We start from the raw sequence: 230,686 nt of genomic DNA, 5'->3' as shown, positions 1-230,686 counted from the left end.
AGTTTCCGCGAAACTATCGTAAGGCGAGAGAATGAGCCAGTTGACAGGCCTGTTTTTGGGTGCCGGCGCCTCATATGAGGCCGGGATGCCACTCGTGTGGGAGTTGACGCGAGAGCTGAAGGCCTGGCTCACTCCAGAGAAATTGCGACAGTTTAACCATGGCTGGCGTCAACAAGGTGGCGGACATCCCGACAGTGTCATCGAAGACTTTGTGTCGGTGCTGCAGCGAGCCGACTTGCATTATGAAAGTCTCTTGGGTTTCCTCGAGACGCAGTTCCGACGTCATCAGCAGAACCAGCAGGACTACCACGGCCTGTATTCGTGGCTTGTTCAAATGGTCTATGCGATTTTGTACGCCCGCCACGTCAGAAACTCTGCGTTTCTTGCCCGACATCTGCGGTTGTACGAGGGTATCAAGGCGCTTGCCAAGCAGAGCGAACCGCTATGGGTATTTTCGCTAAACCACGACTTGATTGTTGAGATGCTGGCAGCAACATTCGACATACCCCTTCACTCAGGTTTCAGTCAACGTACGGTCTCATTGCCACGCCGGGACAAGTCAGGAACTTTAATCGGCGAATTGCGAGCAAATATGCTGAGCGAAGAGGAATTGACGAGAGGCTCGTTTTTCTATCCGAACCCGCCCGAATCGGGAATCTATCTGCTGAAAATCCATGGTGCATTAGACGTGTTCACTTTTAACGAGGGCAAAGATGTATTAAAACTTGTTCCGGAGGAAAGAAGTCTCGCATCAATTCTTGATATGCTTCGCGGGGCAAACGAAGAGCTCTTCTATCCGCTTTCGGCTTCTCCGAACGGTCGAGCGAATGCGACCAATGAAATTGCATATGCAGACGAGTCTGGTGTGATGCAGTTTCTCCGGCGTAGCCTTCTCGCCGGCGCATATAAGTTCGACACGCGGCACTCACAGGTTCTTCCGCACGCGATACTGAGGCAGTTTGTCGATAACATCAATTTTGTCTCCCGGCTTGTTTGCGTCGGATATGGTTTGGGTGATTTGCATATCAATTCCGTTATCCGTCATTGGCTGGAATTCACGTCGGTGCGTCACCTTGAAATCGTCAACCCTGGCGTCACGGAGATACCCGCCTTTCTGTTGCACCTTGCCCCGCAAATCACATTAGTCGGCAGCGGCGCGGCTGATTACTTCGATTCGGTTGCCGGAATCACTCGCACCCGTCGGGAGAAACTTGAAAAGCGATTGGCGGCCTATGCGCGAAAGCACGGAGCTGAACAGACGTCGCAGGAAATGAAAGTCTTCCAGAAAGCGGACCTGTCCGAAAGTGTCGGCGCGCTATACGAGAGAATGAAGGCAGCCTTTGCGCGCGGACCCAAAGCAGGGCAGGCGACGGCAGAAGAAATGTTGGCAGCGGAGTTGGAGAAACAAACTGACGACATGCTTGAGCGGACGGTTGAGTATCTGGAGAAGCCGAAGGACCAGTGAAATCAACCTTGGGAGCGAAATTACCTCCGCGAGCGGCGCATGCGAATGCAATGGCGCGGCTGTGAGCGTTGCTACGCCGACGGCGCTCGCACGGTACCTGTGGCGCAGCGGTTCCGACTGCGCCGCGTCACCACCCATATGTCGCGGGCAGGGAGCAAGAACTTCTGACCCATCCTCGGCCAATGTTTCCATGGTGGCGCTGCGGTCAGCAAGTCCTTCGGACGACAGCGTTGCACTTGGGGGCGGGACGCGAAGCGAGAAGTGGTGCATACTATGTCGCAGGCGTCCGCCCGAGCTCCGAGCGACTCAAAACCGACATCTTTCTTCCTGATTGCATCCGTCACCTCATGCGCTTCTCGCATGGCACGGGGCAGTAATCGCTCGCGTGTCCCGCTGCTTCGCTGGAGAATCGCATGTCTGTGGACATCTCTGCGCTTGCCTACACGGTTCGCGCTCTCAGTATTGACCTTCCTGTGCACCTCAAGCTGGGGCACGCCCAGCAGCTGGTCGCCGCAGCCCTCGGATACAGGAGCCTCGCCGCCTATCAGGCATCAACGGAAGAATCTGAAAACCTTGATGACGCCGCGCACGCGGTCCTCGACGAAGAGCTGCTGCTCGAACGCACGGTACAGTTGGGGCTGGTCCCCTTGCAGCCTTATCTGTCGCATCTAGTGAAATCGGCCTTCAAAGTACATCTGCCCGACCTGTCTTTGCATCACTCGCACGATGCACTGGAAGACGCGGTGCGCGACCTCGTTGACCATGCCGTCCTGAACCACGACAAGACAGCCGGCGAAATGGGCATGACCAATAGTGACGGCATTCGTGAAGTCTATCTACCTGTCGAATTCGAGATGGATGAGCTACCGTTACCTGGCGATTTTCTGGAGATACCCATCGACGGTAACGTGACGATGAATCCCGATGTCGAGCGGCCATATTCTGGGCATCGCATAGACGTAAAGGCGACGCTCTTTCTCGCACGAGTGGGGAGGGTCTGCATCGCCGCCCCGGAGGTGGCCGTAGAAAGCGCGAAGCTTGATTACAACTGGTAGCGGTACGGCTCTGTGGAGAAACCCGCCACGGTTGTGGCGGGCTCGTCTTCCTGCCTGGCCCTGCATCTCGCTGCACGAATTCAATGCCGATGCGGGTTGGCATAGTGGTGGAGGGCCACGTGTCCTTGTGCGGCCAAAAGGTAACGGAGGTGATAAAACGCCTGTCTAAGTCGGTGCGAGCCGCTAAAGCGAGGCCGCATCATGCCTGCGCGCGCCGGAACGGAATGACATTCGCCTGTTTCGGCACTTCCGTATTTTCATCGCCATCCACCAGTACCGATGCGGACTGCTGGTCAAAGTCCGCGGCAATCGCCGCGAGCGTAAGGCCGTTGCCCGCGCGCAGGCGCCGGCGGCCGCGGTGTAGGACGTTCAGCTTCGCGTGAGGCGCCGCGCTACCGAACGCCGCGTCGAGCCGGTCGGCCAACTGCTTTGTGCACAGGTGCGCATAGCGCAGCAGCATGCGGGTATCGCGGTGCCCCGAAAACGCCTGCAAATCCACCAGCGAAAACTGTCCCGTCTCGGCGACGCGGCTGATGCCTTCGTGGCGAAGGTCGTGAATGTGCAGGTTCGTGAGGCCCGCGCGTTCCGTCATCCGTCCCCACGCGTGCTTGAGCGCATCCTCGCCGAGCGGGAACACCCGGGCGTCGTCGCGCGGCAGCGTCTCGAGGAGGTCAATGAGGTCGGCGCGCAGCGGCAGCTTGCGCGGCTTGCCATTCTTGGTCTCCGGCAGATAGGCCGTGCGTTCGTCAAAATCGACGTTGTCCCAGGTCAGGTTCAGCGCCTCACCGCGCCGCGCGGCCGTCATCAGTTGGAACGTGACGAAGGCTTCGAAGAGCGGAATGTGGACATGGTCGCGCTCGGCCTCGGTCTGGCAGGCGGCAAGCGCCGCCTGGATGTGGGCTTTCTTCCGGTAGACCGTCGGGTGGGCCGCAGCTTCGTCGCGGGCTGTTACCATCAGTGCCTCGACCCGCAGGTCGATGGAACGCAGCCGGTCTTCCTCGCGCGTGGCGGCGAGCAGCCGCGCTTCCTCGCCGGCCTTCAGGCGCCGGTCGCGCTCGTTGAAATAGCGCGGGCGGCGCACGCCCGTCATCGGATTTTCGTCGACCCGGTACTTCCATACTTTCGTCGCCACACTGCAGATGGCCGACAGCACGTCGATTTCGCGGTCAACGGTGGCTGGCGCGACCACATCGAGGCGGTCGCGGATGTAGGCTTCGATGTCGGTCGTCTCGACCTGCGCGAACGGTTTCTGCATCCATTGAAGGCCGGTGGCCGGCTGGCGCATCGCGCCACGTGGCGTGGTGGCCCGTCCGGTCTGCGCAATTTCCGTGTCGCGCTGCGCGAGCCGCGCCGCGAGGCCGCCCTTCAGGTCCTCGAGCCAGCCGCGGCACTTGTACTGCTCGACCTTTTCCCAGCCCTTGTGCTTCGGTCCTTCCTCTTTCATGTAGCGCTGGATGAGGTCGATGAAGGTGACCTGATGGGCCTTCGTGTAATCGCGGAACAGGCCCCGGCTGCGCTCTTCCTCGATTTTGTTCACGATGCCTTCGGCTTCCGCGACCGACGTCGCGGTGTAGTTCACCGTGGGCCAGCCTTTATGGCGAATGCGCACCTCGATGGTGTCCTCGAGCTGGCCGAGGACCGGCTTCAGCTTCTGCGCAACGAGGCTCGCGTGGTAGGTCTTGGCGTCGGCGAGGCGGTGAAACGGGAATTCGCGGTAGCAGTCGTGGTTGTTTTTGACTTCGACAAAGAAGCGGCTGCGGTTGGTGATGCTGGCCATCGGGCGGTCTCCGGTTGGGAAGGAAGACCGTGTTTAACCAGGAGGTTTTAGATTTCGCGGCAGCGGGCCGCAGCGTTTCCGTCGGAGGAATTTGCCGCAAGATTGCCGCAAACGGGCCGCCAAAACAAAAACCGCCCGGCGAAGCGGGCGGTTGTGCCTTGATTTGACAAGGAAAATCTGGTCGGGGTGAGAGGATTCGAACCTCCGGCCTCTACGTCCCGAACGTAGCGCTCTACCAGGCTAAGCTACACCCCGATGTGTACTGCAGACTCGATTCAGACTAAACCGGCGTTTGAGTCTTGTTTAAGACTGTCTCGCCGTCGAGTAAGAACATAATTCTAGCAGGCTTTCTTTGTAAATGGAATCAGGAAACGAACAAATCGCGGCTGCCGCGGCTTGTGCTTCCTGTTTCGCGCATTCGAGCGTGTGATCCAGCGCGCCGGAACGTGTGATCGCCTCGAAGATCGTGTCGAAACGGTCGGTGCCGCCTTGCTCGATGGCCTCGCGAGCGAGAGCCGACTGCTCGGGCGTGCCACGCTCTATCAAATAGATGAGCGGCAGCGTGGGCTTGCCCTCGCGTAGATCGTCGCCGGCATTTTTCCCCATCGACTCCGCCGTGCCCGTGTAGTCGAGCCAGTCGTCCATGATCTGGAAAGCCGTACCGATGCGCCGGCCGAATTCCGCGGCCGCTGCTTCGGTTCTGGCATCTGCGCCGGCCAGCACCGCGCCGAGCTGAGCCGCGGCCTCGAAGAGCTTGGCAGTCTTGTAGCGGATCACCTGCATGTAGCGGGCTTGGTCCACGTCGGCGTCGTGCATGTTCAGCAGTTGCAGCACTTCACCTTCGGAGATGATGTTGGTGGCTTCCGACAGAATCTCCATGACGCGCATCTTGCCCACGCCCACCATCATCTGGAACGAGCGCGAATAGAGAAAGTCGCCGACCAGCACGCTCGCCGCATTACCGAACAGCGCGTTGGCGGTCTGGCGGCCGCGCCGCAGATCCGATTCGTCGACCACGTCGTCGTGCAGCAGGGTTGCCGTGTGAATGAATTCGACGACCGCCGCCAGTTCGTGCCGGTGCCCCGTGGTTTCGCCGAGCGCGCCGGCCACCAGGAGCAGCAGCGCTGGCCGCAGCCGTTTGCCGCCGGCACTGATGATGTACTCGGAAATCTGGTTGATCAGCATCACCTCGGACGCAAGACGGTGCCGGATGACGCGATTCACCTGCTGCATGTCTTCGGCGATCGGAGCGAGCAGGCTGGCGGCGTTGGAGGAGGTGGTGGCAGTCGACGACATGATGGCTGAATTGGGTAGTGCCGCGAATTATAAGGCGAATCGCGGTTGTTCCGGGTCGCGGACTGCCGCGCGGCGCGCTCGTGGACACCGCCAGGCGCTGGGCTGCGCGTCACGCGGGCGGAACGCAGGGCCGCTCTGAATGAGTTTTGACCGAGCAGCTAACTCTATGTATAATCACGGGTTTCCGCGCGCGGTGCGTGGAAAAAATGAACACAGAGTGAGGTTCTCAATGTACGCGGTCATAAAAACCGGTGGCAAGCAGTATAAAGTTGCCGTCGGCGAAAAACTTAAAGTAGAACAGATACCGGCAGACATTGACGCTGAAATCACGCTCGACCAGGTTCTCGCAGTGGGCGAAGGCGAATCGATTAAGTTCGGTGCGCCGCTGGTCAGTGGGGCTTCCGTCAAGGCTACCGTCGTGTCGCAAGGTCGTCACAAGAAAGTGACCATCTTCAAGATGCGTCGCCGGAAGCACTACCAGAAGCATGGCGGCCACCGCCAGAACTATACCGAACTGCGCATCGACGCGATCAACGCGTAAGCGCACCGGTTAAGGAGCAAATCAAATGGCACACAAAAAGGCAGGCGGATCGTCCCGGAACGGCCGCGACTCCGAGTCGAAGCGACTTGGCGTGAAAGTGTACGGCGGTCAGGCTATCAACGCTGGCGGCATCATCGTTCGTCAACGTGGCACGCGTATGCACGCTGGCGAGAACGTCGGCATCGGCAAGGATCACACCTTGTTCGCGCTGACGGACGGCCACGTTCAGTTCTCGACGAAAGGCGCCGCGAAGAAGCACATGGTCAACGTCGTCCCGGCAGCAGTCTGAGTTTACTCAGGCACGGGCTTCAGGACCGGAAAAAGGCCCCGCGAAGTTAGCGGGGCTTTTTTTATTGCGGCAAGGCACGTTGGCGCTGCAACTCCGGCGCTGCGCCTATGCCGTTCGGTCGATTGATCATCGCGCGGCGGGCGCGGCAAAATAGCAGCATCCAGTAGTATTCAGCAGCACCATCTGGCAGTACACCACGGGACGGAGTTACGCATGAAGTTCATTGACGAAGCGAGGATTGAAGTCATCGCCGGCGACGGAGGGGATGGCAGCGCGTCGATGCGCCGCGAGAAGTTCGTTCCGTTCGGCGGCCCGGATGGCGGCGACGGCGGCCGGGGCGGCAGCGTCATTGCGGTAGCAGACCGCAACATCAACACGCTGATCGACTACCGCTACGCGAAAAAACATATGGCGCGAAACGGCGAAAACGGCCGCGGCGCAGACTGCTACGGTAAGGGCGGCGACGACATCACGCTGCGCATGCCGGTCGGCACCACGATTACCGACATGGAAACCGGCGAACTGATCGCCGATCTGACCGAGCACAATCAGAGCGTGCAGATCGCGCAGGGCGGTGCGGGCGGTCTCGGCAATCTGCACTTCAAATCCAGCACCAACCGCGCTCCGCGTCAGAAAACCGACGGCAAGCCGGGCGAGCGACGCATGGTGCGCCTCGAGTTGAAGGTGCTGGCCGACGTCGGCTTGCTCGGCATGCCGAACGCAGGCAAGTCCACGTTCATCTCTTCAGTGTCGAACGCGAAGCCGAAGATCGCCGACTATCCGTTCACTACGCTTGCGCCGAATCTCGGCGTGGTTCGCGTTGGTCCGAGCCGCAGCTTTGTGATCGCCGACATTCCGGGTCTGATCGAAGGTGCCGCGGAAGGCGCGGGCCTCGGCCACCAGTTCCTGCGGCATTTGCAGCGCACGGGCTTGCTGCTGCACATCGTCGACCTGGCACCGTTCGACGAAGCGGTCGATCCAGTCGCGGAAGCCAAGGCGATCGTGAACGAACTGCGCAAGTACGACGAGCTGTTGTATCAGAAGCCGCGCTGGCTCGTGCTCAACAAGCTCGATATGGTGCCTGAAGACGAGCGTGAAGCGCGCGTTTCTGCGTTTATCGAGGGCTTCGGCTGGGACGGCCCGGTCTTCGAAATTTCGGCGCTGACCGGTCAGGGTTGCGAGAACCTCTGCTATGCGGTGTTCGACTACATCGCGGCCCATTCGGAAGCGCAGCGCGCGGCCGAAGCCGAAGACCTCGCCGCCGACGTACGCTTTCGCGAGAAGCCGGAAGCACCTGCCGCCGCTGGCGAATCCAGCGCCGACCCGCAGGGCTAAACAATTGGGGCGCCGGGCCTTTGCGGGTTGGCGGCGCGCGTCAGGCGTCATCTTGGGAGCTGCGCACAATGCGTTCCGTCATCGCAGATTCACGGCGATTGGTAGTGAAAGTCGGCTCGAGCCTCGTCACGAATGACGGGCGCGGCCTCGATCATGCTGCGATCGGCCGTTGGGCTGCGCAGATTGCCGCACTGCGCGCGCAGAGCAAGGAAGTGGTGCTAGTCAGTTCGGGTGCCATCGCCGAAGGAATGCAGCGGCTCGGTTGGAGCAAGCGCCCGCGCGAGATCGACGAATTGCAGGCCGCCGCCGCTGTCGGCCAAATGGGCCTCGCGCAGGTCTACGAAAGCCGCTTCGCCGAACATTCGATTCAAACCGCACAAATCCTGCTGACTCATGCCGACCTTGCAGACCGCGAGCGCTATCTGAACGCGCGTTCCACGTTGCTGACGCTGCTGCGGCTCGGCGTGGTGCCGATCATCAACGAGAACGACACGGTCGTCACCGACGAAATCAAGTTCGGCGACAACGACACGCTGGGCGCACTGGTCGCGAATCTCATTGAGGGTGACGCGCTCATTATCCTCACTGATCAGCAAGGGCTTTTTACCGCCGATCCCCGGAAGGACCCGAACGCCACGCTCGTTCAGCAGGCAGATGCCGGGGCGCCGGACCTGGAAGCCATGGCTGGCGGCGCCGGCTCAAGCCTCGGTCGCGGCGGCATGCTCACCAAGATTCTGGCCGCAAAGCGCGCCGCTCATAGTGGCGCAAACACGGTGATCGCGAGCGGGCGCGAAGCGGACGTGCTGTCGCGGCTCGCGTCTGGCGAGGCGATCGGCACGCAGTTGATCGCTCGCACCGCGCGCATGGCGGCGCGCAAGCAATGGATGGCCGATCACTTGCAGGTGCGCGGCCATGTCGTGATCGACGACGGAGCCGTGGAGAAACTGACGGCAGGCGGAAAGAGCTTGCTGCCCATCGGCATTGTCGGCGTGCAGGGCGCCTTTGCTCGCGGCGAGGTGATCGCGTGCCTCAACGCAGCCGGCCGGGAAGTGGCGCGCGGCCTCACCAACTACAGCAGTGCGGAGACAAAACTGATCCAGCGGCGTCCGAGCGGCGAGATCGAATCAGTGCTCGGCTATATGCTGGAGCCCGAACTGATTCATCGCGACAACCTGGTGCTGGTTTGAGTAGCTAACCGGCTCACGCGCAACATGTGAAAAAGCCGTTCCGGCGAAGTGCAGGAACGGCTTTTTTTCTGGCGCGTCGGCGAAGCGTCAGTGAATCAACGAAGTCGCCGTGCGCTTATAGCGGATGTTTTCCACAATCGTCTTTGCGCTCCCCGTCGGGATCTTGTTCGCGCACAGATAATCCTGATACAGCGCCGCGTGATACGCGTTCAGCGCGCCATTCTCGATACGAGTGAAGTCGTTCGCGACTGTCCTGTCCCAATCGTCGTGATCCGCGTTCAGGCCGGCATACAGGCGCCATTCATAGGTGTCGCAGCGAATGCCTTCGTAGTTCACGTTGCGGGCGCCGCTCGGGCTCGTCACCACCACGGTATAGCGCACGACGCCGTCGGAGCCGACGGTCAGCGAGTTCTTGTCGATCGCGAAATGTAGCGGCGTATTGCCTGACACCTCGAAAGGCAGCAGGTTCGAGTCCTGCGGCAGCGGCGGCAAAGTCTCGACCTTGTTTTCGACCCAATTGCTCGGCCGGTCCAGCAAATAGGCAAAGGCGCTGTCGTCCTTGTTGGTGGCTTTGCCGGCGCTCGAACAGCCAGTCAGCAGGGCGCCGGTGGCGACGCACGCCACGACGAGAGCAAGTGCTTTCAATATGGTTTCCTCGAAAAAGCGGGCGCGGCTCAAGAAGCCGCGCCCGCATAGACGACATAGGCGACGTAGACGGCCGTGCAGAAGGTCAGTTGCGCACGCCGTGATGACGGAACATCGAACCCGCAGCCTCGCGAGCCGAGTCGTCGTCGAGTTCCGATACGGTGCCGGCCTCGTTCCCCGAGCCGGCAGCTTCGCCGCAATCGGACACGCTTGTCGTGTGAACCGAAGATTCGATTCTGACGGACGTAACCGTGGTCACCGTCATTACCGTGGAATCCGGCGGACTTTCCATTGACGACGCTATCCGGGGATAACGCGGCCCGTGGTGCCCGCTGGGTTTTTCCGCACGCGGCGCAGTGCGGCGCATGAAACGGGACAGCTCCGTCAGCGCCAACTGATAAACATCCCGCTTGAACTCGATCACACAGTCGAGCGGTACCCAATACTCGTTCCAGCGCCAGGCATCGAACTCCGGGTGGTCTGTGGCGCGCAAGCAGATGTCGCAATCGCGCCCTACCATTCGGAGCAAGAACCAGATTTGTTTCTGGCCGCGGTAGTGACCGCGTACCTCGCGCTTGATGAACTTGTCAGGCACCTCATAACGCAACCAGTCGCGCGTGCGACCAATCACCTTGACGTGCTCCGGAAGCAGACCGGTTTCTTCGTGTAACTCCCGATACATCGCTTGCACGGGGGTCTCTCCGTACTTGATGCCCCCCTGCGGAAACTGCCAGGAATGTTCACGGAGCCGTTTGCCCCAAAACACCTCGTTGTGCGCGTTCAAGAGGATGATGCCGACGTTCGGGCGAAAGCCTTCACGATCCAGCATACAACCACCTTCGAATCCTTTAAAATTGCTTTGATTATAAACAGATAACGGACCCGACGCACCGATTCGCACCAGATTGGAACGATTCGCCGCAAAAGGCCTGCTTTGCGGTAGCCTGTCCGTCTTTGCGTGCCTGATCCCTTGTGCGAAAGACTTTGCGCGGCGGCTTGTGCGCCCCGGCGGCGGCCCTTGCGCCGGAATGGCGAACCGGGCGGCCCCGGCCAGGCAGCCGTATCGATTTCCCCGTTTTTACCCTTTCGGGCGGTCCCTCCGGAGCCGCCGCTTTTGGAAAATCTGAATGAAAGCTTCCCGTTTCTTTATCGGCACCCTGAAAGAAGCTCCGGCCGACGCCGAGATCGTCAGTCACAAGCTCATGGTGCGTGCCGGCATGATCCGCCGCGTCGCCGGCGGCATCTATAACTACCTGCCGATCGGCTTGCGCTCGATCCGCAAGGTAGAAGCGATCGTGCGTGAGGAAATGAACCGGGCAGGCGCGATCGAACTGCTGATGCCGGCCGTGCAGCCGGCCGAACTGTGGCAGGAGTCGGGTCGCTGGGAAAAATACGGCCCTGAACTCCTTCGCTTCAAAGACCGCAAGCAATCAGACTTCGTGATTGGACCGACCCACGAAGAAGTGGTGACAGACATCGCGCGTGGGCAGATCAAGAGCTACCGTCAGCTGCCGGTCAACTTCTATCAGATCCAGACGAAGTTCCGCGACGAAATCCGTCCGCGTTTCGGAGTAATGCGCGGCCGCGAGTTCATCATGAAAGACGCGTACTCGTTCGATAAGGACGCCGCAGGCCTGCGCGAGTCATATCGCAAGATGTACGACGCGTACGTGCGCATTTTCACGCGCCTCGGTCTCGATTTCCGCGCGGTCGCGGCGGACAACGGTTCGATCGGCGGCAGCGGCTCGCATGAATTCCACGTGATCGCCGATACGGGTGAGGACGCCATCGCCTACTGCCCGACGTCCGACTTCGCTGCGAACGTCGAAGCGGCCGAAGCTTTGCCGCTCTACGCGCAGCGCGCGGCGCCCACCGAGCAGATGAAAAAGACGCCCACGCCGGGCAAGGCAAAGTGCGAGGCCGTCGCCGAGCTGCTGAACATTCCGCTCGAGCGCACCATCAAGTCGATCGTGCTCGCCACCGAAAACGAAGGCGCCGAGCCGACCATCTGGTTGCTGATGCTGCGCGGCGATCACGACCTGAACGAGATCAAGGCAAGCAAGTTGCCGGGCCTCGCCGATTTCCGCATGGCGACCGAGGCTGAGATCATCGAAACGTTCGGCACGCCGCCGGGCTATCTCGGTCCGCTCAACACAAAGAAGCCGGTGAAAGTCGTCGCGGACCGCACGGTCGCGAACATGAGCGACTTCGTGGTGGGATCGAACGAGGTGGACTACCACACCACGGGAGTGAACTGGGGCCGCGACCTGCCGGAACCGGTCGTTGCCGATATTCGCAACGTGAAAAAGGGTGATCCGTCGCCGGACGGCAAAGGCGTGATCGACATTTGCCGCGGCATCGAAGTCGGCCATGTGTTCCAGCTCGGCACCAAGTATTCGGAAGCAATGAACGCAACGTGCCTCGACGAAAACGGCAAGCCGCAGCCTATGGAAATGGGCTGCTACGGCATCGGCGTCACGCGTATTCTGGGCGCCGCGATCGAACAGAATTTCGACGACAAGGGCATCATCTGGCCGGAATCGATCGCGCCGTTCGAAGTCGTGCTGTGCCCCATGGGCTATGACCGCAGCGAGGCTGTGCGCGAGCAGGCCGACAAGCTCTACGCCGAACTGGTCGAAGCGGGAATCGACGTGATTCTCGACGATCGTGGCGAGCGCCCCGGCGTGATGTTCGCCGACTGGGAGCTGATCGGCGTGCCGCACCGTCTCGTGATCGGCGATCGTGGCCTGAAGGAAGGCAAGCTCGAATATCAGGGCCGCCGCGACGCGGAGGCGACCTTGCTGCCGGTCGATGAAGCCGCGCAAACGGTCATCGGGAAGGTTCGCGCGGCGCTGGCGCGTTAAGCGGGGCGGACGGTGGAGTACACCTTCCTGTCCGCGACCGTGCTGCTGATCCTGATCACTGACCCGCTCGGCAACATTCCGCTCTTCATCAGTTGTCTGCGCGGTGTGTCGCCGAAGCGGCGCACCGCGGTGATTCTGCGAGAAGTCGCGATCGCGTTTGCAATCCTGCTGGTGTTCATGGTCGTCGGCGACGCGTTTTTGCGCATGATGAGTCTCACCGACCAGTCGTTGCGCATCGGCGGCGGCATCGTGTTGTTTCTGATTGCGCTGCGTATGGTGTTCCCGCATCCAGACGGCCCTTTCGGCGGCGACGTGCGTGGCGGCGAGCCGTTGATCGTGCCGCTTGCCATTCCGGCGCTGGCAGGACCGTCGGCGCTGGCAACCGTGATGCTGCTGACGTCGCAGGCGCCCGGCAAGATGTTCGAGTGGATCGGCGCGCTGACCGTCACCATGATCGTCTGCGCTGTGGTGCTGATGCTGGCCGAGCGTATTCAGGCCTGGCTCGGCGAGCGAACCATGATGGCATTCGAACGGCTAATGGGACTCGTGCTGGTGGCGATTTCAGTGGAGATGATGCTTGGCGGTATCCGCGCGTTCGTGCATCAACTGTGAGTAACGTGCGGTGTCTGTCGAAGCGGCGATTGGCAACACGAGGACGGATCTCTAGCCGATTTAGCTGAGTGAAACCCGCAAGCAACGTTCGATGCACCAAAAAGCGGCCCAGCGGGCCGCTTTTTTTATCTCGTGATTTGCGCGCCGGGCGACTCAAGCGCCTTCAGTCAACGCGCGAATAGTCGGCAGGTTGCGCCAGTAGCCTTTGGCGTCCATGCCGCAGCCGAAAACATAGCGGTCCGGCACTTCGAAGCCGCAGTAATCGGGGCGCAGCGGCTTGGCTTTCGGAATGATCTTTTCGCACAGCACGGCGCTCAGGAAGCGCTTGGCGCCCATTGCGAGGATGCGGTCGCGGATCGCGGCCATCGTCTCGCCTTCGTCGAGGATGTCGTCGAGCACCAGCACCACGCGATCCTTCACCGACTCAGCCGGCGCCACGCGCCATTGCATCTCGTTGCCGCCCTTCGTGGTGTTGCGATAGCGGGTGAGGTGGATGTAGTCGAACTCGAGCGGGAAATCGAGGTGCGGCAACAGCATGCCGGTGAACACCGCGGCGCCGCCCATCACCGACAGCACGAGCGGAAAGTCCTCGCTCATTTCGTTGCGGATGGAGGTCGCCATGCCGCTGATCGACGCGTTGACCTCGTCGGCCGAAACGATTTCTTCGGAGTGGCTAAAAATGTGGAGAGCTTCTTCGCGGTTCATGACGTCTGGCGGGCGGTAACTGTATACATAGTGTGAGTGGGAACGCCCTGAAGGAAGTTCCCATGGTGACGGTGGCTGCGGGCCGGGTCGGCAACCCGCGCGCCGCCGTCTTGCTAAAGCTTAGCGCATGCCGGGCAACATGCCCTTCATGCCGCGCATCATCTTTTGCAGATTGCCGCCTTTCAGCTTTTTCATCATGGTGCGCATCTGATCGTACTGGTTCAGCATGCGGTTGACTTCCTGCACCTGCACGCCCGCACCCGCGGCGATGCGGCGCTTGCGCGTGGCCTTGATGAGATCCGGCTTGGCGCGCTCGAGCGGCGTCATGGAATTGATGATGCCTTCCATGCGGCGCATCTGCTTTTCAGCCTGGCTCATGTCGGCGCCGGCGGCGGCCTGCTGGAATTGCGCGGGCAGCTTGTCCATCAGCGAAGAGAGGCCGCCCATGCCCTTCATTTGCGTCAGTTGCGCGCGGAAATCGTTGAGGTCGAAGTCGCCGCCTTTCTTGACCTTATCGGCGAGCTTCTGCGCGGCTTGAACGTCCACGCCGCGTTGCGCTTCCTCGACGAGAGCGAGAATGTCGCCCATGCCAAGAATCCGGTTCGCCATACGATCCGGGTAGAAGACTTCAAGGCCGTCGAGCTTTTCCGCGACGCCGACGAACTTGATCGGCTTGCCCGTGACGTGCCGCACCGAGAGTGCGGCGCCACCGCGCGAGTCGCCGTCGAGCTTGGTGAGCACCACGCCGGTGAGCGGCAGCGCGTCGCTAAATGCTTTGGCGGTGTTGACCGCGTCCTGGCCGAGCATTGCATCGACGACGAACAGCGTTTCCGCCGGCTTCAACGTGGTGTGCAGCGCGGTGATTTCCTGCATCATCGCTTCGTCGATACCTAGACGGCCGGCCGTGTCGACCAGCAGCACGTCGTGATAATGACGCCTCGCCCAGTCGACCGCGGCACGCGCGATGTCCACCGGCTTCTGATCCGGTTCCGACGGGAAGAAGTCCGCGCCGACCTGCTCGGTCACCGTCTTCAACTGCGCGATAGCAGCGGGGCGATAGACGTCGCACGAAACAGTCAGAACCTTTTTCTTGTACTTCTCGCGCAGCAGCTTGGCGAGCTTGCCGACCGTGGTCGTTTTACCCGCGCCTTGCAGACCCGCCATCAGAATGACGGCCGGCGGCGTGACGGCGAGATTCAGCTCAGCGGCTTTGCCTTCGTAGTCGCCGCCGATCACGGCGGTCAGCTCGCGCTGCACGACGCCGACGAGCGCCTGACCTGGCGACAGACTGCTAATCACTTCTTCGCCGAGCGCCTTCTCTTTCACCTTGGCGATGAACTCGCGCACGACGGGCAGCGCCACGTCCGCCTCGAGCAGCGCCAGACGCACCTCGCGCAGCATTTCCTGGGTGTTCGCCTCGGTGAGCCGGGCTTCGCCGCGCAGCGTCTTGACGACGCGCGCCATCCGTTGAGTCAGATTGTCGAGCATGGGGAGCGATGAACAGTGCGGCCCCGGGCGAGCGCGAAGTGGAAGACGTCGCGGATCAGGGGCCTAGTGTAAACTTCGAATATGGATATTGTACTGTATGCCCTCACTGCGCTCCTGTACGGCGGACTCGCCGTAGCCGGCTGGCGCTCGCACCGGCACGCCGGGTCGCGCCCCATGCTGGAAAGCGTTCCGCCAATGCCGGCTGCCGCGACCACACAGGCACAGTCCGGATTCGCCGGCTCGGCAGCTTCGGGCATGAGTTCGTCCGGCCGCGCGTTGCTGTTCGTCGCGCTGCTCGCGCACGGCGTGCTGCTGCACACCACGATCTTCCCGCAGAACGCCATGGTGTTCGGCTTTGCGTTTGCACTGTCCGCCATGTTCTGGCTCGGCGCGGGCATCTACTGGATAGAAAGCTTCTTTTTTCCGCTCGACGGACTGCGTCTGCTGGTGTTGCCGCTCGCCTGCGTCGCCTCGTTATTGCCGCTCGCGTTCAACGGCGTGCGTGTGCTGCCGTATTCGGCCGCACCCATGTTCAAGCTGCACTTTCTGATCGCCAACATCGCCTATGGTCTGTTCGCGATCGCAGCGCTGCACGCCATTCTGATGCTGCTCGTCGAGCGGCGTCTTCATGCAATGCGCGGCGGAATCGCGCAACGGAACGTGGCTGCGGCAGGCAACGGTTGGCTCTCCAGCTGGCTCGACACGCTGCCGCCGTTGCTCACGCTCGAGAAGCTGCTGTTCCGTCTGATCGGCGCCGGTTTCGTGCTGCTCACGCTGACGCTCGTGTCGGGCATCCTGTTCAGCGAGCAACTGGTCGACCGCGCGCTGCGTCTCGATCACAAGACCGTGTTTGCGATTCTTTCGTGGGTCATGTTCGGCGCGCTTCTGACTGCGCGCAAGGTGTCCGGCTGGCGCGGCCGTGCTGCATTGCGCTGGGTGCTGGCGTCGTTCGTCGCGTTGCTGCTGGCGTACGTCGGAAGCCGTTTTGTTTTCGAGGTGCTGTTGCACCGTGCTGTAGTGTGAGCGTGCCCCATGCGACAAATTTTTCTGCTCATCATATTGTTCTTCGTCGGCCAGTGGCTCGTGAAGGCGCTGCGCCGTCATGACGCGCACACGGCACAACACACCGGCGCCGGCGGCGCGCGAGGCGCATCGGGCGCCGCCGGCAATGGCAACGGTGCCGCGCGTCCCGCACAACCGCCTCAACTCGCCGAGCCGATGATCCGTTGCGTCGAGTGCGGCGTGCATGCGCCCAAGAGCGACTCCGTGGTCGTTGCCGGGCAGCCGTTCTGCAGCGCCGCTCACGCGCGGCGGCACGGCGCACGACCCACGGGCCGCGACGCTCGATGAGCATCGCGTTCGCCGTCGACGCAGACGGTTGGGTTGCACAAGCGCGCAGGCTGCCATCGCCGAATTTCGAAGCACGGCCGCAAGGCGCGGTGCCGACTCTGATCGTGGTCCACAACATCAGCCTGCCGCCTAACCAGTTCGGCGGCACGGCGATCGCCGAACTGTTTCTCAATACGCTCGATTGTGACGCGCATCCCTATTACGAAGCGCATCTGCGCGGCGTGCGGGTGTCCGCCCATTTCGTGATTCATCGCGACGGCGCGCTCGAGCAGTTCGTGTCGTGCAATGAGCGCGCATGGCACGCAGGCCCATCGAACTTCTTCGGCCGTGAGCGTTGCAACGATTTCTCGATCGGCATCGAACTGGAAGGCAGTGACACGACTCCTTTTGAGGCGGCGCAATACCGCACGCTCGGCTCACTCGTCAGTGCGCTGACGGCTCGCTATCCGATCGAAGCGCTTGCCGGGCATTCCGACATTGCGCCCGGTCGCAAGACTGATCCAGGACCACATTTCGAGTGGGCGCGTCTGCAACGCGATACGTTGCTGGCGGATCGGTATTTCCCCTATCTCAAGTTTTCCAGAACGCTGTAACGGCACTTTGCGCGACGTCGCGCGTGAGCCGCAGAGCGAGGCTCTGCCTGCTTCTGCGGGTGGAGCGCTTCGCGCCGCGCGGTGCAAAAGTCAAGACTTCAAAAGCAAATAAAACCGTTTGACCTGTCTCGAATCTCCACTATACTTGGTGCCACAAATTCAGTTACGCACTAGATATTGTGTGTCCTGTGTATAACTGTGTGAATAACCGAGTGCATAACTACGTGCACAAGTCGCGGCGCCCCGCTCTTCGAGCACGGCGCCGCAAGCATTCCAGGCAGCGAAAAATAATCCTGCGGCGCAGCCGGACCTGACCAGCCGGCGGCAACCAAAAGCATCAGGAAAGGGGCTGAGAGTGATCGCGACACATACGACGAAGACCGTTTTCAATTCGAATCAGGCTTCATCGCAGTCGCATCCCGCCAGCCGCCCAGGCCGGTCTTTTTCCTGCACCTCCTCGCTTGCGCACGCGGCGGCGCAGCGTTCGTTTTAATCCGCGGCACTCGCCGCAACATTTCCAGGACCAGGAGCTTTGCACATGCAAACCACCGACAACGTGACGACCCGGTATGAGGGATCACCGACTGGCCAGGCGTTCGGCCAGGCACAAGGCACTCAAGCGCTCGCGCCGCAAGCGACGTACGCCGACTACAAGGTGATCCGTCGTAATGGCAGCGTGGTGTCGTTCGAACCGTCGAAGATCGCCATCGCCGTGACGAAGGCATTTCTCGCCGTCAACGGTGGTCAAGGCGCGGCGTCGGCGCGTGTGCGTGAACTGGTCGAGCAACTGACGCAGAACGTGGTGCGCGCGCTGCTGCGCAGCCGTCCGAACGGCGGCACGTTCCATATCGAAGACATTCAGGATCAGGTCGAACTCGCGCTGATGCGCGGCGGCGAGCACAACGTCGCACGTGCGTACGTGCTGTATCGCGAAAAGCGCACGCAGGCGCGCGCTCATGACGATCACGCTGCCGCCGGCACGCCGGGCCTCACGGTCACGGACAACGGCGTCACGCGTCCGCTCGACCTCGCTGCACTGCGCGGCATTATCGAGTCCGCTTGCGCGAACCTGGGTGACGCGGTGAGCGCGGAGCCGATCGTCGCGGAAACGGTGAAGAATCTGTACGACGGCGTGCCGATGAGCCAGGTCTACGACTCGGCGATTCTGGCTGCACGTACGATGATCGAAAAAGACCCGGCCTACAGCCAGGTCACCGCTCGCATCCTGCTGCACACCATCCGCCGCGAGATTCTCGAAGAAGAGGTCACGCAGGCCGAAATGGGCGAGCGTTACGCCGAGTACTTTCCGCAATTCATCAAGCGCGGCGTGCAAGCCGAGCTGCTCGACGACAAGCTGCTGCAGTTCGACCTGAAGCGCCTGGGTGCCGCGCTCGACAACAATCGCGATCTGCAATTCGGCTATCTCGGTCTGCAGACGCTCTATGACCGTTACTTCCTGCACCACGACGGCGTGCGTATCGAAATGCCTCAGGCATTCTTTATGCGTGTCGCAATGGGCCTGTCGCTGAACGAGATCGACCGCGAAGCGCGCGCGATCGAGTTTTACAACGTGCTGTCGAGCTTCGACTTCATGTCGTCCACGCCGACGCTGTTCAACTCGGGCACGCGCCGCTCGCAGCTGTCGTCGTGCTACCTGACCACGGTCGACGACGACCTGGACGGCATCTACGAAGCACTGAAGGAAAACGCGCTGCTCTCGAAGTTTGCCGGCGGTCTCGGCAACGACTGGACGCGTGTGCGTGCGCTCGGCTCGCACATCAAGGGCACCAATGGCAAGTCGCAAGGCGTGGTGCCGTTCCTGAAGGTCGTCAACGACACGGCTGTCGCCGTGAACCAGGGCGGCAAGCGCAAGGGCGCAGTGTGCGCGTACCTGGAAACGTGGCACCTGGACATTGAAGAGTTCCTCGAGCTGCGCAAGAACACCGGCGACGACCGTCGTCGCACGCACGACATGAACACGGCGAACTGGATTCCCGACCTGTTCATGAAGCGCGTGATGGAAGGCGGCGACTGGACGCTGTTCTCGCCGTCCACCTGCCCGGACCTGCACGACAAGTTCGGCGCCGAGTTCGAAGCGGCTTACACGGCTTACGAAGACAAGGTCGCGCGCGGCGAGATCAAGCTGTTCAAGAAGGTGCCCGCGGCGCAACTGTGGCGCAAGATGCTCGGCATGCTGTTCGAAACCGGCCACCCGTGGATCACGTTCAAGGATCCGTGCAATGTGCGTTCGCCGCAACAGCACGTCGGCGTCGTCCACTCGTCGAACCTTTGCACGGAAATCACGCTGAACACGAGCGACTCGGAAATCGCGGTCTGCAACCTGGGCTCGGTGAACCTCGTCGCGCATCTGAAGGAGCAGGCCGACGGCACGCTCGCGCTCGACCACGACAAGCTCAAGCGCACGGTCAGCGTTGCAATGCGCATGCTCGACAACGTGATCGACATCAACTATTACGCAGTTGCCAAGGCGCGTAACTCGAACCTGAAGCACCGTCCGGTCGGCATGGGCATCATGGGCTTCCAGGACTGCCTGCATCTGCTGCGCACGCCGTACGCGTCGGAAGAAGCGGTCAAGTTCGCCGACACGTCGATGGAAGCGGTCTGCTACTACGCTTACTACGCGTCGACCGAACTGGCGCAGGAACGCGGCCGCTACTCCAGCTACCGCGGCTCGCTGTGGGATCGCGGCATCCTCCCGCAAGACTCGGTCAAGCTGCTGGCCGACGCGCGTGGCGGCTATGTCGAAGTCGATTCGAGCGAGTCGATGGACTGGACGGAACTGCGCGAGCGCATCGCCACGTACGGCATGCGCAACTCGAACTGCATCGCGATCGCGCCGACGGCGACGATCTCGAACATCATCGGCGTGTCGGCTTGTATCGAACCGACGTTCCAGAACCTGTATGTGAAGTCGAACCTGTCGGGCGAGTTCACGGTGGTCAACGACTACCTGGTGCGTGACCTGAAGGCGCGCGGCCTGTGGGACGAAGTGATGGTCGCCGACCTGAAGTACTTCGACGGCACGCTCTCGCGCATCGACCGTATCCCGGCCGACCTGCGCGCGATCTACGCGACCGCGTTCGAAGTCGATCCGAAGTGGCTCGTCGAAGCGGCGTCGCGCCGTCAGAAGTGGATCGACCAGGCGCAGTCGCTGAACATCTACATGGGCGGCGCATCCGGTAAGAAGCTCGACGAGATCTACAAGCTTGCATGGGTGCGCGGTCTGAAGACCACGTACTACCTCCGCACGATGGCGGCAACGCACGTCGAGAAGTCGACGGTCGCTCACGGCGCGCTCAACGCAGTGAGCTCGGGCGGCGGTGAAGGCACGGGTGGTGTCGGCGGTGGCGCGGCAGGCGGTTTCGGCGCGAGCGGCGGTGCCGGTGGTGCACTCGGCAATGGCGGCGGCCTTCAGGCAGCAACGGCAGCAACAGCGGCAGTCGCAGTGGAAGCGGCGCCCGAAGCAGACGGTCCCGTCTGCATGATGCGTCCGGGCGACCCTGGCTTCGACGAATGCGAGGCTTGCCAGTAAGCGTCAAGCAGTAAGCGGGTTCGTTGCTTGCTGACGGGTTCCAGGTAAAGACCCGCATGCAGCGATCAACGAACCTGATAGAGATGAAGCAGATATAAACCGACGAGCGGTGCGGCAAGCAAGATAGACGAAGTCAGCGAGGCCGCACCGCTCATCGACGCAACGAAGCGAAGCATCCACGCAACGAAGCTTAGGCACGAAGTCGGGCGACGAAGCAACGAAGCCAGGCGACGAAGCAACGAGTCGGCACTTCACGAAGCGCGCGAGACAACATCCGAGCGCGCGACCCAACGCTTCGACCGATAGGGCGAACAACGCAGTCGGCCACACGCATCGCCACGCATTGCATTGAACTTCATCTCGCTAGCGCTGACGAACTGGCAACTCGCAGAGAAGTGCAAGACACAGCAAACGCACTCCGCAATACAGATAGATAGAGCAGCGAAACGACGCTTCAACGCGTTGCTCTTCGAACTCGCGAAGCACCTCGACGACACACGTTCAACTCGCTTCATACGAGGCAACGCACACAGTCTGTTGAACAAAGTGTTGTATGAACGTAGCAACGCGAATCGAAAACAGGATTTTTCGCGAGTGGACTCTTTTATCGCTCGTGAAAAGATGGTACAAACCGTTCTAAATTGATGGTGACATTTATGCTCAACTGGGATGACGAGATCACTGCCGTAACTCCCTCGAGCGCTACGCAACCGAACGTGTTGCGCAACGCTGCGGGACCGGCTGTCGGTTCGCAAGTCGGAACGCGTTCCGCTCCTCATGCTCCCTCGGCTCAAGACATCTTCGCGAACGACATCGCTGTCGCTCCCGCTGCTACCGTTGCTCATGCTGCTGGAACTGCTGCAGTTTCAGAAGCGCGAGTGAATGTCGCCGACAAGCGCATCATCAACGGCCAGACTGACGTGAATCAGTTGGTGCCGTTCAAGTACAAGTGGGCTTGGGAAAAGTATCTGGCTGGTTGCGCCAACCACTGGATGCCGCAAGAAGTGAACATGTCGCGCGACATCGCCCTCTGGAAAGACCCGAACGGTCTGACCGAAGACGAGCGCCGCATCGTCAAGCGCAACCTGGGCTTCTTCGTCACGGCCGACTCCCTCGCCGCCAACAACATCGTGCTGGGCACCTACCGCCACATCACGGCTCCCGAATGCCGCCAGTTCCTGCTGCGCCAGGCGTTCGAAGAAGCGATCCACACACACGCCTATCAGTACATCGTCGAATCGCTCGGCCTCGACGAGGGCGAAATCTTCAACGCGTATCACGAGGTCCCCTCGATCCGCGCGAAAGACGAATTCCTCATTCCGTACATCAACGTGCTGACCGATCCGGGTTTCCAGACCGGCACGCTCGAGACTGACCAGACGCTGCTGCGCTCCCTGATCGTGTTCGCCTGCGTGATGGAAGGCTTGTTCTTCTACGTCGGCTTCACGCAAATCCTGGCGCTCGGCCGTCAGAACAAGATGACGGGCGCCGCGGAACAGTACCAGTACATCCTGCGCGACGAGTCGATGCACTGCAACTTCGGCATCGACCTGATCAACCAGATCAAACTTGAGAACCCGCAACTCTGGACGGCTGAGTTCCGCGCGGAAATCCGCGAGATCTTCCAGCAAGCGGTCGAACTTGAATATCGTTACGCAGAAGACACGATGCCGCGCGGGGTGCTCGGCCTCAATGCGTCGATGTTCAAGAGTTATCTGCGCTTCATCTGCAACCGCCGTTGCCAGCAGATCGGTCTCGATCCGCTGTACCCGAACGAGGAAAACCCGTTCCCGTGGATGAGCGAGATGATCGACCTGAAGAAGGAGCGCAACTTCTTCGAAACGCGTGTGATCGAATATCAGACTGGCGGCGCGCTGACCTGGGAGTGATCCGGGTTCGTGTCGTAGATGCATTCATCGATGGGGATGCCGTGGGCCTCGGCCGCGGCAATTATGTTTAGGAGCTGAACCGCCTGATGCAAAGCGTGCCCGGTGCGCCGCGTGCCTTCGCGGCCCACAAACATGACAGGCACTTTGCGAACCCTTCAGTGGGATGGGCAAACTTCCCCCCGGAAAAAGTCGCCGGCGTTATCGCCGGTGGCTCGATCAAGCAATTACCGGTGTTGGAAACCCAACACCGATGACATTTGGCGCGCGGTGCCTTCGGGCACGGCGCGCCTTACCGCATTCATTAGCGTAAGCGCGCGGCACCTGCGTACGCCGATGAATAGCCCGCTTCGTAGCGCGCGCCCTGAGAAGCGTCCGCGGGAAGCGGGTTTTGACGAAGGGTGTAGTTTGAACTGACTCTCATCTGAAAACCTGAAGGAGAAAATGATGGCAACTGCAAAGAAAGCCGCCGCTAAGAAGCCTGCAGCAAAGAAGGTCGCAGCAAAGAAGGCAGCTCCGGCGAAGAAGGCAGCACCGGCAAAGAAAGTAGCAGCGAAGAAGGCAGCGCCGGCCAAGAAGGTCGCGGCAAAGAAAGCAGCACCGGCTAAGAAGGTAGCAGCGAAGAAAGCTGCACCGGCTAAGAAGGTTGCAGCCAAGAAAGCCGCACCGGCAAAGAAGGTAGCAGCGAAGAAGGCAGCGCCGGCTAAGAAGGCCGCAGCGAAGAAGGCAGCACCGGCGAAGAAGGCCGCAGCGAAGAAGGCTGCACCGGCTAAGAAGGCCGCAGCCAAGAAGGCCGCGCCTGCGAAGAAGGCTGCTGCGAAGAAAGCCGCGCCTGCTAAGAAGGCTGCCGCCAAGAAGGCTGCGCCTGCGAAAAAGGCTGCTGCTAAAAAGGCTGCGCCTGCCAAGAAGGCTGCTCCTGCGAAGAAGGCCGCTGCTCCTGCGAAGAAGGCTGCCCCTGCGAAGAAGGCTGTCGCCAAGAAGGCTGCGCCTGCACCCGCTGCGACTTCTGTTTCGAGCGCACCGGCGGCGACGGTGAAGACCGCGCTGAACCCGGCAGCGGCATGGCCGTTCCCGACGGGCAGCCGTCCGTAACTCGGTCAGTTAGCAGGTCAGTAAGAAGTAGGAGTGCATGGACGCATCGCACGATGCGTCCAATGATCGAGTGGCGCTCAACGTGGCTTCGCGAGTGCTACTCGGTCAGGGTCCCGTTGCCGGTTTCCGGCGACGGGATTTTTTTCGTCGGTGCATAACGGGGAACGTCGACACGCCCGGATGCAGTCACTGCGCGCAGGCGAAAAAAAACGCATGCACAGGGGAGGGCATGCGTGTGAGGTCGACGCGGCCGCGTTATGCCTGGCCGTTCGAGAGGGGAACCTTAATGCGTGACGCGCGTCACGCCGCCGCTGGAAAGAAGCCGAACACGCTCGCCGGCACGGAAGATCTCGCCGGTTGAGCTTTGCGTGATTGCGCGGATGTCGCCGTTATCGAGCCGCACGGTAACTTCCAGACCATCGTGCACGGCCACCCGGTTCTCGACCGAGTTGCCGGCCACCGCACCCGCCAGACCGCCAATAATCCCGGTGATGATCGAGCCCGTGCCGCCGCCGATAGTGCTGCCCGCCACTGCACCGAGAGCGCCGCCGCCGATTGCGCCGATGCCGCTCGGCTGACCGTTGTTCGAGCTGATCTTGACTGCGCGCACACTGTCGACCGTGCCCATGCGGACCGTTTCTTCGCGCTGTGCCTGCGACGCCGTGTAAACGTCGGCAGAGCTGCTGTTGTATGCGCACCCCGACATGGCCAGCGAACCGGCGATCAAGGTGGCCACTATCAGGCGACTCGTTATTCTCATTCCCTAACTCCAATAGCTCCGGTATTACGGCAGGTCGTACCCGAACGCCTGCTTGAACCGTTCGTTGATCTGCGCCCGGGTAGGCGCATAGTTTTGCGGACCCTGATGCTCGATCTTCAGCGCGCCCATCAGGCTCGCGAGACGGCCGGTGGTCGCCCAGCCGAGCTTGTTCTCGATGCCGTACAGCAAGCCGCCGCGAAACGCGTCGCCGCATCCTGTTGGGTCCAGCACCTGCTGTGCCTTGACGGCCGGAATCTCTTCGACGCCGCCCGCGTGATGAATCTGCGCACCGTGTTCGCCGAGCGTGACGATGAGCGCTTCGACCTTGCCGGCGATCTCTTCGATCGACCAACCTGTCTTGTTGCTCACAAGTTTGGCTTCGTAATCGTTGACAGCTACGTAAGTCGCAAGTTCAATCATGCGCCGCAGTGCAGCACCGTCGAAGAGGGGCAATCCTTGACCTGGATCGAAGATGAACGGCACGCCGGCCGCGGCCAGGTGCTCCGAATGCTGAACCATGCCGTCGTAGCCGTCGGGCGCGACGATGCCGAGCGTGATGCCTTTCGCTTCGTCCGCGCGGTTCAGGTGCGACTGCATCATCGCGCCCGGATGGAACGCGGTGATCTGATTGTTTTCGAGGTCGGTGGTGATCATGGCCTGCGCCGAATAGGTGCCCGGCACGACCAGCACGTTTTCCGTCGATAGCCCGAGTTGCGCGAACCGGTCCATGTACAACTGGGCGTCGACCGCGCCGAGCGTGCCCATGATGCGCGCGTCGCCGCCCAGCAGGTTCAGCGAATACGCGATGTTGCCTGCGCAGCCGCCGAACTCGCGGCGCATCGTCGGCACGAGAAAGCTCACGTTCAGGATGTGGACCTGCTCCGGCAGGATGTGCTCCCGGAAGCGGCCTTCGAAGGTCATGATGTTGTCGTAGGCGAGCGAGCCGCAAATCAGCGTAGCCAAGGCGAGCGTCCTGTAAAAAATGAAGAATAGGTAGTGAGGACGTGACAGCGCCGCGCGTGAAGCGCGGCGCCGGAGTCTTCGGGTGCTGAGGTTTTACTTCAGCGCGGCAAGTGCTGCGTCGTAGTTCGGTTCGTTCTTGATTTCGTCGACCAGTTCCGCATGAACCACCTTGTCGTTCTCGTCGATCACGACAACCGCGCGCGCCGTGAGACCCGTGAGCGGACCGCTCGTCACGTCGACGCCGTACGCCTGCGCGAATTCGTGGCCGCGGAAGGTCGACGCCGTTACGACGTTTTCAATGCCTTCCGTCGTGCAAAAGCGCGAGGCGGCGAACGGCAGATCGCCCGACACGACGATCACAGCCGTGTTGCTCAGCTTCGCAGCGGCTTCGTTGAACTTGCGGGTCGACGTCGCGCAGGTCGGCGTGTCGAGGCTCGGGACAATGTTCAACACTTTGCGCTTGCCGGCGAAATCGGCGAGCGACAGCGGCTTGAGATCCTTGCCGACCAGCGAGAAAGCGGGAGCGCTCTGACCCACCGACGGGAAAGTGCCGGCTACATCGATCGGGTTACCACCCAGCGTGACTTGACTCATGTTGTTGTGCTCCGAAAGTTCGTCTGTGATGACGGTGAACGCGCCCGCTCGACGCGAGGCGCGCAGGGATGCGTTACGGATAGAAGATCTGTACGCGGAAATTGGAGGCGACCGCGTTGCCGGTATCGAGGTGCACGATCATGGTTTGCGTCATGTGCGGCGGCAGGCCGGCTGCGATCGGCGTACCCGGAGCAACGTAGTCTTGCGGGAACAGCACGCGGCGCAACGCCACGTTGTTCTGGTCGTCGAGAAGCGTGAGTTCGATCGCCGGATAGGCCAGCGCGACGTTGAAGCGGTTGCGCAGCGGCATCCGCAATTCGAGCTTGTGCGGCCCGTCGATTTGCCGCAAATCGGACGGCTCTACCTGCAAGCCGTCGATGTCGTGCGGCGCGGTGAGCTGACAGCCGAGCGACGCGCACACCTTCGCGTACAGCGCCTGGGTACCCGGCAGATAGACGAGTACCGTCTCACGCTGCCACCACGCGAGTTGCGCAAGCAACGCGACGACGAGCAGGACTGCCGCCACCGATCCGCCGACGATCCATGCGAGGCGCCGTGGTTCGGCGGCGCGCGTCTCCCGCGTGACCGGAAACGGATCCATGTCGTCGCCGATCGGCGGCTGCACCGAGAACGGCTCACCGCTCGGCGTCGCAGCCGCGCGGGTCGGCCCACGCAGATCGGGATCGGCGGGATTGGCCGAATAGGGATGCGGATGCGTTGCGCCGAGGCCGGCCGCGCCCACGCCGGTCGTTCCGAAATGCGGTTCGTTATCGGAGAATCCATGGAACGCGGCCGACTCGTTGAGCACCGGTTCGTCGATTGGAAAATCAGAAGGGCGTTCGGCCTTGTGCCACACGCGCGGCGGTTCTTCGGCGGGCGGCTCCGCTTCATACGCGAAGGGTTCGAGCGGCGCGTCCGCGAGCAGCGGTTCATGGTCGGGCGACGTCGCCGTGCTGGGTGCGCCGGGTGGCAACGTGGGCTCCGTCGCGGCGTGGCCAGGCGCGCCAGCAGTGCCTGCGCCGGTGTAGCCGGGCTGGGCCGCGACGTTCTGTGCGTTATGACGAAAGCGTTCCTCGAAGAGAGGCGTGGGGCGCGGCGCCCAGGGATCCCAGGCGGCGGGGCTAAAGTCTGCGCCGCTCGGGCGCACGCCGGAGAGCGCCTCGATTGCCGCGGCTGCGGAGACCTGTCTGGCGGTGGAGAAGTCGCCGCCCTCGCTTATGTCGAAGAGGCTGCCGGATGCGTCGAACACTTCATGGCAATGCCCGCAACGCACGAGGCCGCGGCGCAGCGCCAGCTGCGTCGGTTGCAGGCGGAAGACGGTTTCACAGAAGGGACAGCGCGTCGCCAGAAGCATATTGAGCCGGTTAGCCGAGGGGCCGTTGGTTGGACAATACGCCTTATTCTAATGGCTTTCGCGGCGTGTTCCCGTCAGACATACCCACCCTTCGTGTTCGCGCCATACGCCGATGTCGATCCATCCCGCGTACACCTGCGCGACTTCGTCGGCCTGGCGCGCCAGAATGCCCGACAGTGCGATGCGGCCGCCCGGCTTGACCTTCGACGAGAGCATCGAGGCCATCAGCTTGAGCGGATTGGACAGAATATTGGCAACGACGATGTCGAACTCGCCGGCGGGGCATTCGTTGGGCAGACCGTAGGTGACTTCGGCGCGGTTGCGCTCGCTGTTATGACGCGCCGACTCGACCGCTTGCGGATCGATGTCGATGCCGTACACAGGATCGGCGCCGCATTTTTTCGCGAGAATCGCGAGAATGCCGGAGCCGCAACCGTAGTCGAGCACGGATTGTCCGGGTTTCACCGATTGCTCGAGCCACTCCATGCACAGACGCGTGGTGGGATGGCTGCCGGTGCCGAACGCGAGGCCCGGATCGAGTTCGAGCACCAGCGCGTTGGGGTCCGGCGCGTCGTGCCACGAAGGCACGACCCAGATGCGCTCGCCGATCGGGATCGGATCGAACTGCGACTGCGTGAGACGCACCCAATCCTGTTCTTCGACGTCACGCACAGTGAACGACGGCGCCGCCGGAAGGCCGACCTCGTTCGCAGCGGCGGCGAGCAGCACCGCCGGTTCGTGCTCCGCCGCGAGCAGCGCGATCACGCGCGAACGCTGCCAGGCGGTGCGGTCGGGCGTGAGACCGGGCTCGCCAAAAAGCGGCTGCTCGTCGGGCGTGTCGGCGTCCGCATCTTCGACCGATACGGACAACGCGCCCAACTCGAGCAGCGCGTCGGAAAATTCCTCCGCATGCTCGCGAGCCAATTCAGCGACCAGTTCCCGGTAACTCATGACTTACGCTTCTTCCGGCGCGGCCTGCAGCTTCGCGGCCAACCGGTTTTCGAGGTAATGAATGCTCGTGCCGCCTTCGACGAACTTCGCGTCCAGCATCAGCTCGCGATGCAACGGAATGTTCGTCTGGATTCCTTCGACGACCATTTCCGACAGCGCGATGCGCATCCGCTTGATTGCCTGCTCGCGTGTGGCGCCGTAAGCGATCAGCTTGCCGATCATCGAATCATAGTTCGGCGGCACGAAATAGCCATTGTAGGCATGCGAATCGACGCGAATGCCGGGACCGCCCGGCATGTGCCACGACGTGAGACGTCCCGGCGACGGAATGAACTTGAACGGATCTTCAGCGTTGATCCGGCATTCGATCGCATGACCCTTGAACACGATGTCGCGCTGACGGAACGCGAGCTTTTCGCCGGCCGCAATGCGGATCTGTTCCTGGACGATGTCGACGCCCGTGATCAGTTCGGTCACCGGGTGCTCGACCTGCACACGCGTGTTCATTTCAATGAAGTAGAACTCGCCGTTTTCGTACAGAAATTCGAACGTACCGGCGCCAAGATAGCCCATCTTCTTGCACGCATCCGCGCAACGGTCGCCAATGCGGTCGATCAGACGGCGCGCAATGCCGGGTGCCGGCGCTTCCTCGATCACTTTCTGGTGACGGCGCTGCATCGAGCAATCGCGCTCGCCGAGCCAGACTGCGTTCTTGAACGAATCGGACAGCACCTGGATTTCGATGTGCCGCGGGTTCTCCAGGAATTTTTCCATGTAGACCTGCGGGTTGCCGAACGCACGGCCGGCTTCTTCGCGCGTCATGTTGACCGCGTTGACGAGCGCCGCTTCGGTGTGAACGACGCGCATGCCGCGGCCACCGCCGCCGCCGGCGGCCTTGATGATGACCGGATAGCCGACTTGCCGCGCAATTTTCACGATCTCTTTCGGATCTTCCGGCAATGCGCCTTCAGAACCCGGCACGCACGGCACGCCGGTCTTGATCATGGTCTGCTTGGCAGTCACCTTGTCGCCCATCATCCGGATGGTTTCCGGACGCGGACCGATGAAGGTGAAGCCGGATTGCTCGACACGTTCGGCGAAGTCGGCGTTCTCCGACAGAAAGCCGTAACCGGGGTGAATCGCCTCGGCGTCCGTGACTTCCGCCGCGCTGATCAGCGCCGGCATATTCAGGTAGCTCAGATTGGAAGGTGCCGGGCCGATACAGACGGCTTCGTCGGCGAGCTTGACGTACTTGGCTTCCTTGTCGGCTTCGGAATAGACGACGACCGTCTTGACGCCCAGTTCGCGGCAGGCGCGCTGGATGCGAAGCGCGATCTCGCCACGATTGGCAATAAGGATTTTTTCAAACATAGCGGGTTTTCGACTCATCAATGGGCGCCGGGTTGCTCAGAACACCGGCTGCCTCAGAGGATCGGGCGCGCGCCGAATGCAACGGCGCGCGGGGCGGCATGCGCACAGCGGGGGCGCAATGGGCGCCGCGTTAGCCGACCACGAACAGCGGTTGGCCGTATTCGACCGCCTGACCGTTTTCGACGAGAATTTCCTTCACGACGCCGGACTTGTCCGACTCGATTTCGTTGAGCAGCTTCATTGCTTCGATGATGCAGATCGTCTGGCCTTCCTTGACCGTGTCACCGACCTGAACGAACGGATCGGCGCCCGGCGACGGGGCACGGTAGAACGTTCCAACCATCGGCGAGGTCACGACATGACCTTGCGGCGCGGCGGCTGCCGGCGTGGCCGGAGCACCTGCCGCTGTTACGGCGGGCGCTTCACCGCCTGCCAACGGGGCCGGCTGTGAGTATTGCGGCGCGTACGAAGCGGACGGCTGCACATAAACCGGCGGCGCGTTCTTGACGATGCGAACCTTGCCCTCGCCCTCGGTCACTTCGAGTTCCGAGATGCCGGACTCCGACACGAGATCGATCAGAGTTTTCAGTTTGCGTAGATCCATCAGGAAGCCCCTTTTTTTCAATGCGTGGAGTGCCGGCGCGTGTGCAGCCGGCGCAAATTAGACGTGTTTGTATTTCAGCCCCGCGACGAACCGGCGGCCAGCCGGTCGAGCGCGAATTCGAGTGCGTACAGATAACCCTTCCAGCCGAGGCCGCAGATCACGCCCTCAGCCTGGTCGGAAAAATACGAGTGATGCCGGAACGGTTCACGACGATGCACGTTCGACAGATGAATCTCAACGAACGGAATGCCGACGCCCGCGAGAGCGTCCCGGATGGCGACACTCGTGTGCGTGTACGCAGCCGGATTGATCAGGATGAAATCGGTTTTTTCTGTCCGGGCGGATTGGATGCGATCAACCAGAGCGCCTTCATGGTTGCTCTGGAACGACGCGAGTTCTACGCCGGCGTCGGCGGCGCGGTCGGATAGTGCCTGATCGATCTGCGGCAACGTCACGCGGCCATAAACCTCGGGTTCCCGCGTACCGAGAAGGTTGAGGTTGGGGCCGTGCAGTACCAGCAGTCGCGTCATGGTCGCTTCTTTTTCCGTGGAATTGGGCGCACTTTAGCGCTGATTAGAGAAACTTGTCTAGTTTCCTGCACGGACGAAGCGTTCGGGAGCCGATCGGAGCAGGGCGCCGGTCGCCTAATTTCTCGCAATTCCAGCGGATTTGCTCCGAATTTTGTGCCTTTCTCCGCAAAACCGCCGTCAAAAGATTGAGAAATTTACAGCGCGTCGAGGGTCTGTTTTAAGGCGACAGGATCGATCTGGCCTAATTTTGTCGAGCGGATGTTGCCCTTTGCGTCAATCACCACGGTGAACGGCAGGCCACCCGCCGTATTGCCGAACGATCGCGCGAGGTCGGCACCGCCGAACCCCGTCACGTAGACCGGGTAGGCCACCTTCACTTTTTGCAGGAAAGCCTGCACGTTTTTCTCGGAATCGACGCCAAGTCCGACGAACTGGATGCCTTTCTTCGCGTAATCGCGCTGAAGCTGCGAGAGCGCGGGCATTTCCTCGACACACGGCCCGCACCACGAAGCCCAGAAATTGACGACGATCGGGCGTCCTTTCAGCACGGAAAGTGAGCCGGGCTTGCCGTCGGCGGTAGTGACCGGGGCCGCCCAAAGCTGGGCGACAGCGCCTTCTTTCGACGCCGAACCGGCGGCGTGAGCGGTCGCGGTCAAACCGTCGTCGCCATTCAGCCAGTAATTGGCGAGGACGCCGCTTCCTGCCGCGACGCCGGCGACGAGCGCCGCCATCAAAATCCGTCTGCTGTTCATGGTGTGTCTAGTTGGGTGAAGGCGCTACGCCGCTAGCGGCGAGCAGCGACTGGACGGTCTGGAGATTCGCGCGCGCCGTGCGTCCACGAGCGTCGGCTTTGACTGCGCCGCGCAGGTCGTCCGCCTCATAAAGCGCGACATGAACGCCTACGGGCTCCGAGTCGCGCCCTTCGCTCGCCGGCCGCCACAGAAAGCTCAGCGTCTCGACGTAGCCGCGGCCCGCAAAGTGGCGCGTTTCCGAGACGTCGTATTGAATGTTCGCGTTGAGGAAATAGATGGCTACTTCTTTCGGGTTGTCGCAGAACGCCTGAAGATGAATGTCCGAATGCTCGCCGGCCGTGCCGCCGAGCACTGCGCCCGTCAAATAAGGGTTAAAAGGTGCGAGCCGCTCCATCCATTCGACAGCGATGCCGCGCAGGCGCCGCAGCAGCGCCGGCTGGCTGTCGCCCTGAAAGAGCGACTGATATTCGCGGATTTCTTCCTCGATCTGATCGTTATCAGGCAGCCATTCGCCGGCAATCCGGCTTTCTCCAATGACTTGTCGAGCCGCTTTGCGCTTGGCCGTTGCATAGTCGAGACCGTCTTCGGCGATCAGGCGCGCAGCCGCAATGGCGATTTCCTCGCGCACGCGCTGCGGATCAAAATGTGATTTGCGAACCATCCGTCAATCATACTAGAGATTGATGACAGCCCTTTCCGGCGGCGCTGGCCGGCTGCCGGGCGTAGCCTAAGCGGGCGGGGCCGCTTAGGGGTTCGGGAGGCGTCGGTTACAATGACGTCCTTCGCGGACGGCTCTTTTTGGCCGCTCGCCGCTCTCCCATCCCTCTCAGGAAAACGCCGGGCCGCCCCACAAGTTTTCTTGCCCCTTCGGGGGCCTGGCACGAACCGCCAGGTAAGGGCCTTTCAGGAAAAAACGCCCGCGCGGCACGACAGGCTTATGCATATCCACATCCTCGGTATCTGCGGCACGTTCATGGGCGGTCTCGCGGTCCTCGCGCGCGGCGTGGGCCACACGGTGACGGGCTGCGACGCCGGCGTCTATCCGCCAATGAGCGCGCAGCTCGAAGCGCAAGGCATCCGTCTGATCGAGGGTTACGACGCGGACCAGTTGAACGGTTTGAACGCCGACTTGTTCGTGATCGGCAACGTGGTATCCCGCGGTAACCCGCTAATGGAAGCGATTCTCGATCGCGGCCTGCCGTATGTATCCGGCCCGCAGTGGCTCGGCGAACACGTGCTGAACGGCAAATGGGTGCTCGCGGTGGCCGGTACGCACGGCAAGACGACCACCAGTTCCATGCTCACATGGCTGCTCGAAGATGCCGGTCTCAATCCCGGTTTTCTGATTGGCGGTGTGCCGCTGAATTTCGGCGTCTCCGCGCGGCTCACCGATTCCAGCTTCTTCGTGATCGAAGCCGACGAGTACGACACGGCATTTTTCGACAAGCGGTCCAAGTTCGTGCACTACCGGCCCAAGACCGCGGTTCTGAACAACCTCGAATTCGATCACGCCGACATCTTCCCGGATCTGGCGGCTATCGAGACGCAGTTTCATCACCTCATCCGCACGGTGCCGCGCATCGGCCGTGTCGTGACGAACGGCCGGGAAGATCCGCTCGAACGCGTGCTGACGCGCGGCTGCTGGAGCGAAGTGGAGCGTTTCGGCGTGCAGGGCGGCTGGGAAACGCTGCCCGCGGAAGACGGTGTGCCCGTCGACGAACGGTTTGCGGTGTATCACAACGCCGAGCGCGTCGGCGTGGTCGAGTGGCAGGTGCAGGGTGAGCACAACCGCATGAACGCACTCGCCGCGATTGCCGCCGCGCGCCATGTCGGCGTGCCGCCGGCGCAGGCCGCCAAGTCGCTGTCGAGCTTTCGCAACGTGAAGCGGCGAATGGAAGTGCGCGGCAGCGTAGACGGCGTAACGGTGTACGACGACTTCGCTCATCACCCAACCGCGATCGACACCACGGTGGCTGGCCTGCGGGCGCGTGTGGGCCGCGACAATACGCGGATTCTCGCCGTGCTGGAGCCGCGCTCGAACACGATGAAGCTCGGCGTGATGAAAGCGCAACTTCCGGCAAGTCTCGCAGACGCCGATCTCGTGTTCGGCTACGGCGCACCGAGCGGCCGCGACGCGCTGGGCTGGAATTTGGGCGAGGCACTGGCGCCGCTCGGCGGCAAGGCGCAAGCCTTCGACAATCTCGACGCGCTCGTGAAAGCCGTGGTCCACGCAGCGCGCCCCGGCGATCAGATTCTGGTGATGAGCAACGGCGGCTTTGGCGGCGTGCATCAGAAACTGCTCGATGCCCTGTCCGCGAGAGGCGCTTCGTGATTCTCTATCTGCACGGTTTTCGTTCTTCGCCCAATTCGTTCAAGGCGCGCGTGCTCGCGGCGCGGCTCGTGGAGCTCGGCCGCAGCGACGAATGGTGCTGCCCGATGTTGCCCGTCTCGCCGTTTGAGACGGTCGCGGTCGCCGAGGCGCTCGTGGCCGCCGCCGGTACAAAGCGCGTGACGGTGATCGGCAGTTCGCTCGGCGGCTACTTCGCCACGTATCTGGCGGAAAAGCACGGCTGGCCGGCCGTGCTGCTGAATCCGGCGGTCGTGCCGCAGCGCGATTTGAGCGCCTATCTCGGCGAACAGCCGTTGTGGCACGGAGGCGGCAGCATCGTCGTCGAACCGCATCATCTTGACGAACTGCGCGCGCTCAGTGTGACGTCCATCACGCGCCCCGAACGTTATTATTTGCTGGCTGCGACCGGCGACGAAGTCCTCGACTACCGTGAAATGCTCGCGCACTATCGCGGCGCGCGCACTACGCTGATCGAAGGGAGCGACCACGCGATCAGCGAGTTCGCCGACTATGTCGACGACGTACTGGCGTTTTGCGACGCAGAAGACGTCGAGCCGCCGGCGCCACGCGAGGCTGCTTGACGGTCAGTAGAGCGTGCGGAGCGGGGACTGAAGCTGGGCCCTGAGTGTGGCCGCGAGCGAGCTTGAAAGCTGGCAGAACCGCGCAGAACCGGCCCAGAACCAAAGCCGCCGACGAAATGGCACCGCCCCATCAGCAGGAGCGCAGCCAACTATTAGATTCATGCCGCCAGCGCGCGCCAAGTGCGCAGCGGATCCATTATCACGAATACGTTGCCGTGCCGTGCACGCCGGCGGATGCAAGTCAGACGAGAGTATTGAGTGAACGTTTTCTTCGAGGAATCGGGAAGTTTCAAGGCAGGCAGTGTGCTGTCGCGCCAAGGCGATGCGTTTCAGGTCGAGTTGCCGGGCGGCCGGCGCGCGAAGGTGCGCGCGAAGGACGTGCTGATCGAGTTCGAAAAGCCGGGTGCGGCCGAACTGATACAGCAGGCCGACGCCGTTGCGCAGGAGATTGACCTGGACTTCCTGTGGGAATGCGCGCCCGACGACGAATTTCCGTTCGCCACGCTTGGCGCGGAATATTTCGGCGAGCGCTTCGGCGCAATCGAACGCGCGGCGCTGGTGCTGCGCATGCACGGTGCGCCCGTGTATTTCCGCCGCAAGGGCCGCGGCATGTATCAACGCGCGCCGCAGGAGCAGCTGAAAATGGCGCTCGCGGGTCTCGAGCGTAAGCGTCAGCAGGCGCTCGTGCAGCAAGGCTACGAAGAGGAACTGAAGGCCGGCCGCTTGCCGGAGGCGTTCACCGGCAAGACGGCGCTCGCGTTACTCACCAAGCCCGACAAGAACACGATCGAATACAAGGCGCTCGAAGCCGCTGCGGCCGCGCGCGGCATTTCGCAAGCGCGTCTGATGCTCGAATGCGGCGCTATTCCGTCGGCGCGAGCTTTGCATGAAGCCAAGTTCCTGTCGGAGTTTTTCCCGCACGGCACCGGCTTTCCGCCTGTCACGCCTGGCAGCGTGCCCGACGATCTGCCCGAAGCGAACGTGCAGGCGTTCTCCATCGACGACATTACGACCACCGAGATCGACGACGCGTTCTCCGTCGAGCATCTCGCGGACGGTCGCGTGCGGATCGGCGTGCACATCGCGGCGCCGGCGCTCGGCATTCAACGTGGCGACGAAGTGGACGCCATCGCGCGCACGCGTTTGTCGACCGTCTACATGCCGGGCGACAAGATCACGATGCTGCCCGATAGCGTGGTGGACGCGTTCACGCTCGCCGAAGGCGGCTTGCGTCCGGCGCTTTCACTGTATGTGATCGTCAACCGCGAGACGCAGGAGATCGTGGCGAGCGAAACGCGTGCGGAGCGCGTGTTCGTGAAGAACAATCTGCGCCACAACACGCTCGACGAACTGGTCACCGAAGAGGCGCTCGCCGCGGGCACGGGCGACTATCCGCACAAGGAAGATATCGCCGTTTTGTGGCCGTTCGCGCAGGCGCTGTTCGAGAAGCGTCAGGCTGCGCGCGCGGGTTATGGTCTGCGCCGCGAGGTGCAGAGAAACACCGACTTCAACTTCTACGTCGAAGGCGAGCACATCACGATCACGCCGCGGCGGCGCGGTTCGCCGCTCGACACGATCGTCGCCGAACTGGCGATCCTGGCGAATTCGTCATGGGGCGCGTTTCTGCATGACCACGGCGTGCCGGGCATCTATCGCACACAGCGCGCGTTTGGCGCACCCACCGGCCCGAAGCGCACCCGCATGCAGACCAATGCCGCGCCGCACGAAGGGCTCGGCGTCACGCAATATGCGTGGAGCACGTCGCCGCTGCGCCGTTACGTCGACCTGGTGAACCAGTGGCAGTTGCTCGCCTGCGTCCAACACGGCGTAACGGCGAAGCTGGCCGCCCCGTTCAAGCCCAAAGATGCCGACCTGTTTGCCGTCGTTCAAGGTTTCGACGACACGTACAGCGCGTACGCCGATCATCAGCGTCGCATGGAATATTTCTGGTGTCTGCGCTGGCTGAAGCAGGAAAATCGGAAGCAGGTGGTGGCGTCCGTCGTAAAGGGCGACCTCGTGCGGCTGGAAGAGATTCCGCTGCTGCTGCATGTGCCGGGGCTCGGCGTGCATGCGCGCGGCACGCGTCTCCAGATGGAGGTGATGTCGATCGACGAGTTGACCGTCGAGGCGTCCGTGCGTCTTCTGCATGTGCTCGACGCGCCGACCGTCACGAGCGGCGCCGAAGCTGATGAGGCCGACGACGCGGACGAAGCGGAAGAGGGCGAAGGGGAAATCGTCGAAGCGTCCGATGAAAGCGCCGAAAGCGAAGCCGAGGCGCAAGCGGAAGCCGATGTCGACGGCGCGGAAAGCGGCGCAACCTCGGCGGACAGCGCCGATAACGACAATGGTTCGAGCGATGCCGCCGCCGAGCAGCGCATCACGGAACCGGGTCGATGAGCGGGGTCGAAATGAAAGACCGTTATGCGGTGATCGGTAATCCGGTCGGCCATAGCAAGTCGCCGTTCATTCACAGCCGGTTTGCCGCGCAAACGGGCGAGCCGGTCGAATACAGCGCGTTGCTCGCGCCGGTGGACGCTTTCGTGCCGCACGTGCGCGCCTTTATCGATGCAGGCGGGCGCGGGCTGAACGTGACCGTGCCGTTCAAGCTCGACGCGCACGCATTCGCCAGCAGTCTGTCGCCGCGCGCGGCCGCCGCGGGCGCGGTGAATACCTTGCGTATCGATCCGAACGGCGTGTATGGCGACAATACCGACGGCTTTGGGCTCGTGCGCGACATCGAGGTGAATCTCGGCGTGTCGTTGAAAGGGGCGCGAATTCTGTTGCTCGGCGCAGGCGGCGCCGCGCGCGGCGTCGTGCTGCCCATGCTGGAGCGCGCGCCGCATACGCTGACCATCGTCAACCGGACGGCCGCGAAGGCCGAGGCGCTGGTCGATCAGTTCGCACAAGCCGCGAGCGGCGTCGCGTGCCGTCTGAGCGGCGGCAACGCGCGAGCGATAGAGCCGGGCGCATACGACGTGATCGTGAATGCCACTGCGGGCAGTCTAGAGGCATCGTTGCCGGAATGCGACGACGGCGCGTTCGGCAACGGCACGCTTGCGTACGACATGATGTACGGCGCGCATCCGACGGTGTTCATGGAGCACGCGCAAAAGCTCGGAGCACGCGGGGCTGACGGCCTCGGCATGCTGGTCGAGCAGGCGGCAGAATCGTTTTACGTGTGGCGCGGCGTGCGGCCTGACAGCGTTCCTGTGCTGGCCGAATTGCGCGCGTTGCTGACGGCGCCGTCGCACGCTTGAGACAGCATTCTTGAGACAGCTTTCGTCAGACGCCCCACGAACTCGAGGACCGACACTACGATGACAGCCACGCGACGCACGAGCCGGCCAGGTCCGGCGCGATGGATCGTTTATCTTGTCGCCGTGGTCGTCTTTGCGTGGCTCGCGACGCAGGTCTTTTACTTCGCGCAGATTGCGGTGTGGAACTATGTGAACCCGCGTTCGACGGCTTACATGCGCTCCGACGCGTGGCGCTTGTCGCAGGAAAAGCCTGGCCTTTCGATGCAGCACACGTGGGTGCCGTACGACCAGATTTCGCGCAATTTGAAGCGGGCGATCATTGCCTCCGAAGACGCGAACTTCGTCAACAACAACGGCTACGAAACCGATGCGATCCTGCAGGCTTGGGAGCGCAACAAGGCGAAGGGCAAAATCGTTCGAGGCGGCTCGACGATCACGCAGCAACTTGCGCGCAATCTCTTCCTGTCGCGCGAGAAAAGCTATATACGCAAGGCGCAGGAGCTAATCATCACGTGGATGCTGGACACCTTGATGAACAAGGAGCGCATCTTCGAGATTTACCTGAACTCTGTTGAGTGGGCCAATGGCGTTTATGGCGCAGAGGCGGCGGCGCGTTATTACTACAAGACGCCGGCGAGCGGGTTGACAGCGGCGCAGTCGGCGCGGCTCGCGGTCATGCTGCAGCAGCCGAAGTATTACGACGAGCATCGCGGGTCGGCGTATCTGGCGCAGAGGTCTCGGGTGATTGCCCGGAGGATGGGGGCGGCTGAGTTGCCCGAGTGAGTTTGTTTGTCTGCGGTTGTTGTTTTGAAACCCGTTGGCCTTTCCTTGATTTCACGGTGGTCTATTGGCACTGCCCCTGTGCGGGGCGGCACTTAATTTCTTTGCATGCCGCAAAGAAATTAAGCAAAGAAAGCGGCTTCAAACCGCCAGCTTATAAGTGGGTCCCCTGGCTCGGAGGGGGCAGTGGTGCATCTGGAATCGGTGTCCTCGCGCACTCCGCCCCCGTGACAAGGCAGTCATTCTTCCGGCGACGCTTCGCGCGCCGCAGCGGTCGTTCTTAGAACCGCCGACCGCTCAAACTTCTTTCTCCCTTTCTCCCTTTCTCCCTTTCTCCATTTCCCATCTTGCCGTCCGTCTCGCCACGACGCTGCCTGCGCTCGGCGACTGCGCCAATCGCGAGCCGTTGGTGTTAAGCGGACCTATCCGACGAGCACGTAGTGCAAGGCGGGAAGTATGACTGCCTTGTCGCCGAGGCGGAGTGCGCGAGAGCACGGATTCCAGATGCACCACTACCCCCTCCAAGCCGGGGGACCCACTTATGAGCTAGCGGTTTGAAGCCGCTTTCTTTGCTTACTTTCTTTGCGGCATGCAAAGAAAAGTAAGTGCCGCCCCGCACAGGGGCAACGCCAATAGACCACCGCGAAATCAAGGGAAGGCCAAAGGTCGTCAACACCAGACCCACCACCACCCCACAAGCCCGCGGCAACACCAAATCCCATTATATGACCACACAAATCACATATTGGAGCTTTCTCAAAAACCCCCCTACAATCCACTCCAACAGCAGAAACCCAAAAATTCTGCGACAGCGAAAAAAACCGGAGACAAGCCAAACCATGCCTACCAAAGCCCTCAGGCAGCACCCCCGCGCCCACGCCGGCGCGCACACCCAAGGCCCGCTCTCCGGCCCCGCGCTGTAAGCGCAGAATCCACCGAAAAGCGAATCGCCATGAACAAAGCGATGCCCAACCACGCCGAAAGCGCAACCGAAGCCGAACTGGCGCCACACGCCGACCATGACGCGTCTAGCGCCACGCCGCACACGGCGCCCGCAGCCAAAGCGCCACGCGCCACGCCTCAGCCCGCCGCCGTGGTCAATGGAATTGCGTTGCCGAGCACGCTGCTCGACATCACGCCGCAACAGGCCGGCACGCAGACGCTTCTGCGCGGCCTCGCGATTCTCGAAGCCGCCGCCGCCGGTGTGCGCGATCTGCGCACCTTCGGCGCTGCGCTCGGCACGACGCGCAGCACCACGCATCGGCTGGTCAGCAGCCTCGTGCAGGCGCGCTACCTGCGCCAGGTGCAAGGCGGTTATCTGCTCGGCCCCAAGCTGATCGAACTGGGCACCATTGCGCTCGAACAGATGCCGCTCACCGCGGTCGCTCGTCCGCATCTCGAATCGCTCGCGGAACAGACGCTCGACACAATTCACCTCGGCGTGCGCGATGGCGACGACGTGCTCTACATCGACAAGATTCCCGGCACGCGCGGACTCGAGATGCGCTCACGCGTCGGTCACCGGATGCCGCTGGCGTCGACCGGTATCGGCAAGGCCATGATGCTCGATCTCACGCCGGAGCACTGGCAGTCGCTATTCGACGCATCGCGACGCGCGCTCGCCAGCGTTACCTTTAAGCCCGACAACCGTCCCGACGCGCAGACTTTCATGCAGCGCATGACGAACTACGCCGCCGGCGGCTACACGTTCGACCTCGAGGAAAACGAAGCGTCGATTCGCTGCGTCGCGGCCCCGGTGCGCGATGCGTCGGGCGCGATTGTCGCGGCGCTGTCGGTGGCCAGCACGATTCCTTATATGTCGCTCGAGCGCATGGACGAGCTGATTCCGGTCGTGCAGCGCGAAGCGCGCGCGATCTCCGAAGAACTCGGCTGGCGAGCCCCGCAACCCACAACCCGCAGGATCAAGCGATGAAACACGCGGGTTCTCCCACCCCGTCGGACGCGCAGGTGGCGGTCGGCACCGCCGCGGCCGGCGCGCCAGCAAACGCCGAAGCGAACAGTCACGCAGCGCTGATCGCGCTCGACTGGGGCACCACATCGCTGCGCGCGTATCTTTACGATGCGTCCGGCAAGGTGCTCGCGACGCGCGCATCGACGGCCGGCATCATGAACCTGCCGCGCAGCGCGGAGCAGGGCGGTTTCGACGCCGCATTCGAGGACGCCTGCGGCGCCTGGCTCAAAGCCGCGCCCGGCGCACCCGTCATTGCTGCGGGCATGGTCGGCAGCGCGCAAGGCTGGCTCGAAGCGCCCTACGTCGATGCGCCCGCGAATGCGGATGCGCTCGCGGCGGGCATCGTCCGCGTGAAGGCGGCTTGCGGCGCGACACTGCATATCATCCCCGGCGTGCTGCAACGCGGCGAGCTGCCCAACGTGATGCGCGGCGAAGAAACGCAGATCTTCGGCGCATTAAGCGAGGATTCCCGCGACGCGGACAGCAGCAATCGCGCGCTGATCGGCTTGCCCGGCACGCACGCGAAGTGGGCGGTGGTGCAGGCCGGGCGTATCGAACGTTTCCATACGTTCATGACGGGCGAAGTATTCGGCGCATTGCGCGAACACACGATTCTCGGCCGCACGATGGTCACGCCCGACCGTCCGGATTCCGAGGCGTTTCTGCGCGGCGTGAACATCGCGCGCGACAAGGGACAGGCGGGCGTGCTCGCGACGGTCTTCAGTTCGCGCACGCTCGGTCTCACAGGACAACTTTCGCCCGAGCAGCAGCCGGACTATCTATCGGGTCTGCTGATCGGGCATGAACTGGCCGGCCTCGAAACCGTACTGAAGCAGCAGCAAAGCTCGCTCGCGGGGCAGAGCCTGCGCCTGATCGGCAACGAAGCGTTGTGCGAGCGCTATCGAGTCGCGCTCGCGCGGTTCGGCTGCACGCAGGCCGAGCTCGTCAAGCAGGCGACCGAGCGCGGCCTGTGGCGCGTCGCTTCGCAGGCGGGGCTCGTCAATCCGGCCGCCCATGCAGCGCAGGCCGGTTAGTCAGCGCGCCGCCATCCACGAAACAAGGAACCGACATGCAACCTCACATCAATCTGCCCGCTCCGTACATGCCGCACGCGGGTTTGATCGCGGCGTTCGAGGCATGTCCGCTGATCGCGATCATGCGCGGCGTGACGCCCGCCGATGCGGCGGAGCACGGACAGGCGCTGTACGAAGCCGGCTTTCGCATCGTCGAAGTGCCGCTGAATTCGCCGCAGCCGTTCGACAGCATTGCGGCAATCCGCAAGGCGCTGCCCGCCGATGCGATCGTCGGTGCGGGCACGGTGTTGCATCCGAGTTTCGTCAAGGACGTGAAGTCGGCCGGCGGTAAACTGATCGTGATGCCGCACAGCGACCCGGACGTGGTCGTCGCCGCCAAAGCGCAAGGCATGGCCTGCGCGCCCGGTGTCGCCACGCCGACTGAAGCGTTCATCGCGCTAAAAAACGGCGCGGACGTATTGAAGATGTTCCCGGCCGAACAACTCGGCTGCCATGTGGTGAAGGCCTGGCGCGCGGTGATCGCGGCGCAGGTGCCGCTCGTGCCGGTCGGCGGCATCGCACCTGACAACATGGGACCGTTTCTGAGCGCCGGCGCGAACGGCTTCGGTCTCGGCTCTGCGCTCTATAAGCCGGGCCAGAGCGCGGCGGTGACGGCTTCGCACGCGAAAGCCTTTATCAACGGATTGCGCGTTGCGCGCGCGGGTGCGAAGAAATGACACGCCTGGCGAGCAAAGTCGCATTAGTCACCGGCGCAGGGCGCGGCATCGGCGCGGCGATTGCCCTTGCGTTTGCGCGCGAAGGCGCAGCGGTGGCGCTTGCCGAACTCGACATCGACACGGCGCGGCAGACGGCGCAACAGATCAGTTCGGAAACCGGGGCGCGCGTGTTGGCGGTGCATACGGACGTCACACAGTCGGCTTCGGTCCAGCACGCGGTGAGCGAAGCGGAAAAAACGCTGGGACCGCTCGACGTGCTGGTGAACAACGCGGGCATCAACGTGTTTTGCGACCCGCTGACCATGACCGACGACGACTGGCGCCGCTGCTTTGCGGTCGATCTCGACGGCGTCTGGAACGGCTGCCGCGCAGTGTTACCGGGGATGGTCGAACGCGGCGCGGGCAGCGTCCTGAACATCGCGTCGACGCATGCGTTCAAGATCATTCCGGGGTGTTTTCCGTATCCGGTCGCGAAGCACGGCGTGATTGGCCTCACGCGCGCGCTAGGCATCGAGTACGCGCCGCGCAACGTGCGGGTCAACGCAATCGCGCCTGGCTACATCGAAACCCAGTTGACGCATGACTGGTGGAACGAACAGCCGGACCCGGCCGCCGCGCGGCAGGCGACGATGGATTTGCAGCCGATGAAACGCATCGGCCGCCCGGAAGAAGTAGCGATGACGGCGGTGTTTCTCGCATCGGATGAAGCGCCGTTCATCAACGCCACGTGTATCACCGTCGACGGCGGCCGCTCCGTGCTTTATCACGATTGAGCCGGCGACCGGGGCAGCAACCGGCCAACAAACAAGCAGCAAAGCAAAAAAGAAACGCAGTACAAAGCGAACCAGAAAAACGTAGCACCGTTTCACCGGACGACGCGCTGGCCGCGTGTGTCACAACCGGTACAAGAAGACGCGGCCGATACCTTCTCGTTATCAATTAGTCAGGAGACACGCAACATGAAACGTAGAATTTTCCTCACGCTGGCAGCAGCGGCGGCGGGTGTGGTCTTCAACGCACCGGTCGCGCAAGCCGCCGATCCGGTCAAGATCGGTTTCCTCGTCAAGCAGCCGGAAGAACCGTGGTTCCAGGACGAGTGGAAGTTCGCCGAAATTGCCGCCAAGGAAAAGGGCTTCACGCTGGTGAAGATCGGCGCGCCGTCGGGCGAGAAAGTGATGAGCGCGATCGACAACCTGTCGGCGCAGAAGGCGCAAGGCTTCGTGATCTGCACGCCTGACGTGAAGCTCGGACCGGGCATCGTCGCCAAAGCGAAAGCCGACGGCCTGAAGATGATGACGGTGGACGACCGCCTGGTCGACGGCGCGGGCAAGCCGATCGCGTCGGTGCCGCACATGGGCATCTCGGCGTACAACATCGGCAAGCAGGTCGGCGACGGTCTGGCTGCAGAAATCAAGAAGCGCGGCTGGGACATGAAGGACGTGGGCGCAATCGACGTGACCTACGAACAACTGCCGACCGCGCATGACCGCACGAGCGGCGCAACCGACGCGCTGCTCGCCGCCGGCTTCCCGAAAGCGAACGTGATCGCCGCGCCGCAAGCGAAGACCGACACGGAAAACGCGTTCAACGCCGCCAACATTGCGCTGACGAAGAACCCGCAGTTCAAGCACTGGGTCGCGTACGCGCTGAACGACGAAGGCGTGCTCGGCGCGGTCCGCGCAGCGGAAGGGCGCGGCTTCAAGGCCGACAACATGATCGGCATCGGTATCGGCGGTTCGGATTCGGCGTTGAACGAGTTCAAGAAGCCGAACCCGACGGGCTTCTTCGGCACGGTCATCATCAGCCCGAAGCGCCACGGCGAAGAAACAGCGACGCTGATGTACGACTGGATCACGCAAGGCAAGGCGCCGCCCCCGCTCACGCTGACGACCGGCATGCTGGCCACGCGTGAGAACGTCGGTGAAGTGCGCGAGAAGATGGGGCTTGCTTCGAAGTAACGCGCGCTGCAATGAAGGATTGCCGGCGCGTCGCTTACGGTGCGCGCGCCGGCAACTGAAACGGAACATGAGCAACAGGACATAGGCCGTGCGTTGCAGGTGTCGAACTACGACACCCAGCGAGGCGCGGTCGAGATGAAACAGCGAGGAGGCGAAGTGTCAGCGACGCTACGTTTTGACAATATCGGCAAAGTCTTTCCAGGCGTGCGCGCGCTCGACGGTGTGTCCTTCGACGTCAACGTCGGCCAGGTGCACGGCCTGATGGGCGAAAACGGCGCAGGGAAATCGACCCTGCTGAAGATACTCGGCGGTGAATATCAGCCCGACTCGGGCCGCGTGATGATCGACGGAAAGGAAGTGCGCTTTACGAGCGCGGCTTCGTCGATCGCGGCGGGTATCGCGGTGATTCACCAGGAATTGCAGTACGTGCCCGATCTGACCGTCGCGGAAAATCTGCTGCTCGGCCAGTTGCCGAATTCGTTCGGCTGGGTCAACAAGCGCGATGCGAAGCGCTTCGTGCGTGAGCGCCTTGAAGCAATGGGCGTCGCGCTCGATCCGAACGCGAAGCTGCGCAAGCTCTCCATCGCGCAACGGCAGATGGTCGAAATCTGCAAGGCATTGCTGCGCAACGCTCGCGTGATCGCGCTCGACGAACCGACCAGTTCGCTGTCGCATCGCGAAACTGAAGTGCTGTTCAAGCTGGTGCGCGATCTGCGCGCCGACAACCGCGCGATGATCTACATCTCGCATCGCATGGACGAAATTTACGAACTCTGCGACGCGTGCACGATTTTCCGTGACGGTCGCAAGATCGCTTCGCATCCGACGCTCGAAGGCGTGTCGCGCGACACCATCGTCAGCGAAATGGTCGGGCGTGAGATCTCGGATATTTATAACTATTCGGAGCGGCCGCTCGGCGAAGTGCGTTTCGCGGCGAAGGCGATCGAAGGCCATGCGCTTTCGCAGCCGGCCAGCTTCGAAGTGCGGCGCGGCGAAATTGTCGGCTTCTTCGGTCTGGTGGGCGCAGGCCGCAGCGAACTGATGCATCTCGTCTACGGCACGGAGCATAAGAAGGGCGGCGAACTGGTGCTCGACGGCAAGACCATTCGAGTGAAAAGCGCCGGCGAAGCGATTCGCCACGGCATCGTACTGTGTCCGGAAGATCGCAAGGAAGAAGGCATTGTCGCGATGGCGACGGTGTCGGAGAACATCAACATCAGTTGCCGCCGTCACTATCTGCGCGCGGGCATCTTCCTCGATCGCAAGAAGGAAGCGGAAACCGCGGACCGCTTCATCAAGCTGCTGAAGATCAAGACGCCGAGCCGCCGCCAGAAGATCCGCTTTCTTTCGGGCGGCAATCAGCAGAAGGCGATTCTGTCGCGCTGGCTCGCCGAACCCGATCTGAAGGTCGTGATTCTGGACGAACCGACTCGCGGCATCGACGTGGGCGCGAAGCACGAAATTTATAACGTGATTTACCAGCTTGCGGAACGCGGCTGCGCGATCGTGATGATTTCGTCGGAACTGCCCGAAGTGCTGGGCGTGTCCGACCGCATCGTCGTGATGCGCCAGGGCCGCATTGCCGGCGAACTGTCGCGCAAGGATGCAACGGAACAAGCGGTGTTGAGCCTCGCATTGCCGCAAAGCTCGACCGCACTGCCCGCAACCGGAACCGCCGCTCAACAGGCGGCCTGAACATCATTGGACGAAAGTCCGGCAACCCGTGGGGAACGGGAGGAGTCTTCATCATGCAAGCTAGAGAAAACCTCGCGCAACAGGCCGCCAAGAGCGCGGCTGAGGCGCTGATCCCGCAGACGAGCGACAAGGCGAAGTGGTGGCAGCAAATCACCGAGTACAGCCTGATCCTGATCTTCGTGGTGATGTTCGTGACGATGTCGCTGACCGTCGACCACTTCTTCTCGATCGAGAACATGCTCGGCCTCGCGCTGTCCATTTCGCAGATCGGCATGGTCGCGTGCACGATGATGTTCTGTCTCGCGTCGCGAGATTTCGACTTGTCGATCGGATCGACCGTCGCGTTTGCCGGCGTGTTGTGCGCGATGGTGCTCAACGCGACCGATAATACGTTTATCGCGATCGTTGCCGCAGTGGCGGCCGGCGCGGTGATCGGCTTTGTCAACGGCGCGGTGATCGCGTATCTGCGCATCAACGCACTGATCACCACGCTCGCAACGATGGAAATCGTGCGTGGCCTCGGCTTTATCGTGTCGCACGGTCAGGCGGTGGGTGTGTCGTCGGATACGTTCATTGCGCTGGGCGGCTTGAGCTTCTTCGGCGTGTCGCTGCCGATCTGGGTCACGCTGCTGTGCTTCATCGTGTTCGGCGTGATGCTGAATCAGACCGTGTATGGCCGCAACACGCTTGCCATCGGCGGCAATCCGGAAGCGTCGCGGCTCGCGGGTATCAACGTCGAGCGCACGCGCGTGTACATCTTCCTGATTCAGGGCGCCGTCACCGCGCTCGCAGGTGTGATCCTGGCGTCGCGGATCACGTCGGGACAGCCGAATGCCGCGCAAGGCTTCGAACTGAACGTGATCTCGGCGTGCGTGCTCGGCGGCGTGTCGCTGCTCGGCGGCCGTGCGACGATCTCCGGCGTCGTGATCGGCGTGCTGATCATGGGCACCGTCGAGAACGTGATGAACCTGATGAACATCGACGCGTTCTATCAGTACCTCGTGCGTGGCGCGATCCTGCTCGCCGCCGTGCTGCTCGACCAGTTGAAGAACCGCGGTTCGCGCGACTAATCCCGGCTTAATCATCTCGCTCTAAAAGGAATCGAACGATGTCGTCTCCGGCCAATGCAAACGAGCGTCTCGCGAACAGCGCATTCGCGCGCTACCCTAGTCTTGTGGACCGCACGGTGTTGATTACGGGCGGCGCGACCGGAATCGGCGCATCGTTTGTCGAGCATTTCGCGGCGCAAGGCGCGCGCGTTGCGTTCTTCGATATCGACGCAACCGCGGGCGAAGCGCTGGCGGACGAACTCGGCGACTCGAAGCACAAGCCGCTTTTCCTGCCCTGCGATCTGACCGACGTCGACGCGCTGCAAAAAGCGATTGCCGACGTGAAAGCCGCCCTCGGCCCAATCCAGGCGCTCGTGAACAATGCAGCGAACGACAAGCGTCACACGATTGGCGAAGTCACGCGCGAATCGTTCGACGCGGGCATCGCGGTGAACATCCGTCACCAGTTCTTTGCCGCGCAAGCGGTGATGGAAGACATGAAAGCGGCGAACAGCGGTTCGATCATCAATCTCGGCTCGATTAGCTGGATGTTGAAGAACGGCGGTTATCCGGTGTACGTGATGTCGAAATCGGCGGTGCAGGGTTTGACCCGCGGTCTCGCGCGTGACCTGGGGCACTTCAACATTCGCGTGAACACGCTGGTGCCGGGCTGGGTGATGACGGAAAAGCAGAAACGCCTGTGGCTCGACGACGCGGGCCGCCGTGCGATCAAGGAAGGGCAGTGCATCGACGCGGAACTCATGCCGGACGACCTCGCCCGCATGGCGCTGTTCCTCGCCGCCGACGACAGCAGAATGATCACCGCGCAGGACATCGTCGTGGACGGAGGCTGGGCATGACGGCAAGCGCGCGCTCACACGCCGGTGCGCAACCTGCGAAAAGCGCGGCGCTGCTGCTCGACACCAAGTGCACGTTGGGCGAAGGCGCGACATGGTGCGCGAGAACCGGCCGCTTCTACTGGACGGATATCGAAGGCGCGCGTTTGTGGCGCTACGACCCGAGCGACGGCCGCAGCACTTTCTGGCCGATGCCCGAGCGTCTCGCCACGTTCGCGCTGTGTGCCGATCCGCATTACCTGTTGCTTGGCCTTGCCTCGCAGCTGGCCTTTTTCGACATTGCGACGGGACAGACGCGGCACATCGTCGATGTGGAAGCGGGCATGAACACGCGGGTGAACGACGGCCGCTGCGATCGTCAAGGCCGTTTCGTGTTCGGGACGAAAGACGAAGGCTCGCCGTTGCAGGCGATCGGCGGGTTCTACCGGCTCAATCACGACCTGTCGCTGGTGCGTCTGCCGCTGCCCGCGCCGGCCATTTCCAACAGCATCGCGTTCAGTCCCGACGGCGCGACGATGTATTTCTGCGACTCGCCCACGCGTGAGATCCGCGCGTGCGACTATCGTGCGGACGGCGGCATCGCCAACGACCGGCTGTTCGTGCGCCTCGCCGACGCCACTGGCGAGCCCGACGGCTCGACTGTCGATCGCGATGGCGGCTTGTGGAACGCGCAATGGGGCGGCAGACGCGTCGTGCGTTACGGCGCCGACGGTGTCGAAACGGAGCGCGTGGAAGTGCCCACGGCGCAGCCGAGTTGCGTCGCGCTCGGCGGCGCGCAACTGGGCACGCTGTACATCACGAGTGCGCGCGTCGGTCTCGACGCAGCGGCGCTCGCCGGCGATTTGCGGGCGGGCGGCGTGTTTATCGCGACACCTGCGCGGCGCGGTTTGCCGGAGCCGGTGTTCCAGGGCGCGCCAGCGTAGCGCAGAATGACGCAGCTTCGCAGTCGATGCAGTGACCGGAAGCGCGCGGCTGCAGTCGAGCCGTGCTTGACAGAAACCAGCAACAACCGGGCATTCCGCGCAAAACGGCAGCAAGCAGTTTGGACCAGAGGCGACCTGTTCAAGAAAATCGCCCGACAGCACCCGTCAGCCAAGACGGCAACGTCCCAGCCTCTCGAAGGAGCAGATATGACTGTTGCGAATCCTGTTTCCGCCTCGTCCCAAACATCACAAAGTGCTCAGAGCCGGCGCTCGCGACTCGCGGCGGCGGCCAATCCGGTGTTGCCGGGGCCGAGCACGTCGGCGGTAGCGGTCGGTGAGACCTCGGCCGGCGACGTCGCGTGCATTACGCTCGCCAATGCGCATTTGCGTCTCGACGTTGCGCCAACGCTGGGTGGCGGAATCACGCGCTTCGACTGGCGCGACGACGGCGCGCTCACGCCGATTTTCCGTCGCTGCCGCCATGTTGCCGCCGACACGCAACCGAACGAACTCGCCTGTTATCCGCTGCTGCCGTATTCGAACCGTATCGGCGGCGGGCACTTCAATTTCGCAGGGCGGCGCGTCGACGTGGCGTGCAATCGCGCGGACGAGCCGTTTCCAATTCACGGCGACGGCTGGCAGTCGGCGTGGCATGTCGTCGATTCAGACCGGGAGAATGTGCGGCTGACGCTCGATCGCCGTGACGGCAAGCCGTACGCGTTTCGCGCGGCTCAGACCTACAAGCTGGACGGCCCGTCGCTCGTCATCACGCTCGAAATCGAGAACGCGGGCCGCGAGGCGTTGCCTTTTGGGCTCGGCGTGCATCCGTTTTTCGTGCGCGACGCCGACACCGAACTGTCGGCTGCGGCAGGCGGTCTATGGCTCGCCGGCGACGACTGGCTGCCGGTCCGCCACGTGCAGGCGCCGCCGGCGTGGCAGTTCGGCGTCGCTTATCCGCTGCCGGAAACCATCGTCAATCATGCATTCACTGGGTGGAGCGGGCAGGCGGCCGTGGTGTGGCCCAAGCGCCGGCTGTCGCTGAACATTGCCGCCGACACCGATTACTACGTGCTGTACACGCCTCCTGGCGAGGATTTCTTCTGCTTCGAGCCCGTCGATCATCCGATCAACGCGATGAATCTTGCCGGCGGCGCATGCGAAAACGGCATGACGTTGCTTGGGTGTGGCGAGCAACTCGTGCGGACGTTCCGCTTTACCGTTGAACGTACCGGTTTGCGTTCGATGCCGGGCGCGCGAGGATCGCGGCGTCGGCAATAGAGCGCGGTCCGGTCGCTCGCGAAGTCTCGAAGGGCTCGCGCTGGACGGAGCGATGGACAGTGAAGCGAGTGAAGCGAGGCGAGCCGCGCCGCCCACGCCGGACAGGTAAAATACGCGCCTCTTCCGACTACCGGCTCGCCGCGAGACTCACCATGTCCAACTTCATCCAGACACTCAACGACGCGTGGCAGCGCACGAACTCGCTGCTGTGCGTCGGCCTCGATCCGGAGCCCAGCAAGTTTCCGGGCGCGCTCGCCGGTCGCGCCGACGCGATCTTCGACTTCTGCCGCGAGATCGTCGACGCGACTGCACCGTACGCGTCGTCGTTCAAACCGCAAATCGCCTACTTCGCGGCGCATCGCGCGGAAGACCAGCTCGAGCAGCTGATCGCGCACATTCACGCACATCATCCGGGCTTGCCGGTCATTCTCGACGCGAAGCGCGGCGACATCGGCAGCACTGCGGAGCAATATGCGCGTGAGGCGTTCGAACGCTACCAGGCGGACGCAGTGACGGTGAATCCGTACATGGGCTTCGATTCGATCGAGCCGTATTTGCAGCATGAAGGCAAAGGCGTGATCGTACTGTGCCGCACGTCGAACGCGGGCGGCTCCGACCTGCAATTCCTGGAAACGGGGGGCCGTCCGCTGTATCAGGTCGTCGCGCAACTGGCGGCGGAAAAGTGGAATGCGAGCGGTCAGTTGGCTCTCGTGGTCGGCGCGACTTTCCCGAAGGAAATCGAAGTGGTGCGCGGAATTGTCGGCGATATGCCACTGCTGATTCCCGGCATCGGCGCGCAGGGCGGCGACGTGCAGGCGACCGTGAACGCGGGCCGCACCGCCAACGGCACGGGCATGCTGATCAACTCGTCGCGCGCGATCATCTACGCAGGCAAGGGCGAGGATTTCGCTCAAGCGGCAGCGAAGGCCGCCATGGAGACGCGCGACCGGATCAACGCATTCCGTTGAATCGCGGAGTGAGTTGGTGCATGGGCTGGCTTAGTCCGCAGCCGGCCCAAGCCGCTCGATGTGCGCGGCATGCTGCGGGTATTGCGCTTTCAACGCATCCACATCCGCAAGTTCGAATTCACTGAACTCGAAACCGGGCGCTACCGTGCAGCCCACGAGCGCGAACGTCGCCGGATCCGCGCATTCGGCGGCGAACCACAAACCGGCGGGCACCACAGCCTGAAACACCGTGCCGCGATGAGTCAACGCGTTGCCGAGCCGATGTGTAACGAGGGCGCCCGACTCGTCAAGCACGTGAACGTGCAGCGGTTCGCCCGCATAGAAATGCCAGACCTCGTCGGACTTGATCCGGTGCCACGCCGAATGCGCACCATCGCATAACAGATAGTAGATCGCCGTCGACGCCGAACGCGTTTCGGCCGACCCGCCCGCGCGGCTCACGCGCTCCGCCGACCGGTAGGTCTCGCTGAAAAATCCGCCTTCCGGATGCGGCTTCAGATCGAAGCGACGGATCAGTTCGTCTCTGGCTGCGTGCGAATCGGACATCGTCTTCCCGCCTTCAACCAAACTCAATGTTCGCGCTCGTCGAGCAGCGCGAGCACGCCGCGCAGCGCGTGCGCTGCAGCCTGCACGCGAATCTGTTCGCGGTCGCCCTTGAAAATCTTCGTCTCGACCGACGTATGCAGCCGGTTGCTCCAGCCGAACGACACCATGCCGACCGGCTTGGTCTCCGTGCCGCCGCCCGGCCCGGCGACGCCCGTGATCGACAACGATACCTGGGCGCGGCTGTTGCGCAGCGCGCCTTCCGCCATCGCGCGCGCCACCTGCTCGCTGACCGCGCCGTACTTGTCGATCATGTCCGCGGGCACGCCGATCATTTCACTCTTGGCCTGATTCGAATACGTGACGAAGCCGCGCTCGAACCAGCCGCTGCTGCCTGAGATGTCGGTGATCGCGGTCGCGACCATGCCGCCCGTGCACGACTCGGCAGTGACGAGCATCAGACGCTCGTCGCGCAGGCGGTTGCTCACGCGGATCGCGAGCTGGTGAACGACGGAATCGGTAGGCATGGCGTCAATCCGGAACGGGGCGGAGCGGTTAAACGGACATGCGCCAGAGCGCAATCACGAGCAAGGTGAAAAACGCGGCAACGAGGTCGTCGAACATGATGCCAAAACCGCCTTTCAGCCGGCGATCGAAATAGCTGATGGGCGGCGGCTTCACCATGTCGAAAAAGCGGAACACGATGAACGCCCAGAACTGGCCTGTCAGCGTGACCGGCGTGACCATCAGCAGCACGAGCCAGAAGGCGACGATTTCGTCCCACACGACCGGCGATGGGTCGTCAGTGCCGAGTTTCCTGGCGGTAAAGCCGCAAATCGCAATGCCGCCCACGAAGCCGACGCCGATCAGCACGCCCCACTCGATCACGGTCAGATAGCGGCTGAACACGGCAAACGAGGCCCACGCGAACAACGTGCCGATTGTGCCGGGCGCGATGGGCGACAAGCCGCTGCCGAAACCGAGCGACAGAATGTGCAGCGGGTGCGACAGCATGAAGCGCGCGGTCGCGCGGCGCGGCTGAGGGCGCTGCGGCTTGGGCGGCTGACCGCCGACAAGATTGTCGGCGGGCGTGAGCGGGCGATCAGTCTGCATGAAAGTGGTCGAAGCCTTGCAACGTCAGGGAGAGCGGCGCGCCGGCAGAGTCGCGCCAGTCGATCGCCGGGCGGTCGGCCGCCGTTTGGAGAGCGCTTATTGTACCGATGCGCGTGACGGGCACGCCCGCCTTGTGGCCGGCGGCCTGAACGGCGTCGCGCGCGGCCGGCGGCGCGGTAAAGCACAACTCGTAGTCGTCGCCGCCCGCGAGCGTGCAGCGCCGCTGCGTGTCGAGCGGCAGCCTGCGCAGTGCGGACGAACGCGGCACTGCGTCGGCGTCGACGGTGGCCCGCATCTTCGAACGATCGAGAATGTGCTTCAGGTCGCCGGCGAGCCCATCCGAGATATCCAGCGCCGCATGGGCGACGCCGCGCAGCGCCAACCCGAGCGCGACGCGCGGCTCCGGGCGTTCGAGCGCGCGGCGAAACGCCGCGGCGTCGTCGGCATCGGCGGTCCACTCGCCGCGCTGGATGCCGAGGCCTGCGCGCGCGTCGCCGAGGGTGCCCGACACCCAGATGTCGTCGCCTGCCCGAGCGGCGTCGCGGCGCAGCGCGGCGTGCGGCGGCACGCTGCCGAACACGGTGATGCACAGGTTCAGCGGGCCGCCGGTCGTGTCGCCGCCGATCAGCGCGCAGCCATGCCGTTCGGCGAGCGCGAAGAGTCCTTCGCTAAATGCGGCGAGCCACGTTTCATCGGCCCTGGGCAAGGAGAACGCAAGCGTGAACGCCTGCGGTTGCGCGCCCATCGCGGCCAGGTCCGACAGATTGACGGCGAGCGCCTTGTGACCGAGCGCCTCGGGATCGACATCCGCGAAGAAGTGGCGGCCTTCCACGAGCATGTCTGTCGAAATCGCCAGCATTTCGCCCGCGCGCGGCGCGAGCAGCGCGCAGTCGTCACCGATGCCGAGCGAACCGCTCGGGGCCGCCGACGCCTCGCCCGCTGCGCGGCGCGCGAAGAAACGTTCAATCAGCGAAAACTCTGAAAGCATTGTGAGGAAAAGTGAAGGGACGACTGCCTTTCGCTACGTTTCAGTCTCGGCAGTTGTACCCGTATTGAAGGAATCGGGCCGGCAATTGGGGCTACAATGCCGTCGAACATCTATTCTAATCCGCACTTCGAAGCCCGCCTTATGTCGACTCCCGTCAATAGCAAACTCCGCGAAGCCGCCCTCGATTACCACGAATTTCCGACCCCCGGGAAGATCGCAATCGCCCCCACCAAGCAGATGATCAACCAGCGCGACCTCGCGCTGGCGTACTCGCCAGGTGTCGCGTTCGCGTGTGAAGAAATCGTCGAGAACCCGCTGAATGCCGCGCGCTTCACGGCGCGCAGCAACCTGGTCGGCGTCGTGACGAACGGCACGGCGGTGCTCGGCCTGGGCAATATCGGCCCGCTCGCATCCAAGCCGGTCATGGAAGGTAAGGCGGTGCTGTTCAAAAAGTTCGCCGGCATCGACGTGTTCGATATCGAGTTGAACGAGTCCGATCCGCACAAGCTCGTCGACGTGATTGCGGCGCTCGAGCCGACTTTCGGCGGTATCAATCTCGAAGACATCAAGGCGCCGGACTGCTTTATCGTGGAACGCGAATGTCGCAAGCGCATGAAGATTCCGGTCTTCCACGACGATCAGCACGGCACGGCCATCGTCGTTGCGGCGGCGATCACGAACGGCTTGAAGGTCGTCGGCAAGGACATCAAGGACGTCAAGCTGGTCTCCTCCGGCGCGGGCGCAGCGGCGCTGGCCTGTCTGGATCTGCTGGTCGATATCGGGCTGCCGCTCGAAAACATCACGGTCACGGATCTGGCCGGCGTGGTCTACAAGGGCCGCGTCGAACTGATGGACCCGGACAAGGAACGCTTCGCGCGTGACACCGAGGCACGCACGCTCGCAGAGGCAATCGGCGGCGCAGACGTGTTCCTCGGCCTGTCTGCGGGCGGCGTGCTCAAGCAGGAGATGGTCAAGCAGATGGCAGAACGGCCGCTGATTCTGGCGCTCGCTAACCCGACGCCCGAAATCCTGCCGGAACTGGCGCTCGAAGTGCGTCCGGACGCCGTGCTGTGCACGGGCCGCACCGACTATCCGAACCAGGTGAACAACGTGCTGGTGTTCCCGTTCCTGTTCCGCGGCGCACTGGACGCGGGCGCGACCACGGTCACGCGGGAAATGGAAATCGCCGCGGTCAATGCGATTGCCGAACTGGCGCGCCAGGAGCAGAGCGACATCGTCGCGACGGCTTACGGCATTCAGGATCTTTCGTTCGGTCCGGAATACCTGATTCCGAAGCCGTTCGACCCGCGTCTGATCGTCAAAGTCGCGCCCGCGGTGGCGAAGGCCGCGATGGATTCGGGCGTCGCCGAGCGTCCGATCGAGGACATGGACGCATACGAGCAGCATCTGCAGCAGTTCGTGTATCACAGCGGCACGACGATGAAGCCGATCTTCCAGTTGGCGCGCGGCGTCGAGCCGGAGAAGAAGCGCATTGTGTTCGCGGAAGGCGAAGAAGAGCGCGTGTTGCGCGCCATGCAGATCATCGTCGACGAAAAGCTGGCCAAGCCGATCCTGATTGGCCGCCCGGCCGTGATCGAGCAGCGCATTGCGCGCTACGGTCTGCGTCTCGTCGCGGGTCAGGATTACACGGTCGTCAATACGGACCATGACGAGCGTTATCGCGACTTCTGGCAGGAGTATTACAAGATGATGTCCCGCAAGGGCATCACCGCGCAGATGGCCAAGCTCGAAATGCGCCGCCGCACGACACTGATCGGTGCGATGCTGGTCAGAAAAGGCGAGGCGGACGGCATGATCTGCGGCACGATCAGCACGACGCACCGCCACCTGCACTTTATCGACCAGGTGATCGGCAAGCGCGAAGGCTGCGCCGTGTATGCCGCGATGAACGCGCTGGTGCTGCCGAATCGCCAGATTTTCCTGGTCGATACGCACGTGAACGTGGACCCGACGCCGGAGCAGCTGGCCGAGATCACGATCATGGCCGCCGAGGAAGTGCGCCGCTTCGGCATCGAGCCGAAGGTCGCGCTGGTGTCGCACTCGAATTTCGGTTCGAGCAATGCGCCGACCGCGCAGAAAATGCGCGATACGCTCGCGATCCTGCAAGAACGCGCGCCCGAATTGCAGGTTGATGGTGAAATGCACGGCGACGTCGCGCTCGACGCGAATCTGCGCCGTGAAGTGCTGCCCGACTCGACGCTGGAAGGCGATGCCAACCTGCTGGTGCTGCCGAACATCGACGCCGCCAACATCTCGTACAACCTGCTGAAGACGGCGGCGGGCAACAACATCGCCATTGGCCCGATGCTGCTGGGCGCGGCAAAGCCCGTGCACGTGCTGACGGCCTCCGCGACGGTTCGACGCATCGTCAACATGACGGCGCTGCTGGTTGCGGATGTGATCGCGGCCCGCTGAGGGTCCGTCTACGCTGACCTGCGCCGGCTTCCGTCGGCGTAGTTGGCGGAGAAACTTGCCGGCGGCTCCTGTCGGCCTCGTCCAACGAAAAAAAAGGCGTGCCCGCAACGGGCACGCCTTAGGGCGAACAGGGGATAGCCGCCCAAAACGGCAAACAACAGACTTCCTTGCAAGAACTCAGCGCCCGGCATTCCGTGTGGAAAAGCCGGTGTTGCCGCGTCTTTTGCTTGGTTGAGCTAATGTTAGCGCGCATTGGATAAATTTTGTGTCAAAAGTCGTCAAAGCACTGCTGGTGGGGCTTTCACGTCGAATCGGATCATTTTGCGACTCCGGCGAACGTTGATTCCGGGGACCATTAGCGATACCCTTACGACTTTCATGGTCGTAAAACTCGTGATCTAACAGCCGGGAAACTTGGTAATGGCACGCAGATGGCAGCGCATCAAGGGCGTGCTGATCAGTGCTATTGCGCTGTGCGTTTTCTGCGGCCCCGTGCCTCACGCCATCGCGCGCAATTACCCGGCACCCGCCGGCACGAATGCACAGGGCCAAGGCACCATTGCGGCGGCGCAGTTGCCCCGCGAAGCGGTCAATACATTGAACTTGATTGCCGCTGGCGGGCCTTACCCGTATGAAAAGGACGGCGTCGTGTTCGGCAACCGCGAACGGTTGCTGCCGCCCAACCGGCGCGGCTTTTACCACGAATACACCGTTCCCACGCCTCGTTCACGTAGTCGCGGGGCGCGTCGCATCGTCTGCGGAGGTCCGCTGAAGCGCACCGACAATTGTTACTACTCGGACGACCATTACACCAGTTTTAATCGTATTGTTGAATGACATCGGGATGAACGGCATGAGCGACAACGTCTACGCGCACGACACCGGAGTCGCGACGGATCTTTTCGCGGCCGGCGACGGCAATCTTTTCCAGCGCGTCATGAAGATGCGCGCCGGCGAGCAGGGCCGTGAGAACCGGAGCGAAGCTGACAGTGTGGTTTCATCGAACGAGGAGCCCATGAGTCTTTTCAAGACCGTACGACCGAACATCGTACAGTCGATCCGCGCGTTTCGCGTTCAGGATCTCGCCGACGAGGCGAATCGACTCGGACAGCACTTTCTCTACGCGTATTGCGCAAACGCGCAGTCCAAGCAGGAAGTCCTGGAAACCATCGCTACATCGTTCCTGTTTCCGAAACATTTCGGCAAGAATTATGACGCGCTCTACGATTGCCTGACCGACCTGGTCCACAAGGCCGGTGCCCAGCCTGGCTTCGTGATCGTGCTCGAGCAATTGCCCGTCGCGCAGAAATTCGACAAGGAAGGGCGAGAGACGCTGCTCGACGTGTTTCGCGAAGCGGCCGAATTCTGGGCCGAGCGCAAGGTTGCGTTCCGCGTCTTTTATTCGTTCGCCTGAATGCTTTGAACCGGACTTCTGAGTTCGGCCACAGCCGGAATCGCAAAGGCCCGCCAACTGGCGGGCCTTTGCTTTTGGCGGATTGGGCTTGAGCCCGGTGCCAGTGGCACTGGTGGCGCTTGTGCCGGTCGCGCCGGCGTCCGCTTCGATCACTGCCGTTGCGGCTGCCTACGCCATAGAGCCCACAAGCACCAATTAATTCATCACCTCACCAGCCGCCCCACGCAGCCGCGAGTGCGGACAGAACCGCCATGCCAGCGGTCTCGGTGCGCAAGACGCGCGGTCCGAGCCCGACCGCCTGAAATCCGTGGTCCGTCGCGGCGGCTTCTTCCGCGGCGGAAAAGCCGCCTTCGGGGCCGACCAGCACGGTGACAGGCCCCTTCGGCGGAATCGTGGGCAGCGCTGAAAAATGGATGCTGGCGCGTGGCGACAACAGAATGCGCAGTTCGTCTTCTGCGGGAACGCGCGGCATTGCGGCGAGCCATGTGGCGATTTCACGTACCGGCATGACTGTCGGCAGGCGGTTGCGTCCGCATTGCTCACACGACGCCCGCACGATGCCTTCCCAGTGCGCATGCCGCCGAAGCGCACGATCGCCGTTCAGACGCACGACGCTGCGCGTGGTGGTCAACGGCACGAAGCTCGAGGCGCCGAGTTCGACGGCTTTTTCGATCAGCCAGTCCATCTTGTCGCCGCTTGCTATGCCCTGAGCGAGCGTGAGCCGATACGGCGGCTCGACTTCGATATTGCGGAATTCGCCGACCTTCACGGTGACCGTGCGGCGTTCGATCGCGACGAGTTCGGCGCTGTATTCGCCGCCCTCACCGTTGAAAAGCACAATGGAGTCACCGGTCTGCAAGCGCAGCACGAGGACGTGCCGTACGACGTCATCGGGAAGTTGCATGATGTCGTCGGGCGAAAGAGGCGTACCGACGAAGAAGCGAGGCATCAGAAAAATACTCATTAGTTCACGAAAGGTGGCGAGCGAGCGCCCAACGGTAGCCGTCCAGATCCTCGACCTGGGCGAAGCGGTCGCCCCAGAACTGGTCCTGTGGCTCGCTCAACGATTTGGCGCCGGCGGCAAGCGCCCGAGCGTAAACCGTGTCGACATCGTCGACGTAGACATAGAATGATTGCGGCGCGATCGCGCCCGCGCTGCGGGGTGTTTTTGCGGTGGAGCCGAACGCGCCTTCCGGCGCGAACATCACGATCAACTGACCTTGATAGGTCATTTCGACATGCATGACGACGCCGTCGTCCTGCACGCTATCCCGCAATTCGAAGCCGAATGCCGCGGTATAAAAGGCACTCGCGGTTCGCGCGTCCCGTACCGTCAGATAGGGGGTCAACCAGGGCACACCGGCTGGGCGGGAGGCGGTCATGGGGTTCTCCAGATCTAGGGTTATTAGGCGCATGCCGGGCCGCCGGCAACGGGTTGCGTATCGGCAAAGAGATAGCGCAATCCGGCGAAGCCGTGCATTTTGCCCGTGCGTCAGTGTGCCGGCTTTAAGAATTGACCTAGTTTATCTTGCACCGACGGCGATGCCGTAAAGAGTCCGGCATGCGCGGCAGGGCTGTAGTGCTTCCGTGCGTCGATTCCTCGCACGGCGAGGCGCTCGGCCACGATCTCCGCCGTCAGCGCGGCAGGATCGAGCGTGTCGCTGGCGGTCGCCATCATCCACAACGAGCCGTATAGCGGGACGAACGTGTTCATGGTGCGCACCACCGCGAACACGCTGCGCAGATCGCCCAGCAGGCCGGCAATGCGTTCGGCGTGGAAATAGGGCGAGCCCAGATGGACGGACAACACGGCGTTCGCGCTCATCACCCGCTTGAGCTGACTGTAGAAGGCGGTCGTGTACAGGCCGGCCGCTGGCGAGTCCGGCGGCGTCAGATCGAATACGACCAGATCGAACTGCGCAGACCGGGACTGCGCGGCCGCGGTCACGAAATGCGCCGCATCGCCGATCACGAGTTCGACGCGTGGATCGTTGAATGCGCCGCCGTGTACTTCGGGCATGTGCTCGCGGGTCAGGCGAACCACCTGTTCGTCGAGTTCGGCGACGACGATCCTTTCGATGCCCGGATGCGCCAGCAGTTGCCGCGCGGCGCCCCCGTCGCCTCCACCTAGAACCAGCGCGGCTTTCGGTGCCGGATGCGCCAACGCCGCCGGATGCACCATGCACTCGTGATAGATGAACTCGTCGCCGGTGGACGTCATGGGACGGCCATCGAGCGTGAAGATCCGGCCGAGCTGGCGCGTGTCCCACACCTCGATGCGCTGATACGGCGAATCGACTCGTGCAATCAGCGACGCGTCCGGAAATCCGTAGACAGCGTCCGGACTCGGGTGGAACAGCAAAGTAGCGCTCAAGATGGTTTGCCCAGTGTGAACGGGTTGGTTTCCGCTGCCCGATTGTAAGGGCGGCGCGCCGCACGGTCTCGTGCGCGCCCCACGATGCGGAACGAATCAGCGGCTCTTTGGAGGCACCGGGCGGCGCCCGCCATGCGGCTTTGCGCACAGGGAGGGAGACAACGTTCTGTTAGAATGGCACGCTTTCAGCCTTGTCCGTTTGCTCTGCCCGTTTCGCGTCTTCCGGCGCCGCACCGTGCGCCGAAGCGGACTGGCCGCCGAGCTTCCGGGCCTCAAGCGCGCACCGCTTTCTGACTCTGTCTCCGGACTCGACATGACGACCCCGTCTCCCGCACCCACTTCCTTGATGGCCAACGCAATCCGCGCGCTGTCCATGGACGCCGTTCAACAAGCGAATTCCGGGCACCCCGGCATGCCAATGGGCATGGCCGAAATCGGCGTGGCCCTGTGGTCGCGCCATCTGCGCCACAATCCAAAGAACCCGCAATGGGCGGACCGCGACCGCTTCGTTCTGTCGAACGGCCACGGTTCGATGCTGCTGTACTCGCTGCTTCACCTGACCGGCTACGACCTGCCGATCAGCGAACTGAAGAACTTCCGCCAGATGCATTCGAAGACGCCGGGCCACCCGGAATACGGCATTACGCCGGGCGTCGAAACGACCACCGGCCCGCTCGGCCAGGGTCTGGCGAACGCGGTCGGCATGGCGCTCGCGGAGTCGCTGCTCGCCACCGAATTCAACAAGCCCGACGCGAAGATCGTCGACCACCACACGTATGTGTTCGTCGGCGACGGCTGCCTGATGGAAGGCATTTCGCATGAAGCGTCTTCGCTCGCGGGCGTGCTGAAGCTGAACAAGCTGATCGCGTTCTACGACGACAACGGCATCTCCATCGACGGCGAAGTGGTGCACTGGTTCCACGACGACACGCCGAAGCGCTTTGAAGCATACGGCTGGAACGTGATTCCGAACGTGGTCGGCCACGATGTCGACGCAGTCGACGCCGCCATCAAGAAGGCCAAGCAATCGGACAAACCCACGCTGATCTGCTGCAAGACCGTAATCGGCGAAGGTGCGCCGACCAAAGCCGGCAGCCACGACTCGCACGGCGCGCCGCTCGGCGACAAGGAAATTGCGGCCACGCGTGAGGCCATCGGCTGGAAGTGGGAGCCGTTTGTGATTCCGCAGGAAGTCTACGCAGCGTGGGACGCGAAGGAAGCGGGCGCGCGTTTCGAATCCGACTGGGATAAGGCGTTCGCGGCTTACTCGGCGAAATATCCGCAAGAAGCGGCTGAATTCACGCGTCGTATGGGCAAGCAACTGCCCGCTGACTGGAAGGAAAAGGCGAAGGCGATCATCGCCGGCGCGAACGAGCGTGCCGAAACGGTCGCGACGCGCAAGGCATCGCAGCAGGCCATCGAGGCTTTGTCCGCAGTGCTGCCGGAACTGCTCGGCGGCTCGGCCGACCTGACCGGTTCGAACCTGACCAACTGGAAGGCGGCGAAGCCGGTTCGCGTGAACGGCGAAGGCCGCGCGGCGGGTAACTACGTCAACTACGGCGTGCGCGAATTCGGCATGAGCGCCGCGATCAACGGCGTCGCGCTGCACGGCGGCTTCAAGGCTTTCGGCGGCACGTTCCTGACGTTCTCCGACTACAGCCGCAACGCGCTGCGCGTTGCCGCGCTGATGAAGGCGCCGTCCATCTTCGTGTTCACGCACGACTCGATCGGTCTCGGTGAAGACGGCCCGACTCACCAGTCGGTCGAACACGTAGCGAGCTTGCGTCTGATTCCGCATCTTCAGGTGTGGCGTCCCGCGGATACCGTCGAAACGGCGGTGGCGTGGACTCACGCGGTCGAACACCATGGTCCGTCGTGCCTGATTTTCAGCCGTCAGAACCTGCAGTTCTCGGAGCGCACGGACGCGCAGATCGCTAACATCGAGAAGGGCGGTTATGTGCTGCGTGACTGGAACGACGAGATCGTTGCGCGCAAAATCATCCTGATGGCCACCGGTTCGGAAGTCGAACTGGCGCTCAAGGCGGTCGAGCCGCTGGCGCGCGAGGGCATCGCGGCGCGCGTCGTCTCCATGCCGTCCACCACGGTGTTCGACAAGCAGGATGCGGAATACCGCGAACGCGTGCTGCCGCAAGGCGTGCGCCGTGTCGCGATCGAAGCGGGCGTGACGGATTTCTGGCGCAAGTACGTGGGTCTGGAAGGCGGCGTGGTCGGCATCGACACGTTCGGCGAATCGGCCCCGGCTGGCGTGCTGTTCAAGCATTTCGGCTTCACCGTCGAACACGTGGTAGAGACGGCCAAAGCCGCACTCGGCTGATCTGAAGCAAAGCGTTGCCGCACGGCTGAAGCAGGAGCACGAACGCGCGGCAACGCAGCCGGTCAGACGAATATCAACGTATTTTTTTAGTCATCAGGAGATAGATCATGACGATTCGCGTTGCAATCAACGGCTACGGCCGGATCGGCCGCAACACGCTGCGCGCCTTCTATGAAAACGGCAAGAAGCACGATATCGAAATCGTCGCCATTAACGATCTGGGCGACGCCAAGACCAATGCTCACCTGACGCAATACGACACCGCGCACGGCAAGTTCCCGGGCGAAGTGTCGGTGGACGGCGACTACCTGGTTGTGAACGGCGACAAGATCCGCGTGCTGGCCAACCGCAACCCGGCTGAGCTGCCGTGGGGCGAGCTGAACGTCGACGTCGTAATGGAATGCACGGGCTTTTTCACGACGAAGGAAAAAGCAAGCGCGCACATCAAGGGCGGCGCGAAGAAGGTCATCATTTCGGCGCCGGGCGGCAAGGACGTCGACGCAACGATCGTCTACGGCGTGAACCACAACGTGCTGAAGGCATCGGACACGGTGATCTCGAACGCATCGTGCACGACGAACTGCCTCGCGCCGCTCGTCAAGCCGCTGAACGACAAGATCGGCCTGGTGAACGGCCTGATGACGACCATTCACGCGTACACGAACGATCAGGTTCTGACGGACGTGTACCACGAAGACCTGCGCCGCGCGCGCTCGGCCACGCATAGCCAGATCCCGACCAAGACGGGCGCTGCGTCGGCTGTCGGCCTGGTGCTGCCGGAACTGAACGGCAAGCTGGACGGCTACGCGATTCGCGTGCCGACCATCAACGTGTCGGTGGTCGATCTGTCGTTCATCGCCGCACGCGACACCACCGTCGAAGAAGTCAACTCGATCATGAAGGAAGCGTCGCAAGGCGCGCTGAAGGGCATCCTCGGCTACAACGACGCGCCGCTGGTCTCGATCGACTTCAATCACAACCCGGCTTCGTCGACGTTCGACGCAACGCTGACCAAGGTGTCGGGCCGCCTGGTGAAGGTGTCGAGCTGGTACGACAACGAGTGGGGCTTCTCGAACCGCATGCTGGACACGGCCGTGGCGCTCGCCAACGCGAAGTAAGCCGTTCTGTGCTTTTCCGGACGCCGTCGTCGTAACGTCGGCGGTTCGATTTAGCGCGGTTCGCAAAAAAAGCCGCTCTTCGGAGCGGCTTTTTTACGCCTGCCGAGTGTCGAGATAGACGCCGGACGCCGCGGCGTTTCAGGCAAAGAAATTCGCCCGACCAAAAAAATGGCCCGGCCGATTCAACCCGGCCGGGCCATTTTTCTGCTGATTGCTAATCGTTCGACCGCGCCCCCCGACACGGCCGGCACCGCGTCAATGCTTGCGATGCGGGCAGTTTTCCTTCGTGCAGGCGCCGTAGAGCGCCAGTGCGTGTTCCTGCAGCTTGAAGCCGCGTTCCTTCGCGATGGACTGCTGGCGACTCTCGATTTCGGAGTCGAAAAATTCTTCGACGAGGCCGCAATCGAGGCACACCAGATGGTCGTGGTGCGACCCTTCGTTCAGCTCGAAAACAGCCTTGCCCGATTCGAAATTACTGCGCGAGAGCAGGCCGGCCTGCTCGAATTGCGTCAGTACACGATAGACGGTGGCAAGACCGATATCGAGCTCCTCGTGCAGGAGGTTGCGGTACACGTCTTCGGCCGTCAGGTGACGCACCGGGCTGTGCTGGAAAATCTCGAGGATTTTGAGGCGCGGAAGGGTCGCCTTGAGCCCGATGTTCTTGAGATCGGTTGGATTGGTCATGACAAGGGATCCCTAGAGTACAATGCTGGGCTCTCATAGTAATGTGTTTTTGCCGTTCTGGTCATCTTCGATGGAATGAAACTCGCGCGGCTCGTCAGCGGGCCCGCACGGTGAGTGAAATGATTTCAAAATCTCAACTGATCTACCGGGGGAGCCGCATGCGGGGTACCTTGACCGCTGTTGCGGCTGTCGCGATTCTTGCAGGATGTTCCACGTACGACAGCCTCACCCAGCGGGTTGCTCAAAGCATCACGCCGTACCGGATTACCGTTGTGCAAGGCAACTTCGTTTCGAAAGAAGCCGCTGCGCAAATGCAGGTGGGCCTGTCGCGCGCACAGGTGCGTCAGTTGCTGGGCACGCCGCTCCTCGCCGACATGTTCCACGCAGATCGCTGGGACTACGTGTTCTATTTCAAGCGCGGCTCGACTAACGTCGTGCAGCAGCGCGACTTCGTGGTCAATTTCGCCGGCGATCGCGTCGCCAGCTGGAGCGGCGGCGAAGATCTGCCGTCCAACCTCGAACTGCTGGCTGAGATCGACGGTGACAAGCGCGGTAAGAAGGCCGCCGCGGCGAGCGTAGCGAGCAGCACAGGCGAGGCAAGCGCGCCGGTAGCCACGGCGCCGGTCACGGTCGACACTGCGCGTTCACCGTCCGTCGAAGGTGCTGCCGCAGCGGCCGCGCCGTCTACCGACGCGAACGCTGAAGCCGCTCAAGCCGCGAATCGTGCGACGAATGCGGTGCAAGCGCCGTCGCGGAACACGCCGTCGTCGGTGCGCTCAACCGCTCCGACCGCGAATGCCGGCGGCATCCCGCCGCAAGGCCCGACGTCCGGTGGTCAGCCGCAGTTCCAGTTCCACCGTCCGCCGCCGCCGCAATCGCCGTCGTCGCAGGACAATCCAGTCGGGCCGACGGGCTCGCAAAGCAGCGGCTCGACGCAGAACGCGCCGGTTGGCACGCCGTCCACTTCGGGAACGAGCCAGTAATAGCGCTGTCCTTGTTTTAAGACGGCCGCTGCGCATTCGCCCGCCGTGGAGTGTCACTCCAAAGTGTCGCTTCGGGCTTCGCGCGGCGCCGTCGGATTCTCTGCTGTTCCAGTCCCGCGCGGTGCGAGGGCGTGCTGCCCGCCGCCGCTTTTGCCCGCCTCTACCGGGCTGTGTCTTTCGAACCCTCGTAGCCATGAAAATTGCGATTGCTGGCGCATCGGGCCGTATGGGCCGCATGCTCATCGAAACCGTTCTCAACGATTCCGACGCCACGCTGTCGGGCGCGCTCGACCGTGCGGGTTCTCCGCAACTCGGTCAGGACGCCGGCGCCTTTCTCGGCAAACAGACGGGCGTGATGCTGACCGACGACATTGAACGTGTGTTCGCGGAATCGGACTACCTGATCGACTTCACGCGTCCTGAAGGCACGCTGATGCATCTGGAAGCCGCGCAGCGTCACAATGTGAAAATGGTGATCGGCACGACCGGCTTCGATAATGAGCAGAAGGCGCAACTGCGCGCCGCGGCGGACAACATCGCGATCATGTTCGCGTCGAATATGAGCGTGGGCGTGAATGTCACGCTCAAGCTGCTCGAGTACGCCGCGAAGCATTTCGCGACCGGCTACGACATCGAGATCATCGAAGCGCATCATCGTCACAAGGTCGATGCGCCGTCGGGCACCGCGCTGACAATGGGCGAAGTGATCGCCAACGCTCTCGGGCGCAATCTCGACGACTGCGCGGTCTATAGCCGCGAAGGCGTGACTGGCGAGCGCGATCCGTCCACGATCGGATTTTCGGCGATCCGCGGCGGCGATATCGTCGGCGACCATACGGTGCTGTTCGCCGGCATCGGCGAGCGCATTGAAATCACGCACAAATCGGCTAGCCGCCTGTCGTACGCGCAGGGCGCGCTGCGTGCCGTGCGTTTCCTCGAAGGCCACCAGACCGGCTTCTTCGACATGCAAGACGTGCTCGGCCTGCGTTAAACGCGGCGCGCAGGGCTTACTTATCCGCACGAACTCACTTTTCCCCGGCGAAATCAGATGGCAGGCGGCAGCGGCATCATCCATTACCTGCAAACGAGCGACGCGATCACGCATGGCGTCGCTTATGTGCTGCTGGCGATGTCGATTGCGAGCTGGTGCTTCCTGATCGTCAAGGCCTGGGTGCTGGTGCGGGCCAAACGTCAGGCGACGCGAGCTGTCGCGCGCTTCTGGCAGGCGCCGACCCTTGCGGAAGGTGTCGCCGAATTGAAGCGCGTCGACCGCGAGCGCGTTTTCGCGCCGCTTGCAGAAGCGGCGCTCCATGCAGCCGAAGTCGATATTCCCGGCGCACTGCTTGCGCGCGTCGAGCGCAGCGAGCGTGTGGTTCGCGCGCTGCGTCAGGCGCTCAATGCGTCGCAGCGCAGGCTCGAATTCGGCCAGGTGCTGCTGGCTTCGGTGGGCAGCACGGCGCCTTTCGTCGGCCTGCTCGGCACCGTTTGGGGCATTTATCACGCGCTCGGCAGCATTGCCGCGAGCGGTCAGGCGCAGATCGAGAACGTCGCCGGGCCGGTCGGCGAGGCGCTCATCATGACGGCCTTCGGTCTCGTGGTGGCGATTCCCGCAGTGCTCGCCTACAACGTGCTGGGGCGCCTCGTGCGGCAGCTGTCGGAAGAACTCGACGGATTCGCGCACGACCTGCACTCGTACGTGTGCGCGCCCGTGGGCCAGCCGCAAGCGCCGGTGCGCGGTCCGCAGGCCACGACTCACTAAGGGCAATAAGCGCAATCGGCACTAGGCGCGCGTCACGACATAGGAGGCGGCATGGCGTTCGGCGGACTGGAGAAAAGGCAGACGGCTGCACCGATGGCCGAGATCAACATGACGCCGCTGATCGACGTGATGCTGGTGCTGCTGGTGATTTTCATCATTACCGCGCCTTTATTCACGCACGCGATCCGGCTCGATCTGCCGAAGGTCGCGTCGGCGCCGGCGCGCGAAACGCCGCAAACCATTTCTCTTTCTATCGACGCCGCGGGCAAGCTCTACTGGGACGGCAGCGTCATCACGCTTGACCAGATGCGCGGGCGCTTCGCGCAAGCCGGCAAGCAGGCCGACCAGCCCGAAATTCATCTGCACGCCGAGCGCAATACGCGCTACGAGGTGATCGCGCAGGTCATGGGCGCCGCGCAGCAGGCTGGTCTTGAGCGCATCGGCTTCGTGACCGAGCCGCCGCCACCAGGCGCGCAGCAGTAGGCGCGCGGGCGTTCGCCACGCGGCGCAGCCGTCCGCGAACGGTATAATCAGCCCTTTCCCCGCAGTACGGGAAACGACGCCATTTCATCCAGCAAAAGCACCAAGCGGCCGGTGCGGAAGCACCGAACCCAGCGATCCCATCACACCATGCACGAAAAATACGTTCCCTCCGACGTCGAATCCGCCGCGCAAGGGCAATGGCGCGCCATCGACGCGTACAAGACATCGGAAACCACCGACAAGCCCAAGTTCTACTGCGTCTCGATGCTGCCGTATCCGTCGGGCAAGCTGCACATGGGGCACGTGCGCAACTACACGATCAACGACGTGATGTACCGCTATCTGCGGATGAACGGCTACAACGTGCTGATGCCAATGGGTTGGGACGCGTTCGGCATGCCGGCGGAAAACGCCGCGATGGCCAACAACGTGCCGCCGGCAAAGTGGACCTACGACAACATCGCTTACATGAAGAAGCAGATGCAGTCCATGGGCCTCGCGATCGACTGGTCGCGCGAAGTCGCCACCTGCAGCCCCGATTACTACAAGTGGAACCAGTGGTTGTTCCTGAAGATGCTGGAAAAGGGCATCGCGTACAAGAAAACCGGCACCGTGAACTGGGACCCGGTCGATCAAACGGTGCTCGCGAACGAGCAGGTGATCGACGGTCGCGGCTGGCGCTCGGGCGCGCTCGTCGAGAAGCGCGAAATCCCGATGTACTACATGCGCATCACGCAGTACGCAGACGAGTTGCTGAACGATCTGGAAGGCCTCGGCTGGCCCGAGCGCGTGAAGATCATGCAGCAGAACTGGATCGGCAAGAGCTTCGGCGTGAACTTCGGTTTCCCGTATGAAATCGACGGCGAACAGAAGCTGTTGCGTGTGTTCACCACGCGCGCCGACACGATCATGGGCGTGACCTTCGCCGCGATCGCCGCTGAGCACCCGCTTGCCACGCGTCTCGCGCAAGACAAGCCGGAACTGCAGGCTTTCATCGACGAATGCAAGCGCGGCGGCGTGGCCGAAGCCGACGTCGCGACCATGGAAAAGAAGGGCATGCGCACCGGCTTTTTCGTCAAGCACCCGCTTACGCAGGAACCGGTCGAAGTGTGGATCGGCAACTACGTGCTGATGACTTACGGCGAAGGCGCTGTGATGGGCGTGCCGGCGCACGACGAGCGCGATTTCGCGTTCGCAAAGAAATACGGTCTGCCAATCAAGCAGGTGGTGGCGGTCGAAGGCAAGGAGTTTTCGACGCAGGCCTGGGAAGAGTGGTACGGCGAGAAGGGCGGAACGCTCGTCAACAGCGGCAAGTACGACGGCCTGAACTACGAACAGGCGGTAGACGCGATCGCCGCCGACCTGAAGGCGCTGGGCCTGGGCGACAAGCAGATCACGTGGCGTCTGCGTGATTGGGGCGTGTCGCGCCAGCGTTACTGGGGCACGCCGATTCCGATCATCCACTGCCCGAAGTGCGGCGACGTGCCGGTGCCGGAAAAAGACCTGCCTGTCGTGCTGCCCGAGGACCTCGTGCCGGACGGCACGGGCAACCCCCTCGCGAAGTCCGAAGCGTTCGTGAACTGCACCTGCCCGACCTGTGGCAGCGCGGCCAAACGCGAGACGGACACGATGGACACGTTCGTCGATTCGTCGTGGTACTTCTACCGCTACGCATCGCCGGGCGCACCGACCATGGTCGATGAGCGCACCGACTACTGGGCGCCGATGGACCAGTACATCGGCGGCATCGAGCACGCGATTCTGCACCTGTTGTACTCGCGCTTCTGGGCGAAAGTGATGCGCGACCTCGGTCTCGTCAAGTTCGGTGAGCCGGCGAAAAACCTGCTCACGCAGGGCATGGTGCTCAACGAAACCTACTATCGGGAAGACGCCACGGGCAAGAAAACCTGGTACAACCCGGCCGACGTCACCGTTTCCTTCGACGACAAAGGCCGCCCGGTCGGTGCCGTGCTGAACTCGGACGGCCTGCCGGTCGTGCTGGGCGGCGTCGAGAAGATGTCGAAGTCGAAGAACAACGGCGTCGATCCGCAATCCCTGATCGATCAACACGGCGCGGACACCGCGCGTCTGTTCGTCATGTTCGCCGCACCGCCCGAGCAGCAGCTGGAGTGGTCGGGCTCGGGCGTCGAAGGCGCGAGCCGCTTCCTGCGTCGCGTGTGGAGCTTCGGTCACGCGAACGAAGCGGCGCTGCGCGCAGGCGGCCAGTTCGACGCCGCGCAACTCGCCGACGCTGACAAACTGCTGCGTCGCGAAATCTACAGCGTGCTCAAGCAGGCTGACTTCGACTACCAGCGTTTGCAGTACAACACGGTCGTGTCGGCGGCGATGAAAATGCTCAACGCGCTCGACAGCGCAAAGGGCGCGCAGCCTGCTGTGCTGCGCGAAACTTATGGTGTGATGCTGCGCGTGCTGTATCCGGTCGTGCCGCACCTCACGTTCCAGCTGTGGCAGGAACTCGGTTACGCCGACGAGTTCGGCTCGCTGCTCGACGCGCCGTGGCCGAAGGTCGACGAGAAGGCGCTCGAGCAATCGGAGATCGAACTCGTGCTGCAGGTGAACGGCAAGGTGCGCGGCGCGCTGACGGTGTCGAAAGACGCGTCGCGCGAATCGATCGAGCAGTTGGCGGCCGCCCACGAAATGGTCGCGAAATTCAGCGAAGGCAGGGCGCCCAAGAAGATTGTCGTGGTGCCGGGCCGCCTCGTGAACGTGGTCGTTTGACGATCGAGCAGCATCTGTCAACAGGCATGGCGCCGTCGCGTGCGGCGGCGCGTGCCTCTCGCCGGGAACCCACTGCGAACCAGGAGCCAATGTGACTCGCAGATCGTTTTTTTTGACGCTGGCTTGCAGCGTATTGATGTTGTCCGCGTGCGGCTTCCAATTGCGCGGCCAGCAGGACTATGCGTTCAAGCGCCTGTTCGTCGCCGGCGGTTCGGCATCGGCGAACGCGCGGCTCGCGCGCATGGTGCAAGGCGGCAGCGACACGGTCGTGGTGAACTCGGTGACCAGCGCGGACGCTACGCTGCAGATTACCGAAGGCCGCGGCTACAGCACGCTGACGCTGAACTCGCTGGGCGTCGTGGAAGAGTATCAATTGAATCTCTCCATGAACTACTCGCTGATCGGCAAGGACGGCACGGTGCTGATTCCGCCGAGCGTGATCGCACTGAACCGCGCGATGACCTATAGCGACAAGTACTCGCAAGCGAAAGCCGCCGAGTCGGACATCCTCTTCGCCGATATGGAAAACGACGCGATCGACCAGCTCACGCGCCGTCTGTCGAGCGTGCGCTCGCTGCATCCGGCGCCGGGCGAGCAGGTGCCGGCCGTCGTGCCGCGCGCGCCTTTGCCGCCGCCGCCGCTGTGAGCGCGGGCGTCGACGGGATCTGAGAAATACATAGCCATGCAACTGCGACTTGACGCGCTCGAAGCGCATCTCGCCAAGGGACTCGCCGGACTGTACGTCGTGTACGGCGACGAGCATCTGCTCGCGCAGGAAGCGTGCGACCGGATTCGCGCGGCGGCGCGCGCGGCCGGCTTCACCGATCGCTCGGTGTTCACCGTGGAGCGCGGTTTCGACTGGAGTTCGCTGTTGGGCGCGAGCCAGTCGATGTCGCTGTTCGGTGACCGTCAACTGGTCGAACTGCGCATTCCCTCGGGCAAGCCCGGCAAGGAAGGCGCAGATGCGCTGAAAGCGCTGGCGGCCGCCGTCAATGACGACGTGTTGACCATGATCACGCTGCCGCGGCTCGACGCGGCCACGCAGAAATCCGCCTGGTTCACGGCGCTTGCCGACGCGGGCGTCGCGTTGAAAATCGATCCGGTCGAGCGCGCGCAGTTGCCGAACTGGGTCGGCCAGCGGCTCGCGGCGCAAGGCCAGCGGGTCGCCGCTGGGGAAGAAGGGCGGCGCGCGCTCGCGTTTATCGCCGAGCGTGTCGAAGGCAACCTGCTCGCGGCGCATCAGGAAATTCAGAAGCTCGGCTTGCTTTATCCGGCCGGCTCGCTGAGTTTCGAGCAGATTCACGACGCCGTGCTCAACGTCGCGCGCTACGACGTGTTCAAGCTGAACGAGGCGATGCTCGCGGGCGACGTCGGCCGTCTGTCGCGCATGCTCGACGGACTGCGCGGCGAAGGCGAAGCGGCGGTCCTCGTGCTGTGGGCGGTCGTCGAAGAATTGCGTACGCTTTTGCGCATCAAACGCGGCGTCGCGGCCGGCAAACCGCTCGCGATGCTGGTGCGCGAAAACCGCGTGTGGGGTCCGCGCGAGCGGTTGATCGGGCCGGCTTTGTCACGCGTTACCGAGGCCTCGCTGGAAAAAGCGCTGGCGCTGGCGGCGCGGCTCGACCGCCAGGTCAAGGGCTTGTCGGGCAGCACGCCTGGCAATCATCGCAATGACCCGCCGCCCGATCCTTGGGACGGCTTGTTTGAACTCGCGATGACGGTCGCGTCGCCGAAAACGGCGCCTGTTCCGCCGCCGCGACCTCGGGGCGGAGCCGGGGCCGCAGCGGGCGCACGCAGGCCGGCGTGATCCGGTAATGCAGGCCAAGCCGCGGTCACATTCGGTGTGGCACAAGGAAGGCGTGACGAGCGCCACGGCTCAGGCGGACGGCTGAACCGTCCGGACCACGAGTTCGCTTTAGCCTGCCGGGCTTCGCGTGCTGAACATTGGCGGCTTCCGCGGGATAGATAGCGCTGGCCTCCATCGCAAGCAGAGCGCGTTGCCCCGACTTACAATCGTTGAATCATTCGCTAAACAGCCTTTGCGCCGCACGTCGACGTGCGCGCCATCACGAGAATCACATGGATATCGACCAGTACATGACCGACCTCGGCCGCCGCGCCCGCCAGGCCTCGCGTGCGATGGCGCGGGCGTCGACGGCCGCGAAGAACGCGGCACTCGCGGCGGTCGCAGCGGGTATCGAGCGCGACGCCGCGTTGCTCAAGGAAGCCAACGCGCGTGACCTCGCGCGGGCACGCGACAAAGGCCACGACGCGGCTTTCATCGACCGGCTGACTTTGTCGGACAAAGCGCTGAAAACGATGGTCGAAGGCCTGCGCCAGGTCGCGGCGCTCGCCGACCCGATCGGCGAGATCAGCAATCTGAAGTACCGCCCAAGCGGCATTCAGGTCGGGCAGATGCGCGTGCCGCTCGGTGTGATCGGCATCATCTACGAATCGCGTCCTAACGTGACGATCGACGCCGCCGCGCTCTGCCTGAAGTCGGGCAACGCCACGATCCTGCGCGGCGGTTCGGAAGCGTTGGAATGCAACACGGCGCTCGCGAAGCTGATCGGCGAGGGACTCGAAGCTGCCGGTTTGCCGCAGGACGCCGTGCAGGTTGTCGCGACTGCGGACCGCGCCGCGGTCGGCAAGCTGATCACAATGACCGAGTACGTCGACGTGATCGTTCCGCGCGGTGGCAAGAGCTTGATCGAGCGGCTGATGAACGAAGCACGAGTGCCGATGATCAAGCACCTCGACGGCATTTGTCACGTGTACGTGGACGACCGCGCGGATCTCGCGAAGGCGCTGACGGTCTGCGACAACGCCAAAACGCACCGCTATGGCACCTGCAACACGATGGAGACGCTGCTCGTCGCGCGTGGTATCGCATCGACGGTGTTGCCGCCTCTTGGCAAGCTGTATCGCGAGAAAGAAGTCGAGTTGCGCGTGGACGCGGCGGCGCGTGCGGTGCTGGCCGACGCGGGCGTGGGCCCGCTGGTCGATGCCACGGAAGATGACTGGCGTACCGAATATCTCGCGCCGGTGCTGGCGATCAAGGTGGTCGACGATCTGGACGCGGCGATCGAGCACATCAACACCTATAGCTCGCAGCACACCGACGCGATCGTCACCGAAGACCACGACCGCGCCATGCGTTTCCTGCGCGAAGTGGATTCGGCAAGCGTCATGGTGAATGCATCGACCCGTTTCGCCGACGGCTTCGAGTTTGGTCTTGGCGCCGAAATCGGCATCTCAAATGACAAGCTTCATGCGCGCGGTCCGGTGGGGCTGGAAGGTTTGACGTCGCTGAAGTACGTCGTGCTCGGACATGGCGAAGGGCGTCAATAAGCGCTCATCCAATGGTAAGCGTGGCCGTGCAACGCGGCCACGTTTGTCCGCCTGTCTACGCCTCCTGGCGATGCCGCGACCGTCGGTCACTGTGCGTCGCAATGGATGACCGCCATGATTGCCGCCGCTGGTCACAACAGGCTGTCACCACAGGCTGACCACGACACGCTGGTTACAACACTCAACACGCACCCAAGGAAATTTGATGCTCTGGATCAAGACGTTTCATATCGTTCTGGTCGCTTCCTGGTTTGCCGGTCTGTTCTATTTGCCGCGCATTTTCGTCAACCTGGCGATGGAAACCGAGCCGGCGGCGGTGAAGCGTCTCCTGATCATGGCGCGCAAGCTGTTTCGCTTCATGTCGTTTATCGCCGTGCCGGCGCTCATTTGCGGGGTGTGGCTCTGGCTCGTCGTGGGAATCGGACAAGGACAGGGCTGGATTCATGCGAAGGTCGGCGTCGTCGTGCTGCTGGTGATTTATCACGCGTACTGCGGCGTGTTGCTGCGGACATTCGAGCGCGGGCAGAACCGCCGCACGCACAAGTGGTACCGGATGTTCAACGAACTGCCCGTGCTCGGGATGCTGGCTGCGGTCGCGCTGGTGGTCATCAAGCCATTCTGATGTGAGCCACACGCGTAGCGTGTCGGATGACTAATTGTTCGCATGCTTCGCTGCGAGTAGTGTCGCTCGCGGCGTGACAAGTAACGCAGTGGCTTGACTTCAGCGACGCGGCATTCCCCCGCCGCTCAGCTGCAAGAGTGAATGCGCGAAGCTTGCTCCCTGGAAGCGGTCCGCCCACTCTGTGGCATCCTAAATTTCCGTTTCCCCACCGATTCCAGGCGCTGAACCCTGTCGCCTTGGCTAAGACTTTTCTGAATTGTGGTGCGGCAGATTTGCCGCGCTTGTCCGTGCGCGGCAGCCCTCGCCGCTAATATCGGCGGACTCGCTTCTCATCGAATTTCTTGCTTGCGTCCATCGCGCAAGCGCCTCACGGACTCTTCCATTTTCTCGCCGCGAGGCTGCTAGACGGCAAGCCCGTCTATACGCCCTAAGCGCGCCGCGTTGTCTCCACATTTGTCTGCAAACGCCTCCCGGAGCAGGAGGCGCTTTTAGTCATCGTCTGATTCTGTCTGTTGGACGCATCTCATATTCTCAACTTCGAACATTAGCAAAGCACGACGGCCATAGCCCCGCTTCGCTCAATGTCGAGCCGCAGCGCGCGGTTGTCGTGTGTCCAACTTAATTATGAGTCTTTCATGAACAAGAATCGGTTCCGCCGAGTATTTAGCAAACGTCTCGGCATGCTCGTCGCTGTTGCGGAAAACGTCGCGAGTCAAGGTAAGCAAGCAGGTGAAAGCGCCGGCGTGGGGCCTTCGGGCCGCGAACTGGGCGTCGTTTCCACGATGACCGCCATGGCCGTCGCGCTAGTCGCATTTCAGCCGTTGGTGAGCCGCGCGCAGTCGCTGCCCACCAACGGCCAGGTGATGGCAGGTCAGGCGAGCATTTCGCAGAACACCAACACGATGACCGTCAATCAAGGTACGCAACGTGCTGTGATCGACTGGAATTCGTTCAACGTCGGCACGGGCAATACCGTGCAATTCAATCAGCCGAACGCGCAAGCACAGGCGCTGAACCGTGTGACGGGCGGTGGTGCTTCCAACATTCAAGGTTCGCTCCTCGCCAATGGCCAGGTGCTGATTCAGAACGCGAACGGCGTGCTGTTCAGCAAAGGCTCGGTGGTCAACGTCGGCTCGCTGCTGGCCACGACCAAGTCGGTCGATTCGAACGCCTTCATGGCAGGCGGCCCGCTCTCGCTGAAGTCCACGGGAACGAATGGCAGCGTCGTCAACGACGGCGCGATCAACGCGCAAGGCTACGTCGTGCTGATGGGCGACCAGGTGCGCAACAGCGGCGCAATCACGACGGCCCAAGGCGGCCAGGTCGCGCTCGCCGCGGGCGACAGCGCGATGGTTGCGCTGCCGAACGGCCAGGGCATCCAGTTGACGCTGACGAACGCGTCGGCGAACGCGCTGGTGGAAAACAGCGGCAACATCAAGGCCGACAACGGCACGGTGCTGCTGACGGCGCGCGGCAGCAACACGCTGCTGAACACGGTGGTGAACCTCTCGGGCGTGGTGCGCGCGGGCACGGTCGTCGCCGATGCCGGCAACACGGGCGACGTGGCGGTGACGGGCAAGATCGACGCATCGAACGCAGTGGGCCAAGGCGGCACGGTGGTGCTGTCGGGCGATCGCGTGGGCGTGTTTGGCAATGCATCGATCGATGCGAGCGGCGCGACGGAGGGCGGCAAGGTCATCATTGGTGGCGACAGCCTGCATAAGCTGGACGGCACGCAAGCTCAATCGATGCTCCAAGACGGCGTGCAGTTCGCGAACTTCACGCAAGTGGATGCTGGCGCGACGATCGATGCCGGTTCGGCACACGGCAACGGCGGCTTCGTCGAAACATCGGGTCATAGCCTCAACGTACAAGGTCAGGTGAGCGCGGCGGCACCGGAAGGCCAGGCTGGCCAATGGCTGATCGACCCGACCGATGTGACCATCAGCACGGGCGCGGATGCCGGCTACAACGGCACGGTGACGAGCGGCTTCGCCGGCACGGGCAACACCGCGACGGTCAAGAACACGACGATCAGCAACGCGCTGAACGCGGGCACGGACGTGACGATCACGACGGCCAGTTCGGGCACGGCGGTGGGCAATATCGTTCAGCAAGCGGGTGCGGATATCACGAAGACCGCCGGTGGCAACGCTAACTTGACGCTGGCGGCCAACGGCAGCATCACGCTGCACGGCAATATCACATCGACGTTCAACCAGCTGAACCTCAACCTGACGGCTGACGTCGGCGGCAATCACACTGGCACGCTGTGGCAGCAAAGCGGCACCATCGACCTCAACGGTGGCGCCTTGACTGCTCATGGCGATGTGTCCGGTCAAAGCAGCGGCAACGGGCTGGCATTCAGCGGTACGGTCACGAACGTGAGCGGCGGCTCAATCACCGGCGCGGCGAACACGGGCGCGGGCGTGATGTTCCCCGGCAACTTCACAGAAGTCGGCAACGGCACGTTGACAGTTACGGGTACCTCGAACACGGGCGCGGGCGTGATGTTCGGCGGCAACTTCACGGAAGTTGGCAATGGCACGTTGACCGTTACGGGTACCTCGAACACGGCGGATGGCGTCCAGTTCGTGACCGGTACGAACTTCACGGAATCGGGCAACAGCCGAGTCAACGTGACGGGTACTTCGGTTGCTGGCACCGGTATTGAGGTCGGCAAAGCGGGCGTTTCTTCGCCTGTTAATCTCACTTTGACGCAAGACGCGACTCTCAACCTGAACGGGACGAGTTCAAGTGGCTTCGGGGCGGCAATGTGGGCAGCGAACACCAACGTTACTGGCAATGCGATCCTGAACGTGACGGGCCATTCCGACAGCACGTTGGGCGTCTCGCTTGCCATGGGTGCTCAGAACGCCAACGGTAACGCTCTCAGCGGCGGCGGCTACCTGAACTTCGCCAACCTGGCTGTGTCCGGCCACGGAACGATAAACATCGACGGTACATCCAATAAGGCGGTCGGCGTTTCGGCAGCGCCCACCATCAATGTCACGGACAATGCCACGCTCAACATCAACGGCACGGGTGCAACAGCCGGGGTCGTCATGGTGGGAAACTGGGGCGTGTCGGGGAACGGCACATTCAACCTGGACGGGCAGGGCAATTCGTCGGTCGGCGTCGACGTGACGTGGCCTGGATCCGTGCAAATTACCGATACGGGCCGCATGAACATTGCGGGCACGTCCAACAGTGCCAACGGCGTGATGGTTGATGGGAACTACCCTGGCGGTTTCAATGTGAGTGGGAACGGTTCGCTTAGCATCGCCGGCTCGTCTAATAGCAGTGCGGGGGTCAACGTTGCTACCGCGATCAACACACAAGATAATAGCTCGGCCAATATCACCGGCACTTCGAATACTGGAGATGGCGTCGACGTTAACAACTCGTTGAACACAGCTGACAACAGCACTATCACTATTTCCGGTACGTCGAATCAAGGCGCGGGTGTGGACCTTCAGCCGAACGGCACGCTCAACGTTTCTGGCAACGGCACGGCCGACATCTCGGGTAACTCGACGAACGGCAATGGCGCGGTCATCGATGGCAGGGTGAACGTGACCGACAACGGCACGGCAAACATTTCCGGTGGCTCGACCAATGGTTCGGGCGTCGTTGTTGATCCGAACAGTTCGATCAATGTCTCGGGTAACGGCGCGGCCGATATCAGCGGGAATTCGACGAACGGCAATGGTGCGGTCATCGATGGCAATGTGAACGTGACCGACAACGGCACGGCGAACATTTCCGGTGGCTCGACGAACGGCTCGGGCGTGGTTGTCGATCCAAATGGTTCGATCAACATCTCAAGCAACGGCGCGGCTGACATCAGCGGCAATTCGGCAAACGGCAACGGTGCGGTCATCGATGGCAATGTGAACGTGACGGAGAACGGCACGGCGAACATTTCCGGTGGCTCGACCAACGGTTCGGGCGTGATTGTCGATCCGAACGGTTCGATCGATATCTCGGGCAACGGTGCAGCCGATATCAGCGGGAATTCGACGAACGGCAATGGCGCGGTCATCGATGGCAGCGTGAACGTGACGGAGAATGGCACGGCGAACATTTCCGGTGGCTCGACCAACGGTTCGGGCGTGATTGTCGATCCGAACGGTTCGATCAATGTCTCGGGCAACGGCGCGGCCGATATCAGCGGTAATTCGGCGAACGGCAACGGTGCGGTCATCGATGGCAGCGTGAACGTGACGGAGAATGGCACGGCGAACATTTCCGGTGGCTCGACCAATGGTTCGGGCGTGGTTGTCGATCCGAACGGTTCGATCGATATCTCGGGCAACGGCGCGGCCGATATCAGCGGGAATTCGACGAACGGCAATGGCGCGGTCATCGATGGCAGCGTGAACGTGACGGATAACGGCACGGCGAACATTTCCGGTGACTCGACCAATGGTTCGGGCGTGATTGTCGATCCGAACGGTTCGATCGATATCTCGGGCAACGGCGCGGCTGACATCAGCGGCAATTCGACGAACGGCAACGGCGCGGTCATCGATGGCAGCGTGAACGTGACGGATAACGGCACGGCGAACATTTCCGGTGGCTCGACCAATGGTTCGGGCGTGATTGTCGATCCGAACGGTTCGATCAACATCTCGGGCAACGGTGCAGCCGATATCAGCGGTAATTCGACGAACGGCAACGGTGCGGTCATCGACGGCAATGTGAACGTGACGGATAACGGCACGGCGAACATTTCCGGTGGCTCGACCAATGGTTCGGGCGTGATTGTCGATCCGAACGGTTCGATCAACATCTCGGGCAACGGTGCAGCCGATATCAGCGGTAATTCGACGAACGGCAACGGTGCGGTCATCGACGGCAATGTGAACGTGACGGATAACGGCACGGCGAACATTTCGGGTGGTTCGACCAATGGTTCGGGCGTGATTGTCGATCCGAACGGTTCGATCAACATCTCGGGCAACGGTGCAGCAGATATCAGCGGAAATTCGACGAACGGCAATGGCGCGGTCATCAACGGTTCGATCAACACGACGGACAACGGCTCGATTAACATCAGCGGTAACTCGACTGATGGCACGGGCGTAATCGTTGATACGAACGGTTCGATCAACACGACCGACAACGGCACGACCAACATCTCGGGCCAGGGCACCGATGCAGGCGTGAACATCAACGGCAGCGTTGACACGTCAGGTAACGGCACGACTGGCATCTCGGGTAACGCATCCAACGGCACGGGCGTCATCGTTGATCCGAACGGCTCGATCAACACGACCGACAACGGCACGACGAACATCTCGGGCAACGGCACGGATGCAGGCGTGGACATCAACGGTTCGGTTGATACGTCGGGCAACGGCACGACCGACATCTCCGGGAACGCATCCAACGGCACGGGTGTGATCGTTGATCCGAACGGTTCGATCAACACGACCGACAGTGGCACGACGAACATCTCGGGCAACGGCACCGATGCAGGCGTGGATATTAATGGTTCGGTGGACACATCAGGTAACGGCACGACCGACATTTCGGGTAATGCGTCGAACGGCACCGGTGTAGTCGTTGATCCGAATGGCTCGATCAACACGACCGACAGTGGCACGACGAACATCTCGGGCAACGGCACGGATGCAGGCGTGGACATCAACGGTTCGGTTGATACGTCGGGCAACGGCACGACCGATATTTCGGGTAATGCATCGAACGGCACCGGTGTAGTCGTTGATCCGAACGGCTCGATCAACACGACCGACAGTGGCACGACGAACATCTCGGGCAACGGCACGGATGCAGGCGTGGATATCAATGGTTCGGTTGACACGTCGGGCAACGGCACGACCGACATCTCCGGGAACGCGTCGAACGGCACGGGCGTCATCGTTGATCCGAACGGCTCGATCAACACGACCGACAACGGCATGACGAACATCTCAGGTCAGGGCACCGATGCGGGTGTGGACATCAACGGTTCGGTGGACACCTCCGGCAACGGTACGACCGACATCAGCGGCAACTCGACTGATGGCACGGGTGTGATCGTTGACCCGAACGGTTCGATCAACACCTCGGGTAACGGCTCGACGAACATCTCGGGTGATTCGACCAACGGTACGGGCACGGACATCAACGGTTCGATCAACACGACCGACAACGGCACGATCAACATCAGCGGCAACTCGACTGATGGCACGGGCGTGATCGTCGATCCGAACGGTTCGATCAACACCTCGGGTAACGGCTCGACGAACATCTCGGGTGATTCGACCAACGGCACCGGCACCGATATCAACGGTTCGGTCAACACGACGGATAACGGCACGACCAACATCAGCGGCAATTCGACTGATGGTACGGGCGTGATCGTCGATCCGAACGGTTCGATCAACACCTCGGGTAACGGCTCGACGAACATCTCGGGTGATTCGACCAACGGTACGGGCACGGACATCAACGGTTCGATCAACACGACGGATAACGGCACGACCAACATCAGCGGCAATTCGACTGATGGTACGGGCGTGATCGTCGATCCGAACGGTTCGATCAACACCTCGGGTAACGGCTCGACGAACATCTCGGGTGATTCGACCAACGGCACGGGCACGGACATCAACGGTTCGATCAACACGACGGATAACGGCACGACCAACATCAGCGGCAATTCGACTGATGGCACGGGCGTGGTGGTGGACCCCAACGGTTCGATCAACACTTCGGGTAACGGCTCGACGAACATCTCGGGTGATTCGACCAACGGCACGGGCACGGACATCAACGGTTCGATCAACACGACCGACAACGGCACGATCAACATCAGCGGTAACTCGACTGATGGCACGGGCGTGGTGGTGGACCCGAACGGTTCGATCAACACCTCGGGTAACGGCTCGACGAACATCTCGGGTGATTCGACCAACGGTACGGGCACGGACATCAACGGCTCGATCAACACGACCGACAGTGGCACGACCAACATCAGCGGCAATTCGACTGATGGTACGGGCGTGATCGTCGATCCGAACGGTTCGATCAACACCTCGGGTAACGGCTCGACGAACATCTCGGGTGATTCGACCAACGGTACGGGCACGGACATCAACGGTTCGATCAACACGACGGATAACGGCACGACCAACATCAGCGGCAATTCGACTGATGGTACGGGCGTGGTGGTGGACCCCAACGGTTCGATCAACACTTCGGGTAACGGCTCGACGAACATCTCGGGTGATTCGACCAACGGCACGGGCACGGACATCAACGGTTCGATCAACACGACCGACAACGGCACGATCAACATCAGCGGTAACTCGACTGATGGCACGGGCGTGGTGGTGGACCCGAACGGTTCGATCAACACCTCGGGTAACGGCTCGACGAACATCTCGGGTGATTCGACCAACGGTACGGGCACGGACATCAACGGCTCGATCAACACGACTGACAGTGGCACGACCAACATCAGCGGCAACTCGACTGATGGCACGGGCGTGATCGTTGACCCGAACGGTTCGATCAACACCTCGGGTAACGGCTCGACCGACATCTCCGGTGATTCGACCAACGGTACGGGCACGGACATCAACGGTTCGATCAACACGACGGATAACGGCACAACCAACATCAGCGGCAATTCGACTGATGGCACGGGTGTGATCGTCGATCCGAACGGTTCGATCAACACCTCGGGTAACGGCTCGACGAACATCTCGGGTGATTCGACCAACGGCACGGGCACGGACATCAACGGTTCGATCAACACGACCGACAACGGCACGATCAACATCAGCGGTAACTCGACTGATGGCACGGGCGTGGTGGTGGACCCGAACGGTTCGATCAACACCTCGGGTAACGGCTCGACGAACATCTCGGGTGATTCGACCAACGGCACGGGCACGGACATCAACGGTTCGATCAATACGACGGACAACGGCACGACCAACATCAGCGGCAACTCGACTGATGGCACGGGTGTGATCGTCGATCCGAACGGTTCGATCAACATCTCCGGCAACGGCTCGGGCGAAATCTCGGGTAACTCGACGAACGGCAATGGGACGATCATCGACGGCAACGTGAACGTGACGGACAACGGCACGGTTGTCATCATCGACAACGGCACCATATTGACCCCCGGCGACAACGGCGGTAGCAACGGCGGCGACAGCGGTGGCAACAACGGCGGCGACAACGGCGGCGACAATAGCGGCAATAGCGGTGGCAACAACGGCGGTGACACCGGAGGCAACACGCCACCGGTCGACAACGGCGGTAACACCCCCCTATCGACAATGGTGGCACCGCGTCAGCCGGTGGTTCGAGCGGCGGTAGCGGTGGCATTGCAGCGGGCGCAATCGGCGCGATCGGAATTGGCGGCGCAGCGGCCTATTTCATGAGCGACATGCTGTCGGCCCATTGGTATCTGGAATCTGAGCAGGCGTTGACGCTCGAATCCGGTGACCCGGTGTTCTGGGCAGATGCCGAGTTGGAGCACGTCACGGTCGACATGACGACGAACTCCGCCGACGTGCAACTGTTCACGCACGCTGGTGCACTGGACCGTCATCTGGCATACCGCGACGGCGCGGAAGGCGTGAAGCACTTCACGTACGAAGATCCGCAGCAGAAGACGAAGGCGGACCTGTCCGTCAACATGCAGACGCATGAGTACTTCTACACGGAAAGCGGCGTGAAGGACGGCAAGGCGTATGTGGTCAAGTCGCATGGCTGGCTGAAAATGGGCCTCGCGCCCTTGGGCAGCCCGGCACGCGCCACGATCAAGGGCGCAGCCTGACACCTTCACCGCGCCGGCTGTGAAGCATGCTGAGGCGCGGTGAGACGGCAACTGGCTGATCGTCTGCAGCAGGACGATCAGCCCAGCAAGTTCGTGTTTCGTCGATAGAGGGCGGTGCTATATGCACCGCCCTTTTTTATTCCGCATTCCCAATCACGTTGCGCATTAATGGGCGCGGTGTTTGTCCGCATATCGACGCATTGATAGACCAAAAAAACTTCAACAAACAAGATCAATAGGAATAGTCCTATTTACTGTAGTAATTGTGCTTATGGCACTTCCCAAACTCCCATGAATGCGCCCCGTAGCTCCTGCGCAGATCCGAAAATCTTTTTTGCGATGCTCAGAGTTTTTTTGGAATAGTCCTATTCGCTTCGAAACGCCCGACTCTTAATCTCTTATGTATGGGGCGACGCAGTTTCGGCAGAAAATCCGCAAATCGTGACGCCATGGTATTTAATCTGAGTGCAAGGTTAATTCGATGTTGTCGCAGAAAAGCAAAGTAAATCGGCAAATAACTCGCGCAATGTGGGTTTTGCCATTTTTGACGGCAGGCGTTGCTCACGCCGAGCCTGTCGCAACTGTGAATGCCAGTCTGCCCGCCGCTCAGGCTGCCGTTGCTTTCAAGGTGATTCCCGCAGGTAGCCGCGAAGAGGCAGCTATGACCAAGGTGTTGCGCGAGAAAGCGGCAATGCTTGGCGCTGCTCCCTCGAACCTGGGGGATGTGAATCTCTGGTCCGAGCGTCTGACAGACGCGCTGCGTCAAGGCGGCTTCCCGGTCGCCCAGGTGTTGATGACCGACGACGACTGGCGCGCCGCCCAACGAGGCGCCCAACCGGTGTTCACGGTGTATCCCGGAAGAATCCGGAAAATCGTGGTGCAAAACAAATCCCGCGTCGACGATGCCCGCTTGCAGCGCCTCATTTCACACGCGTTGTGCAACGGCGATTCGATCAACGGCATCTGCGTGCTGAGCACGCTGCGCCTTGAACGCTCTACGCAGTTGCTGCAGGACGTGCCGGGCGTCGCGATCGAAAAAGCGCCGCAGATTGCGCCCGGCTCGGGCGTAGGCGACATCGACGTGGTGTTCAGCATTGCTGCAAAAGGTAAGCCGATGCAGGCCGATCTCATCATGGACAACCAGGGTATCGAGTCCACCGGCAGCTATCGCTTTGGCGTCACCGCTTCGGGAAACAACTACTTCGGCGCGGGCGAGAGCTACGCATTCACGCTGATGGCCACCGACAAGAAGATGTGGACGGGCTCGCTGACTGGCAGCGTGCCGATCCTCGACGACGGTCTGCGTCTGACTGGCGGCGTCACGCGCCAGCAGTACTCGATCAACGCAGGAACTCCGGTCGCAGGCGTCGCGACCACTGCTCAGACTGGCGTGCTTTATCCGTTCATGCGTGGTCTGGACGCGAACGTCTGGGGCGCAGCGTCGCTTCTGCACAGCCAGGCTGCGACGACATACAAGGACTTCGGGTTCGCCGCGCACAGCACGCTCGATTCTGTACGGCTGTCGGTGCAAGCAGACAACGGCGACCGTCCGCAGCAACTGCGCACGAACATCTTGAGCGGACAGGCAGCCTTGACGCTCGGTCATCAGCGCAACGACGAGCCCGCGCTCGACGCCGGTCCGCACCGCGCAGGCAACTACGCGAAGCTCACCGGTTTCGGTTTCGGCACCTACGCGCTGACGCGCAGCGGCAATCTCTTCCTGACGGGCCGCGTCAATTCGCAATTCGCAAGCCGCAATCTGGACTCCAGCGAAAAGCTCACGGCGGGCGGTCCAGACGCAGTCCGCGCCTATCGGACAGACGAAGTTTCGTTCGACGACGGCGTGATCGTCAACGCGGGGCTGTATCAGCGGATTCCTGTCGCCACGGGCCACCAGCTCCAGTTCGGCGTGTTCACAGACTTCGCGGTCGGCCGCGTGAATCACTCGCCGTGGGCTCATTGGGAGCAAAGCTACGTCGGCGTTCCCAACGTCACCAACAGCCGCACGCTAGCCGGCTACGGCGCGAGCGTCGACTGGCTTACGCCCATCGGCGCGACCGTCTCGGCCTCGGTATCGAAACCCTATGGATTTTCCTCGGCTTCATGGGTCGACCCCGGCAAGAAGCCGCTGCAGTACTGGCTGTCGGTCACCTGGAAACATTAACGATCGATGCCGCCTCGCGCACCGATCACCTCATCGCAAGCAATACATCATCCCTCCCGGAGAGCGTCATGAAATTCAGCATCAACAAATTCGAATATCTTTGCTATCGCCGTGAGCACGAAAAGGCGAGCCGTGAACTGCTTCAGCTGCTCAGCAAGATCGACCAGCATTACGGCATCCTGATGGACGTCGACGTCTGGGCTCAATCGAATGAAGCGCAGGACATCATGGACGATCACCTGCTCGCACGTCTCACGTCCGCGATTACGAGCCTCGTGACTGATCCGAAGTTCACGTTCTCCGACGCAGGTATCGTTCGCACGGCCTTGTTCCAGCGTTGGCTTGCCGCGATGTTTGCTGCGAGCCCATTCCGCAACGCCGATCATATTCTTCGCTCGCTTGGCGTCGACGAGCACGCGCGCAACGCCATCGAGCTGCGCAACAGCGAAGTCCGCAAGTTCCAGCTGTTTTATCTGCCCGAGTCGGAAGTCCGTCTCGACTGGGACGCGCTGTGGAAACTCGACAAAACGATGGCCGCATCTCTTGCGATGACGATCATGTCGTCGCGTTTTCTCGGCACGCCGTCGGCGCACCAGAAGCGCGAACTGCTGCTGCGTTGGTTGCCTGAGCGGCTGGAGCAGATCGACAGCATCGATTCGCTGCCGATGGGCGTCTTGCACGACGTCTACATGCACTGCAGCTACGCGGACATGGCAGCCAAGCACGACATCAAGAAGCCGATCAACGCGCTGATTCGCCGCAAGCTCGAGTCGCTAGGCATTACGGACGTGACGCGCACGGCTGCTCGTGTCGAGGGTGAGAAGCCGGTGCTCCTGGTCGTGCTTGAATGGTTCTCGAAGAACCATTCGATCTATCGCACGCATTCGCAGACGCTCGTCGCGATGCGTGACAAGTTCCACCTGATCGGCATGGGCTACGACGGCCGTGTTGACGACGCCGGCAAGGCTGTGTTTCATGAGTTCATTCCGCTGCAAGGCGCGAACGTGTGGGAAGCCGCGCGTCATGTGCGAGACACGAGCGAAGCGCGCAACGCGCAGCAGATGTACATGCCGAGCGTCGGCATGTTCCCGATCACGATGGTCCTCGCGTGCCTGCGCGTCGCGCCTTTGCAATTGATGGCGCTGGGTCATCCGGCCACGACACACGGTCATGCAATGGATTACGTCGTGGTCGAAGAAGACTATGTGGGCGACGAAGCATGCTTCAGCGAAAAGCTGTTGAAGCTGCCCTCTGACGGCATGCCGTATCGCGCGCCGGCAGCCATGCTAGAACTGGAACTGCCGGCTGAGAAAGAGCCGTCTAATGTCGTGAAAATTGCAGTGGCCGGCACGACGATCAAGCTCAACCCAGGTTTCCTGCACACGTGCGCAGCGATCGCCCGCGAAGCAAGCGTACCGGTGGAGTTCCATTTCCTGGTAGGTCAGGCGACGGGTCTCGTATTCCCGCAAGTGCGCAACCTGATACGTCGATTGCTTGGGAAAAATGCTGTCGTTCACAAGCATCAGGGCTACGCCGGTTATATGAAGGTGATCGCCGGTTGCGACATGTTCCTGAACCCGTTCCCGTTCGGCAACACGAACGGGATCGTCGATACGGTCTGGGCTGGGCTCGTGGGTGTCTGCAAGACAGGCCGCGAAGTGCATGAACATATCGACGAAGGTATGTTCCGCCGCCTCGGTTTCCCCGAGTGGACCATCACGAACACGAACGACGAATACAAGGCATCCGCGCTGCGTCTGATCGAAAACGCGCACGAACGCCGCGAGTTGGCCGCGGCAATGGCAGGCCCGAAGGCAATTGAAAAACTGATCTTCCACGGACGTCCGGAAATTCTGGGTGAGCGTATGCAAGCGTTGTGGCTCGACAAGCTGCATGGAGCGCAGTGAGACGAACATGAAAGAGACCAGCAAATCCGCTATGCGTCGCGCACGCGACCCGTCGTTCCAGCAGCACTACTTCGCGGGCAAAGGCATTGACATCGGCGCCGGCGACGACCCGCTGAACGCGCATGCACACGCCTTTCCGCGCGTGACGGAGATCGTGTCCTGGGACAAGGCGCAAGGCGACGCGCTTCGCATGGCGGGCGCACCGGACGCATCGTTCGACTTCGTGCACTCGAGTCATTGCCTCGAACACCTGGCCGATCCGTTTCAGGGACTGGCCAGATGGCTGGAACTGCTCAAGCCGGGCGGCTATGCGATCCTGACTGTTCCCGACGAAGATCTGTATGAGAAGGGCAAATGGCCGAGCCCGTTCAATCGCGAGCACAAGGTCAGCTTTACGATCTGCAAGCCGGAGAAAGCGCTGCCGGGCTCAGTGAACGTGCTGGATCTGGTGCGTGCATTCGCGCCGGTCGCGTCGTGCGAACGCGTAACTCTGGTGCGTGAGAATTACGATGAGCGGCAAGCGCATGTCGATCAGACAGCGCATGGCCTCGCCGAATGTGCGATCGAAATCGTGCTGCGAAAGCGCGCGGTACCGAGCGCGCGCGATCTGATGAACGTTGCGTCGAAGGCGCGAGACGCGCAGGAAAGTCTGCGTGCCTGGCGACTCGCCGTGAAAACGTATCCCTACCGTTTCGAGGTCTATCACGGTGCGATGCTTGCATGGTTGCGCTGGGATCTGATCGAAGATATCGACCGACTGTGGGCTCAATGCATCGAATGTCTGCCGGATCAGCATCTGCCGCGGCTCTATCACGCGTTGCACACCATCGCGCGAGGCAAGATACAGGAAGGTTTCCGCACGCGCGAATCGTGGATGAGCAAGTTCGGATGGCAGCGCCGCACGACAGTGCAACCGCCGTCGACGATTCGTGCCTGGTCCGGCGAGCCGCTCGGCGGAAAGTCGATCGTGATATGGAGCGAGTTCGGTCTCGGCGACGAAATCTTCTTCTTGCGATTCGCGCGTATTCTGCGTGAGCGATGTGGCGCGGCGCAGGTGTCGGTGGTATGTCAGGCACCGCTCGTGGCGTTGTTCGAGCGCTCGGGAGAGGCCGACACGGTGCTCAGCGTCGCGCAAGCCGCCGAGTTGCCGCCGCACGACTACTGGGTGTTTCCGCATGCGATTCCGGCTCACGTCGCGTTGGACCTCGAAGCGTTGCCGAAGTCGGTGCCATACCTGCACGCGCCGGGCACAACCGGGTTCGCTGCGTTGACGGAAAGTAAGAGCAAGCTGAAAGTGGGTGTCGTGTTCAAAGGCGCGCCGACCCATGAGAACGACAGGCAGCGGTCATTGCCGTCGCTTTCTATGCTGGACGACCTGTTCAAGGTAGATGACGCGGATTTCTTCAGTTTGCAGAAGGGCGCAGGTGCCGACGAAGCTGCGGCCTACGCGAAGCGCCTGCCGAACTTCCACGATGTCGGCGCTTCGCTGCGCACGATGGACGAGACCGCCAACGCGATCGCCGCGCTCGACGTCGTGCTGACCGTGGATACGTCGGTCGCGCATGTGGCGGCTGCAATGGGCAAGCCGGTGTGGTTGATGCTGCCGTTCTTCGGCGACTGGCGCTGGCACTACACGCGCAATGACAGTCCGTGGTATCCGACGATGCGTCTGTTCCGTCGGCTTCCGGGCGGCGACTGGTCGGAGGTAGTCGCACGCATTCGCGGCCGCTTGCTGATGGCGCTGACCTCGGGCCACGCAAACTTGTGATTACCCAGGTGTCCCTTCGAGCGACACAAAACAAACGGGCTCCCTTGGGAGCCCGTTTTGCATTCAGGTAAATCAATACACAGCGAACGCGGATTGCTCCCCTGCGCAACCCTTCATCCGTCTGTCCCAATCCTTCTGCGCGCAATCAGTTCCTTCGCATCGGCCAGTTTCTCCGCAAGCTCCGGCCCGCGCTTCAGCGCCACACCCACCGCGAGAATGTCGCCGATCGCAAGATGCGAAGTGCGCGAGGTCATCGGCGAAAAGATATCGGTGTCTTCGTCGATGTTGGCGAAAAGTCCTACCGACGCGATCCGCGCGAGCGGCGAGTTGCCATGCGTCACGGCAATCACTTTTGCGCCGCCGGCCACCGCCGACCTGGCTGCATCGACGATATCGCGCGTGCGCCCCGTGTTCGAAATCGCGACCACGACGTCGCCTTGGCCAAGCATCGCTGCCGACATCAGGAACGTATGCGGATCCGAGTAGGCGACGCTAGGCATTCCCAGCCGGAAGAACTTGTGCTGCATGTCGAGCGCGGTGATACCCGAACCGCCGGCGCCGTAGAACTCGATTCGCTTCGCTTGCGCGAGTACGTCGATTGCCGCCGCGACACTATCTGACGACAGATTGTTGCGCACCTGGATCAGCGCCCCGATCGTCCGGTCGAACACCTTGGCGGCGACGCCCGGCGCCGGTTCGTCCGCGCGTACGTCCCGATAAACGGCAGGTACTTCAGTCGCAATGCCTTGCGCGAGCCGGATCTTGAACTCGCGGAATCCCGAGAAGCCGAGCGCATGACAAAAACGCGCGATGGTCGGCTGGCTCACGCCCGCACGCGCGGCGACTTCCGTCATCGAAAGATCGAGCACCTCGCGCGGCGCCTCGATCACGTAATCGGCCAGCTTGCGCTCGGACGGGCGCAGCTGCTCGCGCATCTCTTCAACCTGGGACAGCATCATCGGAAATCTCGCACTATGCTGAAGAATGCGTGGACTATAACTGATTGCCAAGTATGTACAAAAACTACATGTGTGCCGTAGGTGTTATCCCTTAGCTCTCTGCTGAATGTCACGAAACAGCCGTCAGTAAGGCGTTGAGCGGGATTGCCGATGTCGCATTGCAGCAGGGATTCCGATTGCGAACGTGTAGTTTTTCTACTAACATTGCCGTCGTTGGTTGATTCGACTCTCCGCGATATCTATCTCGCATCATGTCCGCGCGCCCGCCGCCAGCGACGAAGGAGCTCCGATGGTTTCCCCGCATTTGCAATTGTTAAAGGTCACGCAGCGCGTGGTCGAACGCAGCAAGCCGACTCGCGAGGCGTACCTCGCACGCATTCACGAGGCGCAGGGCAGATTCCCGGCGCGCGGCGCGCTTTCCTGCGCCAATCTGGCCCACGGTTTCGCGGGTCTGGAAGGCAATGACAAACTCGTCATCAAGCAGATTCGCGAACCGAACATCGGCATTGTCTCCTCGTACAACGAGATGCTGTCGGCTCACGCGCCGTACAAAAACTACCCGGACATCATCAAGCAGGCCGCGCGCGAGAACGGCGGCGTCGCGCAGTTCGCGGGCGGCGTGCCGGCCATGTGCGACGGCATTACGCAAGGCAACGCGGGCATGGAGTTGTCGCTCTTCTCGCGCGAAGTCATCGCGATGAGCACCGCGGTTGCGCTTACGCACAACATGTTCGACGCGGCGCTGTGCCTCGGCATCTGCGACAAGATCGTGCCGGGCCTGTTGATCGGCGCGCTGCAGTTCGGCCATCTGCCGACCATCTTCGTGCCGGCCGGCCCCATGACGAGCGGTCTTTCGAACGACGACAAAGCCAAGACGCGCCAGCAGTTCGCGACCGGACAATGCGGTCGCGACGCGCTACTCGAAGCGGAAGCCGCCGCCTATCACGGCCACGGCACCTGCACGTTCTACGGCACAGCAAACAGCAACCAGATGCTGATGGAAATCATGGGCCTGCATCTGCCCGGCTCAGCTTTCGTGCATCCGCATACGCCGTTGCGCGACGCGTTGACCGCGCAGGCCGCGCGCCGCGTGCTCGATCTGACCGTCGAGCGCGGTCACTACATGCCGATTGGTCACGTGATCGACGAGAAAGCGATCGTCAACGGTATCGTCGCTCTGCTGGCGACGGGCGGCTCGACCAATCACACGCTGCACCTCGTCGCGATTGCGCGTGCCGCCGGCATCGTGATCGATTGGGACGACTTCGACACGCTGTCGCAAGCGGTGCCGCTGCTCGCGAAGATCTATCCGAATGGCAAGGCCGACGTGAATCATTTCCACGCCGCCGGTGGCGTCGCGTTCCTGGTGCGCAATCTGCTCGAAGGCGGCTTGCTGCATGAAGACGTCAACACGGTGGCGGGCAAGGGCCTTCATCACTACACGGAAGAACCGAAGCTGCTCGACGGCAAGCTGCAATGGGTTCCCGGCGTACAGGCCAGCGAAGACACCGCGGTGTTGCGCGGCATCAAGGAGCCTTTCCAGGCAGACGGCGGCCTGCGTTTGATGCAGGGCAAGCTCGGACGCGGCGTGATCAAGATTTCTGCTGTCGCGCAGCAGCATCGCAAGGTGAAAGCGCCGGCCATCGTGTTCGACTCGCAGGAAGCCGTGCAGGAAGCGTTTGATAACGGCGAGCTGAAGCGTGACTTCATTGCCGTGGTGCGTTTCCAGGGCGCGCGGGCAAACGGCATGCCGGAACTGCATCGTTTGACGCCGCTGCTCGGTGTGTTGCAGGATCAAGGTTTCCATGTTGCGCTGGTCACGGACGGGCGCATGTCCGGAGCGTCGGGTAAGGTGCCCGCGGTGATCCATCTGTCGCCGGAAGCACTGCTGCAAGGGCCGATCGGCAAGGTGCGCAGCGGCGACATGCTGGTGATTGACGCCGAAGCCGGCGTGCTCGACATCGAAATCGACCCGGCCGAATGGGCTGCGCGTCCGAACGCCGTGCCGCTGCATCAGGCGGAGAACGAAGTCGGTTTCGGCCGCGAGCTGTTTGGTGTGTTTCGCGCGGCGGCAGCGCCTGCGGAGCAGGGCGCGTCGGTGTTCGGGCCGATGGTGGGCGAACGTGCGACATCGCAAGGCGAGCACACCGCGCCTGCAGCGAACCATGTGGGTGAGTCGGGCGTGACTGTTGCGAGCACCACGCAGGCGGGGTAAGCGGTACCCGCCGCGTGAGTTGAGTGGCGCAGCAAATCGGACGAGGCAGGTACGAACCGGACCGTGTAGGTTGATCGACTAACGCGACTAACGCGACTAACGCGACTAACGCGACTAACGCGACTAACGCGACTGACCAGGCAGCTGACGAAGCGGATTGACCGGCACGTCCAGCTAAGCCGATTGACCAGCGGACTCGCCAGGCGAACCGAGTCGTCAGAAAAAACCGGCAATCAATCCAGCCAGCCAAGCGCGCCAACCGGCAGCTGGCAGAAACAAGGAGTTTGACAATGACGTCGAAAACAGTAAGCGATATCGTGCGCCTCGGTCCGGTGATTCCGGTGCTAGCGTTCGATTCCGCCGAGCAGGGCGAACACGTGTCGCGCGCATTGCATGCGGGCGGCGTGAAGGTGCTCGAAATCACGCTGCGCACGGCTGCCGGCCTGGAAGCGATTGAGCGCGCGAGCCACCTTGCCGATGACATCGTGGTCGGCGTCGGCACGATCACGCGACCCGAGCACTGCGCTCAGGCGAAGAAAGCAGGCGCGCAGTTCGGTGTCTCGCCGGGCCTCACGAAGGACATGCACAAAGCTGCGCAGGACGCCGGATTGCCGCTTCTGCCTGGCGTGATGACGCCGAGCGACATCATCACCGCGCTCGAACTCGGTTACGAGATCGTGAAGTTTTTCCCGGCGCAGCAAGCGGGTGGTGTGCCAATGCTGCAAGCTTTTCATGGCCCGTTCCCGACGCTGAAGTTTTGCCCGACCGGCGGCATCACCGCGGAAACCGCCACGCACTTCCTGTCGTTGCCGAACGTGGTGTGCGTCGGCGGATCATGGCTCACGCCGAAAGCGGCATTGGCCGCGCAGAACTGGGAAGAAGTCACGCGTCTTGCGCGCGCCGCAAGCCAGTTGGCCGCGCCCGCTCACTAGTTCTTATCCGCCGCATCTAGCCAGGTCAACGAGCCAGGAAAGCAAAAGCCTCGTCGATACAGCCGCTCTGGCTGTCGCGGCGAGGCTTCGTTGCAAATATGCTCGTTAGTTTCGCGGGCATTTCGAGACAACAAACAGTAAAATTCAGCGTCCGCGCGGTTCGCACAGTTCTGATGCGTGCCGTCGCCATGAGACGAGGTGGCTGCTGTCTTGCGCACCCACAATCAATAACGCAAAAAGGAGGAGCTTCATGGAAGCTGTTCACGGCAGCACGCTGCTGGTATTCGGGGTAATCGCCATTGCCTTGCTGATCTTGTTGATCACGCGCTACAAGGTGTATCCGTTCCTCGTTCTGATCATCGTGTCGCTGCTGCTCGGGCTCGCGTCCGGCATGCCGATGGCGACCATCGTCAAATCGTTCGAAACGGGCAACGGCAACACGTTGGGTCACATCGCGGTGGTGGTGGGGCTCGGCACCATGCTTGGCAAGATGATGGCCGAATCGGGCGGCGCCGAACGCATCGCCACGACGCTCATCAACTGGTTCGGCGAGAAGAATATTCACTGGGCGATGATGGTCGTCGCGATCATCGTCGGTCTGCCGGTGTTCTTTGAAGTCGGCTTCGTGCTGCTGATTCCGATTGCCTTTAACGTCGCGAAGCGCACCAATAAATCGCTGCTGCTGGTCGGCCTGCCGATGGTCGCGGGTCTGTCCGTCGTGCACGGGCTGATTCCACCGCATCCGGCCGCAATGCTCGCGGTGCAGCAGTATCACGCCGATATCGGCAAGACGATCGCCTATGGCCTGATTATCGGCGTGCCGACGGCTATCGTCGCCGGTCCGCTGTTTGCGCTGCTGATCAGCCGCTACGTCAAGCTGCCGCAAGAAAACGCACTGGCCGCGCAATTCCTCGGTCACGACGACGCGGCGAAGAACGGTGCAACGAACACAGCGCCGAAGCGCGAACTGCCGAGCTTCGGCATCACGCTCTTCACGGTTCTGCTGCCTGTGATTCTGATGCTGGTGGGTAGCTGGGCAGACCTCGTGTTCACGCCGAAGACCTTGCCGAACGACCTGCTGCATTTCGTCGGCAACTCGGACGTCGCGCTGCTGATCGCGGTGCTGGTCAGCTTCTGGACCTTCGGTGCAAGCCGTGGCTTCAATCGCGATCAGATCCAGAAATTCTGCGGCGAATGTCTTGCGCCGATCGCGGGCATCACGCTGATCGTCGGCGCGGGCGGCGGTTTTGGGCGCGTGCTGATGGATAGCGGCATTTCGAAGGAAATCGTTGCTGCAGCCACCGCAGCGCACTTGTCGCCGTTGCTGTTCGGCTGGCTGGTCGCGGCGTTGATCCGTCTTGCTACGGGTTCGGCGACGGTCGCAATGACCACTGCCTGCGGCATCGTCGCGCCAATCGCGGCGGCAAGCGGTGTGCAAGTGAAGCCGGAACTGCTCGTGCTGGCAACGGGCTCGGGCTCGCTGATTTTCTCGCACGTGAACGACGGCGGTTTCTGGCTGATCAAGGAATACTTCGGTATGACGGTGGGGCAGACCTTCAAGACATGGTCGCTCCTCGAGACCATCATTTCGTTGATGGGTTTGGGCTTGACCTTCGCGCTAGCGGCGGTCCTGTAAGGAGTTTTTGATGATTTTGATCGCAATGGGCGTGTCGGGCGCCGGCAAAACGAGAATTGGCGAGATGCTGGCGGAACGCCTGCACTGCGCGTTCACCGACGGCGACGCGTTCCACAGCGCCGCCAACAAGGAGAAGATGCACCACGGCATTCCGCTCACCGACGAAGACCGGTGGCCGTGGCTCAAAACTATCCGCGCCGCGATCGAAGAAAAGCAGAAGGCGGGCGAGACAGCGGTGTTCACATGTTCGTCGCTGAAACGCTCGTATCGCGACATTCTGCGCGACGGCGACAAGGACGTGTGCTTCGTCTATCTGAAGGGCTCGCGCGAGGTGTTGGAACAACGTCTGACCACGCGTACCGGGCACTTCTTCGATCCGTCGCTGTTGCAGAGCCAGCTCGACACCCTCGAAGAGCCGGGGCCAGACGAAGCAGTGACGGTGAGCATTGAACTGTCGCCGGAACAGATCGTGGACGAGGTGTTGAAGCAGGTCCAACAACGGTAAGCTCCGGCGCAGTGTTTGCCGGTTAGATGAAAAAAGCCGCTCGATCGAGCGGCTTTTTCTTTTGACCTGCAGAACGACGAAGGCTTTTAGCGGATGCGCTTCGCCAGTTCGACGGCCTTGCCGATGTACGAACCCGGCGTCATGGCAAGGAGGCGGTCTTTCGCGTCTTGCGGAATGGCCAGGCCACCCACGAACGTTTGCAACGCCTCGCGCGTGATGCCCTTGCCGCGCGTCAATTCCTTCAACTGCTCATACGGATTCTCAATGCCGTAGCGGCGCATCACCGTTTGCACCGGTTCGGCCAGCACTTCCCAGCAATTGTCGAGGTCTTCGTTCAGGCGTTGTGCGTTCACTTCGAGCTTGTCGAGACCGCGGATCAGCGAGTCGTACGCGAGCAGCGAGTAACCGAACGCGACCCCCATGTTGCGCAGCACCGTGGAGTCGGTCAGGTCGCGCTGCCAGCGCGAAACCGGCAGCTTGTCGGCGAGATGTCGCAGCGTAGCGTTTGCGAGCCCCAGATTGCCTTCGGAGTTTTCGAAGTCGATCGGGTTGACTTTGTGCGGCATCGTCGACGAACCGATCTCGCCGGCCTTCGTGCGTTGCTTGAAGTAGCCGACCGAAATGTAGCCCCACACGTCGCGGTCGAGATCCAGCAGGATCGTATTTGCGCGCGCGACCGCGTCGAACAGCTCGGCCATGTAGTCGTGCGGCTCGATCTGGATCGTGTACGGATTGAATGCAAGCTTCAGACGCTGTTCGACCACTTCACGCGAGAACGCTTCCCAGTCGAACTCCGGATACGCCGACAGATGCGCGTTGAAGTTGCCGACCGCGCCGTTCATCTTGCCGAGCAGTTCGACCTTCGCGATACGGTCGATCGCGCGTTCGAGGCGCGCGGCCACGTTGGCGATCTCCTTGCCGAGCGTGGTCGGGCTGGCCGGCTGGCCATGCGTGCGCGAGAGCATCGGCTGCTCCGCTTGCGCGTGAGCGAGCGCAACGAGCTTCTGATGCACCGTGCGCAGCGCCGGCAGAATGACGTGTTCGCGGGCGCCCGCAAGCATCAGGCCGTGCGACGTGTTGTTGATGTCCTCCGACGTGCACGCGAAGTGGATGAACTCGCTCGCGCGCTCCAGTTCTTCCTGACCTTTGACCGATTCCTTCAGCCAGTACTCGACCGCTTTCACGTCGTGATTCGTCACGCGCTCGATTTCCTTGATGCGCGCGGCGTCGTGCGCGGTGAAGCGCTCGGCCAGTTGCAACAGGAATTGCTCGGAGGCATCGGAGAAGCGCGGCACTTCCGCGAAACCCGCGCGCGAAAGGGCGATCAGCCAATGGATTTCGACCGTCACGCGATTGCGCATGAACGCGGCTTCCGAGAGCCAGTCGCGCAGGGCTTCGGTTTTCGACGCATAGCGTCCGTCGAGCGGAGAAAGCGCATTCAGCGCGAACAGGGTGTCGGGGCGGGTGTCGGACATGATGGCGGCTGGCTCTGGGCGTTGAGCGCTCACTAAACTAACGGTGAGCGGATCGGAACGGAAGGGAACCGCGAATTTTACCACTAGAGCGGCATCCGCCCGGAGCGCCGGCCGCCGGAGCGCCGGCCGCCAGCCTTCATTGAACGTTCCGCGACTAAAGGCTGCGACGCTCAAGCCGGCGAGCCTTCGTAGCAAGGGAATAGCGTAGGCAGGATGAACGAAGGCATCGAGTAGCGCGAGAAACAGCGCGACGTCGAGCCCGGATGCACGATATGCAGGCAACTCGCCTGCGGATCGTCCGCGGCAATGACTTTGCGGCCTGCTTCAACCACGGGCCGGATAAAACTCTCGTCGTCGCACAAATCGATATCGTCGAAGGCGGACACCGCAGCCAGCGCCTTTTCGTACACGTATGAGAAGCCATAGAACAGCACGAAGTCCGCGCCTATCTGCATTTTTTCGTGGAACTCCACATGACTGACCGACTGCCCGCTCAGTTCGTAATGCAGGCCGACTTTCGCGTTGAGGTCCATATAGCCGAAGAATCGCGTGTGCGGCGCATACATGAAAAAGCCCGACAGCTTGACGAGATCCGCGCGGTTTTCACGCATCGTCGTAACCATGTGGGCGAGGTAATGCGGCGCATAGTGGTCGTCGTCGTCGAAATGGGCGATCACCGTACCGCGCGCTTCGCCGATCAAAAAGTTACGCTTTGAGCCGATCGACATTCGCGCCGGCGAATGGAAATAGCGAACGCGTGCATCCTGCGAAGCCCGCGCCAGCAGATACGCGCTCGGCACGGCGCTGTCATCGAGAATCAACCATTCCCAGTCGACTCGCTGACGCAACACGCAGCGCGTGATGGCAGGCAGCAGGTGCTCGCGATTGGCGGTCGGCGTGATGATCGAAACGAGTGGCGGCATGGGCGAGGCCGCGTTGCGCGGCAAGGTGAGTAGATGGTTCGACCGATGTGTGCCGGCCGTGTCCGCGGTGGCGGTGTAGCGCGACGAGGGTTGACCGCCCGCGTCGCGCGCCGACGCAAGATAGCGATGCGCGGCGCGCGGGCCTATCGGCAAAATCCGATTTTTTGACGAAGCTGCGATAAAGCATTCGCCGCCAACGCCGGCGCCGCTGCGACACCCACTAGAATGCTGACTTCTTCTTTCTCGCCGGCAGCAGGCTTCGCATGGAACTGAAATGGCTGGAAGACTTCGTTTCGCTCGCGGAAACGCGCAGCTTCAGCCGCTCGGCTGAGTTGCGTCATGTCACGCAGCCGGCGTTCTCGCGGCGCATTCAGGCGCTCGAGGCGTGGCTCGGCACCGAATTGATCGACCGCTCGGTTTATCCGACGCGGCTCACGGCGGCGGGGCAGGTCTTCAACGAGCAGGCGCTCGCGATGCTGTCGCAGTTCCACGAAGCCCGGGCGCTCCTGCGTGGCCATACAGCGACGCCGCAAGCGACCATTGAGTTCGCCGTGCCGCACACGCTGTCGCTCACGTACTTCCCGCGCTGGCTTCAACGCATCGAGGCGCAGATGGGCCCGATCCATACGCGACTGCGCGCGCTCAACGTGCACGACGCGGCGCTGTCGCTGGTGGAAGGCGGTTGCGATCTGATGATGGGTTATCACCATCCCAGTCACCCAGTCGCGCTCGATCCCGGCCGCTACGACATGCTGACGCTAGGCAACGAGCCGATCAGCCCATTCTCCGCGCCGGGGCGCGCAGGCCGGCCGCGTCATACGTTGCCGGGAACAGCCGAAGCGCCCACGCCGTATTTGTCGTACACGCCGAATGCGTATCTCGGGCGCATGACCGAGGTGATTCTCGCGAACGCGCAAGAACGCCTCTATCTCGACCGGCTCTACGAAACCGACATGGCGGAAGGCCTCAAGGCGATGGCGCTGGCCGGTCATGGCATCGCCTTCCTGCCGCACAGCGCGGTGGAAGACGCGGTCGCGGACGGCAAGCTGATCCGGCTCGACCGCGGTACGCGCGGCACGCCCGAAGGCCAGCTCACGCTGACGATGGAAATTCGTCTGTACCGGGACAAGCTGGCCGCGAAGAGCGACGACGCGCGACAAATCCTCGTGCGGCAGTTGTGGGACGTGGTGTCGGAAGAACTCGCGCACGGCAGCGCTTGAAGCGACCCGTTACCAACCTGCTTGCCTACGACGCAAATTTGCGGCTTTTCGCGGGTTATGCAAAAAAAACATAATCGGATAAGGAAACGGCATTGGATTTCAAAACGGCGTTTTTCGACAATGCTGCTATTCGAACAACGCCGGAGCGTTCATGTCTTCCCAGCAGCAAGTCGCACAATCTGCCTCAACGTTGCAGTCCGTTCCCTCCTACCTGAATAGCGAAGACCTCGGCCCTTGGGGTAACTACCTGCGCCAGGTCGACCGCGTCGCGCCGTACCTCGGCTCGTTGTCCCGCTGGCTCGAAACCCTGAAGCGCCCCAAGCGCATCCTGATCGTCGACGTGCCTATCGAACTCGATAACGGCACCGTCGCGCACTTCGAGGGCTACCGCGTGCAGCACAACGTGTCGCGCGGTCCGGGCAAGGGCGGTGTGCGTTATCACCAGGACGTGACGCTGTCGGAAGTGATGGCGCTGTCCGCGTGGATGTCGGTGAAGAATGCTGCGGTGAACGTTCCTTACGGCGGCGCGAAGGGCGGCATCCGTGTCGATCCGCGCACCTTGTCGCGTGGCGAACTCGAGCGCATGACGCGTCGCTATACCAGCGAAATCGGCATCATCATCGGACCGAACACCGACATTCCCGCGCCGGACGTGAACACGAACGAGCAGATCATGGCGTGGATGATGGACACGTATTCGATGAACCAGGGCCAAACGGCGACCGGCGTCGTGACCGGCAAGCCCATCACGCTCGGCGGTTCGCTCGGACGCCGTGAAGCGACGGGGCGCGGCGTGTTCGTGGTCGGTTGCGAGGCGGCGCGCCGCATCGGCTTCGACATCGAAGGAGCTCGCATTGCCGTGCAAGGTTTCGGCAACGTCGGCGGGATTGCCGCGCGTCTGTTCCAGGAAGCGGGCGCGAAGGTGGTCGCGGTGCAGGATCACACGGGATCGCTCTACAAGTCGACCGGTATCGACGCGGTTGCGTTGCTCGATCACGTCGCGAAGACGGGCGGCGTCGGTGGTTTCCCTGAAGCCGACGCAGTCACGAATGAAGAATTCTGGACCGTCGAATCCGACATCCTGATCCCGGCTGCGCTGGAAAACCAGATTACCGAAAAGAATGCCGGCAAGATCAAGACGAAGATCGTCGTGGAAGGCGCAAACGGCCCGACCACGACGGCGGCCGACGACATCCTGCACGATCGCGGCATCCTCGTCATTCCGGACGTGGTGGCCAACGCAGGTGGCGTTACGGTGTCTTACTTCGAGTGGGTGCAGGACTTCTCGAGCTTTTTCTGGACCGAAGACGAGATCAATCAGCGCCTCGAACGCGTGATGCGCGAAGCATTTGCCGCTGTGTGGCAGGTGTCGAGCGAGCAGAACGTGTCGGTGAGAACGGCGGCGTTTATCGTCGCGTGTAAGCGGATTTTGCAAGCGCGCGAAATGCGCGGCCTGTACCCCTGATCGCGGGTTGTAACTGCAGGAAACGGCGGGTCTGTTACCTTACTGATCCGTCGCGCATTTCACGTGAATGCGCATGCTCGAACGCGATCCACAAGAGCGCGTGTTTTGCCCGGCGGGCGGCATCGTTACGATGCCGCCCGCCTTTGTATATGCCGAAACCCCGGCCTACTGTGCGAAGCGCCGCCAGGCAATAGCGGCGTGCGCGCAACAACAATGGTTTATAGCCATACTTTCAGAATAATTACTTTGCTAAACTGGCGCCGGTTCTTGCCAAGGAGATCAAACATGAAGGTTAAAAAAGCTGCGCTGCTGCTCGCGACTCTCGGACTGTTTACGGTTGGCGCGCACGCGCAAGACGCCGGTACGCTGAAGAAAATCAAGGACACGGGCGTTATTTCGCTGGGTCATCGCGAATCGTCGATTCCGTTTTCGTACTATGACGACAAACAGAACGTCATTGGCTATTCGCAGGAATTCGCACTGAAGGTGGTTGACGCAGTCAAGCAGAAGCTGAACATGCCGAACCTGAAGGTGAAACTGACGCCGGTCACGTCGCAAAACCGTATTCCGCTGGTGCAGAACGGCACCGTCGACATGGAATGCGGCTCCACCACGAATAATGCAGAGCGCCAGCAACAGGTGGCGTTCTCGAACACGATCTTCGTGATCGGCACGCGTCTGATGACCAAGAAAGATTCGGGCATCAAAGACTGGGCCGACCTGAAGGGCAAGACGGTCGTCACGACCGCCGGCACCACCTCCGAGCGCCTGCTTCGCAAGATGAATCAGGACAAGAGCATGGGCATGAACATCATCAGCGCGAAGGACCACGGCGAGTCGTTCCTGACGCTGTCCACCGGTCGCGCTGCTGCCTTCATGATGGACGACGCGCTGCTCGCCGGCGAGCGCGCAAAATCGAACACGCCCAACGATTTCGTGATCGTCGGCGCGCCGCAATCGCATGAAGCTTACGGCTGCATGCTGCGCAAGAACGATCCGGAGTTCAAGAAGGTTGTCGACGACGCAATCGCGAAGGTCGAAACTTCGGGCGAAGCCGATCAGATCTACAAGAAGTGGTTCGAAACGCCGATTCCGCCGAAGGGCCTGAACCTGAACTTCCCGGAAAGCGACGACATCAAGGCGCTCTTCAAGAGCCCGAATGACAAGGCGATCGACTAAACCTTAGCTGTTTTTTTGAAACGCTGAACGAAACGGAAGGGGCCACGCGCTTCTTCCGTTTCTTTTTGCTGGAGTCTTGGTCATGTCATATCACTGGAACTGGGGCATTCTGCTGAGTCCGGTCTCCACCGGCGAGCCGACCACCTATCTGGGCTGGCTGCTGTCGGGCTTTTGGGTGACGATTACCGTGTCGCTGTCGGCATGGGTGATCGCGTTGATCGTCGGTTCGTTGTTCGGCGTGCTGCGCACGGTACCGAACAAATGGGCGTCGGGCATCGGCACGCTCTACGTCGCTATTTTTCGCAACATCCCGCTGATCGTGCAATTCTTCATCTGGTATCTGGTGATACCCGAATTGCTGCCGGTCTCGATGGGCACCTGGTTCAAGCAACTGCCGCCTGGCGCGCAGTTCTTCTCGTCGTCGATCATCTGTCTCGGGCTCTTTACCGCCGCGCGCGTGTGCGAGCAGGTGCGCTCGGGCATCAACGCATTGCCGCGCGGGCAGCGCGCCGCGGGTCTCGCAATGGGCTTCACGCAATGGCAGACGTACCGCTATGTGCTGCTGCCCGTCGCGTATCGGATCATCGTGCCGCCGCTCACGTCGGAGTTCCTGAATATCTTCAAGAACTCGGCGGTGGCGTCCACAATCGGTCTGCTGGATCTGTCCGCTCAGGCACGCCAACTCGTCGACTACACGTCGCAGACGTATGAGTCGTTTATCGCGGTCACGCTGGCCTACGTGCTGATCAATCTGGTCGTGATGCAACTGATGCGCTGGGTCGAAGCCAAGACCCGGTTGCCCGGCTATATCGGAGGCAAGTGATGCACCACTTCGACTGGAGCGGTATTCCGGGTGCACTGCCCACGCTGTGGACCGGCGCGGTCGTCACGTTCAAGATCACGCTCATCGCGATCGTGATCGGCATTGTCTGGGGCACGGTCCTCGCCATGTTGCGGCTGTCGTCGTTCAAGCCTTTCGAGTGGTTCGCGAAGGGTTATGTGACGATTTTCCGCTCGATCCCGCTGGTGATGGTTCTGCTGTGGTTCTTCCTGATCGTGCCGCAGGTGCTGCAGAACGTGCTGGGCCTGTCGCCGGATATCGACATTCGTCTCGCGTCCGCGATGGTCGCTTTCTCGCTGTTCGAGGCGGCGTACTATTCCGAGATCATCCGCGCGGGTATTCAGTCCGTGCCGCGCGGGCAGGTCAACGCGTCGTTCGCGCTCGGCATGAACTACGCGCAGTCCATGCGTCTCGTGGTGCTGCCGCAGGCGTTCCGTGCAATGGTGCCGCTGCTGCTCACGCAAGGCATCGTGCTCTTTCAGGATACGTCGCTCGTCTACGTGATCAGCCTCGCCGACTTCTTCCGCACCGCCACGAATATTGGCGATCGTGACGGCACGAATGTCGAAATGGTACTGTTCGCGGGCGCGTGTTATTTCGTGATCTGCGTGATCGCGTCGAGCCTCGTCAAAGGTCTTCAGAAAAAGGTCGCAAGATGATCTCTATCAAGAATGTTTCGAAGTGGTACGGCCAGTTTCAGGTACTGACGGACTGCACGACGGAAGTCAAAAAAGGTGAAGTGGTCGTGGTGTGCGGACCGTCGGGTTCGGGTAAGTCGACGCTGATCAAGACCGTCAATGGTCTCGAGCCGTTTCAGAAGGGCGAGATCGTCATCAACGGTCAATCGCTGACTGACAAGAAAACCAATCTGTCGAAGCTGCGTTCGAAGGTCGGCATGGTGTTCCAGCACTTCGAACTGTTCCCCCATCTGTCGATCGTGCAAAACCTCACGCTCGCGCAAATCAAGGTGCTCGGCCGCTCGAAAGACGAAGCGTCGGCGAAGGGACTGAAGCTGCTCGATCGCGTCGGTCTGCGCGCACATGCGGACAAATTTCCGGGCCAGTTGTCGGGCGGTCAGCAGCAGCGTGTGGCGATTGCGCGCGCGTTGTCGATGGATCCGATCGCGATGTTGTTCGACGAACCCACGTCGGCACTCGACCCGGAAATGATCAACGAAGTGCTCGACGTGATGGTCGAACTTGCGCAGGAAGGCATGACCATGATGTGCGTGACGCACGAAATGGGTTTTGCGAAGAAGGTCGCGCATCGCGTGATCTTCATGGACAAGGGCTTGATCGTGGAAGACGACCGCAAGGAAGACTTCTTCGCCAATCCGAAGTCCGATCGCGCAAAGGATTTTCTCGCGAAAATCCTGCACTGAGATTGCGAGTGTCGCGTCGTTTCGCACGCGACCTGCCCTCAAGGGCCGCAACAAAAAGCCGCTCGAAAGAGCGGCTTTTTTTATCGCTGAAACGCGGCTGAAACGCTGCTGATTCGGCTGTGATCAGGATTCGAACGCCGCGGCGTCGTCCGCTGCTTCGAGATCGACCTCGACTTCCATGGTGGGGGCGGCCGGCGCCGACGCCGCAATCGTACTCGCCGAAGCGGACGCATCCAGCGCGGGATTGCGCAGCTTTTCCAGCACCGAAGCCGGCACAGGCACATTGACGCGGCCAATTACGTCGCCGTGCTGGAACATCAACAGATCGCCGGGTTCGAACGCGCTCCACACTTCGTTGTCGGTCAGCGGCTGCGTCGCGATCACTGCAACGCGGTCTTCGGGCGTGGTGTATTTGGCGAAGTCGATCGAGACGTCGGCGTCGACCAGATGCGCGGTCGAAAAAGGCCAGCGCCGCACGATGTAGTGCAGATGCGTCGAGCAATGCGCGAACAGCGCCTGGCCATTCGACATCAGAAAATTGAACACGCCGAACTGCGTAATCTCGCGCGTAAGTGTTTCGAGCGCGGCGAAGAGTTCATTGAGCGGCGGTTGCTGCGCGCCGGGAAACGCCTTGCGCAAGCCTTCGAGCAATGCGCAAAAAGCAAGCTCGCTGTCCGTCGTGCCGACTGGCTGATAGACGCCCGAGAGTACCGGCGAAAAGTCTTTCAAATCGCCGTTGTGCGCAAAGATCCAGTGGCGCCCCCACAGTTCGCGCATGAACGGGTGACAGTTTTCAAGCAGGATGTGCCCTTGCGTCGCCTTACGAATATGCGCGATCGTGTTCTTCGACTTGATCGGATAGCGCTTGACCATTTCGGCGATCGGCGAGGTGGCCGACGATTGATGGTCGATGAACAGGCGACATGCTTTGTCTTCGAAGAAGGCGATGCCCCAGCCGTCGGCGTGGTGGTCGGTGACGCCGCCGCGCGCCGCAAAGCCGGTGAACGAGAACGTGACGTCCGTCGGCGCGGCGCAGTTCATTCCGAGAAGTTGGCACATGTTGCGGGTAAGCCTGTGAACGGGGCGAGCCGTTACAATGATGATTGTTCAAGCATATCACCGAGCCAGAAACGCCAAATAGCAAAATAGACGTGTGTTCAGGCCGCAACACGGCGGTTTGACCTCATTGTTGGCGCATTGCTCGCATTTTCAGCTGCCCCTGTTCCGCTCTCGCTCTCCTCTCGCCATGACCGATTCCAACGCTTCTCCTGATTCCCGCGACTCGATCACGCTCGCACGCCCGGACGACTGGCACTTGCACGTGCGCGACGGCGCAATGCTTGCAGCCGTGTTGCCGGACACAGCCCGCCAGTTCGCTCGCGCGATCATCATGCCGAATCTGAAGCCGCCGGTCACGACCACGGCGATGGCGCAGGCGTACCGCGAGCGCATCGTCGCCGCCATCCCGGCCGGCGCGAAATTCGAGCCGCTAATGACGCTGTATCTGACGGACAACACGCCGCCGGACGAAATCCGCCGCGCGCGCGACAGTGGTTTCGTTCATGGCGTGAAGCTCTACCCGGCGGGCGCTACGACCAACTCGGACGCCGGCGTGACCGACATCATGAAGTGCGCGAAAACGCTTGAAGTGATGCAGGAGACCGGCATGCCGCTCCTCGTGCATGGCGAAGTGACGGACTCGTCGATCGATCTGTTCGACCGCGAAAAGGTGTTCATCGACCGGGTCATGACGCCGTTGCGCCGCGACTTCCCCGCGCTGAAAGTGGTGTTCGAGCACATCACCACCAAAGACGCGGTCGACTACATCCGCGAAGCCGGCGTTGCGCCGAACCTGCTCGGCGCGACGATCACCGCACACCACTTGCTGTACAACCGCAACGCGATTTTCCAGGGCGGCATTCGTCCGCATTATTACTGTCTGCCCGTGCTCAAGCGCGAGACGCATCGCGTCGCGCTGGTCGAAGCGGCAATCTCGGGCAATCCACGTTTTTTCCTGGGTACCGACAGCGCGCCGCATCCGAAGGGTTTGAAGGAGCACGCTTGCGGCTGCGCCGGTTGCTATACGGCGCTGCACGCGCTGGAGCTGTACACCGAAGCCTTCGACCAGGCGGGCGCGCTCGACAGGCTCGAAGGCTTCGCGAGCTTCTTCGGCGCGGACTTTTATGGTCTGCCGCGCAACCAGGAGAAGGTTACGCTTCGTCGGGAAGAGTGGACGTTGCCTGCTGAATTGCCAGTCGGCGATACGCCTGTTGTGCCGCTGCGTGGCGGTGAGTCGATCGGTTGGCGGCTGATTTGAGGCGCTGCTAGATGCAGAGCGAAGCAGGCTCGGGTGTGGTCGACGGCGAAGGCGCTGGAGCACGGGTGGGTGCGGAACCGGTGCCGGGCGCGGGCGCAGGGGCGCGCTTCGCCGCTATCGACTGGTCAAGGCCGTGGTTCGCGCAGTTCGCCGGACGCGGCCAGCGCTGGCAGCGGGCCGCGCTCACGAGCTACGCCGCGTTGCTCGCCGAAATGAATGCCGACGCCGCTAACACGTGTCAGACCACAGGCCGCGGCCAACGCCTCGCGTTCATCGCGCAGGACGAACTACCGCCCGGCGCCGCGTACGAGGCGCACATCGCGTCGACCGGCCGCGTGCCGACACGCCACAATTTGCACGACTTCTTCAACGCGTCGATGTGGTTCGCCTTCCCGCGCATCAAGGCCGCGCTCAATACACGGCAGTCGGCGGCGATCGACCTGCTCGGCGTCGGCTCGACGCGCGGCAGCGTGCGCGATGCGCTGACTCTCTTCGACGAAAACGCACTGCTGTTTGCGTGCAGCGATCCAGCGTTGAGCGCCGCGCTGCGCGGCTTCGACTGGCAGACGTTGCTGCTCCAGCGGCGCGACGCATGGGGTTCGAGCTGCGAAGTGCGCTGCTTCGGCCATGCGCTGCTGGAAAAACTCATCGCGCCGTTCAAGGGCTGCACGGGGCATGCATGGATCGTCGACGTACCGTCGGCGTACTTCGAATGGAACGCCGCCGTCCGCGATGCGTGGCTGGACGAGGCGGTCAGCGCCGCGTTGCTGACCACCGACGCGCTGACGAGCCGGCTGTTCGCGCCGCTTCCGGTGCTCGGAATTCCGGGCTGGTGGCCCGACAACGAGACACCGGGCTTTTACGACGACAAGTCTGTATTCCGCTCCGGCCGGCGCGCAGATGTTAAAATCGGCGCCAGCAAAGCAGGCCAGGCAGTCGCGGCCTCAGCGGCTTCGGCCAAAGAGGGCGAGGAAAGTCCGGACTCCACAGGGCAGGGTGATGGCTAACGGCCATCCGTGGCGACACGCGGAACAGGGCAACAGAAAGCAAACCGCCGATGGCCCGGCGCAAGTCGGGATCAGGTAAGGGTGAAACGGTGCGGTAAGAGCGCACCGCGGCTGCTGCAAGGCAGACCGGCACGGTAACCTCCACCCGGAGCAATTCCAAGTAGGCAGGCGCGCATCTTCGAGATGCAGGACGGGGCCCCCGTCTCGTCTGCGGGTAGGAAGCTTGAGCGTGTCAGTAATGACTCGCCTAGAGGAATGGCTGCCACGCGCGTCGCGTCTTCGGACGTTGCGCGTGCACAGAATCCGGCTTATCGGCCTGCTTTGCCACCTCATAAAAAATGCCGGCGTCTTTTCAGAACGCCGGCATTTTCGCTTCTCCGTGCGGGGTTTCGGTCAGGACCGCCCGCGCGGCTCGTGCTTTCGCCGTGACACTTCGCTCAGTTCGCCACAATATCGAACGAGTGCGTAAGTTCGGCCGTTTTCGCGATCATGATCGACGCCGAGCAGTATTTGTCGTGCGACAGGTTGATCGCGCGCTCCACGGTAGCCGGGTTCAGATTCTTGCCGGTCACGGTGAAGTGGAAGTGGATCTTCGTGAACACTTTCGGATCTTCGCTGGCGCGCTCGGCCTTTAGCGTCACCGAGCAGCCCGCGATTTCCTGGCGGCTCTTCTTCAGGATCATCACGACGTCGTAGGCGGTGCAACCGCCCGTGCCGAGCAGAACCATCTCCATCGGACGCGGTGCGAGATTGCGGCCGCCGCCCTCGGGCGCGCCGTCCATCGCAACCAGGTGGCCGCTGCCCGTCTCAGCAGCAAACGCCATCCCGTCTTGCCCCATCCAGCTCACTTTGCATTCCATGCTGTACTCCACCGCGCATCGCTATATCGAGACGGCATTGTAGCCCGGCGATCCAGCGTCCGCCCGAGGCGACTCGCGAGCCAAATATGCGAATTGACGTCTGACTTGTTGCAGCGCGGCATGTTGGGACGGGTTAGGCAGATTGCCCCGCGTTTAGGGGATTTACTCTAGTAGCGCTGGCTTGCGCCGCGCAACTGTGTATGTCTCGTCGCTGTATCTACTTGGGCAGACACGCCCTTTGCTACTCGTAATCCGCATTATGAAATGCAATTTCACATTGCAAATGTTCTTGCGTTGCACAAGCTTGCTTCATATAATTGCTCCATCGGTTGCGGCAGTTCGCAACCTCCGCTGTCTCCTCCACCTCCTCCTTTGGTGGATTAAACCCGAACCGCTCGTTCGGGTTTTTTTTCGCCCGCGTTCTCACGCGCTCCGAAGGCCTCACGAAGGCACATTCGGTATCAAGTCCAGCACGTTTTGACTTGACGTCGCAAATTCCTTTATAATTCAGGGCTTTTCCGCATTCGCGCCCGCGGAGGAAGAACAGGGAGAGCCTGCACGCGCCTCGATGCGCACACTACAAGCAGGAAAAAACACATTGGGCGCAGCAATTTTTTTGGATCGATCATGAAGACGTTTTCCGCAAAAGCCCATGAGGTGACGCGCGAATGGTACGTGATTGACGCGACGGATAAGGTTCTCGGGCGTGTCGCCAGCGAAGTGGCACACCGTCTTCGCGGCAAGCACAAGCCTGAATTCACTCCGCACGTCGACACCGGTGATTTCATCATCGTTATCAACGCCGGCAAGCTGAAGGTCACGGGCAACAAGGCTACTGACAAGAAGTACTATCGCCACTCGGGCTACCCGGGCGGTATCTATGAAACGACGTTCGGCAAGATGCAAGAACGCTTCCCGGGCCGTGCGCTCGAAAAAGCGGTCAAAGGCATGCTGCCGAAGGGCCCGCTCGGCTACGCGATGATCAAGAAGCTGAAGGTCTACGCTGAAGCAACGCATCCGCATTCGGCGCAACAGCCGAAAGCGCTCGAGATCTAAGGGGAGCCCACATGATCGGTAACTGGAATTACGGCACGGGCCGCCGCAAGAGCGCCGTCGCACGCGTGTTCATCAAGGCAGGCAAGGGCGAGATCATTGTGAACGGCAAGCCTATCGCCGATTACTTCTCGCGCGAAACGTCGCTGATGATCGTTCGTCAACCGCTGGAACTCACGAACCACGGCGTCACGTTCGACATCAAGGTCAACGTGAACGGTGGCGGTGAAACGGGTCAAGCCGGTGCAGTTCGCCACGGCATCACCCGCGCGCTGATGGACTACGACGCAACGCTGAAGCCGGAACTGTCGAAGGCTGGCTTCGTTACGCGTGACGCTCGTGAAGTCGAACGTAAGAAGGTCGGCTTCCACAAGGCACGTCGCAGGAAGCAATTCTCGAAGCGTTAATCGCTTCGGGTGCGCACCGGCTCCAGGGCCGGAACGCAGCAAAAGCCGCCAACGCTGTCGCGAAGGCGGCTTTTTTTTATGATTACGGCCCCGCTTGGGGCAATGGCGCGGTCGCCGATCGGCCCCCGTCGGCGCCGATGCGGGCAGGACTGCGCGCAACGGCAGTGTCGATCGAAGCGACTGTAAGAACCCATTGATTTTGTGGGCTTCGGCACGATATTGAGATCAGCCCTACAATAGCGGTTAGAAGCTTTTTGGAGAGTTCGAATGAACGCAGTCACCGACACACCCGTGACCGAGATGCCCGCCCCCTTCGTCTTTACCGACGCAGCGGCTGACAAGGTCAAGCAACTGATCGAAGAAGAAGGCAATGCGGACCTGAAACTGCGCGTTTTCGTGCAGGGCGGCGGCTGTTCCGGCTTCCAGTACGGCTTTACGTTCGACGAAGCCGTCAACGAAGACGACACCGTCATGAACAAGAGCGGCGTGCAATTGCTGATCGACTCGATGAGCTACCAGTATCTGGTCGGCGCTGAGATCGACTACAAGGATGACATCAACGGCGCGCAGTTCGTGATCAAGAACCCGAACGCGACCACTACGTGCGGTTGCGGTTCGTCGTTCTCGGTCTGACAACGGAAAGACAAAGCGTTGGAAAGCAACGGGGCTTCGAGCCCCGTTTTTTATTACCTGCGCAAGCCGGCGAGACGCGCGCCCGCGCGACCTCCGCAACCGCGGTCACTCAATGACCACCGCGTCAACGCGGGTAAATTGCTCCCAACACGCGTTCCGCGCTCGCGCCGGTAACAGCCGGCAAACTTCCCGGCAGGCGCGCGACGCAGCGCATCGCGAGCCACGCAAAGGCCAGCGGCTCGACCTGGCTCGGCGGCACGCCGAGGGCGTCGGTCGTCATCACGGGAACGCCGCTTACGCCGCTGTCTTCCAATGCCTGCTGCAGCGCCTTCAGAATCTCCGGATTGCGCGCACCGCCGCCGCACACGTAGACCGCTCGCGCGTCCGGCGCGTGCCGCTCTATCTCCCGCGCGACTGTCACAGCGGTTAGCGCGACCAGCGTCGCCTGCACGTCGGCCGGCGCGAGTCCGCCAAACGGGCGCAGTTTGGCGTCAAGCCACTCGGCGTTGAACAGGTCGCGACCGGTACTCTTGGGCGGCTGTTGTGCAAAAAACGGCTCGTCGAGCAGCGCGTTCAGCAGTGACCGGTCGACCTGGCCGCTTGCCGCGAACTGACCGTTTTCGTCGAATGGCTTGCCGAGATGGCGCTGCGCCCATTCGTCGAGAAGCGCGTTTGCCGGGCCGCAATCGAAGCCCCGCACGCTGCCGGTCGCATTCAGAATCGTGATGTTGCTGATGCCGCCGAGATTGCACACCACGCGCGTCTCGTCTTTCGCGCCGAAGATGGTCGCATGAAACGCCGGCACGAGCGGCGCGCCCTGGCCGCCAGCGGCGACGTCCCTGCTGCGGAAGTCGGCGACCACGTCGATATGCATCATCTCGGCAAGCAGCGCCGGGTTGTTGATCTGCCGCGTGTAGCCTTTTTCCGGCCTGTGCCGCACCGTCTGCCCATGCACGCCGATCGCGCGCACTTCGGCGGCGGAAACGTGGCAACCGCGCAAGAGCTCGTGACAACACACGGTATAGCGCGTGGCGAGCGCATTGGCGGCCAGCGCTTCCCGTTCGATCTCGTTTTCGCCCGGCTGCTGCAGCGCGAACAACGCGTCGCGCAAGCCAGCCGCAAAGCCGACGAACGCCTCGGCCAGCACCACGGGCGGTTTCCCTTGCGCGAACCGGACAGCCACGCCGTCCACACCGTCCATGCTGGTGCCGGACATCAATCCAAAGTAGACGCCGTCTGCGGGGTCTTGCGCCACGTTGCTGCTCCTGATCATGGTTCGTTGCTCTTTCATTGCCGCTGCTTTGCGAAGGTTTTAGCAGATTATCGATGCAAGCGCGCTCGAATATAAAGCGCGTCCCGGGCGAACGGACCTACTGGACGTCCAACCCGCACCGCCAGAACGCGCTCTCACCCCTGCCGGTGGGCGCGGCGGCGCGCATCTATGGGACAATCTACCTTTTCCGCGACTTCCCGTTTCCAGCATGAGCACCGAGTCCACCAAGCCTAACGCCGCCCCCGCCTTCCCGATCACCGACGAAGTCCGTCACGCGCTCGCCGTCAGCAAGCGAGGCGTCGACGAATTGCTGATCGAAGAAGAATTCGCGCAAAAGCTCGCGAAGAGCGCGGCGACCAGCACGCCGCTGCGTATCAAGCTCGGTCTCGATCCGACCGCGCCGGACATCCATATCGGCCACACGGTCGTACTGAACAAGATGCGGCAGTTGCAGGATCTCGGTCACACGGTCATTTTCCTGATCGGCGACTTCACGTCGCTCATCGGCGACCCGTCGGGCCGCAATGCCACGCGCCCGCCGCTCACGCGCGAGCAGATCGAATCGAACGCGAAGACTTATTTCGAGCAGGCCGCGCTGGTGCTCGACCGCGAGAAGACCGAGATCCGCTACAACAGCGAGTGGTCGATGCCGCTCGGCGCCGACGGCATGATCAAGCTCGCGTCGCGCTACACGGTTGCGCGAATTCTCGAACGCGAAGATTTCACCAAGCGTTTTCAGAGCGGCGTGCCGATTTCTATCCACGAATTCCTGTATCCGCTGATGCAGGGTTATGACTCGGTCGCGCTGAATGCCGATCTGGAACTCGGTGGCACCGATCAGAAGTTCAACCTGCTGGTCGGTCGTGAACTGCAGAAGCAGTACGGCCAGGAGCAGCAGTGCATTTTGACGATGCCGCTGCTCGAAGGCCTCGACGGTGTCGAGAAGATGTCGAAGTCGAAGAACAATTACATTGGCATCAGCGAAAAGCCGACCGAGATGTTCGGCAAGCTGATGAGCATTTCCGACGTGCTGATGTGGCGTTACTTCGAATTGCTGTCGTTCCGTCCAATGGACGAAATCGCAGGCTTCAAGAAAGAGATCGAGGCCGGCCGCAATCCGCGCGACTTCAAGGTCATGCTAGGCCAGGAAATCGTCGCGCGCTTTCACTCGCAGGCCGATGCCGAACGCGCGCTGGAAGACTTCAACCACCGCGCGAAGGGCGGCGTGCCGGACGATATCCCGGCGGTGACGCTGGCGGGCGCACCGCTAGCCATCGGCCAATTGCTCAAGCAGGCCAACCTCGTGCCGTCGACGAGCGAAGCGTTGCGCAACATCGAGCAGGGCGGTGTGAAGATCGACGGCGCGACTGTGTCGGACAAGGGCCTGAAGGTCGAGTCGGGCGAGTACGTCGTGCAGGTCGGCAAGCGCCGCTTTGCGCGCGTCACGCTGACTGCGTAAGTGTGCGGGCAATGAACCGAACTTCGCAGCCGGAGACTGCCCGATGATCGCGTTGATCCAGCGCGTGCGGCGCGCCGAAGTGCGCGTGGCCGACCGCGTGACGGGCGCGATCGACGCGGGCCTGCTCGCGCTCGTGTGCGCGGAGCGTGGCGACACCGAAGCGGCGGCCCACCGGCTGCTCGCCAAAGTGCTCGGCTACCGCGTGTTTAGCGACGCCGCAGGCAAGATGAACCTTTCTGTGCAGAATCTGGACGGCGCCGGCCGCGCTGGCGGTCTGCTGCTGGTTTCGCAGTTCACGCTGGCCGCGGACACCAACAGCGGCTTGCGTCCGAGCTTCACGCCGGCCGCGCCGCCAGACGAGGGCAAGCGCCTGTTCGACTACTTTGTTGCGGCGGCGCGCGCAAAGCATCCTATCGTCGAGACCGGCGAATTCGGCGCCGAGATGCAGGTGTCGCTCGTCAACGACGGGCCGGTCACGTTCTGGCTGCAGACCAACGCCTGATTTTCGCGCAGTTCTTGCAACCGTAGCGGTTCGGCACAACCGGCCTACAGCGCCCAACTGGATCCCATGACCACGCAGATTCTGTTTATCCGGCACGGCGAGACCGACTGGAACCGCATCAAACGCATTCAAGGGCACATCGACATTCCGCTCGCGGCGGTAGGACTTGCGCAGGCGCAAAGCCTTGCACGCCGCATCGCCGATGAAGTGAAGCACGGCGCGCGGCTCGATGCGATCTATTCGAGCGACCTGCAGCGCGCGCGGCAAACCGCGCAACCCTTCGCGGACGCGCTAGGTTTGCCGGTGCATCTGCGCGAAGGTTTGCGCGAGCGCTCATACGGCGCGTTCCAAGGTCACGACAGCGATGAAATCGCCGCGCGTTTCCCGGACGAATACGCACACTGGCAGACCCGCGACCCCGGCTTTACGCCACTCGGAGGCGAGTCGCAGCGCGCGTTCTACCACCGCGTGTTGCACGCGATCGAACCGCTCGTCGCCGCGCATCCGGGTGGGCGAATTGCCTGCGTCGCGCACGGTGGCGTGCTCGATTGTGTGCGTCGCTTTGCATGCGGTTTACCGCTCGATGCGCCGCGTGACTACGCGCTGCTGAACACTAGCGTGAATGTGGTGGACTTCGACAACGGCCGTGCGACGGTGGTGTCGTGGGGAGACATCTCGCATCTCGACGCGCCTGGCGCCGACGACAGCTTCAAGAAGGGTCCGGAACTGGGGCGTTGATCACTCGCGCCGCGTCGCGTGAACTCGTGTCACGCCGTTGAGCGAATATCCGAGGCCGCGCGCCGCGGTAGCCGACGACGCGCGCGTTCGAACACGCCGTTCATTCCGTTAATCTGATTACTTGCCGCGACGACCCGCACGCGCGCCAGGTTGCTCAACCGGCCCAGGAATAGCCGCTCGCGCCAAGATCCGGCTTCAGGTCGCAGCCGAGTCCCACAGCCCAGGCAACGTGCTGGACGCGTCCGGCGCCGCGAGCCCGAAGTGCCGGTAAGTCAGCAGCGTGGCCACGCGGCCGCGCGGCGTGCGTTGCAGGAAGCCTTGCTGGATCAGATACGGCTCAAGCACGTCTTCAATAGTGTCGCGCTCTTCGCCAATCGCCGCTGCAAGGTTGTCGACGCCGACCGGTCCGCCGTCGAACTTGTGCAAAATCGCTTCCAGTAGCTTGCGGTCCATCAGGTCGAAGCCGACCGCGTCGACGTCGAGCATTCTGAGCGCCGCGTCGGCGACTTGAGCGGTGATGTTGCCGTCGGCTTTTACCTCGGCGAAATCGCGCACGCGGCGCAGCAACCGGTTGGCGATACGCGGCGTGCCGCGCGCGCGCTTGGCGATTTCGAACGCGCCGTCAGGATGAATCTGCGCATTCAGCAGCGAAGCCGAACGCGTGACGATGCGTGCGAGTTCCTCGGCGTTATAAAACTCCAATCGTGCAACGATGCCGAAGCGATCACGCAACGGATTGGTCAACATGCCCGCGCGGGTGGTCGCACCGACCAGCGTGAACGGCTGCAAGTCCAGCTTGACGCTGCGCGCGGCCGGCCCTTCGCCGATCATGATGTCGATCTGATAATCCTCCAACGCGGGGTACAGAATTTCCTCGACGACCGGTGAAAGCCGGTGAATTTCGTCGATGAACAACACGTCGTTGGCTTCGAGATTGGTCAGCAGCGCGGCCAGGTCGCCGGCGCGCTCCAGCACCGGCCCGGAGGTTTGCCGCAGATTCACGCCCATTTCCCGCGCGATGATGTGCGCGAGCGTGGTTTTGCCCAAGCCCGGCGGCCCAAACAGCAACACATGGTCGAGCGATTCGGAGCGGCGCTTGGCTGCCTCAATGAAGATTTCCAGCTGACCGCGCACTTTTTCCTGCCCGACATATTCTTCGAGCTGGCGCGGTCGCAACGCTCGTTCGAACGCTTCTTCGTTCGGCGAGACGGGCGTGGCCGCGATGATGCGCTCGGCGGCGAGTTTGTCGGTTTCGATCATGTGGTCATTGTACCGCGCGAGGACGGTCGGTAAACCCGGCCGAATGGCCAATGCGCGTCGACCTGACAGACGACCTCACATCACGCGGGTGTCATTGCCCGAGCACGGCGAGGCCGCCGCCAGGGCGTCAGCTTCAGGCCTTGGACAATGCCTTGAGCGCGAGCTTGATCCCTTCCGAAACGCCGGTGCCGGCCGGCACGTTCTTGATTGCCGCCAACGCTTCTTTCTCCGAGTAGCCCAATGCGAGCAGCGCGTTGAGAATGTCGGACGCGTGATCCGATGCCGACGCCGCGCCGGCCATCGCGCCGAGGTCCGCACCGAGCTTGCCCTTCAGTTCGAGCAGCAGTCGCTCTGCCGTTTTCTTGCCGATGCCCGGTACGCGCGTGAGGCGCGCGGCGTCCTGCAGCGTGACGGTTTGCGAAAGCTCGTGCACGCTCATGCCGGACAGCACGGCCAGCGCCATGCGCGCGCCAATTCCCGAGATTTTCAACAACTCGCGGAAAGTGGAGCGTTCCTCCGTCGTGCCGAAGCCGTAGAGCAGATGCGCGTCTTCTCGCACGATCATTTGCGTGAGGAGCACCACGCGTTCGCCGGTGGACGGCAAGTTGTAGAACGTGCTCATGGGCACATCGACTTCGTAACCGACACCGTTGCAGTCGACGAGCAGATGCGGCGGGTTTTTTTCCAGCAGAACGCCGGCAATGCGACCGATCATGGCGAATTCAGATTCGAGAGAAAGGGCGAGTGTAGCGCAGGGCGTGTGCGCCGCTTAAGGCCAGTCATTGCATCAGGCGAAAAAAGCGGCGGCCGGCACGGAAACGGCGGGCGCCGCGGCAACATCAGCCAACCAGACGCCCGCGCCGCACGCGCAGTCCTTTCTTTGCAAGCGATGGCGCGATGCCACCGAGCGTGCTCAATGTCGTGCCGCCGTGCGCATGACAAATGGCCATGCCGAGCGCGTCGGCGGCGTCGGTGCTCGGCACGCCCGAAAGATTGAGCAGACGCACGACCATCTGCTGCATCTGCTCCTTGGTCGCGCGGCCATAACCGACTACCGCCTGCTTCAACTGCAGGGCAGTGTATTCGGCGACCGGCACGCCGCCCGCGACGAGTCCGCAGATGGCCGCGCCGCGCGCCTGGCCCAGCAGCAACGTAGATTGCGGATTGACGTTGACGAACACCTTTTCGATCGCCGATTGATCCGGCGAGTGCTGGCGAATCAGCGTCGAGATACCCTCGAAGATAGTGCCGAGCCGCGACGGCAAGTCGGCGTCCGCGGTCTTGATGATGCCGCTCGCGACATAGCTCAGTGTGTGACCGCTTTGATCGATCACGCCGAAGCCGGTCACGCGCAAGCCGGGGTCGATGCCGAGAATTCTCATGAAGTGCCGCAGATGCGGTTAAAACCAGGTGCCTGCGATACTACAACACACACGCCGCGCGGCGGTCCGCATGTGGCGGGGCAGGCGGAATAAAAACTGCTGCCGTGGACACAGGGAGGCGACCGCACATGCAGCGCTATGGGAACAGGAGCGGAAAATCGGGCGTCGTGGCTTACGAAATCGGCGATAACTTCGTCGCCGCTCGCTTCAACTCGGGCACGACCTACTGGTATTCGAAACAGAGCGTCGGCGCGAAACATGTTGCTGCGCTCAAGCGCCTCGCGAAGCAAGGCGAGGGCCTTGGCACCTACATCAGCCAGCACCCGGACGTGAGGGACGGCTACGAGCGCAAGGATCCCCCGGACTAACGACTCAGTCGGCGTTGCGCGGGCGTCCAAAACAAAACGGCCCGGCGGAAAATTCCACCGGGCCGTTCTATCGTCGCCTACTGCGGATGTTGCAATGACACGCCGCTCGTCAAACTCGAATCAATGCCGGAAATGACGCACGCCGGTCAACACCATCGCGATGTTGTGTTCGTCAGCGGCGCTCACCACCTCGTCGTCGCGCATCGAGCCGCCCGGCTGGATCACGCAGGTCGCGCCCGCTGCCACGACCACGTCGAGGCCGTCGCGGAATGGGAAGAACGCGTCCGACGCGACCGCCGAGCCACTCAGCTTCAAACCGGCGTTCTGCGCCTTGATGCTCGCGATGCGCGCCGAGTCCACACGGCTCATCTGGCCGGCGCCGACGCCGAGCGTCATGCCGTTGCCGCAGAACACGATTGCGTTCGACTTCACGTACTTCGCCACGCGCCATGCGAACAGCAGGTCGTCCATTTCCTTCGGCGTCGGATGACGCTTCGTGACCACGCGCAACTCGCGCGGCTGCACGTTCTTCGAATCGAGTGATTGGACCAGCAGGCCGCCGCCCACGCGCTTCAGATCGAACGCGTTATGGCCTTCGCCTAGTGCGATTTCAAGCAAGCGCACGTTCTGCTTCGCCGCGAAAACCTGGCGCGCTTCGGCACTGAACGACGGCGCGATCAGCACTTCGACGAACTGCTTGGCCACCGCTTGCGCCGCCGCTTCATCCACTTCGCGATTGAACGCGATGATGCCGCCGAACGCCGACGTCGGATCGGTCTGGAATGCCTTCGAGTAGGCTTCGTTCGCGTCCGCGCCGACCGCCACGCCGCACGGATTCGCGTGCTTGACGATCACGCAGGCCGGCACGTCGAAGGTCTTCACGCATTCCCACGCCGCGTCGGAGTCGGCGATGTTGTTGTACGAGAGTTCCTTGCCTTGCAACTGGTTGTAGTTCGCGAGCGCGCCGGCCGGCACCGACAGGTCGCGATAGAACGCGGCGCTCTGATGCGGGTTTTCGCCGTAGCGCAAATCCTGCACCTTGTCGAAGGCGAGGTTGAAGGTCGCCGGATAAGCGTTGCGCGACGCGTGCTGCAGTTCGTCGGTGAGACTCGTCAGATAGTTCGTGATCGCGCCGTCGTACTGCGCGGTGTGTGCGAACACCTTGGTCGCGAGACGGAAGTTCGTCTTGTACGACACCGCGTTGCTGTTCGCGCGCATTTCCTCGAGCACGACCGCGTAATCAGCCGGATCGACCACCACGGTCACGTCGCGATGATTCTTCGCGGCGGAGCGCAGCATGGTCGGGCCGCCGATGTCGATGTTCTCGATCGCGTCTTCCAGCGAGCACTCTTCCTTCGACACCGTCTGCACGAACGGGTACAGGTTCACAACCAGCAGGTCGATGGTCGGAATGTCGTGCTTCTCGAGCGCTGCCATGTGTTCCGGCAGGTCGCGGCGCGCGAGAATGCCGCCGTGCACCTTCGGATGCAGCGTCTTCACGCGCCCGTCGAGCATTTCCGGGAAGCCCGTGTAGTCGGCGACTTCAGTGACGGAGAGGCCGGCGTCCGCGAGCAGTTTCGCGGTGCCGCCGGTCGACAGGATCTTGACACCGAGGTCCGACAGCGACTTGGCGAAGTCGACGATGCCGGACTTGTCGGAAACGGAGATGAGCGCTTGCTTGATCATGATGAAGACGAAAAGCCGAAGGGAAACGTGGCAGGGCGCGAGAAAACTACTTCGAGCTACAACAAACCGTGCTGTTGCAGCTTCTTGCGCAGCGTATTGCGGTTGATGCCGAGATACTCGGCGGCCAGCGACTGATTGCCGCCGGCCTGCTCGAGCACCACTTCGAGCAGGGGTTTTTCAACGCACGAAATCACCATGTCGTACACGTCGTGCGGATTCGAGCCGTCGAGATCCTGGAAGTACACGCCCAGGCTGTCGCGGACAGATTGTTCGATATTATTCTTGCTCATGCTGCTAGTCGGTCTGTGTGGTCCTCGCCCTTGTTGTCGGGCCCGGAGTTGCCGACGGTTTCGTCGACGTAGACGAGGCGGTCGGAGATCGCCTTCTGTGCGTCGAAAAACTCGTTGACGGCGAGGAGTTGTTCGCGCGTGGTGTCCAGCGTATTCATGCGATGCCGGAACACGTTGGCGCCGGAAAGGCCGCGAGTGTACCAGCCGATGTGCTTGCGCGCAGTGCGAACGCCGGTAAATTCCCCGTAGAACTCGTAGTGATCTTCCAGGTGTTCGTTCATGACCTGCTGGATTTCGTCGATGCGCGGCGGCGGCAACAACGCGCCCGTCTGCAGGAAATGTTCGATCTCGCGGAACAACCACGGGCGCCCCTGCGCCGCGCGGCCGATCATGATGGCGTCCGCTCCCGTGACGGCAAGCACGTGGCGCGCTTTTTCCGGCGACGTTATGTCGCCGTTGGCCACCACCGGAATGCGCACCGCCGCTTTGACTGCGGCGATGGTCTCGTATTCGGCGTCGCCGTGATACAGGTCGGCGCGGGTGCGGCCGTGCACAGTCAGCATCGAAATGCCGGCGTTTTCCGCAAGGCGCGCGACGTTCAGCGCATTCCTGTTCTCGCGATCCCAGCCGGTGCGGATTTTCAGCGTGACCGGCACCGCGTCGGGACCGACGCCCACTGCGCTCACCACTGCCTCGACAATGCGCTGCACGAGCGGCTCGTTCTGCAACAGGGCCGAACCGGCCGCCACATTGCAAACCTTTTTGGCCGGACAGCCCATATTGATGTCGATGATCTGCGCGCCGTTCGCCACGTTGTAGCGGGCCGCTTCGGCCATCATGGCGGGATCGGCGCCGGCGATCTGCACGGCGATCGGCTCGACCTCGCCCGCGTGATTCGCGCGGCGCATGGTCTTCTCGCTTTTCCACAACTGCGCGTTCGAGGCGACCATTTCGGACACGGCATAGCCCGCGCCCAGCCGTTTGCACAACTGCCGGAACGGACGGTCTGTCACGCCGGCCATGGGCGCGACGAACAGGTTATTGCGTAAATTGTGCGAGCCGAGAGTGGGCATGACATGGACGCGCCAGCGACCGATTGCACGGTGTTGTCAATCGGAGCGTTCGCGAAATGCGAGGGAAAACCGCTATTTTAGCGTTAACGGATAGCCCGCACCGGACCTGCGAGTGCTGTAACCCATTAAATCTTCTATGAAAGTCGTCGGCGTCATAGAGTTCTGACTGCTCGCTGAACCTGGTTCGGGCGACGAAGGCGCGACGAAAGCGGAGCCGCGCGAGCCCGCGCATAAACCGGCACGCGAGCCGCGCGCCTATGCTCAGCGGCGCTGCCCGAACATCATCTGACGCGCGAGCGCGGTTTTCACGGGAGGCACGAATTCGAGCGCGGTCAGCGCGAGGCCGCGCATGACCGCGAGCGGCGCGAAGTCGACGGTGAAAAGACGCGCGAGCGTGTCGGTCGCACCGATCGTCATACGGCGGTCGAGCGCGCGGCGCTGCGCGAACGTCGCGAGCGCGAGCGGCGTGGGACCTTCCGCCGACAACGCGTCGGCGAGCGCATGCGCGTCGCGCAAGCCGAGATTGAGCCCTTGACCCGCTACCGGATGCAGCGTTTGCGCTGCGTTGCCGATTGCGACAGCACGACCCTTGACGAGCGTATCGACGGCGTTCAGGCCGAGCGGGAACGATGCGCGCCCCTTGATGTGCGTGAAGCGTCCCATGCGACCGCCGAACGCGCTGCCGAGTTCGTGCAGGAAATCGTCGTCGGAGAGTTGCGCGCGGCGCGCGGCTTCGTCCGGCGAGCAGCACCACACGAGGGCGTAGTCCGCGCCACGCACGCCGCCCATCGGCAGCAACGCGATCGGGCCTTCTGGCGTGAAGCGTTCCCACGCGACATGCGGCTGCGGCGCCGACACGGTCACCGTGCCGACCAGCGCTGTTTGCCCGTAGTCGCGCGTGCTCTGCGTGCCCTGTTTGTCCGAGCGTTTGCCGGCATGCTCGCCCGCGTCGTTCGGCGCCGATGTGCGCGTGTGCGCTTCGGGGTCGCGCCCGTCGTCTGCTTCGGTGTCGTTCTCGGTGCTTGCGCCGACCGCCGCGGCTGCGCGCCTCTTCGCGCCGCCGTGCCCGCTTTTCTGGTCGCCGAACAGGCCACCTTCCGCATTCACAAGAATCCGTGTGCGTAAGCGGCGCGTGACGCCGGCGGTTTCGATCGGCAGCGTGACGCCGTCGTTTTCCTGAATGGGCGCGGCGGCGGAGGTCGAGCGGAACCAGTGCACGGGCGTCGCGTGCACGGCTTCGGCGAGGCCATGCACGATCGAGCCATAGCGCAGCACATAGCCGAGCGCCGGCAGGCCGTGCTCGGCGTGGTCGATCAGCGTGCGGCCAAAACGACCGCGCTGCGATACGTGGATGCGTTGGATCGCGGTGGCGTCGGCGGGCCAGCGCAACGGCTCAAGGATCATGCGGCTGCCGTGCGAGACGGCGATCGCGCGCGGATCGGCAATCGAATCTTCGGGCTCGCGGGCGTCCACGAGGCCGACTTTGAGCGCGCGCGTCGCGCTGCGGCGTGCCAGCCAACCGGCCAGCGCGAGCCCCACCGGCCCGGCGCCCACGATCGTCACGTCGAAGTCGAATGTCTGATCGAGTGCGGCGGGCCTCAGGATCACCGTGGACGGGGAGACATCGTTCATTGCGGGATACTTCCTTGTTTCAAGAGCCGCGGGCGTCGCGCATCAGCGCTTCGATCTCGTCGGCGGCGACCGGCACGTCGCGCGTCATCAGTTCGCAGCCTGCGGGCGTGACGATCGCATCGTCCTCGATGCGAATGCCGATGTTCCAGTAGCGCTCGGGCACGCCTTCGGCCGGGCGGATATACAAGCCGGGCTCGATGGTCAGCGTCATGGAAGCCTGCAACGTGCGCCAGGGCAACGCGCCGGTTTCGTCGCGCGGCGCGCCGCGCTCACGGTAGTCGCCGACATCGTGCACATCCATGCCGAGCCAGTGGCCGGTACGGTGCATATAGAACGGCGCGTAGGCGCGTTCGGCGATCAGGTCGTCGACAGAAGCGAACTTGTTGCGCTCGACAATGCCCGTGTCCAGCAAGCCTTGCGACAGCACGCGCACGGCGGCCTGATGCGGATCGTCGAAGCTCGCGCCGACGCGCGTCGCGTCGACAGCCGCCTGCTGCGCGGCGAGCACGATGTCGTAAAGCTCGCGCTGCGCCGGCGTGAAGCGCCCGCTTGCCGGGAACGTTCGCGTGATGTCGGATGCGTAGCCGTCCAGTTCGCAGGCGGCGTCGATCAGGATGAGGTCGCCATCCTGCGCAATCGCGCTGCCGGCCGGATAGTGCAGCACGCAAGCATTGGCGCCGGCCGCGACGATCGACGTATAGGCGGGCGCCTGCGCACCGAATTTGCGGAACGTGTAGAGCAGCTCCGCCTCGAGTTCGTACTCGCGCACGCCGGGGCGGCACGCCGCCATCGCCCGGCGGTGCGCCTGCGCGGAGATCTGTCCGGCGCGGCGCATGATCGCCAGTTCGTGGTCGTCCTTGATGAGCCGCATGTCGTCGAGCAGCGGCACGAGATCGCGCGCGGCCATGGGCGCCGCGACGCCGCTGCGGCCTTGAGCGCGCACGGCCTCGAGCCAGCCGCGCACCTGGCCGTCGAGTTTCTCCGACGTGCCCAGCGCGTAGTGCAGCGACGGCTTGTCCGCGAGCAGCCTCGGCATGTGCGCGTCGATTTCGCCGAACGGAAACGCGGCGTCGAATCCGAAGGCTACCCGCGCGCCGTCGGGCCCGAAACGGAACCCTTCCCACGTTTCGCGCTCGATATTTTTCTCGCGGCAGAACAGGATGGACGCGGGCTCGCCCGTTGCGGCGCTTGCGTCGAGCACGAGCAGCGCTTCGGGCTCGGTGAAGCCGGTCAGATAGTAGAAGTAGCTGTCGTGCCGGTACGGATAATCCGCATCGCGGTTGCGCAGCGCTTCGGGCGCGGTCGGCACGATGGCGACGCCGCCGCCCGCCGCGCGCAGCGCGGCGAGTACGCGCTCGCGGCGTGTACGGTAGACGTCGATGGCAATGGTGGGTTCGGTCGGCTGGTTCATCGTGCGATTGTAGCGCCCAATGCACAGAGTCATTTTGTGCCGATGCCGACGCCGAACGACCGGCGCGTTGGCCGTTCGGCCGGCTAGACGGCGCTCGGGCGGCGCGGCAATGTTGCAATCCATCCACAGCGAACGTGCATGCGGCTCGCAGAGAGCGCACGGGCCGCTCGCGCAACGCGCCAAGCACTTATACTTTCGCCGGATTCAGAAAAAGGCAGATGGCAATGATGAAACTCATCGGTTCGCTCGCCAGCCCGTTCGTGCGCAAAGCGCGCATCGTGCTGGCCGACAAGAAGATCGACTACGAGCTGGTGCCCGAGAACGTCTGGGCGCCGGATACCCGCATCCACACCTTCAATCCGCTCGGCAAAGTCCCGTGCCTCGTGATGGAAGACGGCGAAGCAGTGTTCGATTCACGCGTGATCTGCGAGTACGTGGACACGCTGTCGCCGGTCGGCAAGCTGATTCCGCAAGCGGGGCGCGAGCGCATCGAGGTGCGTTGCTGGGAAGCGCTCGCCGACGGCCTGCTCGACGCCGCCGTGCTGATCCGCCTCGAAAGCACGCAGCGCACGCCGGAGCAGCGGGTCGACGCGTGGGTGGCGCGGCAGCAACGCAAGATCGACGAATCGCTCGTCGCCATGTCTCAGGGCCTGGGCAGCAAGCCGTGGTGTGCGGGCAATCACTACACCCTCGCCGATATCGCCGTGGGTTGCGCGTTGGGCTATCTCGACTTTCGCATGCCGGAACTGAACTGGCGCGAGTCGCACCCGAATCTCGACAAGCATTTTCAGAAGCTTTCGTTGCGTCCGTCGTTTATTGATACTGTGCCGGTTAACTGACTGATCCGATAAAGCACGGTGCCCGCGATTACAGCAAGTTTGCAAAATTGCGTTAATCAGTCTTTCAAAGTCATGAATTAATGCTTTCGTTTGTGGTAAAAAGCGCCTCCCGTCAGGCGCTTTTTTTTCGTCTGCCGCGTGGGGCAATGGTTCTGCGGTTATTTATTCGGCATGTTTTCAGCGTCGAAAGCGGCCATTGCGAATGCGCGACGCGTTATGTGCGTCGACAAAACGAATACACCACAAAGAGACTTTCATGATGAAACCGTATCGCTTTGTTATTGCCGCTTCTGCCTGCTCGCTGTTTGCCGCGTGCTCCAATGTGAGCAGCCTTGATCCGTCGGCACTGGTTCAATCCGGTCAGCTGGTCACGCAAGCGGCTACGCTTTCCGACGCCGACGTGCGCACGCTGACCGACAAATCGTGCGCGCAACTCGACAGCGAAAACACGATCGCGCCAGCTAATAGCAAATACCAGAAGCGTCTAAACAAGATTGCCGCGCAATTGGGCGACAACATCAACGGCACGCCGGTGAATTACAAGGTGTACATGACGAAGGACGTCAACGCGTGGGCAATGGCTAACGGTTGCGTGCGCGTGTACAGCGGTCTGATGGACATGATGAACGACAACGAGGTGCGCGGCGTGGTCGGCCATGAAATGGGCCACGTGGCGCTCGGCCATACGAAGAAGGCAATGCAGGTTGCGTATGCGACATCCGCGGCGCGTTCGGTTGCTTCTTCGACGGGTGGCGTTGCGGGTGCGCTGTCCGGTTCGCAATTGGGCGATTTCTCGGAGAAGCTGATTAACGCGCAATTCTCGCAAACTCAGGAAAGTGCCGCCGACGACTATTCGTTCGATTTGCAGAAAAAGAAAAATCTCGATCCGTCGGGCCTTGTCACGGCGTTCAACAAACTCGCGCAAATAGACGGCGGAAAATCGAGTATGTTGAGTTCGCACCCGGCGTCGCCTGCACGCGCGCAGCATATTCAGCAGCGTATTGCTTCGAATCAATAACGCTTGCGTGGTTCACCGATAACGCTTGCGTGGTTCACCGATAACGCTTGCGTGGTTCACCAAACGCGCGCTTGCGGCCATGCCGCAGCGCGCGTTTTTTATTGCTTATGCCTCACCGTTCCCGGATTTACCATTTCTCCGGAAAGCCCTGCCCGGCCCGAAAGCAAAGCCGAATGCGAGCAGGAATAACGAAACGGCGAGTACCGTGTTATTGCCGCTCGTCACATATGGCGTACGGCCGGCCGTGCCTTGCACGGTGACGTCGAGAGAACCGATCGTGTAGGGCGTGAGCCGTCCGAGCACCTTGCCGTCGGCGTCGATCGCGGCCGTCATGCCCGTGTTGGTCGCACGCAGCATCGGGCGGCCGGTTTCGAGCGAGCGCATGCGCGCTATCTGCAAGTGCTGGTCGAGCGCGATGGTGTCGCCGAACCACGCGAGATTGGTCGAGTTGACCAGCACGCCTGCCGGCGTATCGCTTTCGCGGATGGTCCGCGCAATTTCTTCGCCAAAAATGTCTTCATAGCAAATGTCGACGGCGACCGGCTGGTTGTGCACGACGAACGGCTTTTGCACCGGACTGCCGCGCGCGAAGTCGCCGAGCGGAATGCTCATCAGGTTGACGAACCAGCGAAAGCCCCACGGCACGAACTCGCCGAACGGTACCAGGTGATGCTTGTCGTAGCGGTAGATGTCACGTGTGCCGGGCGTCACGCCAAACAGGCTGTTCGTGTAGTCGACCACGCGGCCTTCGGGCGTGACGGAGCCGCCGATTGCGCCAAACAGGATCGCGCTGCCGGTGGAGTCCGAAAAGCTGCGCACCGCCGACGCGAACGGCGCCGGCAACTGCTGCGCCAGCACGGGAATGGCCGTCTCCGGCGTGACGATCAGGTCGGCGGGCTTGGAGGTGATCATCTGCTGATACTGGTCGATGGCGGCGCGCATGCCCGCTTCCTCGAACTTCATTTCCTGTTTGACGTCGCCTTGCAGGAGGCGCACGGTCAACGGCGCGTTGGCGGGAACAGTCCACTTGGCGAGCGGCAGCAGCAGGCCTGCCGCGATCAGCGCCAGCGCGACGCCGGCCGGCGCGGCGATCCGCGCGTTGCCGCCGCGGGTGTCCTCGCCGCTGGACGCAGCCTCGCGAGCCTCGCGCCGACGGCGCATCAGAGCAACGACTGCCTGCACGATCAACGCCGCTGCCAGCGCGAGCACCCAACCGACGCCATACACGCCCGCGACCGGCGCGAATCCAGCGAACGGGCCGTCGACTTGCGCGTAGCCGCTGGCAAGCCACGGGAAACCGGTGAACACCGTGCCACGCAACCATTCGCCGATCGCCCATGCGCTGGCGAACGCGAGCGCTCCATGCCATGTCGGCGAGAACGGCGTATCGGTACTCGACGAGCCGTTGCGGGCATGACCGGCGCAGAACGACCAGATGCCCGCGGCCAAAGCAGGATACAGCGCGAGGTAGAGCGAAAACAGCACGAGCGCCGTCCCGGCAAGCGGCGCTGGCATGCCGCCGAAAAAATGCATGCTGACGTACAACCACCAGACGCCGCTCACAAAGTTGCCGAAGCCAAACGCGCCGCCTGTCAGGGCGGCGCTTTTCCAGCCGGTGGTCCGTGTCAGCCAGCCGAAGAAAAACACGAAGATGACAAGTTCGAGCCAGCCGCCATGCGGCGTGGGTGCGAACGACAGCGTGTTCGCCGCGCCGGCCGCCAGCGCGACGAGATAATGCCAGCGGGGAAGCGTGCGCGCTCGCGTGGGTCTGGCGGCAGACGCGCTCGTGCCGTGACGGGAGCGGGAAGTAATCGGGTCGGCCATTGTTGCGCGGTCGGCGTGAGGAGTGGCAAATTGAAAAGTCAGGCCGCGGAGCCGGCGGGTGGGCATCGGCGGCTGGGCATCGCAGCTTGAAGCGGGAGCGGCCGGGCCGCTCAGGTCTGCACGTGCTGCGCTTCGCGCTCGCGCTGACCGGCAAGCGGGTCGCGCCGCACGAGCAGCATGTGAACCTGGCGGGCGTCGCCGCGCAGAATCTCGAAAATGAGATCGTCGATGCGAACCTTCTCGCCGCGATGCGGGACGCGCCCGAAGTGATGCGTGACGAGTCCGCCGATCGTATCGACTTCTTCGTCCGAGTAGTGTGTGCCGAATGCCTCGTTGAACTGCTCGATTTCGGTCAGCGCCCGCACACGGAAGCGTCCGTCCGGCGAGGCGATGATGTTGCCGCTTTCTTCGTCGAAATCGTATTCGTCTTCAATATCGCCGACGATCTGTTCTAGCACGTCCTCGATAGTGATGAGACCGGCTACGCCGCCGTACTCGTCGACCACCACCGCGAGGTGATTGCGATTCACCCGGAAATCGTGCAACAACACGTTCAGCCGCTTCGATTCGGGGATAAAGACGGCAGGGCGCAACATGCCGCGCACATCGAACTCTTCTTCCGCGTAGTAACGCAGCAGGTCTTTCGCCAGCAGCACGCCGATGATGTTGTCGCGATTGCCCTCATAGACCGGATAGCGCGAATGCGCTTTTTCCAGCACGTAAGGGATGAATTCGGCGGGATTGTCCGCGATGTTGATCGCGTCCATTTGCGCGCGCGGCACCATGATGTCGCGTGCGCTGAGTTCGGTGACCTGGAATACGCCTTCGATCATCGACAGCGAGTCGGCGTCGATCAGGTTGCGCTCGTGCGCATCCTGCAGAATTTCCAGAAGTTCGGCGCGCGAGTCGGGCTCGGGCGAGATGAAATCGGTAAGACGCTCGAGCAGCGAGCGTTTTTCCTGCGGTTTGTCGGTGTGGCGTCGACTGGGATACGTGTCGTTCATGGTAGTGCGCCCGGCAAGACTGGGCGCGCTGTTGCAGAGCATTAAGGATACACCAGGCACATGGCAGGACCGTGTCCCGCCGCACCTGGCGATGAATGAAACCGGGCTGACACCGTTGCGCCGCAAGGCGCGGGCCATGGGTCAATCCTAACTGATTACCGGGTGAAAAGCGTTTTGGAACAAAAAACGGCGCGGCGCTCAACTAGCGATTACTGACGCTTTGTCGAGCCTCACTTGCCCGCTTGCGGCTGCCCGCGCACCTCAGCGCCGGCAGACGCGGGCTCGTCATTGCCGGCCTGACAGCGCTGGAGTAGCGCTTCCAGCGCCCGGTCCGGCATGCCGCTTTCGCGCAGCGCGTGAACCGTGCGGCTCACGTAGTCGAGTGTCGTGCCGTAGCGGCCGCGTGCACAGCCGAACACCGTTTTGACAATTTCGTCGCCCAGCTTGCCCGTGTAACTCGGCACGTCGCGGCGCATCACGAACGCAAGTGCGTCGACGCGCCGGCCGTCGGCGAGCACGCACGGCAGCCATGCCGGCCGGTACGAGCCCATCGCCATCTCGCGGCGCCAGAGCGCTTCCAGATGCGGCATGGCGCCTTGCGCCGCGAGACGAAACGCAATGCCCGTGCAGGAGCCGCCGCGATCGAGCGCGAGTACGAGACCCGGCTGTTCCGGCGTGCCGCGATTCACGCGCGACCAGAGATACAGGCCCCGGTGATAACCGTGCACCTTCGAGCGCGTGGCTTCGACGGTGGGCAGACCGGGGTTCCAGATCAGCGAGCCATAGCCGAAAAGCCATAAGTCGCTCTGTCGGTCCCAATCGCGCAGCGTGCATTCGAGCGACGCGCGCAACTCCTCGTCCGTCAGCAGCCGCGACTCGCCGAGCGCGGGGGGGTAGTCCGGGCAAGGCGTTCGGGTGTCGGCGTCAGGGGAGAATGAGCTCACGGTTCGGTCCGGGCGACGGTTAGCGATAAGGGTCGGGAAAGCCGAGCTTGCCGAGAATTTCGGTTTCGATCGCTTCCATTTCCTCGGCTTCTTCCTCGACTTCGTGGTCGTAGCCTTGAGCGTGAAGCGTGCCGTGCACGAGCAGATGCGCATAGTGCGCAAGGAGCGGTTTGCCCTGCTCGGCGGCTTCTTTCTCGACGACGGGGCAGCACAGGATCAGATCGCCCGTCACCGGATCGTCTGCCGACTCCGCGTACGCGAAAGTCAGCACGTTGGTCGAATAATCCTTGCCGCGATACGTGCGGTTCAACGTCCGGCCTTCTTCCGCGTCGACGAAACGCACGGTCAGCTCGCCGTCCGCGAAAAGCGCGGCCTTGATCCAGCTGGCCACGGTGGCGCGAGGCAGCAGCGCCTTGTGCTCGGGCCACGCCTTGGCCGCGGGGAATTGCAGGTTCAGCGTCAGTTTAGGGGCGCGGCTCATGCTGGTTTGAAGTGATGCATGAAGCGAGGCGCGGAACACAGCCGGTCCGTGAGCCGCGCATTCAGCGGATTATCGGTTGCGTCGAGCCGCATTAACGCGAATCCGCCGGGTTGGCAGTCTTCTGCGAATGCGCGTCGTACGCCTCGACAATTCGTGCGACGAGCGGATGCCGCACCACGTCCGCACTGGTGAAGCGCGTGAGCGCAATGCCGCGTACGTCGGACAGAACCTGCTGCGCTTCGATGAGCCCGCTCTTGTGTCCGCGCGGCAAGTCGACCTGAGTCGTGTCGCCGGTCACCACGGCCTTCGAGCCGAAGCCGATCCGCGTGAGAAACATCTTCATCTGCTCGGGCGTGGTGTTCTGCGCTTCGTCGAGAATGATGAACGCGTGATTCAGCGTGCGGCCGCGCATGTACGCGAGCGGCGCGATTTCGATCATTTGCCGCTCGAACATCTTGGCGGTTTTGTCGAAGCCCAGCAGATCGTAGAGCGCGTCGTACAGCGGACGCAGATACGGATCGACCTTCTGCGCGAGATCGCCCGGTAGGAAGCCGAGACGCTCGCCCGCTTCGACGGCCGGGCGCGTCAGGACGATGCGCTTGACCTGATCGCGCTCGAGCGCGTCAACCGCGCAGGCGACCGCGAGATAGGTCTTGCCCGTGCCGGCCGGACCGACGCCAAACGTGACGTCGTGAGAAATGATCTGCTTCAGATACTCGCGCTGCGCCGGCGTGCGGCCGCGCAGATCGGCGCGCCGTGTGTACAGTTTCGGGCCGAGTTCTTCGAGGTCGTCTTCGTCGCTGTCGGCGGGCTGGTCGAACGGATGGTCGGGATTGCCGGGAAAGCCCGGCTCGCCCGCTTCGTCGCCATTCCCATTGCCATTGCCGTTGGTGCGATGCCGTGCCGGGTGGCGCACTTCGACGAGCGCAAGCTGAATGTCGTCGACCGACAGCGGCTCGCGCGCGTTGTTGTAGAAGTTTTCGAGAGCGGTAAGCGCAAGCTTGGCGCCGCGCCCGCGAATCGTGATGCGATGTCCGCGGCGTTGCAGCGTTACGTCGAGCGCCTGCTCGATTTGCCGCAGATTTTCGTCGAGCGGTCCGCAGAGGTTGGCGAGCCGCGCGTTGTCGTCGCGCGGAGCGGTGAATTCCAGATGCGGCTGAGTGGTTTTCAAGGCGGTGATTCGATCCTGTCGGTTTCAGTACTCGGGTGCGTCGGGCGGTGCGTGGCGCGGCCCGGCCGCGCCGCTCTGTCAGTTGTCAGTCGGTCAATGCGTGACAGCGCTTGCGTTGTCCGCTGCATTGTCGTGCACCAGCACGAGTTCCCCACGCAGTGAATGTGGGTACGCTTTGACGATTTTCACGTCGACCATCTGACCGGTCAGCCGCGCATGCGAAGCCAACGGCGCCGGGAAATTCACTACGCGGTTGTTCTCGGTGCGGCCCGCGAGTTCGTTCGGATCTTTACGCGCCGGGCGTTCGACCAGAATGCGCTCCACCTTGCCGACCATCGAATCGCTGATTCGCTGCACGTTTTCTTCGATCGTGGCTTGCAGATGTTGCAGGCGACGCAGCTTCACTTCGCGCGGCGTGTCGTCGTGCAGATTTGCAGCCGGCGTGCCCGGGCGCGGACTGTAGATGAACGAGAAGCTCGTGTCGTACTTCATCTCGTGCACGAGCGCCATCATCTTGTCGAAATCTTCTTCCGTCTCGCCGGGGAAGCCGACGATCATGTCCGTGGAAAGCGACAGGTCCGGGCGAATAGCGCGCAATTTGCGAATCACAGACTTGTATTCGAGCACGGTGTAGCCCCGCTTCATCGCCATGAGAATCCGGTCGGAGCCGTGCTGCACTGGCAGATGCAGGTGACTCACGAGCTTGGGCACCTTCGCGTAGGTGTCGATCAGGCGCTGCGTGAATTCCTTCGGATGCGACGTCGTATAGCGAATCCGCTCGATTCCCGGAATATCCGCAACGTATTCGATCAGCGTCGCAAAGTCGGCGATCTCCGACGAACCCAGAGTGAGCGCGCCACGATAGGCGTTCACGTTCTGACCGAGCAGCGTGACTTCGCGCACGCCCTGGTCGGCGAGGCCCGCAATTTCGGTGAGCACGTCGTCAAGCGGACGCGACACTTCTTCGCCGCGCGTGTAGGGCACGACGCAATAGCTGCAGTACTTGCTGCAGCCTTCCATGATCGACACGAACGCGCTCGGACCGTCGACGCGAGCCGGCGGCAAATGGTCGAACTTTTCGATTTCCGGGAAAGTAATGTCGACCTGCGCGCGGCCGCTTTCGCGGCGCTTGTCGATCATTTGCGGCAGACGGTGCAGCGTTTGCGGCCCGAACACCAGATCGACGTACGGCGCGCGCGCTACGATCGACGCGCCTTCCTGACTCGCCACGCAGCCGCCCACGCCGATGATCAGGTTCGGGTTCGCTTCTTTCAGTTCGCGGACGCGGCCGAGGTCGGAGAAGACCTTTTCCTGAGCTTTCTCGCGTACCGAGCAGGTGTTGAACAGAATGACGTCCGCGTCTTCCGGCGTGTCCGTCTTGATGAGCCCTTCAGCCGCGCCCAGTACGTCGACCATCTTGTCGGAGTCGTACTCGTTCATCTGGCAGCCAAAGGTCTTTACATAAACTTTCTTGGTCATCGAATTTCGCCGGTCGCAGTGGTTAATCTGGGGGCGTCGTATTAGGGGTCAAGGAGATGCGAAAAGGTGCGCGAAGCCTTGAAACGGCCGGCATTTTCAGCGCACTTGTGCGGGGCAGGGACCGTAATCCCAGTCATGTCTAGCCGCTTGCCGCGCACGCTCGCAGCGTAACGCAACATTATAGCCCTTCGCCGGATACGGTTTGTCCGCCCGTTCCGACCCGCGGCACGGGTTGGGGCGCGTCTGGCGGCAAGCCCAGCAGGCTTTCCAGTTCGTCGGACACTTGCGCGAAGCGCTCGCTCAGGAAATCCAGCAGAACGCGCACGCGCGGCGCCATGAAACGGTTACGGTGATAGAGCGCGTGCAGCGGCGCGTCGGGATAGCGCCACTCGGGCAGCAGAATTTTCAGGCCGTCGGCGCGCAGATCCGCTTGCACGTCCCACATCGACTTGATTGCGATGCCGTAGCCGCGCAGCGCCCATTCGCGGGCGACGGCGCCGTCGTTGGTCTCGCGCGCGGTTTCGAAGGGCACGGTGTACTGCTGCACTTCGTCGCCGCGCGTGAAGCGCCACTCGTTCACGGGACCTGAGCCGGTGCTAAGCACGATGCAATCGAAATTGGCGAGATCGTATGGGTCTTTGGGCTCGCCCTTGCGTGCGATGTATTCCGGCGATGCGCACAGCACGCGCCGGTTGGGCGCCAGCTTGCGCGCGACCAGCGAGCTGTCTTGCGGCACGCCGAAACGGATCGCGAGATCGATGTCCTCCTGCACCAGGTTCGACAGCGAGTCCGACAGCATCAGGGCGAACGTCACCTCCGGGTAGAGCGCGTTGAACTCGTCGAGCCAGTGCATCAACAGATTGCGGCCGAAGTCCGACGTCGCCGAAACACGCACCTTGCCGCGCACCACCCCTTGCCCCGCTTGCAGCGCGGCTTTTGCGTCGTCTAGCGATTGCAGCGCCTGGCGGCAGCAGTTCAGGTAGAGACGTCCTTCGTCGGTGAGTCGCAACTGGCGGGTGGTGCGCTCGAACAGGCGCGCCTTCAGGCCTGCTTCGAGTTTCGCGAGGCGCGCGCTCGCAGCGGCCGGTGTCAGCCCCATTTTGCGGCCCGCCGCAGACAGACTGCCGTGCTGCGCGGCCTCTACGAAGAGACGAATGTCGCCAAGGTTATCCATTGCGTTGTTCAAATAACATTTGAAAATGCTTCAAATGCTACGCCAATTATCAAATTGACGCGTCGCGCTCACAATTCAAGCCTCGAAAACCGATGCGGCGCAGTCAGCCGGCCGAAGCCATGCAACTCGATCACGCGACTATCGTCACAGCCGATCTCGACACGGCCCGGCGTTTCTTCGTCGATGTAGTCGGGTTGACGCAAGGCGCCCGTCCGGCGTTTTCCGTCGACGGCTACTGGCTGTATGCCAACGGCAGCCCGGTGATCCATCTGGTCGAGAGCACGGTGGCGGACACCTCCATGAGAGCCGCGCCGCGCATCGATCACATTGCATTCCGTCTGGAAAGCGCCGCCGAGTGGCAGGCGCTGCTCGCGCGCCTGCGGGCAACCGGCGTCGACTATCGGACGGCGCAAGTGCCGCCGATGGGCCCGCAAGAAGCCGCCATGCAGATTTTTGTGGCGCTCGCGCCCAGTGTCGTCGTCGAGTTCGTGACGGCGCTGCATCACGCTCAACCGTAGAACCTGGAGAACAACAGTGCCAATTCCATTACTCGCGCTCGCGATCAGCGCCTTCGCTATCGGGACGACCGAGTTCGTCATCATGGGCTTGCTGCCCGAGGTCGCGCGCGATCTCTCGGTGTCGATTCCGTCGGCGGGATTGCTGGTGAGCGGGTACGCGCTCGGCGTCGCGGTCGGCGCGCCGCTGCTTGCCGTCGTCACGAGCCGGATGCCGCGCAAGCTCGCGTTGCAGTTGCTGATGGGCGTTTTCATCGTCGGCAATACGTTGTGTGCAATTGCGTCGGACTATTCCGTGCTGATGATCGCGCGCGTGGTGACGTCGTTCGCGCACGGCTCGTTTTTCGGCATTGGCGCCGTGGTGGCCGCGTCGCTCGTGCCGCTCGAGAAGCGCGCGAGCGCAATTGCGCTGATGTTCACCGGCCTCACGCTTGCCAACGTGCTCGGCGTTCCATTCGGTACTTTCGTAGGTCAGGAGTTTGGCTGGCGCGCGGCCTTCTGGATCGTCAGCGGGTTCGGCGTGCTGTCGCTCGCAGGCGTAACGGCACTCGTGCCGAATCGCCACGATTCGGGTCCCGCCGGTCTCGGTCATGAAGTGCGCGTGCTCAAGGACCCGCAAGTCTGGACCGCGCTTGCAATGACGGTGCTCGGCTTCGGCGGCGTGTTCGTCGTGTTCACGTATATCGCGCCGATTCTGGAGCAGGTGAGCGGCTTCTCGCCGCGTGCCGTCACGCTGATCCTGGTGCTGTTCGGCGTGGGGCTGACGATCGGCAACACGGTCGGCGGCAAACTCGCGGACCGTGCGCTGATGCCCTCGTTGATGGGAATTCTCGCGGCGCTGGCGGTGGTGATGGCGATCTTCGCGCGTACCAGTCATTCGCAGGTGGCCGCGGCGATCACGGTGTTCGTGTGGGGCATTGCCGCCTTCGCGACAGTGCCGCCGTTGCAGATGCGCGTGGTCGAGAAGGCCGCCAAGGCGCCGAATCTCGCGTCGACGTTAAACATCGGCGCGTTCAATGTCGGCAATGCGGGCGGCGCGTGGCTGGGAGGTCTCGTGATCGATCACGGCCATTCGCTCGATACGTTGCCATGGGTTGCCGCAGCCGTGAGCGTCGTGGCTCTGTTGCTGACCTGGTTGGCATCGCGCATGGATCGGCCGGTGTCGCGGCCGGCCAATCGACGCGACGTGGAAGTGCGCGAGCGGGCTTGAGTGCTCCGGGTACGTAAACCCCGCTGCCTGAGATGTATGGGCGCGCTCTGACGAAAAGCGAAGCCGCGCCCATATGAAAAATCCGCACAAGCTTTGCGAGAAACGTCCTCCGCAATGCTGATAACAGTGTGAAGATAACTTCGTTGGGCACGGCGGGGCGCGATGCTATCTTGCTTCCACTAACTGCTTGCCCGCCGTCCGGCGGCGCTTCTGGAGGCAATCATGCATTCCCCGCTTGCTCTGGTTCGCGATCCCACCGCTGATACCGATGCGCCGCCGCGTGCTGCTGAACCCTTCGATGCACTGGAACATCTGGTTGGCGTGAATCTCGCGCGCTTGCGCGCCGAGCGCCAGTTGTCGCTCGATGCTTTGGCACGCGCATCCGGCGTATCGCGCGCCATGCTCGCGCAGATCGAGTCGGCGCGCAGCGTGCCGTCGATCAAGGTGCTTTGCAAGGTGGCGGCCGCGTTGAAAGTGTCTGTCGCGGCATTCCTGCGACGTCACGCGACCAACGGCTTCGAACACTTGCCGGCGGAGCGCTCGTCGCGCGTGGTCAGTTCCAACGGACGCTTTTCGGCTCGACCGCTCTATCCCGATACCGAACCGACCGCCGCCGAATTCCACGAGTTGCGCATCGCGCCGTTACACACGGAACCCGGCACGCGTCGCGCGCCGGGCACGACGGTGAACCTCGTCGTCAGTGAGGGCACGCTCGAGGTGAGCGTGCACGATCAACGTCAGTTGCTGGCCACGGGCGACGCGATCGTGTTCGACGCCGATCAGCCGCATAGCCTGCGCAATCCCGGCGACACCGAGGCGCGCGCGTTTCGCGTAACGTTGAAGGCCGAGACGCCGCCGCGTTGGGACGTGCCCTCGCAGCCGGACGCGGCGCGCGAAGCCGCGCCGGTTTGATCGAACGCGTGGACGTCGCGTCGTCTCGCTGGTCAGCGTCTCGAAGTCAGAAATATGGGTGAGCACGACGCTCACCGCGAATCCCGTTGCGCAGTAGGGTTGCACTGCAGTTCGCGCGCGACTGTTGTATGCTTGGCCCGCCGGTTATCCGGCAATCAGTGCGTCTTCAGGGCGGGGTGAAATTCCCCACCGGCGGTATGCCGGCAACGCGAAAGCGTGAGCCGGCGAGCCCGCGAGCGCCCGCAGTAGTCTGGCTTTCAGCGAACCGGAAGCCGCCGCGGGGTCAGCAGATCTGGTGAGAAGCCAGAGCCGACGGTCATAGTCCGGATGGAAGAAGATGTGCAGATAGTCATGTTCGTCTCCGTGGCGCCGCTCGCAGGTTCGGGCGGTGCATGAACACCGCCTCGACTATGCAGAGGCGGTTCGCGGCGCGTCTTTGTCTGTTTGCAATGCCCTGAAACGTTTTTCGCCCCACTTTTGCGATGAGCGTTTCAACATGTCCTTTGCTACTTTTCCTGCCCCGTCGACGATTGCAGACGATGCATTCGCCGATCTCCCGCTGCTCGACACCGAATCCGTTCCGCCGCGTATCGCCGCCGCGCTGCAAGCAATGCGCGATGGCCGCGCCGTCGTGCTGCAAGACGACGACGACCGCGAGAACGAGGCCGACCTGATCGTATCCGCCGAGCGTCTTTCCGTCGAAACAATGGCGCTGCTGATTCGCGAATGCAGCGGAATCGTCTGCCTGTGCCTGCCCGACGAGAAGATTCGCGCGCTCGAACTTCCGCCGATGGTCGCCAACAACGAGAGCCGTCATGGCACGGCGTTCACGGTTTCGATCGAAGCACGCGAAGGCGTGACGACCGGCGTGTCCGCACTCGACCGCGTGACGACCATTCGCGCCGCCATCGCCGACACGGCGAAGCCCGGCGACATCGTGAGCCCCGGCCACGTGTTTCCGTTGCGTGCGATGCCTGGCGGCGTGCTTGCGCGGCGCGGACATACGGAGGGCACGGTGGATCTCGCGATTCTCGCGGGCCTGAAGCCGGCCGGCGTACTGTGCGAATTGATGAACGCCGACGGCACGATGACGCGCGGCGCGGACGTCGAACGCTTTGCCGCGCAACACAATCTGCCGATGCTGACGATTGCCGAGTTGGCCGAGTTCCGTCGCGCGTTGGCTGAGGCGCGTGAATGCGTCGAGCAGGAAGCGTGAAGCCAGCGACGTAGTTCGGGCGGCGCGTTGAATCAATGCGCTCATCGACGTTGCTCTGTGATGGGCTCTTTCGGCTCTGTTGCAGCACGCTGTACTCAAAGCACGAGGCCGACCGCATTCGGTCGGCCTGTCTCCTGGAACGCTATCTTTGGCGCAGGCGGCTGCTACGACTGCACGTCGCCGAACTCTCCCCGCACGCCCGCTTCGAGCAACGCGGGCAATTCGTCCATGTGTTTCATGATGCGCGTCATGCCCATCTTGCGCAGCGCGTCCGCGTAGCCGTCGGGAATATGGCTCGCGCCGACGAAAGCGATCGTCTTCATGCCCGCCGCGCGCGCCGCGTTCAGACCCGCCACGCTGTCTTCCACGACGATGCATCGCGATGGATCGACGCCGAGCCTCTGCGCAGCAAACAGGTACACATCGGGAAAAGGTTTGGGACGTGCGACCTGTTCGGCGCTGAAAATGCGGTCGCCAAAAATCTGCTGCAGTCCGGCGCGTTGCACCGATGCCGTCACGCGCGCCATGCGGCTGTTCGACACGACCGCGGCCGGCAGCGTCACGCGTTGCAGCGCAGTTCGAACACCGTTGATCGGACTGAGCGACGCGGCCAGCGCGAGTTCGACATTGTGTTCAATCGTGTTCAGGAAATCGGGCGGCAGAGCGATGTCGAACGCTTTCTCGATGCCTTCGAGGAAGCGCGACGTTTGCTGGCCAAAGGCCGTCTTGACGATGGGTTCGAAGTCGAGGCCGGGGAAAGTCGCCGATAGCGTCTCGAACATGACGCGGTCGGCAATGACTTCGCTGTCGACGAGTACGCCGTCGCAGTCGCAAATGAGATGGTCGATCATGCCTGAAGGAACGGAAAGCGGGGGGCGCGTGGGCCGGAATGGCCAGCCCATGCGCGCCGGGTGAAAGCGCCATGATACGTGCTTTGACGCGGCGCGCGTCGCGCAGCCGCTTTCCGCTGCATTCCACCGATTCGATCGCCCGCGACTCTCGCGCGCGTCAGCTGTTCACCAACGCGCTGCGAGATCAGCGCGTATGCAGATACAGATAAAGAGCCGCCGCCACCGCGCCGCCGACGAGCGGCCCGCACACCGGAATCCATGCATAGCGCCAGTCGCTGTCACGCTTGCCGGGAATCGGCAGCAGCGCATGCATCAGACGCGGCGACAGATCGCGCGCAGGGCTCATCGCGTAACCGGTCGGGCCGCCGAGCGAGATGCCGATGCCGAGCACGAGCAGGCCGACCGGCAGCGCGTCGAGCGCACCGAGACCGACTTGCGGCGAAGCCAGATACAGCACGCCGAGAATCAGCACGAAGGTTGCGATCATCTCGGTCAGCAGGTTGTGGGGCACGCTGCGAATCGCCGGCGCGGTGCAGAACACGCCGAGCTTGACGTCGGCGTCGCCTTCTTTCGCGAAGTGCTGGCGATACGCGACCCACACGAGCAGCGCGCCGGCCATCCCGCCGAGCATTTGCGCCGCGATGTAGCCGGGGACCTTGGCCCACGCGAACTTGCCCGCGAGCGCAAGACTGACCGTCACGACCGGATTCAGGTGTGCGCCGCTGTACGATGCAGTGACGTAGACCGCGATGAAAACGGCCATTGCCCAGCCCATCACGATCACGATCAAATCCGCGCCCTTGCCTTTGGTGCGCGCGAGCAGCACGTTGGCGACAGCACCGTCGCCGAGCAGCACGACGAGCGCCGTGCCAATGAATTCCGCAATGTATGGTGACATTGTTGGGTATCCAAAATATTGTTGTTAGGAAAACCGCGAGACGGGCGGCCTTGTCGCGTTTCGTGGCCTGGTGCTTGCCGCCTCGTCGTTGGCTTTTTGTTAATGCGTCGCGATCGGGTCGCGCTTTCGTCGCGCTGCGGTCGCGGCCGCGTTCATCCGGGTTGTACTTGCCTCATGGCGAACGCTTAGCCGTGTCCATCGCGACCACCGCTCTCAAGGTGTGTCGGCCCACGCTTTGGCGGCGCGAATCGCGCGCTTCCAGCCGTCGAGACATTCCTCGACATCCGCTTGTTCGAGCGCGGGCGTGAAGCGGCGGTCGAGCTTCCACTGGCTTTGCAGTTCGTCCACATCTTTCCAGTAGCCGACCGCGAGGCCCGCCAGATACGCCGCGCCCAACGCAGTGGTTTCCGACACTTTGGGGCGAACCGCATCCACACCGAGGATGTCGGCCTGGAACTGCATCAGCAGGTTGTTCGCGCAGGCGCCGCCGTCCACACGCAATTCGCCGATGCGAATGCCGGAGTCGGCTTCCATGGCCTTCAGAACGTCGAGCGACTGATACGCGATCGAATCGAGCGCGGCGCGAGCGATATGCGCCGACGTCGTGCCGCGCGTCACGCCGAACAGCGTGCCGCGGGCGCGCGCATTCCAGTGCGGCGCGCCGAGCCCGGCGAACGCGGGCACCAGATAGACGCCGTCGCAATGCGGCACGCCGCGCGCCAACGTTTCGATCTCAGCCGCGTTCTTGATGATGCCCAGACCGTCGCGCAGCCATTGCACGACCGCGCCGCCGATGAAGATGCTGCCTTCGAGCGCGTAGTTGATCTGATCGCCGATCTGCCATGCAATCGTGGTGACGAGATTGTTCTTCGATTCAATTGGCTTGTCGCCGGTGTTCATCACCAGGAAGCAGCCGGTGCCGTAGGTGTTCTTCACCATGCCGGATTCGGTGCACATCTGGCCGAAGAGCGCCGCGTGCTGGTCGCCGGCAATGCCCGCGAGCGGAATCTTGGAGGCGAATACGGTGGTCTTGGTAGGCCCATACACTTCGGACGAAGGACGCACTTCGGGCAGCATGCTGCGCGGAATGTCGAGTGCGTCGAGCAGTTCGTCGTCCCACTTCAGTGTGTGGATGTTGAACAGCATGGTGCGCGACGCGTTGGTCACGTCGGTGACATGCAGGCCGCCCTTGGTGAAATTCCACACGAGCCAACTGTCGACGGTGCCGAACGCGAGGCGGCCTTGCTTCGCTTTTTCGCGTGCACCTTCCACGTTGTCGAGAATCCAGCGGATTTTGGTCGCCGAGAAATACGAGTCGATCGGCAAGCCGGTTTTCGCGCGAACTTTGGCTTCGAGGCCTTGCTCCTTGAGCTGGTCGCAGAAGTCGGCGGTGCGGCGATCTTGCCACACGATAGCGTTGTAGATCGGATGGCCGGTCTCGCGGTCCCAGACAATGGTGGTTTCGCGCTGATTCGTAATGCCGATGGCGGCGATCGACGTGCCGTTCATCCCGGCTCGCGTCACGGCTTCGGCAGCGACGCCCGCCTGCGTCGACCAGATTTCCTGCGGGTTGTGCTCGACCCAGCCCGGACGCGGGTAGATCTGCTCAAACTCCTTTTGTGCCGTCGACACGACGTTGCCGAGGCGGTCGAACAGCATCGCGCGTGAACTGGTGGTGCCCTGGTCAAGCGCGAGGATGTACTGATCCTGCATTGTCTCTTCTCCATGCGTTTTATGAATCGCCGTAACAGCTTACCGGCGACGGGAACGGCTTGTCGTTCCAAGCGGCCGCGACCGCTCGGGTCGGTGCAGCCGGCTCGATGCAGCCGCGGGGTGAAACGGTTTTTTTACGCTGCGAGCGCGCGGACTTCCGTCAGGTCAGGCGCTCTGTCGCTCGGGTTGGCGAGCGAACCATGCGTCGATGTCGCGTGTAATCGAGTCGAGCGTGCCCGGCTCGACGTGAAGACCGAGCTTCGAGCGGCGCCATAGCACGTCGTGCGCGCTGCGTGCCCATTCGGTGTCGCGCAGATACGTCAGCTCGGCCTCGTAGAGATCCGGCGCGAATGCCTGGCCGAGACCGGCGAGCGAGCGCGCGTCGCCGATCACGTTCTTCACGCGCGTGCCGTAAGCACGGGCGAGACGATGCGCGAGGTCCGCCGGCAACCACGTGTGCTGCTGCTTCAGTCCAGCGAGAAAGCGCTCGAAGTTTGCCTGCGGGATATCGCCGCCGGGCAACGGCGCGCCGGCCGTCCACGACGGCGCGCCGTTGCCGAGAGCAGGCGCGAGCTTGTCGACGGCTTCTTCCGCGAGCTTGCGAAAGGTCGTGATCTTGCCGCCGAACACGGACAGCAGCGGCGCTTCGCCCGCAGGCGCATCCAGTTCGAGCGAATAGTCGCGCGTCACCGCCGACGGATTGTCCGCGCCTTCTTCCTCGAGCAGCGGCCGCACGCCCGAGTAGGTCCAGCGCACGTCGGCCGGGGAGATCTTCTGCTTGAAGTAGCGATTGATCGAGTCGCACAGGTACTGCGTTTCGTCGGCGCTGATTGCCACTTTCGCTGGGTCGCCGCGATATTCGAGATCGGTTGTGCCGATCAGCGTGTAGTCGTGCTCGTACGGAATCGCGAAGATGATCCGCTTGTCCGGATTCTGGAAGATGTACGCGTGGTCGTGTTCGAACAGGCGCCGCGTGACGATGTGGCTGCCCTTGACCAGCCGCACGCTGTGCGACGCTGCGCGGCCGAGCGCGCCCTGGAGCAGTTCGCCGACCCACGGACCGGCGGCGTTCGCGATCGACGCTGCTCGCACGTCGACGGTCGTGCCGTCCGCGCGCCTGAGTTGCGCGCGCCATTCGCCGCCTGCGCGCACGGCGCTCAGCAGCCTGGTGCGCGTGAGAATCTTCGCGCCGTGCTCGGCGGCGTCGAGCGCATTCAATACGACGAGGCGAGCGTCGTTGACCCAGCCGTCGGAGTACACAAAGCCGCGCTTGATCGATTCGACGAGCGGCGCGCCAGCCGGATGGTCGCGCATCACGATGCCGCGCGAGCCGGGCAGCAGTTCGCGCCGGGCAAGATGATCGTAAAGGAAAAGACCGGCGCGAATCAGCCAGGCGGGACGCAGATCGGGCATGTGCGGCATCACGAAGCGCAGCGGCCACATGATGTGCGGCGCGGCGCGCAGCAACGTTTCCCGTTCCTGCAACGCTTTGCGCACCAGTCCGAACTCGCGGTATTCCAGGTAGCGCAAACCGCCGTGGATCAGTTTGGTACTTGCCGAGGACGTATGCGCTGCCAGGTCGTCCTGCTCGCACAGCAGCACGGACAGGCCTCGGCCCGCCGCGTCGCGGGCGATGCCTGCGCCGTTGATCCCGCCGCCCACGACGAGCAAATCGTATCTCGTGCCTTGCGTCACCTGCTGCGTCTCCTGACTCGTCCGAAAGTTTTGTCCGAAACCTATCGAACCGATAGTGTTCGTTTTCGAACTTTAATGAACATATTCGAAAAAGTAAAGTTCGCGCATTTGGCGTGCGCCTCTATCGAAAGGCCAAGGCAGTAGCGCAACACACGGCCACGGACGATACTCTTGCCAGTAGCCATTTCAGGGTGATTTCATGCGTGTACTTTTCATGGTGGGCGCGGCAGCGCTTCTCGCAGGGTGCGTCGCCTCGCCGAGCTTGAGCGGAACGATGGGCGCGCCGTCGTTCGCGTCGTTGCAGCAGATGTGCAGCGCCCAGACGGTCGATTACGGCAACGACGCTCAAGGCGTGTATGCGACGTTGTTCGACGCTTATGTGGCGAACCGGCGCGGGCGGTTGTCGAAGGAAGATTACTGCGCGTTCCAGACGGAAATCGCGCAGCGCTACACGAGCCAGGGGGCGAGCACCGACCCGCAGATTCGCAACCAGTGGGTTGCGTTCTTTACGGAGCAACGCGCACGAGCAATAAGCTGGCGCGCCGCAGTCGATCCGACGTTGCGCAGCGGTTGAGGTTTGTTCTTTAGACGGCGGCGCGGCGGTTTATTGGTCGGGAGGACGCGGTCGCAATGAAAGTGGGCGCCGCTGCGGGCGCCCACGTTGACACAAACAGAACGGACCTGGTCGGCTCGAGGGTTGGCCGTGTACGTGCAGCTGAGCTGGCAGCCGCACCGGCCGTGAACCGGCAATCAGCCCGACGATGCGCGGGTTGTTATCAGGAAAGGCGTTTGATTGCTCGGAGTGCGCTATCGCCGGATTCCGTTACACGCCATTGTTCATTGCCCGAGGCGAGCCGCTCCAGTTGCACGAGCTGGCGTTCGAGGAGGGCGTCGAGTTCTTCTCGCTCCATGTCCACCTGATTGGGAGCGTCCTTGACGAGCAACAACGTGGCGAATTCGTGCGGACTCAGCATCGTTTCTCTCCATGTCAAGCAAACGCGGACAGCCTCGACGGCGACTGGCATGCATGGCGACAGCCATGGCCGGGTGGTCCGCAAAAAGATGGGGCGGGAGGTGCAGCTACGACAGGTTTACTTAGCACCGGCGGCATGCGGGCACGCAATGAACGCCGGGGAACTGGAGTGTAGTCAAGCAAACGTTAAACACCAAACTGGCCCCTGCAAATTTTCCCTTTGACAACCGCACCCCACAGAGGCGGTTATTCGCCGCGGCCAAATCCTTGATTTCACTTGAAGTTTTGCGTGCGCTGCAACATGTCCGCAACTGCCTGGTCAACTGGCCACGTACACCTGGCAATTGGCGGCGGTGAGCGTCTCCGCCATGTCAGGCGGCGGGGCGGCATCGGTGAAGAGCGCGTCGATCTGGTCGAGATGTCCCTGACGAACCAGCGCAGGACGGCCGAATTTCGAACTGTCGGCGGCGAGAAAAACGGTGCGTGCATGGTGAATGATGGCTTCCGCCACGCGCACTTCGCGCGTATCGAAATCGCGCAGGGTTCCGTCGGGTTCAATGCTCGAGGTGCCGATGATCGCGAAATCCACCTTGAACTGGCGGATGAAATCGATCGCCAGTTCGCCCACGATGCCCTTGTCCCACGGTCGCACGATGCCGCCCGTTACCAGCACTTCGCAGTCGGGATAGCCGCTCATCATGCTCGCGACGTTCAGATTGTTGGTAATCACGCGCAATCCGCGATGCCGGTTGAGCGCGCGCGCGACTTCCTCGGTGGTGGTCCCGAGATTGATGAAGAGCGACGCCTGGTCGGGAATGTGAGTGGCCACTAGCGCCGCGATGCGCCTTTTTTCGTCGTGGAACATGCGCTGCCGCGCGGTGTACGAGACGTTCTCGGAACTGGTCGGCAGGCTCGCGCCGCCGTGATAACGGCGCAGCAGATTCATGTCGGCGAGCCAGTTGACGTCGCGGCGGATCGTCTGCGGTGTCACGTCGAAGTGTGCTGCGAGGTCGTCCACGGTCACGAAGCCGTCGCGTTGCACCCACTCCAGCAGTTCCTGTTGCCGGGCATTGAGAGTGAGGCGGGGGTCTCGGGTCATGGGTCTCGGTGATGAGTTGTTATCGGCCTGCCGCAGTCGGCGTGGGCGGGATGCGTATGCGAGTGTGCGTGTATTGTAAGACCATCGCGCGGGTCGTCTGCCAGGTCGTGCGACATGCATAAGGCTGCGCGCGCCGCACATAGGCGCATTCAGCGCGGTAGCGCGTTCATCCATGCGATAAATGGATTTGTGTTTTGCCGCCGCTCGCGCTGCAATCGAAGATTTTCTGTTCCGTCCGCGTTTCACCTTTCCTATTGTGTCCGGCGGCTTGCGTCGCCCGACCGTACTTTCGAGAGCGTTCGACATGACCACAAGCGCGCCACGCAATTCGATTTCGGCATGCCGAAGGCGGGCGGCACCATCTACATGTCGGTGGCGGACGAGCGCGGCATGATGGTCAGCTTCATTCAGTCGAACTACATGGGCTTCGGATCGGGGATCGTGGTGCCGGATACCGGCATCTCCATGCAGAATCGCGGCTGCGGATTTTCGATGGATCCGAAGTCGCCCAATGTGATGGAGGGCGGCAAGCGGCCGTTCCACACGATCATCCCGGCATTTCTCACGCAGCAGGTGAACGGGCAGCAGGAAGCGGTCATGAGCTTTGGCGTGATGGGCGGCGACATGCAGCCGCAGGGGCATTTGCAATCTGTCGTGCGCATGCTCGACTACGGTCAGCAGCCGCAGGCCGCGTGCGACGCACCGCGCTGGAAGGTGAACCGCGACTTCACGATCGACATTGAATCGACGCTCGACGCAAAGACGGCAGAAGGATTGCAGAAGCTCGGCCACACGATCAAATCCGTCGACGATCCTTACATGGATTTCGGTTCCGGCCAGTACATCTGGAAGCTCGATCGCAGTGATCCGGAACGTGGTTACGTGGCCGCCAGCGACAGCCGCCGCGACGGTTTGGCAGCCGGCTTCTGAGGCCCGTCGGCGCCTTTGCAGCGGGGTGCGAGAGGTAGCTGGAGAGGTGGCTCGAAGAATCCGTACCCCATAACTTTCGAATCACGGTTTGTCGCGTTTTGCGTAGCAAAGCCAGCTCGTTGAGCTGGCTTTTTCGTGCGCCGTGCAATCGAGCTTGCCTCACCGAAACTTTCGTCTATCGTGAAATTGGAACCCTGGCCGATCGGTACGGTCAGTGCTGGGTTGTCTGCAGAGTTGCGAAACAGCGGCTAAGATGCAGACACAAGGGGTTAACTCTAATTCACGGCGCTGTATCCGACACGGCGAACCGCAACGCGAGGTAGCGCGATAGCAGCGGTTCCAAGCATGCTCCACGAGTCGATACAGCTTTCGGAGCAAGACACGATGCACACAGAGCTGAACCATGTCATGCCCTGGCGGATCGAGGACATAGACCTCACGCGCATTGATCGCCAGAAAGCGGTCGCGAACGAAGACCTGTTATTGCTGCTGTGTGCCGCTTCATTTATTGAAAGCGGCACCGATCTTTACACCAGTAATCTGAGCAAGTTTTTCGACGGCGATCCGGAAGTTTCCGCGTGGCTCAACAACGAGTGGGAGCCCGAGGAAATGCAACACGGCCGCGCACTCAAAACGTATATCGCTTACGTGTGGCCAGAATACGATTGGGACACGGCGTTTCGTAATTTCATGGACGAATATTCGCTAACGTGTTCAGTGGAAGATTTCGAAAAAACCCGCGCGCTTGAAATGGTGGCGCGGTGCGTCGTCGAAACAGGTACGGCCACGCTGTATCGCGCGATTGGCGAGTGTTCGGACGAGCCGGTGCTCAAGGAGATTACCGACAACATTCGTACCGACGAGGTCCGTCATTACAAACACTTTTTCAAGTACTTCAAGAAGTACAACAAGATCGAGGGCAATGGCCGGCTCGCGGTTCTGGGCGCGTTAATGCGTCGTGTAATGGAGATCAAGAACGAAGACTCGGAAATCGCGTTGCGTCATGTGTTCGCGATTCGTTATCCGGAGCGGGTGCGCGACCAGGCTTACAACCGCGAGCGGGCCGCGCGGATTAATGCACTCGTGCGGCGTAATCTTTCCGCCGACATGTGCGTGAAGATGCTGCTCAAACCGCTCGATTTGCCGGCAAAAATTCAGCCCGGGGTGCATTACCCGCTCGCCAAAATCACGCAGCATGTGTTTTTCCGTTAACCGGTAGTGCGAACCCCGGCAATTCGCCGGCGTAGAAGATGGCCCGCCTATGCGGGCCATTTGTGTTTCAGGGCATCATGGAGGCTTGCCTCTTAACCGGACCCATGCGATGAGCGATTCCTCCTTGCCCCAGCGCCCGCTCGAACAGACTGCATTCGACGAATGGCCCGACGCGGTTCGTGCGCTATTCGACGGCTCGTCGCTCGCGAGCAAGACCGGTTTCACGGCCTCGCTGCTGACCGTCGACGCGAATCAGCATATCCGCACATCGCTGCTCGGCGCTGGCGAGCTGTATGCGCCCGATTCGCGCACCCTGTGTATCGCGCTGTGGCCGCAAGCCCGAGCGGCGCGCGCAATCGCGCAAAGCGGGCGGGCGGCATTGAGCTTCGTCCTGGAAGAGGCGTTTTATCAGGTGCAGTTGCTCGTCGCGCCGCTGCCGCCCGCCGATGGCGACGACAGCGGTCTCGTCTATATGAGCTGCACGATCGATTCAGGCGAAACGCAAAGCGTGCGCTACGCGCGCCTGACAAGCGGCATTACGTTTGAACTGGAAGAAGGGGCGGAGAAGGTGCTCGACCGATGGGAGCGGCAGATCGAGCAGCTGAAACGGGCCGCGGCGTTGGGGGGCTGAGGTGAGGCCCCGCGCCGGTGCTGCGGCTGTGTTTGCTGCGTGGTGACGAGGAGGGCTCTGGGGCCCTCTGGCCCGTATAGTGCGCTTTGCGCGTGGCGGCTGATGGTGAGGCTAGATGGCATCTGAGCTGGCTGCCGGGCTTGACGGCGGTAGTCGGCGGCCTAGCTGAGAGCCGGCAACCTTCACCGGCAACCTCAGTCGGCCGAAGTCTCAGCTGCCCGGAGCCTCAACCGCCCGAAGCCTCAACCGCCCAAAGCCTCAACCGCCCAAAGCCTCAACCGCCCAAAGCCTCAACCGCCCAAAGCCTCAACCTCCAACCTCAACGACCACGCTGGCCGCTGCGCGCCGGGTTGCCCCCGCGCGGCGAGTCGTTGCGCGACTTTGCGCCGCCGAGCAATGCACCCGGATTGCCGCTCTGCGGTTTGCGCGGCGCGTGCTGCGCGCCGCTACCTTCATGAGCAACAGCGCGCGGACGGTCGTCCTGACGCTGACCGTCGCGGCGCGACTGGCCACCGTTGCCGGCCGGCTTCGCGGCTTGTGGCTTCGGCTGCTGCTGGCCGTTCGCCGGGCGTTGCCCCGAGCGCTGCGCTGGCTTCGCGGCGCCGCCGTTGCCAGCCTTCGCAGCGCCTTGACCTTGACGCGGCGAACGACCGCCGCCGCCACCGCCCTGGCCCCGGCGCAAGATCGGTTCCGGCTTCGCGGTCGGATCCGGCTCGAACCCGGCGATCACTTCCTGCGGCACCGGACGCTTGATCAGCTTCTCAATGTCCTTCAGCAATTGCAGTTCGTCGACGCACACCAGCGAAATTGCCTCGCCCGTCGCACCCGCGCGACCGGTGCGGCCGATCCGGTGGACGTAATCTTCCGGCACGTTGGGCAGATCGAAGTTCACGACGTGCGGCAACTGATCGATGTCGATACCGCGCGCGGCGATGTCGGTGGCAACCAGCACCTGCAGCGTGCCGTCCTTGAACTCGGCAAGCGCACGCGTACGAGCCGACTGGCTCTTGTTGCCGTGAATCGCCAGCGCGCTGATGCCATCTTTGGTCAACTGTTCAGCGAGGCGATTGGCGCCGTGCTTGGTGCGCGTGAATACCAGTACTTGAAACCAGTTGTGCTGCTTGATCAGGTGCGTGAGCAACTCGCGCTTCTTGTCGCGATCCACCGGGTGAATCTTCTGTGCGACTGTTTCCGCGGTCGTGTTGCGGCGCGCGACTTCGATCAGCGCCGGCGAGTCGAGCAGATTGTCGGCGAGCGTTTTGATCTCGTCGGAGAAAGTAGCCGAGAAGAGCAGGTTCTGGCGCTTCGGCGGCAGCTTGGCCAGCACGCGTTTGATGTCGTGGATGAAGCCCATATCGAGCATACGGTCCGCCTCGTCGAGCACGAGAATCTCGAGATGCGACAGGTCGATGGTCTTCTGCTGCATATGGTCAAGCAATCGGCCAGGCGTCGCGACGACGATGTCCACGCCGCTTCTGAGCGCACCGATCTGCGGATTGATGCCGACGCCGCCAAACATCACCGTCGACTTCAGCTTCAGATACTTGCCGTAAGCGCGCACGCTTTCTTCGACCTGCGCGGCGAGTTCCCGCGTAGGCGTGAGGATCAGCGCGCGGACCGCGCGCTTGCCGGACGCGGATGAGTGCGGCGGCATGGAATTGAGACGTTGCAGGATTGGCAGCGTGAAACCGGCCGTCTTGCCGGTGCCGGTTTGCGCGCCAGCGAGCAGATCGCCGCCGTTCAGCACAGCGGGAATCGCTTGCGTCTGGATGGGAGTCGGAGTGGTGTAGCCGAGTTCGTGTACAGCGCGGACCAGGGGTTCGGACAAGCCGAGGGAATCAAAAGACATAGAAACTCTTTGCAATGCAGTTTCGCGAGCGGCACACGTGGGCCCCCAGCGGGCACAAATGCGGCATGAACACGCCGCATGGCGTGATCGAGATCAAGGCCGAAGCCCAGTTCCGTTCGCAGAGAAATCGGCGGCACGCTCGGATGCGTGCCGAATGCTTCAACGCGCTATGCAGACACGTTGACTGGCCTTAAGTTGCATTTCGCCGCCGTGGACGTTACGCGACATAGCGCGCAACGCTGACGAATTGACACAGACTGCCCGCCAGTACGAACAGGTGCCAGATACCATGTCCGTGCCGGATGCGCTCGTCGTTGATGAAGAAGTAGATGCCGGCGCTGTAGATGACTCCGCCGGCCACGAGCCAGGCAGTACCCGCAGCCGGTAATGCCTGAACCAGCGGGCGGACGGCAACGAGCGCGAGCCATCCCATCAGGACATACAGCACCATCGAAACGCTGCGGGTGCGTCGCCCGAGCGTCAGTTCCTGCACGATGCCGAGAGCAGCAAGCCCCCAGCTTACGCCGAATAGCGACCATCCCCACGGCCCGCGCAACGTGACAAGCGTGAACGGAGTGTAGCTTCCGGCGATCAGCAGGTAGATCGCCGAATGGTCGCATTTCTGCAGCACTGCCTTGATACGGGGACTGCGCACGCTGTGGTAAAGCGTCGAGATAGCATACAGCACGAACAGCATCGCACCGTACACGCTGAAGCTCACCACCTTGTATGCGTCGCCCTCTACCGCACCCATCGTCACGAGCGTAGCCAGCCCCGCCACCGACAGCACGGCGCCGACGAGGTGGGTAATGCTGTTGAAACGCTCACCGACATGCACGGGTCTTTCCTCCTGCACGGTTTCATTGAGGCATGTGTTGCCGAAGCCTCATGATACCGGTCCTCAAAAAACGAAGGGCGCGGCCGCGAATTTCGCAGGCCGCGCCCCTGGTGCATCGAACGCTGCTTAGTCGAGCGGCGCCGAACGCAGATCCGACACTTGCTGCGGCGACACGGCCGTGCCGTGGTTGCCCCACGACATACGGATATACGTGACGACAGCTGCTACTTCCTGATTCGACAGCGATTGCGCGAACGGCGGCATGCCGTACGGATGCGGATTCGCGTCCGTGCTCGGAGGATAACCGCCGTTCAGCACCATGCGGATCGGGTTGACCGCCGACGGCATCTGGATCGACTGGTTGTTCGCGAGCGGCGGGAAGGCCGGCGGCTGGCCGAGGCCGTTGTCCGCGTGGCACTTCGCGCAGTTGTCAGCGTAGATCTTCTGACCTTGCTTCAACAGTTCGCCGCCGAACTTTTCGGACGTTTCCAGTTGGAGCGGCTCCGGTGCTTCGCTCTTCTGCGGAATCGTCTTCAGGTACGTGGCCATTGCGTTGATGTCCGCATCGGTCATGTACTGCAGGCTGTTGTGAACCACTTCGGCCATCGGGCCGAAGACCGCACCGCGGTTCGACACACCCGTTTTCAGCAGATCGGCGATGTCTTTCGTTTCCCAGTCGCCGAGGCCTGCTTCCTTGTTCGACGTGAGCGACGGTGCGTACCAGTTCTGCAGCGGAATCAGGCCACCAGCAAAAGCCGCTGAGCTGACCGGGCCGCCCATTGCGTTGATCGACGTGTGGCACATGCCGCAATGGCCGAGGCCTTCGATCAGGTACGCGCCGCGGTTCCACTCGACCGACTTGGTCGGATCCGCCTTGTACTCGCCTTCACGGAAGAACAGCGTGCGCCAGCCGATCAGCATGTTGCGCTGGTTGAACGGAAACTTCAGTTCGTGCGGGCGGCTCGGGACGTTGACCGGCGTGACCGAGCGCAGGTACGCATAGATCGCGTCCGAGTCGGCGCGCGTGACCTTCGTGTAGCTCGTGAACGGGAAGCCCGGATAGAGCAGGCTGCCGTCTTTCGAGCGGCCGGTGTGCATGGCGCGGTAGAAGTCGTCCTGCGTCCACTTGCCGATACCGTACTGATCGTCAGGCGTGATGTTCGGCGTGAACATCGTGCCGAACGGCGTGGCCATGGGCAGGCCGCCGGCGAACTGTTTGCCGCCGCGGACCGTGTGGCAGGCGATACAGTCGCCGGCGCGGGCGAGGTATTCGCCCTTCTTCACGAGCGCAGCCTGGTCGGCGGGCGTTGCCGCCACGGCCGAGCCGTTATGCAGATTGTCGCCGCCCGACCACAGGACGGGAACGAGTGCAGCAGCCGCAACAACGACAACTGCCGAGAGGGCGAACAAAGACTTGCGTTTCATTTGAGTGTCTCTCCCGGTGCCTTATTGCGGTTCGCTGCCGCAGGCAAGCGGAGTCTTCATCGAGCGGGCCGGAGCCGGCACGGGGTTTTGTGGGGCCTGTTGCGTGGAAAGCCAGGCAGCGACCGCGTTCACGTCTTCGTCTGTGAGACGCGTGGCGATGGTGTGCATGCAATCAGGTGCGATTGCGTGGCGCGTGCCCGAACGCCATGCGCCGAGCTGCGCGCTGATGTAGTCGGAGTGCAGACCGACGAGCCCCGGGATTGCCGGCTCCATACCGGTCAGACCCTTGCCGTGGCAGGCGGCGCAAGCCGGAATCTGCTTCGACGCGTCGCCGTTCAGCACGATCTGCTGGCCGCGAGCGAGCGTGGTCGACGACACCGTCGGCTTGGCCGGCTGCGGATAGGGCGGACGTTGCTTCGAGAAGTACGTGGCGATCTGATGCAGGTAGTCGTCGGAAAGATACGTGACGAGGTAATTCATGGGCGGGTACTTGCGGCGCCCTTCGCGGAAATTCTGCAACTGGTTGTACAGATAGTCGGCCGGCTTGCCCGCGAGACGCGGGAAGTAGTCGTTGTCAGTACCTTGACCGTGCGTGCCGTGGCAGGCCGTGCAACCTTGCACGCGCGCTTCCATAGTATCGGGGGCCTTCGGTTGAGTCTGCGCTTTCGCAGCGCTATAGACACCCGCGGAGCCGATCAGCAGAAGGGCAAGCAACGGGCGGAAAATGCGTCTTGAAGACACGCGTAACTCCATCAAAATCGGGGACCTGACCGAACTTCGAGCGGCTCGGTGTGAAGGGCAGCCGGCGCTGCGGCGACGCAGCATTCTATCATCGAAGGGTGATGATGACTATTTGCCACATTCGACAAGCTTACGGCCGTCACGGGCGTGCGACAGTTTGACGCGCATCGCCACACGAACCGCCGCGACTTTCAGACTTCGCTGCGTGGTCCACCGCTGCAATCGCTGTACCCGGCAAACTTTTGTCCGCTCGATGTTGAACCGACCCGCGCGCGTGCCATCGAAGCGTACACTTCCGGGCGCCGAACCGCGGACGAGATCTGTCCGCGGCCAGGGACCCGGTTCAACCGGTCCGGCAGGCGCCCGCCGTTTTCCCGTTCATCCGCTATCGGCCTTACATGAAGCTAATCAATCTTTTCAGTCCGGCGTGGTTTTCGTCCGCGCTCGGCGCCGCGGCGCTCGTTATGACGTCCTCGGCATTCGCACATGCGCATCTGGTTTCCAGCGAACCTGCAGCCAACGCCGAAGTCGCGGCACCCGCAGAGATCACCCTCCACTTCAGCGAGCCGCTCGAGCCGGCCTTCAGCAAAATCGCGCTGAACGACGCGAACGGCAAGGCAGCAGCGCCCGCAGCGTCGGAAGTCGACAAGCACGACGCGCGTGTCATGCATCTGCCCTTGCCGCAGTTGGGCGCGGGACGCTACGCGGTGCACTGGACCGCCGTGGCCACCGACGGTCATCGCACGCAAGGCGACTTTGCGTTCATCGTCAAATGAGCATCGACGGATTGTGGATCGGGCAGGTCGCCATGGCCGCGCTCATGAATGTCGCGTTTGCGTTTGCCGTCGGTTCGGCATTGCTCGGCGCGTGGCTCGCGAACGACGCCAAGGCGAAGATCGCGCCAGGGCGTGCCGCCTGGTTGCGCGCGCAACGTTCAATGCTGACGGCGAGCGTCGTCCTGGTGCTCGCAGACCTCGGCTGGCTGTTGTATCAGGCGGCGTCGATGAGTGGCGTTGCGCTTCCCGCCGCATTTGCCTTCGTGCCGACGGTGCTCACTCAAACGCATGTCGGCTACGGCTGGAGCATTGCGTTCGCGGGCGCACTGGTGTTGCTGGGCACGGCAATGACGGCTCATAGCGGCATGTTGCGCAACGCGCTGCTGTGGCTCGCGGTGATTGCGATCGCCGCAGGCAAGGCGTCGCTCGGGCACGCGGTGGACGCAGGGCCGGCATCCGCGGCCATCGCAATGCAAACGCTTCATGTGCTCGTGACCAGCGTGTGGGCCGGCCTCGCGATTACAGCCGGATTGGCGGTGTTGCCGGCGCTCGGCTTGTCGACCGCTCGCGGCATATTGATCCGCACAGCGACGCAGGTATCGAACGTGTCGGTGGTCGCGGTGGGATTCGTGCTGCTCTCCGGCATCTTCAACGCGGTGCGTGGCTCCGGTGGCTCATTCGAGGCGATCGGGTCGAGCACATGGGGCCACGTTTTGATCCTCAAGCTTTCGCTTGTCGCTCTCGCGCTCGTGCTCGGCGGGCTCAACCGCTTCCTTGCGCTTCCGCGTCTGCGCCGTACTGCATCGACGATGGACGCCCATACGTTCACCAACGTGCTTTATCTGGAAGCGCTTGCCATGATCGGCGTGCTCGTCGCTGCCGCAGCGCTGTCGCATAGCGTGCCGGCGTTCGCGATGGTGAACTGAGTTCTTTACGCGAGATCACCGGCGCCACGGCGCGGGCCGTATTGCCAGTGGGCGTCTGTGCATCCGCGTGAGAACGCGCCGCACGGTCTCAACGTGCGGCGCCATGACCAACTCGAGTGAACGATCGCGTGTCGAGCATTCGACCGATCGACCAACTCATTCGAGTCCCAGCCGATGACCGAGAATCGGCGCACAAAATAGCGCGATTGCGCAGCCAGCTACCTTGCCTTCGAGTTCGGCTGCTGCCGCATGGGCGCCGTAGACATGCATGAGCAGATCGAAAAGCTGAGGGACGCAATACACGACGGCGGCGACGACAAACCATTTTTCAATGGCCGCGATGCGCCAGCCGCGCTCATAAGCAACGGCCGCGCCGATCACGCGAAGCACGCCGAATAGCACCAGCGCGCCGACGGCCGCCTGCTCGCGCAGCAGATAATCCGGAATGAATTCGCCCATGAGACTCCCCGATGCATTCGTTGTTCGGACGCATTTCAGCAAGGAGCAGGCCATACATCTGTCTGATGGCGAACAAAGGGCAAGCAAGCCCATCGGGCAAGGCCAGATGCGACGCAAGTCGCAGCGCTGTGATCGGTCACGGCGCCCAAAAGAGAACGCCGCCCGCAGGCGGCGTCAGTCAGCAAGCGAGTGAAGCGATCACCATTCGGCGACGCTGCCGTCCGCGTGACGCCAGACCGGATTGCGCCAGCGATGGCCGACCTTCGCCATCTCGCGCACTTTCTCCTCGTTCACTTCGATTCCGAGGCCCGGACCTTGCGGAATCGACACGAAGCCGTCTTCGTATTTGAAGACTTCCGGGTTCTTGATGTAGTCGAGCAGATCATTGCCCTGGTTGTAGTGAATCCCGAGGCTTTGTTCCTGGATAAACGCGTTGTAGCTCACGGCGTCGATCTGCAGACAGGTTGCCAGTGCAATCGGGCCGAGCGGGCAGTGCAGCGCGAGCGCGACGTCGTAGGCTTCGGCCATCGACGCGATCTTGCGGCACTCGGTGATCCCGCCCGCGTGCGACGCGTCCGGCTGGATGATGTCGACGTAGCCACCGGACAGAATGTGCTTGAAGTCCCAGCGCGAATAGAGACGCTCGCCGAGTGCAATCGGCGTGTTCGTCTGATTTACGATGTCACGCAACGCTTCTGCGTTTTCCGAAAGCACCGGCTCTTCGATGAAAAGCAGCTTGTACGGGTCGAGTTCTTTCGCCAGCACCTTGGCCATGGGCTTATGCACGCGGCCATGAAAGTCCACGCCGATGCCGATGTTCGGCCCTACCGCCTCGCGCACGGCCGCGACGTTGTTGATGACGCCTTGCACCTTGTCGAAGGTATCGATGATCTGTAGCTCTTCTGAGCCGTTCATCTTGACGGCCTTGAACCCGCGTTCAACCACGGCGCGCGCATTGTTCGCGACGTCGCTCGGACGGTCGCCGCCGATCCACGAATACACCTTGATGCGGTCACGTACCTGGCCGCCGAGCAGCGCGTGCACCGGCACGCCGTGATGCTTGCCCTTGATGTCCCACAGTGCCTGGTCGACGCCGGCAATCGCGCTCATCGTGATCGGACCGCCGCGATAGAACCCTGCGCGATACATGACCTGCCAGTGGTCTTCGATGAGGAGCGGGTCTTTGCCGATCAGGTAATCCGACAACTCCTCGACCGCTGCTGCGACCGTATGCGCGCGGCCCTCGACCACCGGCTCGCCCCAGCCGACGATGCCTTCGTCGGTCTCGATCTTCAGGAAGCACCAGCGAGGTGGAACGATGAAAGTTTCGAGCTTGGTGATTTTCATAGTGTGCGTCTCCGATCGCATGCCAAATTTTCGAGGATCTTCATGCTACAACAAAAGGCCGCTACAGTACTATTAATAGTACTATTCGCCACATGTTGAGCGGCCACGCCGCAAGGAGGAACCTATTCAGCACGATCTGCATGGGCGCGTCGCCCACAGGCTGGCTACTGCGATTCTGCGCGGCGATTACGCGCCCGATTCGATTCTGCCGCGTGAGGCGGAGCTAATGGAGGCGTTTGGCGTGAGCCGCACTGTGTTGCGCGAGGCGTTGCGTACGCTGACGTCGAAAGGGTTGATCGAATCGCGCCCGCGCGTAGGCACGCGGGTGCGCCCACGGCACGCGTGGAATCTGCTCGATGCCGACGTGCTCGACTGGTATTCACGCGTCGCCGAGCCGATGCAGTTCGCGCTCAAGCTGCAGGAAATGCGGGAGATGATCGAGCCGTATGCCGCAGGTCTCGCGGCCGCTTCACATTCCGACGAGACATTCGGCGCACTTGCAGCCGCTCACGCCGCGATGACCGGTGCGCGTAACGTCGATGAATGGGTGCGGGCCGATCTGCAATTTCACCTGAGCGTGTTGACTGCGTGCAGCAATGAACTGCTGATACCGCTCGGCACGCTGATCGAGCGCACGCTCGAGGCGCAGCTTCGGCTGAATGCGAAACGTGCGGACGTCTTCAACGCTTCGCTCGCCGAACATACGGCGGTGTTCGAGGCGATTCGCGACCGCGACGCGCACGCCGCGCGCGACGCAATGGCGCGCCTGCTCAGCGTGACGCGCGCCCGCATCGAGGCGTGACCGGTTCATCGCCGCACGTGCCGTCTGCGCGTCTTGCGTCTTATGCGTTTGGCGGAGTGTCAGCAGTGATCGAATGACCGGCAGCTTCGCGGCGATGAGTGTCAGCGTGAGGTCGTTTAGATAAGCGACTATTGACGCCAGCGACGCGGTTCCAGCCGCTGGCGAATTTTCGACTGGAACGGCGGGGTTGAACGGCGTCAAAGTGGCCGCGAGCTCCGCGTGTGAACGACGCAACTGGCGCAGCCGCTTCCGGTCGCGTGCTATTTCGCCTCGGAGCCTGTAACCGTGCCTGACGGCGGCGCAAGTTCATAGCAGCCCGGCGCGATTTTGCCCGCTTCTGGCGCTTGTGGATCGATGCACTTGAAAGCGCTTTGATCGCGCTGCACGAAAATGGTGTCGGCGGAACCGCCCGCGCCGGGAGCCGTATTGACGACGGCGACGATCTTGTAGCCGTTTTGCAGGAGTGTCGACAACGTGGTCTGACTTGCTCGCCACTGATTGTCGGTCGATGTTTGCGCCAGAACGGCAGTTGCGGAAGCGGCGCCGAGAAGCGCGATCGATACGGCAGCCACGGCGCGCGCGGCGGTGCGGAACGTCATCAAGAAACCTCCTTGAAGTTGCGGGTGTAAAACAAAAAAGCCGCTGAACCTTGCGGATCAGCGGCTTTTTCTTGCAACTGGTGGCGAATCAGGGACTCGAACCCCGGACCTGCGGATTATGATTCCGTCGCTCTAACCAACTGAGCTAATTCGCCGAAAGAAGCGAGATTATGAGGATAGCACCGAGGGCTGTCAACCCCCGGCGCCCAACTTTTTCAGTTGCCGCCCGGAGAGGGCGCCTCAATCCTTTGCGTAGATGTCCGAGTCTTTGGTTTCACGGACGAACAGCATGCCGATCACGAAGGTAATGAGCGCGATCACGATCGGATACCACAAGCCCGAGTAGATATTGCCCTTCGCCGCGACGATCGCAAACGCCGTGGCCGGCAGGAAGCCGCCGAACCAGCCGTTGCCGATGTGATAGGGAAGCGACATCGACGTATAGCGGATTCGCGTGGGGAACATCTCGACCAGCATCGCCGCGATTGGTCCGTAGACCATCGTCACGTAGATCACGAGGATCGTCAGAATCACCACGCTCATCGGCCAGTTGATCTGCGAAGAGTCGGCCTTCGGCGGATAGCCGGCGGACTTCAGCGTCGTCGAAAGCGACTTGTCGAACACCTTGCCCTGATCTTTGGCGTCGGCGGCTTTGCCGTCATAGGTGGAGACCACCGTATCGCCGACCTTGATCTGCGCAAGCGTGCCCACCGGAGCCGCGACGTTTTCGTAGTTCAAGCCGGACTTCGAAAGCGCGCTCTTCGCGATGTCGCACGAACTCGTGAACTTCGACGTGCCGACCGGATTGAACTGGAACGAGCATTCGTCCGGGTTTGCGATCACAACGATCGGCGCCTTCGCCGTGGCCGTTTCAAGCGCCGGGTTGACATAGTGCGTCAGCGCCTTGAACAGCGGGAAGTACGTGAGTGCGGCGATCAGCAGGCCGGCCATGATGATCGGCTTGCGGCCGATCCGGTCCGACAGCGAGCCGAAGAACAGGAAGAAGGGCGTGCCGATGAGAAGCGCAATGGCGATCATGATGTTGGCCGTCGCGCCGTCCACCTTCAGCGTCTGCGTCAGGAAGAACAGCGTGTAGAACTGGCCCGTGTACCAGACCACGGCCTGGCCGGCGGTCAGCCCGATCAGCGCGAGAATCACGACCTTCAGGTTCTTCCACTGGCCGAAAGCCTCGGAAAGCGGTGCCTTGGACGTCTTGCCTTCGGCTTTGATGCGCTCGAACACCGGCGATTCGTGCAGTTGCAGGCGGATCCACACCGAAACACCGAGCAGGAGGATCGACGCGATGAACGGAATTCGCCAGCCCCACGCGCCGAACGCGTCTTCGCCCATTGCCGTGCGCACGCCGAGAATGACCAGCAGCGAGAGGAACAGGCCGAGCGTGGCAGTCGTCTGGATCCACGCGGTGTAGAAGCCGCGACGTCCCGGCGGCGCGTGTTCGGCCACATAGGTTGCAGCGCCGCCATATTCGCCGCCGAGTGCGAGGCCTTGCAGCATGCGCATCGCGATGAAAATCACCGGCGAAGCAATGCCGATCGCCGCATAGCCGGGCAGGAAGCCGACCAGGAAGGTCGACAGACCCATGATCACGATGGTGACAAGGAACGTGTACTTGCGGCCGACCATATCGCCGAGCCGTCCGAACACCACCGCGCCGAACGGCCGGACTGCGAAACCCGCGGCGAAACTGAGCAGCGTGAAGATGAAGCCCGCAGTCGGATTGACGCCCGAGAAAAAGCTCTTGCTGATGAAGGCCGCGAGCGAACCGGCCAGATAGAAGTCGTACCACTCGAAAACCGTACCTAGCGACGATGCGAAGATCACCCGCTTCTCATCGCGCGTCATGGGCACGGGCGAAATGTGTCCGCCAACGGTAGCCATATGTCGTCTCCAATATTGATATGCACGCGGTGCGCCGGCCCGCGGCGTTCCCGTGCAACCGATTATTGGAGTGAAAACTTACGGCCTTCTGACATGAACGGCTGCTACTGCAGCTTTTCACGCGCCGGCGGAATGTCGTGAACATCCGTCAACTGGCATGCAATGTCGCGTAGGGTTGCATGAACGCCGCCCATCTCGCTATCTGGCGCCCGTCGCGGTCAGTTCGCGTTAGGGTAAGTCCTGCCCCGTTCCAGCACATGCAAACTGACACGTACGAGCGTGCCTGCGAGCCGCGGCGAGTTTTGATAGACGTTGTCGTCGATAGTCAGCTCGCCGCCGTGCATCGTCGCAATCTCGCGAACGATCGCAAGCCCGAGGCCACTGCCGTCGCCCTCACGGCCGAGAATCCGGTAGAACCGCTCGATCACTCGCGACCGTTCGGCCACGGGAATGCCGAGGCCTGTGTCTTCCACCTCCAGATGCACGAGCCGCGCGGCTTTCTCGTGCCGCACCCTGACCGTGATGCGGCCGCCCGCCGGCGTGTAGCGAATGGCGTTGTCGATGAGATTCGACAACATTTCGCGCAGCATGACGGGATTGCCTTCGACTTCGACGGGCTCTTCCGGCGCTTCGTAGCCGAGATCCATCTGTTTGGCGAACGCGGCCTGTACCCAGTCGCGCACGGCGTTGCGGGCCACTTCTGTCACTTCCACCGGCGTAAAAATCTGTCCGGACATGCGGTTCTCCGCGCGAGCGAGCGCCAGCAACTGCGTGACGAGGCGGGCCGCGTGTTCCGAACTCGTCGCGATCTGCTCGAGCGAGCGATGCACTTCCGCCGACGCGTCCTGCCGCAACGCCAGCTCCGCCTGGGTCCGCAGGCCGGCAAGCGGCGTCTTCATCTGATGCGCGGCGTCGGCGATAAAGCGCTTTTGCAATTCCATGTTCTGTTCGAGGCGCGTCAGCAGATCGTTGAACGACGTGACGAGCGGCTCGATTTCCGGAGGCGCGCGACGCGCTTCCAGCGGCGACAGGTCGTCGGGGCGCCGCGCGCGGATATGCGCCTGCAATGCGTGCAGCGGCGCGAGACCACGCGACAGGCCGAACCACACGAGCAGGATGGCGAGCGGCAGGATCACGAACTGCGGCAGGATCACGCCTTTGATGATGTCGTTGGCAAGCTGACTGCGTTTGTCGAGCGTCTCGGCGACCTGCACGAGCACGGGCTCCGCGCCGGGCGTCTGCGGAAACTCGACCGTCGTATAAGCCACGCGGATGTCGTTGCCGCGCAGCATGTCGTCGCGAAATGCGACGAGCCCCGGTTGCGGCCGGTCTTCTTCGTGCGGCAGCGGCATGTCGCGCTCGCCGGCCACCAGTTCGCCTCGCGTGCCGAGCACCTGATAGAAAACACTGTCGACGTTGTCCGTGCGCAAAAAGTCGCGTGTGGAGTCGGGCAGCGTCAGTTCGGCCACGCCGTTCACCGGGTGGATCTGGCGCGCGAGCACATAAGCGTCGGTTTCGAGCGCGCGGTCGAACGGTCCGTTCGCGATCGACTTGGCGACCAGATAAGTCACCGCGAGACTCATCGGCCACAACAGCAACAGCGGCGCGAGCATCCAGTCGAGAATTTCGCCGAACAGCGAGCGCGGGCGGGCCTCGGCGGCGGTTTCGGTTTCGTCGGGCGGAGCGAACGGATTGGCGTAGCGCTCGTCGCGCGCCTCGTCGAGATCCGCCGCGCGGGCCGTCGCGCGATCGGCGCGTGCGGACATGGGTGTGCTCTATTTGTAGTGGTGGCTCGCCGGCATCCCGTCTGACTGCGGCGACGAAGGCGAAGAAGGCGAAGAAGGCGAAGAAGGCGAAGAAGGCGAAGAAGGCGGCTCGGGTTCGGGCTCAGCGGGCGCGGACGCGGCGTTCGTATTGAGGTTTGCCGGCGCGACCGCCTTCTCGAGACAGTAACCGAGCCCGCGCACAGTAATGATGCGCACGCCGCTCGGCTCGATCTTCTTGCGCAGCCGGTGCACGTAGACCTCGATCGCGTTGTTGCTGACTTCCTCGCCCCATTCGCACAGATGATCGACGAGTTGCTCCTTCGAAACCAGACGCCCGATTCGCTGCAGCAGTACTTCGAGCAGTCCGAGTTCACGCGCCGAAAGCTCGATCACCTGCTCGTTGATATAGGCGATCCGGCCCACCTGGTCGAACGACAGCGAACCGTGCCGCACGACCGTCGGGCCGCCGCCCGCACCGCGCCGCGTCAGCGCGCGCACCCGCGCTTCGAGTTCGTTGAGCGCGAACGGCTTGGCCATGTAGTCGTCGGCGCCGAGATCGAGGCCTTTGACCCGTTCGTCGACGCTGTCCGCGGCGGTCAGGATGAGTACGGGCAGATTGGAGTTGCGGGCGCGCAAGCGGCGTAGCACCTCGAGTCCGGACATGCGCGGCAGGCCGAGATCGAGAATCAGCAGGTCGAAACTTTGCATGGACAGCGCGGTATCGGCCTCCACGCCGCTCTTCACGTGATCGACGGCATAGGCCGATTGGCGGAGTGATCGAACCAGACCGTCCGCGAGTATGCTGTCGTCTTCGGCAATCAGAATTCGCATGGTGCGCCAGCTCAAGGCTTGGCCGGCACCTCGGGTGTCCCCGCGGCGCACAGCGGTCTCCGAAAATTATTGTGGGTGGTTTGGGCTGCGCGGCGGTAAACATGCGCGTTCGCATGAGAATCGCGCTTGCCAAAACCACTGTTTTTTTATACAGTGTCTGGGTTTCGTGTGCTGTCCTTCAAAAGGTGGGCCGCACATCTGCCTCAGACGCCGTTCATCATAGCAAAGGACGATTCATGGAAGAAAGCAAGAAAGGCTCGGCTGGACTGACTGCTGAAAAGAGCAAGGCACTCGCTGCCGCCCTCGCGCAGATCGAAAAGCAGTTCGGCAAAGGGTCGGTCATGCGGCTCGGCGCAGGTGAGGTAGTCGAAGACATCCAGGTCGTTTCAACGGGATCGCTCGGCCTCGACATCGCACTTGGCGTCGGCGGTTTGCCGCGTGGCCGCGTGGTTGAAATTTACGGTCCGGAGTCGTCGGGTAAAACCACGTTGACGCTGCAAGTTATTGCTGAAATGCAAAAGCTCGGCGGCACGGCAGCGTTTATCGACGCGGAACATGCGCTGGATATCCAGTACGCGGGCAAGCTCGGCGTGAACGTGAACGACCTGCTGGTTTCGCAACCGGACACGGGTGAACAGGCGCTGGAAATTGCCGACGCACTGGTGCGTTCGGGCTCGATCGACATGATCGTGATCGACTCGGTCGCGGCGCTCGTGCCGAAGGCTGAAATCGAAGGCGAAATGGGCGATTCGCTGCCGGGTCTGCAAGCGCGTCTCATGTCGCAGGCGCTGCGCAAACTCACTGGCACGATCAAGCGCACGAATTGCCTCGTGATCTTCATCAACCAGATCCGCATGAAGATCGGCGTGATGTTCGGCAACCCGGAAACCACTACGGGTGGTAACGCGCTGAAGTTCTACGCGTCGGTGCGTCTGGATATTCGCCGCATCGGTTCGATCAAGAAGAACGACGAAGTGATCGGCAACGAAACACGCGTGAAGGTGGTCAAGAACAAGGTGTCCCCACCGTTCCGCGAGGCGATTTTCGACATCCTGTACGGCGAGGGTATTTCGCGTCAGGGCGAAGTCATCGACTTGGGCGTGCAAGCCAAGATCGTCGACAAGGCCGGCGCGTGGTACAGCTATAACGGTGAGCGTATCGGCCAGGGTAAGGACAACGCGCGCGAATTCCTGCGCGAGAATCCGGACATCGCTCGTGAAATCGAGAACCGTATCCGCGAATCGCTCGGCGTGAATGCAATGGCTGAAGCGGTGACCGGCGCAGGCGCAGAAGTCGCGGGCGAAGAAGAGTAACCATTACGTGATACGCAAGGGCCGGCCACTGTCCGATACCGGACGCAACGCGGGCGGCCCGCGTAATGACGAGAACGAGTCGGTCGATCCGTCCGAATCGTTCGACGCGCATGATCGCGCTGCGGGCCGTGGCCCGCGGCGCGCCCAGTCTCACAAACCGCCTGCTAGCCCAAATTCCGCAGATTTCTCGGACCCATTCGAGATTGCAGGAAATGCCACGGCTACCGAGCCCACGTATAGCCGCTCACGTGACTCACGCGGAGCGTCCGCCGACGCGAAGTCCGGGCAAAACGAAGCGAAAAAATCCCAACGTCCCGCACGTTCGCTTAAGGGGCGCGCGCTCGGCTATCTGTCTCGTCGCGAATATAGCCGCAGCGAACTTGCACGTAAGCTGAAGCCGTTCGTCGAAGAGAACGACTCGCTCGATACGCTGCTTGATACGCTAGAAGCCGAGAACTGGCTGTCCGATTCGCGTTTCACCGAAAGTCTGATTCATCGCCGGTCGTCGCGAATGGGCACGAGCCGGATCGTCGGCGAATTGAAGCAGCATTCTGTCGATCAAACGCTAGTCGAAGAGGCGAGCGCCCAATTGCGCGAAACCGAGCTTGCGCGCGCCCAAGCGGTGTGGCGCAAGAAGTTCGGCGAACTTCCGCAGACATCGGCCGAGCGCGCGAAGCAGGCGCGTTTTCTCGCATCGCGCGGTTTTTCGGGCGCCACCATCGGCAAAATCCTCAAGGGCATCGACGAAGAATGGAGCGGTGAATAGGCGCAAGCTCGGGCGTAGTCCGCGACCGCGCGCACAGGGTCGTCGAGCACGAAACCGGCTCTGGGCGGCCTGCAGGCCGTTTCGCCGCATTCGGGGCTGTCTCAAATACCCAGTATGCTAAAATTCACGCGTTTTCCAATTCGGCCTTTCCTTTCCGCATGCCGCTTTCCTCGCCAGTGCCCCGTCAATTGCGCCATCGCCGCGCAATCAGAGCGGAAGCTTTTGAGCGAGCCGATGGCCTGTGGGATGTGGAAGCGTGCTTGACCGACGAAAAGCCACGCGATGTGGCGCTTGCGTCGGGCGTCCGGCCCAATGGTCAACCGATCCATGAACTCTGGCTTCGCATCACCATCGATCGCAAGCTCAATGTCGTCGACGCCGAGGCGTCGTCCGACTGGGTGCCCTATCCCGGGCTATGCCAAGCCAGCAATCCTGCCTACCGTGCCCTCATCGGGCTCAATCTCCTTCACAACTTCCGTCGCGATGCTGCCCGTTTGCTGGCCGGCACGGCTGGTTGCACGCATCTCACCGAGTTGTGCGCGATCCTGCCGACCGCTGCTATCCAGGCGTTCGCCGGCGACGTGTGGGATACCGGTGACAAGGCGGCAGGCGCGAGCGCCAGTTCAGAAAATGAGTTGGCCGACGGTACCGCCGAACGTTTAAACGACAAACCGCCATTCCAGTTGGGACGCTGCCAGGCGCTGCGTTTCGACGGGGAGGCAGTGCAGAAGTTTTACCCGCGCTGGTATGGCTATGCGCCACGCCCAGCTGACCGCCCGGCATCGCCAGACAACGGGGCGGCCCGCCAAGAAGGCAGGGGCAATGCGCCCGGCATGTTGGACGGTAGCGGAAACGAAGTTCAATCCAACTCTCAGACTGAAGGGAATCACGCATGAAGATTCACGAGTACCAGGGTAAGGAAATCCTGCGGAAATTCGGCGTCGCGGTACCGCGCGGCAAGCCGGTCTTCTCGGTGGATGATGCGGTCAAGGCCGCGGAAGAGCTTGGCGGCCCGGTTTGGGTCGTGAAGGCTCAGATCCACGCGGGTGGCCGTGGCAAGGGTGGCGGCGTGAAGGTTGCCAAGTCGCTGGAACAGGTTCGCGAATACTCGAACCAGATCCTCGGCATGCAACTCGTCACGCACCAGACTGGTCCGGAAGGCCAGAAGGTGAATCGCCTGTTGATCGAAGAAGGCGCGGACATCAAGAAGGAACTGTATGTCGGCCTCGTGATCGATCGTGTTTCGCAGAAGATCGTCGTGATGGCATCGAGCGAAGGCGGCATGGACGTCGAAGAAGTCGCGGAAAAGACGCCCGAGCTGATCCACAAGGTTGCGGTCGATCCGTCGACGGGCCTGAAGGACGCCGAAGCTGACGACCTCGCGAAGAAAATCGGCGTGCCCGACGCATCGATCCCGCAAGCGCGCGCGATCCTGCAAGGCCTCTACAAGGCATTCTGGGAAACCGACGCATCGCTCGCCGAAATCAACCCGCTGATCCTGACGGGCGACGGCAAGGTCATCGCGCTCGACGCGAAATTCAACTTCGATTCGAACGCACTGTTCCGTCATCCGGAAATCGTCGCGTATCGCGATCTGGACGAAGAAGATCCGGCTGAAGTCGAAGCGTCGAAGTTCGATCTGGCGTACATCTCGCTCGACGGCAACATCGGCTGTCTGGTGAACGGCGCGGGCCTCGCAATGGCAACGATGGACACCATCAAGCTGTTCGGCGGCGAACCGGCGAACTTCCTCGACGTGGGCGGTGGCGCCACGACGGAGAAGGTCACGGAAGCGTTCAAGATCATGCTGAAGAACCCGAACCTGACCGCGATTCTGGTCAACATCTTCGGCGGCATCATGCGCTGCGACGTGATCGCGGAAGGCGTGATCGCGGCGTCGAAGGCCGTGTCGCTGAAAGTGCCGCTCGTGGTCCGCATGAAGGGCACGAACGAAGACCTGGGCAAGAAGATGCTCGCTGAATCCGGTCTGCCGATCATCGCGGCTGACAGCATGGAAGAAGCGGCTCAGAAGGTCGTCGCGGCCGCTTCGGGCAAGGCGTAAGCCTAGTCCACAGCGCGTTTACCAGGATTAACCAGGATTACGAATGGCATCGCGCGAGCGACGCTGGCGGCGAACGTGTCGTCCAGTGGCGCTCCCGCGCGACGCCAAACGAACAGAGGTCAATACATGTCGATTCTGATTAACAAAGACACCAAGGTCATCACGCAGGGCATCACCGGCAAAACCGGTCAGTTCCACACGCGTGCTTGCCGTGAATACGCAAACGGCCGCGAAGCGTACGTTGCCGGCGTGAACCCGAAGCGTGCCGGTGAAGACTTCGAAGGCATTCCTATCTACGCGAGCGTCGCTGAAGCCAAGGCTGAAACGGGCGCGACCGTGTCGGTGATTTACGTGCCGCCGGCGGGCGCTGCTGCCGCAATCTGGGAAGCAGTCGAAGCCGACCTGGATCTCGCAATTTGTATCACGGAAGGCATTCCCGTGCGCGACATGATCGAGATCAAGGACCGCATGCGTCGCGAAAACCGCAAGACGCTGCTGCTCGGACCGAACTGCCCGGGCACGATCACGCCGGACGAGCTGAAGATCGGCATCATGCCGGGCCACATCCACCGCAAGGGCCGCATCGGCGTCGTGTCGCGTTCGGGCACGCTGACGTATGAAGCAGTTGGCCAGTTGACGGCGATCGGCCTCGGTCAGTCGTCGGCAGTCGGCATCGGCGGCGACCCGATCAACGGTCTGAAGCACATCGACGTCATGAAGATGTTCAACGACGATCCGGAAACGGACGCCGTCATCATGATCGGCGAGATCGGCGGTCCGGACGAAGCGAACGCGGCCGAGTGGATCAAGGGCAACATGAAGAAGCCGGTGGTTGGCTTTATCGCCGGTGTGACGGCGCCTCCGGGCAAGCGCATGGGCCACGCTGGCGCGCTGATCTCGGGCGGTGCCGATACGGCGGAAGCGAAGCTGGAAATCATGGACGCATGCGGCATCAAGGTCACGAAGAACCCGTCGGAAATGGCGCGTCTTTTGAAGGCCATGCTGTAAATCGAAACTGGCGCCCAGTTAGAGCGCCTTTTTTGATACGCTTACGAGATCCTTTCGTTAGCGTGCGGTTTCAAGAGCGGGGGAGTTAAACACTCCTCCGCTTTTTTATTGGCCGCGCTTCCCGTTCCCTTCTATTCTTTCGCTCATGTTCGAGTTCCTCGCCACGCTCCATTGGGGCGCAGTCATTCAGATCATCGTCATCGACATCCTGCTGGGTGGCGACAACGCCGTCGTGATCGCGCTGGCCTGCCGCAACCTGCCGCCAGCCCAGCGCACGAAGGGCGTGCTGTGGGGCACGGCGGGCGCCATCCTGTTGCGTGTCGTATTGATTGCGTTCGCGGTCGCGCTGCTCGACGTGCCGTTGCTGAAGTTCGCGGGGGGGCTGTTGCTGTTGTGGATCGGCGTTCGCCTGATGGCGCCGGCGCACGACGCGCACGAGAACGTGAAGCCCGCTGACAAGCTGATCTCGGCAATCAAGACGATCATCGTCGCGGATGCTGTGATGAGTCTCGACAACGTGATCGCCATTGCGGGTGCGGCCGAGGCCGCCGACCCGCAGCATCGCCTCGCGCTCGTGATTTTCGGGTTGGTGGTGAGCATTCCGTTGATCGTGTGGGGCAGCCAGTTGGTGCTGAAGCTGCTGGACCGTTACCCGATCGTGATTACGCTCGGCGCCGCGTTGCTCGGGTGGATTGCGGGCGGGCTCATCATCAACGATCCGGCAGGCGACCGTTGGCCGGTCCTCGATACGCCGGTAGCCGAATATGGGATGAGCATCGCCGGTGCGCTGTTCGTCGTGATCCTCGGCTACCTGATCAAGCGCCGCAACGCCAATCGCGCGGCGGCTCAACATTAGCCATTCGGCCGACTGTGTGACACGAGCGTCGCTCGCTACGATGGAAGCGCCTGTTCCCGATCCGTGGGGCAGGCGTTTTTCGTTTCTGGAGCCTGCCGATGATCGTCACTTTGCCTTATTCCCCATATTCCCAGTCCGCGCTGATCTCACAGTCAGGGCTCACGCGAGCGCGCTGGTCGTCTACATTTGCGCGCGCGTGCCGGCGCCTCGGTCTCGGTTTTACGCTGATCGAACTGATGATCGTGCTCGCGATTGTCGGCGTGATCGCGGCCTACGCGATTCCCGCGTATCAGGACTATCTGGCGCGCAGCCGCGTCGGGGAGGGCTTGTCGCTTGCGGCGTCGGCGAGACTCGCCGTATCGGAAAACGCGGCGAGCGGCAACGCGTTTAGCGGCGGCTATGCGTCGCCGCCCGCGACGCGCAACGTCGAGTCCGTCCATGTCGACGACGACACGGGTCAGATCACCGTCGCCTTCACGACACGTGTGGCTCCGTCCGGCTCCAACACGATCACGCTCGTACCGTCGGTGCCCGACAACGTCGATGCACCCACCGCACGCGTCGCGCTGACAAAGGGTTCGGTGCAGGCAGGCGCCCTCGCGTGGGAATGCTTCGCTGGCGGTAAAACGGCGTCCTCTTTGCCCGCGCCGGGCGCGGGACCGAGTCCTGTCAACGCGCCTACGTTGTCGTCGAACCTTGCGCCGCCCGAGTGCCGCACGTAATGCAACGGACGGGCGCATGGCGGGCAGTTCGAGCGTAAATCGCTGATTTTCGGGATATTTCGGCTGGGCCGGCGCACAGCACAAGGATTTTTTTGTATAGTGCGCCGGTTGCTGACGCCCACCGCTTATTCGATGCCCACCCCATTCGCGCGCTACCTGTCTCTCGTTCTATTGGCTCTCGCGTTGGTGCTGCCCTATGCAGTCGTCAACCATACCTATCCGATTCCGACGTTCTACGCGGAGTTCACCGCGCTCGCGCTGTACCTGTTGGTGGGCGCGGGCGTCGTCTTCCTGATCGCGAGTTCGCGGCCGCGTATCGGCTTTGCGTCTCCCGTCGTCGCACTCGTGCCGTTGCTGTTCGGCTTGCTGCTGGTCGCCCAGTCGGTGGTGTTGCCGGTCTCCCAGCCGTCGATGAACTGGCTCGGCGGCGGCTTTCTGCTCGCCGCTTTCATGGCGACACATGCGGGCTATGGCTTCGTACGCGCGAAGCTCAATGAGACGGCGCTCCGGTGGGCCGCCTCAGCGCTGGTTGTCGGCGGTCTTTACGCGGTGTTCTGCCAGGTCATTCAGCTTTTTCATCTCGAGGCGCGAGTATCGCCGCTGGTCGTCGCGTACAACGTGACCGTCGAGCGCCGGCCGTTCGGCAACATGGCGCAGGCGAATCACCTCGCCACTTATATCGCGTTCGCGATGGCGGGCGCACTGTTTCTCGTCCAGACGCGCCGGATCGCCGTCGCCATCTGGGCATTGGTGTCGACGCTATTCGCGGTCGGACTCGCGCTGACCGTCTCGCGCGGACCGTGGCTGCAAATGGGCGTGATCGTGGTAGCCGGTTTCTGGATGGCGTTTGCGCAGACTCGCGCCGAGCCGCAATTGCGCCGCAGTCATCGTCAGTGGCTTATTCCGATCGCGCTCGGGGTGTTGTTCTTTGTCGTCAACGCGCTGATTCGATGGGCCAACGTGCGCTATCACCTGGAGCTGGGGCAGTCCGCGGCCGATCGCTTCAAGGATGCCGGCCAGATCGCGCCGCGGCTCGCGCTTTGGAAATACGGCTGGACGATGTTTCGGACTCGTCCGCTGATGGGCGTCGGTTGGGGCGAGTTTCCGAGTTACCAGTATCAGTTCGCGAAGACCCTCGGCGGCGTCGAGATCGCCAACAATTCACACGACATTTTTATCGACCTGCTCGCGAAGACGGGCTTGATCGGCCTCGCGATCGTGCTGTTCGGTCTCGTTACGTGGCTGGTGCGGGTGGTGCGCGCTCCGCAGAGCGCCGCGCGTGTTTTCGGCATCGCGCTGATCGGCGTGCTCGTCATGCATGCGCTCGTGGAATATCCGCAGCAGTACATGTTCTTCCTGCTGCCTGCCATGTTCGTGTTCGGCCTGCTGGAGACACGCCCGCTGCGTCTCGTGCCCGCGCGCTTGTCGTTCGGCGCATTTGCGGTGGTCGTGTTCGGCGGCATGGCTGCGCTGTATCCGGTTTATCGCGATTACGCGCGCGCCGAGGTGCTGTATTACGGCTCGCGTCCGGCCGAACAATACCGCGCCGATCCGTCGTTCCTGTTCCAGGCATGGGGCGAATACGGTATGGCCACGCTGTTGCCGATGGATTCGACGGATCTGCAACGCAAGCTCGCGATGCATCGTCAGGCGATGGCGCTGTTGCCCGGCGAAACCGTGCTGCGTCGTTATGCGGTGCTGCAGGCGTTGAGCGGCGATACGGCCGCAGCATTCGACACCGTTGAGCGGCTGAAAATCTTCGCGCAGGAGTTGAAGGACTGGCCGTCGCAATTGAGTTACCTGTACCAGCTCTGCGATGAGCAGAAGACGCTCGCCGGCTTCAAGGCCGAACTGGTCAAGCGTTATGGCATGCCGTCGGGCGACGTCGCGCCGGACGACGACAGCGAGGAGGATTGAGCCGCGCTGTCGTTTTAAGTTGAGTCGAAGAGGGGACGACGTGAGTGGGTATTCAGCCCGCCACCCAATCCCCCGACTTCCCGCCGTGCTTCTCCAGCACTTTCACATCGGTGATGGTCATGCCACGATCCACCGCCTTGCACATGTCGTACACCGTCAGCAGTCCAACCTGCACGGCGGTGAGTGCCTCCATCTCAACTCCGGTTCTGCCCAGCGTCTCGACCTGCGCAGTGCAATGCACGCCCGGCAGCGTGTCGTCGAGTTCGAAATCCACTTTGACGCGCGTGAGCGCAAGCGGATGACACAGCGGGATCAGGTCGGCGGTGCGCTTCGAGCCCTGGATCGCGGCAATGCGCGCGACGCCGATCACGTCGCCCTTTTTGGCGTTGCCGTCGCGGATCAATGCGAAGGTTTCCGGCAGCATGTGGATCGAACCGCGTGCGATGGCAATGCGCTTCGTCTCCTGTTTGCCGCCGACGTCCACCATGTGCGCGTCGCCGGCAGCGTCGAAATGAGTGAGTTCAGGCATGGTTGGCTCCTTCAGAGGGCGCCTATCATAGCAGTGCAGCGCGGACGTCTGGCTTGCACGAACGAGCCGAATCCGCGCAACGGCTGATTACAATTGCGGCGTGCCCGCTTATCTTAGACCGCTTGTCCCTGAGCGAAGGGCGTCGCTTTCCGATTCCGTCATACGAACTCGCAATGCGTCCGAACCGGTTCCTTGCTGCGTTGCTGTGTGTCGCGCTTGCGGCGCCGCCCGAGGCGTTCGCGCAAGCGCGTGCCGCGTCCGGCGTCGCGCCTGTCGTTACACAGTCTGCCGAACCGCCGCTCGTCAGCGGGCCGGTGGAGTCTTACTCCGATCCGATGGTGCCGCCTGAGATCGCCCAAGGTGTATTCGGCGTGTACGGCGGCGCGGAAAGCCGCTTTTCCGGCAATTTTGGTTTGAACCGCGGCGCCGGCAATTCGACCGGTAGCGGAAGCAACGACAGCTGGCGCGCGCCGATTGCCGCGCAGCAACTACCCGACCTCGGCAGCGGCGGCTCGGGCTCGCTTACGCCGCAGGCGGAGCGGAAGCTCGGCGAACGCGTCATGCGCGACTTGCGCCGGGACCCCGACTATCTCGACGACTGGCTGGTACGCGACTATCTCAACTCAGTCGCCGCGAAGCTCGCCGCGGCGGCCAACGCGCTCTATATCGGCGGCTATCGCCCGGACTTCGATCTGTTCGCGGTGCGCGACACGCAGATCAACGCCTTCTCGCTGCCGGGCGGTTTCATCGGTGTGAACACGGGGCTGATTGTCGCCACGCAAACCGAGTCTGAACTCGCGTCCGTGCTCGGTCACGAAATGGGGCACGTCCTTCAGCGCCATATCTCGCGGATGATCACCGCCGGTGAGCGCAGCACCTACGCCGCGCTCGCCAGCATGCTGTTCGGCGTTCTCGCGGGCGTGCTCGCGCACAGCGGCGACCTGGGCAGCGCGATCGCGTTCGGCGGCCAGGCTTATGCCGTCGACAACCAGTTGCGTTTCTCCCGATCCGCCGAGCACGAAGCCGACCGCGTCGGCTTTCTCCTGCTCGCCGGCGCAGGCTACGATCCCTATTCGATGATTACGTTTTTCGGCCGGCTCGACCGCGCGGCAATGAGCGACACCGGCATACCGGCGTATGCGCGCACCCATCCGCTGACCGGCGAGCGGATCGCCGACATGGAGGACCGCGCTCGCCGCGCGCCTTACCGTCAGCCGCATCAGGCCGCCGAATACGGATTCGTGCGTGCGCGAGCGCGTCTGTTGCAGGACCGTTCCCGCAGCGAGTACGCGGACGAGATCTCGCGGATGCGCTCGGAGATCGAGGACCGCACCGCGCTGAACATCGCGGCGAACTGGTACGGCATTGCGTTTGGCCAGATGCTGCTCGAACGTTATGACGACGCGGCGGCTTCGCTGGCGTCGTCGCGCGCAGCGTTTGCCGCGGTCACACAGGCGACCAGCGACGCCGCCCGCAGTTCGCCGAGCCTCGACGTGCTGGCCGCCGACATTGCGCGGCGCGCGGGCCATGACGACGAAGCCGTCCGTCTCGCCGACCTCGCGCAAAAGCGCTGGCCACAGTCGCATGCCGCTATCGACATGCACATACGCACGCTGCTGACGCTGCGGCGATTTACCGAAGCCCAGGCGCTAGCGCAGAAAGAGACGCAGGCGCAGCCCGATCAGCCCGCATGGTGGTTGTATCTCGCGCAGGCAAGCGTGGGGACTGGCGACGCGTTCACGCGGCGCCGGGCGCTCGCCGAAAAGTTTGCGCTCGAAGGCGCGTGGCCGTCGGCGATCCGGCAACTGAAGGACGCGCGCGATATGAAGACGATCGGCTATTACGACCTCGCTACCGTCGACGCCAGACTGCATGAGATGGAGAAGCGCTACCAGGAAGAGCGGCTCGACGAGAAGGGCTAGGCGCGGGTCGAGCGGTTCCGCGCTACGCGAGCATGGTGAGAGGCGCGGCTGTCAATTGAATGCGCAAGCGTGAGCCGCACGGGTTGCACGGCAGATTGCCGGAGGCTTCTGCCTCAAGCGTTCGCCGCCGGACTTTGCACAAAGCCGAAGCGCGACGCAACATCCGCCCGGCGCACGGGCTCCAGCGACAGCTTCACGCCGTCCTTCCAGTGAAATTCGCCGCTCAGCGAATCTTCGGCGAGCGCTGCGTGATCCGCGAAAACTTCGAGATCGTGATCGTGCAACACGGCGACTCGCGGCTGCGCGGAGGTGTCGGCGAACAGAATGGCGCCTTCGTCGTCGGCCAATACCGCCGACGGCTCGAAATCGTTGCCTGCCTGATCTTTCAGCGCCAGCGTGCCGCCGGGTTCGACTATCAGGCGCACGACCCAAGGCGTGTAGCCGAGCTCCACATATACGCGCTGCGGACCGTTCTGAAAGAACCACTGCCCGCGTTCGTCGCGCTCGTAATTGCGGTTGATGAAGCCGAGCAACGCCTCGTGACGGATCGGCACGCCCGACGAACCGCTCGCCTGCGCGGCGTCGTCGCGCATACGCCAGTTGCCGCGCCGGTCGAGCATCAGCCAGCCGGTGCAACTCGGTACGTTCGGCCACTTGGCCAACGCCTGCTTGACGATGTCATCCATGATCGACGTGCTGCTCCAGATAGCCGAGCACGCGCCGCGACAACCAGTCGATGCGGCCCGGAAACGGTCCGGTCATGAAGCCGGCGTGGCCACCGTGCCGCGGCTGATCCAGTTCCACCGCTGCCGACACCTCATGCCGCGACGGCAACGCCTCGGCCGGCAGGAACGGATCGTTGCGCGCGTTCAGCACGAGCGTGGGCACCTGAATGTGCGGCAACAACGGTCGCGTGGTTGCCGCGCTCCAATAGTGGTCAGTATTGCGAAAGCCGTGCAGCGGCGCGGTGACGACGTTGTCGAACTCGTACATCGTGCGGCTTGCAAGCATCGCGTCGCGGTCGAAAAGACCCGGAAATTGCACGAGCTTCTGCGAAGCTTTCAGCTTGAGCGTCTTCAGGAAGTTGCGCGTATAGACGAGCCCGAAGCCCTGCGACAACGCTCGACCGCCAGCGTGCACGTCGATCGGCGTGGAGATCGCGGCGGCGGCGGAGACGATCGACGCCGCGTCCTCGCGCTGCTCGCCGAGCCAGCGCAGCAGCACATTACCACCGAGCGAGACGCCCGCCGCGGCGATCGGCCCACGATGCACAGCGCGCAGGCGCCGCAGGACCCAATCGACTTCGTTGCTATCGGCAAGATGATAAAAGCGCGGCAAGCGATTCAGCGTGCCGCTGCAACTGCGGAAATGCGGTACTACGCCGTGCCAGCCGTACTCGCGTGCGGCCGCCATCAACGTGGATGCGTAGTGCGATGCCGAACTGCCTTCCAGGCCGTGGAACAGAACGAGCAACGGTGCGTCGGCGGCCGGAACTGGGGTTGCCGTATCCGTTGCAAGCGTCGGGCGCGGCTCGCTGCCGTGCACGACCCAGTCGACGTCGATGAAATCGCCGTCTGGCGTATCCCAGCGTTCACGGCGAAACGCCACCGCCGGACGCCGGGCGAACAGCGACGGCACGATAGTCTGCACATGCTTGTTCGGCAGCCAGAGCGGTGCGCGGTAGAGCAGGTCGATGGCTGCCTCGACGGCAGCTTCGGCGCGCGTTGCGCCCGAAGACGGGGATCCGCCTTGCATCGTTCCCGATGAGGACTGGCTGCGGGGCGTGCTCATGCCGGCCGTGGAGCGAGAGTGCGGCGCTGCCGACCGCGCGTCAGTGAAGCGACCCTTGGCCATGTCGCATCTTCGTAGCGAACTGGCTGGCTGCTTCGTTCGGCATAGGGCTCGCGTGAATGTGCGCGATGCGCCACTCGCCGCGTTCGTGAACCATCACGTAGGTGGTGAAGACCATTGCAGGCAAGGCTTTCGGATCGACCGGGCGATGCGCTTCCGCGATCGCGTAGACGACGGTGCCCAGGCTGTCGTACACGCGGATATCGAGCGGCTCGATCGAGACCGGCGCGGCTTCGAGCTGGATCTGCAAGCCGGCCCGAATGCTGTCGAGGCCATGCAGATGCGAGCCGTCTGCACAGATGCAGCTCACGAACTCTTCATCTATCCACAGGCCCATGAGGCTGTCGATATTGACCTCGGCGACAGCCTGGTAATAGGCGTTGAGGGTATCGGCGGCAGCTTCGAAGATATGGGCAAAACGTGGCATGGCTCGTCAGTCTCTTGTGCGCGGCGCGCGGTTGCGGGGCAGCGGTCAGCGGGACAGTCCGGCGCACCGGACAATCGCCCCGGGCGCCAGAATGCCCGCGCCGCAAGGCGTGAACATGACGCGACGCGCTCAGGGGCGTGCGGTGTTGCGTGCGAGTGCTGCGTACGAGTGTCAGCCGGCTCAGCGATGCGCGAGCAACATGCCGCGCAGATCGCCGAAAACCTGCTCGGCGCTCAACTGCTTCAGACAGTTCAGATGGCCAAGCGGACACTCGCGCTGAAAACAGGGGCTGCATTCGAGATGAAGCCATTGTACCTTCGCAAGCTCCGACAAGGGCGGCGTGTGGCGCGGATCCGTTGAACCGTAGACGGCCACGAGCGGCCGGCGCAGCGCCGCGGCGACGTGCATCAACCCGGAATCGTTCGTGACGACCGCGTTGGCTCGCGCGATTAGCGCACATGCTTCGCCGAGCGCCGTCTGTCCGCACAGATTGCGCACGTTGGGCGCTTTCTCGGCAATCGCCTGCGCAAGCGGCGCATCTTTCGGCGAGCCGAGCGCGACGATCTGCGTGTACGGGAACGACTGTCCGACCATTTGCGCAAGCGCCGCGAAGTGCTCGGGCGGCCAGCGCTTGGCCGGACCGTACTCGGCGCCGGGACAGAACACGAGCAGCGGCACGCGCGTGTCGAGGTTGAAGCGCGCCGACACGCGCGACGCTTCGTTCGGGTCGGCGTCGAGCCGCGGCATTGGCAGATCGTCGGGGATTTTGGCGCCGGGAGCGTAGGCGAGGGCGGCGTAATGCCGGACCATCGGCGGACGCTCGTCTTTGCGCGGATTCGCATGACGCACGTTCAGCAGGCCAAAACGGCTTTCGCCGGTATAGCCGATCCGCAAGCGAATGCCCGCCATCCACGGAATCAGCGCCGACTTGAACGAGTTCGGCAACACGTACGCCGCGTCGTAGCCGACGTCGCGCAAGTCGCTCGCGAGTTGCCAGCGGCGCAACATCTGCAGCTTGCCGTGCGCGAGGTCGGTCGCGTAGACATCATGGATTTCCGGCATGCGTTCGAGCACGGGCGCGACCCAGGAGGGCGCGACCGCGTCGATGGCGATGCGGGGATGCAGTTTCACGAGGCGCGCAAACAGCGGCTGCGCCATCAATGCGTCACCGATCCAGTTCGGTGCGATAACCAACGCGCGACGCATCAGAGTGATTGTCCGGTGTCGAAACGAAGCGCCGCGCGCGATGCGCGTGGCGCTTCGGATAGGTAAAAGTGAAAGGGGAAGCCGTCAGCGAGGCGCCGCGATGCCGTCATAGCTGTCATGCCGCTTGGTTGCCTTGCTGCTGCGCACCCGTCTGCTCGCGTTGCCTCGAACGCGCTGCCAATGGAGCGCAACGGAAAGCAACGCGCCGAGGCAACGCATGCGAGGCTGAGTCTGGCGACACCGCGCGTTGCAAATTCACGCGATCAGTCGGACAGGCAATGACAGGCAACTTCGCACATAACGCCGCAGACGAGCGAGTCAGAGCGCGAGCTTTAGTGGCCCTTGATGACTTCGCCGTCGCGCAGCTTGTAACGGGTGCTGCAATAGGGGCAGCGCGCTTCGCCGTGCGTGACGTCGATAAAGACGCGGGGATGCGCGCTCCAGCGCGGCATGGCCGGATTCGGGCAGTACGCCGGGAGGTCTTTCGCCGTCAGTTCGACCAGCGGCATTTCCTTGATATCGCTCATGAGACTTTCTCGTTGTATGCAGGGTGCGTGCGGCGCGCCGTCCCGGACCGTCGTCAAACGAAGGCGGCCCGAAGCCAGGAGCGGCGCGCGTTAGATCTTGGTCAGCCAGTGCGCGTACTTCTCGCTCTTGCCGTTGACGATATCGAAGAAGCCCGACTGCAGCTTCTCCGTGATCGGGCCGCGCGCGCCCGCGCCGATCGTGCGGTTGTCCAGTTCACGGATCGGCGTGACTTCCGCGGCGGTGCCGGTGAAGAACGCTTCGTCGCAGGTATAGACCTCGTCGCGGGTAATGCGCTTTTCAATGACCGGAATGCCCATGTCGCGGGCAAGCGTGATGACCGTGTCGCGCGTGATGCCGTCGAGGCACGACGACAGGTCCGGCGTGTACAGCTTGCCGTTGTTCACGAGGAAGAAGTTTTCGCCGGAGCCTTCCGACACGTAACCGTCGACGTCGAGCAGCAGCGCTTCGTCGTAGCCGTCGGCGATGGCTTCCTGGTTGGCGAGAATCGAGTTCACGTACCAGCCCGATGCCTTCGCGCGGACCATCGACACATTCACGTGATGCCGCGTGAACGACGAAGTCTTTACGCGGATGCCCTTGGCAATGCCGTCTTCGCCGAGGTAAGCGCCCCACGGCCACGCCGCGATCGCCACATGGATGGTGTTGCCCTTGGCCGAGACGCCGAGCTTTTCCGAGCCGACCCAGATGATCGGGCGCAGGTAGCACGACTCGAGCTTGTTCTCGCGGACCACCTCGCGCTGCGCGGCGGCGAGCGTTTCGTGGTCGAACGGCACGTCCATCTGGAAAATCTTGGCCGAGTTCAGCAGACGCTTGGTGTGTTCCTGCAAACGGAAAATCGCGGTGCCGCCGTCTGCTGTTTTGTAGGCGCGCACGCCTTCGAAAACGCCCATGCCGTAATGCAGCGTGTGGGTCAGCACGTGGATCTTGGCATCGCGCCAGTCGATCAGCTTGCCGTCCATCCAGATCTTGCCGTCGCGGTCGGCCATTGACATACGATTCTCCAGCAGGTGCGTGTTTATCTGAGCCCCCAGGCCCGTCGCCTCGCGTCAGGCCCCCGAGGGGGCGGGAACGCCGGTACGTGCCGGCGGCTTCCGGTGGGGTGCGGCGAAGAGCGTCATTTTAGCGTCTTTTGCACACGGAACGGGCATTCGCACGCACTTCGGGCGCTATAATTCGGCACACGCATAATTCACATCCGGACGCGCCAGCGGGTGCTTGACGACCTGGCGCCCATTTCCCTCATCGCGGCCACCTGCGCCGGCGCTTTTTCGCCTCATGCTCGCTCGTCTGTCAGATATCGATCGCCGCGCCTTCCGTGAAGGCGCTCGCGACTATTCGCCAACGCTCATGGCGATCTGCTCGTGGGGTCTCGTCACCGGCATCGCAATGAGCAAGTCGGTGCTCACGCTGCCCCAGGCGCTCGCCATGTCGCTGCTGTGCTACGCCGGTTCGTCGCAACTGGCGGTGCTGCCGCTCCTCGCCGCCAAGCTGCCGGTCTGGACCGTGCTGCTCACGGCCGCCATGGTCAATTTGCGTTTCGTGATCTTCAGCGTCGGCCTCGCGCCGCATTTTTCCTACCTGTCGATGTGGCGGCGCATCTCGCTTGGCTACTTCAACGGCGACGTGATCTATCTGCTGTTCGTAAAGAAGAACTTCCCGACCGGCTACGTGCCCGGCAAGGAAGCGTACTTCTGGGGCATGGCGGTGAGCAGCTGGCTGTCGTGGCAGGTCGCGTCGATCGCGGGCATCCTGCTCGCGAGCCTGATTCCCGACAACTGGGGCCTGGCGCTCGCCGGCACGCTTGCGCTGCTGCCAATCATGGTGGCGGCAATCGCGACCCGCTCCACACTGGTGGCGGTCGGCATCGCGGGCGTCGTCTCGCTTCTCGCGTTCGATCTTCCGTACCGGCTCGCGCTGCCGCTCGCGGTGATCGCGGCGATTATCGCGGGCAGTGCTGCGGATCTGATGGTCGAGCGCGCCGACTTACGGCGCATTCGCGGCGGCGCGGGAGATTCGCGGTGACATCCACGGAAATCTGGCTGGCAATTATCGGCATGACCATCGTCACCGCGGTGACACGCGCGATGTTTCTAATCGGCGGCGAGCGCACGGTTTTACCCGCGCGCGTTCAGCGCATGCTGCGCTATGCGCCTGCCGCAGCGCTTGCAGCGGTGGTGCTGCCCGACGTACTGGCAACGCCCGAGGGCCTGTCATTTGCGCCGTCCAACCACGAGTTTTATGCGACCCTTGCCGGCCTCGGGTGGTTTTTGTGGCGCCGCACCATGCTCGGTACGATCGTCGTCGGAATGGTGGTGTTCACGATGTTGCGGCTCTTCATGTAACTCCCGTGCGGCCGATGCTGCGCTGCGGCATGCGGCGCGCCGTCCAAATACGGGACATTCGCCTGGTCGCGGGTCAGAAGGCAGTTCGGATCAGTTAAAATGCCCCTTTTCCGGGATGATCGCGCCGATGCCTGGCGCCTGCGCCGCGGCCTTGCCGCCGGCCCCCGACTTTGTGGAGCCGCCGTGCCGACGCGCTGGAGTTCACCGCGCCCAAAGCCCTGAGCGACGTCCGCCACCGCCTTCTCATCAACTCGCACACAAACGCCCATGAACAAGGTATTGCGTCTCTCCGATCTGATCGCCGAAGGCAAGCTGTCCGGCAAACGGGTGTTCATCCGCGCCGATCTGAACGTGCCGCAGGACGATCAAGGCAACATCACCGAAGACACCCGCATCCGCGCCTCCGTGCCGGCCGTCAAGGCAGCGCTCGACGCTGGCGCGGCCGTGATGGTCACGTCGCACCTTGGACGTCCGACCGAAGGTGACTTCAAGCCGGAAGATTCTCTCGCGCCGGTTGCAAAGCGTTTCGCCGAACTGCTTGGCCGCGACGTGCCACTCGTCGCGAACTGGGTGGAAAACGGCGTGAACGTCGCGCCGGGCGAGGTTGTGCTGTTGGAGAACTGCCGCGTCAACAAGGGCGAAAAGAAAGACTCCGACGAGCTCGCGCAGAAAATGGCGAAGCTTTGCGACATCTACGTGAACGACGCGTTCGGCACCGCGCATCGCGCTGAAGCCACCACGCACGGCATCGCGAAATATGCGCCGATCGCTTGCGCCGGCCCGCTGCTCGCCGCCGAGCTGGAAGCGCTCGGCAAGGCGCTCGGCGCGCCGAAGCGTCCGCTGGTTGCGATCGTCGCGGGCTCGAAGGTGTCCACCAAGCTGACCATTCTGAAGTCGCTGGCCGAGAAGGTCGATCAGCTGATCGTGGGCGGCGGTATCGCCAACACGTTCATGCTGGCGGCCGGTCTGAAGATCGGCAAGTCGCTGGCGGAAGCGGATCTGGTGAACGAGGCCAAGGCGATTATCGACGCGGCGAAAGCACGCGGCGCATCGGTGCCGATCCCCACCGACGTGGTCACCGCCAAAGAGTTCTCGCCGACCGCCAAAGCGGAAATCAAGGCCGTCGCCGATGTCGAAGACGACGACCTGATCCTCGACATCGGGCCGGAAACTTCGAAGGCGCTCGCCGCGCAACTGGAAAAAGCCGGCACCATCGTGTGGAACGGCCCGGTCGGCGTGTTCGAATTCGACCAGTTCGGCAATGGCACGAAGACACTGGCCGACGCCATCGCGAGATCGTCCGCGTTCTCGATTGCGGGCGGCGGCGATACGCTTGCCGCGATTGCCAAGTACGGCATCCACGACAAGGTCAGCTATATCTCGACGGGCGGTGGCGCCTTCCTCGAGTTCCTGGAAGGCAAGAAGCTGCCCGCCGTTGAAGTACTGGAATCGCGGGCTTAACGTGGCGACGCGCTCACCAACGTCGAAATCTGCAAAAGCGGACGGTCAGCGCGGCAAGCCGCGCGACACCGCAACAGCAGCGGCAGGGGAGCGCGCCACGCGCTCCGACGCGGCAACGGCGACGACGGCGGCCCCGGAGTCGGCGCTTGCCGACACGGTTGCCGCCGCGGTTGCCGCTGTCGGCGAAGCTGCACACGCTGACAGTCATCCAGAAACATCCGAGAATTCTCCCGTGCTCGCGGAGCCGACCACTGCAGGCGGCACCTCTCGATTGGCCGGCGACCAGGCTAACGAATCGGCCGGCCCGCCGGCAGAACTCCCCGATCCGCAAGTCGCGCCCGCTCCCCCACCGGCGCCGCGCGTGCTGGTTTCGAACACTGCTTCACCCCATAAAGCGACGCTGGTTTCAACCGGCGCGCAGCCCCTGGCAGCATCTTTCGGTGCGCAGCCTCCGCATCCGACTCGCAGCGCTCTTTCCAGCGATCCCATCCAGACGAGGAGACTCATGCATCGCGCCACCAAGATTGTCGCTACCATCGGACCGGCTTCCAGCACGCCGGAGATCCTGCTGCAAATGATTCAGGCAGGCGCCGACGTGGTGCGGCTCAATTTCTCGCACGGCACGGCCGACGACCACCGCCAGCGCGCCGAATTCGTGCGCGAGGCGGCTCGCCAGGCGGGCCGCGAGGTCGCCATCATGGCGGACCTGCAAGGCCCGAAGATCCGGGTCGGCAAATTCGAAAACGGCAAGGTTTCGCTCGTCGCGGGTGAGCCGTTCATCCTCGACGCCGACTGCGAACTCGGCAACCAGGAGCGCGCCGGTCTCGACTACAAGGACTTGCCCCGCGACCTGAAGCCGGGCGACGTGCTGCTGCTCAACGACGGCCTGATCGTGCTGAACGTTCAGCGCGTGATCGGCAACGAGATTCATACGATCGTGAAGATCGGCGGCGATCTGTCCAACAACAAGGGCATCAACCGTCAGGGCGGCGGTCTGTCGGCGCCCGCGCTGACCGCCAAGGACATGGAAGACATCCGCACGGCCATGTCGCTCGGCGTCGATTTTGTCGCGGTGTCGTTCCCGAAGAACGCGACCGACATGGAAATGGCTCGCCAACTGGCGAACATCGCCGGCGCACCTTACGGCATCAAGCCGAAGATGATCGCCAAGATCGAGCGCGCCGAAGCCATTCCTGCGCTGCAAGGCATTCTCGACGCATCCGACGGCATCATGGTCGCGCGCGGCGATCTCGCCGTGGAAGTGGGGAATGCCGCAGTCCCCGCGCTGCAAAAGCGGATGATTCGTATGGCGCGCGAGTCGAACAAATTCGTGATCACCGCGACGCAGATGATGGAGTCGATGATCTACGCGCCGGTGCCGACCCGCGCCGAAGTGTCGGACGTCGCGAATGCGGTCCTGGACGGTACGGACGCGGTCATGCTGTCGGCGGAGTCGGCAGCGGGCAAGTATCCGGTGCAGACCATCGAGACAATGGCCGCGATCTGCGTCGAAGCCGAGAAGTCGGAGCAGTCGGAGCTGGACCGGGATTTCCTCGATCGCACGTTTACGCGCATCGACCAGTCGATCGCCATGGGCGCGCTCTTCACGGCGTTCCACCTTGGCGCGAAGGCGATCGTCGCGTTGACCGAATCGGGTTCGACCGCGCTGTGGATGTCGCGTCACTGGACGCACGTGCCGATCTTCGCGCTCACGCCGCGGGTCGGCAGCGAGCGGGCAATGGCGCTGTACCGCAACGTGACTTCGCTGCATCTGGACACCAACACCGACCGCGACACCGCGTTGCAACAGGCGTTGGAGACGGTGGTCAGCAAGGGGTACGCGTCGCGTGGGGACATGGTCGTGCTGACCGTCGGCGAGCCGATGGGGCAGGCCGGCGGCACGAACACGCTGAAGATCGTGCGGGTCGGCGAGCCGTATTGATCGCATGCCCGGCGGACCGGGGTTAGCGGGTTGCACCCGCTCCGGTCGACAGCTTTGCATGGGATCGGAGTAACGCGCTAAAGCGCGAACTCCGATCGACAGATTCGCATGACCGGTACTGGCTGGATCGAACGAAGCAGGTTGTCAGGCCTCGCGAGAGGCGGTGCACCCGCCGCGATTGCGTGCGTGGCGTGAATGAACGGGTGCGCACGGGTATGCAGCTTGCTTCGCGACAAGATCGCCCACAAGATGCCGGCGGCACAAGAATTCGTTTCAATCTAAGGAGTTACAGCATGCCTCTCGTATCAATGCGTCAACTGCTGGACCACGCCGCTGAAAACGGCTACGGCCTTCCGGCATTCAACGTGAACAACCTGGAGCAGGTGCAGGCGATCATGGCGGCGGCCGACAAGGTCAATGCCCCGGTCATCATGCAGGCTTCCGCTGGCGCGCGTAAGTACGCGGGCGAAGCGTTCCTGCGCCATCTGATCGAAGCAGCGGTCGAGTCCTATCCGCACATTCCCGTCGTGATGCACCAGGACCACGGCCAGTCGCCGGCGGTCTGCATGGCGGCGATCCGCAGCGGCTTTACGAGCGTGATGATGGACGGCTCGCTCGAAGCCGACGGCAAGACGGTCGCTTCATACGAGTACAACGTCGACGTATCCCGCAAGGTCGTGGAAGCCGCGCATTCGATCGGCGTGACGGTCGAAGCGGAACTCGGCGTGCTCGGCTCGCTGGAAACCATGAAGGGCGACAAGGAAGACGGCCACGGCGCGGAAGGCACCATGACCCGCGAGCAATTGCTGACCGATCCGGAGCAGGCCGCCGACTTCGTCAAGCTGACGCAGTGCGATGCGCTCGCAATTGCAATCGGCACGTCGCACGGCGCATACAAGTTCAGCAAGAAGCCGACGGGCGACATTCTGTCGATCCAGCGCATCAAGGAAATTCACCAGCGCATTCCGAACACGCACCTCGTGATGCACGGTTCGTCGTCGGTGCCGCAGGAACTGCTCGCGGAAATCCGCGAATTCGGCGGCGACATGAAGGAAACCTACGGTGTGCCGGTCGAGGAAATCCAGGAAGGCATCAAGCACGGCGTGCGAAAGGTCAACATCGACACCGACCTGCGTCTCGCGATCACCGGCGCAATTCGCCGCTACATGGCGACCAATCCGGGCAAGTTCGATCCGCGCGATTACCTGAAGCCGGCGCGTGAAGCTGCGATGAAGATCTGTATCGAGCGCTACACGCAATTCGGCTGCGAAGGCCAGGCTGGCAAGATCAAGCCCGTTTCGCTTGATAAAATCGCGGAGAAGTACAAGTCGGGCGAGCTTGCGCAGGTCGTCCGCTAAGCGGTATTTGCTTCAGCGCAGGCTCGACACCTGGCCGTCTGGCCAGGTTGTCGTTAGATCGCCGTTCCCGCATCATCCGGGGAACGGCGTTTCCCTTTTGTTCCGGTCACACTTTTTGCCTTACTTTTAGCGAACCACGACGATGTCTACCCTCTACGAATCCACGCTCCGCTCGCTGCCGCTGCTCGGCCGCGGAAAAGTCCGCGACAACTATGCAGTGGGCAACGACCAGTTGCTGATCGTCACGACCGACCGTCTGTCGGCGTTCGACGTCATCATGGGCGAGCCGATTCCGAATAAGGGGCGCGTGCTCAACGAAATGGCGAACTTCTGGTTCGAAAAGCTCAAGCACGTGGTGCCGAATCACCTGACCGGCGTGGCGCCGGAATCGGTGGTGGCGGCGGACGAAGTCGAGCAGGTCAAGGGCCGCGCGGTCGTCGTGAAGCGCCTCGAGCCGATCCTCGTTGAAGCCGTGGTGCGCGGCTATCTGGCCGGCAGCGGCTGGAAAGATTACCAGGCCACGGGTTCCGTGTGCGGCGTCGAATTGCCGGCTGGTCTGCAAAACGCGCAAAAGCTGCCTGAGCCGATCTTCACGCCGGCAGCCAAGGCCGAGATGGGCCATCACGACGAAAACATCACGTACAACGACATGGAGCGTCGCATCGGCACCGAGCTGTCGGCCACGATCCGCGACATTTCGATCAGGCTGTACAAGGAAGCTGCGGATTACGCCGCCACGCGCGGCATCATCATCGCCGACACGAAGTTCGAGTTCGGTTTGGACAACCACGGCAAGCTGTACTTGATGGACGAGGCGCTCACCGCCGATTCGTCGCGCTTCTGGCCGGCCGACCAGTATCAGGTCGGCACCAATCCGCCGTCGTTCGACAAGCAGTTCGTGCGCGACTGGCTGGAAACGCAGGACTGGGCGAAAGAGCCGCCCGCGCCGAAGCTGCCGGACGACGTTATCCAGAAGACGGGCGAGAAATACCAGGAAGCGCTCGAACGCCTGACCGGGCAGAAGCTCGCCTGACCAGATCCGCGCCGTTCGAGAAAAGGAAGCCGCAAGATGAGTGAAGCACAGACCGCCCATACGCATGGCGCGCCGGTTATCGGCGTGTTGATGGGCTCCAGTTCCGACTGGGAAGTAATGAAGAACGCCGTCGCGATCCTGCAGGAATTCGGCGTGCCCTACGAGGCAAAGGTCGTCTCCGCGCACCGCATGCCGGACGAAATGTTCGCCTATGCTGAAAGCGCGCGCGAGCGCGGTATCCGGGCGATCATCGCGGGCGCGGGCGGCGCGGCTCACCTGCCGGGCATGCTGGCGGCCAAGACCACGGTGCCGGTGCTGGGCGTGCCGGTGGCGAGCAAGTATCTGAAGGGTGTCGATTCGTTGCACTCGATCGTGCAGATGCCGAAAGGCGTGCCCGTCGCCACGTTTGCGATCGGCGAAGCGGGCGCGGCGAATGCGGCGCTGTTCGCGGTCTCTATTCTGAGCGGCACGAGCGGCGAATATGCCGAGAAGCTTGCGGCGTTCCGGGTGCGCCAGAACGAAGCGGCACACGCAATGGTATTGCCGGCGCTGTAAGCGCGCGCCGGGAAATGGGCCGATGCACCTGCTGGAAACGGCCTCAGTAACGGCTCGATTGATACACGAAGTCCTCTGTCAGACCCACCGGCCGGACGGTTGCCATTGCAGGAGTTGCAGGACTGCAGGCACACCCGGTCGCGACCGACCACTAAGATGAACCCAGACAACACACCGGTTTCACCGATTTTGCCCGGCGCATGGCTCGGCATGGTTGGTGGCGGCCAGCTCGGCCGCATGTTCTGCTTTGCCGCTCAGGCAATGGGCTATCGCGTCGCCGTGCTCGATCCGGATGAAAGCAGCCCCGCGGGCTCGGTCGCCGACCGCCATCTGCGCGCGGCCTACGACGATGAAGCGTCGCTGACCGAACTCGCGCGGCTATGCGCGGCGGTGTCCACCGAATTCGAGAACGTGCCGGCCGCGAGCCTCGACTTCCTCGCGAAGACCACGTTCGTGAGCCCGGCCGGCCGATGCGTCGCCGTGGCTCAGGATCGCATTGCCGAGAAGCGCTTTATCGCGTCGTCGGGCGTGACGGTCGCACCGCACGTGGTGATCGAATCGTCGGACGCGCTCGCCGCGCTTGACGATGCGAAGCTCGAAGCCGTGCTGCCCGGCATCCTCAAAACGGCTCGCATGGGTTATGACGGCAAGGGCCAGGTTCGCGTACGCAATGCCGCCGAAGTGCGCGAGGCGTATGCGTCGCTCGCCGGCGTGCCGTGCGTGCTGGAAAAGCGCTTGCCGCTGAAGTTCGAAGTTTCCGCGCTGATCGCGCGCGCGGCGAGCGGCGCTTCGGTGGTGTACCCGCTCGCGCAAAACACGCATCGCGACGGCGTGCTGTCGCACACCATCGTTCCGGCGCCGGACGCAAGCGCCACACTCGTCGAGCAGGCGCAACAAGCCGCGCTGCAAATCGCGGACAAGCTCGGCTATGTCGGCGTGCTGTGTGTCGAATTCTTCATTCTCGAAGACGGCTCGCTCGTGGCCAATGAAATGGCGCCGCGTCCGCACAACTCCGGGCATTACACCGTCGACGCCTGCGCGACCAGCCAGTTCGAACAGCAGGTACGTGCAATGACCGGCATGCCGCTTGGCGACACCCGTCAGCATTCGCCGGCAGTCATGCTGAACATTCTCGGCGACGTCTGGTTCCCGGACGGCCCGAAGGGCGCGTCGGTCACGCCGCCATGGCACGAGGTCGCGGCGATGCCGGCGGCGCGTTTGCATCTGTACGGCAAGGAAGAAGCCCGTTGCGGCCGCAAGATGGGCCATGTGAATTTCACGGCTGCGACGCTCGAAGAAGCACGCACGGCGGGGCGCGACTGTGCGCGGCTGCTGCACATCGCCACGAGCTGACGCGCGAGCCATGTCCGATCAACAGCAACCCGCCCAACCCGCTGCAGTCGCCGCCAATGCGCTGCCCGTGAGCGCCGCGCAAATCGAGCACGCAGCGGCGCTGCTCGATGCAGGCGGTCTCGTCGCGTTTCCCACGGAGACGGTCTACGGGCTCGGCGGCGACGCCGAGAACCCAGACGCGGTGGCTCGCATTTATGCGGCGAAGGGCCGGCCGGCGAATCATCCGGTGATCGTGCATTTGGCTCCGCAGGGCGATCCGCACTACTGGGTCGAGCATTTGCCTCAGGAAGCGCAACGCTTGATCGACGCGTTCTGGCCTGGGCCGCTCACGCTCATCCTGAAGCGCGCCGCGCGCATACCCTCGGCGGTCAGCGGCGGGCAGGATTCGGTTGGACTGCGCTGTCCTTCGCATCCCGTAGCGCAAGCGTTGCTGCAGGCGTTCAGCGCGTTGCGCGACGGACATGGCGGCGTCGCGGCGCCCTCGGCGAATCGCTTTGGGCACGTAAGTCCGACCACCGCACAACATGTCCGCGAGGAGTTCGGCAGCGCGATTCATGTGCTGGACGGCGGCGCGTCCGACGTCGGCATCGAATCGACAATCGTCGATTTGTCGCGTGGTTTTCCTGCCTTGCTGCGACCGGGCCGCGTCACGCCGCAAGACATCGCCGACGTGCTCGGTGAAGCGCCGCGCCTTCCCGACGGCTCCGACGCAACGGCGCCGCGTGCGTCCGGAACGCTGAAGGCGCACTACGCGCCTCGCACGCCGTTGGCGCTGTTGTCGTTCACCGCGTTGGAGCCGGTGCTGGCCGCCCGCGAGCCGGGCGAGCGCGTTGCGCTGGTTGCCCGCGCTTCGCGTGCGGGGCAGTGGGCCGACGCCGAAGGCGTGCATTTCATTGCGGCCCCGGAAGATCCGCACGTGTATGCACGCGAGCTTTACGGCTTGCTGCGGGCGCTCGATCGTGCGGACGTCACGCGCATCTTGATCGAGAAGTTGCCGGATACGATCGAATGGATCGCCGTGAACGACCGCCTGGGCCGCGCGGCAGCGGCGTTCGAAGCGCAAAGCCACGCCTGAACTCTCGCGTCTCGCGCCGTGCTCCGAAGTAGCGGAGAAGCGCGCAATAAAAAAACGCCTGGCTGCAATCGACACGCTCACACAGTCGATCAGCCAGGCGTTTCGCGTTCCAACGTTCGCAGCTAAAGACCGCGTCACGCGCGGTCTCCCAAACTCCAGTTATTTACCGAGCCCGGTCGCCGCGATCTGCTGCTGGACATACTGCGCGAACAACGCGTGCATGTGCGTGCTCGGGTGGACCGTGTCCGCGAACATGTAGGTCTGGTCGGCACCGGCCACCGTGTAGGTTTGCGGCGAGCAGAACAGCGAAGAGGCGAACTGGCTGCCGTACTGCTCCGGAGTCAGGCCGTTCGTCGCGGCGGGATTGGCTCGGGCGTAGGCCGTTGCGTTGGCCTGCATCGCGCTCAGGTTGCACGCAGTGTCGGTGTTGGACACCGTGAAGCCGAGCGCCTTGTAGTTCGGCAACTGCTGATCCTGCCACGCGAACGCATCGACCACGATCACTTTGCCCGTGCCCACGAGGCCGAGCGCCGTGAGGTTCTGAACGAAGAGATAGTTATACGCGGCGGCGATTCCCGACAGCAGCGCGGCGGAGCCCGGTGTCTTCGCGTTGGACGCAACGCCTAGCGGCGTATTGCCGATGTCGGGCACAGTCGAGACCACCACGTGGGTCGCACCCGCGCCAACAATGGTTTTGACTTGCGCGGCCAGTTGGGCGGCGGCCTGAGCGACCTGCGGGTTAGACAACTGCTGCAGATAGCCGACGATGAACGCGACCTGGCCTGCCTGCGTGTTCGGCAGCTTGCCTGCCTGCACGAGCAGCGGGTATTGCGTCTGTAGCGCGGTGCCGAGCGCGGTCAGGTTAGCGGTGTTTTCCGCGAACTGGAAGATGTCGTTCGCTCCGCCGTTCACGAGCACGAGCTGATTCGGGTTGAAGCTCGAATGGGCACCGAGGTAGTTCGCGACCTGAGTCACGATGGGCACCGTCGTGGCCGCCATGTTGTTAGGCGCCCAGCCTTTGCCTTGAGCATTCACGACGTCCGAGCCGCCCTGCGCATAACCGTAGCCGCCCGTTGCGACCAGCGGCTGGCCAAAGCCGCCGAGGTATGCCGGCTTCAAGGTGTCGCCGTAATACTCGGCCACTTTCTGCGTCCACACTTCGCCCGGATTGGTCGTGAAGCGGCCACCGCCGAAGCTGCCCTGAATCACCGGCGAATAGGTGCCGGCGTCCGAGAGGCTGTCGCCGAACGAAACGACTTGCAACTTGACGCCGCCCGCAGGTGTGCTGCTGGCGTTGTTGTTATTGTCGCTGCCACCGCCGCACGCGGCCAGCAGCGCAAACGCCGCGCTCGCAATGGCGGTTTGCGAGAGGCGCAACCAATGCTGTTTCCTCGATGCTGTGTGCTTCATGTTGACTACATCTCCTCGTATGTTTGGCCCTTGCGCCATATATTGCAGGCTGCGTCCACCGCGTCGGCGGCGTGACGACAGCTTACAGAATCTTCTACGGTCTGCGTCGTGCGGAAAACGTGGCCGTATCGTTGCTATCGTCGATAGTTGCGCGCGCAAGCGTGGCCGTTGAGCCGCCGCTGCTGCGTGCGTGATAGTCGGCCGCCCACGCGGGCGTTGCGAAAAGCGCACGCAGCTTGTTGCGCGCGCCGTGCACGCTCGCGAAGTCGCGCGCCATCGACGCCCATTCGTGGAACGTCACCTTCAGCGGGTTATACGTATCGAGCGGCTCCACAATGCCGTACACGGGCGGCTCGCGCGGGTCCTCGTCGACGTAGCTGCCGAACAGCCGGTCCCACACCACGAGCACGCCAGCGTAGTTGTGGTCGATATAGCGGTCATTGCGCGCGTGATGCACGCGGTGAATCGACGGCGTGTTGAATACGTACTCGAGCCAGCCGAGCTTGCTGCCCGTTTTGCTGCCGAATTTACCGATCGCCTGCGTATGCACGAAAAACTGGAAGCCCAGGTTGATCAGCACAATAGCGACGATCTGCTTCGGCGGAAACCCGAGTACGGCGAGCGGAATCCAGAAGAGCCACATGCCAGCCACCGGATACATAAGGCTCTGGCGGAACGCGGTCGAAAAATTCATCCGTGCCGACGAGTGGTGCACGACGTGCGCGGCCCACAGCCATCGCACGCGGTGGCTGCAACGGTGAAACACGTAGTAGAGCAGATCCTGCGCGACGAACAGCACGGCAAACGAAAGCCAGCCTGCGTGCCACGTGTAGACGCGGTAGTGATCGTAGAAGAACGCATAGACAGGGATGATCGCGAGCCAGGCGAGCTTGTCGGCGGCTTGCTGCATGAGCGCGAGCGCTGCGTTGCACAGCGTATCGCGCCAGCTATAGAGCCGCGCGCCGGGGCGCGTTCGCCGCAGGTGCCACGCCTCCCAGCCGATACATGCGAGAAAGACTGGCGCCATGGCGAGCAGCAGCAATTCGGCGTCGAATTGCATGGTGTCTTCCTCCGTGGTCCCTTGTCGCCGCGTGATATGCCGCGGTGTTTTGTCGTGTTGCTGTGCGAGCGTGCAGCGCGTCTCGAACACTGCTCGACAGCGTACACGCTTAAGGTCTCACCGCGCGCCGCCTTCGCTAGAAGGAATCCTCAATGCGCTTCGCGCTTGCGCGGGTTTTTCCTGGGCTTGCCATGCGGTGCCACGCCGGCCGATTCCGCGGCAGGCGCCGAGATTTTGCTGAAGCCCGAGCTCGGTCCCTGATACACCCATTCGAGCAGCGCGTCGTGCGCGGCGCGCGCGGCCTCGGAGTGCGGATCGTTGATGAAGCTCACCACCACGTAGCTGTTGCCGTCCGCCGATGCCACGTAGCCCGCGATCGCCCGCACGTCGCGCAAGGTGCCGGTCTTGATTTGCGCGTTGCCGCCCGCGCCCTGGTTGGTCAGCCGGTTGCGCATGGTGCCGTCGACACCGGCAATGGGCAGCGACTGCACGAACACCTGGGCGACAGGGCTCGCGTTGGCGCGTTGCAGCAGGTCGGCGAGCGAGAGCGCGGTGATGTGCTCCTCGCGCGAGAGGCCCGAGCCGTTGTCGAGCGTCAGATATTCCATGTCGATGCTGTCACGCCGCAGGAACGCCTCGATCGCGCGGGCGGACTTGGCGGGCGTCGCAGGCCCTTTTTCTTCAGCCGCTCCGATCGACAGGAACAGGTTGCGCGCCATGGTGTTGTTGCTGAACTTGTTAATGTCGCGAACGATATCCGACAACACCGGCCCCTGATGCGTGGCCACGAGTTTTGCGCCGACGGGCACGGCACCTTCACGCGTCGCGCCGCTGAAGGTGCCGCCCGTCTGCTGCCACAAAGCAAGGAAGCCGCCCGCGAAGAACGCCGAGTGGTCCAGCACCGCGACGTTGACGGTGCGCGGACCGCAGCGCACCGAATAGTCGCCGGCGAACGATGCGACGAGCGTGCCGTTCGGCGTCGGCGTGACGGTGGGCGACACCGATGCCGCTTCGCCGCGGCACGGGCCGTTGACCGCGCGCATCTGATTGTCGATCTGTAACTGTGCAAGCGCGGGCAGTACGTCGATGGTGACGGTGCCGTCGGATGAAGGCGTCAACGTGAACGATAGCGACTTGAATGCGTACAGCAGCGGGTCCGGCCCGACGTTGTATGGCGCGGTCGCGTCGTCGTCGAACGGCGGCAGATCGCGCGTCGACGGATCGAAGTAGCGCTTGTCGAGCACGAGCGCGCCGTCTATGCCGCGAATCCCCGCCTTGTGGATCTTCTGCACGAGGTCGATGAGTTCTTCGGGCACGAGCTTCGGGTCACCCGTACCTTGAATGTACAGATTGCCGTGCAGCACGCCGTTGGCGTCGACTGTGCCGTCGGCGTACGCGTTGGTGCGCCAGCGGTAGTCGGGGCCGAGAATCGACAGACCGGAGTAGGTGGTGACGAGCTTCATCGTCGAGGCGGGCATCATCGGCTTGCCCGCATTCAGCGCGACGATCGGCGTGCGATCGCCGACTTTTTCGATGACCACGCTGATCGACGACAACGGCACGTGCGCGCGCTGCAAGCCGATCATCACCGATTGCGGCAACACGGTGCTGACGTTGACGCTCGGATGGGCCGCCTTGACACGCGCCTGCGCAGCAAGCGGCAGCGACGCGCCGCCGGCAAGCGCGGCACAGACGAGCAGCCATGCGCTCGCGTGCGACGCCGCGCGGCGCGGCGCGGCGGAACCAGAGCAGGCGGACAAGGGTGCGATGAACGACGACGTTAAGCGCGAGCGCAGCGCCGCTCGATGAAGATGGCGTGCGGCGAAAGACAGGAAAGCGTGCGTCATGGACGGGCGAGAAAGCAAAATGTCAGGGCGTGCAGCACGCGGCGATTCAAAGCAGTGGAGATGCGCCGCACGAAGGTTCGCAGCGCGTCGGCGGGTTCGTCATTGCGCATGCGGCGTTGAGGCATTCGAGCTGGCACGCATTGCTCGCGTACTACGTGAGTCAAGCCCGAAACCGCCGCGCGACGCAAAGCGCCCATTGTAGTGACATGCCGCCGCGCTGCGGTGAAAAAAGCGCCACACGGCGCGCACGCGCGGGGCGGGCGCTAGAATGCGGCATCATCGAATGTTGAGGAAACGGGACCATGCGCATCTTGCTAGTCGAAGACGACCGGATGATCGCCGAGGGCGTCCGCAAGGCGCTGCGCGGCGAAGGCTTCGCGGTCGACTGGGTGGAAGACGGCGAAGCGGCGCTCAGCGCGGCGGGCAGCCAGCCCTACGACCTCGTGTTGCTCGACCTCGGACTGCCCAAGCGCGACGGTCTGGACGTATTGCGCACGCTGCGCGCGCGCGGCCACGCTTTGCCGGTGCTGATCGTCACGGCGCGCGACGCGGTAGCCGACCGCGTGAAGGGTCTCGACGCCGGCGCGGACGATTACCTCGTCAAGCCATTCGATCTCGACGAACTCGGCGCGCGTATGCGCGCACTGATCCGTCGTCAATCGGGCCGCAGCGATTCGACAATCCGCCACGCCAACCTGACGCTCGATCCCGCGTCGCATCAGGTCACGCTCGACGGCGCGCCGGTGGCCTTGTCGGCGCGAGAGTTTGCGCTGCTCGAAGCGCTGCTCGCCCGGCCCGGCGCCGTCCTCTCGAAGAGTCAGCTGGAAGAAAAAATGTACGGCTGGGGCGAGGAGATCGGCAGCAATACCGTCGAGGTCTACATTCACGCGCTGCGCAAGAAGCTCGGCGCGGACCTGATCCGCAACGTGCGTGGCCTTGGCTACATGATTGCCAAGGAAGCCTGAGCCGATGCGTTCGATCCGCCGTCAATTGCTGGTGTGGCTGCTTGCGCTCGTGTTACTCGGCGTCGGCGTGGCGGGCTGGTTGATTTACCGCCAGGCGCTTGCCGAAGCGAATGAACTGTTCGACTACCAGTTGGAGCAGATCGCCGCGGCCCTGCCGTCCGAACCGTTCTCACAAGTGCTCGGCTCGCGCGATACCGGCGACGAAGGCATCGTGCTGCAGATCTGGAATCGCAACGGCGTGCTGATGTACTACTCGCGTCCTCGCGCGCCGCTCGCGCCGCGCGCTGAACTGGGCTTCACGACCGAGCATACGGATCGCGGCGACTGGCGCGTGTACGGGGCGATCGTCGGCGATAACGTCGTGCAGTTGGCGCAGCCGCTGTCGGTGCGCAACCGCCTTGCCGCCGACGTCGCGTTGCGCACGTTGTGGCCGTTGATCGTGCTGCTGCCGGCGCTCGGGCTCGCAGTGTGGGTGATCATCGGACGCGGGTTGCGCCCGCTGCGGCGCGTGACGAGCGCGCTCGATGCGCGTCATCCCGAGGCGCTCGATCCGTTGCCCGATCAGCGCCTGCCGCTCGAAGTGCAGCCGCTCGTGCGCGCGTTGAACGGGCTGTTGCAGCGGCTCGCCACCGCGCTCGACATCCAGAAGGCGTTCGTCGCCGACGCCGCGCACGAACTGCGCACGCCGCTTGCCGCCGTGCAGATTCAATCGCAACTGGTGGCGCGCGCGAAAGACGACGCGGCGCGCAGCGAAGCGCTCGCGGACCTGCAAGCGGGTGTGACGCGCGCGACGCGCCTTGCCGAGCAACTGCTCGCGCTCGCGCGCTCCGAACCGGACGGCCTCGGCGCGACCGACGCTGTCGACTTGCGCTCGTTGCTGCAGGACTGCGTGGTGACCTATGCGCCGCTGGCTGAAAATCGTGGCGTGGACCTCGGCATCGAGGCGAGCGAAGCGGCTACCGTGATCGGCGATCCCGAGTCGCTGCGCGTCATGTTCAACAATCTCGTGGATAACGCGACCAAGTACACGCCGCGAGGCGGGCGCGTCGACGTGAGCCTGCATGTCGAACAGGGTCATCCGGTCGTGCGTATCGCCGACAGCGGGCCCGGCATCGAGCCTGCGGAACGCGAGCGTGTCTTCGACCGTTTCTATCGTGCGGGCGCCGGCGAGAATCGCGTGCGTACCGATGTGGCCGGCAGCGGACTCGGCCTTGCGATTGTCCGGCGAATCGCGACGCAACATCACGCTACGGTGTCGCTCGACGAATCGCCGGCGGGCGGCCTCGAGGTTACCGTGCGCTTCTGAACCAATGCTTTCAATTTGCATGGTGCGGAAAAACCCCTGAAAAGAAGGCCAAACACGATCTGTCGCTGCTTAAGACTCTTTTAAGCGATGCCCCGTACGCTTCCTGACATCCGAATTTCTTTCTCCAGTCAGGAGTACACGATGAACGCGAAAACCTTGTCTCGCAGCGCTGTTGCAGCGGCTGTCGCCGTTGCGCTTTCCGCCGGCTATGTGGCGGGCCATCGCGACGTGCCCGCGCCCCAGGTCATCTCACCGGCGCAAGCGGCCATGATGCCCGCCGAAGCCGCCGCGAAAACCGGCATTCCCGATTTCTCCGGTCTCGTCGAAACGTACGGACCGGCGGTCGTCAACATCAGTGCAAAGCACGTCGTGAAGCGCGCGGCACTGCGCGGGAATGGAGGCAATGGCGGCAATGGCGGCATGAGCGGCGGCAATCAGTTGCCGATCGATCCGAGCGACCCGTTCTACCAGTTCTACAAGCACTTCTTTGGCGGCGCGCCGGGCATGCAGGGCGGCGACGGCGGCGATGCGCCCGACGAGTCGAGCGCGAGCCTCGGTTCAGGGTTTATCGTCAGCAGCGACGGTTATATCCTGACCAACGCGCATGTGGTGGACGGCGCAAACGTCGTCACTGTGAGGCTGACCGACAAGCGCGAGTTCAAAGCCAAGGTGATCGGCGCCGACAAGCAGTCGGACGTCGCCGTCCTGAAGATCGACGCAAGCAGTCTGCCGACAGTGAAGATCGGCGATCCGCGTCAGAGCAAGGTCGGTCAGTGGGTGGTCGCGATCGGTTCGCCGTACGGTTTCGACAATACGGTGACCTCCGGCATCATCAGCGCGAAATCGCGTTCGCTGCCGAACGAAAACTACACGCCGTTCATCCAGACCGACGTGCCGGTGAATCCCGGCAATTCCGGCGGGCCGCTGTTCAATCTGCAAGGCGAGGTGATCGGCATCAACTCCATGATCTACTCGCAGACCGGCGGCTTCCAGGGACTTTCGTTCGCAATCCCGATCAATGAGGCGATCAAGGTCAAGGACGACATCGTCAAGACGGGTCACGTGAGCCGTGGGCGCCTGGGCGTCGCGGTGCAAAGCATGAATCAGACGCTGGCAAATTCGTTCGGCATGCAGAAGCCGCAAGGCGCGCTCGTCAGCTCGGTCGATCCGGACGGTCCTGCCGCGAAGGCCGGGTTGCAACCGGGAGACGTGATTCTGTCGGTGAACGGCGATCCGGTGGGCGATTCGTCGGCGCTGCCTTCACAGGTGGCAGGGCTCGCGCCCGGCAGCACGGCCACCGTGCAGGTGTGGCGTGACAAGGGCACGAAGGATCTGAAGGTGACGATCGGCTCGTTGTCGGACGCAAAGCTGGCCTCGGACAAGACCGATCAGCCCGCGCAGTTGCAAGGCCGTCTGGGCGTGGCCGTGCGTCCGCTGACGCCGGAAGAAAAGAGCAGCGCTTCGATCTCGCACGGTCTTCTCGTGCAGCAGTCGGGCGGCGCGGCAGAAAGCGCGGGTATTCAACCGGGCGACGTCATTCTCGCCGTCAACGGCCGGCCGGTGACGAGCGTCGATCAGTTGAAGCAGATGGTCTCCGGCGCGGGCAATAGCATCGCGTTGCTGATCCAGCGCGACAACGCGCAGATCTTCGTGCCGGTCGATCTGGGTTGATCGACGTCCTGTCAGTCATGACTGGTCGATGAAGAGCATCGAGTAACGCTTGCCGGTCTGTTTGCACTTACTGCAGACAGACCGGCATTTTTCTTTCTGTACCGGAAGCCGCAAACCGGGCGCTTTGCGGCGTGTGACGTGCGAAGCGGGCGCTTCGCCGTACTGTCGAGCGGCCGCATGGCACGGCAGTTGCATCCACATTGAATCCGGTCCCATCGACGGGTAACGGATAAGGACGTCAATAAGGAGCAAACCGATGAAGAACCAACGCACTCAGCGAAAGATCGTAGCCGCCGCGGCCAGCGCGGCGCTCACTCTCGGTCTGGCGGGCGGCGCGTACGCGCAGCAGGCGAGCGAAGTAACCGGCGGCACCACCGCCGACCAGACGAGCGCAGGCAACGCCAACGGCGGAGGTCTGCCGCAAATCCAGCAACAAGGCGACGTGTCGTTCGTCTCGGGCGGCGTCGGTCTGGACGAGTCCAAGGCACTGCAGCAGGCGCAAAGCCAATGGCCGTTGTCGCTGCGCTTTACCGGACCGGGCTCGGACTATCTAGCCGACGTCCACGTACGGATCGTCGACGCGCATAACGGCGAGGTGTTGAGCACCGCGTCGCGCGGGCCCTACATGCTCGTGAGGCTGCGCCCGGGGCGCTACACGGTGCATGCGACCTACAAGGACCGCGACCAGTCGAAGGCATTGACGGTGCCCGCAAAGGGCACGGCGAAAGCGGCGTTCTACTGGAACACGCAGTAAACCCGGGGCTTGTCGGGCAGGCAGCACGGAGGCCGCGCAATCGCGAGGACTTTGACCGATAATGAAGCCACGGGCCTGTCCCGTGGCTTTGCTGTATGCACGACCGCACACTTTCATGGAGCCGAGACATGAGCGATGCCTTGACACCTCACGCAAACCCAGACAAACCCTCCGGCGGGCACGCCATTACGATAACGGGCAATCATCACCGGGTGCGGGTGATTCATGGCGGCGTGACGATGGCCGACACGCACGCGGCGCTCACGCTCGCCGAAACCGGTCTGCCCGACGTTTTCTATTTCCCGCGTGAAGACGTGAACATGGCGCGGCTCGAACGCTCCACGCACTCGTCGCACTGTCCGTTCAAGGGCGACGCATCGTACTACCACCTGCGCACCGAAGACGGCTTGATCGAAAACGCCGTATGGACCTACGAGACGCCGTTCGAACAGGCGGCCCCGATCCAGGGATATCTCGCGTTTTACTCATCGCGCGTCGACCGCATCGATCAGACGTCCTGATCCGCTGTCGCGCGTCTGTCGGAGGCTGGGATGGAACTGAACGACGCGTTACGGATTCCACTTGCGCCGTCCGATGTCTGGGACGCGTTGCAAGACCTCGCGCTCCTGCGCGCCAGCCTCGATAACTGCGAGTCGTTCACGCGCCTTTCGCACGGCGAATACGCGCTGGCTATGACGGTGCCGCTCGGGCCACTGCGTGCGCGTTACGAAGCACGCGCGCACGTCGCGGGTCAGGATTCCGGCCCTGCCGACGCGGAGCGCCGCACGATCAATTTCAAGGCGCGCGCCGAAGGTATCGGCTCACTGCGCGGACAAATCGAAGTGCGTCTGCGCGCGGAAGAGGGCGCGCTCGGCAGCAGGGAGCGCGGCACGCGGATCGACTACACGATCTGGGCGACGTCGTCGGGGCCGCTCGCTGAACTGCCCACGCGTCAGCTCGAAAACGCGCTTCATCATCTCGCCGACGATTTCTTCGCCGAATTCAGCGCGGTCGTGCGTGCGAAGCATGGGCAGGGACCGAACCGCGCGCGCGGTTCGGCGGCGCGTCGCCAGCATGTATTTTTGCGGCCTATCACGCTGAGCGGTGTTTCGCGTCGCACCCGCGCCGAACATGGCAACCCGCTTGCCGGAAGCGCTGCCAGCGTGTCTCACGGCGTCTCCCACCCCGAGCCGACGCCGCATGCCATGCCGAACTGGGCATGGGCTGCGATGATTTTTCTCGTTGCGCTTCTGCTGTATGTAGCGCGCTGGATTAGTGAGCACTGACGGCGCTCTGCCTGTTCTTCATGCATCGACCAGCGCGCGGAACGGTTGCGCAGTCTGTAGGTCGAGTGTCGTGCGCGCGCGACCACGAATTCGCGGTGACCGACTACGAAAGCGCGTCGCTTTTCACCCTGCGTTGTTTCGCGACGTCGACGCCATGCTTCGCTTTCAATGTGTCATGCGGCGTTTGCTTCGCTCGTAGCGTGCGTGTCACGCGACATTTGCGTGGGCGCTGTGTTTCATGCGCCGCGAAACTCTCTTCGCCATGCCGAGGGCGAGGTCCGAAAGGCTTCGGCGAAATGTTGACGCAATGACGCCGCCGACCCGAACCCGGCGATGCCCGCAATCGCTTCCACCGACTGATCCGAGCTCTCCAGCAACTGCTGCGCGCGCGTGAGCCGTTGTGCGAGCAGCCACGCGCCGACGGTCGTGCCGGTGGCGAGCCGGAAGCGCCGCGTGAAGGTGCGCCGGCTCATCAGCGCGCGCGCCGCGAGGCTGTCGAGCGTGTGCGGCGCGTCGAGGTTGCCGCACACCCAATCGAGCAGACCCGAGAGCCGGTCTTCGCGGACGTTCGGCGGCAGCGGCTGCTGGATGTATTGCGCCTGGCCGCCTTGCCGGTGCGGCGATACGACGAGCCGCCGCGCGACGAAGTTCGCCACCTCGGCGCCGCACATCTTGCGCAGCACGTGTAAACAGCAATCGAGGCCGGCAGCCGTGCCCGCCGATGTCAGCACGTTGCCGTCGTCGACATAAAGCACGTCGCGATCGAGCCGGACACGCGGGTAACGGGCCGCGAAGTCGTCAGCCCATGCCCAATGCGTTGAGGCCGGGCGGTCGTCGAGAATGCCGGCGGCAGCCAGCACGAACGCGCCGAGGCATAGACCGACGAGTTGCGCGCCGCGTGCGTGCGCCGCGCGCAGTGCATCGAGCAAAGCGGCTGGCGGCGGCTCAGCGGGATCGCGCCAGCTGGGCACGATGATCGTGTCGGCTTCGGCGAGCGCTTCGAGTCCGTGAGTCACGGCAATGGAGAATCCTGCGGTCGTCGTCAGCGGGCCGGTTTCGGCTGCGCACACGCGGAAGTCGAAGCCGGGAACGCCGGCGCCGCTGCGGTCCTCGCCGAACACCACGCATGGCACGGAAAGGTGGAATGGGCTGATGCGGTCGAACGCGATCACGGCGACGATGTGCGACCGCTGTGCGCCGGGCTTTGCGGCGGCCGGGGCGGGAAAGGCGGCAAGTATAGCCATGAGTCAGGCACCTTATGAGAGCGACGACGATGGCCCGATTCTAGCGAAGATTGTCAATCGGGCCGCTGTTGGCAAAACGGGCGTAGGCGAACAATGCGTCATCGCGGCGGCCTCGCTTGCCTGAAGCTCGCGGGGCTGTGGCGCGCGACCTCATCAATCTTTCACAGGAGCCTTGCCATGACCACACCACGCCGTGCGTTGATTGTCATCGACGTGCAGAACGAATACATAACGGGCAATCTGCCGATCGAGTATCCCGACGTCCAAAGCTCGCTAGCCAACATTGGACGCGCGATCGACGCCGCTCGCACCGCCGGCGTGCCGGTGGTGATCGTGCAGAACTTCGCGCCGGCCACTTCGCCGCTGTTCGCGCGCGGGAGCGAGGGAGCCGAACTGCACCCGGTGGTCGCTTCCCGTGAGCGCGATCACTATGTAGAGAAGTCGCTGCCGAGCGCGTTCACCGGCACGGACCTCGCCGACTGGCTGGCAGCACGGCAAATCGACACGGTGACGGTGGTGGGTTACATGACGCACAACTGCGATGCATCCACCATCAATCATGCGGTCCACGCGGGCCTCGCTGTCGAATTCCTGCACGATGCAACCGGCTCCGTGCCGTATGAAAACAGCGCGGGCTTTGCGAGCGCGGAAGACATTCATCGCGTGTTCAGTGTGGTGCTGCAATCGCGCTTTGCGGCGGTGGCGAGCACCGACGAATGGCTCGCCGCCGTCAATAGCGGTGTGCCGTTAGAGCGCGGCAACATTTATGCATCGAATCAGAAGGCGCGCAGCCGGAATCGCTGATGCTGGCGTGAGGGACGCGGCTGAAAGGCCGCGAGTCGAGGGTCGCGTTTTGCAGGCCGCGGCGTATGGCGGTCCAACGCTGGTCCAGCGTGACAACGAGCGCTGCGAGGGCGGGCGCGGCCGTTTGCGAAATGGGAAGTTTGCCGACAACCGCGGCAACGACAGCCACCGCTCGGTCGGCCGCAAACTACACCGCGTGCGCCGCCCGCAGCCGCCGCGTCACGTCGACTTGCGCAGCGCCGGACTCAGACGCAATGCGTCGAAAATGCCTTCAACCATCCGCTCGCCGAGCGCGGTGAAATCCGTGGCATCGGGTAGAAACAACATGTCGCGCAGCGATCCGCCGACGAACGCATGCACCATGGCAGCAGCGAGTTTCGTATCGAGATCTTCCGGCAATTGCCCTTTCGAGATTGCGTTGCGCAAGCCGCCTTCTATCTTGATCAGCGCCTCGCGCATATTGGTCTGATAGCGGACCATGACCGGTCCCATCTCTTCGACCAGCTCGCACTTCAGAAACAGAATGTCGAACACGCGACGGCGCCGCTGATCGGTCGCGGTATCGCGCACACAGACGATGCAGATCTCCATCAACCGCCCAAGCGGATCGGGCTCGTTCGGATCCAGCGACGCGGCCTTGAGTTCGTCCAGCGGCAGCAGCACGCGGTCGAACATCTCGGTGAACAGATCGCTCTTGTGGGAAAAATGCCAATAAATGGCGCCGCGCGTGACCCCGGCCGCCTGTGCGATGTCGGCGAGCGAAGTGCGCGAAACACCCTTTTCGAAGAAGACCCGTTCGGCTGCGTCGAGGATGCTGTTGCGCGTCTCCAGCGCTTCTTCTTTGGTTCTTCTGACCATATTTGTATAACTTGCCCTGATTGCGGGTTTTCCCGAGCCTTTTTAAGTACGCTCGATGACAATCCGTTTGCCCTGAACTGTTTGGCGAAGCTTTCTTCCGGGTCCCCGCCCCGCAAGAGAAGTAACGCACTTTTACATCCATTCGTGAATGTATATATAATAGCACCCCACGATCGGATAGCCCAAGCTGTGACGACCGGTTAATATCCGTCACTGTTGTCTTCAGAACGCTTACGCGCCGTGCTTCAACGGGCGGCGCGGTGCGGCATTTCCCGGTAAGGCGCATTTGGTTCGGGTTGCCTCGCAACTGTTGCCGGCAACCATGGGCTTTCGGTCGAGCGTCGCAAGACGCATGTGTGCGCCGTCGTCCCCGGGGTAGGGATGCGCGCACTTTTTCATTCTCAGTCATAGACAGAGGTCGCTCCATGCGCGTCGAACGGGTTCCATTCCGCTTAATCAGTGCCGCGACGGCTGCCATATTGCTGGCAGCATGCGGACCAAAACAATCTGCCCCGCCGCAACAGACGCCCGAAGTCGGCGTTGTCACAGTCCAGCCGACTACCGTACCTGTCGTCACTGAATTGCCGGGCCGCACCAGTGCTTTCCTCGTCGCGCAAGTGCGCGCGCGGGTGGACGGCATCGTGCTGCGCCGCGAATTCACCGAAGGCGGCCAGGTCAAGGCTGGCCAGCGCCTGTACAAGATCGATCCGGCGCCGTACATCGCCACGCTGAACAACGCGAAGGCGACGCTCGCCAAGGCGCAGGCCAACCTCGCGTCCACGACGGCGCAGGCAAGCCGCTTCAAAGTACTGGTTGCCGCCAACGCGGTCAGCAAGCAGGACTATGACAACGCAGTAGCCGCGCAAGGCCAGGCCGCCGCCGACGTTGCCGCCGGCAAGGCCGCGGTCGAGACGGCGCAGATCAACCTGGGCTATACCGACGTGACCTCGCCCGTGACGGGCCAGATCGGCGTGTCGCAAGTCACGCCGGGCGCTTATGTTCAGGCGAGCGCCGCGACTCTGCTTGCCACCGTGCAGCAACTCGATCCGGTCTACGTCGACCTGACGCAGTCGAGCCTCGAAGGTCTGAAGTTGCGCCGCCAGATGCAGGAAGGGCGTCTCAAGACCAACGGCCCTGACGCCGCGAAGGTTTCGCTGATTCTCGAAGACGGCCGTACGTATTCCGAAAAGGGCAAGCTGCAGTTCACCGACGTGACGGTCGACCAGGGCACGGGCTCCGTCACGGTCCGCGCGATCTTCCAGAACAAGGACAAAGTGCTGCTGCCGGGCATGTTCGTGCGCGCGAAGATCGAGGAAGGCGTGAACGAGAACGCGCTCGTCGTGCCGCAAGTCGGTATCACGCACGACCAGAAGGGTCAACCTACTGCGCTCGTCGTCGGTGAGGACAACAAGGTCGCGTTGCGTCAGCTCGTCACATCGGGCACGTACGGTTCGAACTGGGTGGTCGAGAGCGGCCTGAAACCCGGCGACCGCGTGATCGTGCAGGGCACCGATAAGGCGAAACCGGGCATGCAGGTCAAGACCGTCGCCGCGCAACTTCCCGCTACACCCGCCTCCGGCGCAGCCGCTCAAGGTGCGCCGGCCGCCAGCGGCAGTGCGCAGACGGCTCAACCTGCCTCCGCTGCATCGGGCGCGTAATAACAGGGAGCCCGCCACATGGCAAAGTTCTTCATTGATCGCCCGATTTTTGCATGGGTGATCGCCATCATTTTGATGCTCGCGGGTATCGCATCGGTGTTCACATTGCCGATCGCGCAATATCCGACCATCGCGCCGCCGGCTGTGCAGATCAGCGCAACGTATCCGGGCGCTTCGGCGAAGACGGTGGAAAACACCGTCACGCAGGTGATCGAGCAGCAGATGAGTGGTCTCGACCACTTGCTGTACCTGTCGTCCACTTCGGACGACTCGGGTACCGCAACCATCACGCTGACGTTCGCGGCCGGCACCAATCCTGACATCGCGCAGGTGCAGGTGCAGAACAAGCTGCAGCTCGCTACTCCGTTGCTGCCGCAAGCGGTTCAGCAACTGGGTACGAAGGTCACGAAGTCGAGCAGCAGCTTCCTGCTGGTCATGGCGTTCGTGTCCGAAGACGGCAGCATGAACAAGTACGACCTCGCGAACTACGTGGCGTCGAACATTCAGGACCCGGTCAGCCGTATCGACGGCGTGGGCACGGTCACGCTGTTCGGCTCGCAGTACGCAATGCGAATCTGGCTCGACGCGAACAAGCTGACCAACTTCGGCCTGACTCCCGTAGACGTGCAGACCGCGCTGCAGGCGCAGAACGTACAGGTTGCCGGCGGCTCGCTCGGCGGCACGCCGTCGGTGCCGGGGCAGGTGTTGCAGGCGACCATCACGGAAGCGACGCTGCTCAATACGCCTGAACAGTTCGGCAACGTGCTGCTGAAGGTCAATCCCGACGGTTCGCAGGTTCGTATCAAGGACGTCGCGCGCGTCGAGCTCGGTGGCGAAAACTACAACTTCGACACCAAGTACAACGGTCAGCCTACCGCCGGCTTCGGTATCCAGCTCGCCACCGGCGCGAATGCGCTCGCAACGGCGAAGGCAGTGCGAGCGAAGGTCGCCGAACTGTCGAAGTACTTCCCGCACGGTCTGGTCGTCCAGTATCCGTACGACACCACGCCGTTCGTGCGTCTGTCGATCGAGGAAGTGGTCAAGACACTGCTCGAAGGTATCGTGCTGGTGTTCCTGGTCATGTACCTGTTCCTGCAGAACCTGCGCGCCACGCTGATCCCGACCATCGCAGTTCCGGTGGTGCTGTTGGGCACGTTCGCGGTCATGAGCATGGTGGGCTTTTCGATCAACACGTTGTCCATGTTCGGGCTCGTGCTGGCAATCGGCCTCCTGGTGGACGACGCGATCGTGGTGGTGGAAAACGTCGAGCGGGTGATGGCGGAAGAGGGCTTATCGCCTCGTGAAGCCACCCGCAAGGCGATGGACCAGATTACCGGCGCGCTCGTCGGCGTGGCGCTCGTGCTGTCGGCGGTGTTCGTGCCGGTGGCGTTCTCGGGCGGCTCGGTCGGTGCTATTTACCGGCAATTCTCGCTGACCATCGTGGCGGCCATGGTGCTGTCGGTGCTGGTCGCGTTGATTCTGACGCCGGCTTTGTGCGCGACGATTCTCAAGCCGATTCCGCAAGGTCATCACGAAGAGAAGAAGGGTTTCTTCGGCTGGTTCAACCGGAACTTCAACAAGAGCCGCGACAAGTATCACTCGGGCGTGCACCACGTGATCAAGCGCTCGGGCCGCTGGCTCATCATCTACATGGTGGTGATCTTCGCGGTTGGTTTGCTGTTCGTGAAACTGCCGAAGTCGTTCCTGCCGGACGAAGACCAGGGCACGATGTTCGTGCTGGTGCAGACGCCTTCGGGTTCCACTCAGGAAACCACGGCGCGCGCGCTGAAAGACGTGTCGGACTATCTGCTCAACGGCGAAAAGGCGATTGTCGAATCCACCTTCACGGTGAACGGCTTCAGCTTCGCGGGCCGCGGTCAGAACGCCGGTCTCGTGTTCGTGCGGATGAAGGACTACGCGCAGCGTCAGCATGCGGATGAAAAGGTACAGGCGCTGGTGGGCCGCCTCTTCATGCACTTCGGCAGCTACAAGGGTGCGCTCGTGTATCCGGTGAATCCGCCGTCCATTCCGGAACTCGGCACGGCTGCCGGCTTCGACTTCGAACTGCAGGACCGCGCGGGTGTCGGCCACGAAAAGCTGATGCAAGCGCGCAACATGCTGCTCGGCATGGCCGCGCAAGATCCGACGCTGGCTCAGGTGCGCCCGAACGGCCTGAACGATACGCCGCAGTTCAAGGTGAACATCGACCACGAAAAGGCCTCGGCACTCGGCGTATCGCTGTCCGCGATCGACCAGACGTTCTCGATCGCGTGGGCGTCGCAATACGTGAACAACTTCCTCGATACCGACGGCCGGATCAAGAAGGTGTACCTGCAGGGCGATGCACCGTTCCGTATGACGCCGGAAGACCTGAACACCTGGTACGTGCGCAACACGGCAGGCGGCATGGTGCCGTTCTCGTCGTTCGCAAGCGGCCAGTGGACCTATGGTTCGCCGAAGCTCGAGCGTTACAACGGTATTTCCGCGGTGGAAATCCAGGGCGCGGCGGCACCGGGCAAGTCGACGGGTCAGGCGATGACGGCAATGGAAGCGCTCGTGGCCAAGCTGCCCGCGGGTGTCGGCTACGAATGGACAGGCCTTTCGTTGCAGGAACGCCAGTCCGGTTCGCAGGCGCCGATCCTGTACGGCATCTCGATCCTCGTCGTGTTCCTGTGTCTCGCGGCGTTGTATGAAAGCTGGTCCATTCCGTTCTCCGTGATCATGGTGGTGCCGCTCGGCGTGATCGGCGCATTGCTGGCCGCCACGCTGCGTGGGCTCGAGAACGACGTGTTCTTCCAGGTTGGTCTTCTGACAACCGTGGGGCTCTCGGCGAAAAACGCGATCCTGATCGTCGAATTCGCGCGCGAATTGCAGCTGAGCGAGGGCATGGGTCCGGTCGAGGCCGCGTTGGAAGCGGCACGTCTGCGGCTGCGTCCGATTCTGATGACGTCGCTCGCGTTCATTCTCGGCGTGATGCCGCTCGCGATCAGTAACGGCGCGGGCTCGGCGAGCCAGCACGCAATCGGTACGGGCGTGATCGGCGGTATGTTGACGGCGACCTTCCTCGCGATTTTCATGATCCCGATGTTCTTCGTCGTGATCCGCGCGAAGTTCGGCGGCGACAAGGAAGACCCGGACGCGGCGCTCGCACACTACAACGAGCACCATCCGCATGATCCGCAAGGTGGCGGAGCGGCTGGCGGTTCCGACACCAATGGCTCGGGCAAGGACGGACATTGAGATGCAAAAACACTCTTTGATTGCAGTGGCGGTCGCGTTCCTCGCCGCCGGTTGCACGATGGCGCCGAAGTACGAACGCCCCGCCGCGCCGGTGACGAGCACGTTCCCGACCGGCGGCGTGTACGACACGCAGCCGGGCACGACGCAGCCTGGCGGGGCCGGTGCGCGCAGCGCAAACGGCCTGGCGGCGGCCGACATCGGCTGGCGCGATTTCTTCATCGATCCGCGCATGCAGCAGTTGATCGACATCGCGCTGAAGAACAACCGCGATCTGCGCGTGTCGGTGCTGAACATGCAGGCGTCGCAGGCCCAGTTCCGGATCGTTCGCGCGGGGCTGTTCCCGACGTTCGACGCCGCGGCATCGCAAAGCAAACAGCGGACGCCGAAAGATCTGTCGGTGTTCGGCAATACGATTTCGAACTCGTATTCGGTCGGCCTGAACGCATCGTGGGAAATCGACTTCTTCGGGCGTATTCAAAGCCTGAAGGATCAGGCGTTGGCTCAGTACCTGGCCACGGCTCAAGCGCGCAAGGCGGCTGAAATCGCGTTGGTCTCGCAGGTGGCGAATCAGTACCTGACGGTGCTCGAACTCGACGATCTGCTGAAGGTCACGCAAGGTACGCTGAAGACCGCGCAGGAGTCGTTTCGCATCACGAAGCTGCAGTTCGACAACGGTACGGGCTCCGAACTCGATGTTCGCCAGGCGCAGACCGTGGTCGAGCAGGCCGAGGCGAACCTGCAAGCGCAGGCGCGTCTGCGGGCACAGGCGGAAAACGCGCTGGTGCTGCTGGTCGGCGAGCCGTTGCCCGCCGGCCTCGCGCCGGGCCTCACGTTGAACGACCAGAATCTGCTCACGGATATTCCGGAGGGTCTGCCGTCCGATCTGCTGACGCGTCGTCCCGATATCATGGAGGCCGAAGAGAATCTTCTTGCGGCCAACGCGAATATCGGCGCCGCGCGCGCGGCCTTCTTCCCGAAGGTTTCGCTCACGGGCAGCTTTGGCACGCTCAGCCCGACGCTCGGCGGCTTGTTCAAGCCGGGTTCGGCAGCGTGGAGTTTCGCGCCGTCGATCACGCTGCCAATTTTCGAGGGCGGTCAGAACATGGCCAACCTCGATCTCGCGAATATCCAGAAGAACGTCCAGATCGCCACGTACGAAAAGGCGATCCAGACGGCCTTCCGCGAGGTAGCAGACGCGCTAGCCGCGCGCGGCACATACGATCAGCAGATCCAGTCGCTCGAGCGCAACGCGTTTGCGGAACAGCGCCGGCTGGATCTGTCGGATCTGCGCTATACGAACGGGGTCGACAGTTACCTGGCGGTGCTGACCGCGCAGACCGCTTTGTATTCGGCGCAGCAGTCGTTGATTACTGCGCGCATGGAGCGTTTGCAGAACCTGGTGACGTTGTACCAGGCGCTCGGCGGCGGCTGGATCGAGCATAGCGGCGATCAGCCGCGTCCGGCCGACGCACCCGTCGACTACGGTGCAGCAAGTGCGCCCGCAGCGGCTTCGGCTGCGACCGCCGGCTGACCGTTACAGCAGTTCGACGGTTAAGCCACCGAAGAAAAAACGCCACGGCATGCCGTGGCGTTTTCTTTTACAGCGGTGCGCCAATCGAGCAGACGCGCCTGCTTGCGAGGCATTGCAATAAAACCCCAAGCTTCACCGATTCAGCGTCAAAGCGCTCACTTTCAATGCAGGTCCGCCGCGCGCAGCATTTCGTCGCGAGGCTGATCGTTGCCGCCGCGTCCATCGAAATCGTGGCCGGCCTTGCGGATTTCGCACTGCGCCTTCTTCTCGCTTTTGACGCCGTTGAAAATCAGATTCAGCACGACCGCGGATACCGAAGCCAGCAAGATTCCACTATGCAGCAGCGGTGACAACGCGGGCGGCAGTCTGGAGAAGAAGTGCGGCGACACGACCGGTACGAGTCCCAGCCCGATACTCACCGCGACGATGAACAGGTTGTGGTGATTCCTCACGAAGTCGACTTTCGACAGCACCTTGATGCCATTGGCCGCGACCATGCCGAACATCACGATGCCTGCACCGCCGAGTACGAATGCCGGCACCGACGCCACCACTTGCGCCATCTTCGGAAACAGGCCGAGCAACACGAGGATCACGCCGCCCATCGCGCAGACAAAGCGGCTCTTCACGCCCGTGACGCCGATCAGGCCGACGTTCTGCGAGAACGACGTATGCGGGAACGAGTTGAAGATGCCGCCGATCAGCGTGCCGAGTCCGTCCACACGCAGGCCGCGCACGAGCGCTTTCTGATCGACGGGACGATCGACCATGTCGCCGACCGCGAGGAACATGCCCGTCGATTCGATAAAGGTGACGAACATCACAGTGACCATGGTCGCGATGGACAACGGATCGAAGTGCGGTAGGCCAAAGTGGAACGGCATCACGAAGCCGACCCACGGTGCGTGCGTGACGCCTTCCATGTTGACCCGGCCGAGCGCCAGCGCGATCACGAAGCCCGCGACAATGCCGAGCAATACTGAAATATTCGCGATGAATCCCTTGGCGAACTTGTTGATGAGCAGGATCAGCATCAGCACGAGCAGCGACAGCCCGAGGTAGACCGGGTTGCCGTAGTCGGGATTGCCCACGCCGCCGGCCGCCCAGTTAATGCCGACGCCCATCAGCGACAGACCGATCACCGAGATCACCACGCCGATCACCACCGGTGGAAAGAAGCGCAGCAGCTTGCCGACGGCCGGCGCAAGCAGGATGCCGATCACGCCCGCGGCAATCGTCGAGCCGAAGATGTCGAGAATGCCGAGCGACGGATTCGTGCCGATCGCGACCATCGGACCGACTGCGGCGAACGTGCAGCCCATGATGACCGGCAGGCGGATGCCGAAAATCCACAACCCGAGCGTCTGGATCAACGTGGCGATGCCGCACGAGAACAGGTCGGCGCTGATCAGAAACGCGATCTGGTCTTTCGGCAGTTTCAGCGCGGCGCCGACGATCAGCGGGACGGCGACAGCGCCCGCGTACATCACCAAAACGTGCTGGATGCCGAGGGTAAGCAACTGGCCCGCGGGCAGTCGCTCGTCGCACGGGTGAACCGTGTTCGATTGCATAACGTCTCTCTCCACAATCTAGTTTTGGGATGGACTCCAAGGTATCGGGGACGAAAAAGCGCAACAAGACCGCTGGGGCCTATTCCGGCATTCCCGGTGACGATATGCGCCAGCCCGTTTTGAAAGCCGGAATCGACGCGAGCGGCGGGTTCACCGGCGGTCAGCCCCTTGTAGCGGCGATGCGCGCGCGGTCGTGCGCATTTCCGAGCCGCCGCGATATATGTGAGAATCGATCAGGTGTATCCGGGCTGGCACATAGTCGTGTTTTCACGAAACTCGTTGCCGACCGGGGTTAACCCGCGAACTGGCCGCATTGCGCATGCGGCAGCCCTTGGTTTGCACACATCGCGCGACTGGCAAAAGTCGGCGCTCACGGCACGGTCTGCGTGCTCTCAATCACACCCTAACTGACGACGCTCCATCACTCATGAGCTTTCTCGGCATCGACCTCGGCACCGGCTCCCTCAAAGTTGCAATCGTCGATGAAGACGGCCATGAACGGGCCGCCGCGAGCGTTGCTTATGGCCTTGAGACGCCGCACGCCGGCTGGGCGGAGACGTCGGTGCAGACGTGGTGGCGCGCGCTGTGCGAAGCGGCTGCCCGCTTGCCCGACGGCTTGCGTCGCGAGGTCAAGGCGATCGGCTTGTCGGGGCAAATGCACGGCGTCGTGTTGATCGACGAAACTGGCAATGCCGTTCGGCCTGCCATGCTGTGGCCTGACACGCGCGCGCGGACTTTGCTCGACGCGTGGCCCGAGCCGCAGCCCAACCCGGTGGCGCCAGGCATGGCCGGTCCGTTACTGCGCTGGATCGTGTTGCATGAACCGGAGTCCGCGCGCCGCACCCGCTGGGCACTTCAACCAAAAGACTGGCTGCGCGTCGCGCTGGGCGGGGCGGTCGCAACCGATCCGTCGGACGCCTGCGCGACCGCGCTCGCCGATCCTGATGGCGCGTGGGACGCGGCGCTGGCCGAACGGCTCGGCATTCCGCACGAGTGGTTCCCGCCGTTGGGGCCGTCATATGCAGCCGCCGGCGTGTTGTCACAGAGCGCGGCGCAGGCCTTGGGTTTGCGCGCTGGGATCGTGCTTGCGACGGGTGCCGCCGACACCCCATGCGCTGCGCTCGGCAGCGGGATTGCACGCGACGGCGACGCGCTTCTGACGACGGGCACCGGTGGCCAGATCGTCGTACTCGCCGAGCACGAGCCACAGGCGGTGAAAGGCTTGCATCGTTATCGCGCGGCGAGCGATCACTGGTATCGGATGGCGGCCATGCAGAACGTAGGCATTGCACTCGAGCGCGCGCGCGGATGGCTATGCTACGAATGGAGCGACGCCTATGCCGAAGCATTCGGCGATCACGCGAACCACGGCTCGCAGATCAACGCCAACGCCGCCTCAGCGGCAGCGCCGCTGACCTTCCTCCCGTACCTCACAGGCGAGCGCACACCGTGGCTCAATCCCGCGGCGCGCGGCGGCTGGCTCGGCCTTGCTCTCGATCACACGCGCGGCGCGATGATGCGTGCCGCGTTCGAAGGCGTCGCTTTTTCGCTGCGCGCGGGGCTCGATGCGATCCGCACGAGCGGCGCAACAGTGACGTCATTGAAGCTCGCGGGAGGCGGTTCCGTCGATGCCCGCTGGCGCCAGTTGCTCGCCGATGCGCTGGATGCGGAACTGCACGCGGTCGATTGTCCGAATGCCGCCCCGCGCGGCGCGGCTATTCTCGGTGGCATTGCAAGCGGTCACTGGCATGTGCACGATCTCGCTGCGCTCGCGCCCGGTGCGACACACGTGGCGAGCCCGCGAGGCGATCGCGCGCTCGCTGAACGCTACGCACGTTTTCTGGATCTATATGGTCGCGTCGAATCATGGTTCGACGCACCCCCCGGTACCTGATGAGCAGAGCGGTAATGTCACCTGCTGACAATGCCGCGGCGCACTTTGCAATACCATGACGCTTTTCATGCGTTAGCCTGTAGCTCGCGCGGCGCAGGCATCGGCCGCAGCATGATCCCCGTATATTCGCGCGTCGCCATGTTGCAGGCGGCGACTCGCGTCGCATTCACAGACTCACAGGAGCATTCACGATGAAGACCAAAGCAGCAATCGCATGGAAGGCCGGCGCACCGTTGACGATCGAAGAAGTCGATCTCGAAGGACCGCGCGCAGGCGAAGTCCTGATCGAAGTGAAAGCGACGGGCATCTGCCACACCGACTACTACACGCTCTCGGGCGCCGATCCCGAAGGCATTTTCCCGGCGATTCTGGGCCACGAAGGCGCGGGCGTGATCGTCGATACGGGGCCGGGCGTCGGCACGCTTAAGAAGGGCGATCACGTCATTCCTCTTTACACGCCGGAATGCCGTCAGTGCAAGTTCTGTCTGTCGCGCAAGACCAACCTGTGTCAGGCGATCCGCTCGACGCAAGGCAAGGGCCTGATGCCCGACGCCACGTCGCGTTTCTCGCTGGACGGCAAGCCTTTGTTCCACTACATGGGCACGTCCACCTTTTCGAACTACATCGTCGTGCCGGAGATCGCGGTTGCCAAGGTGCGTGAAGACGCGCCGTTCGACAAGATCTGCTATATCGGCTGCGGCGTGACGACGGGCGTCGGCGCGGTCGTGTATTCGGCGAAGGTGGAGGCGGGTGCGAACGTGGTCGTATTCGGGCTCGGCGGCATCGGTCTGAATGTGATTCAAGGAGCGAAGATGGTCGGCGCGGACAAGATCATTGGTGTGGACATCAATCCGGGTCGCGTGGAACTCGCGAAAAAATTCGGCATGACGCACTTCATCAACCCGAACGAAGTCGAGAACGTGGTCGATCACATCGTGCAGCTTACCGACGGCGGCGCCGACTATTCGTTCGAATGCATCGGCAATACGAAGGTGATGCGCCAGGCGCTCGAATGCACGCATAAGGGTTGGGGCCAGTCGTTCATTATCGGCGTGGCGGCGGCGGGCGAGGAGATCAGCACGCGTCCGTTCCAGCTGGTCACGGGCCGCGAGTGGAAGGGCTCCGCATTCGGTGGCGCGCGTGGCCGCACCGACGTGCCGAAAATCGTCGATTGGTACATGGAAGGCAAGATCAATATCGACGACCTCATCACGCACCGTCTGCCGCTCGAGCGCATCAACGAGGGCTTCGATCTGATGAAGAAAGGCGAGTCGATCCGCTCGGTCGTGCTGTATTAACTCGGCGCAATGAAAGCGACTCAATGAAAGCGACTCAATGAAAGCGACCTACAAGGAGCAAGACGATGCTTGAGCTACTGTCGTCGCACGCCTGTCATGGCGGCGAGCAGCGCTTTTACCGGCACGAGTCGCAGACCGTCGGCCTGCCCATGCGCTTCTCGGTGTATCTGCCGCCGCAGGCCCTGCAGCCAGATGCGAAGGTGCCCGCGCTGTTTTATCTCGCGGGGCTCACCTGTACCGAAGAGACGTTCCCGATCAAGGCCGGCGCGCAGCGCTTCGCCGCGCAACATGGCGTTGCGCTCGTCGCGCCGGATACGAGCCCGCGCGGCGCGGGCGTGCCGAACGAGAGCGCCGCGTGGGACTTCGGCGTGGGCGCAGGCTTTTACGTCGATGCAACGCAGGAGCCGTGGGCGCGGCACTACCGGATGTACTCGTACGTGCGCGACGAGCTGCGTGAAACGGTGCTGAAGGAACTGCCCGTCGACGGTTCGCGGCTCGGCATCTTCGGGCATTCAATGGGCGGCCACGGCGCGCTGATGCTGGCACTGCGCAACCCGGACATCTATCGCTCGGTATCGGCCTTCGCGCCGATCGCGGCGCCTACGCGTGCCCCTTGGGGCGAGAAAGCGTTCAGCGGCTATCTGGGCGAGAACCGCGAGACGTGGAAGGAATACGACGCAAGCGAACTCGTGAGGCGCGCATCGCGCCAGTTCGCGGAGGGGATTCTGGTCGATCAGGGACTCGCCGACCAGTTTCTCGCCGAGCAGTTGTACCCGGACGTGTTCGAAGCCGCATGCCGTGAGGCGGGCCAACCGCTGACGTTGCGCCGCCATGCGGGCTACGACCACGGCTATTACTTCATCTCGACCTTCATTCAGGATCACATCGCGCATCACGCGAAGGTCCTGGTCGGCTGAACCGCTAGTACCGATGGCGGCGCCGTTGCGGGCCGCCATCCCAGCTAGCGCCTTTGCGTTTAGCGGCGCTTCAGCAGACTTCCGCCATACACCACCGCCGACAGCGCAGTGATCCAGAAGCTGGTCGGCCAATCGGTATAAAAGGCGAGCGTCACGCCGAGCCACGCCTGCAGCAACGCGAACGCGGCGGCGAGCACCAGGCCGGCGGAAAGCCGCGTCGTCATGTTTTGCGCGGCGGCGGCCGGTCCGACCATCAGCGTGAAGACCAGCAGCACGCCGACGATCTGCGTGCACGCGGCCACTGCGAGCGCGGCAATCGCGAGAAACAGCACCGACACGAGACGCAACGACACGCCTTTGGCTTCGGCCAGTTCAGGCTGCAGCGAAGCAAACAGCAACGGGCGCATGATCGCCGCGAGCGCGAGCAGGCTGACTACGCCCAAGGCCGCCAGCACAGCGAGCGTCGACTCGTTTACGCCGAGTACGTTGCCGAACAGCAGCGCTGTGACCTGCGTCGCGTAGGCGGTGAAGAAGTGCAGAAACAGCAGGCCGAAGCCGAGCGACAGCGACAGGATCACGCCGATTGCCACGTCGCGTCCGGCAAGGCGCTCGCCTAGCGCGCCCATGCCGACGCCGGCGGCGAGCGTGAAGCCGACCATGCCCCAGATCGGCGAAATGCCGATCAGCACGGCGCCGGTCGCGCCAGTGAAGCCGACGTGCGAAAGCGCGTGGCCGGCGAAGGTCTGTCCGCGCATCACGAGAAAATAGCCGACCACGCCCGCGAGCACCGCGACGATTCCCGACGCGGCGAACGCGTTCACCATGAAGTCGTATTCAAACATCGTGCTTATGTCCGTCGCGTGAGTCGTGCTGGTGTGAGTGGCCGTGCGCGGGTCCGTGCGAGGTTCCGTGCGAATGACCATGGGAATGCGAGTGGCCGCCGTTCCCGTCGTGTTCATGTTCGTGATCGTGCTTTTCTACTTCGACGCCGCCCGACATCACGAAAATGCGGCCGTTCACGCGCATCACGTCGATGGGCGAACCGTAGAGGCGCGACAGCACGGGCCGGGTGATGACCTCGTCGACGGTGCCGAGCGCGGCCACGCCGCTGCCGAGATACAGCACACGATCGAGCGAGTTGAGCAGCGGATTGAGTTCGTGCGCCGAGAACAGCACGGCAATGCCGAGTTCCTGCTGCACGCGCCGCACGAGTTCGACGACGCTCTTCTGATGATGCGGGTCGAGGCTGATGAGCGGTTCGTCGAGCAGCAGCAGTTTCGGCGCGCCGAGCAGACATTGCGCGAGCAGCAGGCGCTGCCGCTCTCCGCCCGAGAGTTCGGACAACGGGCGCTCAGCAAGCTTTCGGCCGTCGACCAGTTCGAGCACGCGCTCGACGTCCGCGCGCGTCCTGGCGTCCGCGTGCGGTAGTCCCCACCGGTGGCCGTCGGCCGCCATTGCCACGAAATCGCGGCCACGCACGCGCCGTCCGGCGAGCGCGCTGCGCGTTTGCGGCATATAACCGATCGACGCGTTGCCGCGCTCCACCGGCTGCCCCAGCACGCGGATCGAGCCGCTTGCCGCCGGTACGAGGCCGAGCACCGCGCGCATCAGCGTGGTCTTGCCGGCGCCGTTCGGCCCGAGTACGCCGATGAATTCGCCCTGATTCACGATGAAGCCCGCATCGCGCAAGATCGTGCGGTCGCCGAGTTCGAGCGTGACGTGATCCACTTCGAGCACGGGCGCGCGGCTGGCTGCGCTTGCTGACAGATTGGCTGGCGTGCTGCGGCCAGTGACATTCATTGCGTTTTTCCTTTGACGCTGGCCGCCGCCGCATTCGCGCCGGCCGCGTCGCCTTGGGCGAGCGCTGCGCCGAGCGCGTCGAGCTGCGAGAGCATCCACGTCTGATACGTCTTACCCGCGGGCTCGGTCTCGGTGACGCTCATGGTCGGCACCTTCGATTGCTGCGCGAGCTTCAACATGCGTTTGGTCAGAGCCTCGGTTGCCTGGCTGTTATAGATCAGCACGCGCACGCGCTTTTCACGCAGATCGCGTTCGAACGCGGCGATGTCGGACGCGCTCGCTTCGGTTTCGTTCATGGCCGCCAGCTGAAAGCGCATGTTGCGCATGCTCAGCCCGATTGCGTCCGACATATAGCCAAACACCGGCTCCGTTGCCGTGACCGGCGTGCCCGTGTAACGCGCATGCAACTCGGCAACCTTCGCCTCCACCGGCTTCAGCGAATCCAGAAACTTCGCGAGATTCGCATCGTACGCCGACTTGTGCGCCGGGTCAGCCGCGACGAGCGCCTCGTTCACCGCGCGCGCCACCTTGGGCATGGTCGACGGGTCGTACCAGAGATGCGGATTGTCGCCGCTCTTCTTGCCGGTAAGGTCGGCCGCGACGATCGTCGCGCGCTTCGTGCCTTTCGAAGCCGCCAGCAGTTTCACCATCCACGGATCGTAGTCGGCACCGTTGTAGACCACGATGCTCGCGTGTTGCAACGCGCGAGCCGTCTTCGGGCTGGCTTCGAACAGATGCGGGTCCTGGTCCGGATTGTTGAGAATGCTGGTCACGTCGACGCGCTCGCCACCGAGTTGCTGCACCACGTCGCCATAAAAATTTTCTGCGGCGACCACCGGGATTTTCGCATCCGCGGCAAATGCTGCCTGGCTTAACGCGAAGGCGGCTGTAACCGCCGCGGCATACTTCGAGAACAACCTCGTGCCGTTCTTCTTCATTATGTGTCCTGCTGCGTGAGGGTTGAATGAATTGCAAACGTGAAGCGATGGCTCATGTGGACGCAGGGGCGCGCGACGCGCGTGCGCACCGTGCGCAAAGACCGCTCAATTCGACGACCGCACGGTGTACCTCGAAGCCGTGTGCCGGCGCGCTATGCGACAGCTGCCCGGTGAGGACGTCGCCCGGAATCTCGACGGTCGCGCCGCAGCGGTCGCACATTAGAAACTGGCTGCAGTGCGGCACGCCGACCTCGCAGCAGGCGACAAACGCATTCTTCGACTCGATGCGATGCACGAAGCCATGCGCGAGCAGAAAATCGAGCGCGCGATAGACCGTGGTGGGCGGCACGCGGCCGCGTTCGGGTTCGAGCGCGGCAAGCAACTCGTAGGCGCCGACAGGCCGTTCGCTCGCGACAATCGCCGCATACACCTGACGCCGCAGCGGCGTAAGGGCCAGGCCGTGCAACGCGGCATGCGCTTCGGCATGCGCAAGCCGCACAGCATGATGTTCTGCAGTCGATGTAGCCATCAGCGCGAATCTCCTTATCGGTGACGTCAGGCGGATGTAAGGGCGGCTCGTGACGCGAGGTCGCAATGATATAACGTATCTCGTTTTTTTGTCACCGGTCGGACGCAGGAGCGCTGCAACTCGCGGACGCGCTCGTTCCGCGCTGCACCATCGAAATCTGAGAGAGCGCCTTGACATGACCCGGTGCGTATCCGATCATTCGATCACAAACAGAGCAATTGATCGCGCAATGAGCGTTCGCTCACCGCGCCTCCAAAAAGCGAAACGAATCGGAGACAAAGCGTGTCGGCACGATTGCAAGACAAGGTGGCCATCCTGACAGGCGCAGCAAGCGGCATCGGCGAAGCCGTGGCGCGGCGTTATCTGGACGAAGGCGCGCAATGCGTGCTTGTAGACGTGAAGCCGGCTGACAGTTTCGGCGACACGCTGCGCGCCGCATACGGCGAGCGCGTGCTCACGGTCAGTGCGGATGTCACTCGCCGCGAGGACATCGAGCGCATCGTGGCGAGCACGCTGGAGCGCTTCGGCCACGTGGATATCCTGTTCAACAATGCGGCGCTGTTCGATATGCGCCCGATCCTCGACGAATCGTGGGACGTGTTCGACCGCCTCTTCGCGGTCAACGTGAAGGGCATGTTCTTCCTCATGCAAGCCGTCGCACGGCAGATGGTCGAGCAAGGCCGCGGCGGCAAGATCATCAATATGTCGTCGCAAGCGGGGCGGCGCGGAGAAGCACTCGTGTCGCATTACTGCGCGACGAAGGCGGCCGTCCTCAGCTACACGCAATCTGCCGCATTGGCGCTCGCGCCGCACAAGATCAACGTAAACGGCATCGCGCCGGGTGTCGTCGATACGCCGATGTGGAAAGAAGTGGACGCGCTTTTCGCCCGCTATGAGAACCGGCCGCTCGGCGAGAAGAAGCGCCTCGTCGGCGAAGCGGTGCCGCTTGGGCGCATGGGCGTTCCCGACGATCTGACCGGAGCGGCACTATTCCTCGCTTCAGCGGATGCGGACTACATCACTGCGCAAACCCTGAACGTCGACGGCGGAAACTGGATGAGTTGAGCGGCTGAACCCGCGTTATCCAGCGTCATTTTCGTAGAACAAACGCAGCATCACATAACGCACGAGAAAGGAGACAACACATGAAACCAGCCCTCAAATCCGCGCTCAAGGCGGTTAGCGCAGGCGCCGCTGCATGCTTCGCGCTGAGTGCGTCGGCGGCCACGGTGACGATCGCGACGCTGAACAATCCGGACATGATCGAGCTGAAGAAGCTGTCGCCCGAATTCGAAAAGGCGAATCCGGACATCAAGCTGAACTGGGTGATTCTCGAAGAAAACGTGCTGCGTCAGCGCGCCACGACGGACATCACCACCGGCAGCGGCCAGTTCGACGTGATGACGATCGGCGCGTACGAAACACCGCAGTGGGGCAAGCGCGGCTGGCTCACGCCGCTCACGAACCTGCCCGCCGATTACGATCTGAACGACGTCGTGAAGACGGCCCGCGACGGCCTCTCTGCCGGCGGCCAGTTGTACGCGCTGCCGTTTTACGTCGAAAGCTCGATGACGTATTACCGCAAGGACCTGTTTGCGGCGAAGGGCCTGAAAATGCCTGACCAGCCGACCTACGACCAGATTGCGCAATTCGCCGACAAGCTCACCGACAAAGCCAACGGCATGTACGGCATCTGCTTGCGCGGCAAGGCGGGCTGGGGCGAAAACATGGCGTATGGCACGACCGTGGTGAACACGTTCGGCGGCCGCTGGTTCGACGAAAAGTGGCACGCGCAACTCACGTCGCCGGAATGGAAGAAAGCGATCACGTTCTATGTCGATCTATTGAAGAAGAACGGCCCGCCGGGAGCGAGCTCGAACGGCTTCAACGAAAACCTGACGCTGATGTCCTCGGGCAAGTGCGCAATGTGGATCGACGCGACGGTGGCCGCGGGCATGCTGTACAACAAACAGCAGTCGCAGATCGCGGACAAGGTCGGTTTTGCCGCGGCGCCAATCGCGGTCACGCCGAAGGGTTCGCACTGGCTGTGGGCCTGGGCGCTCGCGATCCCGAAGTCCTCCAAGCAGGCTGACGCAGCGAAGAAGTTCATTACGTGGGCCACGTCGAAGCAGTACATCGAGCTCGTCGCGAAAGATGAAGGCTGGGCATCGGTGCCGCCTGGAACGCGCCAATCGACGTACGCACGCCCCGAGTACAAGCAGGCCGCGCCGTTCGGCGACTTCGTGCTCAAGGCGATCGAAACGGCCGATCCGGAGCATCCGACGGCGAAGCCCGTGCCGTACACCGGTGTGCAGTTCGTTGGGATACCTGAATTCCAGTCGTTCGGCACCGTGGTCGGTCAAAGCATCTCCGGCGCAATTGCCGGTCAGATGACGGTCGACCAGGCGCTGGCGGCAGGCCAGGCCACCGCGGATCGCGCGGTGAAGCAGGCCGGGTATCAGAAGTAACGAAGAGTAGATCGGAAAGCTCGCCACTGGAGTTACGTGGCGCGTGCCGGCTGACGCCCGTCAGCCGGCTCACGCAGCACAGCGGGCCGTCACGGCCGCGCATACGCCGCAACGCCGCCTCGTCTTCATAGCGAAATGGCGATTCATGCGGTCCGTGCCGCCCGCGCATTACCGAACAGGTGGTCAATCATGCGTCCTCTGCGCCTGCCTCTCATGCATGCCCATCCCCAGACAGAAAAAGAACGCGAAGTCCGCAAAGCCAATTCCGCGCGCTGGCTCGTGTCGCCGTCGGTCGCGGTGCTGTTGCTGTGGATGACGATTCCGCTCGCGATGACGATCTGGTTCTCGTTCTCGCGCTACAACCTGCTGAATCCCGACCTGAAGGGTTTCGCCGGTTTCGACAACTATCAGTTTCTGGCCAGCGATCCGTCGTTCGGCCCGTCGATCGGCCATACGTTGCAACTGATCGTGTCGGTGCTCGTGATCACGGTGGTCGGCGGCGTGCTGATGGCGATTCTGTTCGACCGCAAGTTCTACGGACAGGGCGTCGCGCGGCTGCTGGCCATCGCGCCGTTCTTCGTGATGCCTACGGTCAGCGCGCTGATCTGGAAGAACATGATCCTGCATCCGGTCTACGGCCTCGTCGCGAGCGGCATGCGCGCGATCGGCCTGCAGCCGATCGACTGGTTCGCCGAGTATCCGTTGACTGCGGTCATCATGATCGTCGCGTGGCAATGGCTGCCGTTCGCGTTTCTGATTCTCTTCACGGCGATCCAGTCGCTCGATCAGGAGCAGAAGGAAGCGGCGCGCATCGACGGAGCGGGTCCATTCTCCATGTTCTTCTACATCACGCTGCCACACCTGAAACGTGCGATTGCCGTGGTGGTGATGATGGAGACGATTTTCCTGCTGTCCATCTTCGCTGAAATCTATACGACGACCGGCGGCGGTCCCGGCACTGCGACCACCAACCTGTCGTACCTGATCTATTCGCTCGGCCTGCAACAGTTCGACGTCGGTCTCGCCTCGGCGGGCGGCATTCTCGCTGTCGTGCTGGCCAATATCGTGTCGTTCTTCCTCGTGCGGATGCTCGCGAAGAACCTCAAAGGGGAGTACGAAAAATGAGCCAGGTTGCCTCTACTCCGGCGTCGACCACGGCGCCCATGACCGTGCCGGCGAAGTCGCCGTTCGCCGCGATCCGTCGCGGCATTCCCGGCGTGCTCGCCTGGTTTGTCGCGCTGCTACTGTTTTTCCCGATCTTCTGGATGACGATCACCGCATTCAAGACGGAACAGCAGGCGTACTCGTCGTCGCTATTTTTTACGCCGACGTTCGACAGTTTTCGCGAGGTATTCGCGCGCAGCAATTACTTCTCGTTCGCGTGGAATTCGATCCTGATCTCGGTCGGCGTGACGGTGCTGTGCCTGATTCTCGCGGTACCGGCCGCATACGCAATGGCGTTTTTCCCTACGCGTCGCACGCAAAAAGTGCTGCTGTGGATGCTGTCGACCAAGATGATGCCGTCGGTAGGTGTTCTCGTGCCGATCTATCTGCTGTGGAAAAACAGCGGCTTGCTCGATACGGTTTCCGGTCTCGTGATCGTCTATACGCTGATCAATCTGCCGATTGCGGTGTGGATGTCTTTCACGTACTTCGCCGAAATTCCACGCGACATTCTGGAAGCGGGCCGTATCGACGGCGCGGCGACCTGGCAGGAAATCGTCTATCTGCTGATGCCGATGGCGCTGCCGGGGCTCGCTTCCACCGCGCTACTGCTCGTGATCCTTTCGTGGAACGAAGCATTCTGGAGCATCAACCTGTCGAGTTCCAACGCAGCGCCACTCACGGTTTTCATCGCGTCGTATTCCAGTCCTGAAGGCTTATTCTGGGCCAAGCTGTCCGCGGCTTCGCTGCTTGCGGTGGCGCCGATCCTGATCGTCGGCTGGCTCTCGCAGAAGCAACTCGTGCGCGGCCTCACGTTCGGGGCGGTCAAATGACGGCAGGCACCAGTGCAGGAAATTTCGCGCTGATCTGCGATTGCGACGGTGTATTGATCGACAGCGAGGCGGTGGCTGCGCGCATGCTCGTGCATGAACTCGAAGCGCGCTGGCCGGGCGCGGATATCGAACCGGTCGTGCTGCCGTTACTTGGATTGCGCATCGAAAAAGTGCTGGAAGGCACGGCGATGCAACTCGGCAAAAGCCTCGGTCTGGACGACATCGACGCGATTCGCCGCTCCGTGGAAGCGGCGGCGATGCAGGCGCCGGCAGTGCAGGGCATCGAGCAGGCGCTGGCGCAGGTCCCGCTCATCAAAGGCTGCGCGAGCAATAGTTTTCGGCCTTACGTGCAGACTGTTCTTGCGCGTACGGGGCTCGTGAGGTTTTTCGGCGACCGTCTGTTTTGCGCCGATAGCGTGCCCAATCCGAAGCCCGCGCCCGACGTCTATCTGGCCGCGGCGGAAGGTTTGCGGCTCGCGCCGTCTGCATGCCTCGTGGTCGAAGACAGCGTGACCGGTGTCACGGCGGCGAGCGCGGCGGGAATGACGGTGCTGGGATTCATCGGCGGCGGTCATGCGAGCGACGCGCAGATCGACAAACTGCATGCGGCCGGTGCCCGGCATGTATTCGACGACATGCATCAGCTGCCGGAACTGGTCGCGCAGTGGACGTTGAGCGCGACGGCCGCGGCGCCGTAAGCGCGAGCGGCTCGGCGCACGATGCACGACGAACGTGCGACCAGCAAAGCTGGCAACGCGCAAACGCAACGCAAACGCAAACGCAAACGCAACGTGGCAACACACAAGCAACACACAGCATTACACGGAGACACATCATGGCAAGCGTAACTCTGCGCAATATCCGGAAGGCCTACGACGACACCGAAGTGATGCGCGACATCAACCTCGACATCGCGGACGGCGAATTCGTCGTGTTCGTAGGTCCGAGCGGTTGCGGTAAATCGACGCTGATGCGGATGATCGCCGGCCTCGAAGATATCAGCGGCGGCGACCTCACCATCGACGGCACGCGCATGAACGACGTGCCGCCAGCGAAGCGCGGTATTGCGATGGTGTTCCAGTCGTACGCGCTGTATCCGCACATGACGCTGTACGACAACATGGCGTTCGGCCTGAAGCTCGCCGGCACGAAGAAGCCGGAGATCGACGCGGCCGTGCGCAACGCGGCGAAGATTCTGCATATCGATCATCTGTTGGACCGTAAGCCCAAGCAGCTATCGGGCGGTCAGCGCCAGCGCGTCGCAATCGGCCGCGCGATCACCCGCAAGCCGAAAGTATTTCTGTTCGACGAACCGCTGTCGAATCTCGACGCCGCGTTGCGCGTGAAAATGCGGCTGGAATTTGCGCGCCTGCATGACGAGCTGAAGACCACGATGATCTACGTGACGCACGATCAGGTCGAAGCGATGACGCTCGCCGACAAGATCGTCGTGCTGTCTGCGGGCAACCTCGAACAGGTCGGCAGTCCGACCATGTTGTATCACGCGCCGGCCAATCGTTTCGTCGCGGGTTTCATCGGCTCGCCAAAAATGAATTTCATGGAAGGCGTCGTGCAATCGGTCACGCACGACGGCGTGACGGTGCGCTATGAAACCGGCGAGACACAACGCGTCGCGGTAGAGCCTGGCGCGGTCAAGCAGGGCGACAAAGTGACGGTGGGCATCCGCCCCGAGCACTTGCATGTCGGTATGACGGACGACGGTGTGTCGGCTCGCACGATGGCCGTCGAATCGCTCGGCGACGCAGCGTATCTGTACGCGGAGTCGAGCGTCGCGCCGGACGGTCTGATTGCACGCATTCCGCCGCTTGAACGTCATGCGAAGGGCGAGACGCAAAAGCTCGGCGCGACGCCCGAGCATTGCCATCTGTTCGATAGCGAAGGCAAGGCGTTCCAGCGCAAGATCGTCGAAGTATTGGCGGCTTGACGTGGCGGGAAGGCGCGAGTGCGGCCTTCCCGCTGTTTGTTTCAACGGCGCAGTGGCCTGCGCGTGTGGGGCCGCGCTCAAGCGAACGCCCCGCTCAAACGTGCTGGCGCTCTTTACGCTTCGAGAGCAGCCCGCGCGCACAGTTCGTCGGTAACGAGCCCCGACAGCCAGCCGCCCTTGAGCACTGCGATCAGTGCTTCACGCTTGCGCTTGCCGCCCGCGAAACCAATGGTAGGCCGCAGCGGCGGCGAATCGATTTCAATGCTCGTCACGCGCCGGCCAGTCGGCGATTCGACGCGGGCACCGGCCGCGTCGATCGGCAGTCCGAGCATTTCGGCCACCGCACCGTTCTGCATCAGTTCCTTCACTTCCGCCGACGTAATGAAGCCGTCCTCGTGCAACGGGCATTTCGGCCCAATATTGCCGATGCCTACGAACGCGACGTCAGCCTGCGCCGATAGCGATTCGACGATCCGATAGAGCCGGTGATTGCACCACTGCGCGCGTTCGGCCTCGGTATCGGCAATCAACGGCGCGGGCAGCAGAAAATGCTTGCCTCCGGTCTTCTCCGAAATGTGCAGCGCGACGTCATAGCGGTTCGAGGAGCCGTCCTGAGCGATGGCCCCGACCATCGACACCAGCCGATGCTGCGGACGGTCTAGCTGCGCGATCTGATCGACCGCGGCTTTGAGTGTCCGGCCGCTGCTCACCGCGACCACCATCGGCTTTTCTTCGGCGAGGTAACGTTCCATGACCTGCGCGCCCGCGACCGCGAGTTTGCGATCGACCTCATCAGGCGTGTCGCTGTCGATCGGCACCACCTCGCACATTGCGAGACCGTAGCGTTTCGACAGCTGATCGGCGAGCGACAAACAATCCGCCAACTGGTGATCGACACGTACGCGGATCAGATTTTTTTCCACCGCGAACGCGACGAGCCGTTGCGCGACCGGGCGCGACACCTGCAGCTTCTCGGCGATCTCGTTCTGGGTATTGCCCGCGACGTAGTAGAGCCACGCGGCGCGAGTAGCAAGATCTAGTTTTTCTGTGGACTTGGGCACGGTGACGATTCGCTTGAAGGGCGCCGATAATGGCAGCCGGCGCTCGCCTTCAGGCGCCGCCGGTTGCGGTTTGCGCTGTTGCTATGCGTTCAGGCGAGCCGCTCGCGCGCGGGGTCGAATAGCGGCCGCACATGACGGTACAGCGCACGATATGCGTCGAGTCGCGTCCGCAATTCAGCGTGGCGGCGCGGGTTCGGTGTGAACTCCTTTTCGATCGGCGGTTTGCTGAGCACGGTTGCCGGGTCGCCGCCCGCCGCGAGCCAGCCGAGACGCGCCGCGCCGAGCGCCGCACCCGTCTCGCCGCCGCCATGCTTGCGCGTGGCGGTGTCGAGCGCGTCGGCAAGCAACTGTGCCCAGTAGTCGCTGCGTGCGCCGCCGCCGAGCAGCGACAGCGCCTTTGCTTCGGTGCCGGCTGCGCGCAGCGCGTCGAGACCGTCGGTGAGTGCGAGTGTCACGCCTTCGAGCACCGCGTAGCCGAGCAGCGCACGATCCGTTGCGTGGTTCATGCCGAAGAACACGCCTTGCGCATACGGGTCGTTGTGCGGCGTGCGCTCGCCGGACAGGTACGGCAAGAAGAGCGGTGCGGTGGTGAGCGCTTCTGCGGGCAGTGCTTCTATTTCAGCGAGCAGCGTGGGTTCGTCGGTCGAGGTGAGCTTGCACACCCAACGCAAACAGCTTGCCGCCGACAAGACCACGCTCATCTGATGCCAGCGGTCTGGAATCGCGTGGCAGAACGCGTGCACAGCGGAAGCAGGATTCGGCCGGAAGCTGTCGCCGACCACGCACAATACGCCGGACGTGCCGAGCGACACGAAGCCATCGCCCGGCTGCGTCGCGCCGATGCCGATTGCGCTGGTTGCGTTGTCGCCGCCGCCCGCCGCGACGATCACGCCGTCGGCCAGACCGTATTCGCGCGCGAGTTCCGGCAACAACGTGCCGGACGGCGCACTGCCTTCGGCGAGGCTCGGCATCTGCGCGCGTGTCATGTTGCAGGCCGCAAGCAGCGAATCGGACCAGTCGCGTTTTGCGACGTCGAGCCACAGCGTGCCGGCCGCATCCGACGGGTCGGAGACCTTGCCGCCTGTCAGTTGCAAACGCAGGTAGTCTTTCGGCAGGAGCACGCACGCGGTCCGCGCAAAGATGTCGGGTTCGTGACGCGCGACCCACAGCAGTTTCGGCGCGGTGAAACCCGGCATGGCGAGATTGCCTGCGACGCTATGCAGGTCTGGCGCGCGTTCCGTGAGTTCGGCGCACTCCTTGTCGCTGCGCATGTCGTTCCAGAGAATCGCGGGCCGCAGCACGCGGTCTTCGGCATCCAGCAGCACGGCGCCGTGCATCTGCCCGGAAAGGCCAATGCCGCGAATCTGGGCGAACTCGTCCGGATGTTTCGCGCGCAATGCGGCGAGCGCACTCTGCGTGCCGGCCCACCAGTCTTCGGGATTCTGCTCCGCCCAGCGTTGATGCGGACGCGAAACCGTGAACGGAGAGCCTGCGGTGCCGATCACGCGTCCGTTGGAGGCGAGCAGCAGGACTTTCACTTCGGACGTACCGAGGTCGATGCCGAGATACATGGGCGGAAAACCTTCGTCGTTAGAGATGCGCTACTTTAGCCGCACACGGCGCGCGGTGCCATGCGCATTAAGCCTGGCACCGCGCGTGAATTCGAACGTGGATGTACGGTGTTTATTACGCGTGCGCGCGTTTGGCGAGCCAGACGTCGACACGCGCCAATGCACCGGCCAAAGCAGATTCCAGCTCCGGCGTTTGCGCCATGCTGCCCCACAGCAGGCGATCTGCCGCGAATGCCTGCAAAGGATCGGGCGCGGCGAAGAAGCCGCGCGCGACGCGCTCGTCCATCACACCGTCCTGATACGTGTAAGGCAGCGTGCCCGCCTGCCAGCGCTCCAGGAAGCGGAAGAAGAGTGCCGGCAGCATCGCGGTGGCTGCGGGCGTTACGCCGCGCTCGAAACATTCGGCGAGCGTCGGCGCGATGAAGCCAGGCAGTTTGGAAAAGCCGTCGGCGGCGACGCGCTGGTTGGTGTCCTGGATATAAGGATTGCCGAAGCGTTCGAGCACGACATCGCGATAACGCTCCAGGTCGAGCGGACTCGGTGAGAGGCAGGGAATCACGTCTTCGGTCACGTAGTCGAACGCGAACTTGCGAATGTCTGCGTCTTGCGTGCCTTCGTGGATGTAGTTCAGGCCGACCAGCGTCCCGGCCCACGCGATGCAGCTATGCGTCGCGTTGAGTATGCGGATCTTCGCTTCTTCGTACGGCAGTACCGAATCGACCAGTTCCGCACCGACTTTCTCCCATGCCGGGCGGCCCGCTATGAAGCGCTCTTCGATCACCCATTGAATGAACGCTTCGCCCATTACCGGGCACGCGTCGTCCACGCCCGTCGCGGCCTTCACACGTTCTCTCACGTCAGGTGTCGGGCGCGGCGTGATGCGGTCGACCATCGAGCTTGGACACGCGGTATTGTCGTCGAACCATTGCGCCAGTTCGCCCGCGCCGCGTAGTTCGAGAAACGCGCTCATGCCCGCATGAAAACGCTCGCCGTTGCGCCGCAGGTTGTCGCAGGTTTGCAGCGTGACCGGACCCGCGCCGTTTTTCATGCGCGCTTCGAGAATCGCCGCGAGCGCGCCGTAGATAGTGGTATGTCCGCCTTTGAGGTCGGTCGAGAGATCGGGGTTGGCCGTGTCGAGCTGGTCATGTTCGTCGAGATAGTAGCCGCCTTCGGTCACCGTGAACGAGATGATCTTGCAGGCCGGGTCGGCACCGGCTTCGATCAGCGCGTCGAGGCTTTCGGTCCACGGCACGACGCGCTCGATCGAGCGGATCGTCTCATACGCGCGTTCGCCCTGAGGCGTGACGGTTTCGAGCGTATAGACACCATCTTGTGCTGCGAGCGCTTCGAGCACCGCGTTCATGTCGCTGCGGATATTGCCCACGGTGAGCGACCAGTGCGGTTCGCCCGGCAGATTCGCTTCGTTCAACCTGTGGAGATACCACGCCTGATGCGCGCGATGGAACGATCCCGCGCCGATATGCAGGATTACGTGTGCGGCCGCGCCGCTATCTTGCCCGCTGCTCATGTGCGTCTCCATGTATCTGGCTCGCGCGGCTTGTCGCGCGCGTCTTTTCTTCAGTTAGAGCATTTGCTCTGTATGTGAGCGAATGATCGTACCCGGCGATATGAAAGTCAAGGCAGCTTCACAGGGTTTTCGTGGCGCAGCGCGGCGCAGCATAGTCGCCTGACACGTTGAATGGCCGCGCGACGCGCTTCGTCGCACGTTTTTGCATTGCATCATTCTTGACGTCGAGCCCGCCAGGACTTACCCGAATGCAAAAAAGTATCGGTCCGCAGTCTCATTTTTAGTGGTGGCTTACGCGTTTGGAGGCTACTTTTCGCTGTACACGAAGAAGACGAGCGGCATCCTTGTGAGCCGCATCATGGAGGCAGACAGTGCAACCCGATCTGGAGATCGTGGCCGTACGCCGCGACGAGTCGTTCAAAGTGTGGTCGCACGGCTATCCGTATCGCACGGTACGCTGGCACTTTCACCCGGAGTACGAGATTCATCTGATCGTGGCGACCACGGGCAAGATGTTCGTCGGCGATCACATCAGCAGCTTCGCGCCGGGCAACCTCGTGTTGATGGGTCCGAACCTGCCGCACAACTGGGTGAGCGACGTGCCCGAAGGCGAGAGCATCGCGCAGCGCAATCTCGTCGTGCAGTTCGGCCAGGAGTTCGTGTCGAGCTGCCTCGAAAGTTTCCCCGAGTGGCGTCAGGTCGAGGCGCTGCTCGCCGACTCGCGCCGCGGCGTGTCGTTCGGCGCCCGCACGAGCGCCGCGATCCATCCGCTCTTCCTCGAATTGCTGGCGGCGCGCGGACTGCGCCGTCTCGTACTTTTCATGTCGATGCTCGAAATCCTGATGGGCGCAGAAGATCGCGAGACGCTTGCGAGTCCCGCGTATCAGGCCGACTCAACGGGCTTTGCATCGACGCGCATCAATCATGTGCTCTCGTATATCGGCAAGAACCTCGCGAACGAGTTGCGGGAATCGGATCTCGCACAACTGGCCGGTCAGAGCGTGAGCGCCTTTTCGCGTTATTTCCGCCGGCATACGGGCTTGCCGTTCGTGCAATACGTGAACCGCATGCGCATCAATCTCGCATGTCAGTTGCTCACCGATAGCGAGCTCAGCGTCACCGACATCTGCTTCAAAGCGGGCTTTAACAACCTGTCGAATTTCAACCGGCAGTTTCTCGCGGTGAAAGGCATGGCGCCTTCGAGGTTCCGCCGTTATCAGCAACTGAACGACGCGAGCCGCGATGCATCGGAAGAAGCCGCGGCGCGTGGCGCTGGCATCGACGATGCGCCCGCCATCGTGCTCGCGCCGGGTCTGCCGCGTCCTGCCGCCTCTGCGTATCCGCCAACGTAACGCCTACGTTGTTCATACGCCTCGCTTGCCAGCAAGGCGTTCTGCTTCACCTGTGTTTCAACACGTATCGCGCTGCCCGACGGCAGCGTGACGGACGTGCTCACTTCAAGAACGGAGACAACCATGACGCAAACCACCTTCAAACACGCATCGTTGAATACTTTCGCGCGGCGCGGCGCGTTGTTCGCGAGCCTCGCATTCAGCCTGTCCATGATCGCGGCGCCTGCCGCGCAGGCGGCGCCGCTAAAGATCGGCATGACGTTTCAGGAACTGAATAACCCGTACTTCGTGACGATGCAGAAGGCGCTCAACGACGCGGCCGCGTCGACCGGCGCGACGGTGATCGTGACCGACGCGCATCACGACGTGAGCAAACAGGTGAGCGACGTCGAAGACATGCTGCAGAAGAAGATCGACATTCTGCTCGTGAATCCGACCGATTCGACCGGCATTCAATCGGCGGTAACGTCGGCGAAGAAAGCGGGCGTCGTGGTCGTCGCGGTGGATGCGAACGCGAATGGTCCGGTCGACTCGTTCGTCGGCTCCAAGAACTTCGACGCTGGACAGATGGCCTGCGAGTATCTGTCGAAGTCGATCGGCGGCAGCGGCGAAGTGGCGATTCTCGACGGCATTCCGGTCGTGCCGATTCTCGAGCGCGTGCGCGGCTGCAAGGCCGCGCTTGCGAAGTCGCCCGGCGTAAAGCTCGTGGATACGCAGAACGGCAAGCAGGAACGCGCGACGGCGCTCTCGGTGACCGAAAACATGATCCAGGCGCATCCGAATCTGAAGGGCGTGTTCAGCGTGAACGACGGCGGATCGATGGGCGCGTTATCGGCGATCGAGTCGTCGGGCAAAGACATCAAGCTGACGAGCGTCGACGGTGCGCCCGAAGCGATTGCCGCGATTCAGAAGCCGAATTCGAAATTCGTCGAGACGTCTGCGCAATTTCCTGCTGACCAGGTGCGTATCGCACTGGGCATCGCGTACGCGAAGAAGTGGGGCGCCAATGTGCCGAAAGCGATTCCCGTCGACGTGAAGATGATCGACAAGAGCAATGCCAAGGGTTTTAGCTGGTAAGCCGAATGCCCGCTGCCGCGCTTCGATCCTGATGCGCGGCGGCGGGCAGTGATGGAGCACCCGATGGACACGATACTCAAGCTCGACAACATCACCAAGAGCTTTCCCGGCGTGAAGGCGTTGCAAGGCATTCACCTCGAGATCGCACGCGGCGAGATTCATGCGCTGCTCGGCGAGAACGGCGCGGGCAAATCGACGTTGATGAAAATCTTGTGCGGCATTTATCAGCCGGACGAAGGCACGATCACGATCGAAGGCGATCCGCGCCACTTTGCGAATTATCACGATGCGGTGGCTGCGGGCGTCGGCATCGTATTTCAGGAATTCAGTCTGATTCCGTATTTGAACGCCGTGGAGAACATGTTCCTCGGCCGCGAAATGAAGAATGGCCTGGGTCTGCTCAATCGCGGCGGGATGCGGCGCGTGGCTGCGGAAATCTTCGGGCGGCTTGGCGTTTCGATCGACCTGTCGGTGCCTATTCGCGAGCTCTCGGTCGCGCAGCAGCAATTCGTCGAAATCGGCAAGGCGTTGTCGCTCGAAGCGCGCATCCTTATTCTCGATGAACCGACGGCGACGCTCACGCCTGCCGAAGCGGAGCATCTCTTTGCAATCATGCGCGACCTGAAAAAGCAGGGCGTGGCGATGATTTTCATCTCTCACCACCTCGAAGAAATTTTCGAAGTATGCGATCGCATCACGGTGTTGCGCGACGGCCAGTATGTCGGCATGACCGAAGTTGCGCAGTCCGACGTGGGCCGCCTCGTCGAGATGATGGTGGGGCGCCGCATCGAAAGCAGCTTTCCGCCAAAGCCGCCGTTGCGGCCCGACGCGAAAATCGTGCTGGACGTGCAGAAGCTGCAGCTGCTGAAAGACAGCCCGATGCTGCAATTCACGCTGCGCGAAGGCGAGATTCTCGGCTTCGCCGGACTGGTCGGTTCGGGCCGCACCGAAACCGCGCTCGCCGTGATCGGCGCAGATCCGGCCTACGTGAAGGAGATTCGCATCAACGGCGAGGCTGCCAATCTCTCCGATCCGGCCGACGCACTGCGCGCGGGCGTGGGGATTCTTCCTGAAAGCCGCAAAACGGAAGGGCTGATTACGGACTTCTCGATCAAGCAGAACATCTCGATCAACAACCTCGGCAAGTATCGCTCGCTGCGGTTCTTTATCGATCAGCGCAGCGAAGCGCGCGCCACCGCCGACATCATGAAGCGCGTGGGTGTGAAAGCGCCGACCATGCACACCGAAGTCGCGACGCTCTCGGGTGGCAACCAGCAGAAAGTGGTGATTGCGCGTTGGCTGAACCATCACACCAACATTCTGATTTTCGACGAACCGACGCGCGGCATCGACGTCGGCGCGAAGGCGGAGATCTATTTGCTGATGCGCGAACTCACTGCGCGAGGCTATTCGATCATCATGATTTCGTCAGAACTACCGGAGATCGTCGGCATGTGCGACCGCGTCGCCGTGTTCCGCCAGGGTCGCATCGAAGCACTGCTCGAAGGCGACCAGATCGACTCTAACGCCGTGATGACCTATGCAACCGCCGGCACTCGTGGAGCCCAGCATGAACACGCCTAATCCTTCTTCTTCGCCGAAAACATCGACCGTCAGTAGTGACACGCCCGGCGCGCCGGTGCGCTTTACATGGGCCGCGTTGAAGCGCTCCACGCTGTTTTATCCGTTCATCGGCTTGCTCGTTGTCTGCATCGTCATGGTGTTCGCGAGCGACAGCTTCCTCTCGGGCGCCAACATCGAGAACGTGCTGCGCCAGGTGTCGATCAACGCAATCATCGCGGTCGGCATGACGTGCGTGATTCTGACTGGCGGCATCGATCTGTCCGTGGGCTCCGTGATGGCTCTGGCCGGCACGCTCGCCGCCGGCTTGATGGTGGCCGGCATGAATGCGCTTGCTGCGTTGGCGGTGGGCGTTGCGGTCGGCCTCGGCTTCGGCGCGGCCAACGGGTTCTTCGTCGCGTTCGCCGGCATGCCGCCGATCATCGTGACGCTTGCAACCATGGGCATCGCGCGCGGTCTGGCGCTGATCTACACAGGCGGCTATCCGATCGACGGTTTGCCCGACTGGGTCAGCTTTTTCGGCAGCGGCAAG

General features: G+C 62.7%; 202 protein-coding genes, 2 tRNA genes, 1 other RNA gene, 3 pseudogenes and 1 riboswitch (1 of these 209 cut by a window edge). Of the genes and pseudogenes, 125 read left to right on the top strand and 83 right to left on the bottom strand.

What is annotated here, in order from left to right:
- Positions 1-31: 31 nt before the first annotated feature.
- Positions 32-1,465: a hypothetical protein gene (locus tag ACTJLB_RS09000; protein ID WP_440783051.1), complete on the top strand. Its 1,434-nt coding sequence runs from the start codon at positions 32-34 to the stop codon at positions 1,463-1,465.
- 413 nt (positions 1,466-1,878) lie between these two features.
- Entirely contained in the window at positions 1,879-2,520 is a 642-nt protein-coding gene (locus tag ACTJLB_RS08995) for a hypothetical protein (RefSeq protein ID WP_440783050.1), read from the top strand.
- A 199-nt stretch (positions 2,521-2,719) separates the two neighbouring features.
- Here the strand turns inward: ACTJLB_RS08995 and ACTJLB_RS08990 are convergent, their stop codons facing one another.
- From ACTJLB_RS08990 to ACTJLB_RS08980, 3 genes are all read right to left on the bottom strand, one after another.
- On the bottom strand, positions 2,720-4,297 hold the full coding sequence (locus ACTJLB_RS08990; RefSeq protein WP_440783049.1) for a site-specific integrase: 1,578 nt from the start codon (positions 4,295-4,297) through the stop codon (positions 2,720-2,722).
- Between the two features lie 178 nt (positions 4,298-4,475).
- Positions 4,476-4,552: transfer RNA gene (locus tag ACTJLB_RS08985), tRNA-Pro, on the bottom strand.
- A gap of 48 nt (positions 4,553-4,600) precedes the next feature.
- Positions 4,601-5,593 (bottom strand): polyprenyl synthetase family protein, encoded by a 993-nt coding sequence (locus tag ACTJLB_RS08980; protein ID WP_020071241.1) that lies wholly within the window; start codon positions 5,591-5,593, stop codon positions 4,601-4,603.
- A gap of 229 nt (positions 5,594-5,822) precedes the next feature.
- Between ACTJLB_RS08980 and rplU the strand changes: the two genes are divergently transcribed.
- The 4 genes from rplU (at position 5,823) to proB (ending at position 8,945) form a co-directional block, all read left to right on the top strand.
- A complete protein-coding gene (gene rplU, locus ACTJLB_RS08975; RefSeq protein ID WP_006051835.1) occupies positions 5,823-6,134 on the top strand; it encodes a 50S ribosomal protein L21 in 312 nt (103 codons plus the stop codon).
- A 25-nt stretch (positions 6,135-6,159) separates the two neighbouring features.
- Positions 6,160-6,423, top strand: coding sequence for a 50S ribosomal protein L27 (gene rpmA / locus ACTJLB_RS08970; protein ID WP_020071242.1), 264 nt, complete (start codon positions 6,160-6,162; stop codon positions 6,421-6,423).
- A gap of 213 nt (positions 6,424-6,636) precedes the next feature.
- Complete coding sequence (cgtA, locus tag ACTJLB_RS08965) at positions 6,637-7,758, top strand: Obg family GTPase CgtA (protein WP_020071243.1); 1,122 nt, start codon at positions 6,637-6,639, stop codon at positions 7,756-7,758.
- Positions 7,759-7,826: 68 nt separating this feature from the next.
- Positions 7,827-8,945 (top strand): glutamate 5-kinase, encoded by a 1,119-nt coding sequence (gene proB, locus ACTJLB_RS08960; protein WP_027779645.1) that lies wholly within the window; start codon positions 7,827-7,829, stop codon positions 8,943-8,945.
- An 87-nt stretch (positions 8,946-9,032) separates the two neighbouring features.
- On the opposite strand, the gene ACTJLB_RS08955 is transcribed toward proB, so the two are convergent.
- Positions 9,033-9,590: a CNP1-like family protein gene (locus tag ACTJLB_RS08955; protein ID WP_087751775.1), complete on the bottom strand. Its 558-nt coding sequence runs from the start codon at positions 9,588-9,590 to the stop codon at positions 9,033-9,035.
- A gap of 85 nt (positions 9,591-9,675) precedes the next feature.
- Positions 9,676-10,419, bottom strand: coding sequence for an RNA pyrophosphohydrolase (locus ACTJLB_RS08950; protein WP_440783048.1), 744 nt, complete (start codon positions 10,417-10,419; stop codon positions 9,676-9,678).
- A gap of 298 nt (positions 10,420-10,717) precedes the next feature.
- Between ACTJLB_RS08950 and ACTJLB_RS08945 the strand changes: the two genes are divergently transcribed.
- The gene (locus ACTJLB_RS08945; protein WP_020071247.1) at positions 10,718-12,454 is read left to right on the top strand and encodes a proline--tRNA ligase; all 1,737 of its coding nucleotides are present in this window, start codon (positions 10,718-10,720) and stop codon (positions 12,452-12,454) included.
- Positions 12,455-12,466: 12 nt separating this feature from the next.
- Complete coding sequence (locus tag ACTJLB_RS08940; RefSeq protein WP_020071248.1) at positions 12,467-13,066, top strand: MarC family protein; 600 nt, start codon at positions 12,467-12,469, stop codon at positions 13,064-13,066.
- A 153-nt stretch (positions 13,067-13,219) separates the two neighbouring features.
- Here ACTJLB_RS08940 and ACTJLB_RS08935 read toward each other — a convergent pair whose 3' ends face one another.
- Entirely contained in the window at positions 13,220-13,771 is a 552-nt protein-coding gene (locus ACTJLB_RS08935) for a hypoxanthine-guanine phosphoribosyltransferase (protein WP_020071249.1), read from the bottom strand.
- A gap of 120 nt (positions 13,772-13,891) precedes the next feature.
- Positions 13,892-15,259 (bottom strand): signal recognition particle protein, encoded by a 1,368-nt coding sequence (ffh, locus tag ACTJLB_RS08930; RefSeq protein WP_020071250.1) that lies wholly within the window; start codon positions 15,257-15,259, stop codon positions 13,892-13,894.
- 81 nt (positions 15,260-15,340) lie between these two features.
- Here ffh and ACTJLB_RS08925 point away from each other — a divergent pair, with 81 nt between their 5' ends.
- The 7 genes and pseudogenes from ACTJLB_RS08925 to ACTJLB_RS08895 all read left to right on the top strand — a co-directional run bounded on the left by ACTJLB_RS08925 (position 15,341) and on the right by ACTJLB_RS08895 (position 23,733).
- Entirely contained in the window at positions 15,341-16,282 is a 942-nt protein-coding gene (locus ACTJLB_RS08925) for a cytochrome C assembly family protein (protein WP_440783046.1), read from the top strand.
- A 9-nt stretch (positions 16,283-16,291) separates the two neighbouring features.
- Complete coding sequence (locus tag ACTJLB_RS08920) at positions 16,292-16,609, top strand: PP0621 family protein (RefSeq protein WP_440783045.1); 318 nt, start codon at positions 16,292-16,294, stop codon at positions 16,607-16,609.
- Positions 16,606-17,202, top strand: a complete 597-nt coding sequence (gene ampD / locus ACTJLB_RS08915; protein ID WP_204522459.1) for a 1,6-anhydro-N-acetylmuramyl-L-alanine amidase AmpD — start codon at positions 16,606-16,608, stop codon at positions 17,200-17,202. Before ACTJLB_RS08920 ends, ampD begins: the two co-directional genes overlap by 4 nt.
- Positions 17,203-17,740: 538 nt before the next feature.
- Entirely contained in the window at positions 17,741-20,755 is a 3,015-nt protein-coding gene (locus ACTJLB_RS08910; protein WP_408476454.1) for a ribonucleoside-diphosphate reductase subunit alpha, read from the top strand.
- A gap of 656 nt (positions 20,756-21,411) precedes the next feature.
- Complete coding sequence (locus ACTJLB_RS08905) at positions 21,412-22,644, top strand: ribonucleotide-diphosphate reductase subunit beta (protein WP_204522458.1); 1,233 nt, start codon at positions 21,412-21,414, stop codon at positions 22,642-22,644.
- 86 nt (positions 22,645-22,730) lie between these two features.
- A pseudogene (locus tag ACTJLB_RS08900) lies at positions 22,731-23,058 on the top strand (hypothetical protein).
- Between the two features lie 30 nt (positions 23,059-23,088).
- On the top strand, positions 23,089-23,733 hold the full coding sequence (locus ACTJLB_RS08895) for a histone H1-like DNA-binding protein (protein WP_020071259.1): 645 nt from the start codon (positions 23,089-23,091) through the stop codon (positions 23,731-23,733).
- Positions 23,734-24,016: 283 nt separating this feature from the next.
- Here ACTJLB_RS08895 and ACTJLB_RS08890 read toward each other — a convergent pair whose 3' ends face one another.
- From ACTJLB_RS08890 to ACTJLB_RS08845, 10 genes are all read right to left on the bottom strand, one after another.
- A complete protein-coding gene (locus tag ACTJLB_RS08890; protein WP_027779656.1) occupies positions 24,017-24,493 on the bottom strand; it encodes a glycine zipper 2TM domain-containing protein in 477 nt (158 codons plus the stop codon).
- A gap of 24 nt (positions 24,494-24,517) precedes the next feature.
- Positions 24,518-25,456: a carbohydrate kinase family protein gene (locus ACTJLB_RS08885; RefSeq protein WP_020071261.1), complete on the bottom strand. Its 939-nt coding sequence runs from the start codon at positions 25,454-25,456 to the stop codon at positions 24,518-24,520.
- Positions 25,457-25,549: 93 nt separating this feature from the next.
- Positions 25,550-26,050, bottom strand: coding sequence for a thiol peroxidase (gene tpx / locus ACTJLB_RS08880; RefSeq protein ID WP_020071262.1), 501 nt, complete (start codon positions 26,048-26,050; stop codon positions 25,550-25,552).
- 73 nt (positions 26,051-26,123) lie between these two features.
- Positions 26,124-27,404, bottom strand: a complete 1,281-nt coding sequence (locus ACTJLB_RS08875; RefSeq protein WP_440783043.1) for a DUF3426 domain-containing protein — start codon at positions 27,402-27,404, stop codon at positions 26,124-26,126.
- A 48-nt stretch (positions 27,405-27,452) separates the two neighbouring features.
- On the bottom strand, positions 27,453-28,355 hold the full coding sequence (gene prmA, locus ACTJLB_RS08870; protein ID WP_440783041.1) for a 50S ribosomal protein L11 methyltransferase: 903 nt from the start codon (positions 28,353-28,355) through the stop codon (positions 27,453-27,455).
- Between the two features lie 3 nt (positions 28,356-28,358).
- The gene (gene accC / locus ACTJLB_RS08865; protein ID WP_020071265.1) at positions 28,359-29,726 is read right to left on the bottom strand and encodes an acetyl-CoA carboxylase biotin carboxylase subunit; all 1,368 of its coding nucleotides are present in this window, start codon (positions 29,724-29,726) and stop codon (positions 28,359-28,361) included.
- 130 nt (positions 29,727-29,856) lie between these two features.
- Positions 29,857-30,330, bottom strand: coding sequence for an acetyl-CoA carboxylase biotin carboxyl carrier protein (gene accB, locus ACTJLB_RS08860; RefSeq protein WP_131321116.1), 474 nt, complete (start codon positions 30,328-30,330; stop codon positions 29,857-29,859).
- A gap of 74 nt (positions 30,331-30,404) precedes the next feature.
- Complete coding sequence (gene aroQ, locus ACTJLB_RS08855; protein ID WP_087752228.1) at positions 30,405-30,860, bottom strand: type II 3-dehydroquinate dehydratase; 456 nt, start codon at positions 30,858-30,860, stop codon at positions 30,405-30,407.
- Positions 30,861-31,054: 194 nt separating this feature from the next.
- Positions 31,055-31,612 carry a TlpA family protein disulfide reductase gene (locus tag ACTJLB_RS08850; RefSeq protein WP_027805131.1) on the bottom strand — a complete coding sequence of 186 codons (558 nt, stop codon included), beginning with the start codon at positions 31,610-31,612 and terminating at the stop codon, positions 31,055-31,057.
- 7 nt (positions 31,613-31,619) lie between these two features.
- A complete protein-coding gene (locus ACTJLB_RS08845; RefSeq protein WP_087752229.1) occupies positions 31,620-32,273 on the bottom strand; it encodes a UDP-N-acetylmuramate--alanine ligase in 654 nt (217 codons plus the stop codon).
- Positions 32,274-32,549: 276 nt separating this feature from the next.
- On the opposite strand from ACTJLB_RS08845, the gene mpl reads away from it, so the two are divergent.
- The 16 genes from mpl to pyrF all read left to right on the top strand — a co-directional run bounded on the left by mpl (position 32,550) and on the right by pyrF (position 51,030).
- Complete coding sequence (gene mpl, locus ACTJLB_RS08840) at positions 32,550-33,944, top strand: UDP-N-acetylmuramate:L-alanyl-gamma-D-glutamyl-meso-diaminopimelate ligase (RefSeq protein WP_440783040.1); 1,395 nt, start codon at positions 32,550-32,552, stop codon at positions 33,942-33,944.
- On the top strand, positions 33,941-34,543 hold the full coding sequence (locus ACTJLB_RS08835; RefSeq protein WP_440783038.1) for a YqiA/YcfP family alpha/beta fold hydrolase: 603 nt from the start codon (positions 33,941-33,943) through the stop codon (positions 34,541-34,543). Before mpl ends, ACTJLB_RS08835 begins: the two co-directional genes overlap by 4 nt.
- A 258-nt stretch (positions 34,544-34,801) precedes the next feature.
- Positions 34,802-36,940 carry a ribonuclease catalytic domain-containing protein gene (locus ACTJLB_RS08830; protein ID WP_440783037.1) on the top strand — a complete coding sequence of 713 codons (2,139 nt, stop codon included), beginning with the start codon at positions 34,802-34,804 and terminating at the stop codon, positions 36,938-36,940.
- Positions 36,937-37,800, top strand: a complete 864-nt coding sequence (aroE, locus tag ACTJLB_RS08825; protein WP_088175750.1) for a shikimate dehydrogenase — start codon at positions 36,937-36,939, stop codon at positions 37,798-37,800. Before ACTJLB_RS08830 ends, aroE begins: the two co-directional genes overlap by 4 nt.
- A gap of 60 nt (positions 37,801-37,860) precedes the next feature.
- A complete protein-coding gene (gene mtgA, locus ACTJLB_RS08820; RefSeq protein WP_020071274.1) occupies positions 37,861-38,583 on the top strand; it encodes a monofunctional biosynthetic peptidoglycan transglycosylase in 723 nt (240 codons plus the stop codon).
- Positions 38,584-39,532: 949 nt separating this feature from the next.
- Positions 39,533-40,513 (top strand): IclR family transcriptional regulator, encoded by a 981-nt coding sequence (locus tag ACTJLB_RS08815; RefSeq protein WP_440783036.1) that lies wholly within the window; start codon positions 39,533-39,535, stop codon positions 40,511-40,513.
- Positions 40,510-41,586: a 2-dehydro-3-deoxygalactonokinase gene (locus ACTJLB_RS08810; RefSeq protein ID WP_440783035.1), complete on the top strand. Its 1,077-nt coding sequence runs from the start codon at positions 40,510-40,512 to the stop codon at positions 41,584-41,586. The genes ACTJLB_RS08815 and ACTJLB_RS08810 overlap by 4 nt, the downstream gene beginning before the upstream one ends.
- 35 nt (positions 41,587-41,621) lie before the next feature.
- Entirely contained in the window at positions 41,622-42,302 is a 681-nt protein-coding gene (locus tag ACTJLB_RS08805; protein ID WP_440783034.1) for a 2-dehydro-3-deoxy-6-phosphogalactonate aldolase, read from the top strand.
- A complete protein-coding gene (locus ACTJLB_RS08800; RefSeq protein WP_440783033.1) occupies positions 42,299-43,075 on the top strand; it encodes an SDR family oxidoreductase in 777 nt (258 codons plus the stop codon). The genes ACTJLB_RS08805 and ACTJLB_RS08800 overlap by 4 nt, the downstream gene beginning before the upstream one ends.
- A 186-nt stretch (positions 43,076-43,261) precedes the next feature.
- Complete coding sequence (locus ACTJLB_RS08795) at positions 43,262-44,260, top strand: arabinose ABC transporter substrate-binding protein (RefSeq protein ID WP_020071279.1); 999 nt, start codon at positions 43,262-43,264, stop codon at positions 44,258-44,260.
- Between the two features lie 156 nt (positions 44,261-44,416).
- A complete protein-coding gene (gene araG / locus ACTJLB_RS08790; RefSeq protein WP_027779674.1) occupies positions 44,417-45,955 on the top strand; it encodes an L-arabinose ABC transporter ATP-binding protein AraG in 1,539 nt (512 codons plus the stop codon).
- A 53-nt stretch (positions 45,956-46,008) separates the two neighbouring features.
- On the top strand, positions 46,009-47,025 hold the full coding sequence (gene araH, locus ACTJLB_RS08785) for an L-arabinose ABC transporter permease AraH (RefSeq protein ID WP_006051875.1): 1,017 nt from the start codon (positions 46,009-46,011) through the stop codon (positions 47,023-47,025).
- A 38-nt stretch (positions 47,026-47,063) separates the two neighbouring features.
- On the top strand, positions 47,064-47,864 hold the full coding sequence (locus ACTJLB_RS08780; RefSeq protein ID WP_020071282.1) for an SDR family NAD(P)-dependent oxidoreductase: 801 nt from the start codon (positions 47,064-47,066) through the stop codon (positions 47,862-47,864).
- Positions 47,861-48,784 carry an SMP-30/gluconolactonase/LRE family protein gene (locus ACTJLB_RS08775; protein WP_440783032.1) on the top strand — a complete coding sequence of 308 codons (924 nt, stop codon included), beginning with the start codon at positions 47,861-47,863 and terminating at the stop codon, positions 48,782-48,784. Before ACTJLB_RS08780 ends, ACTJLB_RS08775 begins: the two co-directional genes overlap by 4 nt.
- Before the next feature lie 207 nt (positions 48,785-48,991).
- Complete coding sequence (locus ACTJLB_RS08770; protein WP_027779677.1) at positions 48,992-50,062, top strand: aldose 1-epimerase; 1,071 nt, start codon at positions 48,992-48,994, stop codon at positions 50,060-50,062.
- Positions 50,063-50,214: 152 nt separating this feature from the next.
- Complete coding sequence (gene pyrF, locus ACTJLB_RS08765) at positions 50,215-51,030, top strand: orotidine-5'-phosphate decarboxylase (RefSeq protein WP_020071285.1); 816 nt, start codon at positions 50,215-50,217, stop codon at positions 51,028-51,030.
- A 30-nt stretch (positions 51,031-51,060) separates the two neighbouring features.
- On the opposite strand, the gene ACTJLB_RS08760 is transcribed toward pyrF, so the two are convergent.
- The 4 genes from ACTJLB_RS08760 to thiL are packed head-to-tail and all read right to left on the bottom strand — an operon-like array spanning position 51,061 to position 53,674.
- The gene (locus ACTJLB_RS08760) at positions 51,061-51,576 is read right to left on the bottom strand and encodes a cupin domain-containing protein (RefSeq protein WP_288825097.1); all 516 of its coding nucleotides are present in this window, start codon (positions 51,574-51,576) and stop codon (positions 51,061-51,063) included.
- A 23-nt stretch (positions 51,577-51,599) separates the two neighbouring features.
- Complete coding sequence (locus tag ACTJLB_RS08755; protein WP_088175741.1) at positions 51,600-52,100, bottom strand: CinA family protein; 501 nt, start codon at positions 52,098-52,100, stop codon at positions 51,600-51,602.
- 28 nt (positions 52,101-52,128) lie between these two features.
- Entirely contained in the window at positions 52,129-52,686 is a 558-nt protein-coding gene (locus ACTJLB_RS08750) for a phosphatidylglycerophosphatase A family protein (protein ID WP_020071288.1), read from the bottom strand.
- On the bottom strand, positions 52,676-53,674 hold the full coding sequence (gene thiL / locus ACTJLB_RS08745) for a thiamine-phosphate kinase (RefSeq protein ID WP_440783031.1): 999 nt from the start codon (positions 53,672-53,674) through the stop codon (positions 52,676-52,678). The genes ACTJLB_RS08750 and thiL overlap by 11 nt, the downstream gene beginning before the upstream one ends.
- Positions 53,675-53,770: 96 nt before the next feature.
- Here thiL and ACTJLB_RS08740 point away from each other — a divergent pair, with 96 nt between their 5' ends.
- The 3 genes from ACTJLB_RS08740 (at position 53,771) to ACTJLB_RS08730 (ending at position 57,524) form a co-directional block, all read left to right on the top strand.
- Positions 53,771-56,110 (top strand): NADP-dependent malic enzyme, encoded by a 2,340-nt coding sequence (locus ACTJLB_RS08740; RefSeq protein ID WP_020071290.1) that lies wholly within the window; start codon positions 53,771-53,773, stop codon positions 56,108-56,110.
- A gap of 420 nt (positions 56,111-56,530) precedes the next feature.
- A complete protein-coding gene (locus ACTJLB_RS08735) occupies positions 56,531-56,947 on the top strand; it encodes a ribonuclease (RefSeq protein WP_440783029.1) in 417 nt (138 codons plus the stop codon).
- A gap of 7 nt (positions 56,948-56,954) precedes the next feature.
- A complete protein-coding gene (locus tag ACTJLB_RS08730) occupies positions 56,955-57,524 on the top strand; it encodes a barstar family protein (protein WP_020071292.1) in 570 nt (189 codons plus the stop codon).
- Positions 57,525-57,732: 208 nt separating this feature from the next.
- Here the strand turns inward: ACTJLB_RS08730 and ACTJLB_RS08725 are convergent, their stop codons facing one another.
- The 3 genes from ACTJLB_RS08725 to speE form a co-directional block, all read right to left on the bottom strand.
- A complete protein-coding gene (locus ACTJLB_RS08725) occupies positions 57,733-58,473 on the bottom strand; it encodes a 16S rRNA (uracil(1498)-N(3))-methyltransferase (protein WP_310067349.1) in 741 nt (246 codons plus the stop codon).
- Between the two features lie 19 nt (positions 58,474-58,492).
- The gene (locus tag ACTJLB_RS08720) at positions 58,493-58,906 is read right to left on the bottom strand and encodes a VOC family protein (protein WP_310067352.1); all 414 of its coding nucleotides are present in this window, start codon (positions 58,904-58,906) and stop codon (positions 58,493-58,495) included.
- A 110-nt stretch (positions 58,907-59,016) separates the two neighbouring features.
- Positions 59,017-59,898 (bottom strand): polyamine aminopropyltransferase, encoded by an 882-nt coding sequence (speE, locus tag ACTJLB_RS08715; protein ID WP_440783028.1) that lies wholly within the window; start codon positions 59,896-59,898, stop codon positions 59,017-59,019.
- A 313-nt stretch (positions 59,899-60,211) separates the two neighbouring features.
- Here speE and tkt point away from each other — a divergent pair, with 313 nt between their 5' ends.
- On the top strand, positions 60,212-62,233 hold the full coding sequence (gene tkt, locus ACTJLB_RS08710; protein WP_440783027.1) for a transketolase: 2,022 nt from the start codon (positions 60,212-60,214) through the stop codon (positions 62,231-62,233).
- Positions 62,234-62,340: 107 nt separating this feature from the next.
- Complete coding sequence (gene gap, locus ACTJLB_RS08705) at positions 62,341-63,351, top strand: type I glyceraldehyde-3-phosphate dehydrogenase (RefSeq protein WP_020071297.1); 1,011 nt, start codon at positions 62,341-62,343, stop codon at positions 63,349-63,351.
- A 255-nt stretch (positions 63,352-63,606) separates the two neighbouring features.
- On the opposite strand, the gene fur is transcribed toward gap, so the two are convergent.
- Positions 63,607-64,035 carry a ferric iron uptake transcriptional regulator gene (gene fur / locus ACTJLB_RS08700; protein WP_012434340.1) on the bottom strand — a complete coding sequence of 143 codons (429 nt, stop codon included), beginning with the start codon at positions 64,033-64,035 and terminating at the stop codon, positions 63,607-63,609.
- A 158-nt stretch (positions 64,036-64,193) separates the two neighbouring features.
- Here fur and ACTJLB_RS08695 point away from each other — a divergent pair, with 158 nt between their 5' ends.
- From ACTJLB_RS08695 to ACTJLB_RS08630, 14 genes are all read left to right on the top strand, one after another.
- Positions 64,194-65,018 (top strand): outer membrane protein assembly factor BamE, encoded by an 825-nt coding sequence (locus ACTJLB_RS08695; protein ID WP_087752243.1) that lies wholly within the window; start codon positions 64,194-64,196, stop codon positions 65,016-65,018.
- A 193-nt stretch (positions 65,019-65,211) separates the two neighbouring features.
- Positions 65,212-66,009 carry a 4-hydroxy-tetrahydrodipicolinate reductase gene (gene dapB / locus ACTJLB_RS08690; RefSeq protein ID WP_020071299.1) on the top strand — a complete coding sequence of 266 codons (798 nt, stop codon included), beginning with the start codon at positions 65,212-65,214 and terminating at the stop codon, positions 66,007-66,009.
- A 57-nt stretch (positions 66,010-66,066) separates the two neighbouring features.
- Entirely contained in the window at positions 66,067-66,777 is a 711-nt protein-coding gene (locus ACTJLB_RS08685; RefSeq protein WP_440783025.1) for a MotA/TolQ/ExbB proton channel family protein, read from the top strand.
- A 51-nt stretch (positions 66,778-66,828) separates the two neighbouring features.
- Positions 66,829-67,260, top strand: coding sequence for an ExbD/TolR family protein (locus ACTJLB_RS08680; RefSeq protein WP_087752244.1), 432 nt, complete (start codon positions 66,829-66,831; stop codon positions 67,258-67,260).
- A gap of 147 nt (positions 67,261-67,407) precedes the next feature.
- Positions 67,408-69,999, top strand: a complete 2,592-nt coding sequence (leuS, locus tag ACTJLB_RS08675) for a leucine--tRNA ligase (protein WP_440783024.1) — start codon at positions 67,408-67,410, stop codon at positions 69,997-69,999.
- A gap of 91 nt (positions 70,000-70,090) precedes the next feature.
- On the top strand, positions 70,091-70,645 hold the full coding sequence (locus ACTJLB_RS08670) for an LPS-assembly lipoprotein LptE (protein ID WP_020071303.1): 555 nt from the start codon (positions 70,091-70,093) through the stop codon (positions 70,643-70,645).
- A 36-nt stretch (positions 70,646-70,681) separates the two neighbouring features.
- Complete coding sequence (gene holA, locus ACTJLB_RS08665) at positions 70,682-71,806, top strand: DNA polymerase III subunit delta (RefSeq protein WP_440783022.1); 1,125 nt, start codon at positions 70,682-70,684, stop codon at positions 71,804-71,806.
- A 272-nt stretch (positions 71,807-72,078) separates the two neighbouring features.
- Entirely contained in the window at positions 72,079-73,350 is a 1,272-nt protein-coding gene (locus ACTJLB_RS08660) for a glutamate-5-semialdehyde dehydrogenase (protein ID WP_440783021.1), read from the top strand.
- A gap of 205 nt (positions 73,351-73,555) precedes the next feature.
- The gene (locus ACTJLB_RS08655; protein WP_408193501.1) at positions 73,556-73,972 is read left to right on the top strand and encodes a CopD family protein; all 417 of its coding nucleotides are present in this window, start codon (positions 73,556-73,558) and stop codon (positions 73,970-73,972) included.
- Positions 73,973-74,607: 635 nt separating this feature from the next.
- Positions 74,608-82,380, top strand: coding sequence for a filamentous hemagglutinin N-terminal domain-containing protein (locus tag ACTJLB_RS08650; protein ID WP_440783019.1), 7,773 nt, complete (start codon positions 74,608-74,610; stop codon positions 82,378-82,380).
- Positions 82,377-82,778, top strand: a complete 402-nt coding sequence (locus tag ACTJLB_RS08645) for a hypothetical protein (protein ID WP_440783018.1) — start codon at positions 82,377-82,379, stop codon at positions 82,776-82,778. The genes ACTJLB_RS08650 and ACTJLB_RS08645 overlap by 4 nt, the downstream gene beginning before the upstream one ends.
- Before the next feature lie 583 nt (positions 82,779-83,361).
- Complete coding sequence (locus ACTJLB_RS08640) at positions 83,362-84,942, top strand: ShlB/FhaC/HecB family hemolysin secretion/activation protein (RefSeq protein ID WP_440783017.1); 1,581 nt, start codon at positions 83,362-83,364, stop codon at positions 84,940-84,942.
- A 68-nt stretch (positions 84,943-85,010) separates the two neighbouring features.
- Positions 85,011-86,849 carry a peptide transporter gene (locus tag ACTJLB_RS08635; RefSeq protein WP_408473600.1) on the top strand — a complete coding sequence of 613 codons (1,839 nt, stop codon included), beginning with the start codon at positions 85,011-85,013 and terminating at the stop codon, positions 86,847-86,849.
- 7 nt (positions 86,850-86,856) lie between these two features.
- On the top strand, positions 86,857-88,617 hold the full coding sequence (locus ACTJLB_RS08630) for a methyltransferase domain-containing protein (RefSeq protein WP_440783015.1): 1,761 nt from the start codon (positions 86,857-86,859) through the stop codon (positions 88,615-88,617).
- Positions 88,618-88,730: 113 nt separating this feature from the next.
- Here ACTJLB_RS08630 and ACTJLB_RS08625 read toward each other — a convergent pair whose 3' ends face one another.
- Complete coding sequence (locus ACTJLB_RS08625) at positions 88,731-89,576, bottom strand: MurR/RpiR family transcriptional regulator (RefSeq protein ID WP_087752256.1); 846 nt, start codon at positions 89,574-89,576, stop codon at positions 88,731-88,733.
- 289 nt (positions 89,577-89,865) lie between these two features.
- Between ACTJLB_RS08625 and edd the strand changes: the two genes are divergently transcribed.
- The 4 genes from edd to ACTJLB_RS08605 all read left to right on the top strand — a co-directional run bounded on the left by edd (position 89,866) and on the right by ACTJLB_RS08605 (position 94,864).
- Complete coding sequence (gene edd, locus ACTJLB_RS08620) at positions 89,866-91,791, top strand: phosphogluconate dehydratase (RefSeq protein WP_440783014.1); 1,926 nt, start codon at positions 89,866-89,868, stop codon at positions 91,789-91,791.
- Between the two features lie 290 nt (positions 91,792-92,081).
- The gene (gene eda / locus ACTJLB_RS08615) at positions 92,082-92,723 is read left to right on the top strand and encodes a bifunctional 4-hydroxy-2-oxoglutarate aldolase/2-dehydro-3-deoxy-phosphogluconate aldolase (protein WP_020069319.1); all 642 of its coding nucleotides are present in this window, start codon (positions 92,082-92,084) and stop codon (positions 92,721-92,723) included.
- 250 nt (positions 92,724-92,973) lie between these two features.
- On the top strand, positions 92,974-94,359 hold the full coding sequence (locus ACTJLB_RS08610; RefSeq protein WP_020069318.1) for a GntP family permease: 1,386 nt from the start codon (positions 92,974-92,976) through the stop codon (positions 94,357-94,359).
- 10 nt (positions 94,360-94,369) lie between these two features.
- Positions 94,370-94,864 carry a gluconokinase gene (locus ACTJLB_RS08605; RefSeq protein ID WP_020069317.1) on the top strand — a complete coding sequence of 165 codons (495 nt, stop codon included), beginning with the start codon at positions 94,370-94,372 and terminating at the stop codon, positions 94,862-94,864.
- A gap of 86 nt (positions 94,865-94,950) precedes the next feature.
- Here the strand turns inward: ACTJLB_RS08605 and purB are convergent, their stop codons facing one another.
- The gene (purB, locus tag ACTJLB_RS08600) at positions 94,951-96,339 is read right to left on the bottom strand and encodes an adenylosuccinate lyase (RefSeq protein WP_020069316.1); all 1,389 of its coding nucleotides are present in this window, start codon (positions 96,337-96,339) and stop codon (positions 94,951-94,953) included.
- Positions 96,340-96,509: 170 nt separating this feature from the next.
- Positions 96,510-97,262: a glycosyltransferase family 2 protein gene (locus ACTJLB_RS08595; RefSeq protein ID WP_440783013.1), complete on the bottom strand. Its 753-nt coding sequence runs from the start codon at positions 97,260-97,262 to the stop codon at positions 96,510-96,512.
- Positions 97,263-97,525: 263 nt separating this feature from the next.
- Between ACTJLB_RS08595 and ACTJLB_RS08590 the strand changes: the two genes are divergently transcribed.
- From ACTJLB_RS08590 to ACTJLB_RS08560, 7 genes are all read left to right on the top strand, one after another.
- On the top strand, positions 97,526-98,482 hold the full coding sequence (locus ACTJLB_RS08590; RefSeq protein WP_310067409.1) for a LysR family transcriptional regulator: 957 nt from the start codon (positions 97,526-97,528) through the stop codon (positions 98,480-98,482).
- 151 nt (positions 98,483-98,633) lie between these two features.
- Complete coding sequence (locus ACTJLB_RS08585; RefSeq protein WP_020069313.1) at positions 98,634-99,947, top strand: Glu/Leu/Phe/Val family dehydrogenase; 1,314 nt, start codon at positions 98,634-98,636, stop codon at positions 99,945-99,947.
- A gap of 73 nt (positions 99,948-100,020) precedes the next feature.
- On the top strand, positions 100,021-100,188 hold the full coding sequence (locus tag ACTJLB_RS08580; RefSeq protein ID WP_354460456.1) for a hypothetical protein: 168 nt from the start codon (positions 100,021-100,023) through the stop codon (positions 100,186-100,188).
- A 44-nt stretch (positions 100,189-100,232) separates the two neighbouring features.
- Entirely contained in the window at positions 100,233-101,126 is an 894-nt protein-coding gene (locus ACTJLB_RS08575) for a glutamate/aspartate ABC transporter substrate-binding protein (protein WP_020069312.1), read from the top strand.
- Between the two features lie 82 nt (positions 101,127-101,208).
- Positions 101,209-101,949 carry an amino acid ABC transporter permease gene (locus ACTJLB_RS08570; RefSeq protein ID WP_020069311.1) on the top strand — a complete coding sequence of 247 codons (741 nt, stop codon included), beginning with the start codon at positions 101,209-101,211 and terminating at the stop codon, positions 101,947-101,949.
- On the top strand, positions 101,949-102,626 hold the full coding sequence (gene gltK, locus ACTJLB_RS08565) for a glutamate/aspartate ABC transporter permease GltK (RefSeq protein WP_020069310.1): 678 nt from the start codon (positions 101,949-101,951) through the stop codon (positions 102,624-102,626). The genes ACTJLB_RS08570 and gltK overlap by 1 nt, the downstream gene beginning before the upstream one ends.
- On the top strand, positions 102,623-103,348 hold the full coding sequence (locus ACTJLB_RS08560; RefSeq protein ID WP_020069309.1) for an amino acid ABC transporter ATP-binding protein: 726 nt from the start codon (positions 102,623-102,625) through the stop codon (positions 103,346-103,348). Before gltK ends, ACTJLB_RS08560 begins: the two co-directional genes overlap by 4 nt.
- 123 nt (positions 103,349-103,471) lie before the next feature.
- Here the strand turns inward: ACTJLB_RS08560 and ACTJLB_RS08555 are convergent, their stop codons facing one another.
- Positions 103,472-104,407: a class II glutamine amidotransferase gene (locus ACTJLB_RS08555; RefSeq protein WP_288825151.1), complete on the bottom strand. Its 936-nt coding sequence runs from the start codon at positions 104,405-104,407 to the stop codon at positions 103,472-103,474.
- A gap of 187 nt (positions 104,408-104,594) precedes the next feature.
- On the opposite strand from ACTJLB_RS08555, the gene pyrC reads away from it, so the two are divergent.
- The 3 genes and pseudogenes from pyrC (at position 104,595) to rnpB (ending at position 106,999) form a co-directional block, all read left to right on the top strand.
- A complete protein-coding gene (pyrC, locus tag ACTJLB_RS08550) occupies positions 104,595-105,665 on the top strand; it encodes a dihydroorotase (protein ID WP_020069307.1) in 1,071 nt (356 codons plus the stop codon).
- Between the two features lie 11 nt (positions 105,666-105,676).
- Positions 105,677-106,498 (top strand): annotated as a pseudogene (locus tag ACTJLB_RS08545) (DUF3025 domain-containing protein); the annotation flags it as partial.
- An 87-nt stretch (positions 106,499-106,585) separates the two neighbouring features.
- Positions 106,586-106,999: RNase P RNA component class A (gene rnpB, locus ACTJLB_RS08540), an RNA gene on the top strand.
- 110 nt (positions 107,000-107,109) lie between these two features.
- On the opposite strand, the gene ACTJLB_RS08535 is transcribed toward rnpB, so the two are convergent.
- The gene (locus tag ACTJLB_RS08535) at positions 107,110-107,532 is read right to left on the bottom strand and encodes an OsmC family protein (RefSeq protein WP_025602559.1); all 423 of its coding nucleotides are present in this window, start codon (positions 107,530-107,532) and stop codon (positions 107,110-107,112) included.
- A 627-nt stretch (positions 107,533-108,159) separates the two neighbouring features.
- Between ACTJLB_RS08535 and rplM the strand changes: the two genes are divergently transcribed.
- The 3 genes from rplM (at position 108,160) to erpA (ending at position 109,625) form a co-directional block, all read left to right on the top strand.
- Entirely contained in the window at positions 108,160-108,588 is a 429-nt protein-coding gene (rplM, locus tag ACTJLB_RS08530; RefSeq protein WP_020069304.1) for a 50S ribosomal protein L13, read from the top strand.
- A gap of 11 nt (positions 108,589-108,599) precedes the next feature.
- Positions 108,600-108,992 (top strand): 30S ribosomal protein S9, encoded by a 393-nt coding sequence (gene rpsI / locus ACTJLB_RS08525; RefSeq protein WP_007180423.1) that lies wholly within the window; start codon positions 108,600-108,602, stop codon positions 108,990-108,992.
- Between the two features lie 267 nt (positions 108,993-109,259).
- Positions 109,260-109,625, top strand: a complete 366-nt coding sequence (gene erpA, locus ACTJLB_RS08520) for an iron-sulfur cluster insertion protein ErpA (RefSeq protein WP_007180424.1) — start codon at positions 109,260-109,262, stop codon at positions 109,623-109,625.
- Between the two features lie 124 nt (positions 109,626-109,749).
- On the opposite strand, the gene ACTJLB_RS08515 is transcribed toward erpA, so the two are convergent.
- A complete protein-coding gene (locus ACTJLB_RS08515; protein ID WP_310353105.1) occupies positions 109,750-110,880 on the bottom strand; it encodes an anhydro-N-acetylmuramic acid kinase in 1,131 nt (376 codons plus the stop codon).
- Positions 110,881-111,106: 226 nt separating this feature from the next.
- On the opposite strand from ACTJLB_RS08515, the gene tyrS reads away from it, so the two are divergent.
- The 3 genes from tyrS (at position 111,107) to ACTJLB_RS08500 (ending at position 113,597) form a co-directional block, all read left to right on the top strand.
- On the top strand, positions 111,107-112,357 hold the full coding sequence (gene tyrS / locus ACTJLB_RS08510; RefSeq protein ID WP_440783012.1) for a tyrosine--tRNA ligase: 1,251 nt from the start codon (positions 111,107-111,109) through the stop codon (positions 112,355-112,357).
- A gap of 43 nt (positions 112,358-112,400) precedes the next feature.
- Positions 112,401-112,859 (top strand): D-aminoacyl-tRNA deacylase, encoded by a 459-nt coding sequence (dtd, locus tag ACTJLB_RS08505; protein ID WP_440783010.1) that lies wholly within the window; start codon positions 112,401-112,403, stop codon positions 112,857-112,859.
- A 66-nt stretch (positions 112,860-112,925) separates the two neighbouring features.
- Positions 112,926-113,597 carry a histidine phosphatase family protein gene (locus ACTJLB_RS08500; RefSeq protein ID WP_440783008.1) on the top strand — a complete coding sequence of 224 codons (672 nt, stop codon included), beginning with the start codon at positions 112,926-112,928 and terminating at the stop codon, positions 113,595-113,597.
- Positions 113,598-113,792: 195 nt separating this feature from the next.
- Here the strand turns inward: ACTJLB_RS08500 and ruvB are convergent, their stop codons facing one another.
- The 3 genes from ruvB to ruvC form a co-directional block, all read right to left on the bottom strand.
- Positions 113,793-114,857, bottom strand: coding sequence for a Holliday junction branch migration DNA helicase RuvB (gene ruvB / locus ACTJLB_RS08495; protein WP_020069299.1), 1,065 nt, complete (start codon positions 114,855-114,857; stop codon positions 113,793-113,795).
- Between the two features lie 133 nt (positions 114,858-114,990).
- Positions 114,991-115,572 carry a Holliday junction branch migration protein RuvA gene (ruvA, locus tag ACTJLB_RS08490; RefSeq protein ID WP_020069298.1) on the bottom strand — a complete coding sequence of 194 codons (582 nt, stop codon included), beginning with the start codon at positions 115,570-115,572 and terminating at the stop codon, positions 114,991-114,993.
- A gap of 124 nt (positions 115,573-115,696) precedes the next feature.
- A complete protein-coding gene (gene ruvC / locus ACTJLB_RS08485; RefSeq protein ID WP_020069297.1) occupies positions 115,697-116,239 on the bottom strand; it encodes a crossover junction endodeoxyribonuclease RuvC in 543 nt (180 codons plus the stop codon).
- 128 nt (positions 116,240-116,367) lie between these two features.
- Between ruvC and ACTJLB_RS08480 the strand changes: the two genes are divergently transcribed.
- Positions 116,368-116,607: a hypothetical protein gene (locus tag ACTJLB_RS08480; RefSeq protein ID WP_087752493.1), complete on the top strand. Its 240-nt coding sequence runs from the start codon at positions 116,368-116,370 to the stop codon at positions 116,605-116,607.
- A gap of 120 nt (positions 116,608-116,727) precedes the next feature.
- On the opposite strand, the gene purH is transcribed toward ACTJLB_RS08480, so the two are convergent.
- From purH to ACTJLB_RS08455, 5 genes are all read right to left on the bottom strand, one after another.
- Positions 116,728-118,293 (bottom strand): bifunctional phosphoribosylaminoimidazolecarboxamide formyltransferase/IMP cyclohydrolase, encoded by a 1,566-nt coding sequence (purH, locus tag ACTJLB_RS08475; protein ID WP_408165677.1) that lies wholly within the window; start codon positions 118,291-118,293, stop codon positions 116,728-116,730.
- Positions 118,294-118,349: 56 nt separating this feature from the next.
- Positions 118,350-118,583: a Fis family transcriptional regulator gene (locus ACTJLB_RS08470; protein WP_020069294.1), complete on the bottom strand. Its 234-nt coding sequence runs from the start codon at positions 118,581-118,583 to the stop codon at positions 118,350-118,352.
- Positions 118,580-119,656, bottom strand: coding sequence for a tRNA dihydrouridine synthase DusB (dusB, locus tag ACTJLB_RS08465; protein WP_020069293.1), 1,077 nt, complete (start codon positions 119,654-119,656; stop codon positions 118,580-118,582). Before dusB ends, ACTJLB_RS08470 begins: the two co-directional genes overlap by 4 nt.
- Positions 119,657-119,917: 261 nt before the next feature.
- Entirely contained in the window at positions 119,918-121,288 is a 1,371-nt protein-coding gene (locus ACTJLB_RS08460) for a UbiH/UbiF/VisC/COQ6 family ubiquinone biosynthesis hydroxylase (RefSeq protein ID WP_440783006.1), read from the bottom strand.
- Positions 121,289-121,307: 19 nt separating this feature from the next.
- The gene (locus ACTJLB_RS08455) at positions 121,308-122,699 is read right to left on the bottom strand and encodes an aminopeptidase P N-terminal domain-containing protein (RefSeq protein ID WP_288825181.1); all 1,392 of its coding nucleotides are present in this window, start codon (positions 122,697-122,699) and stop codon (positions 121,308-121,310) included.
- 218 nt (positions 122,700-122,917) lie between these two features.
- On the opposite strand from ACTJLB_RS08455, the gene ACTJLB_RS08450 reads away from it, so the two are divergent.
- Both ACTJLB_RS08450 and ACTJLB_RS08445 read left to right on the top strand, forming a co-directional pair.
- Positions 122,918-123,538, top strand: coding sequence for a glutathione S-transferase C-terminal domain-containing protein (locus tag ACTJLB_RS08450; protein ID WP_087752497.1), 621 nt, complete (start codon positions 122,918-122,920; stop codon positions 123,536-123,538).
- Positions 123,539-123,797: 259 nt separating this feature from the next.
- The gene (locus ACTJLB_RS08445; protein ID WP_440783101.1) at positions 123,798-124,556 is read left to right on the top strand and encodes a M48 family metallopeptidase; all 759 of its coding nucleotides are present in this window, start codon (positions 123,798-123,800) and stop codon (positions 124,554-124,556) included.
- A 105-nt stretch (positions 124,557-124,661) separates the two neighbouring features.
- Here ACTJLB_RS08445 and lnt read toward each other — a convergent pair whose 3' ends face one another.
- The 7 genes from lnt to ACTJLB_RS08410 all read right to left on the bottom strand — a co-directional run bounded on the left by lnt (position 124,662) and on the right by ACTJLB_RS08410 (position 132,633).
- Positions 124,662-126,380 carry an apolipoprotein N-acyltransferase gene (gene lnt, locus ACTJLB_RS08440; protein ID WP_440783005.1) on the bottom strand — a complete coding sequence of 573 codons (1,719 nt, stop codon included), beginning with the start codon at positions 126,378-126,380 and terminating at the stop codon, positions 124,662-124,664.
- A gap of 110 nt (positions 126,381-126,490) precedes the next feature.
- Positions 126,491-127,384, bottom strand: coding sequence for an HlyC/CorC family transporter (locus ACTJLB_RS08435; protein ID WP_020069287.1), 894 nt, complete (start codon positions 127,382-127,384; stop codon positions 126,491-126,493).
- 230 nt (positions 127,385-127,614) lie between these two features.
- The gene (locus ACTJLB_RS08430; RefSeq protein WP_088175716.1) at positions 127,615-128,328 is read right to left on the bottom strand and encodes a gamma-glutamylcyclotransferase; all 714 of its coding nucleotides are present in this window, start codon (positions 128,326-128,328) and stop codon (positions 127,615-127,617) included.
- 19 nt (positions 128,329-128,347) lie between these two features.
- Positions 128,348-128,809 (bottom strand): rRNA maturation RNase YbeY, encoded by a 462-nt coding sequence (gene ybeY, locus ACTJLB_RS08425; protein WP_027778838.1) that lies wholly within the window; start codon positions 128,807-128,809, stop codon positions 128,348-128,350.
- Between the two features lie 91 nt (positions 128,810-128,900).
- The gene (locus ACTJLB_RS08420; RefSeq protein WP_087752501.1) at positions 128,901-129,980 is read right to left on the bottom strand and encodes a PhoH family protein; all 1,080 of its coding nucleotides are present in this window, start codon (positions 129,978-129,980) and stop codon (positions 128,901-128,903) included.
- A 93-nt stretch (positions 129,981-130,073) separates the two neighbouring features.
- Positions 130,074-131,459, bottom strand: a complete 1,386-nt coding sequence (gene miaB, locus ACTJLB_RS08415) for a tRNA (N6-isopentenyl adenosine(37)-C2)-methylthiotransferase MiaB (protein ID WP_020069282.1) — start codon at positions 131,457-131,459, stop codon at positions 130,074-130,076.
- A 178-nt stretch (positions 131,460-131,637) separates the two neighbouring features.
- Entirely contained in the window at positions 131,638-132,633 is a 996-nt protein-coding gene (locus tag ACTJLB_RS08410) for a LysR family transcriptional regulator (RefSeq protein WP_440783004.1), read from the bottom strand.
- Positions 132,634-132,752: 119 nt separating this feature from the next.
- Here ACTJLB_RS08410 and ACTJLB_RS08405 point away from each other — a divergent pair, with 119 nt between their 5' ends.
- The 4 genes from ACTJLB_RS08405 to ribB all read left to right on the top strand — a co-directional run bounded on the left by ACTJLB_RS08405 (position 132,753) and on the right by ribB (position 136,486).
- Complete coding sequence (locus ACTJLB_RS08405) at positions 132,753-133,151, top strand: VOC family protein (RefSeq protein ID WP_440783100.1); 399 nt, start codon at positions 132,753-132,755, stop codon at positions 133,149-133,151.
- A gap of 16 nt (positions 133,152-133,167) precedes the next feature.
- Positions 133,168-134,358, top strand: a complete 1,191-nt coding sequence (locus ACTJLB_RS08400; protein WP_408165659.1) for an MFS transporter — start codon at positions 133,168-133,170, stop codon at positions 134,356-134,358.
- 222 nt (positions 134,359-134,580) lie between these two features.
- On the top strand, positions 134,581-135,270 hold the full coding sequence (locus tag ACTJLB_RS08395) for a helix-turn-helix domain-containing protein (RefSeq protein ID WP_408201638.1): 690 nt from the start codon (positions 134,581-134,583) through the stop codon (positions 135,268-135,270).
- A 158-nt stretch (positions 135,271-135,428) separates the two neighbouring features.
- Positions 135,429-135,613: riboswitch (FMN riboswitch) on the top strand.
- Between the two features lie 153 nt (positions 135,614-135,766).
- Positions 135,767-136,486, top strand: coding sequence for a 3,4-dihydroxy-2-butanone-4-phosphate synthase (gene ribB / locus ACTJLB_RS08390; protein ID WP_131321507.1), 720 nt, complete (start codon positions 135,767-135,769; stop codon positions 136,484-136,486).
- A 164-nt stretch (positions 136,487-136,650) separates the two neighbouring features.
- Here ribB and ACTJLB_RS08385 read toward each other — a convergent pair whose 3' ends face one another.
- The 4 genes from ACTJLB_RS08385 to glpD form a co-directional block, all read right to left on the bottom strand.
- The gene (locus ACTJLB_RS08385) at positions 136,651-137,337 is read right to left on the bottom strand and encodes an HAD family hydrolase (RefSeq protein ID WP_440783003.1); all 687 of its coding nucleotides are present in this window, start codon (positions 137,335-137,337) and stop codon (positions 136,651-136,653) included.
- A gap of 184 nt (positions 137,338-137,521) precedes the next feature.
- Positions 137,522-138,235 carry an MIP/aquaporin family protein gene (locus ACTJLB_RS08380; protein ID WP_027778847.1) on the bottom strand — a complete coding sequence of 238 codons (714 nt, stop codon included), beginning with the start codon at positions 138,233-138,235 and terminating at the stop codon, positions 137,522-137,524.
- Between the two features lie 213 nt (positions 138,236-138,448).
- Positions 138,449-139,948 (bottom strand): glycerol kinase GlpK, encoded by a 1,500-nt coding sequence (gene glpK / locus ACTJLB_RS08375; protein ID WP_027778848.1) that lies wholly within the window; start codon positions 139,946-139,948, stop codon positions 138,449-138,451.
- 165 nt (positions 139,949-140,113) lie between these two features.
- Positions 140,114-141,643, bottom strand: coding sequence for a glycerol-3-phosphate dehydrogenase (gene glpD / locus ACTJLB_RS08370; RefSeq protein WP_440783002.1), 1,530 nt, complete (start codon positions 141,641-141,643; stop codon positions 140,114-140,116).
- A gap of 199 nt (positions 141,644-141,842) precedes the next feature.
- On the opposite strand from glpD, the gene ACTJLB_RS08365 reads away from it, so the two are divergent.
- Positions 141,843-142,217, top strand: a complete 375-nt coding sequence (locus tag ACTJLB_RS08365; RefSeq protein WP_027778850.1) for a hypothetical protein — start codon at positions 141,843-141,845, stop codon at positions 142,215-142,217.
- A 202-nt stretch (positions 142,218-142,419) separates the two neighbouring features.
- Here the strand turns inward: ACTJLB_RS08365 and ACTJLB_RS08360 are convergent, their stop codons facing one another.
- Positions 142,420-142,617 (bottom strand): hypothetical protein, encoded by a 198-nt coding sequence (locus tag ACTJLB_RS08360; RefSeq protein WP_006049938.1) that lies wholly within the window; start codon positions 142,615-142,617, stop codon positions 142,420-142,422.
- A gap of 318 nt (positions 142,618-142,935) precedes the next feature.
- Positions 142,936-143,715: a DeoR/GlpR family DNA-binding transcription regulator gene (locus tag ACTJLB_RS08355; protein ID WP_027804832.1), complete on the bottom strand. Its 780-nt coding sequence runs from the start codon at positions 143,713-143,715 to the stop codon at positions 142,936-142,938.
- A 306-nt stretch (positions 143,716-144,021) separates the two neighbouring features.
- On the opposite strand from ACTJLB_RS08355, the pseudogene ACTJLB_RS08350 reads away from it, so the two are divergent.
- From ACTJLB_RS08350 to ACTJLB_RS08340, 3 genes and pseudogenes are all read left to right on the top strand, one after another.
- Positions 144,022-144,645 (top strand): annotated as a pseudogene (locus ACTJLB_RS08350) (gamma-glutamyltransferase); the annotation flags it as partial.
- A 384-nt stretch (positions 144,646-145,029) separates the two neighbouring features.
- A complete protein-coding gene (locus tag ACTJLB_RS08345; protein WP_027804831.1) occupies positions 145,030-145,857 on the top strand; it encodes a ferritin-like domain-containing protein in 828 nt (275 codons plus the stop codon).
- A 109-nt stretch (positions 145,858-145,966) separates the two neighbouring features.
- On the top strand, positions 145,967-146,488 hold the full coding sequence (locus ACTJLB_RS08340) for a hypothetical protein (RefSeq protein ID WP_020069267.1): 522 nt from the start codon (positions 145,967-145,969) through the stop codon (positions 146,486-146,488).
- A gap of 319 nt (positions 146,489-146,807) precedes the next feature.
- Here ACTJLB_RS08340 and ACTJLB_RS08335 read toward each other — a convergent pair whose 3' ends face one another.
- From ACTJLB_RS08335 to ACTJLB_RS08320, 4 genes are all read right to left on the bottom strand, one after another.
- Positions 146,808-148,337, bottom strand: a complete 1,530-nt coding sequence (locus ACTJLB_RS08335) for a DEAD/DEAH box helicase (protein WP_440783001.1) — start codon at positions 148,335-148,337, stop codon at positions 146,808-146,810.
- 217 nt (positions 148,338-148,554) lie between these two features.
- Positions 148,555-149,175 (bottom strand): PAQR family membrane homeostasis protein TrhA, encoded by a 621-nt coding sequence (trhA, locus tag ACTJLB_RS08330; protein WP_020069265.1) that lies wholly within the window; start codon positions 149,173-149,175, stop codon positions 148,555-148,557.
- A 126-nt stretch (positions 149,176-149,301) separates the two neighbouring features.
- Complete coding sequence (locus tag ACTJLB_RS08325; RefSeq protein WP_131320061.1) at positions 149,302-150,600, bottom strand: c-type cytochrome; 1,299 nt, start codon at positions 150,598-150,600, stop codon at positions 149,302-149,304.
- Positions 150,601-150,621: 21 nt separating this feature from the next.
- Complete coding sequence (locus ACTJLB_RS08320) at positions 150,622-151,353, bottom strand: c-type cytochrome (protein ID WP_033379637.1); 732 nt, start codon at positions 151,351-151,353, stop codon at positions 150,622-150,624.
- A gap of 386 nt (positions 151,354-151,739) precedes the next feature.
- Between ACTJLB_RS08320 and copC the strand changes: the two genes are divergently transcribed.
- Positions 151,740-152,117 (top strand): copper homeostasis periplasmic binding protein CopC, encoded by a 378-nt coding sequence (copC, locus tag ACTJLB_RS08315; RefSeq protein WP_408412991.1) that lies wholly within the window; start codon positions 151,740-151,742, stop codon positions 152,115-152,117.
- Positions 152,114-153,043 (top strand): CopD family protein, encoded by a 930-nt coding sequence (locus ACTJLB_RS08310; protein ID WP_392394360.1) that lies wholly within the window; start codon positions 152,114-152,116, stop codon positions 153,041-153,043. Before copC ends, ACTJLB_RS08310 begins: the two co-directional genes overlap by 4 nt.
- A 156-nt stretch (positions 153,044-153,199) precedes the next feature.
- Here the strand turns inward: ACTJLB_RS08310 and ACTJLB_RS08305 are convergent, their stop codons facing one another.
- Together ACTJLB_RS08305 and dgoD are read right to left on the bottom strand one after the other, a co-directional pair.
- Complete coding sequence (locus ACTJLB_RS08305; RefSeq protein WP_088175707.1) at positions 153,200-153,502, bottom strand: hypothetical protein; 303 nt, start codon at positions 153,500-153,502, stop codon at positions 153,200-153,202.
- 198 nt (positions 153,503-153,700) lie between these two features.
- Positions 153,701-154,849 (bottom strand): galactonate dehydratase, encoded by a 1,149-nt coding sequence (gene dgoD / locus ACTJLB_RS08300; protein ID WP_020069259.1) that lies wholly within the window; start codon positions 154,847-154,849, stop codon positions 153,701-153,703.
- A gap of 124 nt (positions 154,850-154,973) precedes the next feature.
- On the opposite strand from dgoD, the gene ACTJLB_RS08295 reads away from it, so the two are divergent.
- The gene (locus ACTJLB_RS08295; RefSeq protein WP_440783099.1) at positions 154,974-155,651 is read left to right on the top strand and encodes a FadR/GntR family transcriptional regulator; all 678 of its coding nucleotides are present in this window, start codon (positions 154,974-154,976) and stop codon (positions 155,649-155,651) included.
- Positions 155,652-155,911: 260 nt separating this feature from the next.
- On the opposite strand, the gene ACTJLB_RS08290 is transcribed toward ACTJLB_RS08295, so the two are convergent.
- From ACTJLB_RS08290 to ACTJLB_RS08270, 5 genes are all read right to left on the bottom strand, one after another.
- On the bottom strand, positions 155,912-156,250 hold the full coding sequence (locus ACTJLB_RS08290) for a hypothetical protein (RefSeq protein WP_440783000.1): 339 nt from the start codon (positions 156,248-156,250) through the stop codon (positions 155,912-155,914).
- Positions 156,251-156,328: 78 nt separating this feature from the next.
- Positions 156,329-156,405: transfer RNA gene (locus tag ACTJLB_RS08285), tRNA-Met, on the bottom strand.
- Between the two features lie 85 nt (positions 156,406-156,490).
- Positions 156,491-158,149 (bottom strand): MFS transporter, encoded by a 1,659-nt coding sequence (locus ACTJLB_RS08280; RefSeq protein WP_020069256.1) that lies wholly within the window; start codon positions 158,147-158,149, stop codon positions 156,491-156,493.
- A gap of 218 nt (positions 158,150-158,367) precedes the next feature.
- Positions 158,368-159,915: a sensor histidine kinase gene (locus tag ACTJLB_RS08275; protein WP_408201629.1), complete on the bottom strand. Its 1,548-nt coding sequence runs from the start codon at positions 159,913-159,915 to the stop codon at positions 158,368-158,370.
- Positions 159,916-159,924: 9 nt separating this feature from the next.
- The gene (locus tag ACTJLB_RS08270) at positions 159,925-160,746 is read right to left on the bottom strand and encodes a response regulator (protein WP_440782999.1); all 822 of its coding nucleotides are present in this window, start codon (positions 160,744-160,746) and stop codon (positions 159,925-159,927) included.
- A gap of 236 nt (positions 160,747-160,982) precedes the next feature.
- On the opposite strand from ACTJLB_RS08270, the gene recA reads away from it, so the two are divergent.
- The 8 genes from recA (at position 160,983) to ACTJLB_RS08230 (ending at position 169,390) form a co-directional block, all read left to right on the top strand.
- Positions 160,983-162,059, top strand: a complete 1,077-nt coding sequence (recA, locus tag ACTJLB_RS08265; protein ID WP_020069253.1) for a recombinase RecA — start codon at positions 160,983-160,985, stop codon at positions 162,057-162,059.
- Between the two features lie 7 nt (positions 162,060-162,066).
- On the top strand, positions 162,067-162,825 hold the full coding sequence (gene recX / locus ACTJLB_RS08260) for a recombination regulator RecX (protein ID WP_440782998.1): 759 nt from the start codon (positions 162,067-162,069) through the stop codon (positions 162,823-162,825).
- 158 nt (positions 162,826-162,983) lie between these two features.
- A complete protein-coding gene (locus tag ACTJLB_RS08255; protein ID WP_408486229.1) occupies positions 162,984-163,721 on the top strand; it encodes a DUF2889 domain-containing protein in 738 nt (245 codons plus the stop codon).
- Positions 163,718-164,887 carry an ADP-forming succinate--CoA ligase subunit beta gene (gene sucC / locus ACTJLB_RS08250; RefSeq protein ID WP_020069250.1) on the top strand — a complete coding sequence of 390 codons (1,170 nt, stop codon included), beginning with the start codon at positions 163,718-163,720 and terminating at the stop codon, positions 164,885-164,887. Before ACTJLB_RS08255 ends, sucC begins: the two co-directional genes overlap by 4 nt.
- 126 nt (positions 164,888-165,013) lie before the next feature.
- Positions 165,014-165,895, top strand: coding sequence for a succinate--CoA ligase subunit alpha (gene sucD, locus ACTJLB_RS08245; protein WP_020069249.1), 882 nt, complete (start codon positions 165,014-165,016; stop codon positions 165,893-165,895).
- 145 nt (positions 165,896-166,040) lie between these two features.
- Complete coding sequence (locus ACTJLB_RS08240; protein ID WP_020069248.1) at positions 166,041-166,751, top strand: TerC family protein; 711 nt, start codon at positions 166,041-166,043, stop codon at positions 166,749-166,751.
- A 98-nt stretch (positions 166,752-166,849) separates the two neighbouring features.
- Entirely contained in the window at positions 166,850-167,473 is a 624-nt protein-coding gene (locus ACTJLB_RS08235; RefSeq protein WP_440782997.1) for a pilin, read from the top strand.
- Positions 167,474-167,605: 132 nt separating this feature from the next.
- Positions 167,606-169,390, top strand: coding sequence for a PglL family O-oligosaccharyltransferase (locus ACTJLB_RS08230; protein WP_440782996.1), 1,785 nt, complete (start codon positions 167,606-167,608; stop codon positions 169,388-169,390).
- A gap of 52 nt (positions 169,391-169,442) precedes the next feature.
- Here ACTJLB_RS08230 and moaC read toward each other — a convergent pair whose 3' ends face one another.
- Positions 169,443-169,919 (bottom strand): cyclic pyranopterin monophosphate synthase MoaC, encoded by a 477-nt coding sequence (gene moaC / locus ACTJLB_RS08225; RefSeq protein WP_440782995.1) that lies wholly within the window; start codon positions 169,917-169,919, stop codon positions 169,443-169,445.
- Between the two features lie 173 nt (positions 169,920-170,092).
- Here moaC and ACTJLB_RS08220 point away from each other — a divergent pair, with 173 nt between their 5' ends.
- Entirely contained in the window at positions 170,093-171,841 is a 1,749-nt protein-coding gene (locus ACTJLB_RS08220) for a M48 family metalloprotease (protein WP_440782994.1), read from the top strand.
- A 113-nt stretch (positions 171,842-171,954) separates the two neighbouring features.
- On the opposite strand, the gene ACTJLB_RS08215 is transcribed toward ACTJLB_RS08220, so the two are convergent.
- The 6 genes from ACTJLB_RS08215 to ACTJLB_RS08190 all read right to left on the bottom strand — a co-directional run bounded on the left by ACTJLB_RS08215 (position 171,955) and on the right by ACTJLB_RS08190 (position 176,866).
- The gene (locus tag ACTJLB_RS08215; protein ID WP_440782993.1) at positions 171,955-172,527 is read right to left on the bottom strand and encodes a DUF2946 family protein; all 573 of its coding nucleotides are present in this window, start codon (positions 172,525-172,527) and stop codon (positions 171,955-171,957) included.
- Positions 172,520-173,596 carry a YheT family hydrolase gene (locus tag ACTJLB_RS08210; protein WP_440782992.1) on the bottom strand — a complete coding sequence of 359 codons (1,077 nt, stop codon included), beginning with the start codon at positions 173,594-173,596 and terminating at the stop codon, positions 172,520-172,522. The genes ACTJLB_RS08215 and ACTJLB_RS08210 overlap by 8 nt, the downstream gene beginning before the upstream one ends.
- Before the next feature lie 76 nt (positions 173,597-173,672).
- On the bottom strand, positions 173,673-174,119 hold the full coding sequence (locus ACTJLB_RS08205; protein ID WP_020069241.1) for a nuclear transport factor 2 family protein: 447 nt from the start codon (positions 174,117-174,119) through the stop codon (positions 173,673-173,675).
- Positions 174,120-174,299: 180 nt separating this feature from the next.
- A complete protein-coding gene (gene waaF / locus ACTJLB_RS08200; protein ID WP_020069240.1) occupies positions 174,300-175,325 on the bottom strand; it encodes a lipopolysaccharide heptosyltransferase II in 1,026 nt (341 codons plus the stop codon).
- 332 nt (positions 175,326-175,657) lie between these two features.
- Complete coding sequence (locus tag ACTJLB_RS08195; protein WP_020069238.1) at positions 175,658-175,852, bottom strand: zinc-finger domain-containing protein; 195 nt, start codon at positions 175,850-175,852, stop codon at positions 175,658-175,660.
- 90 nt (positions 175,853-175,942) lie between these two features.
- Entirely contained in the window at positions 175,943-176,866 is a 924-nt protein-coding gene (locus ACTJLB_RS08190) for a branched-chain amino acid transaminase (RefSeq protein WP_020069237.1), read from the bottom strand.
- Between the two features lie 283 nt (positions 176,867-177,149).
- Here ACTJLB_RS08190 and ACTJLB_RS08185 point away from each other — a divergent pair, with 283 nt between their 5' ends.
- The 9 genes from ACTJLB_RS08185 (at position 177,150) to ACTJLB_RS08145 (ending at position 186,993) form a co-directional block, all read left to right on the top strand.
- A complete protein-coding gene (locus tag ACTJLB_RS08185; RefSeq protein WP_131320084.1) occupies positions 177,150-177,896 on the top strand; it encodes an AzlC family ABC transporter permease in 747 nt (248 codons plus the stop codon).
- The gene (locus ACTJLB_RS08180; RefSeq protein ID WP_027778879.1) at positions 177,893-178,216 is read left to right on the top strand and encodes an AzlD domain-containing protein; all 324 of its coding nucleotides are present in this window, start codon (positions 177,893-177,895) and stop codon (positions 178,214-178,216) included. Before ACTJLB_RS08185 ends, ACTJLB_RS08180 begins: the two co-directional genes overlap by 4 nt.
- Positions 178,217-178,483: 267 nt before the next feature.
- Positions 178,484-179,677 (top strand): phosphoglycerate kinase, encoded by a 1,194-nt coding sequence (locus ACTJLB_RS08175; protein WP_392394333.1) that lies wholly within the window; start codon positions 178,484-178,486, stop codon positions 179,675-179,677.
- 505 nt (positions 179,678-180,182) lie between these two features.
- Positions 180,183-181,619, top strand: a complete 1,437-nt coding sequence (gene pyk / locus ACTJLB_RS08170) for a pyruvate kinase (RefSeq protein ID WP_020069233.1) — start codon at positions 180,183-180,185, stop codon at positions 181,617-181,619.
- 293 nt (positions 181,620-181,912) lie between these two features.
- Positions 181,913-182,977, top strand: a complete 1,065-nt coding sequence (fba, locus tag ACTJLB_RS08165; protein ID WP_020069232.1) for a class II fructose-bisphosphate aldolase — start codon at positions 181,913-181,915, stop codon at positions 182,975-182,977.
- A gap of 142 nt (positions 182,978-183,119) precedes the next feature.
- Positions 183,120-184,010, top strand: coding sequence for a phosphoribosylaminoimidazolesuccinocarboxamide synthase (locus ACTJLB_RS08160; RefSeq protein WP_088175699.1), 891 nt, complete (start codon positions 183,120-183,122; stop codon positions 184,008-184,010).
- Positions 184,011-184,046: 36 nt separating this feature from the next.
- Positions 184,047-184,565 carry a 5-(carboxyamino)imidazole ribonucleotide mutase gene (gene purE, locus ACTJLB_RS08155; protein ID WP_020069230.1) on the top strand — a complete coding sequence of 173 codons (519 nt, stop codon included), beginning with the start codon at positions 184,047-184,049 and terminating at the stop codon, positions 184,563-184,565.
- A 156-nt stretch (positions 184,566-184,721) separates the two neighbouring features.
- Positions 184,722-185,918, top strand: a complete 1,197-nt coding sequence (locus ACTJLB_RS08150) for a 5-(carboxyamino)imidazole ribonucleotide synthase (RefSeq protein WP_020069229.1) — start codon at positions 184,722-184,724, stop codon at positions 185,916-185,918.
- 10 nt (positions 185,919-185,928) lie between these two features.
- Complete coding sequence (locus ACTJLB_RS08145; RefSeq protein ID WP_440782991.1) at positions 185,929-186,993, top strand: L-threonylcarbamoyladenylate synthase; 1,065 nt, start codon at positions 185,929-185,931, stop codon at positions 186,991-186,993.
- 159 nt (positions 186,994-187,152) lie between these two features.
- On the opposite strand, the gene ACTJLB_RS08140 is transcribed toward ACTJLB_RS08145, so the two are convergent.
- From ACTJLB_RS08140 to dacB, 3 genes are all read right to left on the bottom strand, one after another.
- Positions 187,153-188,403 carry an SGNH/GDSL hydrolase family protein gene (locus ACTJLB_RS08140; RefSeq protein WP_020069227.1) on the bottom strand — a complete coding sequence of 417 codons (1,251 nt, stop codon included), beginning with the start codon at positions 188,401-188,403 and terminating at the stop codon, positions 187,153-187,155.
- A gap of 94 nt (positions 188,404-188,497) precedes the next feature.
- Entirely contained in the window at positions 188,498-189,463 is a 966-nt protein-coding gene (locus tag ACTJLB_RS08135; protein WP_440782990.1) for a sterol desaturase family protein, read from the bottom strand.
- A gap of 149 nt (positions 189,464-189,612) precedes the next feature.
- Complete coding sequence (dacB, locus tag ACTJLB_RS08130) at positions 189,613-191,310, bottom strand: D-alanyl-D-alanine carboxypeptidase/D-alanyl-D-alanine endopeptidase (RefSeq protein WP_440782989.1); 1,698 nt, start codon at positions 191,308-191,310, stop codon at positions 189,613-189,615.
- 302 nt (positions 191,311-191,612) lie between these two features.
- Here dacB and ACTJLB_RS08125 point away from each other — a divergent pair, with 302 nt between their 5' ends.
- The 6 genes from ACTJLB_RS08125 (at position 191,613) to ACTJLB_RS08100 (ending at position 197,292) form a co-directional block, all read left to right on the top strand.
- Positions 191,613-192,275, top strand: a complete 663-nt coding sequence (locus ACTJLB_RS08125; RefSeq protein WP_020069223.1) for a response regulator — start codon at positions 191,613-191,615, stop codon at positions 192,273-192,275.
- A gap of 4 nt (positions 192,276-192,279) precedes the next feature.
- Positions 192,280-193,581, top strand: a complete 1,302-nt coding sequence (locus ACTJLB_RS08120) for an ATP-binding protein (RefSeq protein WP_310352816.1) — start codon at positions 192,280-192,282, stop codon at positions 193,579-193,581.
- A gap of 141 nt (positions 193,582-193,722) precedes the next feature.
- Positions 193,723-195,252, top strand: a complete 1,530-nt coding sequence (locus tag ACTJLB_RS08115) for a DegQ family serine endoprotease (RefSeq protein ID WP_087752932.1) — start codon at positions 193,723-193,725, stop codon at positions 195,250-195,252.
- 256 nt (positions 195,253-195,508) lie between these two features.
- Entirely contained in the window at positions 195,509-196,006 is a 498-nt protein-coding gene (locus tag ACTJLB_RS08110; RefSeq protein ID WP_440782988.1) for a carboxypeptidase regulatory-like domain-containing protein, read from the top strand.
- Positions 196,007-196,134: 128 nt separating this feature from the next.
- Positions 196,135-196,527: a DUF427 domain-containing protein gene (locus tag ACTJLB_RS08105; protein ID WP_408165604.1), complete on the top strand. Its 393-nt coding sequence runs from the start codon at positions 196,135-196,137 to the stop codon at positions 196,525-196,527.
- A 30-nt stretch (positions 196,528-196,557) separates the two neighbouring features.
- Positions 196,558-197,292, top strand: coding sequence for a CoxG family protein (locus ACTJLB_RS08100; RefSeq protein ID WP_440782987.1), 735 nt, complete (start codon positions 196,558-196,560; stop codon positions 197,290-197,292).
- A 236-nt stretch (positions 197,293-197,528) separates the two neighbouring features.
- Here ACTJLB_RS08100 and ACTJLB_RS08095 read toward each other — a convergent pair whose 3' ends face one another.
- Positions 197,529-198,536, bottom strand: a complete 1,008-nt coding sequence (locus tag ACTJLB_RS08095) for a helix-turn-helix domain-containing protein (RefSeq protein ID WP_440782986.1) — start codon at positions 198,534-198,536, stop codon at positions 197,529-197,531.
- A gap of 177 nt (positions 198,537-198,713) precedes the next feature.
- Here ACTJLB_RS08095 and ACTJLB_RS08090 point away from each other — a divergent pair, with 177 nt between their 5' ends.
- Positions 198,714-199,340 (top strand): cysteine hydrolase family protein, encoded by a 627-nt coding sequence (locus ACTJLB_RS08090; RefSeq protein ID WP_440782985.1) that lies wholly within the window; start codon positions 198,714-198,716, stop codon positions 199,338-199,340.
- A 219-nt stretch (positions 199,341-199,559) separates the two neighbouring features.
- Here ACTJLB_RS08090 and ACTJLB_RS08085 read toward each other — a convergent pair whose 3' ends face one another.
- Positions 199,560-200,198: a TetR family transcriptional regulator gene (locus ACTJLB_RS08085; protein WP_020069213.1), complete on the bottom strand. Its 639-nt coding sequence runs from the start codon at positions 200,196-200,198 to the stop codon at positions 199,560-199,562.
- Positions 200,199-200,623: 425 nt separating this feature from the next.
- Between ACTJLB_RS08085 and ACTJLB_RS08080 the strand changes: the two genes are divergently transcribed.
- From ACTJLB_RS08080 to ACTJLB_RS08070, 3 genes are read left to right on the top strand one after another with little or no spacing between them, the layout of a single operon-like run.
- Positions 200,624-201,856: an efflux RND transporter periplasmic adaptor subunit gene (locus ACTJLB_RS08080; protein ID WP_027804824.1), complete on the top strand. Its 1,233-nt coding sequence runs from the start codon at positions 200,624-200,626 to the stop codon at positions 201,854-201,856.
- Positions 201,857-201,874: 18 nt separating this feature from the next.
- Entirely contained in the window at positions 201,875-205,096 is a 3,222-nt protein-coding gene (locus ACTJLB_RS08075) for an efflux RND transporter permease subunit (protein ID WP_020069211.1), read from the top strand.
- 1 nt (position 205,097) lies between these two features.
- Positions 205,098-206,627 (top strand): efflux transporter outer membrane subunit, encoded by a 1,530-nt coding sequence (locus ACTJLB_RS08070; protein WP_440782984.1) that lies wholly within the window; start codon positions 205,098-205,100, stop codon positions 206,625-206,627.
- Positions 206,628-206,788: 161 nt separating this feature from the next.
- Here ACTJLB_RS08070 and ACTJLB_RS08065 read toward each other — a convergent pair whose 3' ends face one another.
- A complete protein-coding gene (locus ACTJLB_RS08065) occupies positions 206,789-208,198 on the bottom strand; it encodes a nucleobase:cation symporter-2 family protein (protein ID WP_020069209.1) in 1,410 nt (469 codons plus the stop codon).
- 427 nt (positions 208,199-208,625) lie between these two features.
- On the opposite strand from ACTJLB_RS08065, the gene ACTJLB_RS08060 reads away from it, so the two are divergent.
- The 3 genes from ACTJLB_RS08060 to fghA all read left to right on the top strand — a co-directional run bounded on the left by ACTJLB_RS08060 (position 208,626) and on the right by fghA (position 212,307).
- Complete coding sequence (locus ACTJLB_RS08060) at positions 208,626-210,092, top strand: xylulokinase (protein ID WP_440782983.1); 1,467 nt, start codon at positions 208,626-208,628, stop codon at positions 210,090-210,092.
- Between the two features lie 191 nt (positions 210,093-210,283).
- Positions 210,284-211,390, top strand: coding sequence for an S-(hydroxymethyl)glutathione dehydrogenase/class III alcohol dehydrogenase (locus tag ACTJLB_RS08055; protein WP_020069206.1), 1,107 nt, complete (start codon positions 210,284-210,286; stop codon positions 211,388-211,390).
- Positions 211,391-211,455: 65 nt separating this feature from the next.
- Positions 211,456-212,307 carry an S-formylglutathione hydrolase gene (fghA, locus tag ACTJLB_RS08050; RefSeq protein ID WP_408473563.1) on the top strand — a complete coding sequence of 284 codons (852 nt, stop codon included), beginning with the start codon at positions 211,456-211,458 and terminating at the stop codon, positions 212,305-212,307.
- Positions 212,308-212,366: 59 nt separating this feature from the next.
- Here fghA and ACTJLB_RS08045 read toward each other — a convergent pair whose 3' ends face one another.
- The 4 genes from ACTJLB_RS08045 to ACTJLB_RS08030 are packed head-to-tail and all read right to left on the bottom strand — an operon-like array spanning position 212,367 to position 215,574.
- On the bottom strand, positions 212,367-213,149 hold the full coding sequence (locus tag ACTJLB_RS08045) for a metal ABC transporter permease (RefSeq protein WP_020069204.1): 783 nt from the start codon (positions 213,147-213,149) through the stop codon (positions 212,367-212,369).
- The gene (locus tag ACTJLB_RS08040; RefSeq protein ID WP_408165589.1) at positions 213,142-214,107 is read right to left on the bottom strand and encodes an ABC transporter ATP-binding protein; all 966 of its coding nucleotides are present in this window, start codon (positions 214,105-214,107) and stop codon (positions 213,142-213,144) included. Before ACTJLB_RS08040 ends, ACTJLB_RS08045 begins: the two co-directional genes overlap by 8 nt.
- A complete protein-coding gene (locus tag ACTJLB_RS08035; protein WP_408165587.1) occupies positions 214,104-215,045 on the bottom strand; it encodes a metal ABC transporter solute-binding protein in 942 nt (313 codons plus the stop codon). Before ACTJLB_RS08035 ends, ACTJLB_RS08040 begins: the two co-directional genes overlap by 4 nt.
- Before the next feature lie 52 nt (positions 215,046-215,097).
- Positions 215,098-215,574 carry a Fur family transcriptional regulator gene (locus tag ACTJLB_RS08030; protein ID WP_440782982.1) on the bottom strand — a complete coding sequence of 159 codons (477 nt, stop codon included), beginning with the start codon at positions 215,572-215,574 and terminating at the stop codon, positions 215,098-215,100.
- 282 nt (positions 215,575-215,856) lie between these two features.
- Between ACTJLB_RS08030 and ACTJLB_RS08025 the strand changes: the two genes are divergently transcribed.
- The 6 genes from ACTJLB_RS08025 (at position 215,857) to ACTJLB_RS08000 (ending at position 221,984) form a co-directional block, all read left to right on the top strand.
- The gene (locus tag ACTJLB_RS08025; protein ID WP_020069200.1) at positions 215,857-216,639 is read left to right on the top strand and encodes an L-iditol 2-dehydrogenase; all 783 of its coding nucleotides are present in this window, start codon (positions 215,857-215,859) and stop codon (positions 216,637-216,639) included.
- Positions 216,640-216,719: 80 nt separating this feature from the next.
- Complete coding sequence (locus ACTJLB_RS08020; RefSeq protein WP_020069199.1) at positions 216,720-218,042, top strand: ABC transporter substrate-binding protein; 1,323 nt, start codon at positions 216,720-216,722, stop codon at positions 218,040-218,042.
- 189 nt (positions 218,043-218,231) lie between these two features.
- Positions 218,232-219,167 carry a carbohydrate ABC transporter permease gene (locus tag ACTJLB_RS08015; protein ID WP_020069198.1) on the top strand — a complete coding sequence of 312 codons (936 nt, stop codon included), beginning with the start codon at positions 218,232-218,234 and terminating at the stop codon, positions 219,165-219,167.
- A 38-nt stretch (positions 219,168-219,205) separates the two neighbouring features.
- On the top strand, positions 219,206-220,039 hold the full coding sequence (locus ACTJLB_RS08010) for a carbohydrate ABC transporter permease (RefSeq protein ID WP_020069197.1): 834 nt from the start codon (positions 219,206-219,208) through the stop codon (positions 220,037-220,039).
- Entirely contained in the window at positions 220,036-220,737 is a 702-nt protein-coding gene (locus tag ACTJLB_RS08005) for an HAD family hydrolase (RefSeq protein WP_020069196.1), read from the top strand. The genes ACTJLB_RS08010 and ACTJLB_RS08005 overlap by 4 nt, the downstream gene beginning before the upstream one ends.
- Before the next feature lie 137 nt (positions 220,738-220,874).
- Positions 220,875-221,984 (top strand): ABC transporter ATP-binding protein, encoded by a 1,110-nt coding sequence (locus ACTJLB_RS08000; protein WP_288825263.1) that lies wholly within the window; start codon positions 220,875-220,877, stop codon positions 221,982-221,984.
- A 113-nt stretch (positions 221,985-222,097) separates the two neighbouring features.
- Here the strand turns inward: ACTJLB_RS08000 and ACTJLB_RS07995 are convergent, their stop codons facing one another.
- The 3 genes from ACTJLB_RS07995 to dalD form a co-directional block, all read right to left on the bottom strand.
- Positions 222,098-223,045 carry a sugar-binding transcriptional regulator gene (locus tag ACTJLB_RS07995; protein ID WP_020069194.1) on the bottom strand — a complete coding sequence of 316 codons (948 nt, stop codon included), beginning with the start codon at positions 223,043-223,045 and terminating at the stop codon, positions 222,098-222,100.
- 89 nt (positions 223,046-223,134) lie between these two features.
- A complete protein-coding gene (xylB, locus tag ACTJLB_RS07990) occupies positions 223,135-224,616 on the bottom strand; it encodes a xylulokinase (RefSeq protein ID WP_020069193.1) in 1,482 nt (493 codons plus the stop codon).
- A gap of 115 nt (positions 224,617-224,731) precedes the next feature.
- The gene (dalD, locus tag ACTJLB_RS07985; protein WP_088175685.1) at positions 224,732-226,144 is read right to left on the bottom strand and encodes a D-arabinitol 4-dehydrogenase; all 1,413 of its coding nucleotides are present in this window, start codon (positions 226,142-226,144) and stop codon (positions 224,732-224,734) included.
- Positions 226,145-226,515: 371 nt separating this feature from the next.
- Here dalD and ACTJLB_RS07980 point away from each other — a divergent pair, with 371 nt between their 5' ends.
- From ACTJLB_RS07980 to ACTJLB_RS07965, 4 genes are all read left to right on the top strand, one after another.
- Complete coding sequence (locus ACTJLB_RS07980; protein ID WP_408130992.1) at positions 226,516-227,496, top strand: AraC family transcriptional regulator; 981 nt, start codon at positions 226,516-226,518, stop codon at positions 227,494-227,496.
- A gap of 123 nt (positions 227,497-227,619) precedes the next feature.
- Positions 227,620-228,573 (top strand): ABC transporter substrate-binding protein, encoded by a 954-nt coding sequence (locus ACTJLB_RS07975; protein ID WP_087752921.1) that lies wholly within the window; start codon positions 227,620-227,622, stop codon positions 228,571-228,573.
- 63 nt (positions 228,574-228,636) lie between these two features.
- Positions 228,637-230,157 carry a sugar ABC transporter ATP-binding protein gene (locus ACTJLB_RS07970; protein ID WP_408165581.1) on the top strand — a complete coding sequence of 507 codons (1,521 nt, stop codon included), beginning with the start codon at positions 228,637-228,639 and terminating at the stop codon, positions 230,155-230,157.
- A protein-coding gene (locus ACTJLB_RS07965) for an ABC transporter permease (protein ID WP_440782980.1) crosses the window boundary here: on the top strand, positions 230,144-230,686 show its 5' portion. 465 nt of this gene lie beyond the right edge of the window; 543 of the gene's 1,008 nt are visible here — the first part of the coding sequence; it begins with the start codon at positions 230,144-230,146; its stop codon lies beyond the right edge, outside the window. The genes ACTJLB_RS07970 and ACTJLB_RS07965 overlap by 14 nt, the downstream gene beginning before the upstream one ends.

This window comes from Paraburkholderia sp. 22098 (assembly GCF_052045935.1).
GTDB classification, from domain to species: Bacteria; Pseudomonadota; Gammaproteobacteria; order Burkholderiales; family Burkholderiaceae; genus Paraburkholderia; species Paraburkholderia caledonica.
This window is presented reverse-complemented; position numbering and strand designations above follow the sequence as displayed.

Bases quoted from the DNA above. Each gene is read 5' to 3' on its own strand.
- ACTJLB_RS08920 (WP_440783045.1), top strand. From the start codon at position 16,292: ATGCGACAAATTTTTCTGCTCATCATATTGTTCTTCGTCGGCCAGTGG.
- ACTJLB_RS08460 (WP_440783006.1), bottom strand. From the start codon at position 121,288: ATGAACGATGTCTCCCCGTCCACGGTGATCCTGAGGCCCGCCGCACTC.
- ACTJLB_RS08120 (WP_310352816.1), top strand. From the start codon at position 192,280: ATGCGTTCGATCCGCCGTCAATTGCTGGTGTGGCTGCTTGCGCTCGTG.
- ACTJLB_RS08750 (WP_020071288.1), bottom strand. From the start codon at position 52,686: ATGCAGACTGATCGCCCGCTCACGCCCGCCGACAATCTTGTCGGCGGT.
- ACTJLB_RS08720 (WP_310067352.1), bottom strand. From the start codon at position 58,906: ATGACCGCCTCCCGCCCAGCCGGTGTGCCCTGGTTGACCCCCTATCTG.
- rpsI (WP_007180423.1), top strand. From the start codon at position 108,600: ATGATCGGTAACTGGAATTACGGCACGGGCCGCCGCAAGAGCGCCGTC.
- ACTJLB_RS08125 (WP_020069223.1), top strand. From the start codon at position 191,613: ATGCGCATCTTGCTAGTCGAAGACGACCGGATGATCGCCGAGGGCGTC.
- ACTJLB_RS08680 (WP_087752244.1), top strand. From the start codon at position 66,829: ATGGCGTTCGGCGGACTGGAGAAAAGGCAGACGGCTGCACCGATGGCC.
- ACTJLB_RS08635 (WP_408473600.1), top strand. From the start codon at position 85,011: ATGAAATTCAGCATCAACAAATTCGAATATCTTTGCTATCGCCGTGAG.
- eda (WP_020069319.1), top strand. From the start codon at position 92,082: ATGACGTCGAAAACAGTAAGCGATATCGTGCGCCTCGGTCCGGTGATT.
- accB (WP_131321116.1), bottom strand. From the start codon at position 30,330: ATGGATCTACGCAAACTGAAAACTCTGATCGATCTCGTGTCGGAGTCC.
- xylB (WP_020069193.1), bottom strand. From the start codon at position 224,616: ATGTATCTCGGCATCGACCTCGGTACGTCCGAAGTGAAAGTCCTGCTG.
- ACTJLB_RS08945 (WP_020071247.1), top strand. From the start codon at position 10,718: ATGAAAGCTTCCCGTTTCTTTATCGGCACCCTGAAAGAAGCTCCGGCC.
- rplM (WP_020069304.1), top strand. From the start codon at position 108,160: ATGAAGACGTTTTCCGCAAAAGCCCATGAGGTGACGCGCGAATGGTAC.
- ACTJLB_RS08175 (WP_392394333.1), top strand. From the start codon at position 178,484: ATGAACAAGGTATTGCGTCTCTCCGATCTGATCGCCGAAGGCAAGCTG.
- sucD (WP_020069249.1), top strand. From the start codon at position 165,014: ATGTCGATTCTGATTAACAAAGACACCAAGGTCATCACGCAGGGCATC.
- ACTJLB_RS08215 (WP_440782993.1), bottom strand. From the start codon at position 172,527: ATGGATGACATCGTCAAGCAGGCGTTGGCCAAGTGGCCGAACGTACCG.
- ACTJLB_RS08950 (WP_440783048.1), bottom strand. From the start codon at position 10,419: ATGCTGGATCGTGAAGGCTTTCGCCCGAACGTCGGCATCATCCTCTTG.
- ACTJLB_RS08325 (WP_131320061.1), bottom strand. From the start codon at position 150,600: ATGAAACGCAAGTCTTTGTTCGCCCTCTCGGCAGTTGTCGTTGTTGCG.
- ACTJLB_RS08090 (WP_440782985.1), top strand. From the start codon at position 198,714: ATGACCACACCACGCCGTGCGTTGATTGTCATCGACGTGCAGAACGAA.
- ACTJLB_RS08660 (WP_440783021.1), top strand. From the start codon at position 72,079: ATGGATATCGACCAGTACATGACCGACCTCGGCCGCCGCGCCCGCCAG.
- dusB (WP_020069293.1), bottom strand. From the start codon at position 119,656: ATGCCCACTCTCGGCTCGCACAATTTACGCAATAACCTGTTCGTCGCG.
- ACTJLB_RS08065 (WP_020069209.1), bottom strand. From the start codon at position 208,198: ATGCAATCGAACACGGTTCACCCGTGCGACGAGCGACTGCCCGCGGGC.
- ACTJLB_RS08630 (WP_440783015.1), top strand. From the start codon at position 86,857: ATGAAAGAGACCAGCAAATCCGCTATGCGTCGCGCACGCGACCCGTCG.
- ACTJLB_RS08730 (WP_020071292.1), top strand. From the start codon at position 56,955: ATGAACGGCATGAGCGACAACGTCTACGCGCACGACACCGGAGTCGCG.
- ACTJLB_RS08020 (WP_020069199.1), top strand. From the start codon at position 216,720: ATGAAACCAGCCCTCAAATCCGCGCTCAAGGCGGTTAGCGCAGGCGCC.
- ACTJLB_RS08655 (WP_408193501.1), top strand. From the start codon at position 73,556: ATGCTCTGGATCAAGACGTTTCATATCGTTCTGGTCGCTTCCTGGTTT.
- ACTJLB_RS07970 (WP_408165581.1), top strand. From the start codon at position 228,637: ATGGACACGATACTCAAGCTCGACAACATCACCAAGAGCTTTCCCGGC.
- ACTJLB_RS08850 (WP_027805131.1), bottom strand. From the start codon at position 31,612: ATGAACAGCAGACGGATTTTGATGGCGGCGCTCGTCGCCGGCGTCGCG.
- ACTJLB_RS08105 (WP_408165604.1), top strand. From the start codon at position 196,135: ATGAGCGATGCCTTGACACCTCACGCAAACCCAGACAAACCCTCCGGC.
- ACTJLB_RS08240 (WP_020069248.1), top strand. From the start codon at position 166,041: ATGTTCGAGTTCCTCGCCACGCTCCATTGGGGCGCAGTCATTCAGATC.
- accC (WP_020071265.1), bottom strand. From the start codon at position 29,726: ATGTTTGAAAAAATCCTTATTGCCAATCGTGGCGAGATCGCGCTTCGC.
- ruvA (WP_020069298.1), bottom strand. From the start codon at position 115,572: ATGATCGGTCGCATTGCCGGCGTTCTGCTGGAAAAAAACCCGCCGCAT.
- ACTJLB_RS08595 (WP_440783013.1), bottom strand. From the start codon at position 97,262: ATGCCGCCACTCGTTTCGATCATCACGCCGACCGCCAATCGCGAGCAC.
- ACTJLB_RS09000 (WP_440783051.1), top strand. From the start codon at position 32: ATGAGCCAGTTGACAGGCCTGTTTTTGGGTGCCGGCGCCTCATATGAG.
- ACTJLB_RS08560 (WP_020069309.1), top strand. From the start codon at position 102,623: ATGATCTCTATCAAGAATGTTTCGAAGTGGTACGGCCAGTTTCAGGTA.
- ACTJLB_RS08605 (WP_020069317.1), top strand. From the start codon at position 94,370: ATGATTTTGATCGCAATGGGCGTGTCGGGCGCCGGCAAAACGAGAATT.
- ACTJLB_RS08980 (WP_020071241.1), bottom strand. From the start codon at position 5,593: ATGTCGTCGACTGCCACCACCTCCTCCAACGCCGCCAGCCTGCTCGCT.
- ACTJLB_RS08010 (WP_020069197.1), top strand. From the start codon at position 219,206: ATGACCGTGCCGGCGAAGTCGCCGTTCGCCGCGATCCGTCGCGGCATT.
- ACTJLB_RS08205 (WP_020069241.1), bottom strand. From the start codon at position 174,119: ATGCCACGTTTTGCCCATATCTTCGAAGCTGCCGCCGATACCCTCAAC.
- ACTJLB_RS08405 (WP_440783100.1), top strand. From the start codon at position 132,753: ATGCAACTCGATCACGCGACTATCGTCACAGCCGATCTCGACACGGCC.
- moaC (WP_440782995.1), bottom strand. From the start codon at position 169,919: ATGCCTGAACTCACTCATTTCGACGCTGCCGGCGACGCGCACATGGTG.
- purB (WP_020069316.1), bottom strand. From the start codon at position 96,339: ATGTCCGACACCCGCCCCGACACCCTGTTCGCGCTGAATGCGCTTTCT.
- ACTJLB_RS08000 (WP_288825263.1), top strand. From the start codon at position 220,875: ATGGCAAGCGTAACTCTGCGCAATATCCGGAAGGCCTACGACGACACC.
- rpmA (WP_020071242.1), top strand. From the start codon at position 6,160: ATGGCACACAAAAAGGCAGGCGGATCGTCCCGGAACGGCCGCGACTCC.
- ribB (WP_131321507.1), top strand. From the start codon at position 135,767: ATGTCCTTTGCTACTTTTCCTGCCCCGTCGACGATTGCAGACGATGCA.
- ACTJLB_RS08045 (WP_020069204.1), bottom strand. From the start codon at position 213,149: ATGTTTGAATACGACTTCATGGTGAACGCGTTCGCCGCGTCGGGAATC.
- ACTJLB_RS08380 (WP_027778847.1), bottom strand. From the start codon at position 138,235: ATGTCACCATACATTGCGGAATTCATTGGCACGGCGCTCGTCGTGCTG.
- dapB (WP_020071299.1), top strand. From the start codon at position 65,212: ATGAAAATTGCGATTGCTGGCGCATCGGGCCGTATGGGCCGCATGCTC.
- araH (WP_006051875.1), top strand. From the start codon at position 46,009: ATGCAAGCTAGAGAAAACCTCGCGCAACAGGCCGCCAAGAGCGCGGCT.
- ACTJLB_RS08800 (WP_440783033.1), top strand. From the start codon at position 42,299: ATGACACGCCTGGCGAGCAAAGTCGCATTAGTCACCGGCGCAGGGCGC.
- tpx (WP_020071262.1), bottom strand. From the start codon at position 26,050: ATGAGTCAAGTCACGCTGGGTGGTAACCCGATCGATGTAGCCGGCACT.
- dacB (WP_440782989.1), bottom strand. From the start codon at position 191,310: ATGACGCACGCTTTCCTGTCTTTCGCCGCACGCCATCTTCATCGAGCG.
- ACTJLB_RS08580 (WP_354460456.1), top strand. From the start codon at position 100,021: ATGCTCGAACGCGATCCACAAGAGCGCGTGTTTTGCCCGGCGGGCGGC.
- ACTJLB_RS08190 (WP_020069237.1), bottom strand. From the start codon at position 176,866: ATGTCAATGGCCGACCGCGACGGCAAGATCTGGATGGACGGCAAGCTG.
- ACTJLB_RS08815 (WP_440783036.1), top strand. From the start codon at position 39,533: ATGAACAAAGCGATGCCCAACCACGCCGAAAGCGCAACCGAAGCCGAA.
- ACTJLB_RS08365 (WP_027778850.1), top strand. From the start codon at position 141,843: ATGCGTGTACTTTTCATGGTGGGCGCGGCAGCGCTTCTCGCAGGGTGC.
- ACTJLB_RS08575 (WP_020069312.1), top strand. From the start codon at position 100,233: ATGAAGGTTAAAAAAGCTGCGCTGCTGCTCGCGACTCTCGGACTGTTT.
- ACTJLB_RS08085 (WP_020069213.1), bottom strand. From the start codon at position 200,198: ATGGTCAGAAGAACCAAAGAAGAAGCGCTGGAGACGCGCAACAGCATC.
- ACTJLB_RS08055 (WP_020069206.1), top strand. From the start codon at position 210,284: ATGAAGACCAAAGCAGCAATCGCATGGAAGGCCGGCGCACCGTTGACG.
- ACTJLB_RS08725 (WP_310067349.1), bottom strand. From the start codon at position 58,473: ATGCCTCGCTTCTTCGTCGGTACGCCTCTTTCGCCCGACGACATCATG.
- ACTJLB_RS08875 (WP_440783043.1), bottom strand. From the start codon at position 27,404: ATGCTTCTGGCGACGCGCTGTCCCTTCTGTGAAACCGTCTTCCGCCTG.
- ACTJLB_RS08645 (WP_440783018.1), top strand. From the start codon at position 82,377: ATGAGCGACATGCTGTCGGCCCATTGGTATCTGGAATCTGAGCAGGCG.
- ACTJLB_RS08210 (WP_440782992.1), bottom strand. From the start codon at position 173,596: ATGCAAGGCGGATCCCCGTCTTCGGGCGCAACGCGCGCCGAAGCTGCC.
- holA (WP_440783022.1), top strand. From the start codon at position 70,682: ATGCAACTGCGACTTGACGCGCTCGAAGCGCATCTCGCCAAGGGACTC.
- sucC (WP_020069250.1), top strand. From the start codon at position 163,718: ATGAAGATTCACGAGTACCAGGGTAAGGAAATCCTGCGGAAATTCGGC.
- ACTJLB_RS08160 (WP_088175699.1), top strand. From the start codon at position 183,120: ATGTCTACCCTCTACGAATCCACGCTCCGCTCGCTGCCGCTGCTCGGC.
- aroQ (WP_087752228.1), bottom strand. From the start codon at position 30,860: ATGACGCGACTGCTGGTACTGCACGGCCCCAACCTCAACCTTCTCGGT.
- ACTJLB_RS08015 (WP_020069198.1), top strand. From the start codon at position 218,232: ATGCGTCCTCTGCGCCTGCCTCTCATGCATGCCCATCCCCAGACAGAA.
- dalD (WP_088175685.1), bottom strand. From the start codon at position 226,144: ATGAGCAGCGGGCAAGATAGCGGCGCGGCCGCACACGTAATCCTGCAT.
- ACTJLB_RS08685 (WP_440783025.1), top strand. From the start codon at position 66,067: ATGGCAGGCGGCAGCGGCATCATCCATTACCTGCAAACGAGCGACGCG.
- ACTJLB_RS08140 (WP_020069227.1), bottom strand. From the start codon at position 188,403: ATGAAGCACACAGCATCGAGGAAACAGCATTGGTTGCGCCTCTCGCAA.
- ACTJLB_RS08220 (WP_440782994.1), top strand. From the start codon at position 170,093: ATGCGTCCGAACCGGTTCCTTGCTGCGTTGCTGTGTGTCGCGCTTGCG.
- ACTJLB_RS08735 (WP_440783029.1), top strand. From the start codon at position 56,531: ATGGCACGCAGATGGCAGCGCATCAAGGGCGTGCTGATCAGTGCTATT.
- ACTJLB_RS08320 (WP_033379637.1), bottom strand. From the start codon at position 151,353: ATGGAGTTACGCGTGTCTTCAAGACGCATTTTCCGCCCGTTGCTTGCC.
- ACTJLB_RS08070 (WP_440782984.1), top strand. From the start codon at position 205,098: ATGCAAAAACACTCTTTGATTGCAGTGGCGGTCGCGTTCCTCGCCGCC.
- glpK (WP_027778848.1), bottom strand. From the start codon at position 139,948: ATGCAGGATCAGTACATCCTCGCGCTTGACCAGGGCACCACCAGTTCA.
- ACTJLB_RS08040 (WP_408165589.1), bottom strand. From the start codon at position 214,107: ATGAATGTCACTGGCCGCAGCACGCCAGCCAATCTGTCAGCAAGCGCA.
- ampD (WP_204522459.1), top strand. From the start codon at position 16,606: ATGAGCATCGCGTTCGCCGTCGACGCAGACGGTTGGGTTGCACAAGCG.
- ybeY (WP_027778838.1), bottom strand. From the start codon at position 128,809: ATGAGCCGCGCCCCTAAACTGACGCTGAACCTGCAATTCCCCGCGGCC.
- ACTJLB_RS08360 (WP_006049938.1), bottom strand. From the start codon at position 142,617: ATGCTGAGTCCGCACGAATTCGCCACGTTGTTGCTCGTCAAGGACGCT.
- ACTJLB_RS08470 (WP_020069294.1), bottom strand. From the start codon at position 118,583: ATGAGCAAGAATAATATCGAACAATCTGTCCGCGACAGCCTGGGCGTG.
- ACTJLB_RS08340 (WP_020069267.1), top strand. From the start codon at position 145,967: ATGAGCGATTCCTCCTTGCCCCAGCGCCCGCTCGAACAGACTGCATTC.
- rplU (WP_006051835.1), top strand. From the start codon at position 5,823: ATGTACGCGGTCATAAAAACCGGTGGCAAGCAGTATAAAGTTGCCGTC.
- ACTJLB_RS08890 (WP_027779656.1), bottom strand. From the start codon at position 24,493: ATGAGAATAACGAGTCGCCTGATAGTGGCCACCTTGATCGCCGGTTCG.
- ACTJLB_RS08535 (WP_025602559.1), bottom strand. From the start codon at position 107,532: ATGGAATGCAAAGTGAGCTGGATGGGGCAAGACGGGATGGCGTTTGCT.
- mtgA (WP_020071274.1), top strand. From the start codon at position 37,861: ATGACAGCCACGCGACGCACGAGCCGGCCAGGTCCGGCGCGATGGATC.
- gltK (WP_020069310.1), top strand. From the start codon at position 101,949: ATGCACCACTTCGACTGGAGCGGTATTCCGGGTGCACTGCCCACGCTG.
- ACTJLB_RS08625 (WP_087752256.1), bottom strand. From the start codon at position 89,576: ATGATGCTGTCCCAGGTTGAAGAGATGCGCGAGCAGCTGCGCCCGTCC.
- ACTJLB_RS08795 (WP_020071279.1), top strand. From the start codon at position 43,262: ATGAAACGTAGAATTTTCCTCACGCTGGCAGCAGCGGCGGCGGGTGTG.
- mpl (WP_440783040.1), top strand. From the start codon at position 32,550: ATGCATATCCACATCCTCGGTATCTGCGGCACGTTCATGGGCGGTCTC.
- ACTJLB_RS08610 (WP_020069318.1), top strand. From the start codon at position 92,974: ATGGAAGCTGTTCACGGCAGCACGCTGCTGGTATTCGGGGTAATCGCC.
- ACTJLB_RS08035 (WP_408165587.1), bottom strand. From the start codon at position 215,045: ATGAAGAAGAACGGCACGAGGTTGTTCTCGAAGTATGCCGCGGCGGTT.
- ACTJLB_RS08555 (WP_288825151.1), bottom strand. From the start codon at position 104,407: ATGTGCCAACTTCTCGGAATGAACTGCGCCGCGCCGACGGACGTCACG.
- ACTJLB_RS08255 (WP_408486229.1), top strand. From the start codon at position 162,984: ATGCCGCTTTCCTCGCCAGTGCCCCGTCAATTGCGCCATCGCCGCGCA.
- tyrS (WP_440783012.1), top strand. From the start codon at position 111,107: ATGAGCACCGAGTCCACCAAGCCTAACGCCGCCCCCGCCTTCCCGATC.
- miaB (WP_020069282.1), bottom strand. From the start codon at position 131,459: ATGACCAAGAAAGTTTATGTAAAGACCTTTGGCTGCCAGATGAACGAG.
- edd (WP_440783014.1), top strand. From the start codon at position 89,866: ATGGTTTCCCCGCATTTGCAATTGTTAAAGGTCACGCAGCGCGTGGTC.
- ACTJLB_RS08060 (WP_440782983.1), top strand. From the start codon at position 208,626: ATGAGCTTTCTCGGCATCGACCTCGGCACCGGCTCCCTCAAAGTTGCA.
- ACTJLB_RS08115 (WP_087752932.1), top strand. From the start codon at position 193,723: ATGAACGCGAAAACCTTGTCTCGCAGCGCTGTTGCAGCGGCTGTCGCC.
- ACTJLB_RS08810 (WP_440783035.1), top strand. From the start codon at position 40,510: ATGAAACACGCGGGTTCTCCCACCCCGTCGGACGCGCAGGTGGCGGTC.
- erpA (WP_007180424.1), top strand. From the start codon at position 109,260: ATGAACGCAGTCACCGACACACCCGTGACCGAGATGCCCGCCCCCTTC.
- ACTJLB_RS08910 (WP_408476454.1), top strand. From the start codon at position 17,741: ATGCAAACCACCGACAACGTGACGACCCGGTATGAGGGATCACCGACT.
- ACTJLB_RS08305 (WP_088175707.1), bottom strand. From the start codon at position 153,502: ATGGGCGAATTCATTCCGGATTATCTGCTGCGCGAGCAGGCGGCCGTC.
- lnt (WP_440783005.1), bottom strand. From the start codon at position 126,380: ATGGCCGACCCGATTACTTCCCGCTCCCGTCACGGCACGAGCGCGTCT.
- proB (WP_027779645.1), top strand. From the start codon at position 7,827: ATGCGTTCCGTCATCGCAGATTCACGGCGATTGGTAGTGAAAGTCGGC.
- ACTJLB_RS08995 (WP_440783050.1), top strand. From the start codon at position 1,879: ATGTCTGTGGACATCTCTGCGCTTGCCTACACGGTTCGCGCTCTCAGT.
- ACTJLB_RS08500 (WP_440783008.1), top strand. From the start codon at position 112,926: ATGACCACGCAGATTCTGTTTATCCGGCACGGCGAGACCGACTGGAAC.
- tkt (WP_440783027.1), top strand. From the start codon at position 60,212: ATGACGACCCCGTCTCCCGCACCCACTTCCTTGATGGCCAACGCAATC.
- leuS (WP_440783024.1), top strand. From the start codon at position 67,408: ATGCACGAAAAATACGTTCCCTCCGACGTCGAATCCGCCGCGCAAGGG.
- ACTJLB_RS08905 (WP_204522458.1), top strand. From the start codon at position 21,412: ATGCTCAACTGGGATGACGAGATCACTGCCGTAACTCCCTCGAGCGCT.
- ACTJLB_RS08075 (WP_020069211.1), top strand. From the start codon at position 201,875: ATGGCAAAGTTCTTCATTGATCGCCCGATTTTTGCATGGGTGATCGCC.
- ACTJLB_RS08230 (WP_440782996.1), top strand. From the start codon at position 167,606: ATGCCCACCCCATTCGCGCGCTACCTGTCTCTCGTTCTATTGGCTCTC.
- ACTJLB_RS08135 (WP_440782990.1), bottom strand. From the start codon at position 189,463: ATGCAATTCGACGCCGAATTGCTGCTGCTCGCCATGGCGCCAGTCTTT.
- gap (WP_020071297.1), top strand. From the start codon at position 62,341: ATGACGATTCGCGTTGCAATCAACGGCTACGGCCGGATCGGCCGCAAC.
- ACTJLB_RS08570 (WP_020069311.1), top strand. From the start codon at position 101,209: ATGTCATATCACTGGAACTGGGGCATTCTGCTGAGTCCGGTCTCCACC.
- prmA (WP_440783041.1), bottom strand. From the start codon at position 28,355: ATGAGTTACCGGGAACTGGTCGCTGAATTGGCTCGCGAGCATGCGGAG.
- ACTJLB_RS08310 (WP_392394360.1), top strand. From the start codon at position 152,114: ATGAGCATCGACGGATTGTGGATCGGGCAGGTCGCCATGGCCGCGCTC.
- ACTJLB_RS08195 (WP_020069238.1), bottom strand. From the start codon at position 175,852: ATGAGCGATATCAAGGAAATGCCGCTGGTCGAACTGACGGCGAAAGAC.
- ACTJLB_RS08345 (WP_027804831.1), top strand. From the start codon at position 145,030: ATGCACACAGAGCTGAACCATGTCATGCCCTGGCGGATCGAGGACATA.
- ACTJLB_RS08145 (WP_440782991.1), top strand. From the start codon at position 185,929: ATGTCCGATCAACAGCAACCCGCCCAACCCGCTGCAGTCGCCGCCAAT.
- ACTJLB_RS08185 (WP_131320084.1), top strand. From the start codon at position 177,150: ATGCTCGCTCGTCTGTCAGATATCGATCGCCGCGCCTTCCGTGAAGGC.
- ACTJLB_RS08395 (WP_408201638.1), top strand. From the start codon at position 134,581: ATGCATTCCCCGCTTGCTCTGGTTCGCGATCCCACCGCTGATACCGAT.
- purE (WP_020069230.1), top strand. From the start codon at position 184,047: ATGAGTGAAGCACAGACCGCCCATACGCATGGCGCGCCGGTTATCGGC.
- ACTJLB_RS08005 (WP_020069196.1), top strand. From the start codon at position 220,036: ATGACGGCAGGCACCAGTGCAGGAAATTTCGCGCTGATCTGCGATTGC.
- ACTJLB_RS08335 (WP_440783001.1), bottom strand. From the start codon at position 148,337: ATGTCTTTTGATTCCCTCGGCTTGTCCGAACCCCTGGTCCGCGCTGTA.
- fur (WP_012434340.1), bottom strand. From the start codon at position 64,035: ATGACCAATCCAACCGATCTCAAGAACATCGGGCTCAAGGCGACCCTT.
- ACTJLB_RS07975 (WP_087752921.1), top strand. From the start codon at position 227,620: ATGACGCAAACCACCTTCAAACACGCATCGTTGAATACTTTCGCGCGG.
- ACTJLB_RS08280 (WP_020069256.1), bottom strand. From the start codon at position 158,149: ATGGCTACCGTTGGCGGACACATTTCGCCCGTGCCCATGACGCGCGAT.
- dtd (WP_440783010.1), top strand. From the start codon at position 112,401: ATGATCGCGTTGATCCAGCGCGTGCGGCGCGCCGAAGTGCGCGTGGCC.
- ACTJLB_RS08990 (WP_440783049.1), bottom strand. From the start codon at position 4,297: ATGGCCAGCATCACCAACCGCAGCCGCTTCTTTGTCGAAGTCAAAAAC.
- ACTJLB_RS08270 (WP_440782999.1), bottom strand. From the start codon at position 160,746: ATGCGAATTCTGATTGCCGAAGACGACAGCATACTCGCGGACGGTCTG.
- ACTJLB_RS08410 (WP_440783004.1), bottom strand. From the start codon at position 132,633: ATGGATAACCTTGGCGACATTCGTCTCTTCGTAGAGGCCGCGCAGCAC.
- ACTJLB_RS08935 (WP_020071249.1), bottom strand. From the start codon at position 13,771: ATGAACCGCGAAGAAGCTCTCCACATTTTTAGCCACTCCGAAGAAATC.
- pyrC (WP_020069307.1), top strand. From the start codon at position 104,595: ATGACCGATTCCAACGCTTCTCCTGATTCCCGCGACTCGATCACGCTC.
- ACTJLB_RS08590 (WP_310067409.1), top strand. From the start codon at position 97,526: ATGGAACTGAAATGGCTGGAAGACTTCGTTTCGCTCGCGGAAACGCGC.
- ACTJLB_RS08290 (WP_440783000.1), bottom strand. From the start codon at position 156,250: ATGACGTTCCGCACCGCCGCGCGCGCCGTGGCTGCCGTATCGATCGCG.
- fba (WP_020069232.1), top strand. From the start codon at position 181,913: ATGCCTCTCGTATCAATGCGTCAACTGCTGGACCACGCCGCTGAAAAC.
- ACTJLB_RS08650 (WP_440783019.1), top strand. From the start codon at position 74,608: ATGAACAAGAATCGGTTCCGCCGAGTATTTAGCAAACGTCTCGGCATG.
- ACTJLB_RS08780 (WP_020071282.1), top strand. From the start codon at position 47,064: ATGTCGTCTCCGGCCAATGCAAACGAGCGTCTCGCGAACAGCGCATTC.
- ACTJLB_RS08740 (WP_020071290.1), top strand. From the start codon at position 53,771: ATGCCGTCGAACATCTATTCTAATCCGCACTTCGAAGCCCGCCTTATG.
- ACTJLB_RS08480 (WP_087752493.1), top strand. From the start codon at position 116,368: ATGCAGCGCTATGGGAACAGGAGCGGAAAATCGGGCGTCGTGGCTTAC.
- ACTJLB_RS08925 (WP_440783046.1), top strand. From the start codon at position 15,341: ATGGATATTGTACTGTATGCCCTCACTGCGCTCCTGTACGGCGGACTC.
- ACTJLB_RS08385 (WP_440783003.1), bottom strand. From the start codon at position 137,337: ATGATCGACCATCTCATTTGCGACTGCGACGGCGTACTCGTCGACAGC.
- pyrF (WP_020071285.1), top strand. From the start codon at position 50,215: ATGTCCAACTTCATCCAGACACTCAACGACGCGTGGCAGCGCACGAAC.
- fghA (WP_408473563.1), top strand. From the start codon at position 211,456: ATGCTTGAGCTACTGTCGTCGCACGCCTGTCATGGCGGCGAGCAGCGC.
- purH (WP_408165677.1), bottom strand. From the start codon at position 118,293: ATGATCAAGCAAGCGCTCATCTCCGTTTCCGACAAGTCCGGCATCGTC.
- dgoD (WP_020069259.1), bottom strand. From the start codon at position 154,849: ATGAAAATCACCAAGCTCGAAACTTTCATCGTTCCACCTCGCTGGTGC.
- ACTJLB_RS08080 (WP_027804824.1), top strand. From the start codon at position 200,624: ATGCGCGTCGAACGGGTTCCATTCCGCTTAATCAGTGCCGCGACGGCT.
- ACTJLB_RS08755 (WP_088175741.1), bottom strand. From the start codon at position 52,100: ATGCCTACCGATTCCGTCGTTCACCAGCTCGCGATCCGCGTGAGCAAC.
- ACTJLB_RS08770 (WP_027779677.1), top strand. From the start codon at position 48,992: ATGACTGTTGCGAATCCTGTTTCCGCCTCGTCCCAAACATCACAAAGT.
- ACTJLB_RS08095 (WP_440782986.1), bottom strand. From the start codon at position 198,536: ATGGCTATACTTGCCGCCTTTCCCGCCCCGGCCGCCGCAAAGCCCGGC.
- ACTJLB_RS08895 (WP_020071259.1), top strand. From the start codon at position 23,089: ATGGCAACTGCAAAGAAAGCCGCCGCTAAGAAGCCTGCAGCAAAGAAG.
- ACTJLB_RS08760 (WP_288825097.1), bottom strand. From the start codon at position 51,576: ATGTCCGATTCGCACGCAGCCAGAGACGAACTGATCCGTCGCTTCGAT.
- ACTJLB_RS08275 (WP_408201629.1), bottom strand. From the start codon at position 159,915: ATGTCCGCACGCGCCGATCGCGCGACGGCCCGCGCGGCGGATCTCGAC.
- ACTJLB_RS08150 (WP_020069229.1), top strand. From the start codon at position 184,722: ATGAACCCAGACAACACACCGGTTTCACCGATTTTGCCCGGCGCATGG.
- ACTJLB_RS08805 (WP_440783034.1), top strand. From the start codon at position 41,622: ATGCAACCTCACATCAATCTGCCCGCTCCGTACATGCCGCACGCGGGT.
- ACTJLB_RS08110 (WP_440782988.1), top strand. From the start codon at position 195,509: ATGAAGAACCAACGCACTCAGCGAAAGATCGTAGCCGCCGCGGCCAGC.
- ACTJLB_RS08775 (WP_440783032.1), top strand. From the start codon at position 47,861: ATGACGGCAAGCGCGCGCTCACACGCCGGTGCGCAACCTGCGAAAAGC.
- pyk (WP_020069233.1), top strand. From the start codon at position 180,183: ATGCATCGCGCCACCAAGATTGTCGCTACCATCGGACCGGCTTCCAGC.
- ruvB (WP_020069299.1), bottom strand. From the start codon at position 114,857: ATGATCGAAACCGACAAACTCGCCGCCGAGCGCATCATCGCGGCCACG.
- cgtA (WP_020071243.1), top strand. From the start codon at position 6,637: ATGAAGTTCATTGACGAAGCGAGGATTGAAGTCATCGCCGGCGACGGA.
- thiL (WP_440783031.1), bottom strand. From the start codon at position 53,674: ATGCTTTCAGAGTTTTCGCTGATTGAACGTTTCTTCGCGCGCCGCGCA.
- ACTJLB_RS08235 (WP_440782997.1), top strand. From the start codon at position 166,850: ATGATCGTCACTTTGCCTTATTCCCCATATTCCCAGTCCGCGCTGATC.
- ffh (WP_020071250.1), bottom strand. From the start codon at position 15,259: ATGCTCGACAATCTGACTCAACGGATGGCGCGCGTCGTCAAGACGCTG.
- ACTJLB_RS08450 (WP_087752497.1), top strand. From the start codon at position 122,918: ATGGCAATGATGAAACTCATCGGTTCGCTCGCCAGCCCGTTCGTGCGC.
- ACTJLB_RS08355 (WP_027804832.1), bottom strand. From the start codon at position 143,715: ATGACCCGAGACCCCCGCCTCACTCTCAATGCCCGGCAACAGGAACTG.
- ACTJLB_RS08695 (WP_087752243.1), top strand. From the start codon at position 64,194: ATGCGGGGTACCTTGACCGCTGTTGCGGCTGTCGCGATTCTTGCAGGA.
- ACTJLB_RS08445 (WP_440783101.1), top strand. From the start codon at position 123,798: ATGAAACCGTATCGCTTTGTTATTGCCGCTTCTGCCTGCTCGCTGTTT.
- aroE (WP_088175750.1), top strand. From the start codon at position 36,937: ATGAGCGGGGTCGAAATGAAAGACCGTTATGCGGTGATCGGTAATCCG.
- ACTJLB_RS08100 (WP_440782987.1), top strand. From the start codon at position 196,558: ATGGAACTGAACGACGCGTTACGGATTCCACTTGCGCCGTCCGATGTC.
- ruvC (WP_020069297.1), bottom strand. From the start codon at position 116,239: ATGAGAATTCTCGGCATCGACCCCGGCTTGCGCGTGACCGGCTTCGGC.
- waaF (WP_020069240.1), bottom strand. From the start codon at position 175,325: ATGCGTCGCGCGTTGGTTATCGCACCGAACTGGATCGGTGACGCATTG.
- recA (WP_020069253.1), top strand. From the start codon at position 160,983: ATGGAAGAAAGCAAGAAAGGCTCGGCTGGACTGACTGCTGAAAAGAGC.
- ACTJLB_RS08585 (WP_020069313.1), top strand. From the start codon at position 98,634: ATGTCTTCCCAGCAGCAAGTCGCACAATCTGCCTCAACGTTGCAGTCC.
- ACTJLB_RS08435 (WP_020069287.1), bottom strand. From the start codon at position 127,384: ATGAACGACACGTATCCCAGTCGACGCCACACCGACAAACCGCAGGAA.
- ACTJLB_RS08845 (WP_087752229.1), bottom strand. From the start codon at position 32,273: ATGGTTCGCAAATCACATTTTGATCCGCAGCGCGTGCGCGAGGAAATC.
- ACTJLB_RS08455 (WP_288825181.1), bottom strand. From the start codon at position 122,699: ATGAACCAGCCGACCGAACCCACCATTGCCATCGACGTCTACCGTACA.
- ACTJLB_RS08030 (WP_440782982.1), bottom strand. From the start codon at position 215,574: ATGGCTACATCGACTGCAGAACATCATGCTGTGCGGCTTGCGCATGCC.
- copC (WP_408412991.1), top strand. From the start codon at position 151,740: ATGAAGCTAATCAATCTTTTCAGTCCGGCGTGGTTTTCGTCCGCGCTC.